Annotated in this window: 176 protein-coding genes, 5 tRNA genes, 2 pseudogenes and 1 riboswitch; of the genes and pseudogenes, 66 read left to right on the forward strand and 117 right to left on the reverse strand. The window is 70.7% G+C overall.

The genetic code is table 11. The features are described 5' to 3' along the window. Positions 1-130: 130 nt before the first annotated feature. Together ACFV9W_RS16580 and ACFV9W_RS16585 are read left to right on the forward strand one after the other, a co-directional pair. Positions 131-490, forward strand: coding sequence for a hypothetical protein (locus ACFV9W_RS16580; RefSeq protein ID WP_385760929.1), 360 nt, complete (start codon positions 131-133; stop codon positions 488-490). 149 nt (positions 491-639) lie between these two features. Then, positions 640-1,383 (forward strand): sporulation protein, encoded by a 744-nt coding sequence (locus ACFV9W_RS16585; RefSeq protein WP_385760932.1) that lies wholly within the window; start codon positions 640-642, stop codon positions 1,381-1,383. 96 nt (positions 1,384-1,479) lie between these two features. Here ACFV9W_RS16585 and ACFV9W_RS16590 read toward each other — a convergent pair whose 3' ends face one another. From ACFV9W_RS16590 to eccE, 3 genes are all read right to left on the reverse strand, one after another. Further along, positions 1,480-4,095: an AAA family ATPase gene (locus ACFV9W_RS16590; RefSeq protein ID WP_385760934.1), complete on the reverse strand. Its 2,616-nt coding sequence runs from the start codon at positions 4,093-4,095 to the stop codon at positions 1,480-1,482. A 263-nt stretch (positions 4,096-4,358) separates the two neighbouring features. After that, complete coding sequence (locus tag ACFV9W_RS16595; protein WP_385760937.1) at positions 4,359-6,029, reverse strand: hypothetical protein; 1,671 nt, start codon at positions 6,027-6,029, stop codon at positions 4,359-4,361. Then, on the reverse strand, positions 6,029-7,432 hold the full coding sequence (gene eccE / locus ACFV9W_RS16600; RefSeq protein ID WP_385760939.1) for a type VII secretion protein EccE: 1,404 nt from the start codon (positions 7,430-7,432) through the stop codon (positions 6,029-6,031). The genes ACFV9W_RS16595 and eccE overlap by 1 nt, the downstream gene beginning before the upstream one ends. Before the next feature lie 257 nt (positions 7,433-7,689). Between eccE and eccB the strand changes: the two genes are divergently transcribed. The 10 genes from eccB (at position 7,690) to ACFV9W_RS16650 (ending at position 23,456) form a co-directional block, all read left to right on the forward strand. Next, positions 7,690-9,192, forward strand: a complete 1,503-nt coding sequence (gene eccB, locus ACFV9W_RS16605; RefSeq protein WP_385760941.1) for a type VII secretion protein EccB — start codon at positions 7,690-7,692, stop codon at positions 9,190-9,192. A 69-nt stretch (positions 9,193-9,261) separates the two neighbouring features. Next, positions 9,262-10,512 carry a type VII secretion-associated serine protease mycosin gene (mycP, locus tag ACFV9W_RS16610; RefSeq protein ID WP_385760944.1) on the forward strand — a complete coding sequence of 417 codons (1,251 nt, stop codon included), beginning with the start codon at positions 9,262-9,264 and terminating at the stop codon, positions 10,510-10,512. Positions 10,513-10,632: 120 nt separating this feature from the next. After that, positions 10,633-10,974, forward strand: coding sequence for a hypothetical protein (locus ACFV9W_RS16615; protein ID WP_385760947.1), 342 nt, complete (start codon positions 10,633-10,635; stop codon positions 10,972-10,974). Positions 10,975-10,988: 14 nt separating this feature from the next. Continuing rightward, positions 10,989-12,557, forward strand: coding sequence for a hypothetical protein (locus ACFV9W_RS16620; RefSeq protein WP_385760950.1), 1,569 nt, complete (start codon positions 10,989-10,991; stop codon positions 12,555-12,557). A gap of 87 nt (positions 12,558-12,644) precedes the next feature. Continuing rightward, positions 12,645-14,015, forward strand: a complete 1,371-nt coding sequence (locus tag ACFV9W_RS16625; RefSeq protein WP_385760952.1) for a S8 family serine peptidase — start codon at positions 12,645-12,647, stop codon at positions 14,013-14,015. Between the two features lie 186 nt (positions 14,016-14,201). Beyond that, positions 14,202-19,142, forward strand: coding sequence for a toxin glutamine deamidase domain-containing protein (locus ACFV9W_RS16630; protein ID WP_385760955.1), 4,941 nt, complete (start codon positions 14,202-14,204; stop codon positions 19,140-19,142). Between the two features lies 1 nt (position 19,143). Further along, entirely contained in the window at positions 19,144-21,684 is a 2,541-nt protein-coding gene (locus tag ACFV9W_RS16635) for an SUKH-4 family immunity protein (protein WP_385760958.1), read from the forward strand. Then, a complete protein-coding gene (locus ACFV9W_RS16640; RefSeq protein ID WP_385760961.1) occupies positions 21,681-22,682 on the forward strand; it encodes an SUKH-4 family immunity protein in 1,002 nt (333 codons plus the stop codon). The genes ACFV9W_RS16635 and ACFV9W_RS16640 overlap by 4 nt, the downstream gene beginning before the upstream one ends. Before the next feature lie 280 nt (positions 22,683-22,962). Continuing rightward, positions 22,963-23,088, forward strand: a complete 126-nt coding sequence (locus ACFV9W_RS16645; protein WP_385760965.1) for a hypothetical protein — start codon at positions 22,963-22,965, stop codon at positions 23,086-23,088. A 68-nt stretch (positions 23,089-23,156) separates the two neighbouring features. Then, positions 23,157-23,456 carry a DUF397 domain-containing protein gene (locus tag ACFV9W_RS16650; RefSeq protein WP_385760967.1) on the forward strand — a complete coding sequence of 100 codons (300 nt, stop codon included), beginning with the start codon at positions 23,157-23,159 and terminating at the stop codon, positions 23,454-23,456. On the opposite strand, the gene ACFV9W_RS16655 is transcribed toward ACFV9W_RS16650, so the two are convergent. From ACFV9W_RS16655 to ACFV9W_RS16665, 3 genes are all read right to left on the reverse strand, one after another. After that, a complete protein-coding gene (locus ACFV9W_RS16655) occupies positions 23,453-24,343 on the reverse strand; it encodes a serine/threonine protein kinase (protein WP_385761358.1) in 891 nt (296 codons plus the stop codon). The genes ACFV9W_RS16650 and ACFV9W_RS16655 overlap by 4 nt on opposite strands. 112 nt (positions 24,344-24,455) lie before the next feature. After that, positions 24,456-26,549, reverse strand: coding sequence for a protein kinase (locus tag ACFV9W_RS16660; protein ID WP_385760970.1), 2,094 nt, complete (start codon positions 26,547-26,549; stop codon positions 24,456-24,458). A gap of 56 nt (positions 26,550-26,605) precedes the next feature. Then, positions 26,606-28,822, reverse strand: coding sequence for a protein kinase (locus tag ACFV9W_RS16665; protein ID WP_385760973.1), 2,217 nt, complete (start codon positions 28,820-28,822; stop codon positions 26,606-26,608). Between the two features lie 278 nt (positions 28,823-29,100). On the opposite strand from ACFV9W_RS16665, the pseudogene ACFV9W_RS16670 reads away from it, so the two are divergent. The 7 genes and pseudogenes from ACFV9W_RS16670 to ACFV9W_RS16700 form a co-directional block, all read left to right on the forward strand. Next, positions 29,101-29,244, forward strand: a pseudogene (locus tag ACFV9W_RS16670) (SCO5717 family growth-regulating ATPase); the annotation flags it as partial. Positions 29,245-29,868: 624 nt separating this feature from the next. Beyond that, the gene (locus tag ACFV9W_RS16675) at positions 29,869-32,154 is read left to right on the forward strand and encodes an AAA family ATPase (protein ID WP_385761361.1); all 2,286 of its coding nucleotides are present in this window, start codon (positions 29,869-29,871) and stop codon (positions 32,152-32,154) included. A gap of 305 nt (positions 32,155-32,459) precedes the next feature. Continuing rightward, positions 32,460-34,349 (forward strand): ABC transporter substrate-binding protein, encoded by a 1,890-nt coding sequence (locus ACFV9W_RS16680; protein WP_385760975.1) that lies wholly within the window; start codon positions 32,460-32,462, stop codon positions 34,347-34,349. A gap of 38 nt (positions 34,350-34,387) precedes the next feature. Continuing rightward, positions 34,388-35,473, forward strand: coding sequence for an ABC transporter permease (locus ACFV9W_RS16685; RefSeq protein ID WP_385760977.1), 1,086 nt, complete (start codon positions 34,388-34,390; stop codon positions 35,471-35,473). Then, positions 35,470-36,411, forward strand: a complete 942-nt coding sequence (locus ACFV9W_RS16690) for an ABC transporter permease (protein WP_385760980.1) — start codon at positions 35,470-35,472, stop codon at positions 36,409-36,411. Before ACFV9W_RS16685 ends, ACFV9W_RS16690 begins: the two co-directional genes overlap by 4 nt. After that, entirely contained in the window at positions 36,408-37,403 is a 996-nt protein-coding gene (locus ACFV9W_RS16695) for an ABC transporter ATP-binding protein (protein ID WP_385760982.1), read from the forward strand. Before ACFV9W_RS16690 ends, ACFV9W_RS16695 begins: the two co-directional genes overlap by 4 nt. Continuing rightward, positions 37,400-38,416: an ABC transporter ATP-binding protein gene (locus ACFV9W_RS16700; protein ID WP_385760985.1), complete on the forward strand. Its 1,017-nt coding sequence runs from the start codon at positions 37,400-37,402 to the stop codon at positions 38,414-38,416. The genes ACFV9W_RS16695 and ACFV9W_RS16700 overlap by 4 nt, the downstream gene beginning before the upstream one ends. A 71-nt stretch (positions 38,417-38,487) precedes the next feature. Here the strand turns inward: ACFV9W_RS16700 and ACFV9W_RS16705 are convergent, their stop codons facing one another. The 10 genes from ACFV9W_RS16705 to rimP form a co-directional block, all read right to left on the reverse strand. Next, complete coding sequence (locus ACFV9W_RS16705) at positions 38,488-38,958, reverse strand: carboxymuconolactone decarboxylase family protein (RefSeq protein WP_385760987.1); 471 nt, start codon at positions 38,956-38,958, stop codon at positions 38,488-38,490. Between the two features lie 113 nt (positions 38,959-39,071). After that, positions 39,072-40,022, reverse strand: a complete 951-nt coding sequence (locus ACFV9W_RS16710; RefSeq protein WP_385760989.1) for a bifunctional riboflavin kinase/FAD synthetase — start codon at positions 40,020-40,022, stop codon at positions 39,072-39,074. Between the two features lie 121 nt (positions 40,023-40,143). After that, positions 40,144-44,103 carry a serine protease gene (locus tag ACFV9W_RS16715; protein WP_385760992.1) on the reverse strand — a complete coding sequence of 1,320 codons (3,960 nt, stop codon included), beginning with the start codon at positions 44,101-44,103 and terminating at the stop codon, positions 40,144-40,146. A gap of 241 nt (positions 44,104-44,344) precedes the next feature. Continuing rightward, positions 44,345-45,250, reverse strand: a complete 906-nt coding sequence (gene truB / locus ACFV9W_RS16720; protein WP_385760995.1) for a tRNA pseudouridine(55) synthase TruB — start codon at positions 45,248-45,250, stop codon at positions 44,345-44,347. A 2-nt stretch (positions 45,251-45,252) separates the two neighbouring features. Next, on the reverse strand, positions 45,253-45,723 hold the full coding sequence (rbfA, locus tag ACFV9W_RS16725; RefSeq protein WP_385760998.1) for a 30S ribosome-binding factor RbfA: 471 nt from the start codon (positions 45,721-45,723) through the stop codon (positions 45,253-45,255). 48 nt (positions 45,724-45,771) lie between these two features. After that, positions 45,772-46,065: a DUF503 domain-containing protein gene (locus ACFV9W_RS16730; RefSeq protein WP_385761001.1), complete on the reverse strand. Its 294-nt coding sequence runs from the start codon at positions 46,063-46,065 to the stop codon at positions 45,772-45,774. A gap of 140 nt (positions 46,066-46,205) precedes the next feature. Continuing rightward, on the reverse strand, positions 46,206-49,313 hold the full coding sequence (gene infB, locus ACFV9W_RS16735; protein WP_385761004.1) for a translation initiation factor IF-2: 3,108 nt from the start codon (positions 49,311-49,313) through the stop codon (positions 46,206-46,208). Between the two features lie 146 nt (positions 49,314-49,459). Beyond that, entirely contained in the window at positions 49,460-49,738 is a 279-nt protein-coding gene (locus ACFV9W_RS16740; RefSeq protein ID WP_266714798.1) for a YlxR family protein, read from the reverse strand. Between the two features lie 101 nt (positions 49,739-49,839). Next, a complete protein-coding gene (nusA, locus tag ACFV9W_RS16745; RefSeq protein WP_385761008.1) occupies positions 49,840-50,850 on the reverse strand; it encodes a transcription termination factor NusA in 1,011 nt (336 codons plus the stop codon). 2 nt (positions 50,851-50,852) lie between these two features. Further along, the gene (gene rimP, locus ACFV9W_RS16750) at positions 50,853-51,374 is read right to left on the reverse strand and encodes a ribosome maturation factor RimP (protein ID WP_385761011.1); all 522 of its coding nucleotides are present in this window, start codon (positions 51,372-51,374) and stop codon (positions 50,853-50,855) included. 267 nt (positions 51,375-51,641) lie between these two features. Here rimP and ACFV9W_RS16755 point away from each other — a divergent pair, with 267 nt between their 5' ends. Genes ACFV9W_RS16755 through ACFV9W_RS16765 form a run of 3 tightly spaced genes read left to right on the forward strand, consistent with a single transcriptional unit; the run spans position 51,642 to position 53,569 of the window. Then, complete coding sequence (locus tag ACFV9W_RS16755; protein ID WP_385761013.1) at positions 51,642-52,157, forward strand: hypothetical protein; 516 nt, start codon at positions 51,642-51,644, stop codon at positions 52,155-52,157. Continuing rightward, positions 52,154-52,624, forward strand: a complete 471-nt coding sequence (locus tag ACFV9W_RS16760) for a ferritin-like domain-containing protein (RefSeq protein ID WP_385761015.1) — start codon at positions 52,154-52,156, stop codon at positions 52,622-52,624. The genes ACFV9W_RS16755 and ACFV9W_RS16760 overlap by 4 nt, the downstream gene beginning before the upstream one ends. Before the next feature lie 42 nt (positions 52,625-52,666). After that, positions 52,667-53,569, forward strand: coding sequence for an aminoglycoside phosphotransferase family protein (locus ACFV9W_RS16765; RefSeq protein WP_385761018.1), 903 nt, complete (start codon positions 52,667-52,669; stop codon positions 53,567-53,569). 1,934 nt (positions 53,570-55,503) lie between these two features. On the opposite strand, the gene ACFV9W_RS16770 is transcribed toward ACFV9W_RS16765, so the two are convergent. From ACFV9W_RS16770 to ACFV9W_RS16815, 10 genes are all read right to left on the reverse strand, one after another. Beyond that, positions 55,504-57,204 carry a proline--tRNA ligase gene (locus tag ACFV9W_RS16770; protein WP_385761021.1) on the reverse strand — a complete coding sequence of 567 codons (1,701 nt, stop codon included), beginning with the start codon at positions 57,202-57,204 and terminating at the stop codon, positions 55,504-55,506. 78 nt (positions 57,205-57,282) lie between these two features. Further along, positions 57,283-57,849 (reverse strand): GNAT family N-acetyltransferase, encoded by a 567-nt coding sequence (locus tag ACFV9W_RS16775; RefSeq protein ID WP_385761023.1) that lies wholly within the window; start codon positions 57,847-57,849, stop codon positions 57,283-57,285. A gap of 59 nt (positions 57,850-57,908) precedes the next feature. Then, on the reverse strand, positions 57,909-58,757 hold the full coding sequence (locus ACFV9W_RS16780) for a GNAT family N-acetyltransferase (RefSeq protein ID WP_385761026.1): 849 nt from the start codon (positions 58,755-58,757) through the stop codon (positions 57,909-57,911). Between the two features lie 270 nt (positions 58,758-59,027). After that, a complete protein-coding gene (gene ispG / locus ACFV9W_RS16785) occupies positions 59,028-60,185 on the reverse strand; it encodes a flavodoxin-dependent (E)-4-hydroxy-3-methylbut-2-enyl-diphosphate synthase (protein ID WP_385761028.1) in 1,158 nt (385 codons plus the stop codon). 184 nt (positions 60,186-60,369) lie between these two features. Beyond that, positions 60,370-61,671, reverse strand: a complete 1,302-nt coding sequence (locus ACFV9W_RS16790; RefSeq protein ID WP_385761030.1) for a M50 family metallopeptidase — start codon at positions 61,669-61,671, stop codon at positions 60,370-60,372. Continuing rightward, on the reverse strand, positions 61,668-62,936 hold the full coding sequence (dxr, locus tag ACFV9W_RS16795) for a 1-deoxy-D-xylulose-5-phosphate reductoisomerase (RefSeq protein WP_385761033.1): 1,269 nt from the start codon (positions 62,934-62,936) through the stop codon (positions 61,668-61,670). Before dxr ends, ACFV9W_RS16790 begins: the two co-directional genes overlap by 4 nt. Positions 62,937-63,127: 191 nt before the next feature. Beyond that, the gene (locus ACFV9W_RS16800; protein WP_385761036.1) at positions 63,128-65,062 is read right to left on the reverse strand and encodes an acyl-CoA dehydrogenase family protein; all 1,935 of its coding nucleotides are present in this window, start codon (positions 65,060-65,062) and stop codon (positions 63,128-63,130) included. A 221-nt stretch (positions 65,063-65,283) separates the two neighbouring features. Beyond that, positions 65,284-66,726, reverse strand: a complete 1,443-nt coding sequence (locus tag ACFV9W_RS16805) for an aldehyde dehydrogenase family protein (protein ID WP_385761038.1) — start codon at positions 66,724-66,726, stop codon at positions 65,284-65,286. Between the two features lie 303 nt (positions 66,727-67,029). After that, the gene (locus tag ACFV9W_RS16810) at positions 67,030-68,688 is read right to left on the reverse strand and encodes a PucR family transcriptional regulator (protein ID WP_385761041.1); all 1,659 of its coding nucleotides are present in this window, start codon (positions 68,686-68,688) and stop codon (positions 67,030-67,032) included. A gap of 441 nt (positions 68,689-69,129) precedes the next feature. After that, a complete protein-coding gene (locus ACFV9W_RS16815) occupies positions 69,130-71,499 on the reverse strand; it encodes an ATP/GTP-binding protein (protein WP_385761044.1) in 2,370 nt (789 codons plus the stop codon). A 319-nt stretch (positions 71,500-71,818) separates the two neighbouring features. On the opposite strand from ACFV9W_RS16815, the gene gabT reads away from it, so the two are divergent. Beyond that, positions 71,819-73,153, forward strand: coding sequence for a 4-aminobutyrate--2-oxoglutarate transaminase (gabT, locus tag ACFV9W_RS16820; protein ID WP_385761047.1), 1,335 nt, complete (start codon positions 71,819-71,821; stop codon positions 73,151-73,153). Positions 73,154-73,712: 559 nt separating this feature from the next. Beyond that, positions 73,713-74,144, forward strand: coding sequence for a phosphatase PAP2 family protein (locus ACFV9W_RS16825; RefSeq protein ID WP_385761050.1), 432 nt, complete (start codon positions 73,713-73,715; stop codon positions 74,142-74,144). Here the strand turns inward: ACFV9W_RS16825 and ACFV9W_RS16830 are convergent. Next, positions 74,098-75,936 carry a chitinase gene (locus ACFV9W_RS16830; RefSeq protein WP_385761053.1) on the reverse strand — a complete coding sequence of 613 codons (1,839 nt, stop codon included), beginning with the start codon at positions 75,934-75,936 and terminating at the stop codon, positions 74,098-74,100. The two genes, ACFV9W_RS16825 and ACFV9W_RS16830, sit on opposite strands and share 47 nt — an antisense overlap. 101 nt (positions 75,937-76,037) lie before the next feature. Next, on the reverse strand, positions 76,038-76,496 hold the full coding sequence (locus ACFV9W_RS16835) for a hypothetical protein (protein ID WP_385761055.1): 459 nt from the start codon (positions 76,494-76,496) through the stop codon (positions 76,038-76,040). A 167-nt stretch (positions 76,497-76,663) separates the two neighbouring features. On the opposite strand from ACFV9W_RS16835, the gene ACFV9W_RS16840 reads away from it, so the two are divergent. After that, positions 76,664-77,035: a DUF4440 domain-containing protein gene (locus ACFV9W_RS16840; protein ID WP_385761058.1), complete on the forward strand. Its 372-nt coding sequence runs from the start codon at positions 76,664-76,666 to the stop codon at positions 77,033-77,035. Between the two features lie 39 nt (positions 77,036-77,074). On the opposite strand, the gene ACFV9W_RS16845 is transcribed toward ACFV9W_RS16840, so the two are convergent. From ACFV9W_RS16845 to ACFV9W_RS16870, 6 genes are all read right to left on the reverse strand, one after another. Beyond that, complete coding sequence (locus tag ACFV9W_RS16845) at positions 77,075-78,493, reverse strand: NAD(P)/FAD-dependent oxidoreductase (RefSeq protein WP_385761061.1); 1,419 nt, start codon at positions 78,491-78,493, stop codon at positions 77,075-77,077. 46 nt (positions 78,494-78,539) lie between these two features. Then, positions 78,540-79,328, reverse strand: coding sequence for an ABC transporter permease (locus ACFV9W_RS16850; protein ID WP_385761064.1), 789 nt, complete (start codon positions 79,326-79,328; stop codon positions 78,540-78,542). Beyond that, the gene (locus ACFV9W_RS16855) at positions 79,328-80,260 is read right to left on the reverse strand and encodes an ABC transporter permease (RefSeq protein WP_385761067.1); all 933 of its coding nucleotides are present in this window, start codon (positions 80,258-80,260) and stop codon (positions 79,328-79,330) included. The genes ACFV9W_RS16850 and ACFV9W_RS16855 overlap by 1 nt, the downstream gene beginning before the upstream one ends. After that, complete coding sequence (locus tag ACFV9W_RS16860; RefSeq protein ID WP_385761070.1) at positions 80,257-81,429, reverse strand: ABC transporter ATP-binding protein; 1,173 nt, start codon at positions 81,427-81,429, stop codon at positions 80,257-80,259. The genes ACFV9W_RS16855 and ACFV9W_RS16860 overlap by 4 nt, the downstream gene beginning before the upstream one ends. A gap of 68 nt (positions 81,430-81,497) precedes the next feature. Further along, positions 81,498-82,751 (reverse strand): spermidine/putrescine ABC transporter substrate-binding protein, encoded by a 1,254-nt coding sequence (locus ACFV9W_RS16865; protein ID WP_385761074.1) that lies wholly within the window; start codon positions 82,749-82,751, stop codon positions 81,498-81,500. A gap of 55 nt (positions 82,752-82,806) precedes the next feature. Continuing rightward, positions 82,807-84,357, reverse strand: a complete 1,551-nt coding sequence (locus ACFV9W_RS16870) for a gamma-aminobutyraldehyde dehydrogenase (protein ID WP_385761076.1) — start codon at positions 84,355-84,357, stop codon at positions 82,807-82,809. A 248-nt stretch (positions 84,358-84,605) separates the two neighbouring features. On the opposite strand from ACFV9W_RS16870, the gene ACFV9W_RS16875 reads away from it, so the two are divergent. After that, a complete protein-coding gene (locus ACFV9W_RS16875; protein WP_385761079.1) occupies positions 84,606-85,154 on the forward strand; it encodes an NADAR family protein in 549 nt (182 codons plus the stop codon). Positions 85,155-85,180: 26 nt separating this feature from the next. On the opposite strand, the gene ACFV9W_RS16880 is transcribed toward ACFV9W_RS16875, so the two are convergent. Next, positions 85,181-85,600 (reverse strand): DUF4190 domain-containing protein, encoded by a 420-nt coding sequence (locus tag ACFV9W_RS16880; protein WP_385761081.1) that lies wholly within the window; start codon positions 85,598-85,600, stop codon positions 85,181-85,183. A 98-nt stretch (positions 85,601-85,698) separates the two neighbouring features. On the opposite strand from ACFV9W_RS16880, the gene ACFV9W_RS16885 reads away from it, so the two are divergent. From ACFV9W_RS16885 to ACFV9W_RS16895, 3 genes are all read left to right on the forward strand, one after another. Further along, complete coding sequence (locus tag ACFV9W_RS16885) at positions 85,699-86,766, forward strand: adenosine deaminase (protein ID WP_385761083.1); 1,068 nt, start codon at positions 85,699-85,701, stop codon at positions 86,764-86,766. A 22-nt stretch (positions 86,767-86,788) separates the two neighbouring features. Beyond that, on the forward strand, positions 86,789-87,472 hold the full coding sequence (locus ACFV9W_RS16890; RefSeq protein WP_385761086.1) for a glycerophosphodiester phosphodiesterase: 684 nt from the start codon (positions 86,789-86,791) through the stop codon (positions 87,470-87,472). Between the two features lie 133 nt (positions 87,473-87,605). Next, complete coding sequence (locus tag ACFV9W_RS16895; protein WP_385761088.1) at positions 87,606-88,757, forward strand: serine hydrolase domain-containing protein; 1,152 nt, start codon at positions 87,606-87,608, stop codon at positions 88,755-88,757. Here ACFV9W_RS16895 and ACFV9W_RS16900 read toward each other — a convergent pair. Next, entirely contained in the window at positions 88,729-89,280 is a 552-nt protein-coding gene (locus tag ACFV9W_RS16900; RefSeq protein ID WP_385761091.1) for an HXXEE domain-containing protein, read from the reverse strand. The genes ACFV9W_RS16895 and ACFV9W_RS16900 overlap by 29 nt on opposite strands. A gap of 92 nt (positions 89,281-89,372) precedes the next feature. On the opposite strand from ACFV9W_RS16900, the gene ACFV9W_RS16905 reads away from it, so the two are divergent. Continuing rightward, a complete protein-coding gene (locus tag ACFV9W_RS16905) occupies positions 89,373-91,613 on the forward strand; it encodes a DUF262 domain-containing protein (RefSeq protein ID WP_385761094.1) in 2,241 nt (746 codons plus the stop codon). Here the strand turns inward: ACFV9W_RS16905 and ACFV9W_RS16910 are convergent. From ACFV9W_RS16910 to ACFV9W_RS16925, 4 genes are all read right to left on the reverse strand, one after another. After that, positions 91,591-92,535, reverse strand: coding sequence for an SMP-30/gluconolactonase/LRE family protein (locus ACFV9W_RS16910; RefSeq protein ID WP_385761097.1), 945 nt, complete (start codon positions 92,533-92,535; stop codon positions 91,591-91,593). The two genes, ACFV9W_RS16905 and ACFV9W_RS16910, sit on opposite strands and share 23 nt — an antisense overlap. A 103-nt stretch (positions 92,536-92,638) precedes the next feature. Next, positions 92,639-93,838 (reverse strand): spermidine/putrescine ABC transporter substrate-binding protein, encoded by a 1,200-nt coding sequence (locus ACFV9W_RS16915; RefSeq protein WP_385761100.1) that lies wholly within the window; start codon positions 93,836-93,838, stop codon positions 92,639-92,641. 90 nt (positions 93,839-93,928) lie between these two features. Beyond that, positions 93,929-94,417 (reverse strand): DUF1990 family protein, encoded by a 489-nt coding sequence (locus ACFV9W_RS16920; protein WP_385761103.1) that lies wholly within the window; start codon positions 94,415-94,417, stop codon positions 93,929-93,931. Beyond that, positions 94,414-95,856: a gamma-aminobutyraldehyde dehydrogenase gene (locus tag ACFV9W_RS16925; protein ID WP_385761106.1), complete on the reverse strand. Its 1,443-nt coding sequence runs from the start codon at positions 95,854-95,856 to the stop codon at positions 94,414-94,416. The genes ACFV9W_RS16920 and ACFV9W_RS16925 overlap by 4 nt, the downstream gene beginning before the upstream one ends. Positions 95,857-96,023: 167 nt before the next feature. Here ACFV9W_RS16925 and ACFV9W_RS16930 point away from each other — a divergent pair, with 167 nt between their 5' ends. From ACFV9W_RS16930 to ACFV9W_RS16960, 7 genes are all read left to right on the forward strand, one after another. Then, complete coding sequence (locus tag ACFV9W_RS16930) at positions 96,024-96,539, forward strand: Lrp/AsnC family transcriptional regulator (RefSeq protein ID WP_266714722.1); 516 nt, start codon at positions 96,024-96,026, stop codon at positions 96,537-96,539. Continuing rightward, on the forward strand, positions 96,524-97,903 hold the full coding sequence (locus ACFV9W_RS16935; RefSeq protein ID WP_385761109.1) for an aspartate aminotransferase family protein: 1,380 nt from the start codon (positions 96,524-96,526) through the stop codon (positions 97,901-97,903). The genes ACFV9W_RS16930 and ACFV9W_RS16935 overlap by 16 nt, the downstream gene beginning before the upstream one ends. A 207-nt stretch (positions 97,904-98,110) precedes the next feature. Further along, positions 98,111-98,875: an ABC transporter ATP-binding protein gene (locus tag ACFV9W_RS16940; RefSeq protein ID WP_385761113.1), complete on the forward strand. Its 765-nt coding sequence runs from the start codon at positions 98,111-98,113 to the stop codon at positions 98,873-98,875. Then, positions 98,857-100,017: a hypothetical protein gene (locus ACFV9W_RS16945; RefSeq protein WP_385761116.1), complete on the forward strand. Its 1,161-nt coding sequence runs from the start codon at positions 98,857-98,859 to the stop codon at positions 100,015-100,017. Before ACFV9W_RS16940 ends, ACFV9W_RS16945 begins: the two co-directional genes overlap by 19 nt. A gap of 86 nt (positions 100,018-100,103) precedes the next feature. Beyond that, a complete protein-coding gene (locus ACFV9W_RS16950; RefSeq protein WP_385761119.1) occupies positions 100,104-100,517 on the forward strand; it encodes a VOC family protein in 414 nt (137 codons plus the stop codon). 38 nt (positions 100,518-100,555) lie between these two features. Continuing rightward, positions 100,556-101,695 (forward strand): LOG family protein, encoded by a 1,140-nt coding sequence (locus ACFV9W_RS16955; protein ID WP_385761122.1) that lies wholly within the window; start codon positions 100,556-100,558, stop codon positions 101,693-101,695. A 188-nt stretch (positions 101,696-101,883) separates the two neighbouring features. Continuing rightward, the gene (locus ACFV9W_RS16960) at positions 101,884-102,555 is read left to right on the forward strand and encodes an LAETG motif-containing sortase-dependent surface protein (protein ID WP_385761125.1); all 672 of its coding nucleotides are present in this window, start codon (positions 101,884-101,886) and stop codon (positions 102,553-102,555) included. A 74-nt stretch (positions 102,556-102,629) separates the two neighbouring features. Here the strand turns inward: ACFV9W_RS16960 and ACFV9W_RS16965 are convergent, their stop codons facing one another. The 5 genes from ACFV9W_RS16965 to ACFV9W_RS16985 all read right to left on the reverse strand — a co-directional run bounded on the left by ACFV9W_RS16965 (position 102,630) and on the right by ACFV9W_RS16985 (position 108,167). Then, a complete protein-coding gene (locus ACFV9W_RS16965; RefSeq protein WP_385761129.1) occupies positions 102,630-103,679 on the reverse strand; it encodes an ABC transporter ATP-binding protein in 1,050 nt (349 codons plus the stop codon). 4 nt (positions 103,680-103,683) lie between these two features. Continuing rightward, entirely contained in the window at positions 103,684-105,360 is a 1,677-nt protein-coding gene (locus ACFV9W_RS16970; protein WP_385761132.1) for an ABC transporter permease, read from the reverse strand. Then, entirely contained in the window at positions 105,336-106,457 is a 1,122-nt protein-coding gene (locus ACFV9W_RS16975) for a thiamine ABC transporter substrate binding subunit (RefSeq protein WP_385761135.1), read from the reverse strand. The genes ACFV9W_RS16970 and ACFV9W_RS16975 overlap by 25 nt, the downstream gene beginning before the upstream one ends. A gap of 94 nt (positions 106,458-106,551) precedes the next feature. Next, positions 106,552-106,692, reverse strand: a riboswitch (TPP riboswitch). 32 nt (positions 106,693-106,724) lie between these two features. Beyond that, positions 106,725-107,831 carry a 23S rRNA (adenine(2503)-C(2))-methyltransferase RlmN gene (gene rlmN / locus ACFV9W_RS16980; protein WP_385761137.1) on the reverse strand — a complete coding sequence of 369 codons (1,107 nt, stop codon included), beginning with the start codon at positions 107,829-107,831 and terminating at the stop codon, positions 106,725-106,727. A gap of 114 nt (positions 107,832-107,945) precedes the next feature. Beyond that, positions 107,946-108,167, reverse strand: a complete 222-nt coding sequence (locus ACFV9W_RS16985; RefSeq protein ID WP_385761140.1) for a DUF6243 family protein — start codon at positions 108,165-108,167, stop codon at positions 107,946-107,948. A 383-nt stretch (positions 108,168-108,550) separates the two neighbouring features. Here ACFV9W_RS16985 and ACFV9W_RS16990 point away from each other — a divergent pair, with 383 nt between their 5' ends. Then, the gene (locus ACFV9W_RS16990) at positions 108,551-108,841 is read left to right on the forward strand and encodes a hypothetical protein (RefSeq protein WP_385761143.1); all 291 of its coding nucleotides are present in this window, start codon (positions 108,551-108,553) and stop codon (positions 108,839-108,841) included. A gap of 158 nt (positions 108,842-108,999) precedes the next feature. Here the strand turns inward: ACFV9W_RS16990 and ACFV9W_RS16995 are convergent, their stop codons facing one another. The 6 genes from ACFV9W_RS16995 to rpsB all read right to left on the reverse strand — a co-directional run bounded on the left by ACFV9W_RS16995 (position 109,000) and on the right by rpsB (position 114,628). Further along, positions 109,000-109,653 (reverse strand): YceI family protein, encoded by a 654-nt coding sequence (locus ACFV9W_RS16995; protein WP_385761146.1) that lies wholly within the window; start codon positions 109,651-109,653, stop codon positions 109,000-109,002. A gap of 150 nt (positions 109,654-109,803) precedes the next feature. Further along, entirely contained in the window at positions 109,804-111,027 is a 1,224-nt protein-coding gene (locus ACFV9W_RS17000) for a phosphatidate cytidylyltransferase (RefSeq protein WP_385761149.1), read from the reverse strand. A gap of 32 nt (positions 111,028-111,059) precedes the next feature. Continuing rightward, positions 111,060-111,617 carry a ribosome recycling factor gene (frr, locus tag ACFV9W_RS17005; protein ID WP_326015300.1) on the reverse strand — a complete coding sequence of 186 codons (558 nt, stop codon included), beginning with the start codon at positions 111,615-111,617 and terminating at the stop codon, positions 111,060-111,062. A 166-nt stretch (positions 111,618-111,783) separates the two neighbouring features. Next, positions 111,784-112,563, reverse strand: a complete 780-nt coding sequence (gene pyrH, locus ACFV9W_RS17010) for a UMP kinase (RefSeq protein WP_385761153.1) — start codon at positions 112,561-112,563, stop codon at positions 111,784-111,786. Between the two features lie 183 nt (positions 112,564-112,746). Further along, positions 112,747-113,583, reverse strand: coding sequence for a translation elongation factor Ts (tsf, locus tag ACFV9W_RS17015; RefSeq protein WP_385761156.1), 837 nt, complete (start codon positions 113,581-113,583; stop codon positions 112,747-112,749). Between the two features lie 121 nt (positions 113,584-113,704). Beyond that, positions 113,705-114,628: a 30S ribosomal protein S2 gene (gene rpsB, locus ACFV9W_RS17020; RefSeq protein WP_385761158.1), complete on the reverse strand. Its 924-nt coding sequence runs from the start codon at positions 114,626-114,628 to the stop codon at positions 113,705-113,707. 310 nt (positions 114,629-114,938) lie between these two features. Between rpsB and ACFV9W_RS17025 the strand changes: the two genes are divergently transcribed. Continuing rightward, on the forward strand, positions 114,939-115,460 hold the full coding sequence (locus tag ACFV9W_RS17025) for a murein hydrolase activator EnvC family protein (RefSeq protein WP_385761364.1): 522 nt from the start codon (positions 114,939-114,941) through the stop codon (positions 115,458-115,460). A gap of 180 nt (positions 115,461-115,640) precedes the next feature. Here the strand turns inward: ACFV9W_RS17025 and ACFV9W_RS17030 are convergent, their stop codons facing one another. The 18 genes from ACFV9W_RS17030 to proS all read right to left on the reverse strand — a co-directional run bounded on the left by ACFV9W_RS17030 (position 115,641) and on the right by proS (position 130,312). Further along, positions 115,641-116,198, reverse strand: a complete 558-nt coding sequence (locus ACFV9W_RS17030; protein WP_385761367.1) for a TetR/AcrR family transcriptional regulator — start codon at positions 116,196-116,198, stop codon at positions 115,641-115,643. A 139-nt stretch (positions 116,199-116,337) separates the two neighbouring features. Beyond that, complete coding sequence (gene whiG / locus ACFV9W_RS17035) at positions 116,338-117,180, reverse strand: RNA polymerase sigma factor WhiG (RefSeq protein ID WP_385761161.1); 843 nt, start codon at positions 117,178-117,180, stop codon at positions 116,338-116,340. A 351-nt stretch (positions 117,181-117,531) separates the two neighbouring features. Beyond that, positions 117,532-118,698 carry a DNA-processing protein DprA gene (dprA, locus tag ACFV9W_RS17040; RefSeq protein WP_385761164.1) on the reverse strand — a complete coding sequence of 389 codons (1,167 nt, stop codon included), beginning with the start codon at positions 118,696-118,698 and terminating at the stop codon, positions 117,532-117,534. Between the two features lie 64 nt (positions 118,699-118,762). Next, a complete protein-coding gene (locus ACFV9W_RS17045) occupies positions 118,763-120,382 on the reverse strand; it encodes a YifB family Mg chelatase-like AAA ATPase (protein WP_385761167.1) in 1,620 nt (539 codons plus the stop codon). Then, positions 120,382-120,759, reverse strand: coding sequence for a YraN family protein (locus ACFV9W_RS17050; RefSeq protein WP_385761169.1), 378 nt, complete (start codon positions 120,757-120,759; stop codon positions 120,382-120,384). The genes ACFV9W_RS17045 and ACFV9W_RS17050 overlap by 1 nt, the downstream gene beginning before the upstream one ends. An 84-nt stretch (positions 120,760-120,843) precedes the next feature. Next, positions 120,844-121,152 (reverse strand): DUF2469 domain-containing protein, encoded by a 309-nt coding sequence (locus ACFV9W_RS17055; RefSeq protein ID WP_003993268.1) that lies wholly within the window; start codon positions 121,150-121,152, stop codon positions 120,844-120,846. 55 nt (positions 121,153-121,207) lie between these two features. Next, on the reverse strand, positions 121,208-121,720 hold the full coding sequence (locus tag ACFV9W_RS17060; RefSeq protein WP_385761171.1) for an NUDIX hydrolase: 513 nt from the start codon (positions 121,718-121,720) through the stop codon (positions 121,208-121,210). After that, positions 121,713-122,450 carry a signal peptidase I gene (gene lepB, locus ACFV9W_RS17065; RefSeq protein ID WP_385761174.1) on the reverse strand — a complete coding sequence of 246 codons (738 nt, stop codon included), beginning with the start codon at positions 122,448-122,450 and terminating at the stop codon, positions 121,713-121,715. The genes ACFV9W_RS17060 and lepB (ACFV9W_RS17065) overlap by 8 nt, the downstream gene beginning before the upstream one ends. 93 nt (positions 122,451-122,543) lie before the next feature. Beyond that, the gene (gene lepB, locus ACFV9W_RS17070) at positions 122,544-123,506 is read right to left on the reverse strand and encodes a signal peptidase I (RefSeq protein WP_385761177.1); all 963 of its coding nucleotides are present in this window, start codon (positions 123,504-123,506) and stop codon (positions 122,544-122,546) included. After that, positions 123,406-124,506, reverse strand: a complete 1,101-nt coding sequence (lepB, locus tag ACFV9W_RS17075; RefSeq protein ID WP_385761179.1) for a signal peptidase I — start codon at positions 124,504-124,506, stop codon at positions 123,406-123,408. Before lepB (ACFV9W_RS17075) ends, lepB (ACFV9W_RS17070) begins: the two co-directional genes overlap by 101 nt. Then, entirely contained in the window at positions 124,499-125,203 is a 705-nt protein-coding gene (lepB, locus tag ACFV9W_RS17080) for a signal peptidase I (protein WP_385761182.1), read from the reverse strand. The genes lepB (ACFV9W_RS17075) and lepB (ACFV9W_RS17080) overlap by 8 nt, the downstream gene beginning before the upstream one ends. 78 nt (positions 125,204-125,281) lie before the next feature. Continuing rightward, positions 125,282-125,632, reverse strand: coding sequence for a 50S ribosomal protein L19 (gene rplS, locus ACFV9W_RS17085; protein WP_031485105.1), 351 nt, complete (start codon positions 125,630-125,632; stop codon positions 125,282-125,284). A 132-nt stretch (positions 125,633-125,764) separates the two neighbouring features. Further along, positions 125,765-126,586 carry a tRNA (guanosine(37)-N1)-methyltransferase TrmD gene (trmD, locus tag ACFV9W_RS17090; RefSeq protein ID WP_385761185.1) on the reverse strand — a complete coding sequence of 274 codons (822 nt, stop codon included), beginning with the start codon at positions 126,584-126,586 and terminating at the stop codon, positions 125,765-125,767. Continuing rightward, complete coding sequence (rimM, locus tag ACFV9W_RS17095; protein WP_385761188.1) at positions 126,583-127,140, reverse strand: ribosome maturation factor RimM; 558 nt, start codon at positions 127,138-127,140, stop codon at positions 126,583-126,585. The genes trmD and rimM overlap by 4 nt, the downstream gene beginning before the upstream one ends. A 98-nt stretch (positions 127,141-127,238) precedes the next feature. Beyond that, on the reverse strand, positions 127,239-127,478 hold the full coding sequence (locus ACFV9W_RS17100) for an RNA-binding protein (protein WP_014176063.1): 240 nt from the start codon (positions 127,476-127,478) through the stop codon (positions 127,239-127,241). A gap of 2 nt (positions 127,479-127,480) precedes the next feature. Continuing rightward, a complete protein-coding gene (gene rpsP / locus ACFV9W_RS17105) occupies positions 127,481-127,900 on the reverse strand; it encodes a 30S ribosomal protein S16 (RefSeq protein WP_385761190.1) in 420 nt (139 codons plus the stop codon). 208 nt (positions 127,901-128,108) lie between these two features. Beyond that, complete coding sequence (locus ACFV9W_RS17110; RefSeq protein ID WP_306318724.1) at positions 128,109-128,705, reverse strand: hypothetical protein; 597 nt, start codon at positions 128,703-128,705, stop codon at positions 128,109-128,111. Positions 128,706-128,896: 191 nt separating this feature from the next. Then, a complete protein-coding gene (proS, locus tag ACFV9W_RS17115) occupies positions 128,897-130,312 on the reverse strand; it encodes a proline--tRNA ligase (protein ID WP_385761192.1) in 1,416 nt (471 codons plus the stop codon). Between the two features lie 288 nt (positions 130,313-130,600). Between proS and ACFV9W_RS17120 the strand changes: the two genes are divergently transcribed. Continuing rightward, on the forward strand, positions 130,601-131,464 hold the full coding sequence (locus tag ACFV9W_RS17120) for a class I SAM-dependent methyltransferase (protein WP_385761194.1): 864 nt from the start codon (positions 130,601-130,603) through the stop codon (positions 131,462-131,464). Between the two features lie 72 nt (positions 131,465-131,536). Here the strand turns inward: ACFV9W_RS17120 and ftsH are convergent, their stop codons facing one another. Together ftsH and ffh are read right to left on the reverse strand one after the other, a co-directional pair. Then, the gene (ftsH, locus tag ACFV9W_RS17125; RefSeq protein ID WP_385761197.1) at positions 131,537-133,480 is read right to left on the reverse strand and encodes an ATP-dependent zinc metalloprotease FtsH; all 1,944 of its coding nucleotides are present in this window, start codon (positions 133,478-133,480) and stop codon (positions 131,537-131,539) included. A gap of 177 nt (positions 133,481-133,657) precedes the next feature. Next, positions 133,658-135,214, reverse strand: coding sequence for a signal recognition particle protein (ffh, locus tag ACFV9W_RS17130; protein WP_385761199.1), 1,557 nt, complete (start codon positions 135,212-135,214; stop codon positions 133,658-133,660). A 446-nt stretch (positions 135,215-135,660) separates the two neighbouring features. On the opposite strand from ffh, the gene ACFV9W_RS17135 reads away from it, so the two are divergent. Genes ACFV9W_RS17135 through ACFV9W_RS17150 form a run of 4 tightly spaced genes read left to right on the forward strand, consistent with a single transcriptional unit; the run spans position 135,661 to position 139,262 of the window. After that, positions 135,661-136,308: an ABC transporter permease gene (locus ACFV9W_RS17135; RefSeq protein ID WP_385761202.1), complete on the forward strand. Its 648-nt coding sequence runs from the start codon at positions 135,661-135,663 to the stop codon at positions 136,306-136,308. Beyond that, complete coding sequence (locus tag ACFV9W_RS17140; protein WP_385761205.1) at positions 136,305-137,414, forward strand: ABC transporter ATP-binding protein; 1,110 nt, start codon at positions 136,305-136,307, stop codon at positions 137,412-137,414. Before ACFV9W_RS17135 ends, ACFV9W_RS17140 begins: the two co-directional genes overlap by 4 nt. Continuing rightward, positions 137,411-138,202 carry an ABC transporter permease gene (locus tag ACFV9W_RS17145; RefSeq protein WP_385761208.1) on the forward strand — a complete coding sequence of 264 codons (792 nt, stop codon included), beginning with the start codon at positions 137,411-137,413 and terminating at the stop codon, positions 138,200-138,202. The genes ACFV9W_RS17140 and ACFV9W_RS17145 overlap by 4 nt, the downstream gene beginning before the upstream one ends. A gap of 31 nt (positions 138,203-138,233) precedes the next feature. Continuing rightward, on the forward strand, positions 138,234-139,262 hold the full coding sequence (locus ACFV9W_RS17150) for a glycine betaine ABC transporter substrate-binding protein (protein ID WP_385761211.1): 1,029 nt from the start codon (positions 138,234-138,236) through the stop codon (positions 139,260-139,262). Positions 139,263-139,304: 42 nt separating this feature from the next. On the opposite strand, the gene ACFV9W_RS17155 is transcribed toward ACFV9W_RS17150, so the two are convergent. The 4 genes from ACFV9W_RS17155 to ACFV9W_RS17170 all read right to left on the reverse strand — a co-directional run bounded on the left by ACFV9W_RS17155 (position 139,305) and on the right by ACFV9W_RS17170 (position 145,187). Continuing rightward, positions 139,305-141,755: a [protein-PII] uridylyltransferase gene (locus ACFV9W_RS17155; RefSeq protein WP_385761213.1), complete on the reverse strand. Its 2,451-nt coding sequence runs from the start codon at positions 141,753-141,755 to the stop codon at positions 139,305-139,307. A 28-nt stretch (positions 141,756-141,783) separates the two neighbouring features. Beyond that, a complete protein-coding gene (locus ACFV9W_RS17160) occupies positions 141,784-142,122 on the reverse strand; it encodes a P-II family nitrogen regulator (RefSeq protein ID WP_326015327.1) in 339 nt (112 codons plus the stop codon). Further along, positions 142,119-143,468 carry an ammonium transporter gene (locus ACFV9W_RS17165; protein ID WP_385761216.1) on the reverse strand — a complete coding sequence of 450 codons (1,350 nt, stop codon included), beginning with the start codon at positions 143,466-143,468 and terminating at the stop codon, positions 142,119-142,121. The genes ACFV9W_RS17160 and ACFV9W_RS17165 overlap by 4 nt, the downstream gene beginning before the upstream one ends. 237 nt (positions 143,469-143,705) lie before the next feature. Next, the gene (locus ACFV9W_RS17170) at positions 143,706-145,187 is read right to left on the reverse strand and encodes a hypothetical protein (RefSeq protein WP_385761369.1); all 1,482 of its coding nucleotides are present in this window, start codon (positions 145,185-145,187) and stop codon (positions 143,706-143,708) included. 474 nt (positions 145,188-145,661) lie between these two features. Between ACFV9W_RS17170 and ACFV9W_RS17175 the strand changes: the two genes are divergently transcribed. Further along, positions 145,662-146,330 carry a bifunctional DNA primase/polymerase gene (locus ACFV9W_RS17175; protein WP_385761218.1) on the forward strand — a complete coding sequence of 223 codons (669 nt, stop codon included), beginning with the start codon at positions 145,662-145,664 and terminating at the stop codon, positions 146,328-146,330. A gap of 93 nt (positions 146,331-146,423) precedes the next feature. Here ACFV9W_RS17175 and ftsY read toward each other — a convergent pair whose 3' ends face one another. Further along, positions 146,424-147,650 carry a signal recognition particle-docking protein FtsY gene (ftsY, locus tag ACFV9W_RS17180; protein ID WP_385761221.1) on the reverse strand — a complete coding sequence of 409 codons (1,227 nt, stop codon included), beginning with the start codon at positions 147,648-147,650 and terminating at the stop codon, positions 146,424-146,426. A gap of 211 nt (positions 147,651-147,861) precedes the next feature. Here ftsY and ACFV9W_RS17185 point away from each other — a divergent pair, with 211 nt between their 5' ends. Both ACFV9W_RS17185 and ACFV9W_RS17190 read left to right on the forward strand, forming a co-directional pair. Continuing rightward, entirely contained in the window at positions 147,862-149,307 is a 1,446-nt protein-coding gene (locus ACFV9W_RS17185; protein WP_385761224.1) for a cytosine permease, read from the forward strand. Positions 149,308-149,372: 65 nt separating this feature from the next. Then, complete coding sequence (locus ACFV9W_RS17190) at positions 149,373-150,350, forward strand: LLM class flavin-dependent oxidoreductase (protein ID WP_385761227.1); 978 nt, start codon at positions 149,373-149,375, stop codon at positions 150,348-150,350. A gap of 85 nt (positions 150,351-150,435) precedes the next feature. On the opposite strand, the gene ACFV9W_RS17195 is transcribed toward ACFV9W_RS17190, so the two are convergent. From ACFV9W_RS17195 to ACFV9W_RS17210, 4 genes are all read right to left on the reverse strand, one after another. Beyond that, positions 150,436-151,851: a sugar porter family MFS transporter gene (locus tag ACFV9W_RS17195; protein ID WP_385761230.1), complete on the reverse strand. Its 1,416-nt coding sequence runs from the start codon at positions 151,849-151,851 to the stop codon at positions 150,436-150,438. A gap of 234 nt (positions 151,852-152,085) precedes the next feature. After that, positions 152,086-155,733, reverse strand: a complete 3,648-nt coding sequence (gene smc, locus ACFV9W_RS17200) for a chromosome segregation protein SMC (RefSeq protein ID WP_385761233.1) — start codon at positions 155,731-155,733, stop codon at positions 152,086-152,088. Positions 155,734-155,957: 224 nt separating this feature from the next. Next, entirely contained in the window at positions 155,958-156,161 is a 204-nt protein-coding gene (locus ACFV9W_RS17205) for a hypothetical protein (protein WP_306318751.1), read from the reverse strand. Between the two features lie 382 nt (positions 156,162-156,543). Further along, the gene (locus ACFV9W_RS17210; RefSeq protein ID WP_385761237.1) at positions 156,544-156,825 is read right to left on the reverse strand and encodes an acylphosphatase; all 282 of its coding nucleotides are present in this window, start codon (positions 156,823-156,825) and stop codon (positions 156,544-156,546) included. A gap of 151 nt (positions 156,826-156,976) precedes the next feature. Between ACFV9W_RS17210 and ACFV9W_RS17215 the strand changes: the two genes are divergently transcribed. Then, positions 156,977-157,927: a CAP domain-containing protein gene (locus ACFV9W_RS17215; protein ID WP_385761240.1), complete on the forward strand. Its 951-nt coding sequence runs from the start codon at positions 156,977-156,979 to the stop codon at positions 157,925-157,927. Between the two features lie 4 nt (positions 157,928-157,931). On the opposite strand, the gene mutM is transcribed toward ACFV9W_RS17215, so the two are convergent. From mutM to ACFV9W_RS17265, 10 genes and pseudogenes are all read right to left on the reverse strand, one after another. Continuing rightward, positions 157,932-158,795, reverse strand: coding sequence for a bifunctional DNA-formamidopyrimidine glycosylase/DNA-(apurinic or apyrimidinic site) lyase (gene mutM, locus ACFV9W_RS17220; RefSeq protein WP_385761243.1), 864 nt, complete (start codon positions 158,793-158,795; stop codon positions 157,932-157,934). Between the two features lie 738 nt (positions 158,796-159,533). Further along, entirely contained in the window at positions 159,534-160,328 is a 795-nt protein-coding gene (rnc, locus tag ACFV9W_RS17225; RefSeq protein WP_385761246.1) for a ribonuclease III, read from the reverse strand. A 7-nt stretch (positions 160,329-160,335) separates the two neighbouring features. Next, positions 160,336-160,509, reverse strand: a complete 174-nt coding sequence (gene rpmF, locus ACFV9W_RS17230; RefSeq protein WP_030361955.1) for a 50S ribosomal protein L32 — start codon at positions 160,507-160,509, stop codon at positions 160,336-160,338. A gap of 2 nt (positions 160,510-160,511) precedes the next feature. After that, positions 160,512-161,156: a YceD family protein gene (locus ACFV9W_RS17235; protein ID WP_385761371.1), complete on the reverse strand. Its 645-nt coding sequence runs from the start codon at positions 161,154-161,156 to the stop codon at positions 160,512-160,514. A gap of 158 nt (positions 161,157-161,314) precedes the next feature. After that, complete coding sequence (locus ACFV9W_RS17240; protein WP_385761249.1) at positions 161,315-162,406, reverse strand: ATP synthase F0 subunit B; 1,092 nt, start codon at positions 162,404-162,406, stop codon at positions 161,315-161,317. Between the two features lie 91 nt (positions 162,407-162,497). Continuing rightward, a complete protein-coding gene (gene coaD / locus ACFV9W_RS17245; RefSeq protein WP_385761251.1) occupies positions 162,498-162,977 on the reverse strand; it encodes a pantetheine-phosphate adenylyltransferase in 480 nt (159 codons plus the stop codon). Positions 162,978-163,003: 26 nt separating this feature from the next. After that, positions 163,004-163,603 carry a 16S rRNA (guanine(966)-N(2))-methyltransferase RsmD gene (rsmD, locus tag ACFV9W_RS17250; RefSeq protein WP_385761254.1) on the reverse strand — a complete coding sequence of 200 codons (600 nt, stop codon included), beginning with the start codon at positions 163,601-163,603 and terminating at the stop codon, positions 163,004-163,006. A 431-nt stretch (positions 163,604-164,034) separates the two neighbouring features. Further along, positions 164,035-166,245 (reverse strand): ATP-dependent DNA helicase RecG, encoded by a 2,211-nt coding sequence (recG, locus tag ACFV9W_RS17255; protein WP_385761257.1) that lies wholly within the window; start codon positions 166,243-166,245, stop codon positions 164,035-164,037. A 59-nt stretch (positions 166,246-166,304) separates the two neighbouring features. Then, a pseudogene (locus ACFV9W_RS17260) lies at positions 166,305-167,204 on the reverse strand (enolase C-terminal domain-like protein). 39 nt (positions 167,205-167,243) lie between these two features. Then, positions 167,244-168,953 carry a DAK2 domain-containing protein gene (locus ACFV9W_RS17265; RefSeq protein ID WP_385761260.1) on the reverse strand — a complete coding sequence of 570 codons (1,710 nt, stop codon included), beginning with the start codon at positions 168,951-168,953 and terminating at the stop codon, positions 167,244-167,246. Between the two features lie 255 nt (positions 168,954-169,208). Here ACFV9W_RS17265 and rpmB point away from each other — a divergent pair, with 255 nt between their 5' ends. Continuing rightward, positions 169,209-169,394: a 50S ribosomal protein L28 gene (gene rpmB, locus ACFV9W_RS17270; RefSeq protein WP_030195073.1), complete on the forward strand. Its 186-nt coding sequence runs from the start codon at positions 169,209-169,211 to the stop codon at positions 169,392-169,394. A 132-nt stretch (positions 169,395-169,526) separates the two neighbouring features. Here the strand turns inward: rpmB and ACFV9W_RS17275 are convergent, their stop codons facing one another. After that, positions 169,527-170,501: a thiamine-phosphate kinase gene (locus ACFV9W_RS17275; protein ID WP_385761263.1), complete on the reverse strand. Its 975-nt coding sequence runs from the start codon at positions 170,499-170,501 to the stop codon at positions 169,527-169,529. 242 nt (positions 170,502-170,743) lie between these two features. Between ACFV9W_RS17275 and ACFV9W_RS17280 the strand changes: the two genes are divergently transcribed. Together ACFV9W_RS17280 and ACFV9W_RS17285 are read left to right on the forward strand one after the other, a co-directional pair. Then, positions 170,744-170,977 (forward strand): Lrp/AsnC family transcriptional regulator, encoded by a 234-nt coding sequence (locus ACFV9W_RS17280; protein ID WP_037933238.1) that lies wholly within the window; start codon positions 170,744-170,746, stop codon positions 170,975-170,977. Between the two features lie 20 nt (positions 170,978-170,997). Next, entirely contained in the window at positions 170,998-171,510 is a 513-nt protein-coding gene (locus tag ACFV9W_RS17285) for a DUF3515 domain-containing protein (protein WP_385761268.1), read from the forward strand. Positions 171,511-171,534: 24 nt separating this feature from the next. Here ACFV9W_RS17285 and ACFV9W_RS17290 read toward each other — a convergent pair whose 3' ends face one another. The 3 genes from ACFV9W_RS17290 to ACFV9W_RS17300 form a co-directional block, all read right to left on the reverse strand. Beyond that, the gene (locus tag ACFV9W_RS17290) at positions 171,535-172,698 is read right to left on the reverse strand and encodes a D-alanine--D-alanine ligase family protein (RefSeq protein ID WP_385761270.1); all 1,164 of its coding nucleotides are present in this window, start codon (positions 172,696-172,698) and stop codon (positions 171,535-171,537) included. 69 nt (positions 172,699-172,767) lie between these two features. Beyond that, complete coding sequence (locus tag ACFV9W_RS17295; protein ID WP_385761272.1) at positions 172,768-173,778, reverse strand: NAD(P)H-dependent glycerol-3-phosphate dehydrogenase; 1,011 nt, start codon at positions 173,776-173,778, stop codon at positions 172,768-172,770. Further along, positions 173,775-174,560 (reverse strand): lysophospholipid acyltransferase family protein, encoded by a 786-nt coding sequence (locus tag ACFV9W_RS17300; RefSeq protein ID WP_385761275.1) that lies wholly within the window; start codon positions 174,558-174,560, stop codon positions 173,775-173,777. Before ACFV9W_RS17300 ends, ACFV9W_RS17295 begins: the two co-directional genes overlap by 4 nt. Before the next feature lie 122 nt (positions 174,561-174,682). Between ACFV9W_RS17300 and cofC the strand changes: the two genes are divergently transcribed. After that, positions 174,683-175,318 (forward strand): 2-phospho-L-lactate guanylyltransferase, encoded by a 636-nt coding sequence (gene cofC / locus ACFV9W_RS17305; protein WP_385761278.1) that lies wholly within the window; start codon positions 174,683-174,685, stop codon positions 175,316-175,318. Between the two features lie 13 nt (positions 175,319-175,331). Continuing rightward, positions 175,332-175,535 (forward strand): hypothetical protein, encoded by a 204-nt coding sequence (locus ACFV9W_RS17310; protein ID WP_385761281.1) that lies wholly within the window; start codon positions 175,332-175,334, stop codon positions 175,533-175,535. A 110-nt stretch (positions 175,536-175,645) separates the two neighbouring features. On the opposite strand, the gene ACFV9W_RS17315 is transcribed toward ACFV9W_RS17310, so the two are convergent. The 4 genes from ACFV9W_RS17315 to leuC all read right to left on the reverse strand — a co-directional run bounded on the left by ACFV9W_RS17315 (position 175,646) and on the right by leuC (position 179,043). Then, entirely contained in the window at positions 175,646-176,329 is a 684-nt protein-coding gene (locus ACFV9W_RS17315; RefSeq protein WP_385761284.1) for an HU family DNA-binding protein, read from the reverse strand. Between the two features lie 132 nt (positions 176,330-176,461). Beyond that, positions 176,462-176,701, reverse strand: a complete 240-nt coding sequence (locus tag ACFV9W_RS17320) for a hypothetical protein (protein ID WP_266714505.1) — start codon at positions 176,699-176,701, stop codon at positions 176,462-176,464. Positions 176,702-177,018: 317 nt separating this feature from the next. Beyond that, positions 177,019-177,612 (reverse strand): 3-isopropylmalate dehydratase small subunit, encoded by a 594-nt coding sequence (gene leuD / locus ACFV9W_RS17325; protein WP_385761288.1) that lies wholly within the window; start codon positions 177,610-177,612, stop codon positions 177,019-177,021. Positions 177,613-177,618: 6 nt separating this feature from the next. Next, on the reverse strand, positions 177,619-179,043 hold the full coding sequence (leuC, locus tag ACFV9W_RS17330; protein ID WP_385761290.1) for a 3-isopropylmalate dehydratase large subunit: 1,425 nt from the start codon (positions 179,041-179,043) through the stop codon (positions 177,619-177,621). 189 nt (positions 179,044-179,232) lie between these two features. On the opposite strand from leuC, the gene ndgR reads away from it, so the two are divergent. Next, positions 179,233-179,949, forward strand: coding sequence for an IclR family transcriptional regulator NdgR (gene ndgR, locus ACFV9W_RS17335; RefSeq protein WP_326015364.1), 717 nt, complete (start codon positions 179,233-179,235; stop codon positions 179,947-179,949). A 168-nt stretch (positions 179,950-180,117) separates the two neighbouring features. Here the strand turns inward: ndgR and ACFV9W_RS17340 are convergent. The 9 genes from ACFV9W_RS17340 to ACFV9W_RS17380 form a co-directional block, all read right to left on the reverse strand. Continuing rightward, a tRNA-Glu gene (locus ACFV9W_RS17340) sits at positions 180,118-180,190 on the reverse strand. 23 nt (positions 180,191-180,213) lie between these two features. Beyond that, positions 180,214-180,285: transfer RNA gene (locus ACFV9W_RS17345), tRNA-Gln, on the reverse strand. A gap of 38 nt (positions 180,286-180,323) precedes the next feature. After that, positions 180,324-180,396, reverse strand: a tRNA-Glu gene (locus ACFV9W_RS17350). A 62-nt stretch (positions 180,397-180,458) separates the two neighbouring features. Next, positions 180,459-180,531, reverse strand: a tRNA-Glu gene (locus ACFV9W_RS17355). Between the two features lie 42 nt (positions 180,532-180,573). After that, a tRNA-Gln gene (locus ACFV9W_RS17360) sits at positions 180,574-180,645 on the reverse strand. Between the two features lie 90 nt (positions 180,646-180,735). Further along, on the reverse strand, positions 180,736-181,455 hold the full coding sequence (locus tag ACFV9W_RS17365; protein ID WP_385761292.1) for an HAD family hydrolase: 720 nt from the start codon (positions 181,453-181,455) through the stop codon (positions 180,736-180,738). A 78-nt stretch (positions 181,456-181,533) separates the two neighbouring features. After that, positions 181,534-183,018, reverse strand: coding sequence for a glutamate--tRNA ligase (gltX, locus tag ACFV9W_RS17370; protein WP_385761295.1), 1,485 nt, complete (start codon positions 183,016-183,018; stop codon positions 181,534-181,536). Beyond that, the gene (locus ACFV9W_RS17375) at positions 183,002-183,787 is read right to left on the reverse strand and encodes a fumarylacetoacetate hydrolase family protein (protein WP_385761298.1); all 786 of its coding nucleotides are present in this window, start codon (positions 183,785-183,787) and stop codon (positions 183,002-183,004) included. The genes gltX and ACFV9W_RS17375 overlap by 17 nt, the downstream gene beginning before the upstream one ends. 103 nt (positions 183,788-183,890) lie before the next feature. Next, on the reverse strand, positions 183,891-184,079 hold the full coding sequence (locus tag ACFV9W_RS17380; RefSeq protein ID WP_385761300.1) for a hypothetical protein: 189 nt from the start codon (positions 184,077-184,079) through the stop codon (positions 183,891-183,893). A gap of 562 nt (positions 184,080-184,641) precedes the next feature. Here ACFV9W_RS17380 and ACFV9W_RS17385 point away from each other — a divergent pair. The 8 genes from ACFV9W_RS17385 (at position 184,642) to ACFV9W_RS17420 (ending at position 195,480) form a co-directional block, all read left to right on the forward strand. Beyond that, positions 184,642-188,571, forward strand: a complete 3,930-nt coding sequence (locus ACFV9W_RS17385) for a nitrate- and nitrite sensing domain-containing protein (RefSeq protein ID WP_385761303.1) — start codon at positions 184,642-184,644, stop codon at positions 188,569-188,571. Positions 188,572-188,580: 9 nt separating this feature from the next. Next, the gene (locus ACFV9W_RS17390) at positions 188,581-188,994 is read left to right on the forward strand and encodes a roadblock/LC7 domain-containing protein (protein ID WP_306318913.1); all 414 of its coding nucleotides are present in this window, start codon (positions 188,581-188,583) and stop codon (positions 188,992-188,994) included. Between the two features lie 171 nt (positions 188,995-189,165). Then, positions 189,166-189,576, forward strand: coding sequence for a DUF742 domain-containing protein (locus ACFV9W_RS17395; protein ID WP_385761305.1), 411 nt, complete (start codon positions 189,166-189,168; stop codon positions 189,574-189,576). Continuing rightward, the gene (locus ACFV9W_RS17400) at positions 189,557-190,144 is read left to right on the forward strand and encodes an ATP/GTP-binding protein (protein WP_385761308.1); all 588 of its coding nucleotides are present in this window, start codon (positions 189,557-189,559) and stop codon (positions 190,142-190,144) included. The genes ACFV9W_RS17395 and ACFV9W_RS17400 overlap by 20 nt, the downstream gene beginning before the upstream one ends. 404 nt (positions 190,145-190,548) lie before the next feature. Continuing rightward, positions 190,549-193,794, forward strand: a complete 3,246-nt coding sequence (locus tag ACFV9W_RS17405; RefSeq protein WP_385761311.1) for a nitrate- and nitrite sensing domain-containing protein — start codon at positions 190,549-190,551, stop codon at positions 193,792-193,794. Between the two features lie 10 nt (positions 193,795-193,804). Then, positions 193,805-194,218, forward strand: a complete 414-nt coding sequence (locus ACFV9W_RS17410) for a roadblock/LC7 domain-containing protein (protein ID WP_240140277.1) — start codon at positions 193,805-193,807, stop codon at positions 194,216-194,218. A gap of 94 nt (positions 194,219-194,312) precedes the next feature. Further along, positions 194,313-194,909, forward strand: a complete 597-nt coding sequence (locus ACFV9W_RS17415) for a DUF742 domain-containing protein (RefSeq protein ID WP_385761314.1) — start codon at positions 194,313-194,315, stop codon at positions 194,907-194,909. Further along, the gene (locus ACFV9W_RS17420) at positions 194,890-195,480 is read left to right on the forward strand and encodes an ATP/GTP-binding protein (RefSeq protein ID WP_266714479.1); all 591 of its coding nucleotides are present in this window, start codon (positions 194,890-194,892) and stop codon (positions 195,478-195,480) included. Before ACFV9W_RS17415 ends, ACFV9W_RS17420 begins: the two co-directional genes overlap by 20 nt. 133 nt (positions 195,481-195,613) lie before the next feature. Here ACFV9W_RS17420 and ACFV9W_RS17425 read toward each other — a convergent pair whose 3' ends face one another. Continuing rightward, positions 195,614-195,805 carry an acyl-CoA carboxylase subunit epsilon gene (locus ACFV9W_RS17425; protein WP_385761318.1) on the reverse strand — a complete coding sequence of 64 codons (192 nt, stop codon included), beginning with the start codon at positions 195,803-195,805 and terminating at the stop codon, positions 195,614-195,616. A 28-nt stretch (positions 195,806-195,833) separates the two neighbouring features. Beyond that, entirely contained in the window at positions 195,834-197,429 is a 1,596-nt protein-coding gene (locus tag ACFV9W_RS17430; RefSeq protein ID WP_385761321.1) for an acyl-CoA carboxylase subunit beta, read from the reverse strand. Between the two features lie 380 nt (positions 197,430-197,809). On the opposite strand from ACFV9W_RS17430, the gene ACFV9W_RS17435 reads away from it, so the two are divergent. After that, positions 197,810-198,424 (forward strand): YceI family protein, encoded by a 615-nt coding sequence (locus tag ACFV9W_RS17435; RefSeq protein ID WP_385761324.1) that lies wholly within the window; start codon positions 197,810-197,812, stop codon positions 198,422-198,424. 67 nt (positions 198,425-198,491) lie between these two features. Here the strand turns inward: ACFV9W_RS17435 and ACFV9W_RS17440 are convergent, their stop codons facing one another. Then, the gene (locus ACFV9W_RS17440) at positions 198,492-198,743 is read right to left on the reverse strand and encodes a lasso peptide biosynthesis PqqD family chaperone (RefSeq protein ID WP_385761327.1); all 252 of its coding nucleotides are present in this window, start codon (positions 198,741-198,743) and stop codon (positions 198,492-198,494) included. 330 nt (positions 198,744-199,073) lie between these two features. Here ACFV9W_RS17440 and ACFV9W_RS17445 point away from each other — a divergent pair, with 330 nt between their 5' ends. Continuing rightward, complete coding sequence (locus ACFV9W_RS17445; protein WP_385761330.1) at positions 199,074-200,450, forward strand: pentapeptide repeat-containing protein; 1,377 nt, start codon at positions 199,074-199,076, stop codon at positions 200,448-200,450. A 118-nt stretch (positions 200,451-200,568) separates the two neighbouring features. Continuing rightward, a complete protein-coding gene (locus tag ACFV9W_RS17450; protein WP_385761333.1) occupies positions 200,569-202,179 on the forward strand; it encodes a cytochrome bc complex cytochrome b subunit in 1,611 nt (536 codons plus the stop codon). Between the two features lie 14 nt (positions 202,180-202,193). Here ACFV9W_RS17450 and ACFV9W_RS17455 read toward each other — a convergent pair whose 3' ends face one another. The 5 genes from ACFV9W_RS17455 to ACFV9W_RS17475 form a co-directional block, all read right to left on the reverse strand. Continuing rightward, on the reverse strand, positions 202,194-202,760 hold the full coding sequence (locus tag ACFV9W_RS17455; protein ID WP_385761336.1) for a hypothetical protein: 567 nt from the start codon (positions 202,758-202,760) through the stop codon (positions 202,194-202,196). 168 nt (positions 202,761-202,928) lie between these two features. Then, entirely contained in the window at positions 202,929-204,260 is a 1,332-nt protein-coding gene (locus ACFV9W_RS17460; protein WP_385761339.1) for a hypothetical protein, read from the reverse strand. A 38-nt stretch (positions 204,261-204,298) separates the two neighbouring features. Beyond that, a complete protein-coding gene (cimA, locus tag ACFV9W_RS17465; RefSeq protein ID WP_385761342.1) occupies positions 204,299-205,930 on the reverse strand; it encodes a citramalate synthase in 1,632 nt (543 codons plus the stop codon). A gap of 293 nt (positions 205,931-206,223) precedes the next feature. Beyond that, on the reverse strand, positions 206,224-207,654 hold the full coding sequence (locus ACFV9W_RS17470; RefSeq protein WP_385761345.1) for a DHA2 family efflux MFS transporter permease subunit: 1,431 nt from the start codon (positions 207,652-207,654) through the stop codon (positions 206,224-206,226). Between the two features lie 8 nt (positions 207,655-207,662). After that, positions 207,663-208,256 carry an NADPH-dependent FMN reductase gene (locus ACFV9W_RS17475; RefSeq protein ID WP_385761348.1) on the reverse strand — a complete coding sequence of 198 codons (594 nt, stop codon included), beginning with the start codon at positions 208,254-208,256 and terminating at the stop codon, positions 207,663-207,665. 129 nt (positions 208,257-208,385) lie between these two features. Between ACFV9W_RS17475 and ACFV9W_RS17480 the strand changes: the two genes are divergently transcribed. Then, complete coding sequence (locus ACFV9W_RS17480; RefSeq protein ID WP_385761350.1) at positions 208,386-209,132, forward strand: TetR/AcrR family transcriptional regulator; 747 nt, start codon at positions 208,386-208,388, stop codon at positions 209,130-209,132. Between the two features lie 98 nt (positions 209,133-209,230). Here ACFV9W_RS17480 and ACFV9W_RS17485 read toward each other — a convergent pair whose 3' ends face one another. Further along, the gene (locus ACFV9W_RS17485) at positions 209,231-210,553 is read right to left on the reverse strand and encodes an MFS transporter (RefSeq protein WP_385761353.1); all 1,323 of its coding nucleotides are present in this window, start codon (positions 210,551-210,553) and stop codon (positions 209,231-209,233) included. Between the two features lie 60 nt (positions 210,554-210,613). Then, the gene (locus ACFV9W_RS17490; RefSeq protein WP_385761356.1) at positions 210,614-211,579 is read right to left on the reverse strand and encodes a DUF2891 domain-containing protein; all 966 of its coding nucleotides are present in this window, start codon (positions 211,577-211,579) and stop codon (positions 210,614-210,616) included. Positions 211,580-211,714: the final 135 nt, after the last annotated feature.

Raw genomic sequence — 211,714 nt, forward strand, 5'->3', positions numbered from 1 at the left:
GGTCCATAAATCTTCCGGCGCCAACCGTTCGACAAGCGCGGCAGTCATCACCCCAGACTGCCGCAAGATCTCACCAACTGAAATAGCGTCTAAGTGCACCGGGAGCTTCCGCTCCTCGGACGGCGGCACCGTGGACCGGTCCGCGGAGATCTCCCTGTCGGGCAAGGCCGACGCCGACGCGATCAACCGGGTCGTCCGGGAGAAGGCGTCCGACCTCGAGGTCAACCGGGCGAGCGACGGCGAGCTCTCCGTCACCAGCCTGCTGTCCGTCGCCAACAACCTGTGCGCCGGCTTCTTCTTCCTGATGGTTCTCGGCTACGGCCTGACGTGCGCGGTCGCCGGCTCCTTCCCCAAGAAGGGAGTCGGCCCGAGCCGCCGCGAGGCGGAGCAGTCGCTGCCGAGGCCCGTGAAGGCGACGGAGGAGTGGCTGTGGGTCATCGGCGGGCTCGGCCTTCTGGGGTCGATCGTCTTCCGGATCGTGCTCTGGTAGCGACGGCGAACGGACGCGCCTTCGGCCGCACGGATTCTCCCTGCCCCAAGTACTGGCCCGCACCGTCGCGTTAGGGTTCCCGCGGCGGGTCGGGGCGGGTGCCTGGATGGTCCGGGTGGTGGTGCCGGCGGCCCGGGGAGTGGGTATTCGTGGCTTTTCGGAAGTTCCTCAGTTCGCTCGGTGTCGGTGCGCCCGAGGTCGAGACCACGCTCAGCGCGAGCGCCGTGCGGCCCGGTGATCAGTTGCACTGCAATGTGCAACTGCAGGGCGGCTCCGTGGACATCGAGGTCGAGCGGGTCCGGATCGAGATCGTCACCCGGTTCGAGGACCGGGAGGAGACCGAGACCCAGTGGAGCAACCCGGGTGTCGTCACGTCCCTCGTGCTCGGCGAGAAGTTCGAGCTGAAGGCCGGGGAGACGAAGGACGGGCAGGTCACGTTCGACGTGCCGTGGGAGACCCCGTTGACGCACGTCCTGGGCGGGCGGCCGCTCAAGGGGGCGCGGGTCGCGGTACGCACCGAGCTGAGCGTCGACAACGCCGTGGACCGCGGTGACTTCGACGAGATCCAGGTGCACGCGCTGCCGGCGCAGGACGCGCTGCTGCAGGCCTACGCCAACCTCGGCTTCCGCTTCGACGAGGCGGAGGTGAAGAAGGGGACCCCGAGCGGCGGCGGGAACTCGCAGACCGATTACTGGCAGGAGATCGAGATGTGGTTCCCCGCCGACTACCGGCGTCCTGGCGGGCAGTTGGAGACCGTGTTCGTGGCGCGCCACGACTCGCTCGACCTGATCACCGGCCCGCACGGCCCGTACCCCTTCTCGTACAGCAACATCGACGTGCAGGCGTGGACCGCCTGGCTCGACCAGCACCTGCGGGCCACCTTCCAGCGGTGAAGGCGTAACAACCAGCGCACAGCGCGCAACGCATACGAGGGTGGGGCCCCGTCAGCGTCGGACGGGGCCCCACCCTCGTACTCGTACTGCTGTCGCCTACTGCGGCGGCGGCTGCTGCGTCCAGCCGGACGGCAGGCCACCGCCACCCGGCTGCTGCGGCGGCTGCGGCTGCGGCTGCGGCTGTTGCGGGGCCTGGGGCGGCTGTTGCTGCTGCGGGTAGCCGTAACCCTGCTGGCCCGGCTGCGGGGCCGGCGGCTGCTGCTGGCCGAAGCCCTGCTGCTGCGGCGGGAAACCGGCCGGGGGCATCCCCGGCTGCTGGCCGCCGTACATGCCGCCCGCCTGCATCTGCGCCTCGGCGCGCTGCGCGAAGTCCTCGGCGATCAGCGCCGCGATCTCGAAGTACGCCTCACGCGTCTTCGGGCGCATCATGTCGAGGTCGACCTCGGCGCCCGCCGCCAGGTGCTCGTCGAACGGGACGACGACCACGCCGCGGCAGCGCGTCTCGAAGTGGCTGACGATGTCGTCCACCTTGATCATCTTGCCGGTCTCGCGGACACCGGAGATGACCGTGAGGGAGCGCTGGACGAGGTCCGCGTAGCCGTGCGCCGACAGCCAGTCGAGGGTGGTGCTGGCGCTGCTCGCACCGTCCACCGACGGGGTCGAGATGATGACCAACTGGTCGGCCAGGTCCAGGACTCCGCGCATCGCCGAATAGAGCAGACCGGTGCCCGAGTCGGTGAGGATGATCGGGTACTGCTTGCCCAGGACGTCGAGCGCGGACCGGTAGTCGGCGTCGTTGAAGGACGTCGAGACGGCCGGGTCCACGTCGTTGGCGATGATCTCCAGGCCGGACGGGGCCTGCGAGGTGAACCGGCGGATGTCCATGTACGAGTGCAGGTGCGGAATGTTCTGCACCAGGTCGCGGATGGTGGCGCCGGTCTCGCGACGCACACGGCGGCCGAGCGTGCCGGCGTCCGGGTTGGCGTCGATCGCCAGGATCTTGTCCTGGCGCTCCGAGGCGAGGGTCGCGCCGATCGACATCGTGGTCGTCGTCTTGCCGACGCCGCCCTTGAGGCTGATGACGGCGATGCGGTAGCAGGACATGACCGGCGTGCGCATCATCTGGAGCTTGCGCTGCCGCTCGGCCTCGGCCGCCTTGGCGCCCAGCTTGAACTTGCTGGGGCCCTTGTTGTTGTTCTTCCGCTTCGGCTGGTTGCGCAGGAGACGGTCCGAGCTGAGCTCGACCTGCGCGTTGTAGCCGAGGGGCGCGCCGGGCGCCGAACGCTGCTGGCCCGCACCCGGGTCCCAGCCCGCGCGCGGGTCGACGGCCGGCTGCGGATACGCGTTCGGGGCGGGGGCCCCGGGAGCGGCCTGCTGACCGGGTACGGGCTGGCCGGGGGCCGGCTGTCCCGGAGCGGGCTGGCCCTGCTGGGGCGGCTGACCGTACGGGGCCTGCGGCGCGGGCGGCGCCTGGGCGGCCGGGTCCTGGCCGGGAGCGGGCTGGGGCTGCGGCTGCTGCTGCGGCGGGTAGCCGTAACCCGGAGCGGGCTGCTGCGGATAGCCGTAACCACCCGCGGCAGGAGGCTGCGGCGCGGCGGGGGCCGGCTGACCGGGAGCGGGCTGCTGCGGCGCGGGCTGCCCATAGGGACCCGGCTGCTGCGGAGCGCCGTACGGTCCCGGCTGCTGCGGCGCGGGCTGTTGCGGAGCGGGCTGGCCGTACGGTCCCGGCTGCTGCGGGGGCATCGGCTGACCCGGCTGGCCGGGGGCGGGCTGAGCCTGCGGCTGCGGCTGCGCCGGGGGCTGCGGCTGCTGCTGCGGCGGGTAGCCGTAACCCGGGGCGGGAGGCTGCGGATAGCCGTAACCACCCGCGGCGGGCGGCTGCGGCGCGGCGGGAGCGGGCTGACCAGGAGCGGGCTGCTGCGGCGCGGCCTGCGGATAGCCGTAACCATCGGCCGTCGGCGGCTGCGGCGCGGCCGGAGCCGGCTGACCAGGAGCCGGCTGACCGGGAGCGGGCTGACCAGGAGCCGGCTGCTGCGGCGCGGCCTGCGGATAGCCGTAGCCGTCAGCGGTCGGCGGCTGCGGCGCGGCGGGCGCCGGCTGACCGGGAGCCGCCTGCGGAGCGACCGGAGCCGCACCTTCCGCGGCCACCGGAGCACCGGGCACGGCCGAACCGGCCGCGTCGGCCGCCTGGTTCACCTCTGCGGCACCGCCGGACGTCGCGGGCTCGGACGTCGCCGTCGCGGCTTCCACACCGTCCTCGGCGTCGTCATCGTCATCGTCGTCCCCCCACAGATCACCCGTGGGGTCGACGGTCCCGGAGCGTCGGCTCGACGCGGCGGGGTCGGCATCGGCGGCGGGCGGAGCGGCGGGAGCGGCCGGCGGTGCGGCCGGTGCCGGCTCACCCGCGGCCGGAGCCGCACCCGCGCCCGTACCCCCGAAGGTCGGGAACCCAGGAGCGGCCGGTGGCGGCGCGGAACCCTCGGAAGAGGGAACCGGCGCGGGCGGCGGCGGAGGAGGCGTCGCACCAGTCGCGCCCCCTGCCGTGCCGGAGGCAGGCGTCGCGGGCGTGCCGGACGGCGGCGTCGCACTCGATTCGCTCGGCTGCGCGTACCAGGACGGCGCGTCGAAATCGAGCCGGAACTCTCCCGTCAGCTCCGTCTCGATCGAACCGTCGCCGGGGTCCGGGTTCCGCTGGTCCCGGTCACTGGTCACTGTGCCTCCTGGTCTCTGCTGTGCACCTGAACGACCGGTTCCGGCGGGACCTGGTGGGTCGCGCGTCGTCGCCCCCGACCGTCGCGGCGGCCCCGCGTCACTTGCGTCTCAGCCGTTCGTCCGGACAGCGTAAACGGTTCGGGGCGGCCTCCGTAAAGGCGGTACGTCTCACGTACCCGTCGGTACACGTCGCGTACCCGCTCTCCACGGGGCCACCCCACGCCTCTTCGGGGCCACCGGCCCCACGCCCTGTCCGCCGGGCGTCAGTCCATCCGGCGCGGGCCGCCGAGCAGCCCGGTCTCCGGTTCCGTCGGCTGGACCATCACGAACTGACGCTTGTCGCCCGCGATCCACAGCATCGTCGCGTCGCTGAGCGTCGGCAGCGTCTGGGTGAGCTGCTCGGGAAGGCGCAGCACGCGGCCGATGGCCTCGGCCTCCTGCGGGGACAGGTTCTGCAGTCCGATGACGTCGGCGCGGGCGAGCAGTCGCGGCGCGCGCGGGCCGAGGAACGGGACGACGGTGAGCGTCGACTGCCAGGGCGTCGGCGCGATCTGGGAACGGCCGGGCTGCGCGCCCAGGTCCCGTACGACGAGGACGGGGCTGGCGACCGACGCGCCCTGCGCGGCCATCTGGCGCGGCTCGTAGACCGAGACGCACTGGAGTCCGCCGCCCGCGGCCTGCGCCATCGGCGCCCACGCGGCGGGCCGCACGGACTCGACGGCGATGCGGGCGCCGATGGCCGCGGTGCGCAGCGCGATGATCTGCGCGGTCCACATCGAGCCGACGACGACGATCTCGCGGGGCTTCGGCCGCAGCACGTCGAGGACGGCGGGGCTGCCCTGCGGGTCGACGCCGATGACGACGCCGTCGTCGCCGACGCTCACGCCGAGCGAGCCGAGCGACTTCTTCGACATGACGTGCCGGCGGCGGCGCGGGCCGCGCAGCCCGTAGCCGGGGCTGGTGAACTCCTCCTCGAACTCCGCGAAGTCGTCCTCGTGCGCGGGGTCCTCGGGGAGCGCCCGGTGCGTGGGCCGGCCGGAGCCGACCTCCGGCGCGGGCGCGTACGTCATGGTGGTGCCGGTGGCGGGGGCCGCCTGCTGCGGCACCTGGGCGATGCCGCCGACGACGCCCTGGGACGGGTCCTGCGGCTGCTGGTCCGGGTGCTGCGCGTACTGCTGCTGGGCGGCCGCCTGCTGCTGAGCCGCGAGCTGTTGCTGTTGCGCCATCTGCTGCTGGCGCTGCTGGTCCTCCCACTCGCGGCGGCGGGCCTCGGCCTCCTCCGCGCGGCGCTGCTCCTCCTGGTAGCGGGCGCGCAACTGCTGCTGTTCCGCGGCGTGCTGGGCCGCGGCGGCCTGCTGCTGCGCGGCGGCCTGTTGCTGTGCCGCGGCCTGCTGCTGGGCGGCCTGTTCCGCGGCGGCCTGCTGGGCGGCAGCCTGCTGCTGGGCGGCCTGCTGCTGCGCCACCTGCTCGGGGGTGGGCTGCTGTTGCTGCTGCTGCGGGTAGCCGTAGCCGCCTGCTTCAGGGGTGGGCTGTTGCTGCGGGTACCCGTAGCCGCCCGCCTCGGGAGTCGGCTGCTGTTGCTGCTGCGGGTAGCCGTAGCCGCCCGCCTCGGGAGTCGGCTGCTGTTGCTGCGGGTAGCCGTAGCCGTCCGGCTGCTGGGCGGCGGCCTGCTGCGCCTCCCACTGCCTGCGCCGCTCCGCCGCCTCCGCGGCCCGCTGCTGCTCGGCATGCTGCTCGGGCGTCAACTGCTGCTGCTGCGCCTGCTGTTGCTGTTCCTGCTGCGGGTAGCCGTAACCGCCCTGCTGCTGGGCGGCGGCCTGCTGCGCCTCCCACTGCCTGCGCCGCTCCGCCGCCTCCGCGGCGCGGCGCTCCTGCTCTGCGTGCTGCTCGGGCGTCATCTGCTGGCGGGGGTCCTGGTTGCCGGGGGTGCTCATCAGCGCGTGCCTCCGAGGGGAAGGGTGGCGAGGAGGCCGGGCAGCTGTTCCCGGTCGAGACGGACGAGGCCGGCCTTGAGGCCGGAGGCGGCGCGCTCGAGTTCGCGCTTGGCCTGACCGAGTTCGTTCTCGCTCCGCGCCGAGAGGCGCACATGCCCGCTGACCGCGACGTCCTCGCGGCCCGCACGCGCGAGGGCGACGCTGAACGTCGTGGCGAGCGTACGGGTCGTGGACAGGCCGGACGCGAGCGCGCCGAGCGGCGTGCCACCGCGGCCGAGCTGCGGCCAGGTCCCGATCCAGTACGAGGCGTGCCAGCGGTCGTCGCACCGCCAGGCGCGCACGCTCTCCTCGGTGCGCGGCCCCGAACGGCCCTGCTGGGACTGGGCGTTGAGGTTGGCGCGCGGGTTGACGCAGGTCGCGACGGAGAGCGCGGAGAGCACGGCGTTCTCGTCGAGGACCTCGGCGACGAAGCCCTGGCCGTTGAGCCGGCTGATCAGCTGGTCGGCGGCGCGCAGCAGGGCGCGCTGGGCGCCGCGCAGGTCGCCGCCGCGGGCCTCGACGGCCTCCGGGCACAGCTCGGGGTCGAGCTTGAGCGCCACCCACGTCATCCGGACCGCGGGGGTGCCGGCCTGCGCCTGGAGCGCGGCGTACGCCTGCGCGGCGAGGGCCTGCGGCGGCAGGTGCGGGGCGGGCGCGGGCTGGGTGTACTGCACCAACTGCACCGATTCGAGGTGAATGTCCTCGACGTCCAGGGCATCGGCGAGCAGCTCGACGGGCAGCGGCCGCGCGTCACCCTGCGGGCGCAGCGGGCCGGGCGCGGAGTCCACCTGAACGAGTGCCGTCAGGAACGAGCCGTCGCCGACGAATCCGACGAGCCGCCGGTCCCGGGCCTCGTACTCGTACGTGCGCAGGCTCGGGTCGGCTTCGAGCAGCGGCGCGAATCCGCTGTCGATGTCGGCGGGCGGCGGCCCGTTGAAGGCGCGGCGGCGGCGCTTGAGGGCGCGGCCGATCGCCATCCACTCGGGCAGCGGGTGGCGGCGGCGCCGGCCGAGCTGCAGGAAGACGAGCAGCCCGCCGACGACGGCGGCGGGCAGGATCAGCACGGCCTTGATCGCGGCGGCCGCCACGACGAGCGCGAGCGCGATCTCGATGATCACCAAGTGGTGCGTGCTGATCGGCCCGAAGCTGCCGATCTTGCGAGGCAGCTTCGGCCTCGCCGGACCTGCGGCCTGCTGCTGCGGCGGCGGAGCGGGCTGCGCGGTACGGCTACCGCGCCCACCGCGTCCGCCCTGCCCGCCCGGTCGCCCGGTGGGGCGGCCGCCGGAACGGCCCCCTCCGCGGCGCCCGTTCGGGGCCGGTCGCCCCTGATTGCCGCGCTGTCGGGTCCTGCTGGCGCTGGACATCCCCCGCCCTGCTCCTTCGCTCGCTGCTGTGATGAATCGTGATGGCCGGCTGGGTTGAATCGGTCGTTATCGGACCGCCCCGGGCCATCGGGACCCAACGTCGGCTGGCGCGTGGAAAAACCGTACCCGTACGCTACGGCCCGATCACCACACGGCATAGTAGAGGCCCGTGCGGCGCATGCGCCGGGGGTGGTCGAGAAGTGGACCCGCAGCAATAGTCCAGCACGGTCCAGCGAGGACGGGGAGAAAACGTAACGATGGCATCACGTCGTGATGAGCTGAATGCCTACAATTTCGCACGCAAGCGGACCGTTGCCGCTTTTCTCAAACCACTCCCCAATGGATCGGTGGACAGCGCCCCGCGGCCGCTCAAGCACGCGGTCCCGGGCATCGTCATGGCCGTGGTGGTGCTGGCGGGCTTCGGCGCCTGCGGCATGATCAGCCCGGTGGCGCCCAAGGGTTGGGACACGCCCGAGGCCGGGATCATCGTCACGGATCCGTCGGCGACGCGGTACGTCGTACTCAAGTCGGACAAGAAGGATAAGAACGGCAAGGACAAGCCTGTCCTGCATCCCGTTCTCAACCTCGCGTCCGCGAAGCTTCTGTTGAACCCGAAAAACAGCGGTGAGGGTTCCGTGAAGACCGTCAAGGAGAAGTTCCTCGACGAATCGAATATCGCCCAGGGTTCGATGGTCGGAATTCCGTACGCCCCCGACCGAATGCCCAACGACAAGGACGCGGGCACGGACAAGGTGTGGGCGCTGTGCCAGCAGGCGATCGGCGGTGCCGACGCCATGTCCACGTCCACGCAGCAGACCGTGTTCGTCCTCGACAAGGACGACGCGAAGAAGGTCTCGGCGAAGGGCTCCGGCAAGCTGGACTCCGGCAAGGCCCTGTACGTCCAGGACGAGGCCAGGACGCCGTACCTGGTGAGCAGCCGCGGCGTGGCGTACAAGCTCCAGGCCGGCCAGGGCGGCAGCCTCGACTCGCTCGTGCGCACCCTGTTCGGCAACAGCGCCCAGCCGCGCACCGTCACCGACGACTGGCTGGCCACGCTCAACCCGAGCCCCCAGCCGATCAAGCTGCCGTTCGTGCCGGGTGACGGCGGAGCCTCCAGCGCGGAAGGCGTTCCGCCCAAGTTCCGCACCACCGGCACGCTCCTGAAGACCAACGGCGGCGACCACTACCTCGTCGAGCAGGACAAGGTCGTCCCCGTCTCCGGCTTCCAGGCGAAGCTGCTCCGGGAGACGCTCAGCGACTCCACCCCGAAGACGATCCAGGAGCCCGAGCTCTCGGTGGACCGCGGCGCGTCCATGCAGGGCGCCGACACCTGGCCCACCCAGGCCGTCTCGCTCGCCAACGGCGGCTCGAACGACACCTCCTGCTCCGTCTACAACGGCGGCAAGTCGACCAACCTGAGCACCTGGGCCGGCGCCTCCCTGCCCATCACCTCGGTCGCGTCGAGCGCCTCCTCCTACGTGAGCCCGGGCAGCGGCCTGCTCTACCAGGAGAAGGAGGGCCAGTCCGCCAGCGGCTTCAACTACCTGGTCACCGACACCGGTCTGCGCTACTACCTTCCCGTCAACAACGACTCCGGCAAGGACGGGTCGGGTTCGGAGAAGGAAGAGGTCGGCAGGGCGCAGATCCGCCTCGGCTACGAGAAGACGCGCAAGGTCTCGGTCCCCGCCCAGTGGTCCAGGCTGCTGCCGTCCGGGCCCGACCTGACCACCAAGGCCGCCGAGCAGACGCAGAACTCCTGACGCGGAACTCCTGACGCCGCATCGCCGGCTCAGAACTCATAGTCAGAACTCATAGGGGGAACAGAGACCGTGGCACCCACCATGGCACCCATCGTCGCCGCTCGACGCACGGCCGCGGCGCTCGCGGCGACGACCGTACTCGCCTGCCTGACCGCGACGCCCGCCGTCGCGGACGACGGCACCCAACTGGCGTCCACGGACTGCCAGTTCGGCGGCAACGTCATCAAGGGCACGCCGTGGTCACTGCAGCGCGTCATCCCCGAGCAGCTGTGGGAGGGCAAGAAGCTCAAGGGTGACGGCGAGACCGTGGCCGTCATCGACACGGGCGTCGACAACAAGAACCCGCAGCTGGCGGGGAAAGTCCTCGGCGGCAAGTCGTTCGCGAAGGGCAAGGGCAAGCCGACGACCGACGGGGTCGGCCACGGCACGAAGGTGGCCGGCATCATCGCGGCCTCCCCGATCACCGGCTCGGGCTTCCACGGCCTGGCCCCGAACGCCAAGATCCTGCCCCTCCAGACGAGTACGGCGGAGGAGGGGGGCAACCTGGCGACGATGATCGACGCCATCAACGCCGCCGTATCGGCCGACGCCAAGATCATCAACATCTCGCAGGGCACGACGGCGAACGTGTCCAAGCTCGGCCCCCTGCAGGCCGCGGTGAACAACGCCGAGGCCAACGGCGTCCTCATCGTCGCCTCCGCGGGCAACAGCGGCGCGTCCGGCAAGCCCACCAACACCTACCCGGCGGCCCTGAAGAACCCGAACATCCTGTCCGTCGCCGCCTCCGACCGGAACAACGAACGCGCCCCGTTCTCCACGCCGAACGAGCACGTGGACATCGCGGCACCCGGCGTCGACATGGTCTCGACGGTCCCCCAGGGCGGCCAGTGCGTCGACCAGGGAACGTCGTTCGCTGCTCCGTACGCGGCCGGGGTGGCCGCCCTGCTCAGGCAGAAGCACCCCAAGTGGACGCCCGAGCAGATCATCTGGCACCTCGAGGACACCGCGTCGCGCTCGCACGCGTACCGCGACAACAACATCGGCTGGGGCGTCATCGACCCCGTGGCGGCCATCAAGGACGAGACCCCGCCGACCCAGCAGATCACCAACGAGGACCTGCAGGGCTCCACGGCCGCGGGCCCCGGCACCGGCGAAAAGATCACCGCCGCCCAACTGACCCTGGGCGAAACCCCGGCGGAGCGCAATTCCCGCTACGGCACGTACCTGGTGATCGGCGGCGGCATCGGCCTCGCGGTGATCGCGGCGGGGGCGATGGCGCGGCGGGACTGGTTGCGGCGGCGGGGCGAGGACGTTCTGTGAGGGAAACTGTGCTCGACTTGTGAGTTCAGTGTGCGGGGAGCGATCCTGGAGAAGCTGCCCGCGTACTGAACTACGCGCGACACAACAGCATTTCGGGGAGAACGGGGAAGGCGGCCTGCGATGGCTGATGGTTACGAGGTCGATCTTGACGCCCTTGACCAGGTGGTCAAGGAGCTGAATCAGGTCCTCAGCGATATGAGCGGGCCGAAGGACAAGGCGAAATACGGGACGTACCTGCCGAACGGGTCACTGGGGAGCGGCTTCACCGAGGCGCAGGAGCTGTACGACGCGCACGGTGAGATGAAGCAGAAGATCGAAGTCGACATGATCGCCAAGATCGAGAAGCTCGTCGACAAGTTCGGCAAGAAGGCGGACAAGGCCCGCGGCGTATATCAGGACGCCGAAGCGGAGAACGCCGTCAAGGAAACCGGCGGCTCCGGCGTCGCCGACCGCAACTCCTGAAGGGGGACGAGGAGATGGTGAACGCGGCACAGGACGGCGGCGGAGCGAGCGGCGGCGGTCAGGGCGAGAAGTGGGACACCCCGTTCAACATGAACGACCTCGACAAGCTGAAGCAGATGGTCGCGGACGCCAAGCCGCAGACCGTCAAGGAGGTCGCGCAGAACTGGACCGAGGTCCACGAGCACCTTGTGGGTTCGGACGGCAGCGGCGGCCTCAAGAAGCAGTTCGACGACGCCGTGAAGAAGGTCCTGGAGAAGTGGAAGGGCTCCTCCGCGGACAAGTTCATGGAAGAGGCCGGCAAGATCAGCCAGGAGATGGCAACGGGCGGCAACTTCGCCAAGCTGGCGGGTGACGCGATGGACCACTCCGCGGATCAGCTCTACCAGATCCAGGACCAGATCCAGAGCATCGACGTCAGCTGGTGGGACGAGGCGTGGGACACCGCGACGGACATGTTCACCAACATGACCGCCACGGACTACGCCAAGATGATCGCCCACCCCGCCTCTGCCCTCTACGCCGACTATCAGCTGTACCAGCGGGTCAGAAGCTCCGAGGGCAGCATCCAGGCGGACTTGGCCAGTGGCATTTCGTCCAAGAACGTCTTGGATCGATGGGGCGACAAGATGGGCGCCAAGCAGCAGGCGGCGCTCCAGGCTGCCATGCACATGGAGTCGTTGGGGTCGACCTACAAGTCGAACGCCTCTTCACTCAAGAACGCCGGCCCCGGCGAGACGTTCAAGCCGCCCAAGGTTGACAACCCGGGTGGCGGCGGTGACATGAACGTGCCAGGCGCCGGTGGCGCGAACCCGGGGATCAGCGGCGGCGCCGGCATCGGTGGCGGCGGCGCGGGCCAGGGCATCCCCGGCTTCCGCTCGGACGGCCTGAAGCCACCGACCGCCTCCGGCGCCGGGCTCCCGGACGCGTCCCAGATCGGAACAGGTCTGGACAGCGCCGGTCCCGGTCTCGGCGGCGGCGCCGGATCGGGAGCCGGCCTCGGCGCGGGCGGTGGCCTCGGCGGCGGTGCCGGAACCGGAGCCGGTGGCGCGGGAGCCGGTCTCGGCGGCGGCATGGCCGGTGGTATCGCCGGTGGCATGGCGGGCGGCGCGGCCGGTCTGGCCCGTGGCGCCGGAGCAGGTGGTGCCGCAGGCCGTGGCGCGGGCGCCGCTGGCCGGGGCACCGGTGCCGGCGCAGGTCGCGGAATGATGGGCGGCATGGGCGGTGGCGCCGGAGCCGGCGGCGCGGCCGGACGTGGCGCGGGCGCCGCGGGCAGGACCGGTGCGGCGGCCCGCACGAAGGGCGGAATGGTCGGCGGCGCCAAGGGCAAATCCGGCGGGGCGTTCACCCCCGGCGGTACGGGCCTGCGCAACCGCGGCGTCGGTACGGGCGGCACGGGATCCGGTGCCGGATCCCGGGGCCAGAACGGCCGTTCCGGTTTCGGTCCCGCCGGGGCCGGAGCGGCCGGCCGCGGCACGGGCCGTGAACGCGAGGGCAACAACAGTCGTCGTCCGGACTACCTCGTCGAGGACGAGACCACCTGGGCGCCGAAGCAGCGCAAGGCGAATCCGCCCGTCATCGAGTAACCAGATACCGTTCGTGGGGCCCACGACCACTCCGGTCGTGGGCCCCACGCACATCAGCACGGAATTCACCACGAAAGGTGTCAGAGCATGCGCTTCGCGCACAGGACGCTACGCGCGATCGGCGGCGCGGCCATGGTGGGAGCCCTGGTGCTCGGCACCGCATCGGCCGCATCTGCGGACGCGACCAGGAACGCCCAGTGGCAGAACAAGGCGTTCGACATCGACGCCGTCCACAAGGTCGCCACAGGCAAGGGCGTCACCGTCGCCGTCCTCGACGCCGGTGTGGACGGCGAGCACCCCGACCTGACCGGCAGCGTGCTCGCCGGTAAGCGCTGCTCGGACGGGCAGCCCGCCAATCGGGAAGTCGACGACGACCACGGCACCGGAATGGCCTCACTGATCGCCGGCCACGGACACGGAGCCGGCAACAGCCAGGGCATGCTGGGAATGGCCCCGGACGCGAAGATCCTCCCCGTCGACATCTACAAGACGGATGGCGGGACCATTGGTGAAGCCAGGCCGGTCGCGTGCACGGTCGGCGAAGCGATCCGCTACGCGGTGGATCAGGGTGCTGATGTCATCAACATGTCCCTGTCCAACGACTATGCGGGCGCGGCCACGAAGGATGCGATCGCCTACGCGATCGCCCACGATGTCGTGCTGGTCCAGGCATCCGGTAACGACGGCGTCGAGAACAACAGCGGCATCGGCTCCACCCCTGGTATCGCCCAGGTGGGGGGCTCCACTCAGGACGGCAGCCGCTGGGACGATGACAACGGTGGCTCGAACTACTCCAAGCAGCTGATGTTCACCGCCCCGGGCAAGGACATGACCGTCGCCACGTCCAACGGCGACTTCGACGACGCCGACGGCAACAGCCACAAGGGCGACTACCTCACCACCGACGGCACCTCGATGTCGTCCGCGGTTGCCTCCGGAACCTTCGCCCTCCTCAAGCAGAAGTACCCGGACTACACCCCCGGCCAACTGGTCAACCGTGTCATCAAGTCCACCTACATCGCCAAGGGCGTCGACAAGTCGAAGCTGCCGGACTCGTACGTAGGCTACGGCGACCTGAGCCCGCTCAAGGCCCTCACCGCCAACATCCCCAAGGGCGGCGCCAACGGCCCGTGGGACTTGTCGTCCCTGCCCAAGGCTTCGGGTGACACGGCCGGTGCGTCCGCCTCCCCCGCCACCGGCAACGCCTCCGACTCGTCGGGTGACGACAGCTCCAACATGCTCCTCTACGTTGGCATCGGCATCGCCGCACTCGTCGTCATCGTGGTGGTCGTCGTGATCATCATCGTCTCCCGCAACAAGAACAACCGCGGCGGCCCGGGCGCCCCCGGCACCATGCCCCCGCCCGCCTACCACCAGGGCGGCTACCCGTCCCAGCCGCAGCAGCCCGGCCCCTACGGCCAGCAGCAGCCCCCGCAGTGGGGTCCTCCGCGCCAGTAGGCAAGACCACGAGACGAGACCCGTGACCGCTCACCCGGTCACGGGTCTCGTGCGTTCTGTAGTGATGTGAACTGCGTGCCGTGGCAGTCCTGTTGTTCGAGTGTATTGGTAAACTCGCCGCAAATTTACGTCTGTTGAGGCACACGGGGTCCTTCGGATGTACGGCGACACGGGGGAGATGCCGCCATGGCGATGATGCTGCCGGACGAGTTGGCCTGGCTGCTGGAGATGTTGGGTTTCGATTGGCCGACGGCCAATGAGGACCACATGATGCAGGCCGCGCAGACGTGGCGGGAGTTCGGGGCGCAGGTCGGGGACATCCAGTCGGACGCGATGCGGTCGGCCGGGAATGTGACGTCGGACAATTACGGCGAGTCGATCGACGCGTTCGTCGAGAAGTGGGACAAGTTCTCCGGCGGTTCGGGGTATCTGGACGATGCCCGGCAGGCGGCCGAGGTGATCGCGTCGGTCTTCGATGTCGCGGCGATGCTGATCATCGGGATGAAGATCGCGGTGATCATTCAGTTGATCGTGCTGGCGGTCCAGATCGCGGTGGCGGCGGCGACGGCGGTGGTCACGTTCGGGATCTCGGCGGCGGCGTCGGCGGCGATGACGCAGGTGACCCGGATCGCGGTGCGCAAGATTTTGAAGGAGGCCGCGCAGGCGCTGTTGGAGGCGGCGCTGGAGGCGGTCAAGGAGCCGTTCGTGTCCGCGCTGGAGGAGATGAGCAAGGACCTCGTCGCGCAGACGGTGAACCAGAACTTCGGCGCGCAGGACGGCTACAACCTGGGCCGCACGGCGGATGCGGGCAAGACGGCCGTCAAGGACGGCTTCGACAACTTCGGCCAGACGCTGGGTGAGTCGCTGCGGGACGGGGCCGGGAGCCGGGCCGGGTCGCATGCGCGGGGCGGGTTGGACAGTGCGGCGGGGAATGGGTCGTCGTCGGATGCGGGGGCGGATGCCGGTGCGGGGGCCGGTACAGGCTCCGGTTCTGGGGCTGGTTCTGGTGCCGGGTCCGGGTCCGGGTCCGGGGCCGGGGCCGGGGGTAGTTCTGGTTCCGGATCGGGGGCCGGGGCGGGGGCTGGTTCTGGTGGGACGGCATCCGGTGGTTCCGGGTCCGGTTCCGGTTCCGGTGGTTCTGGGGCCGGTTCCGGAGCCGGGGCGGATACGAGTGGTGGTGGCGCCGGTTCGGGGTCTTCCGGGTCCGGCGGTGACGGGGGACGTGCGACGGCCGGTTCCTCGACTTCCGGAGGTACCGGAGACACCGGCGGCTCGGGCTCAACAAGCAATGGCAGCACGGGTGTTGGTACGCAGGCCGGCTCGAACGGTGACTCCGGATCGACGTCCTCCCCGACACCGGCCCCTGCCCCAACGCCGTCGTCCGATCGGCCGCTGACCCCGTTCGACGCGGGCTACAACGAGCAGCAGTCCGCGTCCGGATCCGCCGCGAGCCCGTCGAGCACGCCGGACGCCGCACCGTCGTCCGGAACACCGGACGTATCGACGGGTACGGACGCGCAGCGCAACGGCAGCAGTGAGACGCCCGCGCCCGCGGCGCAGTCGGCCCCGTCCTCCGCGGTGCCACACGCGCGCGTGGAGGCGGACGTGACCACGCCGTCGCCCGCGCCGACCTCCACGCCCGACACGGCGCCGCCCGTCGGGCAGCCCGATCCGTCCCAGGTCATCAACACGGCGTCGGAGAGTGCCGCCCCGGTACAGGAGTCCACCAATTCTGCCGTACAGACCCCTTCGCCAGACCGCGGCAACGATCTGTCCACCGCGACGGACCCACGTACCCAGGTCCAACAACCCACGGCGACGGCGATGCCGGCGGGCACCCCCACGCCCACCGACACCTCGTCATCCACGCCCACCTCCACTTCGACGACGCCGGGCTCCATACCCGGCGCGGGTGCGGGCGCCCACACGGGCTCCGACTCGCCCTCGCGTACGTCGTCCAGCCCCACGTTCCACTCCCAAAGCGCCACGGCCACCGAGGCCCACACCCCGACCCGCCCCTCACCCACGGCGAACCCCACGCCGACCGGTGACCAAAACTCCACAACGCCGACCCCGAACCAGACGCCGAACGTCGCACCGACCGCGGCCCCGGGCCCGATCACGAACACCCCCACCACGCCGGCCCAGGGCCCATCACGCCAGCCCGACCCCACGACGAACCCCCGTACGGACACACCCCGTACCGAGACCCCCCAACGCAGAACCCCCACCTCCACACCGACCCACACCGAGCCGACATCCCCCTCGACGCGCCACCCCAACACCCCCACCAACAACAGGCCCGGCACCACCAACTCCAACCCCAACACCCCGAACCAGCCCAGCCTGTCCTCCACGCCGACCCCGAACCAGCCGTCGAACCAGGCTCCAAGCCAGACGCCGAGCTCGGCGCCGAATCAACCTACGAATCAGGTTCCGGGCCAGACGCCGAACCAGCCTGCGAACCAGGTGCCGGTCCAGGTCCCGATTCAGACCCCGAACAACAACCCCAGCGCCCAGCACCCCAGTTCGAACGGCCACCCCGCGCAGAACTCCCCCGACAGCACCCCGCCGAAGCAAGAACAGCCGGCGCCGCTGTCGCAGGGCCAGAGCCTCCGGCAGATCCGCGACAGCCTCAACCACGCCCCGTACGGCCTGCTGACGCCGGACCCCGCGCACCAGCAGGCCCTGGCCAATGCCGTCCCTCGCAACGAGGACGGCACGCCCCAGCGCCACCCCGACCCCAACGGCGAGTGGGCTCAACTCCAGAACGACGGCGGACTCTCGCAGCCGGGCCGTTCCAACAACTGCCTCGACAACGCCCGTGCAGGCCTGTCCACCTGGTTCGGTGACCCCCAGGTCTCCGCCCCCCGCACCCCGGACAAGAACCAGGACGGCTCGCTCGACACGATGTCGCCCGAGCGCGACTCGTACAACAACCTCGACGCCTGGGCGGGCCGCCCCCAGATCTGGGCCGGCGCGGACCACCCCAACCCGTACGGCCGCATCGCCCACCACCTCCAGGAGGCGGGTCCCGGCTCGGCGGCCGTGGTGGGCGTGCAGTGGCCGGGCGGCGGCGGACACGCCTTCAACGTCTACAACCACAACGGCCAGATCATCTGGGTCGACCACCAGACCGGCGAGGTCAGCCCCAACCCCATCCACACCGGCGCCGCCGGCGTCCGCTACGTCCCCTTCGACCCCAACGGCCAGACCATGGACGCCCCATGGGAGAAGAAGCAAGACACGGAACCCGAGGCATCGGACGCAACTGACTCGTCCAACTCCCCCAACACCTCCTCATCCGCCGATGAAGAGACCACCTCAGGCAACGGCGATCACTCCGGGTACGGCTCCGCTCCTCAGCATGCAGCCGTCCCCGCCGACACTCACTCCAACGTCTCTGGATCCTCGCCACGTCGAGCAAAGCAAGAGCCGGCCTCCACTCCCCGATCGGCACCCGCCCGCAGTACACCGCTCACTTCCTCACTTGACGACACCACCTCGACGCCTCGGTCGTCTTCCGAGTCCACACCGACGCCTCCTCTGGACGCGGGCGCCGACGACACCGGCGTCCCCGCGACGGAACGTTCCTCGCGCGACGAGATGACCACCTCGCACAGCAGCGCAACTCCGTCCGAAAGCAGGGCCGACGACGCGTCGGCCTCTACAAGCAGCACCGGGGGCCCGACTCTCCATGCAGGCACAGACCTGACGCAGATTCACGACGGGCTGCGGCACTCACCAGGTGGCCTTCAAGATCGCGATCCTGCGGATCAGCGGGCGCTGGAGCAGGCCGTGCCCCGGGACCCCGATGGCACACCACAACGCCACCCCGACCCCACGCTGCCGTGGCTGGATGTGCTGAACGACGGCGGCATGGACGTCCCGGGCAGGAGCAACAACTGCCCTGACAACACACGCGCTTTTCTGGAGACCTGGTACGGAAACCCGCAGGTGGCCGCCGCTCGGACAGTCGATGTGCGGCCGGATGGCACGCTGGATCTGTACTCCCCCGAAGACCGGGCCAACCAGAACATCGCCGAGTGGGCCGGGGCACCGCACACGTACGCCGGTACTCCACCGACCTCTTACGACCGCATCGCAGACGACCTGCTTCGTGCTGGTCATGGTTCTGCCGCGGTGGTGCAAGTCAATTGGGACCACGGAGGCGGGCACGCGTACAACGCGGTCAACTATCATGGACGCATCATCTGGGTGGACACTCAGTCCAAAGAGGCTAGCGAAACCCCGATCAACACACAGGGTGCCGGGGACATGTTCTACATCCCGCTCGGGCCCGACCGTCAGCCGCTCCACCCACAACCGGACGACTCCACACCCCATACGTCAACGGCGCCGCCTCCTGACCCGGACGGTGAACGCCCCGCCGCGGCAGAACCCACCGGGGCACCCGAGGATCACCCGCATCGCGATCCAGCGGAGGACGGCTTTCTGCACGACCCTCCGGACAAGGTGCCCGCACGGTTCGGCCCCGAAGCGCAGCAGCGCATCGGGTCGACCGAACAGGGCTGGAGCGACAGCGACTTGTCCCGCATGGTCGAGCACGCCCGCGCGGACGATGATTTCTTCAAGGAGTACGCTGTTCCGGACTCAGCGGCAGCCAGGCACGAAGGTGGCGACAGATTCCGTGGGGAAAAGACAGCGAATTATGCTGCCTTCAAGTTCAAGCTCGACCCTAGTTCCGACAACAAGGAATATGTCGTGCTGGCCCGAAGTTACGGCACATCGGGCCCCATGAAGGCGCTTCCCGGTCAACCGCACACCAGCAAGGCCAAGCATTCGGAGCGCACAGCCATTCAGTATCTGGCGCACCTGAACCAACAACTCGAACCAGGCCAGTCGATACGCGTGACCGAGGTGTACACGGAGCGCGCACCTTGCCCGAACTGCGCCGCCTACATGTACCGCACGATCGGCAAGGTTCAGACGATGCACAGCGTGGACTATCCTGTATCGGCCACGGACGAAGCAATTTTCAATGACCACATCGACGATGTCATGAACAATGTCGACCATTTCAAGCAGGATCAGAGTCACAGCGCCTACGAGAACGGGGCGGTGCTGCTAAGTGATCTACTGAGCGCGAACGGGGCGGTGGACTGACGTGGAATTCACGCTGATCGGTCGGGCCACCGTTGCCGCCCGGCTCGTGAACTGGCTCGCCGAGGACGCCCCATGGGATCTGGTGCGGGTCGTCACGGGATCCCGAGGTTGTGGAAAGTCCTGGTTCACCTCTTGGGCGATCATGGCTTCCGACTCCGACGCCCGGGAGTACGTCCCTACGGTCGTCGACGAACTGCCGCCGGTTGGGACAATCGATCTGGCCCTCGACTGCCGTCAGCGCACGACGGCCGAGTTGACCGCCGCTCTCTCGCAGGCTCTGCTGCCGGACCGCGAACCGCCTCCGGGAAACCCAGGGAGGCTGCCTCTCATCGAGTTGGCGCGCGCGGCCGAGCGCAGGGGGCGGGCGTTCACCGTCGCACTCACGGACATCGCCGACAGTGGCCGACTCCGGGGCAGCGGTGAAGCGGAGAAGGTGGTGGAGCACCTTGTGCTGCCTCTGGTCACTGCGGCAGAGCGGGTGCGACGTTCCGTCACGGCGTCACGCGCCCCGGTGCGTCTTCTGGTCGATCTCCCCCAGGACATGGCGGCCGCGCTGACGGCCGCCGCCGGGCTGCCCGATCCAGCCGTACTCGATCTGGACGCGGCGCCCTTCGCGCCTCCTCGTGCCGAGTTCGGCGACTGGGTCCGGCGGCTGCTGGCACACCAACGAGGCCAGAGGCTCGGTACGGAGCAGCAGGTGCGAACAGCTCAGTTGATCTGCGAACAGGCCTGGCCGAACTTCCTGTTCGCCGAGACGCTCGCGATCGACTACCGCTCCCGCCCCGCCGCCTCGCTCCCCGACTCCCTCGATGCGCTGCCGCGCGGCCTGGCGCACGCTTGGCACGACATGGTCACCTTCCGGAGCGCGGGCCGGGACCGGCTGGACATGGTGGCTGCTCCCATCATGCTCGCGCAGGGGGAACTCGGTATGCCGGAGTCCTTGTGCGCGGGAGCCGTCAAGGCTCTGACAGGCCGCGCCTGCTCGATACAGGATCTGCGGCACCGGCTCGACCTGCTACGGCCCTATATCTCGATGGAGCAGGTCGAGACCCTCCGGGGCCCCCGTGCCGTCAGGTATTTCCGCCCCAGCGACGAGGCACTGTCCGACGCAGTCCGTTCCGCCTATGGCTCCAGTGCGGTGGAAGCGGAGCGACGCATCGCCCAGGCTTTGGCACGACACATTCCCACCGACATGACCGGTCTGCTCGCACCGGACGGCACGCTTCGGTTGTCTGCCGAATTGGAGTACGTCACTGCCCAGGGCCTGGGGCATGCGGTAGCGGCACAGATGCTCGACGACTGGCTCGACGCCCCGTCCGTGTGCCTGCTGGCCGAGCCGGAGGCGCTGGCCGAGGCGCTCCGGGGCGCCCCTGCTCCGACGACCGACCAGGCGGCGCTGCGACGCTCCGCCCTGGTGGAGGAACAAAGGCTGTTCGCCGGGGCTCCGGCCGCGGACAACCTCGCCGAACGGGCCGCCCGGCTAGCGCTGGCAGCAGCGATCGTCCAGGACCGGCCCCTCATGGAGTGGATCGACAGCTACGGCCCGCGCCTTCCCTGGACCGTCGCCTGGCTCCACTGGCGCCCCACCGAGGTCTTCGACCCCGCGGCGTTCGATCCGCACTGGCCCGGTCCTGTCCGTCCCGTGGCTGCTCGCCTGGTCGGGGACGACGTCCTGCTGTGCACACGCGGCGCGGTCGACGGAACCGAGGCGTGGTGGCGCGTCGCCGACGGTGCGGCCGTGCCCGCTCCGAGCGCGGTCGACGAACACCTCGAACTCCTCGACGCTTCCGCGCACAACATGCCGACCGCTGTGCCCGGCCTCGCGGACGGACAATGGCTGTGGCAGCACATGGTGGGCGAGCACGTCGTCGTTTCGGGGCCGAGCGGTTTTCTATGCGTGGCCCCGGCCGACGTGTCCGCGAAACATACGCCGAGCGACGTCCCGGCTCCTTACCCGCCCCGTCCCGCCTGGCGACCTGAGCTGCCCTTGCGCGAAGAGGACTTGGAGCAGCTCTTCACCATGCTCGGCGGTCCCGTACGCACGTCGCAGGAACGACTGGCGGAGCTGACGTCCCTGCCACAGGACGTACGCCGCCTCCTCGGAACCGTGGGCCTGCCCCTCACCGGCATCTGGTTCGACGGTCTGGACAGCTGCGTCACCGAGCTGCCCTCCTTGGCAGATTTCCTCCCGGAGGAAGAGCCGCCCACCGCAGCCCAGGGCGAACTGCTCGTGCTCTGTTACCTGATGGACGAGGAAGAGCCCGTCTGCCTCGACCCGGTGTCGGGGCAGGTTCTGGTCTATGACGACGACCGCCGGCTCGCAGCTCTGAACTCCTCCCTGGGCGCGTTCCTGGCCTGCCTCGCGACCTGTGTATGGGGGCTGGCCTTCGCACGCGAGCGTTGTCCGGGCGAGCGTTCCGCCTTCGAGCAATTCGTGCTCGAGGCGTTGACGTTGATCGACCCCGTTGCAGCAGCACCGGAGAACCCGGCCTGGCCGCGTCTCATTTCCGACGCGATGATCTACACCCTGGAGTTCGAGTGAGCGAGCCGACCGACCTTGCGACAGGGCCGGGATACGCAGCGGTCTGCCGATACCGGACTCCGGACGGTTCCGAGCACACTCGAATCGCCAAGAGCGGCCCCGGCCTTCCGCACCCGGAATGGCAGATCCGGAATTTCCTGAGTGGGTCCACGCCTCCGGGCACGGTTGCTGTCGAGTTCTACTGCGAGCTGGAACCTTGCGCCGTTCCGGGCGGCAACTGCGCGGCTCTCCTCCTTCGCGAATGGCCGGGCGTCAAGGTGTCGCACAGTGCGGAGTACGGAGGTGACGCGGCCTCACGTATCCGTGGTGTCACGGCGCTGGAGAAGCACGTACGGGACCTTGCTGTTCGGGAGGGGCGGACGCCACCCCTCGGGACGCTGCGCGAGCCACTGCCCGCACCGGGTGCGGTCCCCCAATTGCCCGAGCCCCACCCAGAGGACGTCCGGGTTTCGCTGACGAGAGCCTTCGGGGCCGATTCCGTCACCCGGTACCCCGCTCCCACCGACGGCGACGGTGGCCAGCAAGGCGCCGCACGGAGCGCCGTGTGCGCGGTCGGTCTGCCCACCAGCTTTCCCCCCTTCTTCCGCGCGGACACCGCCCCGGCCACTCAGCTGTGCGATCTCACTCGCTTCGCGCAGATCAATGGAACCGACCTCCGAGCCGAAGTTCGGGAGAGCCATCAGCAGCGCGGCTATCTCCGGCTCGGGGACGATTTCGGACGCGAAATGTGTTTGGAGCAGGCCACAGGGCGGGTGTGGTCAGTGGAACTGACTTCCGGATGGGCCTCGTTCGTGAACTCGGACGTCCTCCGCTTCGCCGAGTGCCTTGCGCTGCTGGCCCGTCGATGGCCGGCTCGACGCGGCCTGAACTCTCGTCAGGCCGCGGTCGATACTGCGGAATTTCAGCGAGATCTCGCTGCCATCGATGAAGCATGCCTGGCTGGAGTCAACCGATGGTGGGCGGTCATCGTCGAGCAGATGTGGAACGGACTTCTGTGAAGGCGCGTGCCCAGCCAACAATCGGCACTCGCCCGCCCTCTGGTGGAGTAGCAAAGTGAACCCTGCTGAAAACCACGGCCCCACACCTCCCCGCAGTCCCGACGAGGCACTGGAGACAGTACTCCGCACCTACGGTCGACCAACCAGACCGGACGGCACACCGCTGCCCCTGCGGGTACGTGAGTTCTCCGTCGGGTACCTCGTCCATGCCGCGGCCCCGCCCCTTCCTCCTGCCGACGGCATACCACGCCCCGCAGCGCCAGGTGGAAGCTGTTTCATCGTGGCCAAGGACACCGGGCAGACCACCCCCGTTCCCAACTACCCGCCCGACCGGGCGATCGACGTCTACCTCCGTCACATCCAACGGCTCGCACCGGACGTCGCGCAGCGCCCCATCGATTCCTGACTGCCGTCGGCCGACTCTCGCTAAGCTGAGGGTGTTTGCCATGGAGTGATGGAAAGGGCTGGTGCGGCGTGGGGAACACAGGCGAGACGCCGGAGGAGATCGAGGCCCGTAAGGAGCGCGAGAAGAACGAGTTGTACGCGCTCGACATCTCCGGCGTCACGTGGGAGAGCGCGCCCGGTACCGAGCAGGACGAGGAGCGCGTCGAGATCGCGAAGCTGCCCGGTGGCGCCGTGGCGATGCGTTCGTCGCTGGAGCCCGAGACGGTGCTGCGGTACACCGAGGCGGAGTGGACGGCGTTCGTCCTCGGCGCCAGGGACGGGGAGTTCGACCTGGAGCCGGCTCCGCGCAATGGTGGCGCGGAGGTCTAGTAGCCGTACCCGTACGTACCTGTCGTAGCCGGCTGCGTCGGCAGGTCCGCGTCCAGTACCGATGCCGCCTGGTGTGCCAGCGCCGCGACGAGGCGGGACGGCAGCCAGCCGGGGGTGAGGAGCGTCGAAGCATGGTCCGTTGAGCCGAATCCGGCGGGGCGGGAAGCATGGCCGGCGCTCAACTCGGCCACCACGTCCACCAGTTGCGGTCGCCGCACCGGGTCACGAGACAGGCATCTGCTCACCAGTGAGCGCAGCGGCGCCGGGAGTTCGTCCCGTTCGGGCACCGTGTGGCCCGTCGCCGCGTACGCGAGGGTCGCGCCCAGTGCGTACACGTCGCCGAGCGGGCGCGGTTGGCCGCCCGCCGCCTGCTCCGGCGCGAGGGCCGTGACGTCGACGCCCGGCAGCTCGCGTCCCACCGCTCCGTCGGGTGCCGCCGCCCGTACCGCGCCGAAGCAGTCGAGGCGTGGGCCGTCGAAGGACAGCAGCACGGCCGCCGGGGAGAGCCCGGCGTGGACGAGGCTCTGGCCGTGGACGACGGACAGCGTCTCGGCGAGGGCGACGCCGAGTGCGCGCACGGTGCGCTCCGGGAGCGGGCCGCCGTGGAGTGCGAGCGCCGTGGGGAGCGGCAGTACGGGGACGTAGGGGCGGGTGTGCCAGGGGGCTCCGCCGGGTGGTGCGAGTTCGACGGTCGGGAGCGTCCAGCTGCCCAGGAGGTAGCGTGCCGCGTCGGCCTCCGCCATGAAGCGGTTCGGGTCGACGCCCGGGGCCGGGGTGCTCAGCAGGACCGTGCGGTCGCCGCCGGGTGTGCGGGCGATGCAGCGGGCCGCGGGCGCCGCGCCGACGCCCTCCTGGTCGATGGACGTGAGCAGCAGGTACGGGCCCATCTGCCGGCCTCCGCCTCCGCCCCCGACGCTCTGCACGTGCGATCACTCCCCCGATACGAAACCTGACACGAAAACCCGACAGGGCCCGCCACGCCACCGACCCTACCGCCGCCTAGAACACCGACAGCGCCTGCACCGTGCTGTCCATCAGCAGGAAGACCCGGTTCCCACCGACCGCGAGCTGCGTGTAGTGGGGGCGTGGGAACCTCGTCGTCCAGGGGTTCTTGCCGTCCTTCTGCGGGATGCCCTTCAGCTGGAGCTCCCCGATTCCGTCGCCGTCGTCGACGGACCAGATGCTGGTGCCCTGCGTCAGCACCCGGCTGGCCGTGGACGGGCCGACCGCGAACCACTCCTGGTTGCCGTCGGCCCGGTTGTGGCAGCGGGTGACGTCGACGGCGTTGGCGTACACGCGGTTTCCCTGTACCTCGGGCGGGCCCCACTTGCTGTACACGGAGTCGGCGCCGCCGAGCGGGAACGTGCTCCACTCCCGGTTGCCGTCGCGGAGCCGGTAGGCCTCCAGGGTCTTGCCGTTGAGGTAGACCATGCCGTCGGCGATGGCGGGGCGGACGACGGACTCCGACTCCGCGGACTGCTTCCACGCCGTGCGGCCGTCGTCGGTGCGCACCGCGAGCACCGTGCCGTCGGTGGCCGGGACGACGAGGACTCCCCCGCCGACGGCGGCCGGGCCGTGCAGCTTCCTGCGGAACTTCGCGGGCACGGTGACCGTCCACCGCACCTCGGCGTCCTCGCTGTTGACGCAGCGCAGCCGGTCGTCCTTCGTGATCAGGTAGACCGCGTCGGGGCCCGCGGCGAGCAGCGTCTCGGCCTCGGCCTGCGCGCACGTCCACTTCGCCGCTCCGGTGGAGGGCACGAAGGTGTGCAGCGTGCCCTGCTCGTCCGCGCCGACGACGAGCCGGTCGGCCAGTGACACGTAGCCCGCCTTGGCCCGCAGGCCCTCCGCCGACCAGCGCCGCTTGCCGTTCTTGACGCCGTACGCCCCGATGCCGCCGGAGCCGAGCGCGAAGACCAAAACGTCGCGCACGGGCAGCAGTTCGGGCGTGGTGGCCTCGGCCGTGGTGACGGACCACAGCTTCATGGACCCGCCGTTCTCGGAGTAGTCGTCGGCGGGCTTGGACTTCAGGGCCTGTACGGGGGTCCTGGCGGCCGCCGGGATGTCGAACAGGGCGCTGTCGGGGCGCGAGCCGTACCACCACGCGGCCGTGCCGCCGCCGACCGCGGCGACGGTGCCGCCGACGGCGAGCGTCGTCAGCAGGCGTCTTCGCGACATGGCGGGCTGCTGCGGCTGCACCCCGCCGATGACGGTGGTCGCCAGGTGCCGGGCGCCGGTCTCCCGCTCGGTGATCGCCTCCGCGATGGAGCCGCGCCGCCACGTCTTCTCGGCGCCCTTGGGCGGCCGCATCGCCTCGGCGATCTGGGCGGGCGTGGGGCGGTGGGCCGGGTCCTTGGCGAGGCAGGGGGCGATCAGTGCGAGCAACTCCGGGTTGATTCCCTGGAGTTGGGGCTCGCCGTGCACCACCTCGTACTGCACGGCCGCCACGTGCCCGCCGTCGAACGCGCGCCGCCCCGTGGCCGCGTACACGAGCACCGCGCCCAGCGAGAAGATGTCGGCGGCGGGTGTGACGCGGCGGCCGAGCACCTGCTCGGGGGCCCCGTACCCGGGAGTGACCGGCACCTCCCCGGTCGTGGTGAGGGTCAGTCCGTGCTCGGGCCGTGCGATGCCGAAGTCGATGATGCGCGGGCCCGTCGACGTCAGCACGATGTTCGGCGGCTTGAGGTCGCGGTGGATGAAGCCGGCCGCGTGGATGTCGGCGAGGGTGTGCGCGAGGGAGGCCGCGAGGGCGCGCAGGGTGGGTTCGGGCAGCGGTCCGTGCGCGTCGACGGCCTGGTCGAGGGTGAGGCCCGCGAGGAACTCGGTGGCCATCCACGGTCGGCCGCCCTCGGTCCACGCGCCCAGGACGTTCGCGACTCCCTTGCTGCGTACGGCCTGCGCGGCCTGCGCCTCGCGCACGAACCGCTGGGCGAGGTTGGTGTCGTGGGCGAGTTCGGGCTTGAGGACCTTGACCGCGGCGAGCGTCCCGGCGCCGTCCTGACCGACGTACACCTTGCCCATGCCGCCCTCGCCGAGCACGCCGAGGACGCGGTAGGGACCGAGGCGGAGGGGGTCGCCGATGCCGAGGGGTTTCATGTGGGGCCTTCTGCCGGGGTGGCGGTCGTGGAACGTATGCGTGCGTGGGGGGGGTGTCACTTCATGGGGTACGCGGCGAGCTTCGCGTTGTTGCTCAGGGAGAGGATGCGCGTGCGTTCCGGGTTCGCGTAGAAGCGGTCGCCGTCCGTCTTGTACGTCCACGCGACCTCGTGGCTCTCGAGGTCGACGGCGTGCAACTGCGCGCCGTTGCGGTAGTACGCGCACTGTTCGCCGATGAGCGGGCGCCACGCCCTGGACTGCTCGTCGGCGCTGCCGTCCTTCTCCACCCACAGCCGCCGGCCACCGCCCGCCTTGTACGCGGCGAGGCCGATGCCCTCGCCCACCGCGTACACGACGCCGCCTTCCAGGGCCGGCGGGCCGAACGCGCGGCCTTCGGGCGTCTGCCACTGCGCCTTGCCGTCCTTGAGGCGCACGGCGCTCAGCCGGGTGCCGCCGATGTAGAGGTGGGTGTCGTCGGCCGCGATCCCGGCCCACAAGGGGGAGACGTCGTCGACGATGTACGGGACGTCCCACAGGACGCCGCCGGTCTTCAGGTCCCGTACGACGATGTGGGGTTCGTCCTCCTTCACCTGCTGGTACGTGATCAGGCGCCCGCCGGCCACCTTCGCGTTGATGATGTACATGGACTGGTCGAGCTCGTCGCGCCGGGGCAGCGGCTTGGTCCACAGGGTCTTGCCGGTCGCGCAGTTCACGGCGCGCAGGGTCCACTTCTGCGCCTTGGCGTAGCCGAGCTTCTCGCCGGTTCCCTTGCCGACGACCACGTAGGCGATGTCGTCGGCGACGCAGAGGAGTTGGTTCCCGTCCAGCTGGTCGGTGGTGTCGGCGAGGCGGGCGATGGTCTTGATCTTCTTGCCGGTGCGCGGGGCGATCGTCTCGACGGCGACGGGCGCGCCCTCCCGGTCGTCCTGGTACACGCTGTAGGTCAGGTGGTAGAGCTTGCCGTCCGCGGTGGTCCACTGCCAGCCGCTGCCGATGTGGTCGTCCCACTTCTTCGCGCCGTCGGACACGGCGAGGCCGCGGGCGTACCCGCGCATCGCGACGGCGACGCCGTCGACCATGGCGGGGATCATCGCCTTTCCGCCGTCGACGACGCTGGTCTCGAAGTAGCCCTCGTCCTTCCAGAGCGGCTCGAGGTTGCGGCGGACGCGGGTCTTCTTCCCCTTGGGATCCGCCGCCTTCTTCTGCTCATCCGAGGAGCGGCCGGTCCACCACAGGGCGCCGCCGGCCGCGACCGCGCCGACGCCGAGGACGCCTCCGGCGGCGAGGAAGCGGCGTCGTGTCGCGGGCGCGCCGGCGGTGGAGTTGGCGCCGGAGTGCACGGCGGTGGACTGCGGGAGCGTGTGCGTCAGGGGCGCGGCCAGCCGTTGCGGGGCGGGCTGCCATACGAGGGTGGCCCGGCGGCCGATGTCACCGAGCAGCGCCTCGGACAGGTGGTCGGCGAACTCGCCCGCCCCGGTGTGGAGTTGGGCCGACAGCTCCTGCGTGGTGGGCCGCCGCGCCGGGTCCTTGTCGAGGCAGCGCGCCAGTACGGGGGCGAGTCCCGCGGGCACGCCCGTGAGGTCCGGCTCGCCGTACCGCACGCGGTACAGCAGGTCGGCGGCCTGTCCGTTGCCGAACGCGCCGCTGCCGCGGGCCGCGAACACCAGCACGCCCGCGAGCGCGAACACGTCTCCGGCCGGGCCGTGTTCCTGACCGGTGGCCTGTTCCGGGGACATGAACGCGGGGGTACCGACGGCGGATCCGACGCGGGTCAGGCGGTCGTCGCCGATGGCCCGTGCGATGCCGAAGTCGATGACCTTCGGACCGTACGCCGTGACGAGGATGTTGGACGGCTTGAGGTCGCGGTGCACGACGTCGCTGCGGTGCAGTTGGCCGAGCGCCCCGCACAGGGCGGCGCCCAGCGCGCGCACGGTCGTCTCCGGCAGCGGTCCGCCGGCCTCCACGGCCTCGTCGAGGGGCGGCCCGAGGACGTACTCGGTGGCCAGCCACGGTGTCTCCGCCAGCGGGTCGGCGTCGACGACCTTCGCCCCGAACTGGCCGCCGATGACGCGGGCGGCGTCGATCTCCAGCCGGAAACGGGTCCGTCCGGCCTGGTCGGCGGCGAGCGCCGCGTGCATCGTCTTCACCGCGACGGTGCGCCCGCCTGCGGTCCGCGCGACGTACACGGTTCCCATGCCGCCGCTGCCGAGCCGTGAGACGAGGCGGAACGGGCCGAGGTGTACGGGGTCGTCGTGGGTGAGCGCGGTAGGCATGGGGTGAGTTCTCGCCGTGGTCGGGTGCGGTGCGGGTCAGTGGGGGCGCGGTACGCACCCGGGCGGGGCGCCGCCCCTCATCCGATTCCGCACGCCATGCCCTCCCCGCCGCCGTCCGCGCCGCGACCTCCCCGGTCACGGCGCGGCGAGTCTAGTCGACGGGGTGTGGACAGGCCTGCCGTGCGGGCGGTTTTGGTGATTAGGCTGGGACGGGACGTGTCCTGTGTTCCCGCGCACGCGTCAAGGGGGGCGGGGGCTCGACCACACCAGGAGGCATTGTGAGCAGCGATCGGGACGATGTCCGCGGGGGCGGCGGATCACCCGCCGGCGCCCCGTCCGGCGCGGGACCCAGTGCCGAGCGGCCCGCCGACGCCCCGGGCGAGTTCACGGGCGAATTCACGATCGACTACGCGCCGCCGCCCTGGTATGAGCGGGCGGGTTCGTGGAGTGGTGGGGGGAGTTGGGGTGCGGGGGCGGGGGCGGGGTCGGAGGGGGTGCCGGGGGATTCAGCGGGGCCGGGGGCTGCGGTGGGGCCGGCTGGGCAGGGGGCTGCGGCGGGGCCGGCTGCGTCGGTTGGGCCGGTAGCGCCTGCGGCTCCGGGGGTGCCGGTCGCGTCGGCGGCTCCGGGGGCACCGGGAGCGCCCGCAACTCCGGGAGCGCCCGCGGCTCCGGCGGCTCCGGTCACCCAGGCAGCATCCGCGGCACCGGTAACTCCGGTGGCTGCGGCGCCGGTCGACCCGGCGGCTCCGATGGCACCGGCAGCGCCCGCAGTTCCAGTCACGCCGACGGCTCCGGGTGCCCCAGTTGCACCGGCAGCACCGGCAGCACCGGCAGCGCCCGCCGCGTCGGCCGGTCCTGGCTCCACCGCCGATGCGTCTGATGGCGGGCTCGATGACCGAGGCGCTGAGGGCGGGTACCTGACCGGCGGGGATCTGGAGACCGGGGCCACCCTGCGTATCTCCGCGCCCTCGCTCAAGCGGAACTTCGAGGAGCTCGCGGCGCTCGGTGAGCCGCCCGCCCCGGCGCCCGCGCCCACGCCTGCGCCGGTGGAGGAGCAGACCTCCGAGGAGAGGGCCCGCGCGTGGGTCGACGCCCACCGGGTGCACGTCGACATCGACACGGACAGCGCCCGTGCGAGGACGGCCGATGCCGCCCCGGCGGACACCGGCTTCCCGCTCGCGGCGCCGGACACGGAGGAGACCAACGCGGCGCCGGACACCGAGAAGGCCGACACGGTGCGGGACACCGAGGAGACCGACGCGGCGCCCACCGGCGAGGCAGCAGCGGGGCCGACCGCACCCACCAGCGACACCGCAGCCGAGCCGACCGCACCCACCGACGAGCCCCCGGGCGAGCCGACCGCGTCCGCCGCCGATTCGGCACCCTCCGCGGATCCCCGGGCCCCCCTCCCCGAACCGGTCACCGACGCCGCGCCCGCCCCCGGCCTCGCAACCCCACAACTGGCTCAGGCCCCCGCTGACACCCCCACCCCCGGCACCGCGCCCAACGCTCAGGCGGCCTGGGCTCCCCCGCCCCCGCCGGCGGGCGGAGTCCCTCCGTTGCCGCCGTCGTTCCAGCCGGCCGCGCCGCCCGCCGCCCCGCAGTGGGCCGACCCCGCACCCGGCCAACCGCCCCTGGCCGCCCCGTACGCCGCGGCCCCGCCACAGCCCCAAGGCGCGTACGGCTTCCCCCAGTCACCCGCCCCACCGGCGCCACCGGCGCCACCGGCCGAAGCCCACCCCCAGGCGCCACAGGGTCAATACGGCCCGCCCCAGGACGAGCCCAGCCACGGCCACCCGCAGCCCTCCCCCACCGCGCCCTCACCACAGCCCGGCCACAGCTCCGCCCAACCGATGCCCCAGCCACTGCCCCAACCCGGCTACGGCTTCCCCCAACCACCGGCCCACGCCACACCGCCGGCCCACGGCCAACCACCGGCCACGCCGACACCACAACCCGGATACGGCTTCCCGCAGCCCCCGTCCCAACCCACACCACCGGCCCACGGCCAACCCCCCGCCGCCCCCGCGCCCCCGGCCGGCTACGGCTTCCCGCAACCACCCGCCACGCCCACACCACAACCCGGTTACGGCTTCCCCCAGCCCCCAGCCGCACCCGCACCCGCCCCACACCCCGGCTACAGCTCCCCCCACCCCGCTCAGCCCCAACCACAGCCACAGTTGCAGCCACCCTCCCAACCACAGCCGCACCCGCAGCCGCAGCCGCACCCCCACCCGCACCCGCCATACGCCCAAGACACCACCGCCCCCCTCGGCTACACCGCAGCCGTCGAGTTGTCGGCCGATCGGCTGGTCAACAGCAAGCGGCAGAAGCAGCGCAGCAAGGCGCCCGGCGCGGGTGGCGGGCGGTTCAAGTTCGGGGGCAAGAAGGAGGAGACGGAGCGGCAGCGGAAGCTGGAGTTGATCCGCACCCCGGTCTCGTCCTGCTACCGGATCGCCGTGATCAGCCTCAAGGGCGGCGTAGGCAAGACGACCACCACGACGGCCCTCGGCTCGACCCTTGCCAGCGAGCGTCAGGACAAGATCCTGGCCATCGACGCCAACCCGGACGCCGGCACGCTCGGCCGCCGGGTCCGCCGCGAAACCGGCGCCACCATCCGCGACCTGGTGCAGAACATCCCGCACCTGCACAGTTACGCGGACATCCGGCAGTACACCTCGCAGACCCCCTCCGGCCTGGAGATCATCGCCAACGACGTGGAGCCCGAGGTCTCCTCGACGTTCGACGACGAGGACTACCGGCGCGCGATCGACGTGCTCGGCAGGCACTACCCGGTCGTCCTCACCGACTCCGGCACCGGCCTGCTCTACTCCGCGATGCGCGGAGTCCTCGACCTGGCCGACCAGTTGATCATCATCTCGACGCCGTCCGTCGACGGTGCGTCCAGCGCCAGCACCACCCTCGACTGGCTGTCCGCGCACGGGTACTCGGAGCTCGTCGCCCGCTCCCTCACCGTCATCTCCGGTGTCCGCGACACCGGCAAGATGATCAAGGTGGACGACATCGTCGGCCACTTCCGGACCCGCTGCCGCGGTGTGATCGTCATCCCCTTCGACGAGCACCTCGCGGCGGGCGCCGAGGTCGACCTCGACATGATGCGCCCCAAGGTGCGGGAGGCGTACTTCGACCTCTCCGCGATGGTCGCCGAGGGCTTCCCCCGCACCCATCAACACCAGCCTCAGCCCCACCAGCCCCACCACCAGTACCAACACCACCAGCAGCCCCACCAGCAGCAGCCGCCCCCGCAAGCACCGCCGCAGCCGCCGCACCCCGGATGGCAGCCCCCACCGCCGCCACCCCCACACCAGTAACTCCCCCCACGCACATACCCACCAGGGGCCCACATCCGTCGAACACGGATGCGGGCCCCTGGCATTTCCTGCACCCATCCGGGTGCCATCCCCTGGCCTGCAAAGCATCAGAGGTCTCGACCAATGTGCGTGAAATGCAGGTCAACTCGTTATTTCCGCAGGCCACATGGGGTTCACCCACCGTTGACGTTCCTCAACTGCCGCTGATAAACCAACACTTCAGTCGACCTGAATTCTCAGATCCAGCCCAGCTGTGCGAGCGATGCGCGAGGTCACCGCCGATGGACACACCAGCTCAGCAAGACATGGACCACAGAACGGCCCGCCCCCCGCGGCGCGGAGTGCGGATACTCCTCGCGGCCGGCGCCGCGGCGTTCACCCTGACGGCAGGCCTCGCCACGCCGCTGAACCCGGCGCCGCAGCAGGCCGAGGCGAAGGCGAGCGGCAACGCCGCGGCCAAGGCCGACGGCGGCAAGAACAAGACGCTCACCGTGGCCGTCGCGCAGAGCGTCGACTCGCTGAGCCCGTTCCTGGCGACGCGCCTGGTCAGTACAAGCATCCACCGGCTGATGTACGAGTACCTGACCAATTACGACCCGAAGGACAACCACGTCGTCCCGGGCTTCGCCACCGAGTGGAAGCCGTCGGCCGACAAGCTGACGTGGACGTACACCATCCGCTCCGACTCGAAGTGGTCCGACGGCCGGCAGGCCACCGCCCACGACGCCGCCTTCACCTTCAACAAGATGATGACGGACGACGGCGCGGCGACCGCCAACGGCTCGTTCGTCGGCAACTTCAAGAAGGTCACGGCGCCCAGTGACACCAAGCTCGTCGTCGAGCTGAAGAAGCCGCAGGCGACCATGACGTCCCTCGACATCCCGATCGTGCCCGAGCACGTCTGGAAGGACGTCAAGGACTACTCGAAGTTCAACAACGACAAGGACTTCCCGATCGTCGGGAACGGTCCGTACGTCGTCACCGGGTACAAGACCGACCAGTACGTGAAGCTGAAGCGCAATCCGGACTTCTGGCGGAAGACGAAGACGCCGCAGTTCGACAACATCGTCTTCAAGACGTACAAGGACCAGGACGCCGCGGTCGCCGCCCTGCGCAAGGGCGAGGTCTCCTTCGTGGCCGGCTCCCCCGCCCTGACGCCCGCTCAGGCGGCTTCACTCAAGGGCGAGAAGGACATCAAGGTCAACGAGGGTCCGGGCCGCCGCTTCTACGCGATCGCCGTGAACCCCGGCTGGAAGACCAAGAGCGGCAAGAAGTTCGGCGACGGCAACCCGGCGCTGCTCGACAAGGACTTCCGCCAGGCACTCTTCCGGTCCGTCGACACCAAGACCATCGTCGACAAGGTCTTCCAGGGCCACGCCGTGCGCGGCCAGGGCTACATCCCGCCGCGCTTCAAGGACTACTACTGGCAGCCATCGGGCGATCAGCAGCTGAGCTACGACCCGAAGGCCGCGGCCAAGATGATGGACGACGCGGGCTACAAGATGAAGGACGGCAAACGCGTCGGCAAGGACGGCAAGCCGATCAACCTGCGGATGCTGTGCCACGCCACCGACCCCAACGACAAGGCGGTCGGCAAGTACCTCAAGGAGTGGTGGGGCGAGGTCGGCGTCGGCCTCAAGCTCAACTGCGTCGACGACGTCTCCGTGCCCTGGTACGCGGGCGAGTACGACCTCGCCTTCGACGGCTGGTCGGTGAACCCGGACCCGGACTTCGTCCTCGGCATCCACACCTGCGCCGCCCTGCCGAGCAAGCCGAAGGAGGTCGCGCAGACCGACAACGGCATCTGCGACAAGACCTTCGACAAGCTCTACAACCAGCAGCTCGCCGAGTACGACCCGGACAAGCGCGCGGACACCGTGAAGAAGATGGAGTCCTGGCTCTACGACTCCGGCTACATGAACGTCATGGCGTACCCGAACGCGGTCGAGGCCTACCGCACCGACCAGATCAAGTCCATTCAGACGATGCCCACCGCCGCCGGCAACATCTACGGCCAGGACGGGTATTGGAGCTGGTGGTCGGCCGAGCCCGCGTCGGCGTCCGACAGCGAGGACAGCGGTTCGTCCAGTTCCACCGGGATCGTGATCGGCATCGTGGTCGCGGCGCTCGTCGTCATCGGCGGCGGAGTGCTCTTCGCGCGGCGGCGCCGCACGACGGCGGACGAGCGCGAGTAGGCGACGCACAGCTACGCGAGTAAGAAGACATGTGAACCATGACAGCTGACAGCACTCCGGCGCTCGTGCAGCCCGCGGACGGCACGGACGGCGACCCGGCTTCGGCCGGGGCGCCGCCGGCCGCCCGCGGCCCCCGGGCCCGCAACACCAAGGCGTACGTCCAATACGCGCTCATGAAGATCGGCGGCGCGATCGTCTCGCTCTTCGCCGTCCTCGTCACGAGCTTCTTCCTGTTCCGCCTCATCCCGTCCGACCCGGTCAAGCAGATGACCGGCGGCCGCAAGGTCTCCACCGAGCAGCTGGAGAACCTGCGCCACCAGTACGGCCTCGACCAGCCGATGTGGAAGCAGTTCACGTCGTACATCGGGGACGCGCTCTCCGGTGACTTCGGGATCTCGTTCCAGTTCCACGCCCCGGTCATGGACAAGATCCTCGACGCGCTCCCCGCGACGCTGCTGCTCACGGGCACGGCGTACGTCCTGTACTCGGCACTCGGCATCTGGCTGGGCACGCGCACGGCGTGGCGCAACGGATCGCGCAGCGACCGCTTCAACACGGCGTTCGCGCTGACCCTGTACTCGATCCCGGCGTTCTGGCTGGGGCTGCTCCTCATCATCGTGTTCGCGGTCGGCATCGGGCCGATCCCCGGCATGTTCCCGACCGGCGGGCTCGAATCGGGCGGCGAGACCGGGTTCGCGTACATCCTCGATGTCGCGCACCATCTGATCCTGCCGGTGATCACCCTGGTCGCGGTCGGCTACGCGCAGACGCTCCTCGTCATGCGCTCCTCGCTGCTCGACGAGATGGGCAGCGACTATCTGACGACCGCCCGCGCCAAGGGGCTCCGCGACGACCTGGTGCGCCGCAAGCACGCGGTGCCGAACGCGATGCTGCCGACGTTCACGCTGATGTTCGTGAACCTGGGGCATGTGGTCGCCGGTCAGATCCTCGTGGAGACCGTCTTCTCGTGGCCCGGTCTCGGCGGGCTCTTCTACCAGGCGCTCTCCGTGCCCGATCTGCCGCTCGTCCAGGGCCTGTTCTTCGTCTTCGCCACCGCGGTGATCCTCGCGAACACCCTCGCCGACATCCTCTATCCGCTGCTCGACCCGAGGGTGGGCCGATGACGACGACCGAAACCGCGCCTTCGAAGGAGCCGAAAGCCCCGAAGGCGCCCAGCGCGCGCTCCCTCGCGCGCGCCCGCAAGCGCCAGTCCCTGACCCGCTTCTGGCGGTCCTACCGGGCGCACCGCAGTGGCCTGTGGGGCCTCGGTCTGCTGATCCTGATCGCCCTGATCGCGATCCTCGCGCCGGTCCTCGTCGGCTCGGACGCGCAGAGCGTGACCGACGCGCCCGGCGGCCCCATGGAGGGGCCGAGCGGCGAATTCCCGCTGGGCACCGACCAGTTCGGCCGCAGTGTGCTCGCCCTGCTGGTGTACGGGGCGCGCATCTCGCTCACCGTGGGCCTGCTCGCGGCGTTCCTGTGCGTGGCCATCGGCACCGTCATCGGCATCGTCGCGGGCCACTTCCGCGGCTGGTACTCGACGGTCCTGATGCGCGTCACGGACTGGTTCCTCGTGATGCCGACGCTGGTGCTCGCCATCGCCCTCGCGACCGTCATGGACCGCTCGATGTGGACCGTGATCATCGCGATCGGCGTGACGACCTGGCCGACGACCGCGCGCCTCGTCCGTGCCCAGACCCTGTCGGTCGAGGCGCGCCCGTACATCGAGCGGGCGCGGGCGCTCGGTGGCAGCCACGGTCACGTCATGACGCGGCACGTGCTGCCGAACGTGATGCCGCTGGTCCTCGCCCAGACCACGATGATCATCTCCTCGGCGATCCTGACCGAGGCGACCCTCGCGTTCCTCGGCCTGTCCGATCCGACCGTCACCTCCTGGGGCGGCATGCTCCAGGACGCGCGCGAGGCGGGCGCGGTCAGCGCGGGCGACTGGTGGTACCTGGCCCCGCCCGGCATCGCCATCGCCGTCGTCGCGCTCTCCTTCACGCTGTGCGGCCGCGCGGTCGAGTCCGTCCTGAACCCGAAGCTGGGGGCCCGCTCATGACGCTTCTCGAGGTACGGGACCTCACCGTGACGTACGCCGGCGGGGCCGAGGCCGTCCGCGGCGTGAACCTGACCCTGGAGGCGGGCCAGAAGCTCGGCATCGCGGGCGAGTCCGGCTGCGGAAAGTCCACGCTCGCGCTCGCGCTCCTGCGCCTGCTCCCCAAGGATGCCGAGGTCACCGGCGAGATCCTGCTGAACGGCGAGGACGTCCTCGCCATGAAGTGGGGCCGGGTGCGGGCCGTGCGCTGGGCGGGCGCCTCGATCGTCTTCCAGGGCGCGATGCACTCGCTCAACGCGGTGCACCGCATCGGCGACCAGATCGCCGAGCCGATCCTGCTGCACAAGAAGGCGACGCAGGAGGGCGCTAAGAAGAAGGTCGGCGAGCTCCTCGAACACGTGGGGCTCCCCGCCGCCCGCGCGAACGCCTACCCGCACGAGCTCTCCGGCGGCCAGCGCCAGCGCGTGATGATCGCGATGGCGCTCGCCTGCGAGCCGGACCTGATCATCGCCGACGAGCCGACGACGGCCCTCGACGTGATGATCCAGGCCCAGATCCTGCGCCTGATCGAGCAGTTGGTGACCGAGGAGAACCTCGGCCTCGTCATGATCAGCCACGACCTCGCGGTCCTCTCCGACACCTGCGACCGGCTCGCCGTGATGTACGCGGGCCGCGTCGTCGAGGAGGGCCCCGCCCTCCAGGTCTACGAGGACGCGGTGCACCCCTACGCGAAGGCGCTGTCGGCGGCGTTCCCGACGATCGGCGACCCGGCGTCCCGGTTCGCGCCGCGCGGGCTGCCCGGCGACCCGCCGGACCCGTCGGCGCTGCCGTCGGGCTGTACGTTCCATCCGCGCTGCCCGGTGGCGCTCGACGTGTGCGCGGGCGAGGACCAGGTGCTGCGGATCGCGGGGCCCGAGCGGCGGGCGGCGTGTGTGCACGTGGGTTCAAGTGACGCCCTGGGCGCGGAAGTCGAAGCAAGGAGCACCACGGCATGACGGAAACGCTTCAGAAGCCGGACGGCTCTGTGCAGACCCTTCTCAGCGCCGACAAGCTGCACGTGACGTTCCCCGGCCGGCGCGGCGCCGCCGAGGCGCGGGCCGTGGACGGCGTCGACCTGGACATCGCGCCGGGCGAGATCGTGGCGCTGGTCGGCGAGTCCGGCTGCGGAAAGACGAGCCTGGCGCGCACCCTGCTGGGCCTGGAGAAGCCGACGTCGGGCCGGGTCACGTTCGCGGGCAGGCCGCTGGACTACGCCTCGAAGGCGCTCAAGGCGTACCGCAAGCGCGTCCAGTTGGTCCTCCAGGACCCGAGCGGCTCGCTCAACCCCCGGCACACGGTGTACGACGCGGTGGCCGAGGGGCTGCGCATCCACGGGTACGCGGGCGACGAGCGCGAGGCGGTCACGAACGCCCTGTCCCGCGCGGGACTTCGCCCACCCGAGCGCTTCTTCCTGCGCTATCCGCACGAGCTGTCGGGCGGCCAGCGCCAGCGCGTCGTCATCGCGGGCGCGCTGGTCCTCGACCCCGAGCTGATCGTCGCGGACGAGCCGGTGGCGTCCCTCGACGCGTCCGTACGGGGAGAGATCCTCGCCCTGCTGCTGCGCCTGCGCGAGGAGCTCGGCCTGTCCGCGCTCGTGGTCACGCACGACCTCGGCCTCGCGTGGAACATCGCGGACCGGGTGGCGGTGATGTACCTGGGCCGCATCGTGGAGACGGGCCGGGTGGAGGACGTCCTGACCGCGCCCCAACACCCGTACACGCAGGCCCTGTTGTCGGTGCTCCCGGAGGCGCCGGGCGAACCGGTGGTCCTGACCGGCGAGCCCCCGGACCCGTCCCGCATCCCGGGCGGCTGCCGCTTCCACGCGCGCTGCCAGGTCCTGGCGGACGGCCGGGCGGACGAGGCCGGGGTCACCGAAGCGTGCCGGACGGTGGACCTGCCGGTCCTTACGGGCGCGGCCACGTCACAGGTGGCGTGCCACTGGGCGGCGGCGAGGGCCGCGGCCGACTAGTACGTCGCGGGAACGGTGAAGGCCCGGCTCCCCCCGGAGCCGGGCCTTCACCGCTGTCTCCCGGAGACGGCTCAGCTGTACATGCCGGGCACGTAGTCGCCGGCAGGCTGCTGGGTCATCACGTTGAACCGGTTGAACGTGTTGATCATCGCGATGCAGCCGACGAGCGCGCCGAGCTGCGCCTCGTCGTAGTGCTTGGCGGCCTTCTCCCACACCTCGTCCGAGACCCCGGCGCTGTCGGCGATGCGGGTGCCCGCCTCGGTCAGCTCCAGGGCGGCCTTCTCGGCCTCGTCGAAGACCTTGGCCTCGCGCCAGGCGGCGACCAGGGCGAGCCGGACCGCCGTCTCACCGGCCTCGGCGGCGTCCTTGACGTGCATGTCCAGACAGCCCGAGCAGCCGTTGATCTGGCTGGCCCGGATCATGACCAGGTTGAGCGTCGGCGCCGGCACACCGGAACCCTCGGCGGCCTTGGCCGCCGCGATGACGTGCTTGAGCATCTTGCCGAGGGTCGGGTTGGTGAAGAGGTTGAGTCGCGGTTCCATGAGGGGCTCCTTCGCACTCCGTCATAAGTGGTGACACCACTACGACGGAGCGTCCCGCCCCGATGTGACACACCCCGAAGTGACCTGCGTCACTCCGGTGCGGATCGCGGCCCTCAGGCCTTGGACGCCTCGATCAGCTCGCGCGAGCGCTTCACGTCGTCCGCGATCGCGGCGACCAGCTCGTCGAGCGACTCGAACTTCGCCATGCCGCGCACGAACGCCACGAACTCCACGGCCACGTGCAGCCCGTACAGGTCGAGCCCCACACGGTCGATGGCGTAGGCCTCGACGGTGCGCTCGGTGCCGTCGAACTGCGGGTTCGTGCCGACGGAGATCGCCGCGGGCATCGCCTCGTCGTCCACGTACAGCCACCCGGCGTAGACGCCGTCGGCCGGGACCGCGGTGTGCGGGAGCGTCTCGACGTTGGCGGTCGGGAAGCCCAGCTCGCGGCCGCGCTGCGCGCCGCGCACGACGACGCCCTCGACACGGTGCGGCCGGCCGAGGATCTCGGCGGCGCCCAGCACATCGCCCTCGGCGACGAGCCGCCGCGTCAGCGTGGAGGAGAACGGCTGACCGCCCCCGGCGGAACCACTGACGTACAAATCCACGACCTCGACTTCAAAGTCGTACGTCTGACCCTGCTCGGCCAGGAAGTCGACATTGCCCGCGGCCTTGTGGCCGAAGCGGAAGTTGGGGCCCTCGACGACCACGCGCGCGTGCAGCTTGTCGACGAGCACCTTCGCCACGAAGTCGGCGGGCGACAGCTTCGAGAACTCGGTGGTGAACGGGAGGATCAGCACGGCGTCCACGCCGAGCTCGGCCATCAGTTCGGCACGCCGGTGGTGCGGGGCGAGCAGCGGCGGGTGCGAACCCGGGCGCACGACCTCGCTGGGGTGCGGGTCGAAGGTGACCACGACGGCCGGGACGCCCAGCTCGCGCGCCCGCTCCACGGCCCGCCCGATGATCAACTGGTGCCCGCGATGCACCCCGTCGTAGGAGCCGATGGTGACGACGCTGCGCCCCCAGTCCTGGGGGATGTCCTCCAAGCCACGCCAGCGCTGCACGGTGATTGCCCCTCGCAAACCTGTGTCCGACCGTTTGGAACCTTGCGTCTCTCTACCGAATACGCAGGTCTAAGAGTGCCATGCCGCCCGCCCGCGCTTCGCATCGGGCGGGCCCGCGACGCTACGCGGGCACCCGCGCCCCGGCCAGGTCCTCGATCATGCGCCGGGAGCTCGGTCCGACGAGCGTCGCCCACTCGCGGGGCGCCCCCGCGAGCCACCCCGCCACCTGGTCCGCGAACCCCGGCACGGACCGCGCGAGCTCCACGAGCAGCCGGTCGAAGCGGGACGCACCCTCCGGCGTACGCACAAGGAGCATGCCCGTGCGGTGCACCAGGTCCCGCGTCCTGGCCTGCCCGCGCCGCGCCGCGTCGCGCGCTGCGGCGCACAGCAGCGCGTCGAGCACGACGGGGTCCCGCTCCTCCTCCAGCAGTACGTCGAGCAGCTCGGCCCGCAGCGCGCGCGACGCGGTCGTGCCGGGCGCGGCGAGCACGCGCGCCAGGGCGCTGCGCACGACGGAGGGCCGCTCCGACACCAGGCCGACGACCAGCGGGTACATCACGGCCCGTGCGCCGTCCCCGTGTTCGAGACACCGGTCGACGAACGCCGCCACCTGCCCGGCCGCGGCGTCCGGCCAGTCCTCGGCGAGCTCCCGCACGAGCGCGGCGGCGCGCCGGGCGTGCGCGGGTTCGGTCAGCCCGGCGAGGGTCCGCAGGATCTCGCCGAGGCCCGGGCCCGGCTCCCGCAGCCGCGCCTGCAGCGCCGCGAACACGGGTTCCGGGTGGGTGGGGACGGCCGGGGCGAGCGCGTCGGCGGGCAACCGCGCGTCGCCCGCCACGAACCGATCCAGCGCCCGCGCCAGATACACCGGCCGCGTCTCCGGATCCCGTACGAGGAGGGCGAGCGCGGCGCCGTGCAGCTCCCGCTCGCCGGGCCGCTCGAGGAGCGCGAACGCGGCGTACCGCAGCAGTTCCCGGTCGGCCGGGGCCTCGGCCCGCGGCGCGACCCGCATGCCGTACGCGGCGGCTGCGACGTGCCGGTCGGGCCGCTCGTCGTGGGCCCACCGGTCGACGGCACGGCACAGCGCGGAGGGCTCCTCGTCGGCGAGCGTCGCGAGCAGCTCGTCGGCGCGCGGGTGGGCGGAGTCGACGAGGGCCTCGATCAGGCCGTCGAGGTCGCGGTGCCGGTGGGTGTGGAGCAGCGCCTGAGCGACGTCGGCGACGGTGGCGTCGGGCAGGGCGGGCAGCGCGCGCTCGTCGTCGAACCACCGTGTCAGCCGCCGCTGTACGCGCCGCGGTTCGGCGGCGAGGGCCTCCGCGACGGCGTCCAGGCACCGGCCCCCGGCCTCGCCCGCGTCGTGCACCACGGCGCGCCGCAGCAGCTCGAACCGGGTGTCGTCGTCCACGGAGATCCGCATCCAGAACTCACCACCGAAACGGCCGCCCGCGGCGAGCGCTTCCAACACCCCGCGATACGCCCCGGCGTCCGACGCACCTTCCAACACCCCACGCACCAGCGCGGCCCCCCACCAGGCCGCTTCGACGTCACCTTCCCCCCACGCGTCGGCTTCCCCCGCCGATCTCCCACCCGCCCGCCCCCTCCGGGGGCTACGGCCCTCCGGAATCGCACACCCGGCCTCGGCCGCCCCACCCCCAACCCCGACTCCCCACCCACTGCGCTCACCCGCCCCCGCCTCGGCCACCCCACCACCGACCCCGGCTCCCCACCCATCACGCTCAGCCGCCCCCGCCTTGGGCAATCTGCCGCCACCCCCAGTTCCCCACCCATCACGCTCGCTGGCCCCCGCCTTGGGCACCCCACCACCGACCCCGGCTCCCCACCCATCGCGCTCAGCCGCCCCGGCTTCGAACACCCCACCACCAACCTCGGCTCCCCACCCATCACGCTCACCCTCCCCCGCCTCGAACACCCCACCACCAACCCCGGCTCCCCACCCCCTGCGTTCAGCCGCCCCCGCCTTGGGCAATCTGCCGCCTTGGGCGGCAGGGTGGGCAAGGCGGCCCCCGGTGCCGCCCGCGCCCTCGTCGGGCGTCGGCCCTGTCGCGGCCAGATGCTCCCCGGCGCCGCCGACACCCGCGCCGGGCGTCGCCCCCGGCGCGGCCAGCCGCTCCCCGGCGCCACCGGCACCCGCGTCAGGCCCCGCCCCCGGCAGCGCCCACGGCAGCAACGCCCGCAACCGTGCCTCCAGTTCGGCGCAGCCCACCCGTTCCAGGAAGAGGAGCGCCCGCACCACCGGCCCCGCCCGATGCCGAGGCACCGGAAACCCGGCCCCCCGCCGCCGGAACACCAACGCGTCCAACGCCCCGTCGACATCCAGATGCATCCCCTGGATCCAGTCCGCGACCTCCTCGTGCGCGAACCGGTACCCGCTCCCCGCCGGCACCAGCACCCCCTCCGTGAGGACCGCCGACGCCCACCCGGTCACCCCGCCCCGCGCCCCCCACGGAAACAGCTCCTCGAACGACTCCCGGTCCAACTCCCCCTGGCCCGGCCCCAGACTGCGCCGCGCGGCCTCGTGCACCTGCCCGGCCACCCGCGCCGCGAGCCTGCGCACCCCGCTCCCCCGCACCCCCGCCCCGGCGGCCAACCGCACGGCCACGCGCAGGCACATCAGGTCCAGATACGCCCCGAAGATCCCGTCCCGGTCGGGGCACCCGGCCACGCCCCCGGGCAGCGCCGCCCGCACCTCGCTCAGCAGCCGCAACGACAGCGGATGCCCGGCCTCCCGCTCCGCGAGCGCCCCCTCCGGCACGCCGAGCCGCTCCCGCGCCCGCCGCGCCGCCTCCCCTTCGAGGTCCCCGATCCGTACACCCGGCGGCAGCGCCCCCGCCGCCCGCCCGTACAGCACGTCCGCGCCGAACAGCGCGCCCGCCTGCTCCCAGTACTCACCACGGCACGCCACCACGAGCCGCACCCCGCACGCCGCGAGCCACCGCTCGGTCCCCCGCGACCAGGCTCCAAGGCGGTGCGCGAGCACAGGCGGCATCTCCTCCGGCCCGTCGAGCAGCAGGACGAGCGGGCGCCCCGCCTCCCGGGCGACCTCGGCGATCCGCTCGGCCGAGACGTCTCCCAGACCTCCCGCCTCCGCCCCCTCCCGCGACGCCGCCACGATCCGCCCCGCCCGCGCGAGCGCACGCCCCACCGCCTGTGCCACCGACGCGTCGTCCTCACCGAGGTCCGCGCCCCGCAGCCACACCGTGGGCGCGGCGCCGTCGCCCTCGGCCCGCCGCGCGGCGAACGCGGCGAGTTCCGTGGTCCGCCCGCTGCCCGGCTCCCCGACGAGCGCCAGCACCCGCGCCTCGCCGCCCGCACCCGCGGCGAAGGAGGCCAACTCCCGCACCAGGTCCGGCCGTTCGACCGGCTCCGGCCCGTCCGCCCCCGGCCCGTCGCTGCCCACCGAGACCCCGGCGAGCTCCAGCACGCCACCGAGATTCAGCTCGTCCCCGTACGCCGGCACGGCCGCCGCGTTGCGCGCGAGCAGTTCGGCCAGTGGCCCCCGCCCGCCCGTGCCCGCGATCGCCGCCCGCAGCGGCACCGCGAACCCGGCCGCCCGGTGCCCGGCCCGCAGCGCGGTACCGAGCACCGCGACCACCGCCCCCGTACGCGCGTCGAGCACCGGGCCGCCCGCGGCGCCGCCGCCGACGCGCAGCGCGTCCGCCCCGTCCGTGCCGACGGCCAGCTCCAGGGCGCCGTCCAACAGATGCCTGCGGCCATCGGCCACGTACGAGACCGGCGAGCGCCTCAGGACGCGCGCCTCGCGCCAGCCGCCCGCGGGAATCCGCACGTACGCCCCGGCCGCCGGCGGGTCCGAGGCCGCCACCGGGAGCGGCGGCGCGCCGAGCCCCCGCGTGCGCAGCAGCGCCAGGTTCGCCTCGGGAAGTTCGACGACCGACCCGGGTTCCACCACACAGGTCTCGCCGCCCGGCCCGTGCACCAACAGGCGCTCGAGCCCGCTCACCACCTCGTGGCCCGTGACGACCGTCCCGCGGTCGTCCGCCGCGAAGCCCGCACCGCGCGGCCGCCCGGCCAGATCACTGATCCGTACCAGCGGCGGGTCCATCATGACGCGACCCTCCCGCCGTCCTCCGCCACGCCCCGTGCCTCGACGGTAGGCGCGCAATGATCAGCAGGACAGCGTCAGAGGCGAACGCGCCCCCTTGCGCTCCCCCTGTTCACTCCGAGCGCCCGCCCGAAGGGGTGAAGTGAACGGGCGTGCTGGATACACCCTTGAGAGGGGGACGTGGAGCGGCGGCCACCCAGAGACCGGAACCCGCCGCTCCACCGAAATCGCTCATGGCGCGAGCTCAGCCGAACACGGCCAGGCTCTTCGCCTTCCCCTTCTGCTCCTCGACCAGAGCGAGGAACTGCCCACCGGGCCCGAACACGGCGACGGGACCCGCGCCCGCGTACTCCTCGGGCACCTCCAGGCGCACGCCGTTGAGCAGCAGCTTCCCGCGCCGCCCGTCGACGTCCCAGCGGGGGAACGCGGCGGCGGCCGCCTCGGCCACCGGCATCACGGTCAGCGTCTCCTGGAGCTGGTCCAGGGTGCGCGCCGAGTCGAGCTTGTACGGGCCGACGCGGGTGCGCCGCAGCGCCGTCAGATGCCCGCCGACGCCGAGCCCGGCGCCCAGGTCACGGGCGAGCGCCCTGATGTACGTACCGGAGGAGCAGACGACGGAGACGACCAGGTCCAGGACCGGCGTGCCGTCCTCGGCGACCGCGTCCCTGACGTCGTACACGGCGAAGGACGAGACCTTGACCGGGCGCGCCGGGATCTCGAACTCCTCGCCCTCGCGGGCCCGCTTGTAGCTGCGGACACCGTTGATCTTGATGGCGCTGACCTTCGACGGCACCTGCATGATGTCGCCGCTCAGCTTGGCGATCTCCGCGTCGATGGCCTCGCGCTTGACCCCGGACGCGTCGGTGGACGAGGTGAGCTCGCCCTCCGCGTCGTCCGTGAGCGTGTTCTGCCCGAGCCTGATCGTGCCCAGGTACTCCTTCTCGGTCAGCGCGAGGTGGCCGAGGAGCTTGGTCGCGCGCTCGACGCCGAGCACGAGCACACCCGTCGCCATCGGGTCGAGGGTGCCCGCGTGGCCGACCTTGCGGGTCTTGGCGATCCCGCGCATCTTGGCCACGACGTCGTGCGAAGTGAAGCCCGACGGCTTGTCGACGATGACAAGGCCGTCGGGCGGAGGGGTGCGGTCGGACATGCTCAGGCTTCGCCGTCCTTCCGAGAGGCGTCCTCGGCGTCCGTGTCGGCGTCCTCGGGCTTCCGGTACGGGTCCGCGCCGCCGGCGAAGTCGGCGCCCGCGGACGCCTCCCGCACCTGCTCGTCGGACTGCCGCGCCCGGTCGAGGAGGTCCTCGATGGTGCGGGCGTTCTCCGGCAGGGCGTCCGCGACGAAGGCCAGCGTCGGCGTGAACTTCACGCCGGCCGCCTGACCGACCGCCGAGCGCAGGATGCCCTTGGCGCTCTCCAGACCGGCGGCCGCCTCGGCCCGCTCCTCGTCGCTCCCGTACACCGTGTAGAAGACGGTCGCTTCCCGGAGGTCACCCGTCACACGGGTGTCGGTGATGGTGATGTGGGAGCCGAGCCGCGGGTCCTTGATCCCACGCTGCAGCTTCTGGGCCACCACCTCTCGAATGAGGTCCGCCAGCCTCTTGGCGCGCGCGTTGTCGGCCACTGGTCCGTCTCCTTTTAAGTGCTTACTTGCTTGTTGCTTCAGTCTGCGTCAGTCGTCGTCGCCGTGGAGCCTGCGGCGGACCGAGAGCAGTTCCACCTCGGGCCGCCCGGCGACGAGCCGCTCGCAGCGGTCCAGTACGTCGGTCAGGTGGCCGGTGTCCCCGGAGACCACCGCGAGCCCGATCTCGGCCCTGCGGTGGAGGTTCTGGTTGCCCGTCTCCGCGACGCTCACCGCGTACTTGCGGTGCAGTTCGGCCACGATCGGACGGACGAGGGAGCGCTTCTCCTTCAGCGAGTGGACGTCGCCGAGGAGCAGGTCGAAGGACAGAGTCCCCACATACATGTGTGTCCGGATGTCCCGCCGGTCCGGGGTCGTATGGGCGACCGCTTCCGGCCACCGATACGGGAACGGTACACGCAACGGCCGGGGCCGATCGACGGAAATAAGTCCCGCCGACCGGCCCCAGTCGGTTACTGCGTGGTTCAGACGCGCGGCTTCTCGCGCATCTCGTACGTCGCGATGACGTCGTCGACCTTGATGTCGTTGAAGTTGCCGAGGTTGATACCGCCCTCGAACCCTTCGCGGATCTCGGTGACGTCGTCCTTGAAGCGACGCAGGCCCACGATGTTGAGGCTCTCCGCGATGACCTTGTTGTCGCGGAGGAGGCGCGCCTTCGTGTTGCGCTTGACCTCGCCGGAGCGGATGAGAACACCCGCGATGTTGCCCAGCTTGGACGACTTGAAGACCTCGCGGATCTCCGCCGTGCCGAGCTCGACCTCCTCGTACTCCGGCTTGAGCATGCCCTTGAGGGCCGCCTCGATCTCCTCGATGGCCTGGTAGATCACCGAGTAGTACCGGACGTCGACACCCTCGCGCTCGGCCATCTGCGCGGCACGACCGGCCGCACGGACGTTGAAGCCGATGACGATGGCGTCCGAGCCCATGGCCAGGTCGATGTCCGACTCCGTGACCGCACCGACGCCGCGGTGCAGGACCCGGATGTCGACCTCTTCGCCGACGTCCAGCTGGAGCAGCGAGGACTCGAGAGCCTCGACGGAACCAGAAGCGTCACCCTTGATGATGAGGTTGAGCTGCTGGACCTCGCCGGCCTTGAGCACCTTGTCCAGGTCCTCGAGGGAGACACGGCGCACGCGCTTGGCGAAGGCCGCGTTCCGCTCGCGGGCGGCACGCTTCTCGGCGATCTGACGGGCCGTACGGTCCTCGTCGACCACCAGGAAGTTGTCGCCGGCGCCCGGGACGTTGGTGAGACCGAGCACGAGGACCGGAGTCGAGGGACCCGCCTCCTGCACGTGCTCGCCCTTGTCGTCGAGCAGGGCACGGACACGGCCGTAGGCGTCGCCCGCGACCAGCGTGTCACCGACACGGAGCGTGCCTCGCTGGACGAGGACGGTCGCGACGGCACCGCGGCCCTTGTCGAGGTGGGCCTCGATCGCAATACCCTGCGCGTCCTGCTCCGGGTTGGCCCGCAGGTCGAGCGAGGCGTCCGCGGTCAGGACCACGGCCTCGAGCAGGGAGTCGATGTTCTCGCCCTGCTTGGCGGAGATGTCGACGAACATCGTCTCGCCGCCGTACTCCTCGGCCACGAGGCCGTACTCGGTCAGCTGACCGCGCACCTTGGTCGGGTCGGCACCCTCGACGTCGATCTTGTTGACCGCGACGACGATCGGGACCTCGGCGGCCTTGGCGTGGTTGAGCGCCTCGATCGTCTGCGGCATGACGCCGTCGTTCGCCGCGACCACGAGGATCGCGATGTCGGTCGACTTCGCACCACGGGCACGCATGGCGGTGAACGCCTCGTGACCCGGGGTGTCGATGAAGGTGATCGCGCGCTCTTCACCGTTGACCTCGGTGCCCACCTGGTAGGCGCCGATGTGCTGGGTGATGCCGCCGGCCTCGCCCGCGATGACGTTCGTCTTGCGGATGGCGTCGAGCAGTCGCGTCTTACCGTGGTCGACGTGACCCATGACGGTCACGACCGGCGGACGCGCCATGAGGGCCTCTTCGCCGCCCTCGTCCTCGCCGAACTCGATGTCGAAGGACTCGAGCAGCTCGCGGTCCTCCTCCTCGGGGGAGACGATCTCGACCGCGTAGTTCATCTCGTCACCGAGAAGCTGCAGCGTCTCGTCGGAGACGGACTGCGTGGCCGTGACCATTTCACCGAGGTTGAGCATGACCGCGACGAGCGACGCCGGGTTGGCGTTGATCTTCTCCGCGAAGTCGGTGAGCGAGGCACCGCGCGACAGACGCACCGTGGCGCCGTTGCCGCGAGGCAGCATCACACCGCCGACCGACGGGGCCTGCATGGCCTCGTACTCCTGGCGCCTCTGCCGCTTCGACTTGCGACCGCGACGCGCCGGACCGCCGGGACGACCGAAGGCGCCCTGCGTGCCACCACGGGCACCGGGACCGCCGGGACGGCCACCGAAGCCGGGACGGCCGCCGAAGCCGCCGGGACGACCGCCGCCGCCACCACCGGGACCACCGGGACGACCGGCGAAACCGCCGCCACCGCCACCGGGGCCACCGGGACGACCGGCGAAGCCGGGACGACCGCCACCGCCGCCGCCCGGACGACCGCCGCCGCCGGGACCACCGCGACCGCCGCCGCCACCCGGACCCGGACGCGGGCCCGCGGCGGGACGCTGCGGCATCATGCCGGGGTTCGGACGGTTGCCGCCGCCACCGCCGGGACGCGGACCGGCCGCACCACCGGCGCCGCCGGCCTGCGGACGGGGCATGTTGCCCGGGCTCGGACGGTTGCCGCCCTGACCCTGCGGACGGGGACCACCCTGGCCGCCACCCTGCGGGCGCGGACCGCCCGGGGCACCCTGGCCGCCGGGACGCGGGGCGCCACCCGGACGGGGCGCCTGCGGGCGCGCCATGCCGGTGGAACCACCAGAGGTGAAGGGGTTGTTGCCCGGGCGCGGGCCCGAGGGACGGGCGCCACCGGGACGCTGGCCCTGGCCACCGGGACGCGGGGCGCCCTGACGGTCGCCACGGTCACCGCGCTGGCCACCCTGGCCCTGGCCACGGTCCTGACCGGGGGCCGGACGGCCACCGGGCTTCGGGGCGCCGGGACGCGGAGCGGCCGGGCCGCCGGGCTTCGGGGCCGCGGGGGCCTGCGAAGCGGCGGGAGCCTGGAACTCCGGGGTGCTGGGCGCCGGCGAAGCGGGCTTCGGGGCCGGCTTCGGGCCGGGCGTCGGCCGCGGACCCGGGGTCGCCGGAGCGGCGGGCTTCTCCGCAGCGGGCTGCTCCGCGGCAGGCTGCTCCGCTGCGGGCTTCGGCGCAGCCGGGCCCGGACGCGGGGCGGCGGGCTTGGCGGCCTGCGCGGGAGAGGGGGTGGGACGCGGCGCCGCCGGCTTGGCGGGCGCGGCCTTCTTGGCGGCGGGCTTCTTGGCCGCGCCGTTGGTGCCCTGATTCAGGGCGTCAGTCAACTTGCGTACAACCGGCGCCTCGATGGTCGAGGACGCCGAACGTACGAATTCACCGAGTTCTTGGAGCTTGGCCATGACGACCTTGCTCTCTACGCCGAACTCCTTGGCGAGTTCGTATACCCGGACCTTAGCCACTTCGCTCCTTTTAGGTCCGGGTTACGCCGGACCGTCGCTACTTCATGGGCGTACTCATCGCGTGCTCATCGAGTGCTCATCGCAATCTCGACCTACTTCCAACTCGCGGAATACCAGGGCCGCACGGGGGTCCCGCACGGCGCTTCTTACGGTGTCGCCTGCTCGACGCGGTGGCGCAGGGCCGCCGTGTCGAACGGTCCAGGGGCCCGATAAGCCCTCTGAAACGCCCGGCGGCGGACCGCCAGGTCAAGACAGGCCAGGGCGGGATGCACGTAAGCACCCCGGCCGGGCAGCGTACCGCGATCATCGGGGACGCACTGTCCCTCGATCACCACGATCCGCAGCAGTTCGCTCTTGGCCGCTCGCTCCCGGCATCCCACGCAGGTTCGCTCAGGGCATGCGCGGGCATGCGTCCGACCAGACACGGTTAAGTCTACCTCCCCGTACCGACCTCACCCCTTTGGGGCAAAGATCGAACGGTTGGCTCGTCACATACTGTCGTGATCCAAGCGCCGAGCGCTCGGATTTATTCCCCGTCGGAGGAACCCTCGGGGGCGCCGCCCTGATCGGTGTCCGGACGGATGTCGATGCGCCAGCCGGTGAGCCGGGCCGCGAGCCGGGCGTTCTGACCCTCCTTGCCGATGGCGAGGGAGAGCTGGTAGTCGGGCACCGTCACGCGGGCCGAGCGGGCCGCGAGGTCCACGATCTCGACCTTGGAGACGCGGGCCGGGGACAGCGCGTTGGCCACCATCTCGGCCGGGTCCTCGGACCAGTCGACGATGTCGATCTTCTCGCCGTTGAGCTCGGCCATGACATTGCGCACACGCCCGCCCATCGGGCCGATGCAGGCGCCCTTGGCGTTGAGCCCGCTCCGGGTGGAGCGCACGGCGATCTTCGTGCGGTGGCCGGCCTCGCGCGCGATGGCGCAGATCTCGACGCTGCCGTCGGCGATCTCCGGCACCTCGAGCGAGAAGAGCTTCTTCACGAGGTTCGGGTGCGTACGGGACAGGGTCACGGAGGGGCCGCGGACGCCCTTGGCGACGCGCACGACGTACGAGCGCAGGCGCAGGCCGTGCGGGTACTCCTCGCCGGGGACCTGCTCCTGCACCGGCAGGATGGCTTCCAGCTTGCCGATGTCGACCAGCACGTTCTTCGGGTCGCGGCCCTGCTGGACCTGGCCCATCACGATGTCGCCCTCGCGGCCCGCGTACTCGCCGAGCGTCGCGTCGTCCTCGGCGTCGCGCAGCCGCTGCAGGATGACCTGCTTCGCGGTCGTGGCGGCGATCCGGCCGAAGTCGTCAGGGGTGTCGTCGAACTCGCGGGGCTCCTGGCCCTCCTCAAGGTCGGACGGGTCCTCCTTCGCCCAGACCGTCACGTGGCCGCTGTCGCGGTCGAGCTTCACGCGCGCGTGGCGGAAGCTGCCGTCGGTGCGGTGGTAGGCGATGAGGAGGGCCGACTCGATCGCCTCGACCAGCAGATCGAAGGAGATCTCCTTCTCCCGGACCAGCCCCCGCAGGGCACTCATGTCGATGTCCACGGCTACGCCTCCTCTTCGTTGTCGTTGTCGTCGTTGCTGTCGTTCTTGTTCTTGCGGTTGAACTCGACCTGGACGCGCGCCTTGGCGATGTCCGAGAAGTCGAGCCTTCGGGTGGTCGCCTTGCGGCCCTTCACACCCGGTACTTCGAGGTCGAGGCCGTCGTCGTCGACCTTGAGGATGCGCGCGACCAGCTCGGACTCGTCGTTCAGCGTGAACTTCACGAGGCGGTCCGTCGCGCGGAGGTAGTGGCGGTGCTCGGTGAGGGGGCGCTCGGCGCCGGGTGTCCCGACCTCGAGCTCGTACTCGCCCTCGCCCATCGCGTCGGTCTCGTCGAGCTTCGCCGAGAGCGCGCGGCTCACATCGGCGATCGCGTCAAGGTCGGCGCCCTCGTCGGAGTCGATGACGACGCGCAGCACACGCTTGCGTCCGACCGAGGCCACTTCGATCTCTTCGAGTTCGAGCCCCTGTGAGGTGACGAGCGGTTCCAGTAGTTCCCGCAGCCTCTCGTTCTGGGTGGTGCTCATCCGGGTGACTCCTCGGCCGCGTGTGCTGTTGTGGTTACTGACTTTCCTTGCGCGTCAGGTCAAAGGGTATCCGGTCCAGGGGGGTGTTGCCGTCCACCCGTGCGAGGGCGGCGGTACGGTGATCACCGCCACTCCCGCTCGATCGAACCTGATCAGTTCCGATCAGGGAGTCGACCGAGAACCTCACTCGTCCCGCCTCCGCTCTTGTCTCCGCTCTTGACTCCGCTCTCGTCACCTCCCGCCTCTTCGCCCTTGAGGACGCCTGCCGTGCCGCTGCCCCCTCTCGCCCGCTCCGGGCCACGTCGTAGGACTCTGCTCGCCTCCCTGGCCGGGGCCGCGCTGCTGACCGGCTGCTCGGACTCCGGCGACGGCGCGGACGGCGGCAGCGGATCGCCCGCCGCCGCGCAGGAGAAGCGGCTGCGGACGCAGGCGGCGCGCGAGAGCGCGGACCTCCTCGGCCAGTACGACCGGTCGGTGGCGGCCCGTCCGGCACTCGCGGAGCGGCTGAACCCGCTGCGCGCCGAGGTCGAGCGGCACGTGAAGGCGTTCGGCGGGACCCGCGGTCCTTCGGGTGCGGCGGCTCCCCCGGGCCGGAAGCCGGCCGCGGCGCCGGTCTCCGAGAAGGACATCCTCAAGTCGCTCTCGGTGGCCGAGCAGCGGCTGTCGGACCGCCGGATGGCCGCGCTCACCGACGCGCCCGGCGAGCTGGCGCGGCTGCTCGCCTCGGTGGCGGCGGCCGGGGCAGCACACGCGTACCTGCTGTCGGAGGACGGACGGAAATGAGCGAGAACCAGCTGCTCGCGGCGGTACAGGCGGCGCTGCGCGCCGAGCACGCGGCGGTGTACGGCTACGGGGTGGTCGGCGGCCGGATCGGCGAGGACCGCAGGGACCGGGCCAGGGACGCCTACGACGCGCATCGCGCCCGCCGCGACGAACTGCGCCGCACCGTGCGCGACCTGGGCGGCACCCCCGAGGAGTCGGCGGGAGCGTACGCACTGCCGTTCCCGGTGCCCGACTCGGCGGCTGCGGCGCGGCTGGCCGCGGACATCGAGAGCAGGGTCGCGGGCGTCTACTCGGATCTCGTACGGGCCGCGGACGGCGAGCGGCGCCGGGACGCGGCCGACGCGCTCCGTGAGGCGGCGGTCCGTGCCGTGCGCTGGGGCGGCGGCAGCGTAGCCTTCCCTGGGCTCTCCGAACGGGCCGCGGCGCCGTCGGCGTCCGCGTCCCCGTCGCAGGACCCCAGCACGTAGGCAGACTTGGGAAGGGAATCCCCGCGCATGGCATCCCCGCGCATGGCATTCGAACCGCCTCCGCGTCTTGTGAACGCGCTCGGCGAGGTGCGCGACGACGGGGCGTCGGCGTGGCTGAGGCGGGTCGGTCCGCTGCTCGACGAGGCGGCGGCGCGGCGCGATGTGACGGTGGAGCGGGTGCATGTGCCCGGGGGCCGCAGCAGCCTGGTCGCCCATGTCCGCAGGGCGGACGGCTCGCCGGCGATCCTGAAGCTGGCGCCGGAACGGTTCCGCCCGGAGGCGGAGCGCGCGGCGCTGACGCACTGGGACGGCTTCGGCGCGGTGCGCCTGCTCGATCCGGGGGTGAACGACGGCGCGCTGCTCCTCGAACGCCTCCACCCTGAGATCTCCGTACGTTCGCTGCCGGAGGCGAAAGCGCTCCTGGAGGCGGCGGGCACGCTGCGCCGCCTGTGGGTGGACCCGCCGGAGGGGCGCAACTGCGAGACCGTTCCGGAGCGCACGGGCCGCCAGGCAGTCGGGATGCGGGCGACCGTGGAGTCGTTCCCGGATGTCGCGCCGCTGATCGACGCGGCTCTCGGGACGCGCGACGAGCTGGTGTCCTCGGCTCCCGAACACCGTTTGCTGCACGGTACGTTCCGGCAGTCCAAGGTGCTGTCCGGGGAGCGGATGCCGTGGCTGGCGGTGGGCCCCGACCCGGTCGTCGGGGAGACCGCGTTCGACCTGGCGCGGCTGGTGCGGGACCGGGTGGAGGACCTCATCGGCTCCCCGTCGGGCCCGGCGATCACCCGGCGCCGCGTCAAGCGCCTCGCGGAGTCCCTGGAGGTCGACCAGGCCCGGCTGCGTGGCTGGACCCTCTTCCGCGCCGTGGAATCGGGCGCGCGGGCGCTGCGGGTGGGGCGCCACCAGGACGGCGAGAACCTGCTGGAGTTCGCGGGCTGGCTGTGACCTCCGGTCGGGGGCCGGTGGGGTTCATGGGCGCGGGGGCCCGGCTGAGCTGAATCCGCCGGACTGGGGTTGCGGGTGTCGCTCCGCGGGCGCGGGCAACGGGGTGTCGGTCGGCGGGGCGCTGCCCCGGGCTCCGCTGCGCAACCGTTGCGGGCCCGTCCCGGGTACCGCGCTCGTACCGGGTACCGGCTACCGGCTACCGGCTACCGGCTACCGGCTACCGGCTACCGGCTACCGGCTACCGGCACCACGGTTGCGGTCGCGGGGCGTTGCCCCGGGGCCTCCTTCAGCTCCCGCACCGCGGCTGGGGTTATGCCCACGGAGCCCAGCCGCGGGCTCCGCTGCTCGACCGTTGCGCACGCGAGGCCCACCGGCTCTCGCACCATCACCGGGGTTACGCCCGCGGAGCCCAGCCCTGGCCCCCGCTGCCCACCCGAGGCCCACCGGCTCCCGCACCACCGGGGTTACGCCCGAGGAGCCCAGCCCCGGACCCCGCTGCACAACCGTTGCCCACCCAGGGCCCCGTCGGCTCTCGCACCACCGCCAGGACTACGCCCACCAAGCCCAGCCCCGGACTCCGCTTCCCGACCGTTGCGCACGCGAGCCCAACGGCTCCCCGACCCGCACCACGGCTACGGTCACGGGCCCTACCCCGCCCCGCTGCACAACCGTTGCCCACCCAGGTCCCCATCGGCTCCCGCACCACCGCCTGGGTTACGCCCACGGAGCCCAGCCCCGGACCCCGCTGCACAACCGTTGCGCACGCGAGGCCCACCGGCTCCCGGACCCGCGCCCGGGCGCCCCGCTGGCTCTCGCCCAAGCGGGCCTTGAAATAGCGGCACCGACCGCCACTTCGGCTCGATGCGTCCCGCCTCCCCGTGAGCAGTGACCGTGCCCCGCTCATCTCCCACCCACCCGCCCCCTCCGGGGGCGTAGGCCCAACGGGTACCGCAACCTGCCGCCGGCACGGCTCCCCACCCCGTGAGCGGACGGCCGTCACCGCCTTGGGCAATCTGCCGCCTTGGGCGGCAGGGTGGGCAAGGCGGCCCACGGTGCCGCGCACCGTGAACGACGGGCGGCGACCACGGCAAAGCCGCGCGTCTCCGTGCCGCGCTGCCGCCGGCCCCGGGGAGGCCGAAGCCCTCGGAAGGGCAGGCAGGTGGGAGAGCAGTCGGCAACGGCGGGGGGATAGACCGGCGCCGCGCCCGGCATCACTGGTACCGCCCCCTCCGGCATCAACGGCGCCGGCCCCGGTGCCGTAAGCCCACGCCCCGCGCCCCGCGCAACCAAAACGACACGCCTCACCCCGAGAGAAACCCCGGGCCTCGGGAGGCCGAAGCCCCTGGAGGGGGAGGGCGGGTGGGAGATGAGCGGGCGGAGGGAGCACCGGGAAGCGGCCCGGCAAGGAGGGCCGGAGCCGCGCACCCCGCACCGCACGCGTCACCCACGGCGCCGCACCGAAACCACGCCCCACGCAAGCAAAACCACACGCGACACCCCGGCAGACGCCCCGGGCCCCGGGAGGCCGAAGCCCCCGGAGGGGCGGGCGGGTGGGAGATGGGCGGGGGAACCGTACGAGGGAGGCGCAGGTGTCGCGGTGGGCGTTCGCCGCGGCGCAGTGGCCGACGCCCGGGGGCGCGCAAGCTGAATGCGAGGCGCCGCAACCCCGGAGTCAGGCAACGCCGACACGGACCGGCACCCCCACCACACCCCGGAGTCAGGCAACGTCGACGTGGACCGGCACCCCCACCACACCCCGGGGTCAGGCAGCGCTGACGTAAGCCGGCCCCCCGGGCCACGCAGGCGCCGCAACCCCGGAGTCAGCAACGCCGACACGGACCGGCACCCCGGCCCGCCCAGGCACCGCAACCCCGGAGTCACCCGGCGCCGACGTGGGGGCCGGAACCCGCCTCGCCCCCGGGCCCCGGTACCCGCTACGCGGTCAGGCGGGCGACCGCCTCGTCGACCGTGAGTTCCTCGCGCTCGCCCGTGCGGCGGTCCTTCAGTTCGACGACGCCGTCGGCGCTGCGGCGGCCGGCGACCAGGATCTTCGGGACACCGATCAGCTCGGAGTCGGTGAACTTCACGCCGGGCGAGATGCCCGGGCGGTCGTCGACCAGGACCCGGACACCGGCCGCCGCCAGCTTGTCCGAGACCTCCAGGGCCAGCTCCGTCTGGAGCGCCTTGCCCGCCGCGACGACGTGCACGTCCGCCGGGGCGATCTCGTCCGGCCAGACCAGACCCTTGTCGTCGGCGTGCTGCTCGGCGAGCGCCGCGACGGCCCGCGAGACGCCGATGCCGTACGAGCCCATGGTGACGCGGACCGGCTTGCCGTTCTGGCCGAGGACGTCGAGCTGGAACGCGTCGGCGTACTTGCGGCCGAGCTGGAAGATGTGGCCGATCTCGATGGCGCGGTCCAGCTTGAGACCGGTGCCGCACTTGGGGCAGGGGTCGCCCTCCTGGACCACGACGACGTCGACGTACTCGGAGACCTCGAAGTCGCGGCCCGCGACGACGTTCTTCGCGTGCACGCCGTCCTTGTTGGCGCCGGTGATCCACGCCGTGCCGGGGGCGACGCGCGGGTCGGCGATGTACGTGACCTTCTCCAGGCCCTGCGGCCCGACGTAGCCGCGGACCAGGTCGTCGCGGCCCTCGAAGTCCTCGGCGGTGACCAGCTCGACGGCGGCCGGGGCGAAGTGCGCCTCGACCTTGCCCATGTCGACCTCGCGGTCACCGGGGACGCCGACCGCGACGATCTCGCCGTCGACCTTCACGAGGAGGTTCTTGAGCGTCGCGGAGGCCGGGACCTCCATGTACGCGGCGAGCGTCTCGATGGTCGGAGTGTCGGGCGTGGGGACCTCGACGAGCGCGGGCACGCCCTCCGCGTCGACCGCCTTGACGGCGAAGCCGACGGCCTCGGTGTTCGCGGCGTAGTCGCAGGCCGGGCAGTCCGCGAAGGTGTCCTCGCCGGCCGCGGCCGGGGCGAGGAACTCCTCCGACTTCGAGCCGCCCATGGCGCCGGCGGTCGCGGCGCAGATCCGGTAGTCGAGGCCGAGGCGCTCGAAGATGCGCTGGTACGCGGCGCGGTGCAGGCCGTACGACTCGGTGAGGCCCTCGTCGGAGAGGTCGAAGGAGTACGAGTCCTTCATCTGGAACTCACGGCCGCGCAGGATGCCGGCGCGGGGACGCGCCTCGTCGCGGTACTTGGTCTGGATCTGGTAGAGGATCACCGGCAGGTCCTTGTAGGACGTGCACTGGTCCTTGACCAGCTGGGTGAAGATCTCCTCGTGCGTCGGGCCGAGCAGGTAGTCGCCGCCCTTGCGGTCCTGGAGGCGGAACAGCTCGGCGCCGTACTCCTCCCAGCGCCCGGTCGCCTCGTACGGCTCCTTGGGCAGGAGCGCGGGCAGCAGCACCTCCTGGCCGCCGATGGCGTCCATCTCCTCGCGGATGACGCGCTCGACGTTCGCGTAGACCCGTCGCCCGAGCGGCAGCCAGGACCAGACACCGGCGGCGGTGCGGCGCACGAAACCGGCGCGGACCAGCAGCTTGTGGCTGAGGACTTCGGCGTCCGCCGGGTCGTCGCGCAGTGTCTTCACCATCAACCGGGACATGCGCTGGACCTGGACCTTGGCCATGATTCTTGACTCCTGCGACGAAAGGGTGATGTCAGGAGGTTAGCCGGGGGGCGGTCGCAGCCGGAAATCGGTTCTGGTTCAGCGGACCGTGCGGCGCAGCGGCAGCGGCGCGCCCATCACCGCGTACGGGCGCGGGGCGCTCGGGAACAGCACCTGGCGGGCCAGGTCCTCGTAGCCGAGCGAGTGGTAGAGGCCGCGGGCCGGGCTGTCGATGTCGATCGCGGAGAGGATCGAGCGGGGCTGGGTGGCCCCGTCGGTGATCGACGTGATGAGCGTGCGGCCGATGCCGCGGTTCTGGTAGCCGGGGTGCACGTGCAGCTCGGTGATCACGAAGGAGTCGTCGAGCCAGTCGTCCTCCCCGCGGGTGCGCAAGTACGGCTCGACGACGGTGGACCACCAGTGGGTGCGGTCGTTCGGCATCCCATAGACGAAGCCGACGAGCCGGCCGTTGCCGGTCGTGGCGCCGAGGGAGCGGGCCCCCGGGTACGTGATGTGCCGCAGCACGATCTGCCGGCGCACCGCGATCTCGTCGTCGCTGAGCCCGAACGCGTATGCCTGCACGGCGAGCGCCTCGTCGACCCGGCTGCGCAGGTCCAGGGGCCCGATGGTGACGGCGCGGTCGTCCGTGCGGTTCCGGTGCGGCATGCGGGGAGGGTACCCCGCGGCGGCCCGCCGGTTGTATGGGTCGGCGGGGTCGGGGGCCATCAGAAGAGCACGCTCATGAACGCCCCGACCTCTTCGAATCCGACGCGCCGGTACGCGGCCCTGGCCGGGGTGTTGAAGTCGTTGACGTAGAGGCTGACCACGGGGGCGACGTCGGCGAGTGCGTAGCGCAGGACCGCCGCCATGCCGGGGGCGGCGAGGCCGAGGCCGCGGTACTCGGGGGCGACCCAGACGCCCTGGATCTGGCAGACCTGCTCGGTCGCGGCGCCGATCTCCGCCTTGAAGGCGACCTTTCCGTGCTCGTCGAGGCGGGCGAACGAGCGGCCGGAACCGACCAGTTCGGCCACCCGCGCCTGGTAGAGCAGGCCGCCGTCACCGGCCAGCGGGGAGATGCCGACCTCCTCGGTGAACATCGCCACGCACGCCGGCATGATCGTGTCCATTTCGTCCTTGCGGACGCGGCGGACGTACGGGTCGGGGGTGATGTCCGTGGGCATCCGGTCGGTCACCATGAGCGGCTGCTGGGAGCGGATCTCGCGGGCCGGGCCCCAGCCCGGTTCGAGCAGCTGCCAGAGGCGGGCGGTGGGCTCCGCCGGGCCGACGATGGAGGAGCAGCGGCGGCCGGCCCTGCGGGCGCGGTCGGCGAAGCCTCGGACGGCGCGGTCGGTCGCGCAGATCGGGACGAGGTTGGCGCCCGCGTAGCACAGTGACTCCAGCATCCCGTCCTCGTACCAGCCCCACATTTCGCCGCCGAGCCGCCACGGGTCGAGGCCCGCGACCCGGACGCGGGCCGTGACGAAGGCGTTCGCGACGGGCTCGCGGTCGAGGACGGCGAGCGCGGCGTCGAGGTCGCTCGGTTCGAGGACCCGGGTGGTGGTCTGAGTCAACACGTGCGGAGGGGCCTCACCAGATGGGCTACTGATCTCCGCACTGTACCTGTCGCTCCGCGGGTGTGGCGGGTCGACGTTTCGGCCCCCTTTCGGTGGCGCTCCCGCCTTGGACCCGTGCCTGGTGCCATTGCGTCGGCGGGTGGCGGTCGCGTCGTGGGTTTGCGCAGTTCCCCGCGCCCCTGAATGCAGCGGCTTCGCCGCTGGGCCGCAGGACGCCGAACGCGAAAGGCCCGCCCACCCGGAGGGTGCGCGGGCCTGGCGGGGGCGGGGTCAGCCCGCGATGGACACCGACGGTTCGCCGGAGGCGATGCCGTCCTTCTCCATCTGCTCGGCGATCTTCATCGCCTCGTCGATCAGCGTCTCGACGATCTTCGACTCGGGCACCGTCTTGATGACCTCGCCCTTGACGAAGATCTGGCCCTTGCCGTTGCCGGAGGCGACGCCGAGGTCGGCCTCGCGGGCCTCGCCCGGCCCGTTCACGACGCAGCCCATGACGGCCACGCGCAGCGGGACCTCCATGCCTTCGAGGCCGGCGGTGACCTCCTCGGCGAGCTTGTAGACGTCGACCTGGGCGCGGCCGCAGGACGGGCAGGAGACGATCTCCAGACGGCGGGGCTTGAGGTTGAGGGACTCCAGGATCGCGTTACCGACCTTGATCTCCTCGACCGGCGGGGCCGAGAGGGAGACGCGGATCGTGTCGCCGATGCCCTCGGCGAGCAGCGCGCCGAAGGCGACGGACGACTTGATGGTGCCCTGGAACGCCGGGCCCGCCTCGGTCACACCGAGGTGCAGCGGGTAGTCGCACTGCGCGGCGAGCTGCCGGTACGCGTTGACCATGACCACCGGGTCGTTGTGCTTCACGGAGATCTTGATGTCGCGGAAGCCGTGCTCCTCGAAGAGGCCCGCCTCCCACAGCGCCGACTCGGCGAGCGCCTCGGGGGTCGCCTTGCCGTACTTCTGCAGCAGTCGCTTGTCGAGGGAGCCCGCGTTCACACCGATGCGGATCGGCGTGCCGTGGTCCTTCGCCGCCTGGGCGATCTCCTTGACCTTGTCGTCGAACTGCTTGATGTTGCCCGGGTTCACGCGGACCGCCGCGCAGCCGGCCTCAATGGCCGCGAAGACGTACTTCGGCTGGAAGTGGATGTCCGCGATCACGGGGATCTGCGACTTCCGGGCGATGACGGGCAGCGCGTCGGCGTCGTCCTGCGTGGGGCAGGCGACCCGGACGATCTGGCAGCCGGACGCCGTCAGCTCGGCGATCTGCTGAAGCGTCGCGCCGATGTCGGAGGTGCGCGTCGTGGTCATGGACTGCACCGAAACGGGCGCGTCTCCGCCGACCGCCACGGTGCCGACCTGGATCTGGCGGCTCTTGCGCCGCTCGGCGAGCTTGGTCGGTACCGACGGAATGCCGAGAGAAATCGCAGTCATCTGCTGTGCAACCCCAAGGATGTGGATCGAGTCCAGAGGCTTCCGAGATTACGTCACCGGCGCGTGCACGAGCACATCGCGCCCCCGCAAACCCTCATAAAGAGGGACTGCCCGGCACTCAGGGTGCCGGGCAGTCCCGAACAGCGTCCGAACGGTGCGTGTCCGGCACCCGTCCGGTGTCTGATCAGGAGATTTTCACCGGGTTCACCACGTCTGCGATCAGGACGAGGATCGTGAAACAGACGAAGACACCGGCCACCACGTACGCCACCGGCATGAGCTTCGCCACGTCGAACGGGCCCGGGTCCGGGCGGCGGAACACCTTCGCCAGGTTCCTGCGCAGCGATTCCCACAGGGCGCCCGCGATGTGCCCGCCGTCGAGCGGCAGCAGCGGCAGCATGTTGAACAGGAAGAGCGACAGGTTGAAGCCCGCGACCAGCATCAGGGACATCGCCAGCTGCTGCGTCGGCGGAATGTCCAGGGTGAAGATCTCGCCGCCGACCCGGGCCGCGCCGACCACGCCCATCGGCGAGTCCTGCTCGCGCGGGCCGTCGCCGAACGCCGCGTCCCACAGGGCGGGGATCTTCGCGGGCAGCGCGATGATGGAGTCCACCGCGTCGCCGACCCGGTCGGACATCCAGGTGACGGAGTCGCCGAAGTCCTGCCGGACGACGCCGGTGGCGGCGGTGAAGCCGAGGAACCCGGCGTTGACATAGCCCTCGGTGATCTGGCCGCTGGCGTCCTTCTTCGGCACCTGGTTGGTGGCGATCTTCGCGGTCAGCGTCTGCTGCTGTCCGCCGCGCTCGACGACGATCGGCACCGTGTCACCGGCGCTCTTGCGGATCTCGTCGGACAGCGCGTTCCACTCGTCCGTCGCGACTCCGTTGAAGGACACGATCTTGTCCTTCGGCTGGAGGCCCGCGGCCTTCGCCGGGGACTCGGGGTCGGAGGCCTTGCAGCTGTCGCGGTTGGCGCTGGCCTGGATGACGCAGGAGGAGACGGACGAGACGACGTTCGTCTGCTGGGTGACGCCGAAGCCCATCAGGACCGTCAGGAACAGGCCGATCGCGAGGATCAGGTTCATGAAGGGGCCGGCGAACATGACGATGACGCGCTTCCACGGCTTGCGCGTGTAGAAGAGCCGGGTCTCGTCGCCGGGCCGCAGTTCCTCGAAGGCGGCGGCGCGCGCGTCCTCCACCATGGAGCGGAACGGAGAGGTCGAGCGGGACTCGATCCTGCCGTCGGCGCCGGGCGGGAACATGCCGATCATGCGGATGTAACCGCCGAGCGGGATCGCCTTGACGCCGTACTCGGTCTCGCCCTTCTTCCGCGAGAAGACGGTCGGGCCGAAGCCGACCATGTACTGGGGCACGCGGATGCCGAAGAGCTTCGCCGTCGACAGGTGGCCCAGTTCGTGCCAGGCGATGGAGAAGAGCAGGCCCACCGCGAAGATGACTACGCCGAGGATCATCATCAAGGTCGTCATGCACGGGCCTCCGCGGCTGCCTTGTCCGTTGCGGTCAGTTCACGGGCCCGGGCGCGCGCCCAGGTCTCCGCTTCGAGGACGTCCGCGACGGTGAGCGAAGTTCCCGTTCCGGGTGTGCCGTGTTCGTTCACGACCTTCGTCACGGTTTCCATGATCCCGTTGTACGGCAGGGCGCCCTTCAAGAACGCGTCCACGCACTCCTCGTTGGCGGCATTGAACACCGCCGGGGCCGTGCCCGCGAGCTCCCCCACATGCCGGGCGAGCCCGACCGCGGGGAAGGCCTCGGTGTCGAGGGGGAAGAACTCCCAGGTGGAGGCCTTCGTCCAGTCGAACGCGGGGGCGGCGTCGGGGATTCGCTCGGGCCAGCCGATGCCGATGCCGATCGGTCCGCGCATGTCGGGCGGGGTGGCCTGGGCGAGCGTCGAGCCGTCGGTGAACTCGACCATGGAGTGCACGTAGGACTGCGGGTGCACGACGACCTCGATGCGGTCGAAGGGGATGTCGTACAGCAGGTGCGCCTCGATGACCTCCAGGCCCTTGTTGACCAGGGTCGAGGAGTTGATCGTGATGACCGGGCCCATCGCCCAGGTCGGGTGCGCGAGGGCGTCGTCGACGGTGACGTTCGCGAGGTCCGCCTTCGTACGTCCCCGGAAGGGGCCGCCGGACGCGGTGACGACGAGCTTGCGGACGTCGGCGCGGGTGCCGCCGGCGAGGGCCTGGAAGAGCGCGGCGTGCTCGGAGTCGACCGGGATGATCTGGCCGGGCTTCGCGATGCGCTTGACGATCGGGCCGCCGACGATCAGCGACTCCTTGTTGGCCAGCGCGAGGGTGCGGCCCGCTTCGAGGGCGGCGAGCGTCGGGGCCAGACCGATGGAGCCGGTGATGCCGTTGAGCACGGTGTGGCAGTCGCCGCGGCCCGCGATCTCGGTGGCGGCGTCGGGCCCGGCCAGGATCTCGGGGAGCTTCTCCCCCGCCCCGTACTTCGCGGCCAGCGCCTCGCGCAGCGCGGGCACGGTGTCCTCGCGGGCCACGGCGACGGTGCGTACGCGCAGCCGGTGCGCCTGCTCGGCGAGCAGCTCGACGCGGCCGCCCGCGGCGCTCAGCGCGGTGACGCGGAACCGGTCGGGATTGCGCAGGACGAGGTCGACGGCCTGCGTGCCGATGGAGCCCGTGGAGCCCAGGACGGCGACGTCACGAGGGGCGTCGGCCGGGGCCGGGTCGAAGACGAGGTGCGGGTCCGCGAGGGGGGATGGGCTGTCGCTCATCCCCCCATTCTTGCGTGAACTCCCTGTGCGTCCGACACGGGATGGCACAAGGGCCTGTCGTTTGGATCAGGCCGGATCAGGGAGCGGGGTAATGGGGCCTCCCCTGCTCGAGCGACGACAACGCCGCGAGCGTGCGTGCCAGGCCCCGCGAGCCCGGCCTGATCCGAACGACAGGCCCTGGGTGGCGGGGATCAGCGGATCGGGCGGTGGACGTTCTCGCGTTTGCTCGGTCCGGGGGTGGCCTCCGCGATCCACGGGCCGTCGCCGCTGGGGTCGACGACGCCCTGTTCCAGCCAGGTGTACGTGCCGCCGATGACGCCCTTGACGACCTTGCGGTCGAGCTCGTCGGTGTTGGTCCACAGCCGGTCGAAGAGTTCGTCGACGCGGATGCGGGACTGGCGGCAGAAGGCGTCGGCGAGCTGGTACGCCTCGCGGCCGTACGGCTCCGTGGTGCGCAGGAGTTCCGCGCGTACGCAGGTGGCGCTCATGGCGAAGAGTTCGGCGCCGATGTCGACGATGCGGCCGAGGAAGCCCTGCTTCGTCTCCATGCGGCCCTGCCAGCGGGACATGGCGTAGAAGGTGGAGCGGGCGAGCTTGCGGGCGGAGCGTTCGACGAAGCGCAGGTGAGTGGCGAGGTCCGGGTGACCGGCGGGGTTGAACTCGGCGTAGGTACGCGGGAGTTGGCCGGGCCCTGCCACGAGCTTCGGGAGCCACTTCGCGTAGAAGCCGCCTGCCTTCGCGCCCGCCCTCGCCTTGTCCGAAAGGGACTTGTCGGGGTCGATCAGGTCGCCCGCGACCGACAGGTGGGCGTCCACGGCCTCGCGCGCGATCAGCAGGTGCATGATCTCGGTCGAGCCCTCGAAGATGCGGTTGATGCGCAGATCGCGCAGGACCTGTTCGGCGGGGACGGCGCGTTCGCCGCGCGCGGCGAGGGACTCGGCCGTCTCGAAGCCGCGGCCGCCGCGGATCTGGACGAGTTCGTCGGCGATCAGGCAGGCCATCTCGGAGCCGTAGAGCTTGGCGAGGGCGGCCTCGATGCGGATGTCGTTGCGGTCCTCGTCCGCCATCTGCGACGAGAGGTCGAGGACGGCTTCGAGCGCGAAGGAGGTCGCCGCGATGAAGGAGATCTTCGAGCCGACGGCCTCGTGGAACGCGACCGGCTTGCCCCACTGCTCGCGCTCCGCCGACCATTCGCGGGCGATCTTCAGACACCATTTGCCGGCGCCGACGCACATGGCGGGCAGCGAGAGCCGGCCGGTGTTGAGGGTGGTGAGGGCGATCTTCAGGCCCGCGCCCTCGGGGCCGATGCGGTTCGCCGCGGGGACCCGGACGCGGTGGAAGCGGGTGACGCCGTTCTCGATGCCGCGCAGGCCCATGAAGGCGTTGCGGTTCTCGACGGTGACGCCCTCGGAGCCCGCCTCGACGACGAACGCCGTGATGCCGCCCTTGTGCCCCTCGGACTTCGGTACGCGGGCCATGACGACGAGGAGGTCCGCCACGACGCCGTTCGTCGTCCACAGCTTCACGCCGTCGAGGACGTACTCGTCGCCCTCGGGGACGGCCGTGGTGGCGAGACGGGCCGGGTCCGAGCCGACGTCGGGCTCGGTGAGCAGGAACGCCGAGATGTCGGTGCGGGCGCAGCGCGGCAGGAACGTGTCCTTCTGCTCCTGCGTGCCGAACTGCTTGAGCGGCTGCGGTACGCCGATGGACTGGTGCGCGGAGAGCAGCGCGCCGATGGCGGGCGAGGCCGAACCGACGAGCGCGAGCGACTTGTTGTAGTAGACCTGCGTGAGGCCGAGGCCGCCGTACTTCGTGTCGATCTTCATGCCGAGTGCGCCGAGCTCCTTGAGCCCGTTGATCGTCTCGTCGGGGATCCGCGACTCGCGCTCGATGCGGGCCGAGTCGATCTTCGTCTCGCAGAAGTCGCGCAATTTGGCGAGGAATTCCTCGCCGCGCTGCGCGTCCTCGTCGGCGGGCATCGGGTGCGGGTGGATGAGGTCGAGCCGGAACCGGCCGAGGAACAGTTCCTTGGCGAAGCTGGGCTTGCGCCAGTCCTGTTCGCGGGCGGCCTCGGCGACCTGCCTGGCTTCCCGCTCCGAAACCTTGGGCTGGGATGTTGCGGACATGAGGTTCACCTCGCCGCGCGTCGGGTCCACCGCCCGGCTCGTTACCGACCGGTGCTACTGGATCGTATGTACCCGATAACGGGCATGTCGACCAGTCCCCGCGCACCCGAACGCCGACGGCCGGAGCCCCCGCACAGTGGGCTCCGGCCGTCGTGACCGGCGCGCGGATCAGGCGCGCGCCGGGGTCTTCGCGGGTTCTCCCGCGGGTTCTCCCGCGGGTTCTAGAGGGCGAGGCCCGTCAGGACGAGGACACGCTCGTACGAGTAGTCGTCCATGGCGAACTTGACGCCCTCGCGGCCGACGCCGGACTGCTTGGCGCCGCCGTACGGCATCTGGTCGGCGCGGTAGGACGGGGCGTCGCCGATGACGACGCCGCCGACCTCGAACGCGCGGTGGGCGCGGAACGCGGTCTGGAGGTCGTGCGTGAACACGCCCGCCTGGAGGCCGTACTTGGAGTCGTTGACGGCGGCGAAGGCCTCGGCCTCGCCGTCCACCTTCTTGACCGTGAGGACCGGGCCGAAGACCTCTTCGCAGGCGATCGTGACGTCGGCGGGGACGTCGGCGAGGACGGTCGGCGCGTAGGTGGCGCCGTCGCGCTTGCCGCCCGCGAGGAGCTTCGCGCCCGCGTCGACCGCCTCGGTCACCCAGGACTCGACGCGCTTGGCCGCGTCCTCGCTGACCAGCGGGCCCACGTCGGTGGCGTCGTCCGCCGGGTCGCCGGTGACCTGCGCCTCGACGGCCGCGACGATCTTCGGCAGCAGCCGGTCGTAGACGGTGGAGTCGGCGATGACGCGCTGCACCGAGATGCAGGACTGGCCGCCCTGGTAGTTGGAGAAGGTCGCGATCCGCTGCGCCGCCCAGTCCAGGTCCGCCTCGGAGGCCCAGTCGGCGAGGACGACGGCCGCGCCGTTGCCGCCGAGCTCCAGGGTGCAGTGCTTGCGCGGCACGCTGTCCATGATCGCGTAGCCGACCGGGCCCGAACCGGTGAAGGAGATGACCGGGAGGCGCTCGTCCTGGACCAGGGCGGGCATGCGGTCGTTCGGGACCGTGAGGACCGACCAGGAACCGGCCGGGAGGTCCGTCTCCGCGAGCAGCTCGCCGAGGATGAGCGACGAGATCGGGGTGGCCGGGGCCGGCTTGAGGATGATGGGCGCGCCCACCGCGATGGCCGGGGCGACCTTGTGGGCGCTCAGGTTCAGCGGGAAGTTGAACGGGGCGATGCCGAGGACGACGCCCTTCGGGACGCGGCGGGTGATCGCCATGCGGCCCGTGCCGCCCGCGTCGGTGTCGAGGCGCTGGGCCTCACCGCTGTTCCAGCGGCGGGCCTCCTCCGCGGAGAAGCGGAACACGGAGACGGCGCGGCCGACCTCGCCGCGGGCCCACTTGATCGGTTTGCCGTTCTCCGCGGAGATCAGCTGGGCGATCTCCTCGGTGCGCTCGATCAGGCGGTCGGCGACGTGGTTCAGGGCCTTGGCCCGTACGTGGGCGGGGGTCGCGGCGAACTCGTCGACCACAGCGTGGGCGGCGGCGACGGCCTCCTCCACCTGGGCCTCGGTCGGCTCGGAGACGGTGCCGACGAGGCGGCCGTCGTAGGAGTTGTGGACGTCGAACGTCGTGTCACCGGTGGCCTGGCGGCCGGCGAGCCAGAAGGCGTGGGTGGTCATGGGGCGTGTACCGGCCTCTCCGTGGATGTTGCGGTGGGTGTGACCACGGTAGGGCGGTGCCGCGTGCCTGCGGTTTGGCCAGGTTGGAGTAGTCGTGGGTGCCGGTTCGACTATTTGGAGCGCTGCGACGGCGTTACGGCCTCGGGGCTCCACCCCGGACCCCGCGGGCTCTCGTCCAAGAGCGGGGCTTGAAAGGTCGATCGGCGGCGAGCCTTGAAAGATCAAGCGCGAGGCGGGCAAATCAAGCCCCTGCGGCGATTGAGCAGCGGGGTCCGGGGCGGAGCCCCGCGGCCGAAACGGCTCCTACGCCCCCGTCGCCTTCAGCGCCAGCCACAGCTCCATGCGGACGTCCGGGTCGTCGAGGGAGCGGCCGAGGATCTCCTCGACGCGGCGCATCCGGTAGCGGAGGGTGTGGCGGTGGACGCCCAGGTCCGCCGCCGCCGCGTCCCACTGGCCGTGCCGGGAGAGCCACGCCCGCAGCGAGGCCACGAGGTCGCCCCGGCCCGTCGCGTCATGATCGCGGAGCGCCCGCAGGAGGCCGTCCGCGAACGCCCGGACCGCGTCGTCACCCAGCAACGGCAGCACCGAGCCCGCCGCCACGTCCTCGTGCTCCACGAGGATCCGGCCGCGCCTGCGGGCGACGGAGAGCGCCTGTTCGGCCTGCTTGTACGCGGACACCGCCGCGATCGGCCCGGCGGGCGCCGAGAAGCCGATGACCAGTTCGTCCTCGGACGAGGATGTGGCCGCGCCCTCCCCGCGCGTCGACTCCAGCGCCTCCGCGTACTGGAGGCAGGCCTCGGCCGCCGCCCCGCCGTCGACGGCGAGCAGCACGAGGCGCTGGCCGTCGGGGACGACGAGCAGCGCCTCGCCGGAGCGCGCCGCCGCCGACTCCACGACGTCGGCGAGGACGGCCAGGGGCCCCACCCCCGGCCCACCGGCCCCGGTCACCGCCTCCGCGAGCAGCGCCGCCGTCCCGGTCGACCGGTCCCCGCCCGCCGGTGCCACCCCGCTCGGCGGCGGCGCGACGGCGTCCGCGATCACCATCCGGAACGGGGCGTCGAGCAGCGCCCCGTACAGGTCGCCCGCGACGGCCCGCGCGTGGTCGGGCTCCCCCGCGAGCAGCATCCGCAGGACGGCCGCGCCGATCCGCTGCTCCGCCGCGTACAGCGCCCTGGAACGTTCGGTGGTGAGGGTCAGCAGGGCGATCGCGGAGTGCAGGGCGTAGCGCTCGGCGGTGCCGAGGGTCGCGGCCGTGCCCACCGCGAGCGCCGCGCGGGGCCGCCGGCCCGTGCCGATGGAGTGCAGTTCGACCCGGTCGTCGGAGCCGCTCTCCACCACCGCGCTGGCGGGGGCGGGCCGGTCCCGCAGCCGCTCCACGTCGCCGGTCAGGCGGGCGGCGCGGCGGCCCGCCCAGTCCGGAGCGGTGGCGACGACGGCGCCGGACGCGTCGTACAGCGCGGCCCATCCGTCGACCTGGGCGGCGAGCACGGCGAGCACCCCTTCGGGCCCGCTGCCGAGTGCCTGCTTGGTGAGTTCGCGCTGCGCGGCGAACCCGGAGGTGACGGCCTTGTACTGCTCGGCGGCGATCGCGGCGGACACCGCCTTGCTGATGGCGATGAAGGGCGTCCGCGGCGGCACCGAAAGCAGCGGCAGCCCCTCGCTCTGCGCCGCCTTCACGAGTGCCTCGGGGACGTCGTCGTAGTTGACGCCGACGGCGAAGCCCAGGCCGACGACGCCCGCCTCGGCGAGCCGCTTCACGTAGCGGCGCATGGCGTCGGGGTCCTCGGCGTCCAGCTTGAGCGCGGTGATCAGGAGGAGCTCGCCGCCCTCCATGTACGGGACCGGGTCGGCGAGCTCGCTCACGTGCGCCCAGCGGACCGGCGTGTCCAGGTGCTGCTCGCCCGCGCGCACGCCGAGCTTGAGCGCCGAGTGGTGGACGAGCGAGGCGAGCGTGGGCGGCATGGGCCAGGCCTTCGGGTCAGCTGGGTGTACAGGGGGTCGGCTGGACGTACGCGGAGATCGGCTCTGCTGGGTCTCACAGGGTTCCGGTTCTCGCGGATCCTGTGAAGCTTTTGGCCGGTCCGTATGAACGACCAGTGCCGATTCTGCCTCACCGTACGTACCAGCGGGGCCTGGCCCCCTGAAAGCTCAGTCAACCTTCAGCCGCTCTTAGGGCCCTTCTGACGGATCAGGCTGGATGCGGGAGGCCGCTCCGTTCGGCTCCGCGAGCGGGGTAATGGGGCCTCCCCTGCTCGAGCGGAGCCGAGAGCTGGGGGAAGCGTGCAACTGCAAGGCGGAGGAGGGCGTCAACGCGGAGCGTTGGCAACCGACGACAACGCCGCAGATGTGCGTGCCAGGGCCCGCGACTCCAGCAAGATCCGCCAGAAGGGCCCTAGGCGGCTCTCAGCCGTGCAGGTCCACGAGCAGCGGCGGAGCGTGCTCGCCCCGGACGGTGGTGACCGAGAGCACCGCGTGCCCCGGCGGCACCGCGTGCGCCAGGTCGGAGGCCGACCAGCGCTCGCGCTCCACCTTGCGGACGGTGACGGCGTCCGTGGTGACGGCCTTCCCGGTCACCATCTGGCGCGCCTTGTGCAGGGCGCGGGTCAGCGGCTGCTGCGCGAACACCGCGTGCTGCGCGACCTCCTCGGTCTCCACCCACTCCGTGCCCCAGGCCTCCGCGAAGCGCCGCCCGTCCCACGTCGTGACCCCGGAGAACGCCATGCGGCAGCCCACGGCGGCGTACAGCGGGCCCTGCAGGGGCTCGGCGACCTCGCCGATGGTGCGCAGGCCGAGCACCACCCCGGCGTGCGTGGAGCGCAGCCGCTGGATGCCGCGGACGGTCTCGGCGGTGACGGTGCGCGCCGCGTCGTCGAGGACCAGACAGGCGAAGTGGGGGCGCGCCGCCCGGTCCCGTACGACGGAGGTGAACTGGGCGAGCAGCAGCCGGGCGAGCAGCCGGGACGCCTCTTCGTGGCCCCGCTCGGGCAGGTCGACGCGGACCCGCAGCGGGTGGTGCGCGAGCGCCCGTACGGAGAACGGGCGGGCGGCGGCCGGGTCGAAGAAGCCGGAGAAGACCGGGCGGTCCAGGAGGGCGAGGCGGTCGGCGAGCAGCGGGCCCGGGTCGCCGGCCGTGCCGAACTGGCGCTGCCGGGCGTCGAGTTCGCGGCGCATCGCGGAGTCCGCCATGAGCCGCCCCTTGAGGCCGGCGAGGGCCTCGGGGTCGCCTTCCAGGAGTTCGCGCAGCACCGGCACCGCGGGGAATGCGCCGTGCGCCTCGCGGTAGGGGCCGAGGAGCTGGGCGAGGGCGGTGGCGGCGCGCCGGGTGACACCTGGTTCGTCGGCGGACAGGTCGCCGATCAGGCCCTCGGCGAGGAAGGCCGCCGCCTCGTCCGCGTCGGCGGCGTCCGCGTACAGGTCGAGGTCGTGCACCGATGTCCGGTCGCCCGGCCGGACCACCACGTCGTACGCCTCGTCGGGGCCGAGCGGGGTGCCCTTCGCGCAGACCGCCAGCACGGCACACTGCCCGGCGAGCGCCTGGAGCGCCAGGGACTCGACGACGGGGCGCACGACGCCCGCCGTCTTGCCGGCGCCGGGCGGTCCGACGGCGAGGAGCGAGGTGCCGAGCAGGCTCGGGTCGAGGGCGACGCCCGCGCCGCGCAGCGCGTACGGGTTGCGCTCGTCGCTCGCGTAGGTGCCGATCCGCACCTGGCCGACGAGCAGGTCGTGGGCCGCCGCGCGGGCCGGCAGATCACGCTGGCCCGAGGGGTGCGCCCAGGCGCCGGCGCCCTGCTTGAGGACGGTCTTGGCGAAGGTGGCCGGGTCGGTGGTGCGCCGCCAGGCGTGGGTGACGCGGGCGCAGTCGACGTCGTTCATGCGGCCGCCCGCGACCTCGGCGGTGAGCACGTCGGCGGCCTGGTCCTGGCCCGCCTCGCGCAGCTGTTCCCAGGCGGCGCGTGCGGGGGGTGCGGTGGGCCCGGGCGGCGTCTCCTTGTTGCGGCGCGCGGACCAGACCTCCAGCCAGCCGCCGATCCGGGCGAACGGCCACAGGACCGCCGCGGTGATCAGGCCGTACAGAAGGTAGGCGAGCACCGGCACCGTGAAGAAGCCGTAGCCGCCGGTGACGAGGACGACGAGGGAGAGGACCGGGTCGGCGATAGGCAGCGGCCGCCAGCCGAGTCCCAGCGCGTCCGGCCAGACGAACACCAGCACGCCCACCGCGGCGACCGAGGCCACGACGGCGCGGGCGGGCTGAGGCCTGCGGACGACGAAGTGCCGGATGCCCTCGCCCCAGGCCCCGAAGCGTCCCACCAGGTAGACGATGAGGGCGAAGGCGACGCCTTCGTAGACGACGAGTGCGTCCTGCGCCTTGCGGTCGCGGACCGACGTCGTGCCCGGCCACCACCAGCTGTCCGGCGTGAAGATCTTGAGCGGGGCCCACTGGTAGGGCAGCGTGCCGCGCCGCCACAGGCTCCACAGCAGGACACCGACCAGGAACGACAGGCCCATCCACAGCAGCAGCTTGCGGCCGACCGCGGCCGTGTCCTGCTGGGGCGGCCGGGGCTCGTACTCGTACCGCCACACGCCCGGCTGGGCCTTGGGGCGGCGCGCGGCGAGCCACTCGGCCACCGAGCCGCGGGCCGCCGGGGGCGCCTGTCGGGGCATCGGCGGGACGGCCGGGCGGGGCGGCCGCGCGGGGCGCGGCACGGGCGCGGACGCCTGCCGCTCACCGCCACCCGCGTCCTGCGTGCCCTGCGTGCCGCTTTCGCTGTCCATGGCCTAGCCCCCTGAGCTGCCCGGTCCGTCCGTGCCGTGTGCGTCGATCGCGCCTCAATCTAATGCCCGTACCAGGGGAGTTCACCGCATACGCGCCCCATGGGCGGGGACCGGTGCGGCCCGTGCACCGGACCGGACCGGCGACCGCACCGGATCCACACCTGTCCAAGACGGACAACATGCCGCTCCGACCCTGCCCGGATGGAGCATGACCACCCCGCTCCCCCGCCCCTAACCTGCGAGAAACCCCCCGAAAGCAGCCCCGGCGACATCGACACCGAGCCGAGCCCGGGACCGGATCAAGAACCAGGAGTCCCGCATGAGCGACATCCCGCAGGAGCGCCGCGTCCTCACCGCCATCCCCGGCCCGAAGTCGCAGGAGCTGCAGGCCCGGCGCACCGCGGTCGTCGCCGCGGGCGTGGGCTCGACGCTGCCGGTGTTCACCGCCAAGGTCGACCGCGGCATCATCGAGGACGTCGACGGGAACCGCCTCATCGACTTCGGTTCCGGCATCGCCGTGACCTCGGTGGGCGCCTCCGCCGAGGCCGTGGTCCGCCGCGCCTCCGCCCAGCTGCAGGACTTCACGCACACCTGCTTCATGGTCACGCCGTACGAGAGCTACGTCGCGGTCGCCGAGGCCCTCGCGGAGCTGACGCCGGGCGACCACGAGAAGAAGAGCGCGCTCTTCAACTCCGGTGCCGAGGCCGTCGAGAACGCCGTCAAGATCGCCCGCGCCTACACCAAGCGCCAGGCGGTCGTCGTCTTCGACCACGGCTACCACGGCCGTACGAACCTGACGATGGCGCTGACCGCGAAGAACATGCCGTACAAGCACGGCTTCGGCCCGTTCGCCCCCGAGGTCTACCGCGCCCCGCTGGCGTACGGCTACCGCTGGCCGACCGGCGAGGAGAACGCCGGTCCGGAGGCCGCCAAGCAGGCCATCGACCAGATCTCCAAGCAGGTCGGCGCGGACAACGTCGCCGCGATCATCATCGAGCCGGTGCTCGGCGAGGGCGGCTTCATCGAGCCGGCCAAGGGCTTCCTCCCGGCGATCCGCCAGTTCGCCGCCGACAACGGCATCGTCTTCGTCGCGGACGAGATCCAGTCCGGCTTCTGCCGTACAGGCCAGTGGTTCGCGTGCGAGGACGAGGGCATCGTCCCGGACCTGATCACGACCGCCAAGGGCATCGCGGGCGGCCTCCCGCTCGCCGCCGTCACCGGCAAGGCCGAGATCATGGACGCCGCGCACGCGGGCGGCCTCGGCGGCACCTACGGCGGCAACCCGGTGGCCTGCGCCGGTGCGCTCGGCGCCATCGAGACGATGAAGGAGCTCGACCTCAACGCCAAGGCGAAGGAGATCGAGGCGACGATGAAGTCGCGCCTGTCGGCGATGCAGGAGAAGTTCCCGGTCATCGGCGACATCCGCGGCCGCGGCGGCATGATCGCCGTCGAGCTGGTCAAGGACCCCGCGACCAAGGAGCCGCACCCGGAGGCCACCGCCGCCCTCGCCAAGGCCTGCCACGCCGAGGGCCTGCTCGTCCTCACGTGTGGCACCTACGGCAACGTGCTGCGTTTCCTGCCGCCGCTCGTCATCGGCCAGGACCTCCTCAACGAGGGCCTCGACATCATCGAGAACGCCTTCGCGGCGCTCTGAGCCATCACCCGAAAGGCCGCTCCGGCAACAGGAGCCACACCGCTCGATCGTGACGACGCGGACCGCGACGCTTCCGTGACCTGCGACGACGGTCGGGCCGTGTGAAGAAGGTGTGCGAGGCCCATGGGATGTTGCCCAACCGGGTGTCGCACCCTCAGCCCCTGCCGTACGGTTTCTGCAGATGAGAGAAACACCCCGCCCGCGGGAGACCGCGGACGGTACCGGGTCGAGGCCTCCCCAGCTTCGCCCTGGTCGTGCCCTCGCGCACACACCCGGAGCTTCCGGCTCCGGAACTCCTCACCGGTCGGACGGTCGCTCGCCCCAAACCCCCCGGGGCGCGCGACACGCCGGCCAGTTCGGCCGGTTCGGAACTACCCCCCCTGTTCCGAACCGGCCGACCATCTCATCCATCCTCTTCGCAGCGCTCCTCTTCGCCGCACTCACCTGGCAGGTCGCCTCCGACGGCCCCCTGCTCGCGTACGACGAGCGCCTCGGCGACACGATCCGCACCAGCGCGATCCCCTCGGGCCCCGCCGAATTCCTCGCCGACCTCGGCAACATGGCGGTCGCCCTGCCGGTCCTCGCCGTGACCCTCGCGTACGTCACCTGGCGCACCAGGACCCGGCTCCCCGTGATCGCCGCGGCCGTCACGATGTCCCTGGTTCCCACCCTGGTGGCCCCGCTCCAGACCCTCATCGACCGCCCCGGCCCGCCCCCGATGGCCCCGGCGACGGGCTTCTACCCGTCGGGCCACGCGGCGACGGCAGCGGTCGCGTACGGACTGTGCGTCCTGCTGCTGCGTTCCCGCCTGCTGACCCACGGCTGCGTCCTGCTGAACGCGGCCGTGGGCCTGGGACTCGTACGGCAGGGGTATCACTGGCCGGCGGACGTGGTGGGGAGCTGGTGCCTGTCGCTCGTGCTGCTGTCCGCGGCGGCGTACGCGATCAGCCGAAGTAGGCGTCGAAGTTCTTCTGGAACTCCCAGTTGTTGAAGCGGTCCCAGTTCACCGACCACGTCATCAGGCCGCGCAGCGCGGGCCAGGTGCCGTGCGTCGCGTACGAGCCGCAGTTGGTCTTCTTGGTGAGGCAGTCGAGGGCCTTGTTGGTCTCGGCCGGGGAGACGTAGCCGTTGCCGGCCTGGGTGGAGGCCGGCATGCCGATGGCGACCTGGTCGGCGCGCAGCGGCGGGAAGACGTTGTTCGCGTCGCCCGCGACCGGGAAGCCGGTGAGCAGCATGTCGGTCATGGCGATGTGGAAGTCGGCGCCGCCCATGGAGTGGTACTGGTTGTCGAGGCCCATGATCGAGCCGGAGTTGTAGTCCTGGACGTGCAGGAGCGTCAGGTCGTCGCGCAGGGCGTGGATGACCGGGAGGTACGCCCCCGCGCGCGGGTCCTGGCCGCCCCATTTGCCGGTGCCGTAGTACTGGTAGCCGAGCTGGACGAAGAACGTTTCCGGGGCCATGGTCAGGACGAAGTCGCTGCCGTACTTGGCCTTGAGGGTCTTCACCGCCGAGATCAGGTTCACGATCACCGGGGTCTTGGGGTTCTTGAAGTCGGTGTCGTCGGCGTTGAGGGACAGGGAGTGGCCCTCGAAGTCGATGTCGAGGCCGTCGAGGCCGTACTCGTCGATGATCTTGGAGACCGAGGAGACGAAGGTGTCGCGGGCGGCCGTCGTGGTGAGCTGGACCTGGCCGTTCTGGCCGCCGATCGAGATCAGGACCTTCTTGCCCGCCGCCTGCTTGGCCTTGATCGCGGCCTTGAAGTCGGCGTCCGACTCGACGCCCGGGCACTCGGTGGCCGGGCAGCGGTCGAAGCGGATGTCTCCGGAGGTCGTCGAGGTGGGTTCGCCGAAGGCGAGGTCGATGACGTCCCAGCTGTCGGGGACGTCGGCGAGGCGGGTGTAGCCGGCGCCGTTCGCGAAGCTGGCGTGGAGGTAGCCGACGAGGGCGTGTGCCGGGAGGTCGGCGGAGCCTTCGTCGCCGGGGGTCCTGCCCGTCGTCGCGGTGACCGTCGCGGACTTCGCGGACTCGCCCGCGTCGTTCACCGCCGCGACCTGGAAGCTGTACGCGGTCTCGGGCGTGAGGCCCGCGACCGTGGCCGAAGTGCCGGTCACCGTCCGGTCCTTGGCGCCGTTGCGGTAGATCGTGTAGCTCGTGGCGCCGGGGACCGCCGACCAGGACAGGCCGACCGTCGTGGCGGTGACCGTGCCGGTCTTGAGGCCGGTGGGGGCCGCGGGCGGGACCGGGGCCTCGGTCCCCGGGCCGAGCAGGGTGAGGTCGTCGGCGGTGTAGGCGGGGCTGCCGTACCAGCCGTGGGTGTAGATCGTGACCTTGGTGGTGCTCGGGCCTGTCTTGAAAGTCGTCTTGAGCTGCTGCCAGTCGGACGCCGACGGGGTCCAGGTCGACACGTCCGTGGTGCCGGTGCCGCTCGCACCGAGGTAGACGTAGCTGCCGCGGACGTGTCCGGACAGGGTGTACGTGGCGTCGGGCTTGACCGTGACGGTCTGCGCGCACCGGGCGTTGTCGGCGCCGGTCGGCGTGGCCTGGAGCGCCGAACTGCCGCCGTGGACAGGTGAGTTGACGTTTCTGCCCGTTCCGGCCGAGCAGGTCCAGCCGTCCAGGCCGGACTCGAATCCGCCGTTGCGGGCGAGGTCGATGTCGGCGGCGTTCGCGGTGGCGGACAGGGCGGTGAGGCCGGTCGCGGCGAGCGCGGCGGCCGTGAGGCTCGTGAGGAGCCCGCGGAACCTGCCGGTTCCGTGGGATCTGCGGGGTCTGGAGCGGGACATGGCTGCCTCCGGGCATGGCGGGGAAACGGGCACGGTGGAGCGCGCCCAACTTGGTCCAGACCAATTGAGTTGTCAAGGGTCGGGCATCCGCCGCCCGCCCACTACTCCCCCGTCTCTCTTGCCAGTTGGGCCGCCGCCTCGTGCATCGCGAGCTCCAGGATGGCGGGGTCCGTGAGCGTGCCCGAGCCGTCCGGCGGCACCAGCCAGCGCACGCCGCCCGCGAGCCTGCCCGGGTACGGCGCCACGATCCAGGAGCCGCTCCCCACCGCGCGCACCCCGGTGCCGAGCCATCGGGCGGCCGTGCCCGCCGGCACGAAGAAGCCCATGCGGGCGGCGCCGAAGTCCGCCAGCACGGGCCCCGGCCTGTCGATCACCCGGCGCAGCACGTCGAGCGTCGGATAGCCGAGCTCCCCCGGCAGGATCAGCACGTCCCACCGCTCGCCCGCGGGCAGCAGCGCCACCCCGTGCGGATTGCGTTCCCACTCCCAGCGGCAGGCGTCCGGATCCGGTGCCACGGATACCAGCCACTCGACAGCGGCCTTGTCCCCCGAGCCAGTCATGCGGGGTCCTCCTCGTTCAGATCGACGCTGATCGTCACGAACGAGAGGGGGAAGCGGCCCGGGCATTACGCGACTTCGGTTACCTGAAGGTAGTGAATTTCCGAAGCCGCGTACGACCAGGGCGTACGCCGGGTGATCAAAGGCAGGCGCACTCGTACCCTCGGGGCATGTACGAAGGCGAGAAGGCGCAGATCCAGGCGGCGATCAACGGGGAGCTGCGGCTGCTCGACCCCGGCGTACGGGCGTCCGACGCGGAGGTGACGGCGCTGCTCGACCCGGAGTTCACGGAGTTCGGCGCGTCCGGGCGGCGTTGGGGCCGGGAGTCGATCCTGGAGGCGACCGGAGCGGAGCCGGGGCCGCCGGTGCGGGTCACGGGGATGCGGGGGACGCTGCTCGCGCCCGGCGTCGTCCATCTGACGTTCCACACGGACGACGACGGGCGCCGCGCGCACCGGAGTTCGGTGTGGCGCCGCCACCCGGAGGCCGGGTGGCGGCTGTACTTCCATCAGGGGACGCTCACGGCGGACGAGAGCGCCTGACCGGCGGCGCCCCCAAGGCGCTAGCTGTCGAACAGGGCCCTAACTGTCGAAGCCCAGGCCCACCGTGTCCATCGCCTTCAGCCACAGGTTGCGGCGGCCGCCGTTCGCGTCGGCGCGGGCGAGGGACCACTTGGTGAGCGCGATGCCCGTGGCAGCGAACGGCTCGGGCGGGAACGGGAGCGGCTTCTTGCGGACCATCTCGAGCTCCGTACGCTCCGTGCGCTCGCCCGAGAGGAGGTCGAGCATCACGTCCGCGCCGAAGCGTGTCGCGCCGACGCCGAGGCCGGTGTACCCGGCGGCGTACGCCACCCGGCCCGCGTGCGCGGTGCCGAAGAACGCCGAGAAGCGGGAGCAGGTGTCGATCGCGCCGCCCCACGCGTGCGTGAAGCGCAGCCCCTCCAACTGCGGGAAGCAGGTGAAGAAGTGGCCGGCCAGCTTCGCGTACGTCTCCGGGCGGTGGTCGTGCTCGGCCCGCACCCGGCCGCCGTACGGGTAGATCGCGTCGTAGCCGCCCCACAGGATCCGGTTGTCCGCGGAGAGCCGGAAGTAGTGGAACTGGTTGGCGGAGTCGCCGAGGCCCTGCCGGTTCTTCCAGCCGACCGCGGCCAGCTGCTCCGTGCTCAGCGGCTCCGTCATCAGCGCGTAGTCGTACACCGGGACCGTGTACGCGCGGGTCCGCTTGACCAGCGACGGGAAGACGTTCGTGGCCAGCGCGGCGTGCCGGGCGAAGACCCGGCCGTACGGGGTGCGGACCGCGACCCCGGCGCCGTTCGAGGACAGGTCCGTGGCCGGGGTGTTCTCGTAGATCCGCACGCCGAGGTCGGCGCAGGCCCGCTTGAGGCCCCACGCCAGTTTCGCCGGGTTCAGCATCGCGACGCCGTGCCGGTCGTACATGGCCCCGAGGAAGGTGGGTGACGCGACCTGTTCGCGGGTCTCGTCCGCGTCGAGGAGTTCGACGCCGTCGGCAAGGCCGGCCTCGGCCAGCTCCGCGTGGAACTCGCGCAGTTCGGCGACCTGGTGGGGCTGCGTCGCCACGTCCAGCTCGCCGGTGCGCTCGAAGTCGCAGTCGATGGAGTAGCGGGCGACCGCCGCCTCGATGGCGTCGAGGTTGGCGGCGCCCAGCTCCTCCAGCTTCTTGATCTCGTCCGGCCAGCGGGCGAGCCCGTTGGCCGTGCCGTGCGTGAGGGAGGCGGCGCAGAACCCGCCGTTGCGCCCGGAGGCCGCCCAGCCGATCTCGCGGCCCTCGACGAGGACCACGTCGCGTCCGGGGTCGCGCTCCTTGGCGATGAGCGCGGTCCACAGTCCGCTGTAGCCGCCGCCGACGACCAGGAGGTCGCAGCGCTCGTCGCCGGTCAGTGCGGCGCGGGCCTCGGGCCTGCCGGGGTCGTCGAGCCAGTACGCGACCGGCTTGGCGTCGGCGAGTGAATTCGTCCAGCGATTCATGGCGCGTGCGGCCATGATTCCAACTCCCTCAGAAATGCGAGTAGTTCACCATGCGAGTGGTTCAGGAAACCTTGTTCTTGCGCTTCCCGATGGTCATTGCAGCCAGCACACACAGTACGGCGACCAGGAACATGGCCGTACCGATGACATTGATCTGAACGGGCGTTCCGCGCTGCGCCGAACCCCAGACGAACATGGGGAAGGTGACGGTCGAGCCCGCGTTGAAGTTCGTGATGATGAAATCGTCGAAGGACAGCGCGAAGGCGAGCAGCGCGCCCGCCGCGATACCGGGCGCCGCGATCGGCAGGGTGACCCTCAGGAACGTCTGCACCGGGCCCGCGTACAAATCCTGCGCCGCCTGCTCCAGGCGCGGGTCCATCGACATCACGCGCGCCTTCACCGCCGTCACCACGAAGCTGAGGCAGAACATGATGTGGGCGATGAGGATCGTCCAGAAGCCCAGCTGGGCGCCCATGTTGAGGAAGAGCGTGAGCAGCGAGGCCGCCATCACGACCTCCGGCATCGCCATCGGCAGGAAGATCAGCGAGTTGATCGCGCCGCGCGCCCTGAACCGGTAGCGGACGAGCGCGAAGGCGATCATCGTGCCGAGGACCGTCGCGCCGATGGTGGCCCACAGCGCGATCTGGAGGCTCAGCGAGAGCGATCCGCACATGTCGGCGACGCCGCACGGGTTCTTCCAGGCGTCCGTCGAGAATTCCTGCCACTCGTAATTGAAGCGGCCCTTCGGTTTGTTGAAGGAGAAGACCGTCACGACGAGGTTCGGCAGCAGGAGATAGCCGAGCGTGATCAGGCCCGCAATGACGACGAGATTCTTTCGCAGCCAGCGCATCAGACGAGGTCCTCCGTCCCGGAACGACGGATGTAGAAGGTGACCATGAAGAGAATGGCCGCCATGAGGATGAAGGAGAGCGCCGCCGCCGTCGGATAGTCGAGAACGCGCAGGAACTGCGTCTGGATGACGTTTCCGACCATGCGGGTGTCGGTGGAGCCGAGCAGGTCGGCGTTCACGTAGTCACCGGCCGCGGGGATGAAGGTGAGCAGCGTTCCGGACACGACGCCCGGCATCGACAGCGGGAACGTCACCTTGCGGAACGTCGTCACCGGCGACGCGTACAGGTCGCCCGCCGCCTCGTGCAGCCGGCCGTCGATCCGCTCCAGCGAGGTGTAGAGCGGCAGGATCATGAACGGCAGGAAGTTGTACGTGAGTCCGCACACCACCGCGAGCGGGGTGGCGAGCACTCTGCTGCCGTCGGTCATGCCGAGCCAGCTCGTGACGTCGAGGACGTGCAGCGAGTTGAGCACGCCCACGACCGGGCCGCCGTCCGCGAGGATCGTCTTCCACGCGAGCGTACGGATCAGGAAGCTGGTGAAGAACGGGGCGATCACCAGGATCATGATGAGGTTGCGCCAGCGGCCCGCGCGGAACGCGATGAGGTACGCGAGCGGGTAGCCGAGCAGCAGGCACAGGATCGTGGCGAGGCCCGCGTACAGGACGGACCTGAGGAACTGCGGGTAGTACTCGGACAGCGCGTCCCAGTACGTGGCGAAGTGCCAGGTGACCTTGAAGCCGTCCTCGAGGGAGCCCTGCTGCACCGAGGTCGACGCCTGGTAGACCATCGGCAGGGCGAAGAAGACGACCAGCCAGAGGATGCCGGGCAGCAGCAGCCAGTACGGGACGAGGCGGCCGCGCTTGCGGGGCTTGCGCGGCTCTTCCGTGGGAGCGGGCGCCGCCGGGGGCGCGTCGGAGAGTGTCGTGCTCATGCGGCGGCGTCCTCCGAGACCTTGGCCGCGCCGGCCGCGATGTCCTGGGCCGCGTCGAGCCCGAAGCTGTGCGCGGGGTTCCAGTGCAGGACGACCTCGGCGCCGGGCGCGAGGCGGCTGTCGCGCTCGATGTTCTGCGCGTAGACCTCGAAGGAGTCGCTCAGCGGGCTGTCGATGACGTACTGGGTGGAGACGCCGATGAAGCTGGAGTCGGCGATCTTCCCGGTGATGCGGTTGCGCCCGTCGGGGATCTCGCCCGCGTCGTCGGCGTGCGTGAGCGAGATCTTCTCGGGGCGCACGCCGAGGAGCAGCTTGTCGCCGATCGACGTGGTGCGCGCGGAGTTGCGGCCGGCGGGCAGGACGAGTTTGCCGTCGCCCGCCTTGAGGGTGAGGTCGTCGCCGGCCCGGCCCGCGATCTCGGCCTCGATGAAGTTCGAGGTGCCGAGGAAGTTCGCGACGAACGTCGACCCCGGGTTCTCGTACAGGTCGGTGGGGGCGCCGAGCTGTTCGACAGAGCCCGCGTTCATCACGGCGACGGTGTCGGCCATCGTCATGGCCTCCTCCTGGTCGTGCGTGACGTGCACGAACGTGATGCCGACCTCGGTCTGGATGCGCTTGAGCTCCAGCTGCATCTGGCGGCGCAGCTTGAGGTCGAGGGCGCCGAGCGGCTCGTCGAGCAGCAGCACCTTGGGGTGGTTGATGAGCGCGCGGGCCACGGCGACGCGCTGCTGCTGGCCGCCGGAGAGCTGCTGCGGCTTCTTGCGGATGTGCTCGCCGAGCTGCACCAGGTCGAGCATCTCCTCGACCTGCTTCTTCACGGACTTGATGCCGCGGCGGCGCAGGCCGAAGGCGACGTTCTCGTAGATGTCTAGGTGCGGGAAGAGCGCGTACGACTGGAAGACGGTGTTCACCGGGCGCTTGTACGGGGGCAGGGACGTCACGTCCTGGTCGCCGAGGTGCACGGTGCCCGTGGTCGGGTCCTCGAGCCCGGCGATCATGCGCAGCGTCGTGGTCTTCCCGCAGCCGGAGGCGCCGAGCAGCGCGAAGAACGAGCCCTGGGGCACGGTGAGGTCGAGCGGCTGGACGGCGGTGAAGCCGTTGTCGTACGTCTTGCTGATGCCGGAGAGACGGACGTCTCCGCCGGTCTCCGACGTCGTGAGGGTCGTCATGGTGAGTCCAAGGAGTCGGTACGGGCAGGGGCGGTGCCGGACGAGGGCGAAGGAGGGGCCGAGGTGGTTCAGCCGCCCGTGAGCTGGGCGAACTTCTGCTCGAACGCCGTCTCTTCCTTGGCCGTCAGGGAGCGGAAGCCGTGCGCCTTCGCCGACATCTCCTTGTCGGGGACGATCAGCGGGTCGTTCGCGACGTCCTTGTCGATCTTGGCGAGTTCCGGCTTGACGATGCCGGTCTCCAGCGGCGAGACGTAGTTGATCCACGCGGCCAGCTCGGCGCCGACCGCCGGCTCGTAGTAGTAGTCCATGAGCTTCTCGGCGTTCGTCTTGTGACGTGCCTTGTTGGGGACCAGCATGTTGTCGGTCGACGAGATGTAACCGGCGTCCGGGATCGCGAACTTGACGTGCGGGTTGTCCGCCTGGAGCTGCACGACGTCACCGGCCCACGCGAGGCAGGCCGCGAGGTCGCCCTTGGAGAGGTCGGAGATGTAGTCGTTGCCGGTGAAACGGCGCACCTGCTTGCTGTCGACGGCCTTCTGCACGCGGGCGATCGCGGCGTCGAAGTCGTCGGCCTTGAAGGTGCGCGGGTCCTTGCCCATGTCGATCAGCGTCATGCCGATCGTGTCGCGCATCTCGGAGAGCAGCCCGACCTTCCCCTTGAGCTTGGGATCGTCGAGGAGCTGCGAGACCGAGGTGATCTCCTTGCCGCCGGTGGCCTTGGTGTTGTACGCGATGACCGTCGCGATGCCCTGCCAGGGGTAGGAGTAGGCGCGGCCCGGGTCCCAGTCGGGGTTGCGGAACTGGGTGGCCAGGTTGCTGTACGCGTGCGGCAGGTTGGCCGCGTCGAGCTTCTGCACCCAGCCGAAGCGGATGAGCCGCGCGGCGAGCCAGTCGGTGAGGACGATGATGTCGCGGCCGGTGTCCTGGCCCGCCGCGAGCTGCGGCTTGATCTTCCCGAAGAACTCGACGTTGTCGTTGATGTCCTCGGTGTACTTGACCTTGATGCCGGTGCGTTTGGTGAACGCCTCCAGCGACGGGCGGCGCTTCTCGTCGTCGCTCATGTCGATGTACTCGGTCCAGTTGGAGAAGTTGATGGTCTTCTCCTTGGCCGAGTGGTCCTCGGACGAGATGCCGCCCGAGGACTTGCTCGCCGCGGGGATGCCGCAGCCGGTGAGGGCGCCGAGCCCGCCGACGGCGAGCGCTCCGCCGGCCGAGGCCCGCATCAGGGAACGGCGGGACATCGCTGCCCTGCCGTTCCTGAAGCTGCGGTGCATGGCGGCCAGTTGGGCCGGGGACAAACGGTCGGGCTCGTACTGCTCCATGCGCGTGGTTGCCCTTTCGGGAGATTGGCGGCCGTCGGTCGGTACGGCCTGATTGCTATCGGTCCCCGAAGATCGTGCGGTGCCAGTCCTTGCGCACCACCGCTGTGTTGTCGAACATGACGTGCTTGATCTGCGTGTACTCGTCGAAGGAGTACGCGGACATGTCCTTGCCGAAGCCGGACGCCTTGTAGCCGCCGTGCGGCATCTCGCTGAGGATCGGGATGTGGTCGTTGACCCACACGCAGCCCGCCTTGATCTCACGCGTGGCGCGGTTCGCGCGGAACACGTTGGTGGACCAGGCGGAGGCGGCGAGCCCGTAGGGGGTGTCGTTGGCGAGCGCGATGCCCTCGTCGTCGCTGTCGAACGGCAGCACGACAAGCACGGGACCGAAGATCTCGGACTGGACGGCCTCGCTGTCCTGCGCGGCGTCGGCGATGAGGGTCGGCTTGTAGTACGCGCCGTCCGCGAGGTCGCCGCCGGGGGCCTCGCCGCCCGTCACCACGCGCGCGTAGCCGCGGGCCCGGTCGACGAAGGCGGCGACGCGGTCGCGCTGGGCGTGCGAGATGAGCGGGCCGAGGTCGGTGTCCTCGGCGAACGGGTCGCCAAGCCTGACGGTCTCCATCAGGGCCGCCGTCCTCTCCACGAAGGCGTCGTAGAGCGGGCGCTGCACGTACGCGCGCGTGGCGGCGGTGCAGTCCTGGCCGGTGTTGATGAGGGAGCCGGCGACCGCGCCGTGCACGGCGGCGTCGAGGTCGGCGTCGTCGAACACGAGGAACGGCGCCTTGCCGCCCAGCTCCAGGTGGATCCGCTTCACGGTGGCCGTGGCGATCTCGGCGACCCGCTTGCCGACGCCCGTGGAGCCGGTGAAGGAGGTCATGGCGACGTCCGGGTGGCCGACGAGGTGCTCACCGGCGTCGCGGCCCGCGCCGCTGATGACGTTGACGACGCCGTCCGGGAGGCCCGCCTCGGTGGCGGCCTGCGCGAAGAGCAGCGAGGTGAACGGGGTCAGCTCGGCGGGCTTCAGGACGATCGTGTTGCCCGCGGCGATGGCGGGGAGCACCTTCCAGGCGGCCATCTGGAGCGGGTAGTTCCACGGCGCGATGGAGCCGACGACACCGATGGGCTCGCGGCGCACGTACGAGGTGTGGTCGGCGCTGTACTCGCCCGCGGACTGCCCCTGGAGGTGGCGGGCGGCGCCGGCGAAGAACGCGGCGTTGTCGACGGAGCCGGGCACGTCGAACTCGCGGCTCAGCTTGAGCGGCTTGCCGCACTGCAACGACTCGAGGCGGGCGAACTCCTCCGCCTTCTCGTCCAGCACGGCGGCGAACCGGTGCATGGCGTCGGACCGCTCGCCGGGCGTGGCCCCCGACCAGCCGGGGAAGGCCGCGCGGGCGGCGGCGACGGCGGCGTCCACGTCGGCGGTGCCCGCCAGTTCGTACGTGTAGACCTCCTCGCCGGTGGCCGGGTCGACGACGGCGTGGGTGCGTCCCGACGTGCCCTTGACGAGACGGCCCGCGACGAAGTTCGCGCCGTCCGCGAAGAGTTCCTTTGCCAGTGCGGCCACGTTCTTGGCCGAGGCGGGGTGATCCGAGGTGGGGTGGTGCATGAGTGCTCGCTCTCGCTTCTCCTGCGTCGCCCGGGTCCCGAGGGTGTCCTGAGGGTGTCCCGAGGGCCGACGTAGCTCCAGCCGTAGCTCCAGCTCGATTTGAGTGCCGATCCTGACAGAGGACCCCAGCGCCAACAAGTGATTCCGTTGTTGCCTTTTGGTTACGCGACGGAATCTGTCGACCAGGTGTCGAGTCCCCCTGGAAAACGCAGGACGGATTGTCAGTAGTGGATGCCAGACTCCCGTGTATGGAGATCAACAGTAGGGAATCGCTGGTCGCGGCCCTGGCGGCGGGGACAGGCGTGAAGTACCTGCACTTCTGGGGGCACACACCGCGCAAGGACGGTGTGATCGGGGCGAGCTGCCTCAGCCAGTGGTGGCCCTCGCCGTTCACCGTGGAGGGCGTGGAGTACGCGACGGCGGAGCACTGGATGATGGCGGCGAAGGCCCGTCTGTTCGGTGACGCGGAGGCGGAGCGCCGCGCGCTGTCGGCGGGGCATCCGGCGGAGGCCAAGAAGGCGGGGCGCCTGGTGCGCGGCTTCGACGGCGCGGTGTGGGAGCGGGAGCGCTTCGGCGTGGTCGTCGAGGGGAGCGTCCACAAGTTCGCCTCGGATCCGGCGCTGCGGGAGTTCCTGGCCACGACGGGCGACCGGGTCCTGGTGGAGGCGAGTCCGATGGACCGGGTGTGGGGCATCGGGATGGCGGCGGACGACGCGGGCGCGTCCGATCCGCAGGCGTGGCGGGGGCTGAATCTGCTGGGGTTCGCGCTGATGGCGGCGAGAGAGCGGCTGCGCTGAGCCCACCCCTGGATCAGGAGGGCGACTCACCCCAGGAGCACGGCGATCCCGACGCCGATCGCCGACAGCAGGCCGCCCACGCCGCAGATGAGCCCGCCCAGCGCCGGCCCGCCGTTGGTCGCGAACCCTCGCCCGGCCCGGCGCCTGCCGATCACGCCGAAGATCACCGCGAGCACACCCGTCACCATCGCGAGGGGCCACAGCAGGAAGCCGACCGCGGTGACGATGCCGAGCACCAGGGCCGCGGTGCCGATCCCGTTGCGGGGCGGTACGGCCCCGGGCGCGCCTTGACCGTACGCGTACCAGTACGCCCGGTAGGCGTACGGCCCAGGGCCCTCGGGCCCGATGGGCGGTGGCGGCACGGGCTCGTCCGGCGCCGCGTACGGGTTGGCGTACCCGTACGCGGAGGGCGCCGGCGGTGTGCGCCACGGGTCGTACTCGCTCATCCGCTCATGCTAGGCACCCGCGCCGCGCGGGCGATCTCCCCGCATACGATGACGAGGACCCCGATCAGCCGATCACCCAAGTTCCTGGGGAGGAAACCGTGAGCCAGAGCCCGAGTCACAGCCAGAGCCCGAGTCAGAGCCTGGAAGCCTTCATCACCGGGCTGCCGAAGGCCGAACTGCACGTCCACCACGTGGGCTCCGCCTCCCCCAGGATCGTCTCGGAGCTCGCGGCCCGGCACCCCGACTCGAAGGTCCCGACCGACCCCGAGGCACTGGCCGAGTTCTTCACGTTCACGGACTTCGCGCACTTCATCCAGGTGTACCTGTCGGTGGTCGACCTGATCCGCACGCCGGAGGACGTCCGCCTCCTCACGTACGAGATCGCCCGCGACATGGCCCGGCAGAACGTGCGGTACGCGGAGCTCACCCTCACCCCCTTCTCCTCCACCCGCCGCGGCATCGACGCCCGCGGCTTCATGGAGGCGATCGAGGACGCCCGCAAGTCGGCGGAGGCCGAGTTCGGCACGGTGCTGCGCTGGTGCTTCGACATCCCCGGCGAGGCGGGTCTGGAGTCGGCGGAGGAGACGGCGCGGCTCGCCACGGACGACAGGCTGCGGCCGGAGGGCCTGGTGTCGTTCGGCCTCGGCGGGCCCGAAGTCGGTGTCCCGCGGCCGCAGTTCAAGCCGTACTTCGACCGGGCGCGGGCGGCGGGCCTGCGGTCGGTGCCGCACTCGGGCGAGACGACCGGGCCCGAGTCCGTGTGGGACGCGCTGAACCATCTGGGCGCCGAGCGCATCGGCCACGGCACGTCGTCGGCCCGGGACCCGAAGCTCCTCGCGCACCTCGCCGAGCGCGGCATCCCGCTGGAGGTGTGCCCGACGTCCAACATCGCGACGCGCGCGGTCCGCACCCTCGACGAGCACCCGCTCAAGCAGTTCGTCGACGCGGGCGTGACGGTCACCATCAACTCGGACGACCCGCCGATGTTCTCCACGGACCTCAACACTGAGTACGCGGTGGCGGCCCGCCTCCTCGGCCTCGACGAGCGGGGCGTGGCGGAGCTCGCCAAGAACGCGGTGCGGGCGTCGTTCCTCGACGAGGCGGGCAAGGCGCGGATCGCCGCGGAGATCGACACGTACACGCGGAACTGGCCGACGGCCGGCTGAGCCCGCAGGTCACAATGGGGCCATGCGCACCGTGACTGCCGTGGCCCACCGAGGCGACCCCTACCGCGTCCGCGAGAACACCCTCCCGTCCCTGCGCTCCGCGCTTCAGCGGGGCGCGGACGCGGTGGAGATCGACGTACGACTGACGCGGGACGCGGTCCCGGTCCTGCTCCACGACTCCACCCTTGAGCGCCTGTGGGAGCACGAACGCCCGCTGTCCGCGCTCTCCTGCGACGAGGTGCGCGGTCTGACGGAGGACGGGGTGCCCACGCTCGCGGACGCCCTGGAGGTGTGCCGGGACGCCCGCGTCATGATCGACCTGCCGGGCGCGGACACCCGTACGGTGCGCACGGTCGTCGGCGCCGTGCGCGACTGCGGCGCCGAGGAGCGGGTCTACTACTGCGCGGGCGCCCAGACGATGCTGAAGGTGCGCGCCGCGGCGCCCTCCGCGGAGATCGCGCTCACCTGGACGTCCCTGGCGCCGCCCCGCCCCGCCGTCCTCGCGGCCCTCACGCCCCGCTGGCTCAACTACCGCTTCCCGCTGGTGACCCGGGAGCTCGCGGCCAAGGTGCACCGGGACGGCTACCTGCTGTCGGCCTGGACCCCGGACACCAGGCGCTCGATGCGGCGGCTGCTCGACATCGGCGTCGACTCGATCACGACGAACCGGGTCGACGTCCTGACGTCGGTGCGCGGCGAGGACTGAGGGACCCCTAGGGGGCGGCCAGGCCGCGATCCAGGGTCGGGATCATCCCGCGCGACGAGCTGCCGCGGCGAGCCGGAGCCGAGGATGGTCCGTGTCGGCCCGACCGGGCCAACTCCCCTGCCAGGAGGCCCCCTTGAAGCGCCGTCTCGCCCTCACCCTGTCCACCGCGCTCGTCCTCGGCGCCGTCGCGGCGCCCCTCGCCGCGGCGGCCGTCCCGGCGCGGGCCACCGTGGCACCCGCCGGTACTCATGGCGCTCCCGACGCGAAGGCGCTGGCCTCGGCGCTCACGGGCCTGCCGGACGACGACGCCACCGCCGCCCTCGTCCGGGTCGGCGGCACCGGAGGTTCCTGGCACGGGGCCGCGGGCGTACGGGATACGCACAGCGGCGCGAAGGCCCTGGAGCACGCGCGGTTCCGTGCGGGATCGACCACGAAGGTGGCGACGGCGGCCACCGTGCTGCGGCTCGCCGCCGACGGACGGGTCGACCTGGACGCGCCGGTGCAGCGCTACCTTCCCGGGCTCTTCCGCGGCACCGCCTTCCAACAGCCCATCTCGGTGCGGCAGTTGCTCAACCACACCAGCGGGATACCGGCCGGTGACGGCTGGGGGAACTCGTTCGCCGACCAGTACGCGCACCGCTTCGACGTCATCACGCCCCGGCAGGTCGCGGTCTCGGCGCTCGCCAAAACCCCCTCCTTCGCGCCAGGCACCCGCCAGCAGTACCTCAACATCAACTACACACTGCTCGGGCTGCTCGTGGAGAAGGTGACCGGCGACTCCTACGCGCAGGCGGCGACCCGCCTCGTCCTGCGCCCGGCCGGGATGCGGCACACGTACTTCCCCGGCACCGACCGCCGGATCCACGGCGCGCACAATCGGGGCTACCAGTCGGCGGACGGCGAGCTCGTCGACGTGACGGAGTGGGTCCAGGCCGACCGGACGGCGGCGGGCGACATGATCTCCACGACCGCCGACCTGGAGCGGCTGCTCACCGGGCTCTTCCGGGGCCGGATCGTGCCCGCGCCGCAGCTGGAGGAGATGTTCACGCTGCCGGCCGGGGTGCCCGGTGCCACGATGAGCGCGGGCCTGCAGAGGATCGAGGTCGGCGACCGCGTGTACTGGGGCAAGTCCGGTTCGCGGTACGGCTACAGCGCCGGGATCGCCGCCGCCCGCGACCTGTCCCGGACGGCCGTCTACTCGGTCAACTCCACGGACGCGAAGGGTGAGGGAATGAACCCCGTCGTCCAGCGCATCATCATGGCTGCGACCCGCGACGCGACCTGACGACCCGATGCGCCACCCCGTGCGACACGGCCGTCGCCGCGGCCGCCCAGGCGACCCCGGCCACGACGTCCCGGGCCCGCCCCGGCCGCAGCACCCCGGCCTTCTTCAGCCGCCGCCGCGCCCACACGGTGAACGGCACGACGAGCACCGGCGAGGTCACGACACCCGGCGTGTAACCACGCACAGCGACCGCCTGCCCGATGTGCAGCAGCCCGTGCGCCCCGAACCCGTTCAGCATGACCTGGTACGCGGCGCTTCGGCCCCCACTCACCCACCCGGCGACGGCCCCCGCTCCCACGATCCCGGCCATGACACCGACAGCGGCAGCGAACTCCCGCTCGTCAACCCCCTCCATGCCCCGCCACACCCGCTCGGGCACCCCCGGCCACCGCTCACGCAGCCGCGGCACGTTCTCCCGGACCCAGCGCGGAGCGGTGAGCACCTCTTCGGCATCGTGCAGCGCCCAGGCGGCGAACAGCCCGAGGGTCACGCCACGACCGATCGCCCCTTCCTCATCCACCATGCACCCGACCCTATCGTTGTCCGGTCAACTCCCTTGTATTCAGAGGCATATGAGGGTGACCCTCAAAGTGCCGTCGGGAGGGGGAAGTGCTCATGGGCGCTGGGATCGAAGGTGCGACATTCGACCTCAAGGAACTCTTCGGCCACGCCAGATATGACATCGAGTACTACCAGCGTGAGTACGCCTGGTCCGCCGACGACGTCCGGACTCTTGTCGCCGACCTGCTGGACACCTTCAACCCTTCCTGGTCACCAGGCCAACGCCACCGTCGCGACGAGAACGACACGTTCTTCCTCGGCCCCTTCGTGTACGCCCAGGAACGGGAAGAGGACAACGTCCGCTTTCTCGTGGACGGACAGCAGCGCTTCACCACGTTGCACCTGCTCTTCCTGCACCTGTACCGCCGGGCGCGCGAGCTGCCGAGCAGCCGGGAGACCGAGTTCAAGCTGGACCGCGTGATAACTGAGCACGGCCCTGGCAAGGACCACATATTCCGTATCGACATCGACGAACGACGCCCCGCCCTGGAAGCGCTCTACCGCGACCGCCCGTACGAGGTTCCGCTCGGAGCCTCGCTGTCCGTGCGCAACCTCCACGCTCGCAGCACACAGATGGACGAACTCCTGGCTGAACGCCTCGAAGCCGAGCACATTCCCCAGTTCGTGGACTGGCTACTGAGCAAGGTCCAACTCGTCGGGATCAAAGCACCCTCGCGAAGCGTCGGCTTCAGAATCTTCGAGTCGATGAACGACCGAGGCGCCCGACTCACCTCCGTCGACCTCCTCAAGAGCTACCTGCTCTCCAATGTCCGGGCCGGCGAGGAAGAACTGAACAAGCAGTGGCGCCACATGCTGGCCGAACTCACTGGAGTCCGCGGCGACTCGGACGCGCCTCGCGCCTTTCTCAGGGCGGCGCTCCTCGCACGCCACGCGGAGTTCCATGAAGGCGAGACGGCAGCCGCCGAATCCGACAGCGAATCAATCGACACCGCGCTGAACATCTGGGTACGCAGGAACGCACGCCGCATCGGGCTGCGCGGCCCGGACGACTACTTCCGATTCGTCGAGGACCTCATCGACCTGGCGCGTCACCACCGCACTTTCCTGAAGGCATGCAAACAGCCGTATGAGCAGCAAGGACTGGCCACCCTCTACTACAATGACACCAATGGCCTCACAGACCAGATGGCGCTGATCCTGGCGGCGATCCAACCCCATGAGATCGACACCACGGCGAAGGAGAAGGCTGCGCTGGTGGCCAATTTCCTCGATCTGCTCTTCGTGGACCGCGCCGTGCGGGACGAGCCTTTGCTCACCAAGGACTTCGAGCCCCTCTTGCACCGGCTGATTCCTCGGTTGCGCGCCTGCCGAACCACAATGGACGTATCGGAACTGCTGTCCAGCGAGCTGCCGCCGCCGGACTCGTTCGCGGCGGTGGAGACGTTCGGCATGCGGGGCAACAACAAAGCACAAGTGCGTTACCTGCTCGCTCGGCTGACAACCTACGTGGAGACCGGCTGCGAGCGCCGTGCCGACATCACGGACTACCTGAGCCCCGACCGAACGTGGCAGATTGAGCACTTGTACGCGAACCACCCCAAGCGCCATGCCAGTGACAATATCGACGAGGTCACCTTCCGCGCCTGGCGCAACCGGCTCGGCGTCCTCGTCCTGCTGACCGCGTCGGACAACGCCAGCTACGGCGACCTGCCGCTCGCCGAGAAGACGCAACGCCTGTACGCGCGGCAGAACGTCCTCACCGCCGTTCTGTCCCCCGGCTACCGCAGGAACGCCACAGCCGTGAAAAGGTTCGTCGAGGCGAACCCGGCAATCGCGTCGTCGTTCCGTGAATTCGGTGGTTCGGGCATGGCGGAAGTCGTGCGCGTACGCGGCATGCTGTACCGACGGCTGTGCGAGCGAATCTGGGACCCCGAGGCCCTCGGCTTCCAACGCACGCCGCCGACGGAGGCCGACGGCGCCCCGCACTCCCCGACTGCGCAGCCTTCTGCTCCGCACATGGCACGCCCCCGCCTCAAGACACAGCTCGCCCATCTGATGCGGTGCGGCGTACTGCCGCCGGGGACACGCCTCGAAGCGAGCCACCGAGGACGCACACACGTGGCGGTGGTCGACGGCGACGGCTACCTGACGCTGGAGAGCGGCGACCGCTATTCCACCGGCGACGAGGCAGGCATGGTCGTACGTGGCACAAAGCAGTGCTCGGGCATGGCGTTCTGGCACGTCGCGACCCCGGACGGCGCCCGGCGGTCTTTACGAGAGGTCCGTGCACAAGCCCAGAGTGATGGCCTACTCAACGGGTCCCGACGCCGTTGAGCCGCACCGCGACTCCGTTGTATGTGGTCTCTGGCGTGGGCGGAGTCGTGAAACGGGCGTTGACCAAGTAGAGGCGATTCCCGAAACGGGCCGCCGTGGAGGGTACATCGAACCGGGGGTCGGTGATGAGGCGGACCAGTGTGGCCGTCGTCTCCTCGGCGTCCAGGCGCAGCACCGCGATGCGGTTGAGTCGGTTCTGGACCACGTACAGGAGGGGGCCGACTCGCAGCAGTCCATCGCCGTTCACGACGTCCGGCAGACCGACGATGTCGACGAGTGTGGCGTGCCCCGTCCCGGTGTCCACCCGGTACAGGCGGCCCTGGGCCGAGCTGACGACGATCAGGTCGCGGCCGTCTCCGGTGGCGACGAGGCCATTGGCGTTGTTGGCGTCGGGGACGAGTTCCCAGTCGCCGCGCAGCTTGAGTCGCCGGACGGCACCGCCCTTCAGCACGTAGAGGTAGCTGTCACGCGAATCCGTGAACCACGCGCCGCCACGGGTCAAGACGACATCATTGATGAAGTGGCCGGTGGTGGACGTGAATTGATGCGTGGCGACCAGCTTGCCCGTGCTGGTGTCGATCACGCGGGCGCTTCCTCCGCCGCCCCCGGCCACGTACAGCAGGCCCGCCTCGTCGACCTTCATGCCGAGCGACACCAGCCCCGCCCCTCCCGGCCACAGCACACCACCGCGTCCGGTGCGCAGATCGACGCGGAGGATCCGGCCGTCGACGCGTGAGCCCATGTACGCGTACGGGGCACGGCCGACAGCGATCCCCTCGGGCTGGAAACCGTTCGGTAGCGGGAACTCCACGGGCCAGGAGGCCGCCTCGGCGCTGCCTGCCTGCATGGCAGTGGCGATGACGGCTGCCGCGGCGGCGGTCAGTACGGTGCGGCGGGGTGGCGTGCGAGCGGATTCGACCATGACGTACCTCCGTCGGTTGGGACGGTAGGCAGCATCGCATTCACGGGTTCTCCACAACAGACCACGCACCAATGCACGCCCCGTTTCAGCCTCTCCCCCGGGGTCACAGCCCCGCGATCCTGTTCCACCGCTTCGAGAACTCCGTCCGCTCCGACGCCCTGATGTCCCGGGCGATCGCCAGCCGGGAGCGCATCCGGTCGTCGGGGAAGATCAGCGGGTCCTCGGCGAGTTCGGCGGTCTCCTTGTCCTTGGAGGAGGCGAGGACGTCGCGCGCCGCCGGCACCGGGCAGACGTAGTTGACCCAGGCCGCCAACTCCGCGGCGACCTCCGGCTCGTAGTAGTAGTCGATCAGGCGCTCGGCGTTGGCCTTGTGGTCCGCGAGGTTGGGGATCATCAGGGATTCCGCCCAGAGCTCGGCGCCCTCCTCCGGGACGACGAACTCGATGTCCGGGTTGTCGGCCTGGAGCTGGATGATGTCGCCGCTGTACGCCTGGCAGGCCAGGACGTCGCCGCTGGAGAGGTCCTTGATGTAGTCATTGCCGGTGAAGCGGCGGATGTGCTTCGCCTTCACCAACTTCTCGACCTGGTCGCAGACCTTGTCGAAGTCGGCGCCCGTCCACTTGGTGATGTCGACGCCGTTGCCCTGCATGAGGAGCGCGAAGGACTCGTCGAGGCCGGAGAGGAGGGTGACGCGGCCCGCCAGGTCCTTGGCCCACAGGTCGGAGACGTGCTTGATCTCGCGGCCCAGCTTCCGCTTGTTGTACGCGATGCCGGTGATGCCGGACTGCCACGGCACGGTGTACTTGCGGCCCGGGTCGAAGGCGGGGGAACGCAGCAGCGGGTCGAGGTACTTGGTGACGTTCGGCTGGTGGGCGCGGTCCATCTCCTGGACCCAGCCGAGCCGCACGAAGCGCGAGCACATCCAGTCGGAGATGACGATGAGGTCGCGGTCGGTCTTCTGGTGGTTCATCAGCGACGGGCTGATCTTGCCGAAGAACTCGTCGTTGTCGTTGATCTCTTCGGTGTACTTGACCTGGATCCCGGTCTGCTTCTCGAACGCGTCGAGGCTGGGCCGCTTCGACGGATTGTCGTCGTCGACGTCGATGTAGAGAGGCCAGTTGGCCCAGGTGAGCCGCTTGTCGGCGGAGAGGTCCTTGGCGCCGCGGTCCCCCGGCGAGACGTACGCCGCGGGCACCCCGCAGCCGGCGACGAGGCCGCCGACCGTCGCGGCCGCGGCACCACCGCCCAGGGCGCGCAGCAGGGAACGACGGGTGACCTGGGGAGTTATCGGATTCGCTCGCACGAACTCAGCCTCTCTCCGGGCGACTTGGCGCCACAATGGACGCTGCGTCGAGCGCCGCGGTCCGGGGCCGACACCTTGTCGATCCTCCACTCATCCGACGGCGTCCGCGACGGCCCGCAGATACCGCCCGGTCACCCACTTCTGCACGCCCCGCGCCACAGGCCCGCCGAGCCGCGCGTACCAGCGCCCCGGCCGCGAGAACGCCCGGATCCGGAACCACACGGCCCCGTCCGCCGCCCGCTCGACGAGGAACGCCTCCTCGCCGCACTCCGGATGCCCCGGCAGCGTCCCGTAGGCGAATCCGACGCGCGACGGCTCGCGCAGGACCCGGACCACCCGGCAGGGAATGCGCAGGAACGGCGCCCGCAGGACGACGTCCGCGCCCTCCCGGACATCTGCGCCGGGCGTCACCCGGAGCCCGGCCCCGCGCTGCGCGCCCCACGCGAGAACCGCCGCGCCGGCCCGCTCGAAGCATTCCTGCCCCGAGCCGAGCCGGACACGGCGGTCCATGTGGGCGTACCCCGGCGGCAGTTCACCCGCCGCCAGGGTCGCGCCGACCTCGCCGTACGTGAGGTTCACGCGTCCAGCGACGTCATCACGTGCTTGATCCGCGTGTAGTCGTCGAAGCCGTACGCCGACAGGTCCTTGCCGTAGCCGGACTTCTTGAAGCCGCCGTGCGGCATCTCGGCGACGAGCGGGATGTGGGTGTTGATCCACACGCAGCCGAAGTCGAGGACCTTGGACATCCGCATCGCGCGGCCGTGGTCCTTCGTCCAGACCGAGGAGGCCAGCGCGTACTCGACGCCGTTGGCGTAGGACACCGCCTGGTCCTCGTCCGTGAAGGACTGGACCGTGATGACCGGGCCGAAGACCTCGTTCTGGATGATCTCGTCGTCCTGCTTGAGGCCCGAGACGACGGTCGGGGCGTAGAAGTAGCCCTGCTCGCCGACCCGGTGGCCGCCGGCCTCGACCTTGGCGTGCGCCGGGAGGCGGTCGATGAAGCCGGTGACCTGCTTCAGCTGGTTGGCGTTGTTCAGCGGGCCGTAGAGCACGTCCTCGTCGTCGGCCGCGCCGGTCTTCGTCTCGGCGGCGATCTTCGCGAGAGCGGTGACGAACTCGTCGTGCACCGACTCGTGGACGAGCACGCGGGTGGCCGCGGTGCAGTCCTGGCCCGCGTTGAAGTACCCGGCCTCGGCGATGCCCTCGGCGGCCTTGGCGAGGTCGGCGTCCTCGAAGACGACGACCGGGGCCTTGCCGCCGAGCTCCAGGTGGACCCGCTTGAGGTCCTTGGCGGCGGACTCGGCGACCTGCATGCCGGCGCGCACGGAGCCGGTGATGGAGGCCATCGCGGGGGTCTTGTGCTCGACCATCGCGCGGCCGGTGTCGCGGTCGCCGCACACCACGTTGAAGACGCCCTTGGGCACGATGGAGCCGATGATCTCGGCCATCAGGACCGTGGAGGCCGGGGTGGTGTCGGACGGCTTGAGCACGACCGTGTTGCCCGCGGCGAGCGCCGGGGCGAACTTCCACACGCCCATCATCATCGGGTAGTTCCACGGCGCGACCTGCGCGCAGACGCCGATCGGCTCGCGGCGCACGAAGGAGGTCAGGCCCTCCATGTACTCGCCGCCGGAGCGCCCCTCGAGCATGCGCGCGGCGCCCGCGAAGAAGCGGATCTGGTCGAGCATCATCGGGATCTCTTCGCTGCGGGTGAGCCCGAGGGGCTTGCCGCAGTTCTCCGACTCGACGGCGATGAGCTCCTCGGCCCGCTCCTCGAACGCGTCCGCGATCTTGAGGAGGTACTTCTGGCGCTCGCCGGGTACCAGGTCGCGCCAGGCCGGGAACGCGGCCTCGGCGGCGGCCATCGCGGCGTCGACGTCGGCCTGCCCGGACAGCGGCGCGGTCGCGTACGCCTCGCCCGTGGCGGGGTTGACCACCTCGGTGGTCCGTCCGTCGGCGGCGTCCTTGAACTCACCGTCGATGTAGTTGCGCAGACGACGCAGCTCACTCGTGCTCACTGCCGGCCCTCCTGACTGTTCGCTGTCCAAAGATTGAGACGCCCACCCTAGACCGACGACCGACGTTTTCGACACCCCCCACCCCCACTGAACTACGGAATCCGTGACCCCAGAGCCCGCAGACAACGAATTTCATCGCTCTGGGCTTGCGAAACCGAGGAGTCCTCGTGCACAGTGAAGCCGTGGCCAGTCGTAGCGCAGACCCCAAGGGACCCAGTTCGAGGAACGGCAGCAATCCGCCGCTCGACTCCGTCTCCCTCGCCATCATCGAGCAGCTTCAAGAAGACGGCAGGCGCCCGTACGCCGCCATCGGAAAGGCCGTCGGCCTCTCCGAGGCGGCCGTGCGCCAGCGCGTCCAGAAACTGCTCGATCAGGGCGTGATGCAGATCGTCGCCGTCACCGACCCGCTCACCGTGGGCTTCCGGCGGCAGGCGATGGTCGGCATCAACGTCGAGGGCGATCTGGATCCCGTGGCGGACGCGCTCACCGACATGCCGGAGTGCGAGTACGTCGTGATGACCGCGGGCTCGTTCGACCTGATGGTGGAGATCGTCTGCGAGGACGACGACCACCTTCTGGAGGTCATCAACCGACGCATCCGGGCCCTCCCCGGCGTGCGCTCCACCGAGAGCTTCGTCTACCTGAAGCTCAAGAAGCAGACCTACATGTGGGGAACCCGATAGCCGTGAGCAAGGACCTCAGCCGAACCGCGTACGACCACCTGTGGATGCACTTCACCCGCATGTCGTCGTACGAGAACGCGCCCGTTCCCACCATCGTGCGTGGCGAGGGCACCTACATCTACGACGACAAGGGCCAGAAGTACCTGGACGGCCTCTCCGGCCTGTTCGTGGTCCAGGCCGGTCACGGCCGCCAGGAGCTCGCCGAGGTCGCCGCCAAGCAGGCGGCCGAGCTGGCGTTCTTCCCGATCTGGTCGTACGCCCACCCCAAGGCCGTGGAGCTGGCCGAGCGCCTGGCCCACCACGCTCCGGGCGACCTCAACAAGGTCTTCTTCACCACCGGTGGCGGCGAGGCCGTCGAGACCGCGTGGAAGCTGGCGAAGCAGTACCACAAGCTCAACGGCAACCACACGAAGTACAAGGTCATCTCCCGCGCGGTCGCCTACCACGGCACCCCGCAGGGCGCCCTGTCCATCACGGGTCTGCCGGCCCTCAAGGCCCCCTTCGAGCCGCTCGTCCCGGGCGCGCACAAGGTGCCGAACACGAACATCTACCGCGCCCCGATCCACGGCGACGACCCGGAGGCCTTCGGCCGCTGGGCCGCCGACCAGATCGAGCAGGAGATCCTGTTCGAGGGCCCGGAGACGGTCGCGGCCGTCTTCCTTGAGCCGGTGCAGAACGCCGGCGGCTGCTTCCCGCCGCCGCCCGGGTACTTCCAGCGCGTGCGCGAGATCTGCGACAAGTACGACGTGCTGCTCGTCTCCGACGAGGTCATCTGCGCCTTCGGCCGCCTCGGCACGATGTTCGCCTGTGACAAGTTCGGCTACGTCCCGGACATCATCACCTGCGCCAAGGGCATGACGTCCGGCTACTCCCCGATCGGCGCGGCCATCGTGTCCGACCGGATCGCCGAGCCGTTCTACAAGGGCGACAACACGTTCCTGCACGGCTACACCTTCGGTGGTCACCCGGTGTCCGCCGCGGTGGGTCTCGCCAACCTCGACATCTTCGAGCGCGAGGGCCTCAACCAGCACGTGCTCGACAACGAGGCGAACTTCCTCAACACGCTGCAGAAGCTGAACGACCTGCCGATCGTCGGCGACGTCCGCGGCAACGGCTTCTTCTACGGCATCGAGCTCGTGAAGGACAAGGCCACCAAGGAGACCTTCACGGACGAGGAGTCGGAGCGCGTGCTCTACGGCTTCGTCTCGAAGAAGCTCTTCGAGTACGGCCTGTACTGCCGCGCCGACGACCGTGGTGACCCGGTCATCCAGCTCTCGCCGCCGCTGATCTCCGACCAGGCGACGTTCGACGAGATCGAAGGGATCATCCGACAGGTCCTCACGGAGGCCTGGTCGAAGATCTGATCAAGGTCTGAGCCAGGGGTGGCCACGGACCGCCAACTGGCTTGACGCACGGCCCGGTTGCACCCATCCGAGTGAGATGGGAGGCAACCGGGCCGTGCCCTTCTCCAGCCCGCGCCCGCGCGTCCATACGGTGCCCAGTGACCGATCGGCCCCGCCTTCGTTCCCCCTATCGGGGGACGGCAACTGATCAGAACCGAGGTGTACGTCATGGTGGCCCCGCCGGACAACGACGTGCTGTGGGCGCGTGCCCTGCACTATGCGCACAGCGGATCGGGCAACGGACCGGAGGGCGCGCCCCCCGCGCTCACCGGTGTCTCTCTCGGTGTCCGCGAGGGCGAGATCCTCGCCGTCACCGGGCCGCGCGGCAGCGGGAAGACGACGCTGCTGCGCTGCCTCTCCGGTCAGCTCCTGCCGCAGCAGGGCGAGGTGTGGTTCAACAGCACGCCCGTCCACACGATGGGCCCCCTGGTGCGCGAACGGCTGCGCCGCGACCGGTTCGGCTGGATCGACCCGGAGCCCGTCCTCGTGCCCGAGCTGAACGTGTGGGAGAACACCGCGCTCCCCCTGATGCTGCGCGGCACCCCCCGCCGCCCCGCCAAGACCGCCGCCCACGAGTGGCTGGACCGGCTCGACGTGGGCCGCCTCGCCCGCAAGCGCCCGCACGCCCTGTCCGTCGCCGAGCGCCAGCGCGTGGCCATCGCCCGCGCCCTCGCGCACGCCCCGCACGTGGTGTTCGCCGACGAGCCGACCGCGACCCTGCACCGCGCCGACAGCGCCCACATCCTGCGCACGCTCACCGCAGCGGCCCGCTCGCACGACATCACGGTCGTCCTCGCGACCCACGACTCCGCGGTGGGCGCGCTCGCCGACCGCACGGAGTCGCTGCTCGACGGGCGCCGCGTGCACACCGTGCCGCTGCCCGAGAAGGCCTCCGAAGGGGAGGGCCGCACCGCGTGCTCGCTCTCCGTCTAGCGCGCGGCGCGCACCCACTGGTCCAGTTGCGCAGACTCCTCGTCGCCGCCGCGTCGGCCGGCACCGGCTTTCTGCTCCTGAGCACGCTCGGCCACGCGCTCGGGCACCCCGAGACCGCGGCGAACTCGGTGCTGCGCCTCGCGTGGTGCGCGCTGCCGCTCGCCGCGACGGTGTACTTCGCGGTCGCCGTGGCCCGCTCCGACCCCGGCACGCAGCCGCGCGCGGGCCTGTCCGCCGTGGGCCTCGGACCGGCCCGCCTCACCCTGCTCGCCGCGATCTCCACGGCCATCGCCTGCACGCTCGGCTCGATGCTGGCGCTGCTGTTCTTCCTGCATCTGCGGGGTGACCTGTCCGGCCTCCCGTTCGACGGCGCGGCCCGCGAGCTGCTCGCCGCGGACCGGCCCCTGCCGCTCGCCGCCACGCTCACCCTGCTGACGTGGGTGCCGCTCGCGGCCTCCGCGGCTTGCGCCCTCGCGCTGCGCCCGCGCCTCGCGCACCCGGTCAAGGACACCGCCGAACCCCAGGAGCCGGCGTCCGCCCCGACCGGCCTGCCGTGGGGCTTCGCGCTGCTCGCGGCGGGCCTCGCCGTGGAGACGTACGCGGCGGGCGTGCGCGGCGCCGCGGGCTCCCGGCTCCCGGGCGGTCTCACCGGCAGCCCCACGGGCGTGCTCGCCGGGTGGACGCTGACCGCGCTCGGCCTGGCGCTCGCCGGTCCCGGGCTCACGTACCTGTGCGGGCGCGCGCTGCAGTCCGTACGCCCCTCGGCGGTGCGGCTGCTCGCCGGCCGGGTGCTCCAGGAGGAGGCGCGGCGCATCGGGCGCCCGCTCGGCGTGGTGTGCGCGGTGGCGTCGGGCCTGTACGCGGCGGGCGTCGTGTACGGGGAGCGGGCGGCCGGCGTCGGACCGCTGGCCACGCTCGGCGCGTTGCTCGTCGTCGGTTGCGCCGTGGCGACGCTGGTGACGGCGTCCTTCGAGGCCCGCCAGGCGCGGCGGCACACGACGGAGGCGCTGCTGCGGATCGGCGCCCCCGCCACGGCGCTGCGCGGGGCGGTGGCGCTCAGGGCGTGCGCCCTGCTGGCCGTTTTCGGGCCGCTGACCTGGCTCGTCGCAGAACTTTCGGCGGCTCCGCTGACGGCGCGATGAGTTTTGACGACACTGGCCGTCTACATGTTCGTACGCACCACACCACTTCATTGGCTTCACTTCTCCGAGAAGGCGACGGACACATCATGAGCGAGTACCAGCAGATGATCTTCGTGAACCTGGCCGTGAACGACGTGACGGCGTCCACCAAGTTCTTCACGGAGCTGGGGTACGAGCGCAACGCCCAGTTCTCGGACGACTCCACCAGCTCCATCGTGATCAGCGAGCAGATCGTGGTCATGCTGCTCACGAAGGAGAAGTACGCGGGCTTCACCAAGAAGACGATCATCGACTCGAAGAGCAGCAGCGAGGTGCTCATCGCGCTGAGCGCCGAGAGCCGCGAGAAGGTGGATGAGCTCGTGGACCGGGCGATCGCCGCGGGCGGCACCGAGACCGGCGAGAAGCAGGACCACGGCTTCATGTACGGGCGGGCCTTCGACGACCTCGACGGGCACACCTTCGAGGTCATGTGGATGGACCCGTCGGTCGTCGAGGGCTGACCAACGACCCGGCGCCCGCCCGTGCTTAGCATGGGCGGGTGCCGACTCCAGAACGTTCCACCGAACCGTCCGTTCCTGCCACCACCTCCGACCGCGAGATCGAGACGCTCGCGGAGTTCGACGAGGTGGTGGCCGCGCGCGGCACGCTGACCGGGCACCGGGTGCAGGCCGTCGACCTGACCGGCCGCACCGAGCACCTGCGCAGCGCCGAGGTCGAGGGCGCCATATTCCTCGGCTGCCCCATGGACCCGCAGGCCGCCACCGAGGTCAGAGCGCGCGGCGCGCTGGTCTTCCCGCCGGTCCCCGGCCTCCCCTTCGACCCGTACCGGGGCCGCCTCTACGCCCCCGCCGAACTCTTCGAGGGCCTGTCCTCCGAGGGCGGCTACGCGGCGACTCCCGACGCCCGCGCCTACGAGTGGTTCCAGCGCACCAAGGCCGACGGCGACGTGTTCGCGTCGATGCTGCGCTCCGTGCACGACGACTCCGTGTCCGACGCGCTCGACGAACTCCTCGTCGGGGCCCGGGTGGTGGGCGTCATGGGCGGTCACGCGATGGCGCGCGGCACGGACGCGTACGAGGGCGCTGCCCGGCTCGGCCGGACGCTGGCCCGCACGGGATTCACGGTGGCGACGGGCGGCGGGCCCGGCGCGATGGAGGCCGCGAACCTGGGCGCGTACGCGGCGCCGTTCGCCGACTCCATGCTCGACGACGCGCTCCAACTCCTCGCCAAGTCACCGTCCTTCACCCCGTCGATCACCGACTGGGCGGAGGCCGCCTTCGCCGTGCGCGAGCGCTGGCCGGACGGCGGCCCCTCCGTGGGCATCCCCACCTGGTTCTACGGGCACGAGCCGCCGAACGCGTTCGCCGAGCACATCGCCAAGTATTTCGCCAACGCCACCCGCGAGGACGGCCTGCTGGCCCGCTCCAACGCGGGCGTGATCTTCCTGCCGGGCGCGGCGGGCACGGTGCAGGAGATCTTCGACAACGCCACGCCCAACTACTACGAGTCACGCGGCGAACCGACCCCGATGGTCCTGGTCGACCGTGCCCACTGGACCGAGCGCCTTCCCACCTGGCCGTTGCTCCAGGCGCTCGCCCGTGAGCGGTCCATGGAGGACCGGATCGCGTTGGTGGACACCGTCGAGGAGGCGGGCGAGGCGATCAAGCGGCTCGGCTGAGGCCCTGGCTGTGCTGTTCGGGCACGTTGGGTCAAGCGGGGGTCAAGAGTGGCCGGTGGGGCGCTTCGTGTATTGACCGTGCGTCACGGTCACCGATAAACCATCGGTGACCGTGGGGGTGTTGAGCTTCGAGGTGCGTTCGCGCCGCGCCGCACCCCTTCTCTTCCCCGTACATGTGAAGGACAGCTGTGTCCGTAGCCCCCCGCATATCTCAGCGCATCTCCTCCTCCAGAGCGGCCCGCTTCGCCGGCGTGGCCGCCGCCGCGACGGCCCTGACGCTCGGCGTCACGGGCACCGCGTCGGCGTGCGACATCAGCGAGTTCACCGCCAAGGCCGTCTGCGAAGGACAGCAGGGTGTCATCTCCGTGACCGACGTGGACGCGTCCGGCACCCCGGCGACCGTCACGGTCTTCCGGACGTCCGGCGGCTCCGAGGAACAGGTCGGCTCGCAGGTCGTGAAGGGCTCCAAGGAGGGCGTCACGATCACGTTCAAGGAGGACTGGAAGCCGGGCGCGACGTACCGCGTCCACGTGAAGACCGACCGCTTCAATGTCGACGACGACATCAAGGGAGGCGTCACCGCCCCGGCCACGGCGTGCGCCACGGAGAAGCCGTCGACGCCTCCGACGTCCGCGGCGCCCAGCACCTCGGCCCCGGCCGAGAAGCCCGCACCCTCCACGAGTGCCCCCGCGGCGGCCCCGGCGCCGAGCAGCTCGGCCTCCCCGGCCGGTGGTTCGGACCTCGCCGAGACCGGAGCGAGCAGCAACACCCCGGTGATCGCCGGTATCGCGGCCCTTCTGGTCGTCGCGGGCGGCGGCGTGGTCTTCGCGCTCCGCCGCAAGGGCTCGGCGCAGAAGTAGGCCTGGAGCGGGCGCCGTTGGACGGCTCAGTCGGCCTTCGGCTCAGTCGGCCGCCGGTCCGGCCGGTCTCCGGCTCAGCCGTTGTCCGCGGCGGCGCCCGCCCCCAGCACCACGATCTCCGCCGCGTCGAAGGCGACCCCGACCTCGTCCCCCGGCTCCGGCGCCTCGCGCAGCGCGCAGGCCGCTTCCAGGCGGGGCGCGTCCCTCGGCTGCAAGTGCAGCGCGACGTGCGTGCCACGGAAGGTACGTGCGGTTACGGCGCAGGTCAGCTGGGCCTCGGCGGCCGGGACGAGGCGTACGCCCGCGGGCCGTACGAGGAGCTTGCGGTCCCCCTGCTCCGACCCCTCGGGCACCGGCACCTTGCCCCACGGCGTGTCCGCGACCGCCCCGGTCACCGACGCCTCGACCACGTTGTCGAAGCCGAGGAACCGCGCCACGAACTCGTCCGCCGGATGCTGCCACACCTCAAGAGGCGTACCGGTCTGGGCGATCCGCCCGTCCCGCATCACCACGACCCGGTCGGCGAGCGCGAAGGCCTCGCCCTGGTCGTGCGTGACGGCGAGCACGGTCGTCCCCAACTCGCCGAAGAGTTCCCGCAGTTCGACGACGAGCCGCTCACGGAGCGAACGGTCGAGCTGCCCCAGCGGTTCGTCCAGCATCAGCAGGCGCGGTCGCGGCGCGAGCGCCCGCGCGAGCGCGACCCGCTGCTGCTCCCCGCCGGACAGCGCGCCGACCGCCCGCCGCTCGGCGCCGGGCAGCCCGACGAGCCCCAGCAACTCCCGTACGCGGTCCGCCTGTTCGGCCTTGCCTGCCCCGTGCATCCGCAGCCCGAAGGCGACGTTCTGCCCCACGTCGCGCTGCGGGAACAGCTGGTGGTCCTGGAACATCAGGCCGACGCCCCGCTTGTGCGCGGGCACCCCGGCCTGGTCGGCGCCGCCGAGCAACACCCGCCCGCCGTCCAGGGGTTGCAGCCCGGCGACGGCCCTCAGCAGGGTCGACTTGCCGCTGCCGCTCGGCCCGAGCACGCACACGATCTCGTGCTCGGCGACCTCCAGGTCCACGTCGTCGAGCACGGCGCGCCCACCGAACCGTACGGTCGCGTCGTCCAGTTCCAGCAGCGACATCAGATCAGAACTCCCCGGTCGTGGCCTTGGCGGGCCGAATCCGTTCAAGGACGAGCAACGAGGCCGCGCAGACGACCATCAGCACGGTTGAAAGCGCCATCGCCTGCCCGTAGTTGAGGTCACCGGCGCGCCCGAGCAGCCGCGCCACGGCGACCGGCAGCGTCGGGTTGTCGGGCCGCGCGATGAACACGGTCGCCCCGAACTCGCCGAGCGACACGGCGAACGCGAACCCGGCCGCGACAAGCAGCGCCCGCCGCACCATCGGCAGGTCGACCTCCCGCCACGCCCGCAGCGGCGAGGCCCCGAGCACGGCGGCGGCCTCCCGCAGCCGCCCATCGACGGCCCGCAGCACCGGCAGCATCGTCCGCACCACGAACGGCACCCCGACGAGCGCCTGCGCGAGCGGCACCAGGATCCACGTCGACCGCAGATCGAGCGGCGGCTCGTCGAGCGTGATCAGGAACCCGAACCCGACGGTCACCGCGGACACCCCGAGCGGCAGCATCAGCAACGCGTCGAACCCGCGCACGAGCCGCCCGGCACGCCGGGTCAAGGCTGCGGCGGCGAGACCACCGATCACCACGGCGATGGCGGTGGCGGCGAGCGCGTACTCCAGCGAGTTCCAGATCGCCTCGATCGGCGGTACGAGGAAGGTCCCGCCGTCGGCGTCCGTGAGCGCCCGGTAGTACCCGAAGCCGTACCCGCCCGGAGCATCGAGCGACCGCTCGACGAGCACCCCGAGCGGCAGCACGACCAGCAGCGCGACGCACGCCAGCACACCACCCAGGAGCGCCCACTGCCCGGCCCCACGCGGCCTGCGCGCCGTGTGCGCGGCGTCGACGAGCCGCAGCGCGCTCTCCCGCCGTCGCACGCTCCAGGCGTGCACGCCGAGGATCAGCCCGACGGCGAGGAACTGCACGATGGTCAGCACGGCGGCGGTGGACAGATCGAAGATCTGCGCGGTCTGCCGATAGATCTCGACCTCGAGCGTCGAGAACCCCGGCCCGCCGAGAATCTGCACGACACCGAAGGACGTGAACGTAAACAGGAACACCATGAGCGCGGCGGCGGCGACAGCGGGCCCGAGCGCCGGCAGCGTCACCTTCCGCCACGCCGCGAACCGCGAGGCGCCGAGCATCCGCGCGGCCTCCTCCTGCCCGGGATCGAGCTGCGCCCACAGCCCGCCCACGGTCCGCACCACGACCGCGTAATTGAAGAAGACGTGCGCGAGCAGAATCGCCCACACCGTAGTGTCGAGCCGCACGCCCCACAGCTCGTCGAGCAGCCCGCCGTTCCCGACGAGCGCGAGGAACGCGGTACCGACGACGACGGTCGGCAGCACGAACGGCACGGTGACGACGGCCCGCAGCACCTGCTTGCCGGGGAACTCGAACCGCGCGAAGACATACGCCCCCGGCAGCGCGATCAGCAACGTCAGCGCGGTCGACGCGAGCGCCTGCCACACCGTGAACCACAGGACGTGCCGAATGTCGGACTGCCCGAGCACGTCGAACAGCCGCCCGAGCTCCCAGCCACCGTCGACGTGCAGCCCGCGCTCGACGATCGCGACGACCGGATAGGCGAAGAACAGCCCGAAGAACACGACGGGCAGGACCATGAGCCCGAGCCGCGCCGCGTTGCCTCGCTGTCTGGGGACTACTTCAGTACGAGCGAGGTCCACGACTTCACCCAGTCGTCCCGGTTGTCCGCGATCTTGCGCGGGCTCATGGTCTCGGGGTCGTCGATCTTCACCGCGTACTTGGTGTAGTCGGCGGGCGCGGTGGCGTTCTCGGTCACCGGGTCGACGAACATGTTGAGCGGCATGTCCTCCTGGAACTTCTTGGAGACCAGGAAGTCGAGCAGCACCTTGCCGCCCTTCTCGTTCTGCGCGCCGTTCAGCAGCCCCGCGAACTCGACCTGCTGGAAACACGTCCCCTTGGCGACGCCGACCGGCGAGGTCTTCGGCTGCGGATCGGCGTACACGGCCTCGGCGGGCGGCGAGGACGCGTAGGACACGACGAGCGGCCGGTCACCACCGGCCTTCTTGCCACCAGCGGACCCCGAGAACTCCTCGTTGTACGCCTGATCCCAGCCGTCCACGACCTTGAGCCCGTTGGCCTTCAGCTTCTTCCAGTACGGCTGCCAGCCGTCGTCGCCGTACTTCGCGGCGGTCCCGAGCAGGAAGCCGAGCCCTGGCGACGAGGTGGCCGCGTTCTCGGTGACGAGCAGGTTCTTGTAGGCCGGCTTGGCGAGATCGGCGAAGGACGAGGGCGGCGCGAGATCGTGCTTCTTGAAATACGCCTTGTCGTAATTGACACAGAGCGACCCGGTATCGACGGGGGTGACCCGCTCCTTCCCCTTGTCAAGCCGATACTCGCCCCGCACTTCATCGAGCCCCTTGGCCTGGTACGAGGCGAAGATCCCATTGTCGAGCGCTCGCGAGAGCAGGGTGTTGTCGACGCCGAAGAAGACGTCGCCCTGCGGGTTGTCCTTGGAGAGGATCGCCTTGTTGACGGCCTCGCCGGCGTCCCCGTCCTTGAGGACCTTGACCTTGTACCCGGAACTCTTCTCGAAGTCCTTGAGCACGCCCTTCGAAACGGCCCACGAATCATGGCTCACCAGGGTCACGGTCTTGGCATCCCCACCCGCGGCACCAGAGCCACTACCAGACGACCCACACGCGGAGAGGGCGACGAGCCCAAGCCCCACAGCCACGGAGACGTAGACGGTGGCGGCCGACGTGCGGGTCGGCCTGGCGGCCGACTGCTTCTTGCTCACTACTTCATTCCTCCTGGAGCTGACCAGGAGAAGACGCGGCCCTGCCCGGAACCCTTCCGTCGACGACGGCGGGGCTCCGGGCAGGGCGCAACAGCTTGAGTGGTGTCCGAACTTCCTACCCGGAATGACCCGGGCAAGGTCCAGAGGGTCTGCGGCCTGTCGACGCGATGCCGGCCGTGAAGCCTGCTGTCGGTTGCCGCACTCTCAGCGCTGTGGCGCTCCCCTGTCGGAATTACAGATGTAGTTGTCGTACTTACTGTGGCCAGGCTACCGCTCGGTGGCCGCCAGCTGTCCACAGGCTCCGTCGATCTCCTGGCCACGGGTGTCCCGGATGGTCACCGGAACGCCGTGCGCGGCGATGGCGTCGACGAAGGCCTTCTCGTCCTCGGGCCGCGAGGCGGTCCACTTCGAGCCCGGGGTCGGATTCAACGGAATCAGGTTCACATGCACCGGCTTCCCCTTGAGCATCCGCCCAAGCCGATCACCACGCCAGGCCTGGTCATTGATGTCCCGGATGAGGGCGTACTCGATGGAGAGCCGGCGCCCGGACTTCGCGGCGTACTCGAACCCGGAGTCGAGCACCTCCCGCACGTTCCACCGCGTATTGACGGGGACGAGGGTGTCACGCAGCTCGTCGTCCGGGGCGTGCAACGAGATCGCGAGCCGGCACTTCAGCCCCTCGTCGGTGAACCGGTTGATGGCGGGCACGAGCCCCACCGTCGACACGGTGATGCCGCGCTGGCTGAGCCCGAGCCCGTCCGGCTCCGGGTCGGTCAGCGCGCGGATGGCCTGGATGACGCGCTTGTAGTTGGCGAGCGGCTCGCCCATGCCCATGAAAACGATGTTGCTGAGCCGGGCGGGCCCCCCGGGAATCTCCCCGTCCCGGAGAGCCCTCATCCCATCAACAATCTGATGGACGATCTCCCCGGTCGACAGATTCCGGTCGAGCCCGGCCTGCCCCGTGGCACAGAACGGACAGTTCATCCCGCATCCGGCCTGCGACGAGATGCACATCGTCACGCGATCCGGATACCGCATCAGCACGGACTCGACGAGCGTCCCGTCGAACAGCTTCCACAGCGTCTTGCGCGTCGTGTCGTTGTCGGTCGACAGATGCCGCACGACGGTCATCAGCTCCGGCAGCAACGCCTCCCGCAGCTTCTCGCGCGACCCCGCGGGGATGTCGGTCCACTCCGCGGGGTCGTGCGCGAACCGCGCGAAGTAGTGCTGCGAGAGCTGCTTGGCGCGAAACGGCTTCTCACCGATCGCGGCAACAGCTTCCTTCCGCTCAGCAGGCGAAAGATCAGCAAGGTGCCGCGGCGGCTTCTTGGCTCCGCGGGGGGCGACGAACGTGAGTTCTCCGGGCTTAGGCATAGCGTTACCAGTGTCGCAGACGAATGGGGGTGACCTGGGGTCGTCGCGTGGGACCCCTGTCACTGGCGGTCGCCGTTGGCCGCTGCTTAGCGGCCTTGGGCGGTCCGTGGTGCGTCAGCCCTGTGTGGGTGTGGTGTCGCCGTCCGCTTGCCCCGTGCCCTCGGCCGCGCCTGTCTTCTCACGCATCTTGCGGATCAGCTCCGCCTTCTGGTCGGCCGCGCGGCGGCGGTCCAGGTTGCGGTGCGGGCCGTTGTTCTGCCGTTCGGCGCGGGACTGCTTCTTGCGCTGGCCGCCGCCCTGGCCCACTGGGTTGTTGATGTTCTTACTGTCGGTCACGGGTTCTCCCGGCGGTGATGTGTGAGGTGATCTGCGGATTCATCGGCGAGTAACAGGCAGCGGTCCCGCGAGCTGGCCTTTCGGTTCCTGGCGTCGGCCGGGCCTTCGGCACGACGTTTCCGTGGCCGACCTGGAGCGTATCGCGAAGATCGTGTCGTATTACCAGACACTGGGCGAGTTACCGGACACTGGGCGAGCGCACTCGGGGCTGATGTGCGGAAGGAGCGCTTCGGCTTCACACTCGCCGTGATCTCACCGATGGCGATCAAGCCTGCTGAATGCCGGATTCACCGTGTACATATCAGGACGCGGCGCAGTCTTCTCCTGCTTCGCACGTCGACTGACAAGTTGGACGTTCCGGCGTCCACGCAAGGGAGACTTTCATGCGTACGCGCACCGCCGCAGTCTCTGCCGCTCTGGTCGTGTGTGCTGTGTTGGGCTCGGCGGCCTGCTCAGCTTCCTCCGACAGCGTCCCGTCGTCCGGCAGCTCGACGCCGGCCGAGAAGAAGTCGAATCGGCATCAGTCGGGCAAGGGCAAGCCCGAGGTTGGTCCTTCCAAGTGCGCCACCTCCGCCGACAAGATGCCCAAGGGGTGCGAGGTCGACGTTGATGTCTCGGAGATCTCCGAGGGCACGCCTGCCGCAGAAGGGCCGTCGACGCAGCCGGCCAAGTGACGCTCTCTTGAGGGGGCCAAACACGAGCAGCCCCCTACCGGCGACAGAGTCGTCGGTAGGGGGCTGCTCGATGGGTGGAGCTCAGCAAGCCGCTCTCCGGCCTCAGGCGGGCCGGGCCGTGTCGCAGAGCTCGACGCGTGCCCCGGGCACCCGCGGCATCAGGGAGCCGAAGGCGTCCGGATTGCCGCGATGTCGAACTGGAGGCGGACCTTTTCGCTGACCATGTTGCCGCCCTGGGCCAGGCGGGCGTTGTACGTGAGGCCCCAGTCGGTGCGGTTGATGGTGGTGGTGCCGTCGAAGCCGACGCGTTCGTCGCCGAAGGCATCCGTGACGAAGCCGATGTAGGTGAGTTCGAGGACGACGGGGCGGGCGACGCCCTTGATGGTGAGGTCGCCGTGCATCCGGTAGACATCGTCGCCCGCCAGTTCCACGGCGGTGCTCTTGAAGGTCATCCGCGGAAACTGGGAGGCGTCCAGGAAGTCCCGGCCCATCACGTGGGCGTCCCGCTGCTCGACACCGGTGTCGACGCTCGCCGTGGCGAGGACGAGCTCGGCGGAGGAGCGCGACGGGTCGGAGCCGTCGAAGTAGAGGCGGCTCTGGTACTCCGAGAAGGCGCCGCGCACGGTCGTCACCATGGCGTGCCGGACGGAGAACCCGATCCTGCTGTGTGCGGGGTCGACCATCCAGGAGCCGGTGAGCGCCGACATGGAGGGGTCGTGGCCGGCCGGATCGAGTACTGCGGTGCCGGCGGCCCCCGGAGCAGCGGATCCCTCTGCACGCCGGGATGAGAAGCTGCGACCGAAAATGTTCATGAGGCCTGTTGTTACTTCAGCGTAAAGAACGCACGCAAGCCCCCCTCAACGAACCCGACCACCTTCGTGAACAGGTCTTCACAAGTCTCGCGGGGCCATATACGAAGAGCCCCCGTCCGGTTACGGACAGGGGCTCTCACGTGGGGTTCTTCAGGAACCGACGAACAGCACCAGAAGCAGCCATACGACCGGAGCCGTCGGCAGCAGGGAGTCGAGGCGGTCCATGATTCCGCCGTGCCCCGGCAGCAGCGTCCCCATGTCCTTGATCCCGAGGTCCCGCTTGATCATGGACTCGCCGAGGTCACCGAGGGTCGCGCTGGCCGCGACGAGCGCGCCCATGACGAGGCCCTGCCACCACGTGCCGTCGTCCACCAGGAACTGCATGCACAGCACGCCCGCCACCATGGCGAAGGAGACGGCGCCCAGCAGGCCCTCGCGGGTCTTGCCGGGGCTGATGCGCGGCGCGAGCTTGTGCTTGCCGAAGCGCCAGCCGACCGCGTACGCCCCGGTGTCGCTGACGACCGTCAGGATCAGGAACGTGAGCACGCGCCACGCCCCGTCGTCCGCGGTGAGCATCATCGCCACGAAGGTCGCGAGGAACGGCACGTAGAAGGCCGCGAAGACCCCCGCCGTGACGTCCTTCAGGTATCCCTCGGGCGGCTCCGTCATCCGCCACACGAGGACGGCGAGCGCGGTCAGCGCCATCGCCACCCAGGCGCCCTCCGCACCGCGCACGTACCCGGCCACCACCATGGCCGCGCCGCCGACGGCGAGCGGCACGAGCGGCGCCCTGATGCCCTTGCGCTCCTCGAGCCGCGAGGTCAGCTCCCACAGGCCGACGACGACGGCGACCGCGATGACGCCGACGAACACGGCCTTGACGATGAAGAGCGAAGCGATGATCACCGCACCGAGCCCGACACCGACGCCTATGGCCGCCCCGAGGTCCCGGCCCGCGCTCTTCTTCTTGCGCGGTTCGGTCCGCGAGGACCCCGTGGACCCGGCGGCCTCCGCGGGCCGCGAGGACCCGTCGGCCGGCTCCGGCTGCCGAGGCGTCTCGTCGCGGAACAGGGGACCACTCAGCCGAGCGGTCCCCCGGTCGTCCTGGTCGTCGCCCCTTCCGTCACCAGAAGGCGTATCAGGCATATCGGGCACGATGGGCATGGGCCGAGTCTCATCGACCGCGTGCCGTTCGTACGCGGGACCCGCCGGAGCGCGTCCGTGGTCGTACGACGGTCCTTGGTTGTACGACGGCCCTTGGCCGTACGCCGGCACCTGCCCGTACGCGGGCCCCTGACCAGGGGCGGACCCATGGCCGTCGGTCGGGCCCCACTGTCCGGGCCCGGTCGGCGCACCCCAGGAAGAGTCGTTCACGGATTCCTCGAACCTCGATCTTCCGCGCTCGCTCAGACTTCGAGCAGCTCGGCTTCCTTGTGCTTGAGCAGCTCGTCCACCTGGGCCACGTACTTCGTGGTGGTGTCGTCCAGTTCCTTCTCGCCGCGGCGGCCCTCGTCCTCGCCGATGTCGCCGTCCTTGATCGCCTTGTCGATCGTGTCCTTGGCCTTGCGGCGCACGGAGCGGATCGAGACCTTGGCGTCCTCGGCCTTGGCCTTGGCGACCTTGATGTACTCCTTGCGGCGCTCCTCGGTCAGCTCCGGGAAGACCACCCGGATGATGCTGCCGTCATTGCTCGGGTTGACGCCGAGGTCGGAGTCGCGGATCGCCTGCTCGATGTTGCGCAGCGCGCTCTTGTCGAACGGGGTCACCACGGCCATCCGCGGCTCGGGCACCGAGAACGAGGCCAGCTGGTTGATCGGCGTCAGCGCGCCGTAGTAGTCGGCCACGATCTTGTTGAACATCGCCGGGTGCGCACGTCCCGTGCGGATCGCGGCGAAGTCCTCCTTGGCGACGACGACGGCCTTCTCCATCTTCTCCTCGGCCTCGAGGAGGGTCTCTTCGATCACCACTTGCTCCTGCGTGTCTTGAGTGAGGCCCGGCCGGGCACGGGGGCGCGGTCGGCTGCGTCGCGTGTCTTTCCTGCACGGTGTCCGACCGGCAGGACATTGTCCATCCCTCGGGGAACCTTCGAGGACACGGGGTTCCCGGGGCTCCCAGGGGGACGGGAGGGTGTCAGGCGCGGGTGCCCTGTTCGCCTACGAGGGTCCCGATCTTCTCACCCTTGACGGCACGGGCGATATTGCCCGACGTGATGAGCTCGAAGACGAGGATGGGCAGCTTGTTGTCGCGGCACAGGGTGATCGCGGTCATGTCGGCGACCTTCAGGTCCCGGGTGATGACCTCGCCGTAGCTGAGCCCGTCGAACTTCACGGCCTCGGGGTTGGTCTTCGGGTCCGAGTCGTAGACGCCGTCGACACCGTTCTTGCCCATGAGCAGGGCCTCGGCGTCGATCTCCAGGGCGCGCTGCGCGGCGGTGGTGTCGGTGGAGAAGTACGGCATGCCCATGCCGGCGCCGAAGATGACGACGCGGCCCTTCTCCAGGTGGCGCACGGCGCGCAGCGGGATGTACGGCTCGGCGACCTGCCCCATGGTGATGGCGGTCTGCACACGGCAGTCGATGCCCTCCTTCTCCAGGAAGTCCTGGAGGGCCAGGCAGTTCATGACCGTGCCGAGCATGCCCATGTAGTCGCTGCGGGCGCGGTCCATGCCGCGCTGCTGCAGCTCGGCGCCGCGGAAGAAGTTGCCGCCGCCGATGACGACGGCGATCTGCCAGCCGTCGCGGACGACGGCCGCGATCTCACGGGCAATGGCGTGCACCACGTCGGGGTCGACGCCCAGACCCCCGCCCCCGGCGAACGCCTCGCCGGAAAGCTTCAGCAGAAAGCGCCCCGCGCCTTTGCCTTCGTCGCTCTTGTCGCCTTTATCGGCAGTGTCGGCCTGGGTGGTGGTCATGGGATTCTCGCCTCTTTTGCTTGGCACACATACGAAGAAGGCCACTGCCGGTGGGGTGGTTCGCATCCCATGCGCGGCAATGGCCTCCTCGTCACAACTGCGGTCGCCCGGCGCGTACTCCTTGGAGTACGCGGGCGACTGCTGTCGACCCTAGCGGGGTCTCGCGTCGGTCGCGGTACGGACTCAGATGCCGACCTTGATGCGCGCGAAGCGCTTCAGGGTGACACCGGCCTCCTGGAGGACCTTCTCGACGGACTTCTTGTTGTCGAGGGCGTACGGCTGACCGAGCAGCGTGGCCTCCTTGAAGAAGCCGTTGACGCGACCCTCGACGATCTTCGGGAGCGCGGCCTCCGGCTTGCCCTCGGCGCGGGTGGTCTCCTCGGCGACGCGGCGCTCGGACTCGACGACCTCGGCCGGGACGTCCTCGCGGGAGAGGTACTTCGGCGCGAAGGCGGCGATGTGCTGCGCGATGCCCTTGGCCAGCTCGGCGTCGGCCTTGTCCAGCTCGACCAGGACACCGATCTGCGGGGGCAGGTCGGGCATGGTGCGGTGCATGTACGCGGAGACGTAGGCGCCCGAGAACTGCGCGAAGCGGTCCAGGACGATCTTCTCGCCGAGCTGGGCGTTCGCCTCGTCGACGAAGGCCTGGACGGTCTTGCCGGCCTCGATCTCGGAGGCGAGCAGCGCCTCCAGGTCCGCGGGGCTCGTCTTGGCGACGTGCGCGGCCAGCTGGTTCGCGACGGCCTGGAACTTCTCGCCCTTGGCGACGAAGTCCGTCTCGCACTTCAGCTCGACGATGACACCGGAGGTGTTGTCGTCAGCGATGAGGGAGACAACGGCACCGTTCTCGGCGGAGCGGCCCTCGCGCTTGGCGACGCCCTTCTGGCCCTTGATGCGCAGGGCCTCAACGGCCTTGTCGACGTCGCCGTCGGCCTCGTCGAGCGCCTTCTTGCAGTCCATCATGCCGACGCCGGTGAGCTCGCGGAGCTTCTTGACGTCAGCGGCGGTGTAGTTCGCCATGATCCTGGTTTTCTCTCTACGAAGTCTGAAGCAGTGTGAGAACGAAGGTGACGGTTACGGGTGAAGGCGGGGGCCGCAGCCGACCCCCGCCGTCACCTCATGAAACCGAATCCCGTACGGGTCAGGCCTTCTCGGCGTCCGCGGCCGGAGCCTCGGCCGGGGCCTCGGCGGGAGCGGCAGCCTCGGCGGCCGGAGCCTCCGCAGCCTTCTCCTCGGCCTTGTCGGCGTCCTCGGCGGGCTTGGCCTCAGCCTTGTCGTCGGCCTTCTTCTCGCCCTCGAGCAGGTCGCGCTCCCACTCGGCGAGGGGCTCGCCGGCGGCCTTCTCGCCCGGCTTCTGGTCGCCCGTGGCCACGCCGGAGCGGGCGATGAGGCCCTCGGCGACGGCGTCGGCGATCACGCGGGTGAGCAGGGTGACGGAGCGGATCGCGTCGTCGTTGCCCGGGATCTTGTAGTCGACCTCGTCGGGGTCACAGTTCGTGTCGAGGATCGCGACGACCGGGATGTTGAGCTTCCGGGCCTCGCCGACAGCGATGTGCTCCTTCTTGGTGTCCACGATCCAGACGGCGCTGGGCACCTTGGACATCTCGCGGATACCACCGAGGGTCTTCTCCAGCTTGGCCTTCTCGCGCGAGAGCACGAGAAGCTCCTTCTTGGTGAGACCCGACGCGGCGACGTCGTCGAAGTCGATCTGCTCGAGCTCCTTGAGGCGCTGCAGACGCTTGTAGACGGTCGAGAAGTTGGTGAGCATGCCGCCCAGCCAGCGCTGGTTGACGAAGGGCATGCCGACGCGCGTCGCCTGCTCGGCGATGGCCTCCTGGGCCTGCTTCTTCGTGCCGACGAACATGACCGTGCCACCGTGGGCGACGGTCTCCTTGACGAACTCGTAGGCGCGGTCGATGTACGACAGCGACTGGAGAAGGTCGATGATGTAGATGCCGTTGCGCTCCGTGAAGATGAAGCGCTTCATCTTCGGGTTCCAACGACGGGTCTGGTGACCGAAGTGGACGCCGCTTTCCAGCAGCTCCCGCATCGTGACGACGGCCATGGCCGTACTCCTTGTGTTTTCTCGGTTGTTTCCTGACGCCCACTGCGTGTGCCTGCCGCGCAAGCCCGCGCTCTTCCGAGGCGGTCGTACGGGACCGATAGGCCACTGACACGAAGCCTGTGAGGCCCGGTGTCGGGGCGTGCGAAGTCGATCCGGTGGGCCGGATCGCCACATGAAGTGTACGGGACCCGCGAGGTACCGGGTGACGCCGCTGTCCACAACCGCTCGGTAGTCCACGTTTCCAGGCCATGATCCCTGCGCCGGGGCCCCGCGGAGGAACCTGAGCGCCATGCGGAAACTACTCACGGTGATGATGACGGGGGCGCTGTTTGCGCTGCTGGTACCTGCGGCCTGGGCGGGGGACGCCCGGTTCTGGCCGGTGGGCGAGCGGCCACGGGTGGTCCGGCCCTGGAACCCACCGGCTTCGCCCTACGCCCCCGGCCATCGCGGCGTCGACCTGACGGCCCCCATCGGCGCTCCCGTACGCGCGGTGGCCGACGGACGGGTCTCCTTCGCGGGCGAGGTCGCGGGCAGGGGCGTGCTCTCCGTCGCGCTCTCGGACACCGGCGACCCGCCGCTGCGCACGACGTACGAACCGGTGACGCCGCTGGTGAAACGGGGCGCCAAGGTCACGGCCGGCGAACCGGTGGCCACCCTCCAACTCCCCACGGCCCACTGCCCACCCACGGCCCGCTCGTGCCTCCACTGGGGCCTGCGCCGAGCCACGACATACCTGGACCCCTTGTCCCTCCTGGCCCCATCGACCCTCAGCGGACGCCCATCGAGGCTGCTGCCGGTGTGGGGGTGGGGGTGGACGTGGGCGTGGGGCTGAGGACGGGCCTTGGGCAATCCGCCACCCCGGCTCCCCCGCCTTGGGCAATCTGCCGCCTTGGGCGGCAGGGTGGGCAAGGCGGCACCCCGGTGCCGCGCGCTCAGGACGGCGGGCGCCGACCACGGCACCGCCACAGGACCCCGGTGCCGCGCACCACGAGCGCCGACCCCCGGGACGGACTCAGCCGCGAACGCCCCGCAGCGCCATCCCCACGGCCGCGTCCACGATCACACCAGGCTCCTCCGCCGCTCCCAGCTCAATCCTGCGCACGGCCGCGTCCACCACACCCTGAAGCAACATCGCGGCGAGCCGCGGCTGCGCATGCCCCATCTGTTCGAGCGCCTCGACGATCATCGCGACGAGCCCACCGTGCGCCGCCCGGATCTTCTCCCGCGCCCCCGAGTCCAGCTCACTCGCGGAGATGGCGACGACGGCACGGTGCCGCCGGTCCCCCACGAGCGCCAACTGCTCCCGCACATACGCCTCGACCTTGCCCTCGGGCGTATCGGCCCGCGCCATCCCGGCCTCGACCTCGGCGGCCCACACCGGGAAGTCGACCGCGCACAGCTCCTCGACCACGGCCGCGCGCGACTTGAAGTACTCGTAGACGGACGAGCGCGCGAGCCCCGTCCGCTCCGCGAGCGCGGGGAACGTCAGCGCGTCCGTCCCGCCCTCGGACAGCAGGGAACGCGCCGCGTCCAGAAGGGCGCCGCGCTGCATCGACCGGTGCTCGGCCACAGAGGCCGCTCGAATCCTAGGCACGTCTCCACTTTACGAAGATGCGGCCCGCGACGGGAGCCGCCGGGGCCTGCCGGGCCCTCGCGGCGGCGCACACACGGCAGGCACGATTCGCCTCCCGGCCCGGCAGCACGCCCCGTCAGCGCCCGAAACTCGCGAGCTTCGCCCGCAGCTGCAGCACGGACTTAGTGTGGATCTGGCTGACCCGGCTCTCCGTGACCCCGAGCACATTGCCGATCTCGGCGAGCGTCAGACCTTCGTAGTAGTAGAGCGTGACGACGGTCTTCTCGCGCTCCGGCAGCGTATTGATCGCCCGCGCCAGGAACCGCCGCAGCTCCCGGTCCTCCGCGACCTCCACCGGGTTGTCCGCGGCGTGGTCCTCGAGCGTGTCCAGGACGCTGAGCCGGTCCCCGCCGCCCTCGCCGCCGACGTGCAGCAGTTCCTCCAGCGCCACCACGTTCGCCAGCGACAACTGACTGAAAACCGCGTGCAGTTCCTCGAGCGCGACCCCCATCTCGGCCGCGACCTCGCTCTCCGAAGGAGTGCGCCGCAGCTGGGCCTCGAGGGTGGCGTAGGCCCGCTCGACGTTGCGCGCCTTCTGCCGCACGGAGCGGGGAATCCAGTCGAGCGCACGCAGTTCGTCGATCATCGCCCCGCGAATACGGGTGATCGCGTACGTCTCGAACTTGATCTCCCGCTCGATGTCGAACTTCTCGATCGCGTCGATGAGCCCGAAGACCCCCGACGAGACGAAGTCCGCCTGCTCCACATTGGGCGGCAGCCCCACGCTGACCCTGCCCGCCACGTATTTCACCAGCGGCGAGTAGTGCAGGATCAGCTGCTCTCGCAGCCGCTCGTCGCCCGTCTCCTTGTACGACCTCCACAGCTCCTCGAGGGAGGAGGGAGCCGGAGGCCGCACGCTGGAGCCGCGCGCGACGGGGGGTACCGCCGCCCGGTCGGACCCGGAGGTGTGTTGTGGCATGCGCCGCCTTGTGCCGTTCTGCTGCTGCGTACCCAGGAACCCGAAGGTGCTTGACGTACTGGTCGCTGTGATCGCTCTGCCTGTGAAGATGCCGTGTTGCCCGTCTGGTGATGACTGGTACCCGAGCTACCCACCTGATTCCGGATGGAGGGGACGAACCCGGATCCTGGTGAGCGTAGCGTGACTGGAGCGTCGCAGTGTGCGAAGGGTCGGAGATCACCGTTGCGCAGATACGTTCCCTTCGTCGACTCGCGTGGCCGGTTCCGACGCCCCGGCCGACCGGGGTGGAGCGCCAACTGCCGGAATTGCCAAGGTCATCGGGGGGTCATCCGGACGGCGCAACGCACCGCGTCAGCGCACCTCCCCTCCGGGAAAGACCGATTCGATCGCCTGGCGTGTCAACTGCCAGCCGCCGCCGTGTCGTTCGACGAACCCCAAAGAGCGCAGTTCGTACAGCCTCGCGATCGCCTCGTCCTTGGCCGTCCCCGCACCGCGGGCCGCCTCTGCGACGCCGCACGACCCGCGCGCGGGAAGCGCGGCGAGCACCCGCGCCGCTTCTGGTGGCAGCAGATCGCGGGGCAGCACCGGCCCACGGCGCTCGGGCGCGAGCTCCCCCATGTCCCCGACCAGCTCGACGACTTCCGCGGCGTCGGTCACGAGCACCGCCTCCTTGCGCAGCAGTTCATGCACTCCCGCGGAGACTCCGCTGGTCACGGGCCCCGGAACGCCCATCGCGTGCCTCCCCAGTCGCTGCGCCCAACGGGCCGTGCCCAGCGCGCCGCTGCGGTAGGCCGCCTCAACCACGACGGTTCCTCTGGTGAGCGCAGCGATCACCCGGTTCCTCAGGATGAACCGGCTGGGCGTCGGATGATCCCCGGGCGGCAACTCCCCGATCACGAGTCCCTGTTCCGCGACCCGGTCGATCAACTGGGTGTGCCCCCGCGGATAGATCCGGTCGAGGCCGCAGGCGAGCACGGCCACCGTCGCCCCGGCCGCCCCGAGTGCCCCGCGGTGCGCGGCCGCATCGACCCCGTAGGCCCCTCCCGAGACGACGACCCAGCCGCGCTCGGCGAGCCCCGCCCCGAGGCTCGCGCCCATCCGCACCCCGTAGTCCGTGCAGGCCCGCGCGCCCACCACGGCCACCGAGCGCAGCGCCCACATCCGCAGGCTGGGCCCGCCCCGCACCCAGAGCCCCACCGGCCGCCCGTCCCCCAGGTCGTCCAACTGTCCCGGCCACTCGGCGTCCCCCGGGCACAGGAACCGCGCCCCGGCCGCCGCCGCCCGCTCCAGGTCCCGCTCGGCCGGCGGCGCGTCCGCGGCCCGCGCGACGAGCCCCGCCCAACGCTCGTCCCGCACCCCGGGCAGCGGCCCCTCGGTCCCGCCTGCCTCGATGCGCCGCACCGTCTCCACGGCCCCGAACTCCCGCAGCCACCGTCCGGCGACCTCCCAGCCCGGCTCCACGATCCGCGTGAGCCGCGCCCGCGCGAGCCGCACCTCGTCGCCACCTTCCACGCCCATCACACCCCGCCCTTCCTCGCCGCCGCCCCGACCAGAGCCCCGACCCGCAGGGCCCCGTCCCCTGTCACGAACCCGCCCCGACCGTCATCGGCACCCCGCGCGAGATCCCGGTCCGCAGTTGCAGCGCGAGCGCCACGTGCTGGGCGAACGGACGGTCCCGCCCGGCGAGGTCGGCCGCGGTCCAGGCCACCCGCAACACCCGGTCGAGCCCCCGCGCAGTGAGGAAGCCGCGCTCCAGGTCGAGCTCCGCCTCGTCGAGGGCACCGGGCGCCGCGGGCCAGCGGGTGCGCAGGGCGTGGCCCGGCACCTCGCTGTTGGTCCGCCACGGGGTGTCCGCGAACCGGGCCGCGGCCCGCTGCCTGGCCTCCCGCACCCGGTCCGCGACGACCTTGGTGCTCTCGCCCCGCGGCCCGTACCCCGCCAACTCGTTGCGCGTGACGGCGTCCACCTCCACGCGCAGGTCGACCCGGTCGAGCAGCGGGCCCGAGAGCCGCGCCTGGTAGCGGCGGACCGTGGCCGGCGGGCAGTCGCACTCGCCGCCCAGCGCCCGGTACTGCCCGCAGGGGCAGGGGTTCGCGGCGAGCGCCATCAGGAACCGCGCGGGCAGCCGCACCACCCCGGCGCTGCGCGCGATGGTCACGTGCCCCGCTTCCAGGGGCTGGCGCAGGGCGTCGAGCGCCTGCCCGCTGAACTCGGGGGCCTCGTCGAGGAACAGGACGCCCCGGTGGGACAGCGACACCGCTCCCGGCCGGGCCACCCCGGGGCCGCCCCCGACGAGGGACTGCATGGTCGCCGAGTGGTGCGGTGCGCAGTACGGCGCGGTGTCGATCATCGACTTGCCCGGTGGCAGCATTCCCGCGACCGAGTGGATCGCCGTGACCTCCAGGGCCTCCTCGCGGGTGAGCGGCGGCAGGATGGCGGGCAGCCGCTCGGCCAGCATCGTCTTGCCCGCGCCGGGCGGCCCGGACAGCATCACGTGGTGGCCGCCCGCCGCCGCGACCTCGATCGCCGTGCGGGCGGACAGTTGCCCGACGACCTCCGCGAGATCGAGCCCGTGCCCGTCGTGCGCGGAGCCGCCGAGGCCCGTGCCGACGCCGCTGCCCGGCATGCACAGGCCGGCGAGCAGCTGATCGGGCCGCCCCGACTCGTCCGCCTCCTCCTCCGGCACCGGCGTGTCCGTGAGCACGGCGATGAGCTGGCGCAGGCTGCGCACGCCGAGGACCGACACACCCGGCACGAGGGCCGCCTCCCCTGCCGTGCACTCGGGGACCACCACCTGCTCGTAACCGGCGTCGGCCGCCGCGAGCACGGCCGGGAGCACGCCCCGCACCGGCCGCACCCGCCCGTCCAGGCCGAGCTCCCCGATCATCACGATGTCGGCGAGGATCTTCGGGTCGATCCGCTCGGCCGCACCGAGCACGGCGCAGGCGACGGCGAGATCGAAACCGGAACCGCCCTTGGGCACGGATGCCGGGCTCAGCCCCACCGTGAGCTTCTTCTGCGGCCAGTCGCCCCCGGAGTTGACCACCGCCGCCCTGACCCGGTCGCGGCTCTCCGTGAGGCTCTTGTCCGGCAGCCCCACGAGCGTGAAGGCGGCGATCCCCGGCTCCAAGTCCGCCTGCACCTCGACGACGACGCCCTCGACTCCCACGAGGGCCACGGAACACGTACGCGCGAAGCCCATCAGGACACCCCTCGCGCATGCTCGACGCGGGGCGCTCCACGCTCCGGCAGCAGGACGCCGACGAGGTCGATGCGGACGCCGCCGGGCGGCGCTCCCCCGTGCTCCTGCGCCCAGCGCTCGGCGAGATCGCGCAGCCGCGCCGCCTTGACCGGTGTGATCGCGGCCATCGGGTGCTCGAAGGCCCCGCCCGCGCCGCTCGGTCCGCTGCGTGTCTTGACCTCGCACACGACGATCGCGTCGCCGTCCCGCGCCACGATGTCGATCTCACCGGACCTGCCCGCGCGCCAGTTGCGCGCGAGCACCGTCATGCCGGCCTCGGTCAGCCGCCTCGCGGCCAGATCCTCGCCGTACTTCCCCAGTGCTCCCCGTGCGTTCACGTCGGCACCACCTCCGGCACCCACGCTGACGCGCGGGCCGGAAAGAAGTGGATCTTGGTGAACTACCTACGGGTTGTGGAAAACTCAGCCACTCGGAAGTTCGAGGTCGCTCTTGTTCAGCTCCTCGATGTTCACGTCCTTGAACGTGAGCACCCTGACCTGCTTCACGAATCGAGCGGGCCTGTACATGTCCCAGACCCAGGCGTCCGCCATCGACACCTCGAAGAACACCTCGCCCTGGACCGAGTGCACCTGCATCTCGTAGTCATTCGTGAGGTAGAAGCGCCGCTCGGTCTCGATAACGTATTTGAACAGACCGACGACGTCGCGGTACTCCCGGTAGAGCTTCAGCTCCATCTCGGTCTCGTACTTCTCGAGGTCCTCGGCGCTCATGGCATGTTCCCCTTCAGCCGTGCGTCCCCCTATTGTGCGCCAGCCTCGTGCGTCTCTAGACGATTTCCGTGTCGAGGACCTCGGGCCGGCTCGGGGGACCTTCGTCGAGCAGCCGCTTCAGCAGCCCGGCGAGTCTGGTCGGATACACCGTCTCATGCGCCTCGGCCAGTTCCCGGCACGTCCACCAGCGTGCTCCCGCGACGCTGCGGCGCTCCAGATCGGTCAGGCCCGTCCCATTGAGCTCCCCCAGCTCCGCCGAGGCCTTCCTCGTACGGGCCAGGAAGTACCACTCGTCCTGGTCCCAGCGTCGACCGTCGAAGGGGAAGGAGCAGATCCGCTGCCACAGCACAGGCCCCAGTTCGACGTCGGTGATGCCGGTCTCCTCTGCCAGTTCCCGCAGGGCGGCCTCTTCACGCGTCTCGTCGCCCTCCAGGCCGCCGCCCGGCGTGAACCACCAGTCGTCCGCCGTGTCGCCCGGCTCGTGCCCGTGCAGGAGCAGGATCCGCCCCTCCGGGTCGAGCAGGACGACGCGGGCGACCTTGCGCAGTTCGCTGCCGGGTTCAGACACGGGCCGGCTCCGGGGACGTGCCGCGCGAGCGCCGCGAGCGCTTCGCGATCGGCCCGTACGCCGCTCCGCCGAGCACCAGTACGGCGCCCGCCACGATGGCCGCGAGGACCGTCTTCACCGGGCCCGGCTGCGAGATGCCACCCGGCAGCGCCTCGAACCCGGTCGGCTTCTGCATCCCGGCCATGGGCCACGCCAGGGCGTCCACCCGGCCCTGTACGGCACCGCGCTCCACCGAGCCGTTCTCGCTGTCACCGATGTGCGCGCTGGAGTCCAGGGAGTCGGAGCGGTGGTCGCCGAGCAGGAAGAGCCGGCCCTGCGGGACGGTCGTGTTCCTGATGCCGGTGAGGGAGGCGCTCTCGCCCTTCGGAAGGTAGGGCTCGTCGATCTGCTCGCCGTTCACGGTCAGCTTGCCCTGCGTGCAGCAGGCGATCTTGTCACCGCCGACGCCGACCACGCGCTTGACCATCGGAACGTTTCCCCAGGAGTTCTCCTGGAAGACGACGACGTCGCCGCGCTTGACCTCGCTGCCGTCGATCCGCTCCGCGAGCACCCGGTCACCCGCCTTGATCGTCGGGTCCATGGAGTCGGTGGGCACGGTGTACGGCTGGTACAGGATGGCGCCCCAGACGAACCCGCCGAGGAACAACACACAGCCGAGGGCCACGGCTATGCCGGACAGCGCGCTGCCGACCTTGCCGTGACCCTCATTCGTACGACGCGTCCTGCTCATCCCAGTTGCTCCCGCGGTTCGGAGAAGTCGATCTCGTCGAACCAGCCCCGGAACGGTGCGGACCACGGAAGATCGGCGATCTGGGACGGCACCCTACCGGGAGCCACCAGCCGCAGAAACCCTGGTGTTCCCGTCGGTAACGCGCTGATTGATCTTGCGCCTGCGCCACAGCACCAGCGGCGCCGCACCCGCGAGTCCGAGCGCGCCCGGAGCCACGTTCGCCACGGCATTGAGGCCGGACTGGTCGAAGGTGTCCGGCACCGGCAGCGTCGACCAGTGCGTGGGCGGCCAGGCTACGACGATGGCGCGGCCCACGACGTTGTCCACGGGGACGAAGCCGCCGTTCTTGTCGTTCTGGTGGTAGCGGGAGTCCATGGAGTCCTGGCGGTGGTCACCCATGACCCAAACTTTGCCCTCGGGAACCTTCACCTTGAACGTTCCACCGGCGTTGTCGTCGCTGCACGGGGTGTTGCCCGGGTACACGTAAGGCTCGTTGAGCACCTTGCCGTTGATCTTGAGCGGGCCCGTGCCGTTGCACTCGACGGTGTCGCCACCGACGCCGACGACGCGCTTGATGAGGTCCTTCTCGTCGGCCGACGGCATCAGGCCGATCCAACTGAGCACCGTCTGCACCGCGTTCGGCTCCGGTGTCGGCTCGCCCTCAAGCCAGCTCGCCGGGTCGTGGAAGACGATGACCTCGCCGCGCTCCGGCTCCGAACCGAACCACGGGGTGAGCTTGTCGACCAGGACGCGGTCGCCGATCTTCAGCGTGTTCTCCATCGACGCCGAAGGGATCGAGAACGCCTGGACCAGGAACGTCTTGATGACGAGCGCCAGGATGAGCGCGATGCCGATGAGGAGCGGCAGTTCCTTCCAGAAGGAACGCTGCTTCTTGGAGCCGCCCGTCGACCCGCCGCTCGACTCCGCCTCGCGCAGGGGATCGGCCGTCACGGCGTCACCCGCGCCCGTCGGCCCCAGACCCGCCGCGTCGTCGGATCGCCCGGGCTCCTCTTCGGGACCATGCCCTGACCGTGCGCCGACCGCCAAGTCCCCCACATCCACTCCTCACTCCGTGCCGCCGCCTGATCCGTATCCGATGCAGGCCCACCACTCCCATAACGAGCGGGAGTTCCGCAGGGGTCGGGAGGGGGACAAATCCGTCCGAATCCAAAGCGTTCGAGCCCGGTCCGGCACCGTACGTGGAGGCCACCCTATGCGACGTTCCTGAGGCGGCGGACGACCCGTCTCCTTGCGCGTCGGCGACGGCGGCGAAGGTCGGGGGCTCCGACAGCGAGGCCCAGTGGCCGATCGGCCACCCGATGAACCTGGCCCGCCCGACGACGGACTCCTCGGACACCGTCCCGTTGAACGCCTCGGTGAGGTGATAGCGGGAATCCGCCGAGTTGGCGCGGTGGTCGCCCATCACGAACAGGCGCCCCTTGGGCACCTTCACCGAGAAGTCGAACTTCGAGGGGGCGTTGCCGGGATGGATGTACGCACGCTCTTCGAGCGGTGTCCCGTTGACCGTGACGCGGCCCTGTTTGTCGCAGCACTTCACGGTGTCGCCCCCGACGCCCACGACGCGCTTGATGAGGTCGCGTTCGTTGTCGGACGGCAGCAGCCCGATCCAGGTCAGGCCTTCCTTGACCTGCTTCACCCCGACCGGGGCTTCCTTCTTCGGAGCGGCCTCCTGCTCGAGCCACTTCCCCGGGTCGTTGAAGACGACGACGTCGCCGCGCTGCACCTGCGCGCCGAACCAGGGGGTGAGCTTGTCGACCAGGACCCGGTCGCCGATCTTGATCGTCTGCTCCATGGAGCCCGACGGGATCACGAAGGCCTGCACCAGGAACGTCTTCAGGACGAGGGCGATGGCCAGGGCCACGCCTATCAGGAGAGGTATCTCCTTGAGCACGGAGCGCCTGCGACGGCGCTTCACCTTGCGGGCGAGCTTGCGCCGCTCGGCCCTGCCCTGCTGCTCGGGGCCGCTGGTGGGCCGGCTGCCGGTGGGCAGCCGCTCGTCGCCGCGGTGGCTGCGTGATTTGCCCCGCCTACCCATGGGCGCCGCCGGGTGCGGGCACGCGCGCGTAGACGTCCGTACGGGACAGGGAGTGCCAGTGCCCGGTCGGCCACGCGATCCACTCGGCCCTCCCGATCACCTGGTCCACCGGGACGAAGCCGCCGCCGGGCGCGCCCAGGTAGTCGCGGGAGTCACGGGAGTCGCTGCGATGGTCACCGAGCAGGAAGAGGGTGCCTTCGGGGACCACGATGTCGAACCGCACCTTCGAGGGCGCGTCCGCGGCGTGCAGCACGGCCCGCTCGTCCACGGACTTCCCGTTCACCTCGAGCCTCCCCTTGCTGTCGCAGCAGGCCACCCGGTCTCCCCCCGTGCCCACGACGCGCTTGATGTAGTCGCCCTCGCCGAAGTACCCGCTGCCGTCGAAGACGACCACGTCGCCACGGGTCGGCTCGGCACCGAAACGGTACGCCAACTTATTTACGAGAACGCGGTCCCCGACCCTCAATGTGCTCTCCATGGAGCCGCTGGGGATCTGGAACGGCTGCATCACAAAGACACTGAGGGCCAGCAGGAGCGCCAGGCACAGCAGCAGGCTCAGGGTGATGCGGCCGCCCGGCAGCCAGTCGACCACCCCGGAGAGCAAAGAGGAGCGCGACCGGTCCTCCTCGCCCTGTGAGGTGTTCTCATGGGGCTCGGAGGAGCGGTCGCGCTCCTCGTGCTGTGCTTCGGTGTCCATCGAGGCCAGATGCTATCCGGCTGCCCTGTGGACGCCGCAGGCGAGATGCGCCGGCGCCCTCTGGGGGCGCCGAGCGACTCAGTTCTCGCGCTTCTCCTTGATCTTCGCGGCCTTGCCGCGCAGGTCACGGAGGTAGTACAGCTTGGCGCGGCGGACGTCACCCTTGGTGACGAGCTCGATCTTCTCGACGATCGGCGTGTGCACCGGGAAGGTGCGCTCGACGCCGACGGAGAAGGAGACCTTGCGGACCGTGAAGGTCTCGCGGACGCCGGCGCCCTGGCGGCGGATGACTACGCCCTTGAACTGCTGCACACGGGAGCGGTTGCCCTCGATGACGCGGACGTGGACGTTGACGGTGTCGCCGGGGCGGAAGGCCGGGACGTCGCTGCGCAGCGACGCGGCGTCGACGGAGTCGAGCAGGTGAGACATGATCGTCTGCTTTCTTCGCCGATGCCACAGGTCATCGACGGGAGGTAAATGATGAGTTTCGGTAGCTGATCGCGTCGGACCTTGCGTCGTTCCCCCTGTGGCAGGGGCGCAGGTTGGACGTACAGCAGCGGCCTATTCTTCCACGACCTCGGGCGTCGGCCCAAATCGTCCGTCGGGACGCGGCCCCCAGCCCAGGATCGAGAGCATTTCGCGGTCCTTCTTGTCGAAGGCCTTCGGGTCGGTGCGCTCGATCAGATCGGGCCGGTTGCGCGTGGTGCGGCGCAGCGCCTCGTCGCGGCGCCAGCGCGCGATCTTGCCGTGATGGCCGCTGAGCAGCACGTCGGGGATGTCCCGGCCGCGCCACTCAGGAGGCTTCGTGTAGACGGGCCCCTCCAGGAGGTTGGCCATGGCGCCCGGCGCGAAGGAGTCGTCCTCGTGCGAGGCGGAGTTGCCGAGGACGCCGGGCAGCAGCCGCGCCACGGCCTCCGTGATCACGAGCACGGCGGCCTCTCCGCCCGCGAGGACATAGTCGCCGATGGAGATCTCGTAGACCGGCATCCGGGTCGCGTACTCGTCGATGACGCGGCGGTCGATGCCCTCGTAGCGCGCGGGCGTGAAGACCAGCCAGGGGCGCTCGGAGAGCTCCACCGCGAGTTCCTGGGTGAAGGGGCGCCCGGAGGGCGTGGGAACGACCAGGACGGGCCCCTGGGCCCCGCTCTCGTACCCTTCGGCGAGCACGTCGTCGAGGCAGTCGCCCCACGGCTCGGTCTTCATGACCATGCCGGGGCCGCCACCGTAGGGGGTGTCGTCGACCGTGTTGTGCCGGTCGTGGGTCCACTGCCGCAAGTCGTGCGCGTGGACGTCGAGTTGACCACGCGCGCGTGCCTTGCCGACGAGGGAGACGTTCAACGGTTCCAGGTACTCGGGGAAGATCGTGACGACGTCGAGCCTCATGCGCCCTCCTCCTCCGCATCGTCGCGGGAGGACGCGATCTCGGCGCGGTCGTCGATCAGGCCGGGCGGCGGGTCGATGACGGCCTTCTGCTCCTCGAGGTCGATCTCGGTGACGATCTCCTCGACGAACGGGATCATGACCTCGCTGCCGTCGGGCCGCTCCACGATGAACAGGTCCTGCGAGGGCAGGTGTGAGATCTCCGTGATCCGGCCGACCTCGGTGCCGTCGACCGTGACGACGTCGAGGTCCATCAGCTGGTGGTCGTAGAACTCGTCCTCTTCCTCGGGCAGTTCCTCGGGGTCCACCTCGGCGATCAGGAGGGTGTTGCGCAGCGCCTCGGCCGCGGTCCGGTCGCGTACGCCCTCGAAGCGCAGCAGCAGCCGGCCGCTGTGCACCCGGCCGGTCTCGATGGTGAGCGGCCCCGTGGCGGCCGGGTCGGTGGCGAGTCGCGCGCCGGGGCCGAGCCGCAGCTCGGGCTCGTCGGTGCGCACCTCGATGGTGACCTCGCCCTTGATGCCGTGGGCGCGGCCGATGCGCCCCACTACCAACTGCACGTCGGAAACTCTCCTGTCAGCCCGCCAAGGGGCACAAACGAATCGGGCCGGGGACGGCTCGTAAGCCCTCCCCGGCCCGAGCCGGTGTTCAACTTTTCTCAGCGAACCTGGTCGACGTCGACGAGGTCGACGCGGACACCACGGCCGCCGATGGCACCCACGACGGTACGCAGGGCGCGCGCGGTGCGGCCGTTGCGGCCGATCACCTTGCCGAGGTCGTCGGGGTGGACCCGGACCTCGAGGACGCGGCCCCGGCGCAGGTTGCGCGAGGCGACCTGCACGTCGTCGGGGTTGTCGACGATGCCCTTCACGAGGTGCTCAAGAGCCTCCTCGAGCATGCTCAGGCCTCGGTCGACTCGGACGGGGCCTCGGCCTCGTCCTTCTTCTCAGCCTTCTTCTTCTGGGTGATGGCCTCACCCTTGGGCTCGTCCTCGGTGGCCAGCGCCTCGAAGGAGGGGCGGGCGGCCTTCGGCTCGGCGACCTTCATCGGCGCGGGGGCCGGCAGACCCTTGAACTTCTGCCAGTCACCGGTGACCTTGAGGATGGCCGCGACCGGCTCGGTCGGCTGCGCGCCGACACTCAGCCAGTACTGGACACGCTCGGAGTCGACCTCGATGCGCGAGGGGTTCTGCACCGGGTGGTACAGGCCGATCTCCTCGATCGCACGGCCGTCACGGCGGGTGCGGGAGTCGGCGACGATGATGCGGTAGTGAGGCGAACGGATCTTGCCCAGACGCTTCAGCTTGATCTTGACTGCCACGGGTGTGGTGTCTCCTGGTCTTGACGTGGGTGGGCACGGCGAGATTGCCGCGTGGGGTTGCGGTACCCGAGTGCCCGATGGACGCGTCAGCCGGAGGAGAGAGGGGTCCTGTGCGACTGTCGAGTACAGCTAGCCATTGTGCCATACGTCTCTGGAGCGGCCGAATCGCCGTCGGCCATCCCACCGGGCCCCACCAGGAGCGGCGCGCTCACCCCACCGCGGCACCGACGACTTCCGGGATGCGGAACGGCTTTCCGCAGCCGCCGCACATGATCGGGGCCTGCGCGAGCACCGACGGCACGACTCTGACGTTGCGCCCGCAGTCGCAGACCGCCTTGACGCGGACGCCGCCCCCGGAGGAGCCGTGCCGCGCGGCGGGGCCGCGGAAGCTGCGCTTGGTGTCCGCGGCCGTCGCCACGGTGTGCGCCTTCAGGGCGCGCTGGATCCGCTCGATCGTCTGCCGGTAGCGCTGCTTCGCCTCCGGGTTGAGCGTGACCAGTGAGAAGCCACTGCTGGGGTGCGGCTCCTCGGGGTGGTCGAGGCCCAACTCCTCGGCGATGGCCAGGAATCTGCGGTTGTGGTAGCGGCCGGCGCGCGATGTGTCGCGGATTCCGCGCGCGGCTGCGATGCCGTGGACTGCCTCGTGAAGGAGTCGCTCGAAGGAGAGCTCGCGTCCACAGGCGGACGACGACTCGCCGATCAGGGATTCGGGCGCGGCAAGATCCGGCAGCTCGGGGTGGTGCCGCTGAATGTCGGCCCACGCCCCTGCCAGCTCTGCGGCGAGAACAGGTGGTGTCGTGCTCACGTCGTGACAACGAGCCGGGGTGCCTCCGTGTTCCTATTCCGGGGCATCCCAAATATTTTGCACGTACCAGTCAGTTCCCGCTGATGCGTCCCGAGGAGGGCGGGTGCGCAGATGTACGGAGAAGGCGCACAGCTCGCACCAAGGTGGTGCGTAGTGGCATGTACGCCTTTCCGGCGTTCTTCCGTGCGTGCCTAGTACGCGCGTGCCACGACCGCGACGTTACCGGCCGCGTCGTCGGCGTCCGGCACCGCCCCTTCGGGGGTGAGCAGACACCGTACGGAGACGCCGTGCCCGGCGAGCTCGTTCTCGCCCGCCTCCCCGAGGGTGGCCCACGGGATGCGCGCCCAGCCGCCGTCCGCGGTGACCTCCAGAGCCTCGGCGACCGTGGTCGCATCCGCCGTCCGCAGCTGCCGCCGCTCCCGTGACTGCGCGAGCAGCAGCGCCTGGTCCTCCTCCAGGATCTTGGGCAGCACCGCGACCAGCGCCTCCAGGGCGACCGGAGTCTTGCCGCCCGGGATGCGCCGGGCGAGCATCGCCGTGCCGTTCTCCAGGTCGCGGGGCCCGACCTCGACGCGTACGGGCACGCCCTTCAGCTCCCAGTCGACGGCGCGGCGCCCGAAGGGGGTGTCGGTGCGGTCGTCCACCTGGACGCGGATTCCCGCCTTCTTAAGGAGGTCGCCGATTTCGCGCACCTTGCGGAGCACCGCCTCGTCGTCCTTGACGGCGAGCACGACGACCTGGGTGGCGGCGAGGCGGGGCGGGACGCGCAGCCCGTTGTCGTCGCCGTGCATCATCACCAGCGCGCCGATCATGCGGGTCGTGGAGCCCCAGGAGGTCTGCCAGACCAGTTCCTCCGCGCCGTCCTTGGACAGGTAGCGGGTGTTGAACGCCTTGGCGAAGTTCTGGCCGAGTTCGTGGCTCGTACCCATCTGGAGGGCCTTGCCGTCGCCCATCATCCCTTCGAGGGTGAGGGTGTTGATCGCCCCGGCGAAGCGCTCCTTGGGCGTCTTGCGGCCCAGCAGGACGCCCATCGCGAGGACGTTCTCCATGAAGTCCGCGTAGACGTCCCGGTGGATGCGCGCCGCGAAGTCGCGCGCCTCCTCGTAGGTCGCGTGCGCCGTGTGGCCCTCCTGCCAGAGGAACTCCGTCGTACGCAGGAAGAGGCGGGGCCGCAGTTCCCAGCGGACCACGTTCGCCCACTGGTTGATGAGCAGCGGCAGGTCCCGGTAGCTCTGCACCCACTTGGCGAAGGAGGCGTTGACGATCATCTCCGAGGTGGGGCGGACGACGGCGGGCTCCTCCAGCTCCTTGCCGCCGCCGTGCGTGACCACGGCCAGCTCGGGCGCGAAGCCCTCGACGTGGTCGGCCTCCTTGGTGAGGTACGACTGCGGGATCAGGAGCGGGAAGTACGCGTTCTGCGTGCCCGTCTCCTTGATGCGGTCGTCCATCTCCCGCTGCATCCGCTCCCACAGGCCGTAGCCGTACGGTCGGATGACCATGGTGCCGCGCACCGGACCGTTGTCGGCCAGCTCGGCCTTGGTGATCAGGTCCTGGTACCAGCGCGGAAAGTCTTCCGACCGGGGCGTGAGAACGCGGGTTTTGGCCATGGCGCGGATGCTACGGCGCGGGCGGTGGGGCACTCGAATCCTTTTCGCCCGTATGCCCGCGGCCACCCGGGTGCGCCCGTCATATGACCTCCAGGGGGCGCACGACGGTGCACACGCGCATTGTCGCCACGCCTGCCAAACACCCCCTAGACGCGGCGGACATTGCGGAGTTCTCTGGCATACGGGGGGGGAGTGCGAGCAGCGCGCGAACACGGCCGGGCGCCACGCGAACGGCCGGGCGGCACGAAGACAACTCTCGGCATCTCTCGGTGGATTGGGGCACTTTCGATGACACCTACGCTCGTGCGGCGGCACCTCCCTCACGCGGCCCCCGCGCCGCGGACGGACTTGTGCGCACGCGCGCGTGACTGGGCGGAGATTCAGGAGCGGATGCTGGTGCCGCTCTACGAAGCGGTGTACGAGCGTCTGGAGGTCGGTCCGGGCACCCGGCTCCTCGGGCTCGACTGCGGCTCCGGGCTCGCGCTCCTCATGGCGGCCTCGCGCGGGGCCGCCGTGACCGGCGTCGAGCCCTCGGAGCCCGAGCGCCTCACCCTGGCCGAGGAGCGGTTGCTGCCCGACGCGTCCCGGCCGCGGGAGGCCGCGGACGCCCGGCTCACGACGGCCGACGCCGCCGACCTCACCGCGACCGATCCCGGCGGAACCCCGTACGACGTGATCACCGACTTTCAGCCGATCGGGTGTGTGGCCGGGGACTCCGAGGGGCTCTCCGCGCGCCTGGAGAGCGTGGCTCCGCTGGCGGGCCGGGGCGCGGCCGTGGTGCTGGTCGGCTGGGGTCCTCCGGAGCGCTGTGCCACGTCGTCCGTCCTCCGGGTGGCCACGAAGCTCGCGGACCCTCTGCGCAGTACGGGCAGTTGGCGGCCGGCGCTCCGTGACGACCTGGAGGAGGTCGCCCAGCGGGCGGGGCTGCGGCCCGACGGCTCCGGCCGGGTCGCGTGCCCCTTCGGGTACGCGGACGCCGAGAGCGCGGTGCGCGGCCTGCTGTCGACGGGCCTGTTCGACGCCGCGGTGGGGGCGACGGATCCGGCGCAGGTCGACAAGGAGGTGTCCGAGGCGCTGCAGGCGTATGTGCGCGGCGACGGGACCGTATGGATGCCCAACGTCTTCAGGTACCTGATCGCCCGCACGCCATGAGCAGGCCGCACACCGTGAACAGCCCGCACGCCGTGTGGCGTGCGGGCTGCTTTTCCACTGGGGTCGTGTCGTTCAGTCCTTGGTGAAGCGCGTGACGCCGGCGATCCGGTAGGCGTCCGCCTCCTCCAGCGTCTCGTTCTCCATGAGCGCCTCGGCGAGCGCGTCGAGCTTGTCCCGGTTGTCGCGCAGCTTCTGGCACGCCTCCTCGTAGCACTCGTCCACGATGCGGCGCATTTCGCCGTCGATCGCGTTGACGGTGTCGGGGGCGGCGGCGAGTCCGTACGGCTGCTGGGAGTCGTTCGGCAGGGCGGACAGGCGGCCGACCTTCTCGCTCATGCCCCAGCGGGCGACCATGCCGCGCGCGATGTTGGTGACCTGTTCCAGGTCGTTCTCGGCGCCAGTGGTGATGACTCCGTAGACGACGTGTTCGGCCGCCATGCCGCCGAGGGCCCCGATGATCCGGCCGCGCAGATACTCCTCCGTGTACGCGTACTTGTCGGCGTCCGGGGTGGAGAGCGTGACGCCGAGGGCGCGGCCGCGCGGCACGATCGTGATCTTGCGGACGGGGTCGGCGCCGGGCTGCAGCATGCCGAGGAGGGCGTGGCCGCTCTCGTGGAAGGCGGTGCGGCGGCGCTCCTCGTCGGGCATCACCAGCGGCCGCTCGGCGCCGAGCTGGACCTTTTCGAGCGCTTCGGAGAGATCGGCCTGGTTGATCTGCTTCTGCTTGCGCTTGACGGCGAGCAGCGCGGCCTCGTTGGTCAGGTTGGCGAGTTCGGCGCCGGTCATGCCCGGTGTCGTGCGGGCGACCTGGGCGAGGTCGACGTCGGACGCGAGCGGCATGCCCCGGGTGTGGATCTTGAGGATGGACTCGCGGCCGCCGCGGTCGGGCGGGGACACGTTGACGATCCGGTCGAAGCGTCCCGGGCGGGTCAGGGCCGGGTCCAGGACGTCCGCGCGGTTGGTGGCGGCGATGACGATGACGCCCTCGGAGCCGGTGAAGCCGTCCATCTCCGTGAGGATCTGGTTGAGCGTCTGCTCGCGCTCGTCGTGGCCGCCCACGCCGCCGCCACCGCCGCGGGCCCGGCCGATGGTGTCGATCTCGTCGATGAAGATGATCGACGGGGCGACCTTGCGGGCCTCGGCGAACAGCTCGCGCACCCGCGAGGCGCCGACGCCGACGATCATCTCGATGAACTCGGAGGCGGAGGCGGAGAAGAACGGCACCCCGGCCTCCCCCGCGACGGCCCGCGCGAGCAGCGTCTTGCCGGTGCCGGGCGGGCCCGCGAGGAGCACGCCGCGCGGCATCTTGGCGCCCATGGTGCGGTAGTCCTCGGGGTTCTTGAGGAAGTCGACGACATCGTTGAGCTCGCCCTCGACCTCGTCGATCCCGGCGACGTCCTCGAACGTGGTGCGCTTCTTGCCGGGTTCCAGCTCGACCGGCTTGGGTGGCTGCTTGCGGCCGAGCATGCCGCCCGCGCCGCCGCCCATGCCCTGGCTCATGCGCCGCGCGATGAACACCCACAGGAAGACCAGGAGCAGCATCGGGGCGAGCGAGATGAGCAGGTTGGACAGGAAGCTGCGCTCCTGGACGACGGGTTCGGCGGTCACCGTGACGTCGTGCTTCTCCAGGTTGGCCCAGAGGTCGTCATCGGCGAAGGCCGGGCGCTGCGTCGTGAACTTGGTGTAGTTCTTGCGCTTGCTGTCGCTGTCCTTCGGGGTGGCCTTCTCCTTCTTGAGCTCACCCTGGATGGCGTCGCCCTTGGAGTAGATCTTGGTGACGTTGTCGGCCTCGACCTGCTTGCTGAACTCCGTGTACGAGACCGTCGGCTCGTCGCCCTCGTTGAAGAACGACAGCACCAGGTTGGCGATGAGATAGACGATCAGGGCCGTCAGGATGAGGCCGCCCCAGCCGCCGGGCATCTTGCGCTTGGGCCCGGGAGTGGGCGGAGGCGGCGGCGCGCCCTCGGACCGCCAGGGCTGATCCGTCCGATCGCGCGGGGGTACCGGGTTCGCCACGCCTGTCTCTCCTCCTGCAGCCTGCCGTCCTCCGGGGCGGCCTTGGCCCCGAGGCCTTCCGCCCATGACCGCACAGTTGCCGGGGGCCCGCCACTCGTGGACATGCGTAAGGGGCGTCCGCCATGGCGGACGCCCCTTACCCGTACAGCTGCCGATACCCGTACAGCTGCCGACGTGTCAGCCCATGAACTTCTTGAACTCGTCGGGGAGCTCGAAGTCCTTGGGGTCCTGCTGGCCGGCGCCGGGCAGACCGAGGGCGCCGCCCTCGGCGGCGGCCGCGCGGCGGGCGGCCTCCTCCTGCTCCTGCTGCTTGCGCTTCATCGGGTTGCCGGAGCGCTGCTTGCCCTTGGCCTTCTTGGGCTGCTTCTTCGTCCGGCCGGGGCCACCGCCCGAGCCGGGCATGCCCGGCATCCCCGGCATGCCGCCGCCCTGGGCCATGCGGGACATCATCTTGCGGGCCTCGAAGAACCGCTCGACCAGGTTCTTGACCGCGCTGACCTCGACGCCGGAGCCCTTGGCGATACGGGCGCGGCGCGAGCCGTTGATGATCGTCGGCTCCTGGCGCTCGGCCGGGGTCATCGACTTGATGATGGCGGCCGTGCGGTCGACGTCGCGCTCGTCGAGGTTGGCGATCTGGTCCTTCATCTGCCCCATGCCCGGCAGCATGCCGAGCAGCTTGGACATGGAGCCCATCTTCCTGACCTGCTCCATCTGCGCCAGGAAGTCGTCGAGCGTGAAGTCCTGGCCCTTCTTGGAGGCCAGCTTGGAGGCCATCTTCTCGGCCTCTTGCTGCGAGAAGGTCTGCTCGGCCTTCTCGATCAGCGTGAGCATGTCGCCCATGCCGAGGATGCGGGACGCCATGCGGTCCGGGTGGAACGCGTCGAAGTCGTCCAGCTTCTCGCCGTTGGAGGCGAACATGATCTGCTTGCCGGTGACGTGCGCGATCGACAGGGCCGCACCACCGCGGGCGTCACCGTCGAGCTTGGAGAGCACCACGCCGTCGAAGCCGACGCCGTCGCGGAAGGCCTCGGCCGTGTTGACCGCGTCCTGACCGATCATGGCGTCGACGACGAAGAGGACCTCGTCCGGCGAGACGGCGTCGCGGATGTCCGCGGCCTGCTGCATCAGCTCCTGGTCGATGCCGAGGCGGCCGGCGGTGTCGACGATGACGACGTCGTAGACCTTCGCCTTGGCGTGCTCGATGGAGTCCTTGGCCACCCGCACCGGGTCGCCCACGCCGTTGCCCGGCTCCGGCGCGTAGATGCCGACGCCCGCGCGCTCGGCGACGACGCTCAGCTGGTTCACGGCGTTCGGACGCTGGAGGTCACAGGCGACGAGCAGCGGCGAGTGGCCCTGGGACTTGAGCCAGAGGCCGAGCTTGCCCGCGAGGGTCGTCTTACCGGCACCCTGCAGACCCGCGAGCATGATCACGGTCGGGCCGGTCTTGGCGAAGCGCAGCCGGCGGGTCTCGCCGCCGAGGATGCCGATGAGCTCCTCGTTGACGATCTTGATGACCTGCTGGGCGGGGTTCAGCGCCTGGGAGACCTCGGCGCCGGTCGCGCGCTCCTTGATCTGCTTGATGAAGGCACGGACGACGGGCAGCGCCACGTCGGCTTCAAGGAGGGCGATCCGGATCTCGCGCGCCGTGGCGTCGATGTCCGCCTCGCTGAGGCGCCCCTTGCCGCGGAGGTTCTTGAATGTCGCTGCGAGGCGATCGGAGAGAGTGTCGAACACGGCGGTCGCGAATCCTCGGGTCGGGGGCTTTACGGACAGGTCGCTCTCCAGGGTATCCGCCCGCGCCGCCGTGGTCAGTGGCCCGGTCCCGATGCACCCCACGGGTCGCACCCACGTACGAAAAACCCGTTCATACACCGCCATATCCGCCGCGGGCGCCCCTGCGTGACCAGGGCGTTCGCCATAATTACGGCCCCGGTGGTTCCGTAAATCCGTGCACATCAGTGGCGCCCGGCTGGGTAGGCGCCCCCAGGTTTCGACACCACCCCTCTCCTTAGCCCCGGTCCGGGGCGTGCCCGGTCGTGCCCGGAACCGCCACCAGCAGCCGTGCGGCACACCGCCGTACCCACCTCTGACGTGAACTGGAGCTCACCGATGACCTCCCTCTCCACGTACCGGCCGCCACGGCCCGTACGTAGGCCCCCGGCACCCCAAGGGAGGCCGGCGTGAACTTCTTCGACTACCTCCAGGGCAACTGGACCGATGTGCTCGACGCCACCCTCGCGCACATCCTGCTGGTCCTCGAGGGCCTCGCCCTCGCGGTGCTCATCGGGGTGCCGGTGGCGATCCTGACGTACCGGACGCGGGCGCCGCGCGCCGCCGTGCTCGGGGTGGCGGGGCTGCTCCTGACGATTCCGTCCTACGCGCTGTTCGGCCTGCTCATCACGCCGCTCGGGCTCGGCACCGGGCCGTCGGTCGTGGCCCTGACGCTGTACGCGCTGCTGCCCGTCATACGTAACACCGTGGTCGGCCTGCGCGAACTGGACCCGGCCGTCGTCGAGTCCGCGAACGCGATGGGCATGACCCGGCTCAAGGTGCTCGCCACCATCGAGTTCCCGCTCGCCTGGCCCGTGGTGCTCACCGGCCTGCGGGTCGCGACGCAGATGCTGCTCGGCATCGCCGCCATCGCCGCCGCCGTCAACGGGCCGGGCCTCGGCAAGCTCATCCTCGACGGCCTGGCCAGCGCGGGCACCCCGTTCGCCGTCTATCTGACGCTCGAGGGCGCGCTCGCCATCGTCGTCCTCGCGCTGCTCTTCGATCTGCTCTTCGCCCTGCTCAATCGCCTGACCACTCCGAAGGGGGTCACCCGATGATCCGGCTCGACCGGCTGACCAAGTCCTACCCCGGCCAGGCGCGTCCGGCCGTGGACGAGCTGACGCTGGAGATCCCCGAGGGGCGGATCGTGGTGTTCGTCGGGCCCTCCGGCTGTGGCAAGACGACGACGATGAAGCTGATCAACCGGCTGATCGAGCCGACGTCCGGCCGCATCCACCTGGCCGACGAGGACGTCACGAAGATCCCGGTGCACGAGCTGCGCCGCCGCATCGGCTACGCGATCCAGCAGTCCGGGCTCTTCCCGCACCAGACGGTCGCCCAGAACATAGCCACCGTGCCCGGCCTGCTCGGCTGGGACAAGAAGCGGGTCCACGCGCGCGTGGACGAGCTGCTCGACATGGTGGGCCTGGACCCGGACACGTACCGCGGCCGCTACCCGAAGCAGCTCTCCGGAGGCCAGCAGCAGCGCGTCGGCGTCGCCCGCGCGCTCGGCGGCGACCCGCAGGTGATGCTCATGGACGAGCCGTTCGGCGCGATCGACCCGCTCAACCGCGAGGCGCTGCAGAACGAGTTCCTCAAGATCCAGGCCAAGCTGCGCAAGACGATCGTGTTCGTCACCCACGACATCGACGAGGCCGTGAAGATGGGCGACAAGATCGCCGTCTTCGCCGAGCACGGGAACGTCGTCCAGTACGACACCCCGGAGAAGATCCTCGCCGAGCCCGCGAACGAGTTCGTCACCGACTTCATCGGCGCGGGCGCCGCCGTGCGCCGCCTCTCGCTGACCCGGCTCGGGAACGTCGACGTACCGCTGTGGCCCACGGTCGCCGAGTCGGCGGACGCGGAGGCGCAGCAGGACGCGTCCGCTGCCAGCGACCGCGAGTTCGTGGTGGTCCTGGACGAGGACCGCCGCCCGGTCGGCTGGCTGCCCGCCGACGGCGGCTCGCGGCTGCCGCTGATCTCCCCGCTCGGCCCGGCCACCAGCCTGTACGACGCGCTCGACGAGATGCTCGCGGTGAACGCGTCGGCGCTGGCGGTCGTGGACGACCTGGGCCGCTACCGCGGTGTCGTCACCCTCGACAGCCTGCGCACGCTGATCCACACCGAGAGCGGCTCCGGCCTGCTGCAGGGGGCACGGCCGTGACCCAGGCACTCGTCGACGAACGCCCCGCCGCGGCACAGGCCCCCGAACGCACCCGCGACCGGCCGCCGCTGTGGCGCCTCGCCCTCACCCCGCTCGCGCTCGCGGTCGTCCTCGGACTGCTCGCCTGGTACGTCTCGGGGCAGGAGAAGGACCAGATCGAGCTGCGCAGCCTGAACGCGGACTACCTGCTCAGCCGGACCCTCACGCACATCGAACTGACCGCCGTCGCCACGGTCCTCATCCTGGTGATCGCCGTCCCGCTCGGCGTGCTGCTGACCCGCCGCTGGGCCCGGCCGCTGGCCGGCCCCGTCCTCGCGGTCGCCAGCATCGGGCAGGCGCTGCCCTCGCTCGGCCTGATCGTGCTGCTCGCGGTGGCCTTCGTCAGCCTCGGGGTCACGCAGATCGCCCTGATCGCGTTCGTCGCGTACGGGGTGCTGCCGGTGCTGCGCAACACCATCGCGGGCCTTCAGCAGGTCGATCCGTCGATCCTCGAGTCCGCGCGCGGCATGGGCATGACCCGGTGGGAGGTGCTGCGCCGGATCGAACTGCCGCTCGCGGTACCGGTGATGCTCGCCGGTATCCGTACGGCGCTGGTGATCACGGTCGGCACCGTCGCGCTCGCGACGTTCATCGGGGCCGGTGGCCTCGGCGACGTGATCTCGAACGGGATCAACTCCAGCCGGAACCTGGTCCTGATCACCGGAAGCGTGCTCGTCGCCGTCCTCGCGCTGCTCGTGGACTGGGTCGCCGGGATCGTCGAGAACCTGCTGCGCCCGCGCGGTCTGTGAGAAGGGGCCTGTGAGAGAAGTGAAGACACCCATGCGAAGCGGACCGGCCACGGCGCGCGCCAAGGTCTCGGTCGCGTTGTGCGCGGTCCTGCTCGGCGGCGCCGCGCTGACCGGCTGCACGGACACCGGCGCGAGTGCCGGCTCCTCCGGCGACCTGCCGCGCACAGCGAGCAAGAAGCAGCTCGCCGGCGGCTCGATCGCCAAGGATGTCGACCTGAAGGGCGCGCACTTCACGGTCGGCTCCAAGGAGTTCACCGAGCAGCAGATCCTCGGCAAGATCACGCTGTACGCGCTCGAAGCCGCCGGGGCGAGGACCAAGGACCAGACGGGCCTTCAGGGCACCACGATCGCCCGCAGCGCGCTGCAGAGCGGCGACGTCGACATGTACTGGGACTACTCCGGCACCGGCTGGACCCAGTTCCTGCAGCACGACAAGCCCGTGCAGGGCAGCGCCGCGCAGTTCCGGGCGACCTCGCGGGAGGACCTGAAGAAGCACAAGATCAAGTGGCTGGGCCCGGCGAAGTTCGGCAATCAGTACGCGCTGGCCCGCGCCGCCGACGCGTCGGGCCGGGCGGGCGATGTCGACTCGATCAGCGAACTCGCGAAGCTGGCGAAGGACCACCCGGAGGACGCCACGCTGTGCGGGGCCTCGGAGTTCCTGGACCGTGAGCTGGCGGCGCTGGAGCACAGCCCGTACAAGCTCGCGTTCCCGGCGCCGCAGGTCTACCAGAACGCGTTCGCGCTGAGCTTCGTGAACGTGGCGAAGGGCAGCCCCTGCAAGTTCGCCGAGGTGTTCACGACGGACGCCCGCCTGGAGTCCCTCGACCTGAAGGTCCTCGACGACGACAAGGGGCACTTCACGACGGAGCTCGCCGCGCTGACCGTGCGCGACGAGACCGCGAAGAAGTACCCGCAGCTCGCCAAGCTGTCGAGGGAACTCGGCGACGCGCTCACCGAGAAGACGATCATCAAGCTCAACGGTCTCGTCGACCTGGAGGGCAAGAGCGCGGACCAGGCCGCGCTGTACTTCCTGCGGACGAACGGCTTCATCGGCAAGTGAGACCCGGCCGGGGCCCACGTCACCCGACGCGGGCCCCGGCCCTCACCCCCGCAGCGCCTCCTCCACGCCCCGCGCCACGGACACCGCGTCCTGCGGGGCCAGCGGTCCCCCGTCGCCCCCGGCCACGTAGAACGCGTCGACCGCGTTGGCGCCCAGCGTCGACACATGCGCCGAACGCACCCGCACCCCGGCCACCTCGAGCGCCCGCCCGATGCGGTGCAGCAGGCCCGGCGCGTCGTGCGCCCGCACCTCGATCACCGTCGCCCGGCGCGAGTCCGCCGAGGCCACCGTCACCCGGGCCGGCGGCGCCACCACACCGCGCCTGCGCGGATACGCGGCGTCCCGCTCGGCGAGCCGCGCCGCGATGTCGAGCGAGCCGTCCAGGGCCCGTACGAGATCCGCGCGCAGCCGCGCGGCCTGCGGCAGCGAGCCGTACTCGGCGGCGACCCGCCAGTCGAGCAGCAGGGCGACCCCCTCCACGCCCTCCGGCGGTGTCAGCGCCCGCAGCTCCGCCGTCCGCACGGTCAGCCTGTGCATCGCGAGCACCCCGGCGACGGCAGGCAGCACCCCGTCCTGCTCCGGCACCGCGATCACCAGCTCGACGCCGAGCGGCTCCGGCTCCCCCGCCCCCTCGGTCCCGGTCGGCACCGCGTCCGTCTGCGCCCGCAGCGCGAGCACCGGCCCTCCCGTGCGCAGCGCCTCCACCGCGAGCCGCTCCTGCTCGGCCGTCGGCTCCGCGTCGTCCGGATCGACCGGCTCGTCCCCCGCGAGCACCGCGGAGACCCGCTTGACCAGGTCGGCCACCAGCGAGCCGCGCCAGGACGACCAGGCGGCGGGCCCGGTGGCCAGCGCGTCCGCCTCGGTCAGCGCGTGCAACAGTTCGAGCGTGCCTGCCGAGCCGACCGCTTCCGCCACGGACCGTACGGTCGCCGGGTCCTCCAGATCGCGCCGCGTGGCGGTCTCGATGAGCAGCAGGTGGTGGCGTACGAGGGAGGCGAGCACGGCGACGTCGGCGCGGTCGAAGCCGATCCGCGCGGCGACGTCCCGCGCGATGATCTCCCCTGCGACCGAGTGGTCCCCCGGCCAGCCCTTGCCGATGTCGTGCAGCAGCGCCGCGACGAGCAGCAGGTCGGGCCGGTGCACGCGGCGCGTCAACTCCGAGGCCCGCACGGCCGTTTCGACGAGATGCCGGTCGACGGTCCAGGTGTGCACGGCGTTCCGCTGCGGCCGACACCGCACCCGCTCCCAGTCCGGGATCAGCCGGGTGATCAGCCCTTCCGCCTCAAGGGCTTCCCACACCTCGACGGTCGGGCGGCCCGCGCCGAGCAGCGTGACCAGCTGTTCGCGGGCCTCGGCAGGCCAGGGCGCGGGCAGCGGCCGGGCGGCGGCCGCAAGCCGGCGCACAGCGTGCAGCGACAGCGGCAGGCCCGCCTGGGCGGCAGCGGCGGCGGCGCGCAGCGGCAGCACCGGGTCCCGGTCGGGCTTGGCGGCGCGGGCGAGCACCACCTCCCCCTCCATCTCGACTACCCCCTCGGCGAGCGGCGACCGCTCGACCGGCGCCTGCTTCCCGCCCCCGAGCAGGGACCGCAAACGGGGCTTCGACGACCGGGACTTGAGGACGCGCCCGACCTCGCGCCAGGTGACATCGCTGGCGTACGACACCGTGCGCGCGGCCTCGTACACCTGCCGCAGCAACGTATCGGCGTCCAACAGGCCCAGTTCCGCCGCGACTTGGTCCTGCTCCTGGAGCGCGAGCCGGTCGGTGGCGCGCCCGGTGGCCAGATGCAGGGCGTCCCGTACGTCGAGGAGCCGGCGGCGCGCGTCGGCGAGGCCCTCGCGGGGCGCGTCCGCGAGCCAGGAGGCGGCGACGGCGCGCAGCGCGGTGGCGTCCCTGAGGCCGCCCCGGGCCTCCTTCAGGTCGGGTTCGAGGAGGAACTGCAACTCGCCCTGGCGCTCCGCCCGTTCCTCGCACAGTTCGCGCAGTTCGGGCAGTCGTTTCAGCGCCTGGTTGCGCCAGTCCGCGAGCACGGCGGTGCGCAGGCCCGCCGTGAGCCCGAGGTCACCCGCGAGGTGCCGGGCGTCGAGCAGGCCGAGCTGCACCTTGAGGTCGTCGCCCGCGGTCTTGCGGGCCTCCGCCGGCGTACGCACGGAGTGGTCGAGGGCGAGGCCGAGGTCCCACACCGGGTACCAGATGCGGTCGGCGAGCGCCGCGACCGCGTCGGCGTCCGCCGAGCCGTCGTGCAGCAGGAGCAGGTCGAGGTCGCTGCGCGGGGAGAGCTCGCCGCGCCCGTACCCGCCGACCGCGACGAGCGAGACGCCCGGCGCCCCGCTGCCGAAGAGCCCGGTGAGCCAGTCGTCGGTCAGCTCCGCGAGGGCCGCACGGCGCGGCGGCCCGGACCGCGCCTCCCCCTGGAGGAGGCGCAGCCGGGCCGCCGCATAACCGCCGGATCCGGAATCCTCTGCTTCAGCACGTACGTCGTTCACGCTCGTCACTCGCAGCTCCCGCTTCCGTCCATGTCCGTTACAGCGCGTCCGGACCGCGTTCGCCGGTGCGCACCCGCACGGCCGTCTCGACGGGGACCGCCCAGACCTTGCCGTCGCCGATCTTGCCGGTCCGCGCCGCCTTCACCACGACATCGAGCAGTTCCTCGGCGTCGTCGTCCTCGACCAGGACCTCGATACGGATCTTGGGTACCAGGTCCACGGTGTACTCGGCGCCGCGGTAGACCTCGGTGTGTCCGCGCTGACGGCCGTAGCCGCTGGCCTCGGTCACGGTCAGGCCCTGGACGCCGAAGGCCTGGAGGGCTTCCTTGATCTCGTCGAGCCGGTGCGGCTTGACGACGGCGGTGATCAGCTTCATGCGTCGACCTTCTTGTCCTGGGAAACCTGCGTGCCGGCCGGGGTGGGAACCGCCTGGCGGGCCATGCTGCCGCCGCCCGCGCCGCTGTAGTCGTACGCCGTCTCGGCGTGCTCGGCCTGGTCGATGCCGGAGACCTCGGCGTCCTCGTCGACCCGCATGCCGATGGTCTTGTCGAGGGCGAAGGCGAGGACCGCGGAGACGATCAGCGAGTAGGCGAGAACGCCGCCGACGCCCGCGCACTGCTTCCAGAACTGGTCGAGGCCGCCGCCGTAGAACAGGCCCGCCACGTCGGACTGGCCGCCGCCCGTGGCGAAGAAGCCGACGAGCAGGGAGCCGACGACACCACCGACGAGGTGGACGCCGACGACGTCGAGCGAGTCGTCGTAGCCGAACTTGTACTTGAGGCCCACGGCCAGGGCGCAGAGCACACCGGCGATGGCGCCGATGGCGATCGCGCCGAGCGGCGAGCAGGAACCACCGGAAGGAGTGATGGCGACAAGACCGGCGACGGCACCGGAGGCGGCACCGAGCGAGGTGCACGCGCCGTGCCGGATCTTCTCGTACGCCAGCCACGCCAGCATCGCGGCGGCGGTCGCGACCTGTGTGTTGACGAACATCAGCGCGCCGACGCCGTCGTCGTTGCCGAGCCAGGAGCCGGCGTTGAAGCCGAACCAGCCGAACCACAGCAGACCGGCGCCGAGCATCGTCCACGGCAGCGAGTGCGGCCGCATCGGGTCCTTCTTGAAGCCGACGCGCTTGCCGATCACGAGGATCACGCCGAGCGCGGCGGCGCCCGCGTTGATGTGCACGGCCGTGCCGCCGGCGAAGTCGATCACGCCGAGCTCGAAGGCCCAGCCGCCGGTCCCCCACACCCAGTGCGCGACCGGGAAGTACACGATCGTGGCCCACAGCGCGATGAACAGCGCCCAGGCGCTGAACTTCACGCGGTCCGCGAGCGCGCCGCTGATCAGCGCGGGCGTGAGCACCGCGAACATCAGCTGGAAGACGGCGAAGACATAAATCGGGATCGTGTAGCCGTCCCAGAGCTCGGTGAGCCCGATCCCGCTGAGCCCGACGAAGTCGCCGTCCCAGCCGATGACCGAGCCCTTGTCGGTGCCGAACGCGACGGAGAAGCCGTACAGCACCCACAGGATCGTCACGATCCCGAGGCTGATGAAGCTCATCATCAGCATGTTCAGGGTGCTCTTGACGCGGACCATGCCTCCGTAGAAGAAGGCCAGGCCCGGGGTCATGAGCATCACCAGGGCGGAACAGATCAGCATGAAGCCTGTATTGGCGGGCGACAGTGTGGGTGCGTCTGCCGCCAGCGTGATGGCTGGAGCCATCGGCGTCTCCTCGTCATCGGGCCGGTTATGCGCCCTGACATTGGTGCAGCGCCGTTTCCGTTCTGGCCCCTTGATGTTTCGCCGCAGTGACGAAGAGCTCCCGGGTGTTACGGGTGAATGAAATGCCTGAAACAGGCCGACCACGACCTCCGTCCGCGTGACCTGGCGTAGGGGAGCCGAGTCGGGCTGTTGCGGGACGGGGGCCGTGGCCGGGGTTCGTGGGGTGCTCCCCCGCCGTCAGACCGCGGCTTCGGCGGTCTCCGGCAGATGGAGCGCGAGCTGTTCGGTGAGGTCGATGACCTCGGCGACATCGCCGAAGTCCCGCGTCGCGTTGTCGACGGTCTTGCGGATCCGGGTGTTGACCCGCTCCGAGCGCACCTTCCTGGCGATCTCCAGGGCCTGCCCCGCGAGCACCGTGGACTGCTCGGGCTCCTTCTGCAGGAGATGCACCGTGGCCATCCCGATCAGGTTCAGCGCGTACGAACGCTGGTGCTCGGCGTCCTTCCCGAACAGCTCGACGGCGCGCTTCATGACGGGCTCGGCCATCGACGCGTACGTGGGGCTGCGACCGGCCACGTAGGCGAGATCCCGGTACGAGTGGCTGTTCTCGCCGTGCAGTTCGGCCTCGGAGAAGAAGCGGATCCAGTCGGGGTCCGGGTCGTCCCAGTCGTCGGCGTCGGTGAAGGTGTCCTCGGCCATCCGCACGGCGCGCTTGCACTTGCCGGGCTGCCCCATGTTCGCGTAGGCGCGGGCCTCCATCGCATACAGCATGGCCTGCGTGCGGGGGCTGGCGCAGTCGCGGCTGCCGTACTGGGCGAGGTGGATGAGTTCGAGCGCGTCGTCGGGCCGGCCGAGGTGGATCATCTGCCGACTCATGCTGCTGAGCACGTACGAGCCGAGCGGCTTGTCGCCCGCTTCCTTGGAGGCGTGCAGGGCGAGCACGAAGTACTTCTGGGCGGTGGGCTGCAGGCCCACGTCGTAGCTCATCCAGCCGGCCAGCTCGGCCAGCTCGGCGGCGACCTTGAACAGGCGCCGCGTGGTCTCCTCCGGCTGCGGCTCCTGCAGCAGGTCGGTCACCTCGTGGAGCTGGCCGACGACGGCCTTGCGGCGCAGACCGCCGCCGCACTGGGCGTCCCACTGGCGGAACATCACCGTGGTCGACTCCAGGAGGTCCAGCTCGGGCTTCGACAGCCGGTTCCCACGACGCTGCGTGGCCGACTCCGGCTCCGGCCTTGCCGAGGCCCCGCCGGGCGTCGGCACCAGCCAGCGCTGCATCGGCTCGATGAGCGAGGGGCCCGCGGCGAGCGCGAGCGAGCTGCCGAGGAAGCCGCGGCGCGCGAGCATCAGGTCGCTGCGCGAGAACTCGCCGATGAGCGCCACGGTCTGGGGGGCGGTCCAGGGCAGGTCGACGCCGGACACCGAGGGCGCCTGGTGCGCGGCGCGCAGGCCGAGGTCCTCGACGGCGACGACGCAGCCGAAGCGCTCGGAGAACAGCTCGCTGAGGATCCGCGGGATCGGCTCCCGCGGGTTCTCCCCGTCGAGCCATCGGCGCACGCGCGAGGTGTCCGTGGAGATGTGGTTCGCACCCAACTGCCGGGCCCGTCGGTTCACTTGGCGCGCCAGCTCGCCCTTGGACCAGCCACTGCGCACGAACCACGAACCCAGCAGCTCGTTGGGGCGCTTCTCGGCGTTCGTGACGCCACCGCCGCTGCCGCCCACTGGAACGCCCCCATTCCCTGAAGCCATCTAAGACGCTGTGTGCGAAGTCCTGTCGACCACTGTTCTCCACACTCTTGCCCGCAAGCCCTACCAGGATGCCGCCAAACCAGGCTTCCCGTCCGGTAGTTGTCACTCCTCGAACAGGAAACCGACTTGCCTCCGGCATACCCACGGGTGCACGCACCCTCAGGGCTCGTGCACTGAAAGTAATCCTACGATCACCCCTCCGGCGAGGGCGAACACGGAAACGCCACCATTCGCCACCCCTTCGAATGAACCCAACGACGGCCCCACGCGATTCACTTGACATAGGACAGCCGGAAGTAGGCGGACCCGGGTGGACGGGGGCGCGCGACACCGGGCGCACCACCCCGTGTGCGAGTCGGCTCCGGCCCGACCGGAGCGGCGTGCGCATTGGGTAACGATCCGATTCCGCCGCGTGACCACCGGCGCACGGGACGTGTTGGAGGGGGCATGGGCTTCACGATCGGCGGCATGCGCGAGATGCGCACCGGCTCACGTCGCCGCGGCCGCACGTCCGGCCGCGCTTCGGACTGCACCACGGTGGCGGAGTTCACCGGACTCTGGGGCTGGGACGTGGTGCCCGGCGCCCGCGCCGCCGGCTCCGCGTGCTCCTGCGGGAAGGCGGACTGCCCTGCCCCCGGCGCGCACCCCCTGGACCCGGACGCGGTGGTGAAGGCGGGGGCCACGCTCGACGAAGTGACCGACTCCTGGGGCCGGTTCCCCGGCGCCGCGGTACTGCTCCCGGTCGGCGGGGCCTTCGACGTCATCGACGTGCCGGAGGCTGCGGGGCGCCGGGCGCTGATCCGCCTGGAGCGCATGGGCCTGCCGCTGGGCCCGGTCGTCGCCACCCCCGAGGGCCGCGCCCACTTCTTCGTCGCACCGGGCGCCGCGGCCGAACTCCCGACGCTGCTCTACCGGATGGGCTGGGACGACGCGACCCTCGACCTGCACGCGCTGGGCGCCGGCTCGTACGTCACGGCCCCGCCCTCGGACCGCGGCGGCCGCGGCCCGACGACCTGGCTGCGTGCCCCGTCCCTGGACACGGCGAACCAGCCACCCCAGGCACGGCTGCTGATTGGCACCCTGGCCTACGTGGCGCACCGCTCACCGTCCACGTGAGCACGGTGCCGAACCGGACCACGGAAAAGCCGCGGCCGCGCCACTCAAACCCAGAGCAGCCCGACCGCGGCCTCCCGCAGCAAAGCGGAGCGCTTACTCCCCAATAAGCGCATCCACGAACGCCTCCGGCTCGAACGGCGCCAGGTCGTCCGGACCCTCGCCGAGACCGACGAGCTTGACCGGCACACCCAGCTCCCGCTGCACGGCCACGACGATGCCGCCCTTGGCCGTACCGTCCAGCTTGGTCAGCACGATGCCCGTGATGTCGACGACCTCGGCGAAGACGCGGGCCTGCACCAGACCGTTCTGCCCCGTCGTCGCGTCGAGGACGAGCAGCACCTCGTCGAGCGGCGCGTGCTTCTCCACGACCCGCTTGACCTTGCCGAGCTCGTCCATGAGCCCGGTCTTGGTGTGCAGCCGCCCGGCGGTGTCGATGAGGACGACGTCGGCGCCCTCCTCGATGCCCTCCTTGACGGAGTCGAAGGCGATGGAGGCCGGGTCGCCGCCCTCGGGGCCGCGCACGGTGCGCGCACCGACCCGCTCGCCCCACGTCTGCAGCTGATCGGCGGCGGCGGCGCGGAAGGTGTCCGCGGCGCCGAGCACCACGTTCTTGCCGTCGGCGACGAGCACGCGCGCGAGCTTGCCGGTGGTGGTGGTCTTTCCGGTGCCGTTGACGCCGACGACCATGACGATGCCGGGCGTCGTGCCCTCGGAGTTGAGGCTCTCCGTCTTCACGGTGCGGTCGAACTCGGGGACGAGCAGCTTGAGGAGCTCCTCGCGCAGCAGCGCGCGCAGCTCGTCGGGCGTGCGGGTGCCGAGCACCTTGACGCGCTCGCGGAGGTTCTCGACGAGTTCCTGGGTGGGCTGCACGCCGACATCGGCGGTGAGCAGCGTGTCCTCGATCTCCTCCCACGTGTCCTCGTCGAGGTGCTCGCGGGACAGGAGGGTGAGCAGGCCCTTGCCGAGCGCGTTCTGCGACCGGGAAAGGCGGGCGCGCAGCCGCACGAGGCGGCCCGCGGTGGGTTCGGGAACCTCGACCTCGGGAGCGGCGGGCTCCGCGGCGGCCGGGGCCTCGGGTTCCTCCTCGACGGTCGGTTCGGCCGTCGGGAGGTCGACCTCTTCGATCGTGCGCCGCGCTTCGTCGCGCGGCGTCTCGGCCTCTTCGCCGACGTGCGGCTCGGCGGGCGGGGCGGTGGTGATGTCGGGCGCCGACGGCGGGGGCGGGGGCAGCTGCTTCTTCTTGCGGCTGCCGATCACGAGCCCGCCGAGCGCGCCGATCACGACCACGGCGATGACTACAGCAAGGATGACGGTTTCCATAACCCGTCCAGTATCAGCCATGGGTCCAACCGAAGCCGGTTTTGTGCGTTCCTCTAAAGGACAAAGGGCTCTGACGGGTCGGACTCGGACTAAAGTACGATGGCAGTTGCCGCATCAACGCGCGTAGAGTCCATCGCATTCACGACCCCACCCCCCACCGGCTCTCCGTCCCCCACGGCCGGGCCGAGCGAGAGGCACGGAACCCCACCGCATGAGCAAGACCGCCGAAGCCGAAGGCGCGCTGGAGACACGCGGCATCGAGCCCGTCCCCGACGCCGAGCGCACCGCCAAGACCCGCGAGCTCTTCCCGACCTGGGTCGCAGCCAACATCAGCGTGCTGTTGCTCACGATGGGCGCGAGCCTCGTCGTGACGTACAAGCTGAACTTCTGGCAGGCGATCGTCGTCGCCATCGCCGCGCCCATCGTGTCGTACGGCCTGGTGGGCCTGATCGGCATCGCGGGCAAGCGGGGCGGCGCGCCCGGCATGGCGCTGTCCCGCGCGGTGTTCGGGCAGCGCGGCAACCTGCTGCCCGGCTCGCTGATCTGGGTCGCGCGCTGGGGCTGGGAGACGATCAACGCGGTGACCGGCGCGTACGCCGTGCTGACGGTCCTGGACATCCTGTTCGGCATCAAGCAGAACAACTTCCTGGTGATCGTCACCCTGCTGGTGTTCGTGTGCGCGACGTTCGCGATCTCGGGCCTCGGGATCAACGTCGTACAGATGTGCAATAAGTACGCGACGTACCTGTTCGGCATCTTCTCGGTCCTGGTGCTGGTCTACCTGATCATCAACACCGACTGGTCCGCCGTCTTCGGGCAGCCCGCGGGCAAGACGTCCCTGATGGTCGCGGGCATCGGCATGATCGCCGCCGGTGGCGTCAGCTGGATCCCGTCCTCCCCCGACTTCACCCGCTACCTGCCGCGCACGGCCTCCACCAAGGGCATCGTCGGGAACTCGATCGGCGGCGCGGGCATCGTCGTGCTGCCGATGGTCCTGATGGGTTCCGTGATGGCGGTCTCCACCCCCGACCTGGCCTCCGCCCAGGACCCGGTCTCCTTCCTCGGCGAGATCCTGCCGATGTGGATCGCGGTGCCGTACCTGCTGATCGCGCTGGTCGGCATGCTGCTGATCAACGCCATGTCGATGTACTCGGCCGGCTTCACCGCGCAGACCCTCGGCTTCAAGGTGCCGCGGCACTGGGCCGTCTCCATCAACGCGCTGATCTCGCTGATCTTCGGCGCCATCCTGATGCTGGTCGCGACGAGCTTCATGAGCTCGTTCATCTCCTTCCTCTCGCTGCTGGCCGTGGCCTTCTCCGCCTGGGTCGGCGTCTTCGGCGCGGACATGTTCAAGCGGAAGCACTACGACGGCGCGGCCCTGATCGACACCACCCGCACCAGCGCCTACTGGTACAAGGGCGGCTTCTCCCCCGCCGCGTGCGTCGCCTGGGCGGTCGGCCTGGTCGTCGGCCTGCTGTTCACGTCGTCGACCTGGTTCTCCGGGCCGCTCGCCACGAACAACTTCATCGGTGAGTACGGCCTCGGCTGGGTCGTCACGATCATCGTCTCCGGCCTGCTGTACCTGGCACTGCCCAAGCCGGCCGACACCACGAAGGCCCCGGCCGAGCCCGAGGCCGCCGAAGCCATGGCCTCCTGACGCTCCGTCAGCTAACGTCCCCCTCCACGAAACCGGCTCCACGCCTCGCGGAGGGGGACTTTTCCATGCCCGTGTCCGTCGTACGGTTCAACCTCGTCGACCCCGCCGGCACACCCGAAACGCTCGCCGCCCGCTACCAGGCGGCCGTCGAGATGGCCCGCTACGCCGACGAGCAGGGCATCGACACGGTGCAGACGGAGGAGCACCACGGCGTCGCCAACAACTGGCTGCCCTCGCCCTTCACCTTCGCGGGCGCGGTCCTCGGCGCCACGAAGCGCATCGCGGTCACCGTCTCCGCGATCATCGGCCCGCTGCACGACCCGCTGCGCCTCGCCGAGGACATCGCCGTACTCGACCTGCTCAGCGGCGGCCGCCTGGTGACGGTCTCCGGGATCGGCTACCGGCCGGAGGAGTACGCCCAGTTCGACGTGGAGTGGAAGCGGCGCGGCAAGCTCCAGGACGAGCTGCTCGAAACGCTGCTCAAGGCGTGGACCGGCGAGGAGTTCACGTACCGCGGGCGCCGGGTCCGGGTCACCCCGCGCCCGTTCACCCAGCCGCACCCGCTGCTCCTGGTCGGCGGCTCCTCGCAGGCGGCCGCGCGCCGGGCGGCCCGGCTCGGCCTCCCGTTCTTCCCCAGCGCACATCTGCCCGAGCTGGAGACGTACTACAACGAGCGCCTTGGGGAGTACGGGACCGAGGGCTGGACCATGATGCCCGGCAAGGTCACCCCGCTCCTCCACCTGTCCGAGGACCCGGACCGCACCTGGGCCACGTACGGGAAGCACTTCCTGCACGAGGCGCGGACGTACGCGTCCTGGCAGTCCGGGGACATCAAGTCCGCGGTGAAGTCGGGGGCGGCGACGGTCGACGAGCTGCGCGCCGAGGGCGTCTACCGGGTGCTCACGCCCGACGAGTGCCTGGCGCAGGGGCTGGACAACTACATCCTGCACCCGCTCTCCGGCGGCATGCCGCTGGACGAGGGCCGCCGCAGCCTTCAGCTGTACTGCGAAAACGTACTGCCCCGGCTCAAGGACCAGTCGTAGGTCCTTCAGCCGGGGCAGTGACGGCAGCGGGGAGATGGCAGCGGGGACTTGAATCCATCTCCCCGGGTCCAGGGGAGGAGCTGGGTCAGCCCATCTCCTCCAGCGCCTTGCCCTTCGTCTCCTTCACGAACTTGAGCACGAAGGGGATGGAGAGCGCGGCGAAGATCGTGTAGATCACGTAGGTCGCGGAGAGGTTCCAGTCGGCCAGCGACGGGAAGCTCGCGGTGATCGCCCAGTTGGCGATCCACTGGGCCGAGGCGGCCACACCGAGCGCCGCGGCGCGGATCTTGTTCGGGAACATCTCGCCGAGGAAGACCCAGACGACGACACCCCACGACAGGGCGAAGAAGAGGACGAAGAAGTGCGCCGCGACCAGGGCGACCCAGCCCTGGGTGGCCGGCAGCTTGCCGTCCACCAGGTCGTAGCTGAACGCCCAGGCCTCCAGGGCCAGACCGATCACCATGCCGACCGAACCGATCAGGGCCAGCGGCTTACGGCCGATGCGGTCGACGAAGATCATCGCGATGACGGTGCCGATGATGTTGATGATCGACGTCGTGAACGAGTAGAAGAACGAGTCCGTCGGGTTGATGCCGACCGACTGCCACAGCGTCGAGGAGTAGTAGAACGCGACGTTGATGCCGACGAACTGCTGGAAGACCGAGAGGCCGATACCGATCCAGACGATCGGCTTGAAGAAGAAGCTGCCGCCGAGCAGGTCCTTGAAGGAGGACTTGTGCTCGCTGTGCATCGCGTGCTCGATCTCGGCGACGCGGGCGTCGAGGTCGATCTCCTTGCCCTCGACCTCTTCGAGGACCTGCTTGGCGCGCTCGGTCTTGCCCGCGGAGATCAGGAAGCGGGGCGACTCGGGGATCGCGAAGGAGAGCAGACCGTAGATGACGGCCGGGATGACCATCACGCCGAGCATGACCTGCCAGGCCTCGAGGCCCATCAGCGTGCCGCGCTGGTCGCCGCCCGCGGCCTGCAGCAGCGCGTAGTTGACCAGCTGCGAGATGGCGATGCCGATGACGATGGCGCCCTGCTGGAAGGAGCCGAGCCGGCCGCGGTAGGCGGGCGGGGCGACCTCGGCGATGTACGCCGGGCCGATCACGGAGGCCATACCGATGGCGAAGCCACCGATGACCCGCCAGAAGGCGAGGTCCCAGATCGCGAAGGGCAGCGCCGAGCCGACGGCGCTGACGGTGAAGAGGACCGCCGCGATCTGCATGCAGCGGATGCGGCCGATGCGGTCGGCGATCCGGCCGGCGGTGGCGGCGCCGATGGCGCAGCCGATCAGGGCGATGGCGATGACCTGGGCGAGCGCGGCAGAACCGATGTCGTACCGGTCGCGGATGGCCTCGACCGCACCGTTGATCACGGAGCTGTCGTAGCCGAAGAGGAAACCGCCCATCGCGGCGGCCGCCGCGATGAAGATGACATGGCTCAGATGCTCGGGCCTGGCTTCCCGGGCTCCGGACTTTGGTGCCGCACTGCTGGTCACATGTACTCCTCGGGCCACCGGCCTCGCTGCCGGGGGTGGGGGCGAGCCCTTCAGATGCGATTCCAGTGGCGCACAACTTCACGCCGCCCACCACCTGAAGGTAAAAGCAACGTTGCAGAGACTATGCCTTCATGTTTTGAAGTCAATACTTCGGGTCCTGTGAATTTCAGGCATGGGCGTGTCGTGATGTGTTCAAGACTTGAACGCTGATAAGAGACGACCCGTCAGGGAATGTCAGGAGCCCTTGCTGCCCTGGCTCAGCCGCTGGCTGATGACCTTCGACACCCCGTCGCCCTGCATGGACACGCCGTACAGCGCGTCGGCGACCTCCATCGTGCGCTTCTGGTGCGTGATCACGATGAGCTGCGAGGCCTCCTGGAGCTCCCGCATGATGCGGATGAGGCGCTGCAGGTTGGTGTCGTCGAGCGCCGCCTCCACCTCGTCCATCACATAGAACGGGCTGGGCCGCGCCTTGAAGATGGCGACGAGGAGGGCCACCGCGGTCAGGGACCGCTCGCCGCCCGAGAGCAGGCTGAGCCGCTTGACCTTCTTGCCCGGCGGGCGGGCCTCGACGTCGACACCCGTCGTGAGCATGTTCTCGGGGTCGGTCAGGACGAGGCGTCCCTCGCCGCCGGGGAACAGCCGGCTGAAGACGCCCTCGAACTCGCGCGCGGTGTCCCGGTATGCCTCGGTGAAGACCTGCTCGACACGCTCGTCGACCTCCTTCACCACTTGAAGCAGGTCGGCGCGGGTCTTTCGGAGGTCCTCCAACTGCTCGCTGAGGAACTTGTGGCGCTCCTCGAGCGCCGCGAACTCCTCGAGAGCCAGCGGGTTGACCTTGCCGAGCTGTTGGTACGCGCGCTCCGCGGACTTGAGCCGCTTCTCCTGCTCCGAACGGACGAACGGACGCGGCTTGTTGCGCGGATGCTCGGGGTCCTCCGGCAGCTCCTCGCCCTCGGCGGGGAGCGAGGGCGGCACGAGCTGGTCGGGACCGTAGTCCGCGACGAGTCCGGCCGGTTCGACACCGAGTTCCTCCAGCGCCTTGGTCTCCAGCTGCTCGATCCGCAGCCGCTTCTCGGCGCCGAGTACCTCGCCCTTGTGGACCGAATCCGTCAGTTTGTCGAGTTCTTCCTTGAGCTCACGGCCGCGCGCCCGCTCGGCGCCGAGCTCCTGCTCCCGCGCCGCCTTCGCCCGCTCGGCGAGCGTGCGCTCCTCGTCGGCGCGGGTGATGGACACCTCGACGTGCGCGAGCAGCTGCTGGGTTCCGGAGGCGACGGCCTCCGCGACGGCGGCCTCGTACTGGCGGCGGGCGCGCTGCCGCTCGGCACGCGCGCGTGCGTCGCGCTCGGCGCGGGCGGCCCGGTCGAGCGAGTCGGCGCGCCCCGCGAGGCCCTTGACGCGCTCCTCGTGCGTACGCACCTGGAGGCGCGCCTCCATCTCGGTCTGCCGCGCGTTGGCCCCGTCGGCGGAGAGCCGGTCGCGCACGGAGGTGTCGGGCTCCTCGTCGGCGGGCATCTCCTCGGCCACGGCGAGCCGCTCGGCCAGCTCCTCGGCGTCCTGCACCGCCTTCTCCAGCGCGTCCTGCGCCTTGGCCGCGGCGGCGGCGCTGCGCTCGGCCTCGCCGGCGGCGCCGCGGGCCTGGCCTGCGAGGCGGCCGAGCTGCTGGGCCCGGCCGGAGCGCTCACGCTCTATGGTCCGTTGCTGCCGGCCCAATTCCTCTACGAGGGCGGCGCATTCGGTGCGGCGTTCGGTGGCGGCGTGCTGGGCCTCGGCCCACTGCTCGCACTGGGCCGCCAGCTCCTCCAGCTCGGCGGCGGCCTCGTCCACGGACGCCTGCACCTCCAGGAGGCTGGGCGCCCCGGCGGACCCGCCGTGCGCGAAGTGCGCGCCGAGCAGGTCGCCTTCGGCGGTCACCGCGGTCAGCTCGGGCCGCGCATAGACCAGGTCCTCGGCGTCCTCCAGCGTTCCTACGACGACGATGCCTTGCAGCAGCCGCTGTACGGCGGGCATCAGGTCGGCGGGGCCGCGGATCAGCTCCGCTGCGTGTGGGGGGTTCGGGGTGGGCCGGGGTTCGGCCTGGGCCGCAGGGCTCGCGGCACCGCTGGGGCTCTGCCCCAGACCCCGCGCCTCAATCGCCGGCGGGGCTTGCCGGGCGGGGGTCGGGTCCGACGTCAGGAGCAGGGACGCCCGGCCCGCGTCCTGTTTGCGCAGGAGGCGGATCGCTTCCGCGGCAGCCGCGGGCGTGGTCACCGCGATCGCGTCGGCCGCGGCGCCGAAGGCCGCCGCGATCGGCACCTCGTACCCCGGCGCCACCGACAGCAACTCGGCGGCGGGGCCCAGCAGCCCGGTAAGACGTTCCTTCGCGCCGAGCAGCGCGCCCGTGCCGTCCTTGCGCCGCAGTCCGAGCGCGAGCGCCTCGTGCCGGGCCGCGAGCGCCGCGCGCCTGCGCTCCCCGGACGTGGCGGCCTCCCGCGCCGCGCTCAGCGCGGCCTCCGCCTCGGCGAGCGCCGCCTTGGCCTCCTCGTGCCGCGCGGACAGCTCCTCGTCACCGGCGTCGAGCCCGTCGACCTCGGCCCGCAGCTGCTCGTACTCCTCCTGCGCGGCGGTCGCCCGCTGCTGCGCCTCGTCACGGGACGCGGCGAGCCGGTCGATCTCGGACTGCGCGGAAGCGGCCCGCGAGCGCGCGGCGTTGACCTGCCCCTGAAGGCGGGCGAGGCCCTCGCGCCGGTCGGCGATGGCCCGTGCGACGTCCTTGAGGCGGCGTTCCTCGACGGCCAGTTCGCGTTCGAGGTCCGCACGGTGCGAGACGGTCTCGTCCAGGGCGATCTGCGCCGCCTCGAGAGCGGCCTCCAGCTCGGCCTCCTGCTCGCGCACCCGCGCGGCCTCGCGCTCGAGGTCCTCGGGGTCGCGCCCGCGGCGCTCCTCGGCCGGCGCCGACGTGGCGCTCTTGACCCGCGCGTCGGCCAGCGACACCGTCCCGCGCACCCGCTCGGCCAGCTGCGACAGCTCGTACCAGGACTGCTGGGCCCGCTGCAGCCGGGGCGTCAGCTGCCGGACCGCGTCCTCCAGGTGCCCCTCGCGCAGCAGCGCCTTCTTCAGCTCGTCCTCGGCGCTCGCCTTGCGCCGCTTCAGCTCCGCCTCGTCGGCGACCTCGGCGCTGAGCGCGCCCCGCAGGCGTACGAGATCGTCGGCGAGCAACCGCAGCCGCGCGTCGCGCAGGTCGGCCTGGATGACGGCGGCCCGCCGCGCGACGGCGGCCTGTCTGCCCAGCGGCTTCAGCTGCCGCCTGAGCTCCTCGGTGAGGTCCTGTACGCGCGAGAGGTTGGCCTGCATCGAGTCCAGCTTCCGCAGCGCCTTCTCCTTGCGCTTGCGGTGCTTGAGGACGCCCGCGGCCTCCTCGATGAAGGCCCTGCGGCCCATGGGGTCGGCGTGCAGCACGCCGTCCAGCTGGCCCTGGCCGACGATGACGTGCATCTCGCGGCCGATGCCGGAGTCCGACAACAGCTCCTGGATGTCGAGAAGTCGACAGGTGTCGCCGTTGAGCTGGTACTCGCTGCCGCCGTTGCGGAACATGATCCGCGTGATGGTGACCTCGGCGTACTCGATGGGGAGCGCGCCGTCGGAGTTGTCGATGGTGAGCGAGACCTCGGCGCGGCCGAGCGGTGGCCGCCCGGTGGTGCCGGCGAAGATGACGTCCTCCATCTTGCCGCCGCGCAGCGATTTGGCGCCCTGCTCGCCCATGACCCAACTGAGCGCGTCCACGACATTGGACTTGCCGGAACCGTTGGGACCCACGACGCAGGTGATGCCCGGCTCGAACCGCAACGTGGTGGCCGAGGCGAAAGATTTGAACCCGCGCAGGGTCAGGGCCTTGAGGTGCACGCCGTCGGACTCTACCGGGCGCCCCTGTCTCACTCCATGAACCCACGGTTTCACGCGTGAACATGCAGGGCACATCTGACGTAAAGAACGTCAGGGAAACGGTGCGCGGGGGCGCCTGAAGGCACGGCCGGAAAGAAAAAAGGGACGCCGAAGCGTCCCTTGGGCAACTCTGTCGAGCGGCTGGTTACGGACGGCTGCCCGACCACCTACGTCGCTGATGGTGGTCAGGTGAGCGCAGGCTCCGCCTGGGGTACGTCGATACCCTCGATGAGAGAGTCGTGAGAAGCGGCAGCCGCGAGTGCGTCATTCTCGGCCTGAATGCGGCCGAGCTCGGATTCGAGGTCCTGGACGCGCTGCTGGAGCCGTCGCATCTCGGCGAGAAGTCGCGGGTCGCTGCCGCCGACGTAACCGAGAAGCGCCTTTGCCATGATGGATGGTCCTCCACAATGCGTGACCGACCGAAGCGGTGTGGGTCGTGAGGGAATCGCACCCGCGGTGCCTGGCACTTCTTGTATTGCTGCCGTTCTCACATGCCAAACAGCTAAGGTGCGCGGGGACTTCCAGAGTCTCACCAAAAAGTTTGACGGTCAACACGATCACGCCCCGTATTGGCGGGCAAACCGGGGGCTTCGCGCCGCAGAACCTGCGGTACGGCCTCGCGCTCGGGGCCCGGGGGCGTGGAGATCATCCGTTCCCGCGGAGCTTGCCACGAGGTCGCCGTTCTTGGCAACCACCAGGGCGTTTCTGCCGCACGAAGGTGCCCGCGGCACTTCCCGCACCGCCTCACCCGCGCCCGCCTGCGACGACGACTCAGCGGATGGCAAACCCGTCGTAGCCGCCGCGGGGCGTGTCCCAGATCTCAGTCACACCGTCGACCCGGCCGGGTGTGTCGTCGCCGTGGAGCCAGTCGAGCAGTTGCTGACAACCGCCGCGCGGCCCCTCCGCGACCACCTGGACACGCCCGTCGTCCAGATTGAGAGCAAAACCACTCAGGCCGCCGATCTCCAGCGCACGTGCACGGGTGAACCACCGAAAACCCACACGTTGGACGCGTCCCCGCACCCAGGCGGTGAGTCGTACTTCTTCGTTCATGGGTGCACGCTAACCGGCCAAATGCACTCGGAGCACTTCGCCCACTGGGGAGTTGGGGTAGCGTCCCCGACCATCGCGCCTCACTCGTACGAGTGAGAAGCACGCACCACAGTGACGACCGCGAGGACCAGAGAACCAGGAAGGCCAGGACATGGGACGCCACCGACGCTCCGCCGCCGGCCGCCCGCACGCGAGCGACTTCGCGCAGGGCTACGCGGAGTACCCGCCGCCCCCCTCGCCTCCCGCACCGGCCGGCGCCCCCCACCACCGCAAGAAGCGCGACGGTGTCCCGCTGCGCACCGGTCTGCTCGGTGCCTCGGCCGCGGTCGCGATGGGCGCGGTCGCGGTGACCACGGGACTGATACCCGGGGGCGGCGGCTTCACGTTCGGCGGCGACGGCAGCAGGGTGCAGGCCGCGGACTCCCCCGACGTCACGGCGCAGGGCGGCACGACGGGCGGTGCGGTCGACGACCGGGCGCCGTCCGCGGCGAGCCGCGACAGGGACCGCTCCACACCGTCCGCGACGCCGTCACGCTCCGCTTCGAGCGCCCCGCCCCGCTCCTCCGAACCGTCGAAGGGCACGCAGCCGTCCCGCACCTCCGCCGAGGACAGCGGCGGCAACGGTACGAGGACGAGGAGCGCGAGCCCGTCGACCTCCGCCCCGTCCACTCCGGCGCGGACGAAGGCGCCCTCCGGTGCGGGCGGTGGCTCGGCGACGACGTCGGAGAAGGCGGCCGCGGCCCAGGTCCTCTCGCTCGTCAACCAGGAGCGTTCCAAGGTGGGTTGCTCCGCGGTGACGGCGGACAGCGGCCTCGCCTCGCTCGCCACGGCGTTCAGCGACGACATGGCCGCGCGGGACTTCTTCGACCACACGGACCCGGACGGGGCGACGCCCTGGGACCGCGCCAAGAAGGCGGGCATCACGGACCTCGGCGGCGAGAACATCGCCCGCGGCCAGGCCAACGCCCAGTCGGTCATGGACTCCTGGATGAACAGCCCCGGCCACAAGGCGAACATCCTGAACTGCGACTTCAAGACCTTGGGCGTCGGCGTGCACTTCGGCTCGGGCGGGCCGTGGTGGACGCAGAACTTCGGCTACTGACGGCCTACCCGACGGTGACCCGCGGCGGACGCTGACAGCGCGGGCAGTAGTAGCTGGACCGGTTCATCCACGGCCGCCGCCTCATGGGCGTCGAGCAGCGCCGGCACGGCAGCCCTTCCCGCCCGTACGCATCGAGCGACCGGTCGAAGTATCCGGACTCCCCATTCACATTCACGTACAGGGCGTCGAAGCTCGTCCCGCCGACGCTCAGCGCCGCGTTCATCACGTCCCTTACGTGGCCCAGGAGTTCGGCCGTGCGGGGGCGGGTGAACGTCGCCGTGGGGCGCTCGTAGTGCAGCTTCGCGCGCCACAGGGCCTCGTCCGCGTAGATGTTGCCGACGCCGCTGATGAGGGACTGGTCGAGCAGGGCCCGCTTGATGGTGCTGCGCTTCGCTCGCAGCGCGGTGTGGAACGCGGCGTCGTCGAAGAGCGGGTCGAGGGGGTCGCGGGCGATGTGCGCGATGACGTCGGGCAAGCCGTGGTCGTCGGTGCCGTGCAGCGAGAGCCCGCCGAAGGTGCGCTGGTCGACGAAGCGCAGCTCCGTGGCGAGCTCGTCGTCGAAGCGGACGCGGATGCGCAGGTGCTTTTCGTCGGGGGCGTCGTGCGGCTGCACCAGGAGCTGGCCACTCATGCCGAGGTGGGCGAGGACGGCGGTGTGGGTGTCCGCCAGGGGCAGCCACAGGTACTTGCCGCGCCGGCTCGGCTCGCCGATCGTCTGCCCCTTGAGCCGGGAGGCGAAGTCCTCGCCGCCCGCGATGTGCCGACGCACGGAGCGGGGATGCAGCACCTCGGCCTCGGCGACCGTCCGCCGCGCCACCCACCGCTCAAGACCGCGCCGGACGACCTCCACTTCGGGCAACTCTGGCACGGGTGTCCTCCGGACGGGAACGGGTGAGCGTGATCCGGGGAGCGTACCGCGCACCCCGGGGGCCCGTGGCCGGGGCCTCCCTCTCGCCCCGCTGCACCGGGCGCCGCCTTGCCCACCCTGCCGCCCTGGGCGGCAGATTGCCCAAGGCGGGGGCGGCCGACCGCAACGGGAGGGGAGCCGTTCCGACGGCGGGATACCCGAGACGGGGTGCGGCACCGGCCGCGAACGGGTGGGGAGCCGTTCCGACGGCGGGATACCCGAGACGGGGTGCGGCACCGGCCGCGAACGGGTGGGGAGCCGTTCCGACGGCGGGATGCCCAGGGCAGGGCGGCACTCGCCGTTCCGGGCGGGGAGTCGGGCTGGGCGACGGTCGCCCGCGGGCGGGGCGGCACCCCCGTGAGGCCGACGCCCCCGGAGGGGGCGGGTGGGTGGGAGATGGGCGGGGGCACGGGCTCGTAGCGCCGGTGCCGGTATTTCAAGCCCCTGCGGCGATTGAGCAGCGGGGTCCGGGGCAGAGCCCCGAGGCCGCAACCCAGGTGCGGCGAAATCAACCCGGCCCGGCGGAGCCCCGAGGCCGCAACGCCGGTGCGGCGAGATCAGCTCGGCCCGGGGCCCCGTGAGCGCAACGCCGGTGCGGCAAGCCTCCGCAACCCCGGTGTCGCAAAGGTGGCCGCGCCGGGGAAACGCGAAGCCCGTCCCTCCGGGTGATCGGGGGGACGGGCTCAGGAAGCGGGGGGCTTACACTCCGGGGGCCGTGTCAACGGCCTCCGCAGCCTCAGCCCGCTCATCCGCGGCAGCGCGAATCGCACGCCACGCGGACTCAGCGGCCTGCTGCTCCGCTTCCTTCTTGCTGCGGCCGGTGCCGGTGCCGTACGAGACGCCTCCGACGCGGGCGGCAGCAGTGAAGGTCTTCTCGTGATCCGGGCCGGTCTCGGAGACCAGGTACTCGGGCACGCCGAGTCCCTCCGTCGCCGTCAGCTCCTGGAGACTGGTCTTCCAGTCCAGGCCGGCACCGAGATTCGAGGACTTCTCGATGAGCGGGTCGAACAGCCGGTGGACGAGTTCGCCCGCCGCGTCCAGACCCTGGTCCAGGTACACCGCACCGATCACCGCTTCAAGGGTGTCGGCAAGGATCGACGCCTTGTCCCGGCCGCCCGTGCCCTCTTCGCCCCGGCCGAGCCGGATGAAGGAGCCCAGGTCGAGCCCACGGCTGACCTCCGCAAGTGCACGCGAATTGACCACCGCGGCCCGCAGCTTGGCCAGTTGGCCTTCCGGCAGGTCGGGGTGGGTGCGGTAGAGAGTGTCGGTGACCACGAGGCCGAGGACCGAGTCGCCCAGGAACTCCAGGCGCTCGTTCGTCGGCAGGCCGCCGTTCTCGTACGCGTACGAACGGTGTGTCAGCGCACGCACCAGAAGGGCGGACTCGAGCTTGTACCCGAGCCGCCCTTCCAGAAGCGTATGGGACGAGGCTGTGGTGTCCACCTTTTTCTTGGCGTCATCCGCCTTCTTGGGGCTCGACACTGTGCCTCTCACCAGCCGCTCAGACCTCGAGGACCTGGCGCTTGTTGTAGGTGCCGCAAGCCGGGCACGCGATGTGCTGCAGCTTGGGCTCCTGGCAACGCTCACACGAAACCAGGGTGGGGACCGCAGCCTTCCACTGCGACCGGCGGTGGCGCGTGTTGCTGCGCGACATCTTCCGCTTCGGAACAGCCACGGCTACTTCTCCTGCTTCTCGTCGACGCCCGCTTGCGCTTCGGCGCCGCTCATCTCGTCCTTCTCGCCGTCCTGGATGGATTCAGCGAGTCCCTGCAAAGCCGCCCAACGGATGTCGACGGCGTCGTGGTGGTGGCCCGGCTCGTCCGAGAGCCGCACTCCGCACTCGGAGCACAGACCCTCACAGTCTTCCTGGCACACCGGCTGCATCGGCAGTGCGAGCACCACCGCATCACGCAGCACCGGCTCGAGGTCGAACAGGCCGTCCTCGAGAAAGAGCCTGTCCTCGTCGTCCTCGGCGTCGTCGCCGGCGTCGTCCTTGGGACGGCCCCGGTCGTCGGCGTCAGGGTACGAGAACATCTCCTGGAAGTCCGCGTCGACCTCTTGGACGACGGGCTCCAGACACCTTACGCACTCCCCCTTGGCCGATGCACGGGCGGTGCCTGTGACAAGCACCCCTTCCATGACCGACTCCAGGCGGAGGTCGAGCTCCACCGGGGCACCTTCCGGCACCTCGATGACCCCCAGGAGACCGAACTCCTTGGGAGCGTCGATCGTGCGGGACAGCCGCTGCATGGCACCAGGACGCCGCCCCAGCTCGTGCGTATCGAACACGAACGGGTTCCGGTGGTCGAGGTGGGTGTTCAGGGCTGGTCCTGCTTTCGTTCTTCGAAGCTCATGTGGGGATTGCCGCCCCGAAATTCCGGGCAGCTCGGAACGCACGTGCTACGCGCGACCGAAGAACCAGGGTACTGGACCTTTCGCTCACGGCCCAATCTGCCCCCGGGGCCCGGCACGGGACCGGCTCAGCGCCCCTGTTCGTACTGCCGCATCTGCTCCAGGCTGATCATGCTCGTGTCGAAGAGACTCGTCTCGTCGAGCGCACCGTCCTGGGCCTGCGGCTGCTGCGGCTGCTGGGGGTCCTGCTGGTACGCATACGGGTCCTGCTGCTGGTGCTGCTGATACGCGTACGGGTCCTGCTGGTACGCCGCGTACGGGTCCTGCTGATACGTGCCGTAGGCGTCCTGCTGGGCGTAGGGCTGCTGCTGGTAGCCGCCGTACGGGTCCTGGCCCTGCTGCGCGTACACCGGCGCGGGCTCGGGGGCCTGGGCCGGGATCTGGGGGACCTGTGGGGGCTGCGGCATCTGCGGCGCCGCGGCGGGCTGCTGGGTCTGGGTGCCGCCGATCTCGGCGAGGCCCGCGAGGTAGTCGGCGTCGCTGGTGTGCGGCTGCCCCTCGCCGTCCACGGCCAGCGTGCCGAGGTCGTCGCTGGCGATGCGGCCGTGCAGCTTCTGCCGGCCCTTGCCGACGGCGTCCAGGGTCTTGGCGAGCACCGCCTCGAAGGCGCCGAGCTTGGCGTCCACGTACGCGTCGGCGTCGCGCCGCAGCGTCTCCGGGTCGTGGCTGCGCTCGGGGGCGTCCTCGTCCTCGTAGCCCGCCTCGTCGACGCCGGGACCCGTGCCCAGCAGCTTCTCGCGGCCGCGGCCGACCGAACCGAGCGTCTTGTTGAGGACGACCTCGAAGTTGGCCAGCTTGGAGTCGACGTAGTCGTCGGCCTCCGCGCGCACCTCCTCGGCCTCCTGGCGGGCCTCGGCGAGGATCCGGTCGGCCTCGGCCTGGGCGCGGCGGGCGATCTCCGTGTCGGCGATCAGGGTGCCGCGCTCGGCGCGGGCGCCCTCGATGATCCGCTCGGCCTCGGCGTGGGCCTGCTCGACCATCTGCTCGCGGCCGCCGATGAGCTCCTGGGCCTGCGCGAGGGAGCCGGGCAGCGCCTGGCGCACCTCTTCGAGCATCGCCAGCAGGTCGGCGCGGTTGATCACGCACGAGGCCGACATGGGCATCGAGCGCGCGCCGCCGACCGTGCCGACGATGTCGTCGAGCTTCTTCTGCACGTCCACCGTGTGCTCGCCACTCTCTCGTCTAGACGCCGGTATGGCTGGGGTGTTGGAGACGGACGAGACGACTGTAAGCCCAATGTGGACGTGCGCGTCACTTCTTGGGGAGGCGCTCCGCCAAAGCCTGGTTGACCTGCTCGGGAACCAGGTGCGAGACGTCGCCGCCCCAGGCCGCGACCTCCTTGACCAGGGAGGACGACAGGAAGCTGTACGTCGGGTTGGTGGGGACGAAGAGGGTCTCCACGCCGGACAGGCCGTTGTTCATCTGGGCCATCTGCAGCTCGTAGTCGAAGTCGCTGACGGCGCGCAGGCCCTTCACGATGGCCGGGATGTCGCGCTGCTTGCAGAAGTCGACGAGGAGGCCGTGGAAGGCCTCCACCTCCACGTTGCCGAACTCGGCCGTGACCTCGCGGATCAGTTCGATCCGCTCCTCGACCTCGAACAGCCCCTTCTTGGACTGGTTGATCATCACCGCGACGTGCACGACGTCGTAGAGCTTGGAGGCTCGGGCAATGATGTCGAGGTGGCCGTTGGTGATGGGGTCGAACGACCCCGGACAGACTGCGCGGCGCACGGGAAGTCCCTCGCTCTCCGGTCCGGTCATCGTGCGTCGTCGCACGTGAGGGTGGTGTTCAAGGCGGCGCGACCGTACCAAAACGTGCCCTCGCCGTAGCGACGGGACCTCAGGCCCTCGAAGCCGTCCGGCCACCGGAATTCGCCGCCTCTGGTGCTGCGTTCCACGGTGACGAGCGCTTCGTCCGCGAGCCAGCCCCCGGTGCGGAGTGTGAGCAGTATCTCGCGAAGATCGTCGTCGGAGACGGCGTACGGAGGGTCGAGAAATACCAGGTCGTAGGGGGTGGTTGGGGGCGGGCCCGCGATGATTTGCTCCGCTTTTCCGGTACGGGCCTCGGCTCCGGGCAGGCCGATCGCGCGGATGTTCTCGCGGATGGTGCGGGCGGCGCGGGCGTCCGCCTCGACGAGCAGGGCGTGCGCGGCGCCGCGGGAGAGCGCCTCCAGGGCGACGGCGCCGGAACCCGCGTACAGGTCGGCGACCCGGGTGCCGTCGAGGCTGCCGCCGAGCAGTGCCTGCCAGGTGGAGAAGAGGCCCTCGCGTGCTCGGTCGGAGGTGGGTCGGGTGCCGTTGCCCGGCGGTACGGCGAGGCGGCGTCCGCCGGCCGTCCCGGCGATCACGCGGGTCATCGCGCTACGTCCTTGTCTTCCGTACGACTTCTGCTGTCACGTCAGTGCAGGTCCAGTCTGTCAGGACGCCGACACACCTCGCCTGCCGGGCAGTGGGGCCGGCCGCCCTTACGCCACGGGGCTCCGCCTCAATCGCCGGCGGGGCTGATTTCACCGAACCGGCGTTGCGGACTCGGGACTCCGCCCCGGCCCCCGCGCCTCAATCGCCGGCGGGGCTTGAAATACCCACCCGCGGCAGCCGTCCCCGACTTGGGCAATCTGCCGCCACCGCGCCTCCCCACCCCGACGGTCGGCCGTCACCGCCTTGGGCAATCTGCCGCCTCATGGGGTCTCCCCTGCTCGGAGCTTGTCGGAGAGCTTGGGGAAGGCAGGGTGGGCAAGGCGGCCCCCGGTGCCGCGCAACGAGGAGGCGGGTCCGGCCCCGCAGGGGGTCAGCCCTTGTCCAGGTACTGTTCCCGTTCCTCGTCCAGGAGGGCGTTCAACGCCGTCCGCAGGCCGGGCAGACGGTCGAGCTCGGGGTCGGCCGTGACCACTCTCGTCGCCTCCTCCCGCGCCTCCGCGATGATCTCCTCGTCCTCGATCACGGCGAGCATCCGCAGGGACGAGCGCACACCGGACTGCGCCTGGCCCAGGACATCGCCCTCCCGGCGCTGCTCCAGGTCGATCCGGGAGAGCTCGAACCCGTCGAGCGTGGAGGCGACCGCGCCGAGGCGGGCGCGCGCCGGGCTCGCCTCCGGCATCTCGGTGACCAGCAGGCACAGGCCCGCCGCCGAGCCTCGGCCGACGCGGCCCCGCAACTGGTGGAGCTGCGAGACACCGAACCGGTCGGCGTCCATGATCACCATCGCCGTCGCGTTCGGCACGTTCACCCCGACCTCGATGACCGTCGTCGCCACCAGGACATCCGTCTCCCCCGCGGCGAAGCGGCGCATCACGGCGTCCTTGTCGTCGGGCTGCATGCGCCCGTGCAGGACCTCGACCTTGAGGCCCTGGAGCGGGCCGCGCGCCAGGTCCTCCGCGACCTCGAGCACCGCGAGCGGCGGCCGCTTCTCCGCCTCGTCCTCGGCGGACTGCTTCTTGGCGGCGCCCTTCTTGGGCTTCTCGTCCTCGTCGTCGCCGATCCGGGGACAGACCACGTACGCCTGGTGCCCCTTGCTGACCTCCTCTCGTACGCGCTCCCACGCGCGCGCGAGGAAGTGCGGCTTGTCGGCGGCGGGTACGACATGGCTGGCGATCGGCGAGCGGCCGGCCGGGAGCTGGTCGAGTACGGACGTCTCCAGATCGCCGAAGACCGTCATGGCGACCGTGCGCGGAATCGGCGTCGCCGTCATGACCAGGAGGTGCGGCGGCTGCTTGCCCTTGGAGCGCAGCGCGTCGCGCTGTTCCACGCCGAAGCGGTGCTGCTCGTCCACGACGACCAGGCCCAGATCGTCGAAGAGCACCTTGTCCTCGATCAGCGCGTGCGTACCGATGACGATGCCCGCCTCGGCCGTGGCCAGGTCGAGCAGGGCCTGGCGGCGGGCGGCCGTGCCCATGGAGCCGGTGAGCAGGACGACCTTGGTGGCGTGCTCGGCGCCGCCCAGCATGCCGCCCTCCGCCAGCTCGCCCATCATCTCGGTGATGGAGCGGTGGTGCTGCTGGGCGAGGACCTCGGTGGGCGCGAGCATCGCGGCCTGTCCGCCCGCGTCGACGACGGCGAGCATGGCGCGCAGCGCCACCATCGTCTTACCACTGCCCACCTCACCCTGGAGCAGCCGGTGCATCGGGTGCTCGGTGGCCAGGTCGTCGAAGATCTCCTTGGAGACCTTCTGCTGGCCTTCGGTGAGCGTGAAGGGCAGCTTCGCGTCGAACGCGGTCAGCAGTCCGTTCTCCTGCGGTACGCGCGGGGCGGCCGTCAGCTGCGTCTCCGCGAACCGGCGCCGGGCGAGGGCCACTTGGAGGACGAACGCCTCGTCCCACTTGAGGCGGTCCCGGGCGTCGGCGATGTCGTCCTTCGTCTGCGGCCGGTGGATCTTCAGCAGGGCCTCGGGCAGCGGCACCAGACCGCGGCCCTCGCGCAGCGACTCGGGCAGCGGGTCCTCGGCCTCGCGCGCGCTGGGCAGCACCAGGTCGACGGCCTTGGCGATCTTCCAGGACTCCAGCTTGGCCGTGGCCGGGTAGATCGGCAGCAGCGCCCCGGCCCACGAGCCGACGGCTTCGGCGGCCTCGTCCGAGGACTCGGCGTTGAGCAACTGATAGGCGGGGTGCGCCAGTTGCATCTTCCGGTTGAAGACCGAGGCCTTGCCGGCGAACATCGCGCGCGTGCCGGGCAGCAGGTCCTTGTGCGGCTTGTGGATGCCGCGGCCGAAGAAGACGAGCTGGAGCTGGCCGCTGCCGTCGGTGATGGTGACTTCGAGGCGCTGGCCCCTGCCGCCGTTGAACTTCAGGATGCGGGCGGTCGCGACCTGCGCGACGACCGTCACGTGCTCGTCCAGCGGCAGGTCCGCGAGGCGGGTGAGCTCGCCCCGCTCGGCGTATCTGCGCGGGTAGTGGTGGATCAGGTCACCGACCGTGTGCAGGCCTAGATGCTCGGCCATCACCTTCGCGGTGGCGGGGCCGAGCACCTTCTTCAGTGGTTCTTCGAGCGCGGGCACGAGATCCATTGCACACCACGCCACTGACAATCACCGTCCTCCCCCGCGAACACCGGGGTCGGCGGGCCTCACCAGCGCGGCACGGCCGGGTCGAATGCGGGCCGGAAGCGGCGCATGTAGGCGGTGTCGTCGCGGTCGAGTTCCACGCCGAGGCCGGGCGAGGTGGGTCATGGCCGCGAGGCTGATGCCCAGATGCGAGTTGGAGTGCATGGAAAGGCCCATGCCGAACGTCTCGCAGATCGCGCGCCGAGCCGCTGGGACCGCCGCAGGCCGCCCCAGAAGTGGTGGTCGGAGAGCACCACCTGGACGGCGTCCCGGCGCACGGCGGGCGGCAGGTGCTCGAAGGCGACCACGCACATGTTGGTGGCGAGCGGCATCGACACCTCGCGGGCGACGCGGGCCATGCCCTCGATGCCGGGCGTCGGGTCCTCCAGGTACTCGACGACACCGTCGAGCTCCTGCCCCACCTTGACCGAACTGGCCACGCTCCAGGCCCCGTTGGGGCCGAGGCGCAGCGGCAGCCCGGGGAAGGCGGCGCGCAGCACCCGGACCGCCTCGCGCGTCGATGATGCGCCGCGCCTGCCGGACCAGGCCGTCCGGATCGAGGGCCGCGCCCCACTCGTCGTCCTCCTGCCCGGGGTGGCCCGCCCACTTGTAGAAGAGGTACGCGCTGTAGGCGACGCGGTCGCGCACGGCGCCGCCCAGCAGGTCGCTCACCGGGCGGCCGACGGCCTTGCCCTGAAGGTCGAGCGCGGCGACCTCGAAGGGCGAGACGACCCGGTCGGCGAGCGAGCTGTCGGTCACGCCGCTGTCGGCGGCGAGCGACTCGCCACCGTAGGCCCCCCCCCCCCGAGCCCGCACAGGCCGCTGTCGGTCACCACCTCGACGACCGAGCGCAGCGCGAACGGTTCGTGCTGTGTATGCGACTCGGTGATCTGGCGCAGCGGTGGCGGCGCGCAAAACAGCAAAGGCCCGGCCTCCCGGCCGGGCCCCCCGCGCGAACCGCTCTACTCGACGCCGATCAGCATCAGCGCCGACTGCCGCCCACCGCGGTACACGACCGTGTCCACGGCCAGGTACGACTCGCGCACGTGCTGTTCGAGCCCGGCCGCGACCTCGTCGGAGACCTCCTCGCCGAGGACGAGCGTGACGAGTTCGCCGCCCGCCGCGAGCATCCGGTCGAGGACCGTGCGGGCCGTCGCCCGCACCTCGCCGCCGATGACCGCCACGTCGCCGTCGATCAGGCCGAGGACGTCCCCGGCCTGGCAGATGCCCGCCATGGTCCACGACTGCCGCTCGGCGACGGCCAGTTCGCCGTACCGGGTCGCCCCCGCGGCGGAGGTCATCGCCACGACGTCCTCGTCGAAGCGCCGGTCGGGCTCGTGGACGGCGAGCGCGGCGATGCCCTGGACCGCAGAGCGGGTCGGGATGAGCGCGATCCGCAGGCCCTCGGAGCGGGCCTGCTCGGCCGCCGCGGCGGCGGTGTGCCGCAGCTCGGCATCGTTGGGCAGCAGCACCACCTCGCGCGCGTGGGCCCGCCGTATCGCGTCGACGAGCTCCCCGCTGGCGGGCGGTTCGCCGGGCCGGTCGGGCACGGTCGTGGCGCCCGCCTCCGTGTACAGGTCCGCGAGCCCGTCGCCCGGCACGACCGCGACGACGGCCCGCTGTGCGCGCTCGCGCGGCGCCGAGGCGTGCGTCGCGTGCACGTCGCCGAGCCCGAAGTGGGTGATGCGGATGCGGTGCGGCCGCCCGGCCTCGACGCCCGCCTCCACGGCCGCGCCCGCGTCGTCCACATGCACGTGGACGTTCCACAGGCCGTCCCCGCCGACGACGACGAGCGAGTCCCCGAGGGCGTCGAGCCGGGTCCGCAGCCGGGCCACCGCCTCGTCGTCCGCCTCCAGCAGGTAGATCACCTCGAAGGCGGGGCCGGCCGCGCCTTCGTCCTCGGGGCATTCGAGCAGCGCCCCGTCGGGTACGGCGGCCACGCGCGCGTGGCCGCCCGCTCCACGGTGACGGACCGGCGCCGCCTCCCCCGAGACCGCCTCGCTCAGCGCCCCCAGGACGGCCACGAGCCCCCGCCCGCCCGCGTCCACGACCCCGGCGCTGCTCAGGGCCGCGAGCTGCCCGGGCGTCGCGTCCAGCGCCACGCACGCGCCTTCGTAGGCGGCCCTGACGACGGCCCGGCAGTCCCCGTCGACCTCGGAGGCGGCCGCCGCAGCCGCCGTCGCCACGGTCAGGACGGTGCCCTCCACGGGGTGGGCGACCGCCTCGCGCGCGGCCTCGGCCGCCCGGCCCAGCGCCAGCCGCAGGGCATCCGCGTCGGCGCCCGCGGCGTGATCTCCCTCACCGGCCCCGTCTGCCGCGAGGACCTGCGCCATCCCCCGGAGCAGCTGCGCGAGGATCGTCCCTGAGTTGCCGCGGGCGCCGATGAGGGCGCCGTGCGCCATGGCGCGCATCACTTCGGGGAGCGCGGGAGCGGCCGGTTCGGGCCCCGCCTCGAGCCCGGTGAAGACCGCTTCGACCGCCTGGTGCGCGGACTCGAGGGTCAGATAGAGATTGGTGCCGGTGTCCCCGTCGGCGACCGGATACACGTTGATCGCGTCTATCTCGGCCCGGTCGCGGCCCAGCGCCTCCAGGGCGAGTGAGCACCAGGCGCGCACCGCGATCACGTCGAGCACCTGCGGCACCTGCGCCTCCTCGAGCAGCTGGACTGGCACCGCAGAGTAGACCGCGGAAGGTGAGCGTCCGGAAAGCGGGCCCGGCCCGGAAGGCGCTCCCGACCTGGTCCGGAGCCCGGGCGGGGCGTCCCACCAGCCATGGTAGTTTCGTTCTACCGACGCAGCCGTTGTATGCTGCTCGGGTTGCCCGATATCCGTCGGGCCATCCCCTGGCACCGCCACTCAGATCCTCCGATCCTGATCCCGGCATGCCGGGATCAACCGTAAGTGCATCTGAAGTCTTTGGAGTGACCCGTGGCTGCCAACTGCGACGTCTGCGGCAAGGGGCCGGGCTTCGGCAACAACATCTCGCACTCGCACCGCCGTACGCCCCGTCGCTGGAACCCGAACATCCAGCGTGTGCGTGCAGTGGTCGGTGGGACGCCGAAGCGCCTCAACGCCTGCACCTCGTGCATCAAGGCCGGCAAGGTCTCGCGCTGACGTAACGCTTAGCGCGGCCACCTAGCTGGTTGCTTGAAAAAGCCGGTCCCCTCGGGGACCGGCTTTTTTCTGTCCCCGTGCCCGTCGGAGCCGGATTCCGCGGGTGCGGGCGGGCGGGCCCGCACCCGCGCCTCACGACTCGATCTCGTACCCGTCCCCGAAGTGGTCCCAGCCGCCCTGGTTCGTCCACGGCGCCCCGTCCACGGTCACCTGGGACAGCGCGGAGGGACCCAGGACCTCGCCGATCACCTTCCAGCGGGCGGGCAGCTTCACGGACGGCGGGAAGGTGGCCACGATCGCGTGGTCCTCGCCGCCGGACAGCACCCACTGCAGCGGGTCGACGCCGACGGCCTGGCCGATGTCGCTCATCTGCGAGGGCACGTCCACCTGCCCCGACTTGATGTCGATGCGGACCTTGCTCGACTCCGCGATGTGCCCCAGGTCGGCGATGAGCCCGTCGCTCACGTCACACATGGCGGTGGCTCCGAGCCCGGCCGCCGCGGGACCCGCGTGGTACGGCGGTTCGGGGCGGCGGTGCGCCTCCACGAAGGCGCGGGGCGAGCGGAAGCCACGGGAGAGCACCGCGTATCCGGCGGCGGACCAGCCGAGCCACCCGGTCACGGCCACGACGTCGCCGGGTTGTGCGCCGGCGCGTGTCACCGGCTCGTGGCCCTGCATGTCGCCGAGCGCGGTGATCGCCACGGTGATCGTGTCGCCGCGCACGACATCGCCGCCGACGACGGCAGCACCCGCCACCTGGCACTCGTCGCGCAGCCCGTCCATCAGCTCCGAGGGCCAGGACGCGGGCAGTTCGGCGGGCACCACGAGGCCGAGGAGCAGCGCGGTGGGCACGGCGCCCATGGCCGCGATGTCGGCGAGGTTCTGCGCGGCGGCCTTGCGCCCGACGTCGTACGCGGTGGACCAGTCGCGCCTGAAGTGCCGGTTCTCCAGCAGGACGTCCGTGCTGGCGACGACCCTGCGGTCCGGTGCGGCGATCACGGCGGCGTCGTCGCCGGGACCGATGCGTACGGCCGGGGTGGTGGTGAGCCGGGAGGTCAGCTCCCGGATGAGGCCGAACTCCCCCAACTCGCCGACGGTGCCCTTCATGCGCGTGCTGCCCTTTCTGCCCCGGTTCGCTGCCGACCGCCAGGGCCGTCTGCCACGGTCCGCTTGCGGTCGCGGGCCGTCTCTGTCATGGGTACGGTTCTTGTCACGGGCCTGCCTTCCACGTCCGTCGGACGCCACAGCCGCCACCGGGTCTCCCCGCGACGAGCGGTGACGCGATAACGTGGCGTCCCTTCTCCCCACATGATCCGCGTGATGATCCTCGTGGCCGCCCTGGAGGTTCCGTGGTACAGGCGTACATCCTGATCCAGACCGAAGTAGGCAAGGCGTCGACCGTCGCCGAGCTGATCGGGAAGATTCCAGGAGTGATCCAGGCCGAGGACGTCACCGGCCCCTACGACGTGATCGTGCGCGCTCAGGCGGACACGGTCGACGATCTCGGCCGCATGGTGGTCGCCAAGGTCCAGCAGGTGGACGGCATCACGCGCACTCTGACCTGCCCGGTCGTCCACCTGTAGCCCCCGTCTACGCTGTGCCGGTGAAGTCATATCGTCACCGGATCCGGCACGGCCGGCTGAGCCGCCTGTCCATCGCGGTGCCCTCGCTCTCCTTGCTGATCGCCACCGCGGGCTGCGCTTCGACGGACGAGGCACCCGAGGCGGCGGTCCCCACTCCGGACGCGAAGGCCGCCAAGCTGTGCCGGAACCTGGACGAGGTCCTGCCGAAGAAGGTCGACGGACTCGAGCGCAACGATCCCGAACCGGGCTCGGAGCTCACCGCGGCGTGGGGAAGCCCCGCGATCATACTGCGCTGCGGCGTGCCGTGGCCCGACGCGGCGTTGAAGACGAGCAGCAACACGGCGACGATCGACGGCGTCGGCTGGGTCGCGGACGAACTCGACGACGGCGCGCAGCGCATGACGACGGGCGGCCGGCTCGCCTACGTAGAGGTGACGATCCCCAAGGACGAGGTGGCCAGGAGCGGGGCGGGCTCCCTGGTCGACCTCGCCGGCCCCATCAAGAAGGCGATCCCCAAGGGGATCGCCGACTAGAACGCCTGTCATGGAAGCCGCGGTCTACCGCAGTCCGGTCGACCGCCGCAGCGCCGCCTGGATGAGCCGGTCCACCAGCTCCGGGTAGCCGACCCCGGTCTCCTGCCACATCCGCGGGTACATGGAGATCGGCGTGAAGCCCGGCAGGGTGTTGATCTCGTTGATGACGAACTCGCCGTCCTCGTCGAGGAAGAAGTCCGCGCGCACGAGCCCCTCGCAGGACATCGCCTCGAAGGCGTCGACGGCGAGCCTGCGGACCTCGGCGGTCTGCTCCTCGCTCAGCGGCGCGGGCACGATGCCGGCCGCGGAGTCGATGTACTTCGCCTCGAAGTCGTAGAAGGCGTGGGAGTCGGCCGGCGGGATCTCCGCGGGCACGGAGGCGCGCGGCCCGTCCTCGAACTCCAGGACACCGCACTCGATCTCGCGCCCGACGATGCCCGCCTCGACGATCACCTTCGGGTCGTGCTCACGGGCGGTCTCGATCGCCTCGTCGAGGCCCTCGAAGGAGTCGACCTTCGTGATGCCGATCGAGGAGCCCGCGCGCGCGGGCTTGATGAACAGCGGCCAGCCGTGGTCCCCGACGAAGTCGGCGACGCGGCGGCGGGCACCGTCCTGATCCTGCTCCCACTCGCGGGGCCGGATCACCAGGTAGGGCCCCACCTTCAGTCCGAAGGACGTGAAGATGCGCTTCATGTACTCCTTGTCCTGGCCGACGGCCGAGGAGAGCACACCGCAGCCGACGTACGGGGTTCCGGAGAGGTCCAGGAGGCCCTGGATGGTGCCGTCCTCGCCGTACGGGCCGTGCAGCACGGGGAAGACCACGTCGACCTCGCCGAGGGCCTTGGGGACCGATCCCGGCTCGTTGTAGACGACTTCGCGGGAGCCCGGGTCGACCGGGAGCACCACGCCGCCCTCGGGCGACTCGGCGAGATCGGCGACGTCCGGCACCTGGCGGTCGGTGATGGCCATCCGCTCGGGATCGTCCGCCGTCAGCGCCCAGCGCCCCTCGCGCGTGATGCCGATGGGCAGCACGTCGTACTTGGAGCGGTCGATGGCGCGCAGCACGGCGCCCGCCGTGACCACGGAGACGCCGTGCTCGGAGCTGCGGCCACCGAAGACGACGGCCACGCGCGGCTTGGGCCCACCTGCGGTGGACGCAGGGCTCTGGGGGAGGTTCTCGCTGCTCATATCGCGTTGAGCGTACCTGCTGGTAGTACGAGAGTCAGCGCCCGCGGAGTCTCGCCGTGCCGCCGTCGCTCAGCGTCGTTCCGGCTTGGCGGAGCGCGACATGAGCTCCTTCACCGCGACGACCGGGGACTTGCCCTCGTGGACGATCGCGACGACGGTCTCCGTGATCGGCATGTCGACGTCGTGACGGCGCGCCAGGTCGAGCACCGACTCGCAGGACTTGACGCCCTCCGCGGTCTGCTTGGTGACCGCGATCGTCTCCTGAAGGGTCATGCCCTTGCCGAGGTTCGTGCCGAACGTGTGGTTGCGCGACAGCGGCGAGGAGCAGGTGGCCACCAGGTCACCGAGGCCGGCGAGCCCGGAGAACGTCAGCGGGTCCGCGCCCATGGCGAGCCCGAGCCGCGTCGTCTCCGCGAGCCCGCGCGTGATGAGCGAGCCCTTCGTGTTGTCGCCGAGCCCCATGCCGTCCGCGATGCCGACGGCGAGCCCGATCACGTTCTTGACCGCGCCGCCGAGCTCACAGCCGACCACGTCGGTGTTCGTGTACGGCCTGAAGTACGGGGTGTGGCAGGCGACTTGGAGCCGCTGGGCCACTTCCTCGTCGCGGCAGGCGACGACCGCGGCGGCGGGCTGCCGGGCGGCGATCTCGCGCGCGAGGTTGGGCCCGGTGACGATCGCGATGCGGTCCTCGCCGACCTTCGTGACGTCCTCGATGACCTCGCTCATGCGCATCGCCGAGCCGAGCTCGACGCCCTTCATGAGCGAGACGAGGACGGTGTCGGGAGCGAGCAGCGGCGCCCACTCCCCCAGGTTCTGGCGCAGCGTCTGCGAGGGCACCGCGAGCACCGTGAAGTCGGCGTCCGCCGCGGCCTCGGCCGGGTCGGAGGTCGCCCGCACGTTCTCCGGGAGCTCGACGCCGGGCAGGTAATCGGGGTTCGTACGCGTGGAGTTGACGGCCTCGGCGAGCTCGGCGCGGCGGGCCCAGAGGGTGACGTCGCAGCCCGCGTCCGCGAGCACCATCGCGAAGGCGGTGCCCCAGGAGCCGGTGCCGAAGACGGCGGCCTTCACGGGTCGGGTCACTTGCTGCTCTCCTCGCTCGTACCGCCGGCGGGCGCCGAACTCTCCTTGGCCGCCTGCGACTTGCGGCGCTGCTCGATGCGCGCCTCACGCGGGTCGTACCGCTTCTGCGGGGCCTTCTCGCCGCGCAGCACCTCCACCTCGGCGGTGATCGCGGTCATGATGACCTCGGTCACCTCCTTCAGGATCTCCGGCGTGATCTCCCTGTCGTAGTACGCGGAGAGGTCGACGGGCGCACCGGCGAGCACATGGTGCGTCTTGCGCGGGAAGAAGTCCGGCTTCTTGGAGTACGGCGCGAGCGCTTCGGTGGCGCCCCACTGGCCGACCGGAATCACCGGGCATTTCGTCTGGAGGGCCACGCGCGCGACGCCTGTCTTACCGGTCATCGGCCACAGTTGCGGGTCGCGGGTAAGCGTTCCTTCGGGATAGAAGGCGACGCACTCGCCGCGCTCCACCGCGTCGATCGCGGCACGGAAGGCGCTCAGCGCGTTCGTGGACTCGCGATAGACGGGAATCTGTCCGGTGCCGCGCATCGCGGCGCCCACGAACCCCTTCCTGAAGAGGCCGTGCTTGGCGAGGAAACGCGGGACCCGTCCCGTGTTGTACTGAAAGTGGGCGTAGAGGAACGGGTCCAGATGCGAATTGTGGTTGACCGCGGTGATAAAGCCTCCGTCGGCCGGAATGTTCTCCATTCCACGCCAGTCCCGCTTGAACAGAACCACCAGCGGTGGTTTGCAGAGGACCGCGGCGAAGCGGTACCAGAAGCCGATTCTGCGGCGGGACACTCGGACACCTTCCTCTAAGGGGGTCTACGGGCGCACAAGTGTCGCCCCCGACCACCGGTCTGTCGAGAACACCGTACGCCCGCACCGAAGGACGCACCTCATGCACAGGTCACAATGGGCGCGTGCAGTGGACCCTGGTGATACCGCTGAAACCGCTGGTGCGGGCGAAGAGCAGGCTGGCCCCGACAGCGGGAGACGCCGTGCGCCCCGGCCTCGCCCTGGCGTTCGCCCAGGACACCGTGGCCGCCGCGGGCGCCTGCGCGGCGGTGCGGGATGTGGTGGTCGTCACGGACGATTCCCGCGCGGAGCGCGAACTGACGGCCCTGGGCGCCCACGTGGTCCCGGACAGCCCGCAGGCGGGCCTCAACGCCGCTCTCGCACACGGCGCGGCCGCCGTGCGCTCCCGCCGCCCCTCCGCCGCCATGGCCGCCCTGAACGCCGATCTGCCGGCACTGCGCCCAGCGGAATTGGCCCGCGTTCTCTCGGCGGCCGCCGCATTTCCCCGCGCATTTCTGCCCGACGCCGCCGGAATCGGCACAACGCTCTTGTCGGCGACCCCCGGCTCGGAATTGCTGCCCGCATTCGGCGGGGCCTCGCGCGCCCGCCACACGGCGTCCGGCGCCGCGGAACTCCCCGTCGAAGGCGTCGACTCCGTACGCCAGGACGTCGACACCGGCGAGGACCTGCGGGCGGCGCTCGCCCTGGGCGTGGGCCCGCACACCGCGCGGGCCGCGGCGGGGCTCCTGATCCCGGACTGAGTACGCTGCCCGTATGCAGGCCACCGCGTACACGTACGACTCCGAAACCCGTGCCGGCAGCGTCCTTCTGGACGACGGCACGCCCGTCTCCTTCGACGCCGCCGCCTTCGACGCGGGCGGCCTGCGGCTGCTGCGCCCCGGACAGCGGGTGCGTATCGAGGTTCAGGGAGAGGGAGAGGCGCGGCGGATCACCCTGGTGACCCTGCAGACCTTCTAACCCCATGTGGGGTCCGCAGAGGCCCCTGAAAACACACCGCGGGCCGGTCTCCCCGGAGGGAGCCCGGCCCGACGCGTGAGCAACCTTGTGGCGTACGCCCGAGAAGCGACTTACTTCTTGCGGGCGGTGGCCTTCTTGGCGGTGGTCTTGCGCGCCGTCGACTTCTTGGCGGGGGCCTTCTTGGCCGTGGCCTTCGTGGCGGGCGCCGTCTTCTTCGCGGTGGCCTTCTTCGCCGGGGCGGCCTTCTTGGCGGTGGTCTTCTTCGCCGTGGCCTTCTTGGCGGTGGTGGCCTTCTTGGCCGGGGCCGCCTTCTTGGCCGGAGCCGCCTTCTTGGCGGTGGTCTTCTTCGCCGTGGTCTTCTTGGCGGCGGCGGTGGTCTTCTTCGCCGTCGTCTTCTTGGCGGTGGTCTTCTTGGCGGTGGCCTTCTTCGCGGCCGCCTTCTTGACCGTCGCCGAAGCGCCGCCGCTCAGGCTGCCCTTGGGCGCCTTCTTGACCGCGACGTCGTTCTTCGGGAGCTTCTTCGAGCCCGCGACGAGGTCCTTGAAGCCCTGGCCGGCGCGGAAACGCGGCACCGAGGTCTTCTTGACCCGGACGCGCTCGCCGGTCTGCGGGTTACGGGCGTAGCGGGCCGGGCGGTCGACCTTCTCGAACGAGCCGAAGCCCGTCACGGAGACACGGTCACCGCTGACCACGGAACGCACGATGGCGTCGAGTACGGCGTCGACGGCGTCAGCGGCCTGCTGACGGCCGCCAACCTTGTCGGCAATGGCTTCTACGAGCTGCGCCTTGTTCACGTCTTCCCCTTCGGAGACATTGCCGGAACGAATCTCTTTCGCACCGGCTTTTTCGCACGTTAGGCAGATATATACCGCAAATCAAACGCGAAACGGGCTAATCACCCTTGTGCCGCAACGAACTGGGCAGTCTCAGAGTTCCTCTTCAGTGATCGAGCCCTCTTCGAAGTCGTCGAGGTCCGCCATGAATCGCTCCAGACGCCTTGCCGCACCGGCGAGATCGTGTTTGGCCGCGGCCGTGACGGCCAGCAGCTTCCGGGTCAGCGCCATCCGTACGCCCTCCGGGACTTGCAGTGTGCGCACTCTGGCGTGCGCTTCCTTGAGTTGGTCCGCGACCGCCGCGTACAGCTGGAGTTGGCCGTCGTGTTCCATGCACAGATTGTGCCATCTGGGGCGAGTTGTCGCCTCCGCAGGGTGCAACTCCCGCCCCAGAGGGCCCTTCTGGAGCCTTTCACGACGTGCCCGCCGCGAGCGGCACCGAAGCACGCGTACCCCTGGAACACCCTTGGTATTCAAGGGAGTTGAGACACCCCGGCGGACCCACGGACGGCCCCTGGGAAGGGGTTTGGAGCCGAACACAGAAGTACCCCCAACCGGTGCACGATTGGGGGTACGGGGCCCTGTGGAAGTGGCCTGAATAAGCCTTGCCCGGCTACGGATCCGTTAGGGAGCCGTAGGAGTCGGCCGGCTCAGACCTGGACCGTCTGCGGCTTGAAGGACGGGCGCTTCGCCTCGTAGGCGGCGATGTCGTCCTCGTTGCGCAGCGTGATGCTGATGTCGTCGAGCCCGTTGAGCAGCCGCCAGCGGGAGTTCTCGTCCAGCTCGAAGGAGGCGGTGACGCCCTCGGCCCGAACTTCGCGCTCCTGCAGGTCGACCGTGATCTCGGCCTGCGGGTCCTTCTCCACCAGCTCCCACAGCTGGTCCACGACCTTCTGGTCGAGAACCACGGTCAGCAGACCGTTCTTGAGGGAGTTGCCGCGGAAGATGTCCGCGAAGCGGGAGGAGATGACGGCCTTGAAGCCGTAGTTCTGGAGGGCCCAGACGGCGTGCTCACGGGAGGAACCGGTGCCGAAGTCGGGGCCGGCCACCAGGACGGTGGCACCCTCGCGCTCGGGCCGGTTGAGCACGAACTCGGAGTCCTTGCGCCAGGCCTCGAACAGACCGTCCTCGAACCCGTCCCGCGTCACCTTCTTGAGCCAGTGGGCGGGGATGATCTGGTCGGTGTCGACGTTGCTGCGGCGCAGCGGGACGGCCCGGCCGGTGTGCGTGGTGAATGCTTCCATGACTGATCAGACTCCAGCGGCGACAGGGGTGTCGGACAGGTCGGCGGGCGAGGCCAGATGGCCCAGCACGGCGGTGGCCGCGGCGACCTGGGGCGAGACCAGGTGGGTGCGGCCGCCCTTGCCCTGCCGGCCCTCGAAGTTGCGGTTGGAGGTGGACGCGGAGCGCTCGCCGGGAGCGAGTTGGTCCGGGTTCATGCCCAGGCACATGGAGCAGCCCGCGTAGCGCCATTCGGCGCCGGCCTCCTTGAAGACCTTGTCCAGGCCCTCGTCGACGGCCTGCAGGCCCACGCGCGCGGAGCCCGGGACGACCAGCATCCGTACGCCGTCGGCGATTTTGCGGCCCTTGAGGATCTCGGCGACGGCGCGCAGGTCCTCCATGCGGCCGTTGGTGCACGAGCCTACGAAGACGGTGTCGACCTTGACGTCGCGCAGCGCCTGCCCGGCCTCCAACCCCATGTACTCCAGGGCCTTTTCGGCGGCGAACCGCTCCGAAGCGTCTTCGTACGAAGCCGGGTCGGGGATGTTCGCCGAAAGGGGCGCTCCCTGACCGGGGTTGGTGCCCCAGGTGACGAACGGCGACAGCTCGTCGGCCTTGATGAAGACCTCGGCGTCGAAGACCGCGTCGTCGTCCGTCTTCAGCGTCTTCCAGTACGCGACGGCCTCGTCCCACTCCGCGCCCTTGGGGGCGTGCGGACGGCCTTCCAGGTACGCGAAGGTGGTCTCGTCGGGGGCGACCATGCCCGCGCGGGCGCCGGCCTCGATGGACATGTTGCAGATGGTCATCCGCGCTTCCATCGACAGCTTCTCGATGGCCGAGCCGCGGTACTCCAGGATGTAGCCCTGGCCGCCGCCGGTGCCGATCTTCGCGATGATGGCGAGGATCAGGTCCTTGGCGGTGACACCCTCGGGCAGTTCGCCGTCGACGGTGATCGCCATCGTCTTCGGGCGCCACATCGGCAGCGTCTGCGTGGCCAGCACGTGCTCGACCTGCGAGGTGCCGATGCCGAACGCCAGGCCGCCGAAGGCGCCGTGCGTCGAGGTGTGGGAGTCGCCGCACACGACGGTGGTGCCCGGCTGCGTCAGGCCCAGCTGCGGGCCCACGACGTGCACGACGCCCTGCTCGACGTCGCCCAGGGAGTGCAGGCGGACCCCGAACTCGGCGGCGTTCTTGCGCAGCGTCTCCAGCTGCACGCGCGAGACCGGGTCGGCGATCGGCTTGTCGATGTCGAGGGTCGGGGTGTTGTGGTCCTCGGTGGCGATGGTGAGGTCGGTGCGCCGCACCTGGCGGCCCGCCTGCCGGAGGCCGTCGAAGGCCTGCGGGCTGGTCACCTCGTGCAGCAGGTGCAGATCGATGAAGAGGAGGTCGGGCTCGCCCTCGGCGCGCCGGACGACGTGGTCGTCCCAGACCTTCTCCGCGAGTGTCCTACCCATCGCTTTCCCTCCGGCCGGCTTGAGGTGCGCCGGCCCAACTAGAGATTCGGATCGCCGTCGCCCGTACCCCTCGTGCCGGACGCCGACGGCCGGGCCCGTTTGGTCCACGGGCCGGTGTGACGTACAGGGTGGCAAGTTCCACGGAAAATTGAACTTGCGTTTCACAGAGTGAGACGGGAGTATCGACGCATGGACAACAGTAGCGGCGTCGGCGTTCTGGACAAGGCAGCCCTTGTCCTGGGCGCTCTGGAGTCCGGACCCGCGACCCTCGCAGGCCTTGTCGCGGCCACCGGACTGGCAAGACCCACAGCCCACCGCCTGGCGGTGGCCCTGGAGCACCACCGCATGGTGGCGCGCGACATGCAGGGCCGTTTCATTCTCGGCCCGCGCCTTTCGGAACTCTCGGCGGCGGCCGGCGAGGACCGGCTGCTCGCGACGGCGGGACCGGTGCTCACACACCTCCGGGACGTCACGGGCGAGAGCGCCCAGCTCTACCGCCGCCAGGGCGACATGCGCATCTGCGTCGCCGCGGCGGAGCGGCTCTCCGGACTGCGGGACACGGTCCCGGTGGGCTCGACCCTCACGATGAAGGCGGGCTCCTCCGCGCAGATCCTGATGGCCTGGGAGGAGCCGGAGCGCCTGCACCGGGGCCTCCAGGGCGCCCGCTTCACGGCGACGGCCCTGTCGGGCGTCAGGCGCCGCGGCTGGGCCCAGTCGATCGGTGAGCGGGAGCCGGGCGTCGCGTCCGTCTCCGCGCCCGTGCGCGGGCCCTCCAACCGCGTCGTGGCGGCGGTCTCGGTCTCCGGGCCGATCGAGCGCCTCACGCGCCACCCGGGCCGGATGCACGCCCAGGCGGTCATCGACGCCGCGGGGCGCCTCTCCGAGGCCCTGCGTCGTACCGGTTGAGCCGGTCGCCCCAACTCCCCTTACGTTCCCTGCCCGTTCCCGGCCGGTCGCTTCAACGCCGCAGCGACCGGCCGGAGTTGTCCCTGCGGAGCTTCAACTCCCGTATTCCGTACGCACGCACGAAGAAGGCCCCTCCCGTATTCGGGAAGGGCCTTGATCATTCGCGAGTACCCCCGACCGGATTCGAACCGGCGCTACCGCCTTGAGAGGGCGGCGTGCTAGGCCGCTACACAACGGGGGCCTTTGACCACTTGCGTGATCGAGCTGGTCTACCAGGACTCGAACCTAGAATGACGGTACCAGAAACCGTAGTGTTGCCAATTACACCATAGACCACAGAAGTTCAAGGCCTTGCGACCTGCGAACTCAGTGCGTACCCCCGACCGGATTCGAACCGGCGCTACCGCCTTGAGAGGGCGGCGTGCTAGGCCGCTACACAACGGGGGCCCTAGCGATCCTGCATCAGAGTCGGTGGGAGCTACCCAGGCCGTCCCCGCGGGAAGGATCTGTACCCCCGACCGGATTCGAACCGGCGCTACCGCCTTGAGAGGGCGGCGTGCTAGGCCGCTACACAACGGGGGCTTTGTGGATGCCATATCCACGGTTGCAGATGAGCTCTGCGAGCTGGCCTACCAGGACTCGAACCTAGACTAACGGAACCAGAAACCGTCGTGCTGCCAATTACACCATAGGCCACCGAAGCACAATCCCCGAGGGGGATCTTGCTTGGCTTGCGCTTCCGGGACCCGGGCTTTTCGGCCCGCTCCCCTTGGCGCAGAAAGAACATTACCCGAAGGTGGACTGCGCTCCAAAACGGGTATCCCCCGCCAACAGCGCAGGCAGTTGATCGAGCCCTGTGATGCGTACGAGTTCGGGCCTGCCGCCCAGTTCCGCGCGGTCGAGCCAGATTCCGCTCAGGCCCGCCTCGACGGCTCCGCGGGCGTCCGTGTCCGGCTGGTCACCGACGTACGCGATCTCGTGCGGCTCCAGGGAGAGCTCCTCGCAGACGGCGTGGAAGGCGGCCGCCTCGGGCTTGGCGACGCCGAGTTCGGCGGCGCACAGGACGGCCTCGAAGCGGTCGCGGACGCCGAGGACGCGCAGCTTGCGGTCCTGGTTGTGCAGCGAGGAGTTGGACAGCACCGCGTGCCGGTAGCCGGCGGCGAGGGTGTCGAGGGCCGGGACGGTGTCGGGGAAGAGGCTCCACGCGGCCTCGTAGTGACCGAGATAACGGGCGAACCAGCCGTCTGCCTCCTCGGCCGCCATGGCGCGCCCCACGAAGCTGCGCACGCGGTCCCTGCGCTGCCCCTCCCAGTCGGCCTCCCCCGCCTCGAACCGGGCCCAGTGCTCCCGCGTGGCCGCCCGCCACCGCACGAGCGCCTCCTCGACGCTCCCGTACCCGTCGAGCAGCCCCTCGACGGTGAGGTGCTCCCGCATGCCGACGGTGTCGGCCGTGGCGTAGTCGAAGAGGGTGTCGTCGATGTCCCAGACGATGGCGCGGATAGACATGTGACGACCGTAACGGCGAGAGACCCGGAAGCGGATCGCTTCCGGGTCTCTCAGGGGGCTACGCGCGCGTGGTCGCGCTCACGCGGTGAGCTTGGCCAGGGCCGCGTCGATGCGGGCGAAGGTCGTCTCCTTGCCCAGGATCTCCAGGGACTCGAAGAGCGGCAGGCCGATCGTGCGGCCGGTGACGGCCACCCGGACCGGGGCCTGGGCCTTGCCGAGCTTCAGGCCGTGGGCCTCGCCGGCGGCCAGGACGGCCTCCTTGAGGGACTCGGGCGAGTTCCAGTCGGCCGCGTCCAGCTTCTCGCGGGCCGTCTTCAGGAGCGCGTCGGAGCCCTCCTTCATGGCCTTCGTCCAGCTCGCCTCGTCGAAGACCGGCTCGGCGAGGAAGAGGAAGTCCACGTTGTCCGTGATCTCGGAGAGGACCTTGAGGCGGGTCTGGGCGTGGGGGGCGATCGCCGCCCACTTCGCCTCGTCGAAGTCCTCCGGGGCCCACGGCGCGACCGGGGCCTTCAGCCACGGCTCGCAGCGCGCCGCGAACTCCTTCGGGTCGAGCAGCCGGATGTGGTCGCCGTTGATCGACTCGCACTTCTTGAGGTCGAAGCGGGCCGGGTTCGGCTGGACGTCCTTGACGTCGAAGGCGGCCACCATCTCCTCGATGGAGAAGATGTCGCGGTCGGCGGAGAGGGACCAGCCGAGGAGGGAGAGGTAGTTGAGCAGGCCCTCGGGGAGGAAGCCGCGCTCGCGGTAGAGGTTGAGGGAGCTCTGCGGGTCGCGCTTGCTGAGCTTCTTGTTGCCCTCGCCCATCACGTACGGCAGGTGGCCGAACTCGGGGACCAGCTTGGCGATGCCCAGGTCCATGAGCGCCCAGTAGAGGGCGACCTGGCGCGGGGTGGAGGAGAGCAGGTCCTCGCCGCGCAGGACGTGGGTGATCTCCATCAGGGCGTCGTCGACCGGGTTGACGAGCGTGTAGAGCGGGGCGCCGTTGGGACGGACGATGCCGTAGTCCGGGACGTTCTCCGGCTCGTAGCTGATCTCGCCGCGGACCAGGTCGTTGAACGTGATCTTCTGGTCGGGCATCCGGAAGCGGACGATGGGCTTGCGGCCCTCCGCCTCGTACGCGGCCTTCTGCTCGGCGGTGAGGTCGCGGCAGTGGCCGTCGTAGCCGGAGGGCTTGCCGGCGGCGCGGGCGGCCTCGCGGCGCTCGTCCAGCTCCTCGGTCGAGCAGTAGCAGGGGTACGCCTTGCCGGCCTCGACCAGCTTGTCGGCGACGTCCTTGTAGATGTCCATCCGCTCGGACTGCCGGTACGGGGCGTGCGGGCCGCCGACCTCGGGGCCCTCGTCCCAGTCGAAGCCGAGCCAGCGCATCGCGTCGAGGAGCTGGTTGTACGACTCCTCGCTGTCGCGGGCCGCGTCGGTGTCCTCGATGCGGAAGACCAGGGTGCCCTGGTTGTGGCGCGCGAAGGCCCAGTTGAACAGGGCGGTGCGGACCAGGCCCACGTGGGGGTTACCGGTGGGCGAGGGGCAGAAACGGACGCGTACGGGTGCGCTAGCCACGCTTGACAACCTTGTTGGTGAGAGTGCCGATGCCTTCGATGCTGACGGCGACCTCGTCGCCGACGGCGAGCGGGCCGACCCCTTCCGGGGTGCCCGTGAGGATGACGTCGCCGGGGAGCAGCGTCATGGCCTCGGAGATGTTGACGATCAGGTCCTCGATGGACGTGATCATCTGCGACGTGCGGCCGAGCTGTCGCTGCTGGCCGTTGACCGTGCACTGGATCGTGAGGTCGGAGGCCTGCTCGAGCGAGAGGTCGGTCTCGACCCAGGGGCCCAGCGGGCAGGACGTGTCGAAGCCCTTGGCGCGGGCCCACTGCTTCTCGCGCTTCTGTACGTCGCGGGCGGTGACGTCGTTGGCGGCCGTGTAGCCGAAGATGACGTCCTTGACGCGCTCGCGCGGGACCTCGCGGCACATGCGGCCGATGACGACGGCGAGCTCCGCCTCGTGGTGCAGTTCCTGCGAGAAGCCGGGGTACTGGATCTCGCCGCCCGGTCCTGTCACCGACGTCGACGGCTTGAAGAAGGCGAAGGGGGCGTCCGGGACCTCGTTGCCCAGTTCCTTCGCGTGCTCCGCGTAATTGCGGCCGAAGGCGATCACCTTGTTCGGGAGCACCGGGGGCAGCAGCCGGACCTTGCTGAGCGGGACCTTCGTACCGGAGAGTTCGAAGTCCGCGAACGGGATGCCCTTGATGATGTCGAGGACGAGCTCGTCTGGCTTGTCGCCCTCGACCGCGCCGAAGGCGACGTTCCCGTCGATGGAGAATCTGGCGATGCGCACGGTCTGCTGCGCCCCTTTTTATGCGTTGGCTTCATGCGTCGGCCCGGGTGGGCTGTGACAGAGCCAGGCTAACGCGGTGGGGCCTGGGCCGTCGGCCCGGCCGTTACGCCGCCGGGGCGGTCTGCGGCGCCACCATCAGGATCGTGCGCTTGGGGTTCGCCGTGTTCGAGGGCAGGGCGGCCGAGTGCTCCGGGACGGCCGGGGCGGCCTGGATCTCGTCGGCGTCCGCGAGGTGCGCCAGCGTCGTGCGCCGCGGGTTGGCAATGTTCTGGAACATCATCGTCTTCGTCATGACTGAGCTCGGGAACCTTCTCCGTAGTCTGCTGGGCCATCCCTGTAAAACGTCAGGCTAAACATCTGATTCCCGCCGAAAGCCGGGAAGTTGCGATCCACCGCGTGTGAGTTTGCTCACGGAGTACCTCGCAAATGGGGCACTTCGGGCCGTCAACTCCGGCCCCGGAAACGGACATTACGCAACTGAAGCCACTATTCCGCTCCCGATCATGGCGACTGGGACACCCCCCAGGCGTACGCGGAAAGTCCCGCAATGACCGGGTTGGAGCAGGTCGAGTTGCACGTCTCGTGACTCTCCCCTCACGTCGCGTCACACTGGGTGCGGCCGTCACGTCGGGCCTTGTTGGAGATCCTGCACTGTGCTGGAATCGCGTGGACCGCCGCAGGTACAGAACCGGCGCGCACGGGCGCATCGCAGCGCCGAGCAGCGGCGGAGAGGGGGAACCAGCGCCGGTCACTCACGACCACAGGGGGACGTTTCAGGTCGTCCCCCGAACGACGCCGACACCGTCTTGTCCGTGCATACGGGCGGGGCGCCTGGTCCAGAGGTTGCGACGCTAGTGCAGGGACGTAAGAACAGGGATGGCAGCGCTGCGGCGGAGCCGGAGCCGCGCGGCGGGACCGGCCCGATAGCCGGCGGTACCCGGACCCCGCACGCCCAGAACCCGGGACGCACCGCGTCCGTCGACACCTCGGAGGCCGACGGCAGGAGCGGCCCCTCGGGCTCGGCCGCGCCGTCCTCGGCGAAGCCCAAGGCCCCCACCGGGCCCGGCTCGCGGATGGCGCTGCGCAACTGGCGCATCTCGACGCGCCTCGTCTCGCTGCTCGCGCTGCCCGTGGTCGCCGCGACCTCGCTGGGCGCGCTGCGCATCGCCGAGTCCCTGAACGACATCCAGCAGCTCGACAACATGAAGCTGCTGACCGAGATGACGAAGCAGGCCACCGAGCTGGCGTCGGCGCTCCAGGAGGAGCGCGACCAGGCGGCGGGCCCGCTGTCCAACGGTTCGTCGACCAGCGACTTCAACGTCAAGTCGACGCGGGAGAAGACCGACCGCGCCCAGGACACGTTCCTGCAGAGCACCACCGACATCAAGGCCGACGGCGAGACCGGCAGCCTCAACGGTGTGCGCGAGCACGCGGTGCAGATCGCCCACGAGCTGATCAACCTGAACAAGATCCGGCAGGGTGCGTACGACGACAAGTCGAACACCTCGCAGACCGTCGACTCCTACGGCCGGATCATCGACGAGCTGCTCTCCCTGTCCACGGACATGGCGCAGGCGACCAGCAGCCCCGAGATGATCCAGCGCACGCGCGCCCTGGCGGCCTTCTCCTCCGCCAAGGAGTACGCCTCCGAGCAGCGCGCCATCATCGCGGCCGCCCTGCCGCCCAACAGCGCCCGGTTCGGCAAGCTCTCCGAGACCGACCGGCAGTACGGTCTCGCGGCGGCCGAGAACCAGGAATCGCAGATCCAGTCGTTCAAGGCGGTCTACGGCGCGGTGCCCGCGCAGGAGCTGCTGAAGCCGATCGAGGAGAACAACTCCACGATCAAGGCCGCGGACACCTACGCGAACCGGGTGCTCCAGAAGGCCGACGGCATCAAGTCGCAGGACAAGCGCTCGTACAAGGACTGGGTCGACGCGGACACCACGCGCATCCAGGAAATGTCCAAGATCGAGCTGACGCTGCTCAACCAGATGGAGCAGCAGGCCCGCGAACTGCGCAACGCCTCCGAGCGCTCGGCCATCATCAACGGTGCGCTGATCCTGCTCGTGCTCGGCGTCTCGCTCGTCGGCGCCTTCGTCGTGGCCCGGTCCATGATCCGCTCGCTGCGCCGGCTCCAGGACACCGCGACCAAGGTCGCCCAGGACCGCCTGCCCGAGCTGGTCAAGGAGCTGTCCGAGTCCGACCCGCAGGACATCGACACGTCCGTGGAGTCGGTCGGCGTGCACTCGCGCGACGAGATCGGCAAGGTGGCCGCGGCCTTCGACGACGTGCACCGCGAGGCCGTGCGTCTCGCCGCCGAGCAGGCCCTCCTGCGGGGCAACGTCAACGCGATGTTCACCAACCTCTCGCGCCGCTCGCAGGGCCTCATCCAGCGCCAGCTGTCCCTCATCTCCGAGCTGGAGTCGCGTGAGGCTGATCCTGATCAGCTGTCGTCGCTCTTCAAGCTCGACCACCTCGCGACCCGCATGCGCCGTAACGGCGAGAACCTCCTTGTTCTCGCCGGTGAGGAGCCCGGCCGCCGCTGGACGCGGCCCGTGCCCCTCGTCGACGTGCTGCGTGCCGCCGCGTCCGAGGTGGAGCAGTACGAGCGCATCGAGCTGGCCGCCGTACCCGCGACCGATGTCGCAGGCCGTGTGGTCAACGACCTCGTGCACCTGCTCGCCGAGCTGCTCGAGAACGCGACCTCGTTCTCCTCGCCGCAGACCAAGGTCAAGGTCACCGGTCACGCGCTGCCCGACGGCCGTGTGCTGATCGAGATCCACGACACCGGCATCGGCCTCTCCCCCGAGGACCTCGCCGCGATCAACGAGCGGCTCGCGTCGCCGCCCACCGTGGACGTCTCGGTCTCCCGCCGCATGGGTCTGTTCGTGGTCGGCCGCCTCTCGCAGCGCCACGGCATCCGTATCCAGCTCCGCCCCTCCGACTCCGGTGGTACGACCGCGCTGGTCATGCTCCCCGTGGATGTCGCGCAGGGCGGCAAGAAGCCTTCCGGCAAGGGCGGCCCCGGCGGTTCCGGCGGTCCGGCCGCCGCGCAGGCCGCGGCCGGTGTCGCCGCCGCGCGGCGCGGCCAGGCGCCCGGCAACGCCGGTGGCCCGGCAGGTCTCCTCGGTGGCGGCTCCGGTGCGCCCGGTGGCGGGCGGCCGCAGGTCGGCGCCGGTGCGGGTGGGCCGCGTGCGGCGCTGCCCGGACGCGGTGGCCCGCAGGCGCCGGCTGGTGCTGGTGCTGGTGCCAACGGTCCCTCGGGCCCGTCCGCTCCCTCCCGTCCTTCCGGTCCGTCCGGCGGCCCCTCCGGTCCCGACATGTTCGGCAAGGGGCAGGCCCCCGGCGGTCCCGTGCCGCCGCAGCAGCGCACCCACAGCGACCCGAACGAGCCGCAGGGCCGGCGCCCGGTGCTGCCGCCGCGCGGTGGCCCGCGCGCCGAGCTGCCGGGCGGCAACCCGCAGCCCCGTACGCCGAGTTGGGGCGACGAGAACGCACAGCCGAACCTGGACGTGCCGCGCGGTCACGACGAGCCGGACTCCACGGCCCGCTTCCCGCGCGTCCGCGACGACCGGCAGGGCCCGCCCCAGCAGGGTGGCCGCGGCGGCCAGGCGCAGGACTCCGGTCAGTTCGTCCGCTCGGACGTCTTCGGCCCGCGCGGCGGCAACACCGGCGGACCGGACGCGTCGGCGAACGGCGGCCAGTTGGACCAGCCGCAGGGCGACCCGTCGGCCACGGGCCGGTTCGCGCAGCCGCAGGGCCCGTCGGACGGCGGCGGTTTCCCGCGCCGACAGAACCCGTCGTCGGGTGCCGGTCAGTACAACCGTCCGCCGAGCGACCCGGCCAACACCGGCCAGTACGCGCAGCCGCAGGGCGACCCGTCGGCCACCGGTCAGTTCCAGAACGCGCAGAACCCGCAGGAGCCGTCGAGCACCGCTCAGTTCCCGCGCGTCCAGGACCCGGCGAACACCGGCCAGTACAACCGTCCGCCGAGCGACCCCGCCAACACCGGCCAGTACGCGCAGCCGCAGGGCCGCTCGACCAACGGTCAGTTCGAGTTCACGCCCCCGAAGCCGCCTCAGCGCAACGGCGCCCAGAACCAGGGCATCCCGGAGCAGCCCTCGCAGGAGGACTTCCTGCCGCCGGGCGACGCGTCGGGCGGGGACGGCCGGACACCGCTGTACGACACGCTGGAGACGAACTGGTTCCACGGCCAGAACGGCCAGAGCCAGGCGCAGGGACAGGGGCAGAGCCAGAATCAGGGCCAGGGCGCTCAGAGCCAGGCCCAGAGCCCTCAGGCCCAGAACGCTCAGCCTCAGAACGCTCAGCCCCAGAGCCCCCAGGTCCGGGGCGACCGGAACCAGAACGGTCAGGGCCGCGGCCAGGGCATGCAGTCGCCGAACGGGCGGCCCGACCAGGGCCTCCCGCAGCGCCCGCAGGCGCAGGCTCCCTCGGCGGCCCCCTCGCGCCCCGCCGCGTCCGCGGACCCGGCCGAGGCCAACTGGCGGCAGTCCCCCAACGACGACCTGATGCGTCAGGCCGAGCGGGTGCGCAAGCCCGCCGCGGGCGGCGTCACCCACTCCGGTCTGCCGCGCCGTGTGCCGAGGGCGAACCTGGTGGCGGGAACCGCCCAGGAGCAGCAGACTCAGACCGGTCCTCAGGTCTCGCGTGCGCCCGACGAGGTGCGCGGTCGGCTGACCAATCTCCGTCGGGGCATCCAGCAGGGACGGCAGGCCGGCAACACCGGCAGCTACCCCCGCCCCACTCACCAGCAGGAGCGTTAGTTGAGCCAGATGAGCCAGGCGGCACAGAACCTGAACTGGTTGATCACGAACTTCGTGGACAACACGCCGGGTGTCTCGCACACGGTCGTGGTGTCCGCGGACGGGCTGTTGCTCGCGATGTCCGAGGGGTTCCCGCGCGACCGCGCGGACCAGCTGGCGGCCGTGGCGTCGGGTCTCACCTCGCTCACGGCCGGCGCGTCCCGGATCTTCGAGGGCGGCCCGGTGAATCAGACGGTGGTGGAGATGGAGCGCGGCTTTCTCTTCATCATGTCCATCTCGGACGGCTCGTCGCTCGCCGTACTGGCGCACCCCGACTGCGACATCGGCCTCGTCGGCTACGAGATGGCGCTGATGGTCGACCGGGCGGGCTCCGTGCTCACCCCCGACCTGCGCGCAGAGCTCCAGGGCAGCCTGTTGCACTGAGGCGGGTAACGGCCGGTAACCCCGGCCGCCCCCGCATTCTGCTTCATCGGCAGCCCCGGAATCCAGCCAGCGCACGCAATCCGCACACCCGTTGTTCCGCCGTCACAATCCCCCCACCGGCCCACCCTCAGACGGCAGGCCCCCGCACTTGTCGTCCCGCCCGGAGGATCCATGACCCCGCCCACCGACTCATACGACCCGTACGGCGCCACCGCCCACGCCGGGTACGGCTTCGAGGGCGACCAGCCCCTGGTCCGCCCCTACGCGATGACCGGTGGCCGGACCCGCCCGCGCTACCAGCTCGCCATCGAGGCGCTGGTGAGCACGACCGCCGACCCCGCGGCCCTGATGACGCTGCTGCCCGAGCACCAGCGGATCTGCCACCTGTGCCGCGAGGTGAAGTCGGTGGCCGAGGTCTCGGCGCTGCTCTCGATGCCGCTGGGTGTGGCCCGGATCCTCGTCGCGGACCTGGCCGAGGCCGGGCTGGTCGCCATTCACCAGCCGGGCGGCGACGAGGCCAACGGCGGTGCGCCGGACGTGACTCTGCTCGAAAGGGTTCTCAGTGGACTTCGCAAGCTCTGACGGCTCCGTGGGAACCGCCCGCGCGACCACCTCGGCGAAGATCGTGGTGGCGGGCGGCTTCGGCGTCGGCAAGACCACGTTCGTCGGGGCCGTCTCCGAGATCAACCCGCTGCGCACCGAGGCCGTCATGACCTCGGCGAGCGCCGGGATCGACGACCTGACGCACACCGGGGACAAGACGACGACCACCGTCGCCATGGACTTCGGCCGCATCACGCTCGACCAGGACCTGATCCTGTACCTCTTCGGTACGCCGGGCCAGGACCGCTTCTGGTTCATGTGGGACGACCTGGTGCGCGGCGCGATCGGCGCCGTGGTGCTCGTGGACACGCGCCGTCTCGCCGACTGCTTCCCGGCCGTGGACTACTTCGAGAACTCGGGCCTGCCCTTCGTCATCGCCCTCAACGGCTTCGACGGGCACCAGCCGTACACCCCCGAAGAGGTCCGCGAGGCCCTGCAGATCGGCCCCGACACCCCGATCATCACGACGGACGCCCGACACCGCGCCGACGCGAAGAGCGGCCTGATCACGCTGGTCGAGCACGCCCTCATGGCCCGCCTGAAGTAGCGGCCACCCGTCCGGCACGTGTCCGGCGCCTGTCAGAAACGGTCGGATCTCGGTCACCAAGTGGCTGGTTCCGTACGGCAGTTGTCGTAGCCCATCCGGCGGCCCCTGTGGCCTTTGACACGCCGGGCCGTGGTGTTCATAACGTTTCGAAAGAGAATTCGCAGGGCACCGACACACGTCGCGCACAGCCGGTTCCACTGCGCTCACAAGAGCCCCGCCTTTTGGCGGGGCTCGCTCTTTATGACCGTTTTATCTGGGGTGTGCGTCACGCGGAGCTTCCGCTTCCGACTGTTTGGAAGTGCGCCTCCTGACGTGCTGGAATGCGCTGAACTGCCCAGTAGCAATGGGCCTGGAGACATACAGCGGCACAACGTAGGTGCCGACGCCGAGAGGTTGTTGGTCGAGTGAGGCGAAGCAAGAACAGTCCCGAGCCGGTCTCGGCGCGGGGCAACTTCACCCCGCCCCCGCGCGACGCGGCGCGGCCCGCGCCGGCGGCCGAGGCCACGGCGCCCGCGGCGTCGGGCGGCCGCATGTCACCCCGTAACTGGCGTGTACCCACCAAGCTGAACGCCATCCTCCTCATACCCGTGGTCGTCGGTCTCGTCATGGGCGGCTTCCAGGTGTCGAACTCGATCGACACCTGGCAGGAGGCCGAGGACGCCGAGAGCACCGCACGCCTCGTGCAGACCTCGCTGACGTACGGCAACCGCCTCATCGAGGAGCGCGACATCACCGCCGCGCCCCTCCTCCAGGGCAAGACGGACGACCCCAAGGTCGCCCAGGCCCGTGAGGCCACGGACGCCGCGGCCGACAAGTTCCACACCGCGGCCGAGGACATGCCGCAGAAGGAAGGCCTCCAGCGCCGCATGGCGCAGTTCACCAAGGTCGAGCCGCAGCTGAAGAAGCTGCGCGCGGCCGCCTACACCTCCAAGCTCTCCGGCGTGAAGACCGAAGAGGGCTACGTCGCCATCCAGCACCCGCTGATGGAGTTCGCCAACGAGCTCGGCCTCGGCACCGGCAACATCACCAGCTACGGCCGCACCGTCTACGCGATCTCGCTGACCAAGGCGGCGCTCTCGCTGGAGCGGTCCATCGGCATGCACCTCCTGGTGAAGCCGGGCCCCGGCGCCACGAACCTGAGCCGTCAGCGCACCGCGCTCGGTTCCTACGCCTACCTCGAGAACATCGCGATCGAGGAGTACAAGGGCGGCGGCACGGCCGAGGACCTCCAGAAGCTCGAGAGCACGATCAAGAAGCTGAAGACCGACGGCGCCAAGCAGGCCGCCGCGGCCAAGGCCAAGGACCCCTCGTACGTCCCGCCGCCCGAGAACACCAAGATGGTGGCCGCCGTGGTGGCCCTGCCGAGCACTCAGCCGAGCGCCCGGCTCGCGCTCGCCCAGAAGGGCGTCACGCCCGAGAACTGGTGGGCGGTCAACACGGCGAAGTTCGACGCCTACCGCACGATCGAGTCGAATCTCGCGGACAAGGCCGTGACCGAGGCCTCCGCGATCGCCGCCGACGCCAAGCGCGAGGCGATCATCATCGGCGTCGCCGTCGTGGTCGCCCTGCTCGTCGCGGTCCTGCTCGCCGGCCAGATGGCCCGGCAGATGTCCCGCTCGATGCGCCGGCTGCGCTCCGCCGCCTTCGACGTGGCCGAGCAGCGCCTGCCGATGCTCGTCGACCAGCTCTCGCGCACCGAGCCGGGCCGGGTGGACACCCGTATCCAGCCGATCCCGATCGTCACCACCGACGAGATCGGCGAGGTCGCCCGCGCCTTCGACCAGGTGCACCGCGAGGCCGTCCGGCTCGCCGCCGAGCAGGCGCTGCTGCGGGGCAACATCAACGCGATCTTCACCAACCTGTCGCGGCGCAACCAGTCGCTGATCGAGGGCCAGCTGACCCTCATCACCGACCTGGAGAACAACGAGGCCGACCCGGACCAGCTGGAGAACCTCTTCCGCCTGGACCACCTCGCGACCCGTATGCGCCGCAACGGCGAGAACCTCCTGGTGCTCGCGGGCGAGGAGCCCGGCCGCCGCTGGGACCAGCCGGTCCCGCTGGTCGACGTGCTCCGTGCCGCCACCTCCGAGGTGGAGCAGTACGAGCGCATCGAGCTGGCCGGCGTCCCCGAGGCCGAGATCCACGGCCGCGCGGTCACCGACCTCGTGCACCTGCTCGCCGAGCTTCTGGAGAACGCGACGACGTTCTCCTCCCCGCAGACCAAGGTCCGCGTCACCGCGACCCGTCTCCCCGACGGCCGCGTGATGATCGAGATCCACGACAAGGGCATCGGCCTCACCGCCGAGGACTTCGCGGACATCAACCACAAGCTGGCCAACCCGCCGACCGTGGACGCCGCGATCTCCCAGCGCATGGGCCTGTTCGTGGTCGGCCGGCTCTCCGACCGGCACGGCATCCGCGTCCAGCTGCGCCCCTCGGGCGAGCAGGCGGGCACCACCTCGCTCGTCATGCTGCCCGAGGTGATCACGCACGGTGGTGGTGGCGGGGTCCAGGAGGACTCCGAGTTCACCGTCTCGACGATGATCCCGAAGCAGGCCGCGTTCGAGCACACCCCGCTGCGCACGGCGGCCGAGCTCGGCTTCGACGACAGCCGCTACGACGTCCCGGACGACGCCCGCGAACTGGACCCGGTCGGCCGCTCCCTCATGCGTGAGGAGCGCCGCGCGGCCCTGGAGGCGCAGCAGCAGGACCCCGTCCAGGACCCGCAGCAGCCGCAACAGGAACGCCCGCTCTTCCGCGACGAGTTCCAGCCACAGCAGCCGCAGCAGGACCGTCCGCCCTTCGCGGAGCAGAACGCGTACGACACCCGGCAGGCCCCGTACGACAACCGGCAGCAGCTCGCCTACGACGATCCGCAGCAGGGCGTCTACGACGAGCACCAGGGCGGCTACGACGGCCGGCAGCAGGACGGTTTCGACGGGTTCGTCCCCGTACAGCCCACGCACGACAACGGGCAGCCGGACGGATTCGCCTCCGGGTACGCGCCGCAGGATGGTTATGCGGAAGCTCCCCGGGAGTCGTACAACCCCTTCGAGCCGTCCGCGCCGCGGGACGACTGGCAGGCGCGGGACGCCTACCGGGAGCCCTACCAGGCCGATTTCCAGGGCCCGTTCGGTCCCGAAGCGGAATCCGCTCCGGACACTGCCGCGGCGGACCGGGAACGCGTAGGCTTCGACGGGCACGGCATCGCCCCCTCGGCAGATCCGACCGGACCGGCCCCCTCCGCTCCCCACGCGCTGACCGACGCAGGTCTGCCGCGGCGCGGCGGCGGTGCCCCGCAGGAGCCCGCTGCGAACCCCCAGCAGGCCCCCGAGACCCGCTCCGACGAGGACACCTCCTGGCGCTCGGCCAACGACGCCAGGTGGGAACGCGCGGAGCAGCTCAAGAAGCCGAAGGCGGGCGGGGTCACCGCGTCCGGACTGCCGCGCCGGGTGCCCAAGGCCAACCTGGTCGAGGGCACGGCGGAATCGACGCCGCAGGGCGGCCCCCAGGTCTCCCGCGCGCCCGAGGACGTCCGGGGCAGGCTCAGCAACCTGCGTCGCGGCGTACAGCGGGGACGCAGCGAGGGCAGCAGTGATACGAACGGCCAGGGCTTCGGCCCTGACAGCACCTACAACCAGGAGCGTTAGTGTGAGCCCGATGAGCCAGGCGGCACAGAACCTGAACTGGTTGATCACCAACTTCGTGGACAACACCCCCGGTGTGTCCCACACGGTGGTGGTCTCCGCCGACGGACTCCTTCTGGCGATGTCCGAAGGGTTCCCCCGCGACCGCGCCGACCAGCTGGCGGCCGTCGCCTCGGGTCTGACCTCGTTGACCGCGGGCGCCTCCCGCATCTTCGAAGGCGGCCCGGTGAACCAGACAGTTGTGGAGATGGAGCGAGGATTCCTCTTCATCATGTCCATCTCGGACGGCTCTTCTCTCGCCGTCCTTGCACACCCCGAGGCGGACATTGGCCTCGTTGGGTACGAGATGGCCCTTCTTGTCGACCGTGCGGGCTCGGTTCTCACACCGGACCTGCGGGCGGAGCTTCAGGGAAGCCTTCTCAACTAACAGACAGGCAGTGCGTATTCGCGTCCCGGGGCCGTAAGGTTTCGGGACGCGGCTCCACAGTGATGGTGCCCAGCGCAGTCGGAGGAGGAAGTTCGTGTCTGGTTCAGCAACACCCCCGAGCGGTTCGTCGGCCGGGTGGCCGCCCTACGGCCACGGCCGGGGGCAGCACCAGGCAGGCATGGGTGACGACGGTTCGCAGAACCGGTACAACTTCCCGTCTTCCCCGTCGTCGGCGAACCACGCCCGGCCGACCCGGCAGCCCGGTCCCTACGACCAGCCGCCCGCGCCGCGCATCCAGCCCGTGCAGCCGCAGCCGCGTCCCGACGCGAATCCCGCACCCGCCGCGAAGAACAACCCGCTGGTGCGCCCGTACGCCATGACGGGCGGCCGCACGAGGCCGCGGTACCAGCTCGCCATCGAGGCGCTGGTGCACACCACCGCGCAGCCGCACCAGTTGCAGGGCCAACTGCCCGAGCACCAGCGGATCTGCAATCTGTGCCGGGAGATCAAGTCGGTGGCCGAGATCTCGGCCCTGCTCCAGATCCCTCTCGGTGTGGCCAGGATTCTCGTCGCCGACCTCGCGGAGGCGGGACTGGTCGCCATCCATCAGCCCGGCGGCGACGAGAGCGCCGGCGGCCAGCCAGACGTGACATTGCTCGAAAGGGTGCTCAGTGGACTTCGCAAGCTCTAGCGGAGGGCCGGCTGCTCCAAGCCGTTCCACCACATCGGCGAAGATCGTGGTGGCAGGTGGCTTCGGCGTCGGCAAGACGACGTTCGTGGGCGCCGTCTCCGAGATCAACCCGCTGCGCACCGAGGCCGTCATGACGTCCGCGTCCGCGGGCATCGACGACCTGACCCACACCGGGGACAAGACGACCACGACGGTCGCCATGGACTTCGGCCGCATCACGCTCGACCAGGACCTGATCCTGTACCTCTTCGGTACGCCGGGCCAGGACCGCTTCTGGTTCATGTGGGACGACCTGGTGCGCGGCGCGATCGGCGCGGTCGTCCTCGTCGACACCCGCCGCCTCGCCGACTGCTTCCCCGCGGTCGACTACTTCGAGAACTCGGGCCTGCCCTTCGTCATCGCCCTCAACGGCTTCGACGGCGCGCAGCCCTACAACCCGGACGAGGTCCGCGAGGCCCTCCAGATCGGCCCCGACACCCCGATCATCACGACGGACGCCCGCCACCGCGCGGACGCGAAGTCGACGCTGATCACTCTCGTGGAGCATGCCCTGATGGCGCGGCTCCGGTAAGCACTCACGGCCGTCGGGCGCGCGGTTGCGGGGCTCTGCCCCGGGCCCCGCGCCTCAATCGCCGGCGGGGCTTGAATTACGCACTGAGGCCCTCTTCCCGTTTCGGGAAGAGGGCCTCAGACGTGTGACCGGGTCAGCGCCAGCTGTGCGGCGCGCGGAAGCCGGGCTCCCGCTCAAGGCGGCGCCAGCCCGCCCGGTTGTGCCGGACGCGGTGCGCCGGGGCCTCGGGAGTGGCGGAGGCGCGGGCCAGCAGGATCGCGGTGATGGCCGCGACCTCCTCCGGCTCGGCGTGGCCCTTCTCGACGCGGATGTCAGGCATGGACATGTGGCAGGTCTCCTACGACTAGTGCCGGTTACTGCGGCGGGTTGCCGTGCTTGCGGGACGGCAGGTCGGCGTGCTTGGTGCGCAGCATCGCCAGGGACTTGACCAGCACCTCACGGGTCTCGGCGGGGTCGATCACGTCGTCGACCAGGCCGCGCTCCGCCGCGTAGTACGGGTGCATCAGCTCGGCCTTGTACTCCTTGACCATCTTCTGGCGCATCGCCTCGGGGTCCTCGGCCTCCGCGATCTGCCGGCGGAAGATCACGTTGGCCGCGCCCTCGGCGCCCATGACCGCGATCTCGTTGGTCGGCCAGGCATAGGTGAGGTCGGCGCCGATGGACTGGGAGTCCATGACGATGTACGCGCCGCCGTACGCCTTGCGGAGGATCAGGGAGATACGGGGCACGGTGGCGTTGCAGTACGCGTACAGCAGCTTGGCGCCGTGCCGGATGATCCCGCCGTGCTCCTGGTCGACGCCGGGCAGGAAGCCGGGGACGTCGAGCAGGGTCACAATGGGGATATTGAAAGCGTCGCACATTTGGACAAAGCGTGCGGCCTTCTCGCTCGCCTCGATGTCCAGGACGCCCGCGAGGGCCTGCGGCTGGTTGGCGACGATGCCGACGACCTGGCCGTCGAGCCGGGCCAGGGCGCAGATGATGTTGCGCGCCCAGCGCTCGTGGACCTCCAGGTAGTCGCCGTCGTCGACGAGCTCCTCGATGACCTTGGTCATGTCGTACGGGCGGTTGCCGTCCGCCGGGACCAGGTCGAGCAGGACGTCGCCGCGGCGGTCCGCCGGGTCGTCGGACTCGACGGTCGGCGGGTTCTCGCGGTTGTTCTGCGGGAGGAGGGAGAGCAGGTAGCGGACCTCGGCGAGGCAGGTCTCCTCGTCGTCGTACGCGAAGTGCGAGACACCGGACGTCTCGGCGTGCACGTCGGCGCCGCCGAGGCCGTTCTGGGTGATCTCCTCGCCCGTCACCGCCTTCACGACGTCCGGGCCCGTGATGAACATCTGCGAGGTCTCGCGGACCATGAACACGAAGTCCGTCAGCGCCGGGCTGTACGCCGCGCCGCCCGCGCACGGGCCGAGCATCACGCTGATCTGCGGGATGACGCCGGACGCCTTGGTGTTGCGCTGGAAGATGCCGCCGTACCCGGCGAGCGCCGAGACGCCCTCCTGGATACGGGCGCCCGCGCCGTCGTTCAGCGAGACCAGCGGAGCACCGGCCGCGATGGCCATGTCCATGATCTTGTGGATCTTCGTGGCGTGGGCCTCGCCCAGCGCGCCTCCGAAGATCCGGAAGTCGTGCGCGTAGACGAAGACCGTGCGGCCCTCGACCGTGCCCCAGCCGGTGATCACACCGTCCGTGTGGGGCTTCTTCGCCTCCAGGCCGAACCCGGTCGCCCGGTGCCGGCGCAGCTGCTCGACCTCGTTGAACGAACCCTCGTCGAGGAGCAGCTCGATGCGCTCGCGCGCCGTCAGCTTCCCCTTCGCGTGCTGGGCCGCGGTCGCCTTCTCACTGGGTCCGGCCAGCGCCTGCGCACGGATCGCGTGCAGCTCTGCCACGCGGCCGCGGGCGTCGGTGGGCTCGTCCCCCGGGTTCGAGGCGGTGTCGTCCAAAACGGTCATGTAGTGACCTTACGAAGTGCGCACCTGAAAACGGGCCGTCGACTCCGTACAGTCTCCGGCCCGTTTTCCTGGTAGCCCTGAACAGAACCCCGCCACGAGGGGGCCGAAGTGACTGCTCAGGACCGGTCCGCCTTGTAGACGTCGCACAAAGCGGTGCCCTGAGACCCGCCTCACACGGAGGCCGGGGTCGGACGCCCCGGGCATGCCCGAAAGGGCGACATGGCCCATATCGGGCTGTAATCGAAGAAGCACACATCGTTTGATGTTGAACATTGAACATCATCGCGCTACAGTCGCAGCCAGTTGATGGTTCAACGTTCAACATCAGCGCACCACTCCACTTGGCACCCCCCGTGCCGCCCGTCCCCAAGGAGCACGTCATGGGCATCTTCGGCCGCAAGAACGAGTCCGCCACCACCCCCGCCGCTGCCGCCGCGCCGGCCACCAACCCGGACCTCGCCGCCGTCACCGGCGAGTACACCGTCGACCCCGCTCACACCACGCTCGGCTTCGTCGCCCGGCACGCCATGGTGACCAACGTGAAGGGCGGCTTCAGCGACTTCACCGGCTCGCTGCACCTGGACGGCTCGGACCCGGCGAAGTCCACGGCCTCCTTCGACGTGCAGATGGCGAGCATCTCCACGGGCAACGAGGACCGTGACGGCCACCTGAAGAGCGCCGACTTCTTCAAGATCGACGAGTTCCCGACGATGACCTTCCGGTCGACCTCCGCCGAGTCCCTGGGCGGCGACGACTACCGCATCACGGGCGACCTGACGATCCTCGGCACCACCAAGCCGATCAGCATCGACCTGGAGTTCAACGGCGTCGCGAAGGACCCGTTCGGCAACGAGCGCGTGGGCTTCGAGGGCAAGACCGAGATCCTCCGCTCGGAGTGGGGCCTCACCTGGAACGCCGCGCTGGAGACCGGTGGCGTCCTGATCTCCGACAAGATCAAGCTGAACTTCGACATCTCGGCCATCAAGGAGGCCTGAGGTTCAGCCACGAGTTGCGGCGGCCACGAGTTGCGTGGCCGCCAACTCGGCATGCCCACGCCGGTGTTCACGGCGTGGCAAGCCTCGCGTCGACGAACTGGCGGGTGAGTTCGGCGACGTCCGCCTCGGCCTGGGCGCGGTCCACGTCGAAGGCGGCGACGAGCCGGTCGACCGCGGTTCGCGACCCCCGCCCCTGCACCACGGCGATGGCGACGACGGTCGCCGTCTCGTTCAACTCCCAGTAGGAACCGGCCCGCTGGTCGAGGAGTACGCCGCCGTGGTCCGTCGTCGTGACCGCGATGCCGTCGTTGAGCTTCATCGGGCCGTCGCCTTGGCGAAGTCGCCCTGCTGGAACATCGCGGGTTTCGCGTAGACCTTGCGTCCGGCTTCTCTCTTGGGTTGCAACTGCGACTGCTGTGACTGCTGCTTCATGACCTCTCCACCTCATCTGTGGGGGACGGCTGTGATTGGCGTGAAGCGCGTGAACACCGGTGCCATGATGACCCGTTGCCGCAGGTGCACGCGCGCCAGTTCACGCCAATAAATACCGGCCGCGTACGGGGTGATTTGCTTTCGCGTGCAACCAGGTGGGCGGATGCCGAGATCGCGCGCCCACTGCGCGGAGACCGGGCGTGCGACACTGCCGCCCATGGCGCCCACCCTTGAGCGAAGTGCCGACGCCGAGGGCGTCAGACGGGAGATCCTCGACGAGGGCGCGGGATCCGCGCCGTACGTGCTGCGCGACACCCGCGTCACGGGCGTGCTGCGGCTCGACGGTGCGGAGGTCCGGCGGGCCGTGCGCTTCGAGGCCTGCCGGTTCGACGAGGCGGTGGGCCTGGAGGGCGCGAGCACGCTCGGCATCGCGTTCACGGACTGCGTACTGCCGGGGCTGCGGGCCTCCACGGCCCGGTTCGGCGGGCGGGTCGACCTGCGGCGTTCGACGATCGGCGAGCGCGACGGGGCGGAGAGCGCCGTCGACCTGGTGCACGCCGACGCCGCGGGCGGCATCCGGCTCGACGGGGCGCATCTGGTGGCACCGGGACGGGTGGCCCTGGAGGGCGGCGGGGCCCTGGTGCGGGGCGGCGTGTTCTGCGAGAACGGGTTCGTCGCGGAGGGCGAAGTCGGCTTCCCCGGCGCCGAGTTGCCGGGCGGACTGTGGATGCGCGGCGCCCGGATACGTGTCGGGGCGGCGGACGCGTACGCGTTCCAGGGCGACGGCCTCAGCGCGTCGAACGTGCGGTGCCAGGGCCTGCGGGCGGACGGCCGGATCCGGCTGCGCGGGGCGAAGGTGACGGACCTCGTCTCCTTCCAGGACGCCGAACTCGGCGGCTCCGGCTCGTCGTTGATGTGCGTGGGCATGCGCGCGGAGGCCATCGACCTCGCGTTCGCGCGCCCGCCCGCGGGCGGCGTGAACCTGCGCAACGCGTACGTGGCGAGACTCCAGGACGCCCCGCGGGCCTGGCCCACGACGCTGGGCCTCGACGGACTGACCTACGACTGGCTGGGCGATGTCGCCCCCACGCGCCGCGAGGACGTCACGCGCCGCCTCGACTGGCTGCGCCGCCACCCCGGCTACGCGCCGCAGCCGTACGAGCAGCTCGCCGCGCACTACCGGCGTGCCGGGCACGAGGACGAGGCCCGCCGGGTCCTCCTCGTACGGGAGCGCAGACGGCGCGGCACGCTCGGTCCCGCCGGGAAGGCGTGGGGGCGGCTGCTCGACGCGACCGTCGGATACGGCTACCGGCCCTGGATCGCCGGGATCTGGCTCGCCCTGCTCACCCTCATCGGCTCGGTCGTCTTCCACGCGTACAAGCCCGTGCCGAACAAGCCGGGCGAAGGCGCTCCCTTCAACCCGGTCGCGTACACGCTCGATCTGCTGGTCCCGGTCGGCGGCCTCGGCCAGCGGGAGGGCTGGCACTGGACCGAAGCGGGCGTGCAGGGGCTGTCGTACGCGCTGATCGCGGTCGGCTGGATCCTGACGACGACCTTGGTCGCCGGGGTGACGCGGACGCTCAGCCGGGCCTGACTCGGGGCCTGACGCCGAGCCTGACTTCGCGCGTGACGCGCGCCACATTGCCGCGCGCCGTGTCACAGCCGGGCCGCCCCGTTCCGTCTCCTCCGTGAGCAGCCACGGGAGGAACCGGATGTCCGCACGCACGGAACGCAACGCGCCCGCCCCCGCCGCGGGTGAACGCCTCGCCGACTGGGCCGACGGCCGGCTCGGGATCTACGGTCTGGGCCGCAGCTATCTGCGCAAGGTGTTTCCCGACCACTGGTCCTTCATGCTGGGCGAGATCTGCCTCTACACCTTCCTCATCCTGATCCTCACCGGCGTCTATCTGACGCTCTTCTTCCATCCGTCGATGAACGAGGTGACGTACGACGGCAGTTATGTGCCGCTGAAGGGCATCCGGATGTCGGAGGCGTACGCCTCCACGCTCGACATCAGCTTCGACGTGCGCGGCGGGCTGCTCATCCGGCAGATCCACCACTGGTCTGCGCTGATCTTCGTCGCGGCGATGTTCGTGCACATGATGCGGCACTTCTTCACCGGCTCGTTCCGCAAGCCCCGCGAGCTGAACTGGCTGTTCGGCTGGCTGCTGCTGTTCCTCGCCCTCTTCGAGGGGCTGCTCGGCTACTCGCTGCCCGACGACCTGCTCTCCGGGGCGGGCATGCGGCTCATCGAGGGCATGACGCTCGCCATTCCGGTCGTCGGCACGTATCTGTCGTTCTTCCTGTTCGGCGGCGAGTTCCCCGGCGACGACATCGTGGCCCGCTTCTACTCGATCCACGTCCTGCTGCTGCCCGGCATCATGGCGGTGCTCGTCGTCACCCATCTGATCCTGGTCTTCTACCACAAGCACACGCAGTATCCGGGCCCCGGAAAGACCGAACGCACCGTCGTGGGCGAGCCGTTCTACCCGAACTACGTCGCGAAGGCGGGCGGCTTCTTCTTCCTCGTGTTCGGGGTGGTCACGCTCGTCGCGGCGGTCGCGTCGATCAACCCGGTCTGGGTGTACGGGCCTTACCGTCCGGACCAGGTCTCCACCGGCGCCCAGCCGGACTGGTACCTGGGGTTCGCGGAGGGCCTGGTGCGCGTGATGCCGGGGTGGGAGATCGTGGTGGGAGGCCACACCCTCGCGCTCGGCGTCTTCATCCCGTTCCTGGCGTTCCCGCTGTGGCTGGTGCTGATCGGGGTGTACCCGTTCGTGGAGGCGTGGATCACCGGCGACAAGCGGGAGCACCACATCCTGGACCGGCCCCGCAACCGCCCGGTGCGCACGGCCCTGGGGGCGGCATGGCTGACCGGGTTCCTCGTCGCGATGGCGGCCGGCGGCAACGACCTCTGGGCCACGCACTTCCACCTCTCGGTGAACGCCATCACGTGGTTCGCGCGGGTGGCGCTGTTCGCAGGGCCCGTCCTCGCGTTCATCGTGACGAAGCGGGTGTGCCTGGGCCTCCAGCGCCGCGACCAGGAGAAGGTCCTGCACGGCCGCGAGACGGGCCGCATCAGGCGCCTCCCGCACGGCGAGTACGTGGAGGTCCACGAGCCGCTGAAGCAGGGCGAGTTGTACCGGCTCACCCAGCACGAACAGCCCGCCGCACTGGAGGCGCCGCCGAACGGGTCCGGGGTGCGCGAGCGCGTACGGGTCGCTCTGTCGCGGTGGATGTTCGGGGCGGAGTCCCGGATCCCGAAGGCCCGTCGGGAGCTGCCGCCGGAACAGGACCGGGAGGCGGCTGCCCGGCGTCCGTGAAGGCGGCGGGTCTTTCAGTCCTCATCGACAATCGTCGTGCTCGCGTACGACGCCCCCGACGCGATGCGGATGATCTTCGAGCAGCGTGAGTCCTTCCAGGTGAACACAAATACGCTTCCGGTGTACACCCGAGTGAAATTGATACTGTCGCCGGATTCAAGGCTTCGCTGAGAACTCCGATATCCGCGGGAGTCCAGCCAATAGAGGGTGAGATCGGTGCTCGAATCGTTGTCGATGCTCCAGGTGATCGGCAAGCCGCTCGACGAAGCGAGCCGGTCCTCGTCGTCGCATCGGTAGAACGAGGTACCTCGACTCCGGTAAAAGTACGGGACGTAGGTGTCCGTCGGGGACGGCTCGTCGGTCGTGGGGTCGTCCGTCGGCTCATCGGTCGTCGGGTCGTCCGTCGGCTCGTCCGACGTGGGATCGTCCGTCGGCTCGTCCGATGTGGGGTCCTCGGTGGGCGGTGTGGACAAGACCACCGTCCTTACCGGTTCGGCGCCGCCGGAACCGCCCCCGACGGCGTCGGAGGGTTTGGCCGTGCCGAGTTTCATCGCGACCAGCGCGATCACCACACTGAGCACGGCGCATATCCCGCCGATTATGGTCCAGACACCCGCCGACCGGTGAAAGAATCCCGGCGCATTCGACCCGCTATTACCGCCCGCCCCACCGCTCATGGCATATCCCCCCGAAGCCGTGGGGGAATTAAAGCACTCCCGAAATTGCCGGGCCAGAGTCGGCGCAGTACGTCAGAATCCGCCTCCGAAGTCCCCGCCGCCACCGCCACCGAAGTCGCCCCCGCCGCCACCGTCGCCGAAGCCGCCGCCGAAGTCGCCCGGGTCGAAGTCGGAGCCGGAGACGTCGCCGCCGTCGAAGCCTCCGCCGAAGTCGCCGCCGCCGTAGTCGGCCGCGTAGGCGGGGCTCGCCAGCATGGAGCCGAGGACCGTGCCGACCAGCAGGCCCGGGAGCATGCCGCCGCCGAAGTAGCCGCCGGCCCACGGGCCGTAGGCCGGGCCCGCGTCGTAGTACGGGCGGCGCTCCCCCGCCCCCGCGTCGACCGTGCGCACGTGCGGGTCCTCGCCGTCCCGCAGCCGTGTCGCGTCCGCCGCGCACACCGGGACCTCGCGCGGCGAGCCGCCGGGCGGCGTCCACAGGGCGTCCTCGGTGGAGGGCCCGTGGCGCGGGTCGAAGAAGCAGGGCGCCCGGCGCCCGGGCAGCGGACGGCCCTCGCGGCGCGCGGCGAGCACCGCCAGGGAGAACCGGCCGTCCTCCAGGGCCTGCGTCACGCCCCGCACGTCGTCCGGCCGCTGCGCGTCGTTCATGTACTGCTTGGCCTTCTCGTACGCGTCGAGCGCCCGCTCGAAGTCCGCGCGCATCGCGTCGTCCGCCCCGGCCTCCGCGGGGTGGAAGTCGAGCCGGTCGAGCTCCTCGCCGAACGCCGTGATGTCCTCGTCCACGACGACCCGCAGCTTGTCGAGCGCCTCGCGCTGCTCCGCCTCGCGCTTGCGGCGGCTGCGCCTGTTCAGGGCGTAGATACCGGCTCCACCGGCCACGACGACCGCGCCGACGCCGATCAGGGTGCCGGCCGACGATCCGTCGTCGCCCGCGTCCCAGGCGGCGGGGGCGGAGCCCTTGGCCGTACTGATCGACGTACTGACGAAGTCGTCGAGCTGGCTCTTGGCGGACTGGCCCTGCACGCTCTCCGCCGCGTTCTTGACGGCCGTCTGCGACATCACCTGGTGGTCCGCCCGCGCGTCGAAGCGGTCACCGACGCGGACCCCGTACACGCCGACGATCCCGGTCTTCGCACGCAGGTCGCTGAACAGCTTCTGCGTCGGGAAGTCGGCGGGGAGCACCGCCACCATCACCGGCTTGTCGGCGTCCTCGATCTTGTTCTCGAGCGCGTCGACGTCGTTGGAGGTGAGCCCGTCGGCCGCGCCGGGCGCGACGTAGACAGGGCTCTTCTCCAGCGCGTCGGCCACGGTCGACACATCCGTCGCGGCGGACGCGGGTGGCGCCACCGCGAGGGTGGCGCCCAGGGCGAGGAGCGGGGCGGCGAGGAACGCGAGGAAGGGCCTCATATACCGACGCTAACTCTCTTCGCCCGCAAACGCGGCCCCTACTCGACCGGTTCCACGCCCGCCCGCAGCAGACCGAACGTGTAAGCGTCCTCAAGAGCGCCCCACGACGCCGCGATCACGTTCTCGGCGACGCCGACCGTGGACCACTCGCCGGAGCCGTCGGTCGTCGAGATCAGGACGCGGGTCGTGGAGGACGTGCCGTGCTTGCCCTCCAGGATGCGGACCTTGTAGTCGACGAGCTCCAGCTTCGCGAGCTGCGGGTAGATCCGCTCCAGGCCGACGCGCAGCGCCCGGTCGAGGGCGTTGACCGGGCCGTTGCCCTCCGCCGTGGCGACGATGCGCTCGCCCTTGGCCCACAGTTTCACGGTGGCTTCGTTGGCGTGGGAGCCGTCGGGGCGGTCCTCGACGATCGCGCGCCAGGACTCGACCTGGAAGTACTTGCGCTCTTTGCCCTCGACCTCGGCGCGCATCAGCAGCTCGAACGACGCGTCGGCGGCCTCGTACGTGTAGCCCTGGAGCTCGCGCTCCTTGACCCGCTCGACGACCCGGCCGATCAGCTCGCGGTCGCCGCCCAGGTCGACGCCGAGCTCCTTGCCCTTGAGCTCGATGGAAGCGCGGCCCGCCATGTCGGAGACCAGCATCCGGATGTGGTTGCCGACGAGGTCCGGGTCGATGTGCTGGTACAGGTCCGGGTCGACCTTGATCGCGGAGGCGTGCAGGCCCGCCTTGTGCGCGAACGCCGAGACACCCACGTACGGCTGGTGCGTGGAGGGGGTCAGGTTCACGACCTCGGCGATGGCGTGCGAGATACGGGTCATCTCGCGCAGCGCGCCCTCGGGGAGGACGTGCTTGCCGTACTTGAGCTCCAGGGCGGCGACGACCGGGAAGAGGTTGGAGTTGCCGACGCGCTCGCCGTAGCCGTTCGCGGTGCACTGGACGTGGGTCGCGCCCGCGTCCACGGCGGCGAGGGTGTTGGCGACGGCGCAGCCCGTGTCGTCCTGGGCGTGGATGCCGAGCCGGGCGCCGGTGTCGGCGAGGACTGTGGAGACGACGGCCTGCACCTGTGCGGGCAGGAAGCCGCCGTTGGTGTCGCACAGGACGACGACGGAGGCGCCGGCCTCGTGCGCGGCGCGGACGACGGACTTCGCGTACTCGGCGTTGGCGCGGTAGCCGTCGAAGAAGTGCTCGCAGTCGACGAAGACCCGGCGGCCCTGGGCGACCAGGTAGGAGACAGTGTCGCGGACCATCTCCAGGTTCTCTTCGAGCGTCGTGCGCAGGGCCAGCTCGACGTGCCGGTCGTGCGACTTGGCGACGAGCGTGACGACCGGGGCGCCGGATTCGACGAGCGCCTTGACCTGCGGGTCCTCGCTCGCCTTGGCGTTCGCGCGGCGGGTGGCGCCGAAGGCGACGAGCTGCGCGTGCTTAAAGTCGATCTCTTCCTGCGCGCGGGCGAAGAACTCGGTGTCCCGGGGGTTGGCGCCTGGCCAGCCGCCCTCGATGAAGCCCACGCCGAAGTCGTCCAGGTGCCGGGCAATGGTCAGCTTGTCCGCGACGGTGAGGTTGATGCCCTCGCGCTGCGCGCCGTCGCGCAGCGTGGTGTCGAAGACGTGGAAGGAATCGTCGAGTTCAGTGGGCTGTGCACTGGGACGTTCACTGAGGCTGCTGCTCATGCTGATCTGGCTCCTGATGGGGATTCTCGGTCTACCGGAATGACCGGCTCCACCGTCCATCTATGATCCCTCGCGCTCTCCGCCTGGCTGTGGGTGGGCCAGAAACAGAAAAACCCCTCGCGGGTGCGAGAGGTCTGCGCGCGGGTCGAGGACGACGGTGTCCACCTGTACCGGGTCGTACGAGGCGGTCACTGCGGACCGGCGCGCCTGCTGCCAATAATCGTGGCGAACGAGAGCACGGCCTGAGTGTGCCACAGCCCGGCCGGGGGCCGGGCCGTGGTCTCACGATGCGGTCAGGCCGTCCGGCCGGCCTCGGCCCGCCCCCGCAGCGGCACCTCCCGTACGAGGAGCGCCGCCGCGAAGGCCACCGCGCACAGCGCCGCCGTCCCGACCGCCACCCCGTGCAGGCCCGCGACGATCCCCGCCGGGCCGCGGCCGTCGTGCGCCCGCCCGGCGAACACGGAACCGAGCACCGCCACGCCGAGCGAGCCTCCGACGGTCCGCAACAGCGTCTGCGTACCGCTCGCCGCGCCGATGTCACGGGGCTCGGCACTGTTCATGGTGATCAGCAGGGCGGGCTGAAGCAGGCACCCGAGGCCGGCGCCCAGGACGAGGGTCAGGGCGGATGCCGCCCAGGTCGCCGTCGCGGTGCCGAGCAGGAGCAGGGCCAGGGCACCCGCCGTGGCGACCGCGCCGCCCGCGATCGGGTAGTGCCGGTAGCGGCCGCCGTCGCCCACCCGGCGTCCGATGGCCAGTTGGGCGCCCATCATGCCGAGCATCAGGGGAAGCAGCAGCAGTCCGCTGCCGGTCGCCGACATGCCCCGTACGTGCTGCATGTACTGCGGCAGATAGGTGGCGGCCGCGAGCATCGCCGCCCCCGCCGTGAAGCTCAGCACCTGCGCGACGCCGAAGTTGCGGTCGCGGAACAGGCGGGGCGGGATCACCGGCTCGGCAGCGCGCCGCTCCACCGCGACGAACCCGGCGACGGCGGCCACCGAGACCAGCGCGAGCGCAACGATCCGCGGCGAGGTCCAGGCGTACGTCGTCCCGGCCCAGGTCGACAGCAGCGTGAGAGCGAGGATCGCGGCGGTGAGCAGTGCGGCGCCCGCGAGGTCGATCCGTGCCCGCACCCGCGTCGAGCGCAGGCGCACGCCCGCCCCGACGACCGCGAGGGCGACGGCCCCGACGGGCACGTTGACGTAGAACACCCACCGCCAGTTCAGCTGGTCCGTGAGGAGGCCGCCGAGCAGTGGTCCGCCGATCATCGCGGCGGGCAGCAGTACGCCGATGACGGACTGCGCGCGGCCCGCCTCCGCCGGGCCGAGCAGCGTCCCGATGATCGAGAGCGCGCCCACGAACAGGCCGCCCGCGCCGATGCCCTGCACCGCTCTGAACACGATCAACTGACCCATGTCCTGGGCGAGTCCGCACAGCACGGAGCCGGCGAGGAAGACGACGATCGAGGCGAGATAGCAGCCCTTGCGGCCGTAGAGGTCGCCGATCTTGCCCCAGAGCGGGGTGGTGACGGCCGTGGCCAGAAGATAGGCGGTCACCACCCAGGACAGCCGGCCCAGGCCACCGAGGTCGGCGACGATGACGGGCAGGGCCGTGCCGACGATCGTGCCGTCCAGCGTGGCGAGCACGATGCCGAGCAGCAGGCCCACGAGCACGGTCCGGGAGGGCGTCGCGCGCTCCTCGGCCGTCTTCTCCATGAGTGTCGTCATGGTCGCCCTCAAGCCGCGTACGGGCGGACGGACTTGGCGTCGCGCAGCGCGTGCGCCCACCACGTCAGCTGGTCGAGCATCGACTTCGCGGCGGCCTCCACGGCCGGGTCGTCGACGCGCCCGTCCGCGTCGAAGGCACCCCAGGCGTTGTGGAAGCTGACCGTGTTGCGGACGGTCGTGGCGTTCAACTCGGCCATCACCACGCGCAGTTGCTCGACCGCGCGGAGACCGCCGGCCAGGCCGCCGTACGAGACGAAGGCGATCGGCTTGCCGTGCCATTCCTGGTTGTGCCAGTCGATCGCGTTCTTCAGGGCGGCCGGGAAGCTGTGGTTGTACTCGGGCGTGACGAAGACGAACGCGTCGGCGGCCGCGAGGCGCGGTGAGACGCGGGCGAGCGCCTCCAGCACCTCCGGCGCGGGCTCCTCGCCGAAAGCGGGCAGCACGTCCGGCAGCGGGGTCTCGGTGAGGTCGACGACGTCGGTGCGCAGATCGCCGCGGCGGCCGAGCTGCCCGGCGAGCCAGCGCGTGACGACCGGCGCGAACCGGCCGTCGCGGGTGGAGCCGACGAGGACGGCGACGCGGAGCGGAGTGGTGTCGGACATGGCGGACCCCCTGGATGTGCACGGCTGGATGTGTACGGCGTACTCATTCGCGTACAACGTACACATCAATGTGTACGGCGTCTACTGGCGATACGCTGTACGCAAAGGGCGAGCGGGAGGAGCCGGAGCGTGGCGGCAGGAAAGAAGACCGAGGACGGAGAGGGACGGCTCGTCGAGCCCTCCCTCTGGGAGCGCCTTGAGCGGCCCGCGCCCGCCCGGCGCACGGCACTGACCCTGGAGCGGATCGCGGCGGCGGCCGTGGAGCTGGCCGACGAGGAGGGCGGCTCCGCCGTCACCATGCGCCGCCTCGCCGCCAAGCTGGGCGTCGCGCCCATGGCGGCGTACCGGCACGTCTCCGGCAAGGAGGACCTGTGGGCGCTGATGTTCGACCGGGTCTCGGCCGAGCTGTCCGTGCCCGACGAGGTGAGCGACTGGCGCGAGGTGCTGCGCTCCTTCGCGGTGCAGACGCGGGAGCTGATGCTCCGCCACCCCTGGCTCGGGCTGACGCCGCTGCCGGTCATCCAGCTCACCCCGGCGCGGATGGCCGTGGCGGAGCGGCAGTTGAAGGCGCTGGCGGGCAGGGACCTCGCCGCGGACGCGATGGTGGCCGCCCACCGAGCGGTCGCCTCGTTCGTGCACGGCGCGACGCAGACCGAGATCGCGCTGCTCCAGTACCGCGAACAGCACGACTGGAAGAGCGGCGCGGAGACCCGGCAGGCACTCGCCCCGCAGATGAACTACCTGATGGACAGCGGCCGTTACCCGACCTACCGCGCTTACACCCTGTCGGCGACCCGCAAGGACGACCCCGCGTGGGAGTTCGAGTTCGGCCTCGACTGCGTGCTCGACGGGATCGCGCGGCGGCTCGGGATCTGACGCCGCTCCCCCGCACGCCCCCGTACGAGAAGAAGCCCCGGCCCCTCCTGGTCGCAGGAGGGGCCGGGGCGTCGTGATCCGGTGGGGTCAGGGCCTGGTCAGGCGGCCTGCTTCGCCGCTTCGGCGGGGGCTTCCTCGGACTTGACCCGGTTCAGGTCGATGTCGCGGGTCTCGCGCATCAACAGGTAGACGACCAGCGAGACGGCCGCGCACCCGGCGACGTACCAGTAGTAGCCGGACTCGATGCCCGCGTCCTTGAACCAGAGCGCCACGTATTCGGCGGTGCCGCCGAACAGGGCGTTGGCGATGGCGTACGGGAGGGCGACGCCGAGGGCGCGGATGCCCGTCGGGAAGAGTTCGGCCTTCACGCACGCGTTGATGGACGTGTAGCCCGTGACGATGACGAGGGCGAGCAGGGAGAGGCCGAGGGCCGGCCAGAACGAGCCCGCGTGCTGGAGCAGCGTCATGATCGGGACCGTCAGGAAGGTCGAACCGATCGCGAAGGTGATCAGGAGCGGGCGGCGGCCGATCCTGTCGGAGAGTGCACCCGCGACCGGCTGGAGGCAGGCGAAGACGACGAGCGCGCAGAACGAGACGAGCGTCGCCGTCTCCTTGCTCAGGCCCGCGGAGTTCGACAGGTACTTCGTCAGGTACGTCGTGTACGTGTAGTACGCGACGGTGCCGCCCATGGTCAGCGCGATGACGAGGAACGCCTCGCGCTTGTGCGCCCACAGCGCCTTGAGGGTGCCCTTTTCGTCGCCGCCCACGGTGGCGTCGGCGTCGGCGGACTCCTCGTAGACGTCGGTCTCCAGCATGTTGCGGCGCAGGTAGAAGATGACCGCCGCGCCGAGGGCGCCGATGATGAACGGGATGCGCCAGCCCCAGCTGTGCAGGGCCTCGTCGGACATCGTGTTCTGAAGCAGGATCTGCAGGCCGAGGCCGACGATCTGGCCCGCCGTCATCGACACGTACTGGAAGCTGGACGCGAAGCCGCGCTTCTCCGGGGTCGAGGCCTCGGTGAGGTACGTGGCGCTGGCCGCGTACTCGCCGCCGACCGAGAGGCCCTGGAGCAGGCGCGCGATCAGCAGCACCGCGGCGCCGCCGTAGCCGGCCACTCCGTAGGTCGGCGCGACGGCGATGAGCACCGCCGACGCGGACATCAGGGTGACCGTGAGGGTCAGCGCCGCCTTGCGGCCCTTGCGGTCACCGACCCGGCCGAGCAGCCAGCCGCCCACAGGGCGCATGAAGAAGCCGACGGCGAAGATGCCGGCGGTGTTCATCAGCTGGGCGGTCGGGTTGTCGCTGGGGAAGAAGGATCCCGCGAAGTACGTCGCGAAGCTCGCGTACACAAACCAGTCGAACCACTCGACCATGTTCCCGGCCGAGCCGACCAGGACCTTCTTCCATTGTTCTCGTCCCATGATCGGCACGATGCGGGACTGGTCATGCTCAGGGCAAGAGCGCCCGGGCAACGATCATGCCTACTTGCGTTCATAGTGTTCGCGGGCGAGTTCGGCGAACGTCGCGAGCCAGTGGTCGGTCGTGAAGTCGCCGCTCTCGACGGCCGGGAGACCGGCGTCGAGGTGCTCCCGCGCGGCCTTCTCGAGCCGCTCGCGCACGGTGCCCTCCGGCAGCGCGTTCGCGATCGCGCGCAGGGACGCGGCGCGGGAGAGCGCGAGGCCGAGGAGGTGGCCGATCTGCGGGTCGCTGTGGTCGGAGACGACCGGTACGTCGAGCAGCGGGCAGGGTTCGCCGGCGGCCAGGGCCGGGAGGAAGCGGTCGAGCCAGGCGGCGAACTCGTCGGCGTCGGCGAACACGCGGCGCATCGCGTCGGCCTCCGTCAGGGCCGGGGACAGGAAGTCCTGGCCTGACGGCTCCCAGTGGGCGGGCGCGTCGTGGTCGTCGGCGAACCAGCCGCGCAGCCGCTCCCGTACGGCGTCCAGGGTGCGGCCCGGCAGTCCGGCCCGCTCCCCCGTGTCGAGGATCAGGCCGAGGGCGAAGGCGCTGTTGGGGTGGTTGCCGTGACGCACGGGATACGTGGCCTTCGGCAGCCAGTCGGTGAGGAGGCGGTCGACCGCGTCGACGGCGGGCTCGAAGGCGTCGGCCCAGCGGGTGCCGTGGCACTGGGCGGCGAGGGCGACGAGCCAGGCCCAGCCGTAGGGGCGCTCGAAGCTCGGGCGGGCCAGGAGGTATGCGGCCTCGGTGGCGAGGTTGTCGCGGGTGAGGTGGCGGTCCAGTACGTCGGCGTGGGCCTCCGGCCGGGTCCGGAGCAGCAGCCAGTGCATGTGGACCGAGCTGTGCCAGTCGTAGGCGCCGTAGAAGGCGGGGTGGAGGTCGGACGGGCGGGGGTTGTCGGCGGGTGAAGTGGTGAGGTGGGCCGTGAAGTTGGGGTATTCGCGGGTGACGTTGGCTGCCGCCAGCTGGGCGGTGTCCTCCGGGGTGAGCATGGTGGGTCCGTTTCGGTGGGGCGGGGGTGGGGTCGCGGGTGCGGGTGCGCGGGGTGCGTGTGCGTTGCCGGGTGCGGTGCTGCTTTTGGTTGCGTTCGCGCAGTTCCCCGCGCCCCTGAAAGGGGCGCGGGGAAC

The sequence above is a fragment of the Streptomyces sp. NPDC059897 genome (genome assembly GCF_042730865.1).
In the GTDB taxonomy this organism is placed as follows: Bacteria; Actinomycetota; Actinomycetes; order Streptomycetales; family Streptomycetaceae; genus Streptomyces.

Coding starts and splice junctions, on each gene's coding strand:
- ACFV9W_RS16595 (WP_385760937.1), bottom strand. CDS start 6,029: ATGAGCACCCCCGGCAACCAGGACCCCCGCCAGCAGATGACGCCCGAG.
- eccE (WP_385760939.1), bottom strand. CDS start 7,432: ATGTCCAGCGCCAGCAGGACCCGACAGCGCGGCAATCAGGGGCGACCG.
- eccB (WP_385760941.1), top strand. CDS start 7,690: ATGGCATCACGTCGTGATGAGCTGAATGCCTACAATTTCGCACGCAAG.
- ACFV9W_RS16615 (WP_385760947.1), top strand. CDS start 10,633: ATGGCTGATGGTTACGAGGTCGATCTTGACGCCCTTGACCAGGTGGTC.
- ACFV9W_RS16620 (WP_385760950.1), top strand. CDS start 10,989: ATGGTGAACGCGGCACAGGACGGCGGCGGAGCGAGCGGCGGCGGTCAG.
- ACFV9W_RS16625 (WP_385760952.1), top strand. CDS start 12,645: ATGCGCTTCGCGCACAGGACGCTACGCGCGATCGGCGGCGCGGCCATG.
- ACFV9W_RS16630 (WP_385760955.1), top strand. CDS start 14,202: ATGGCGATGATGCTGCCGGACGAGTTGGCCTGGCTGCTGGAGATGTTG.
- ACFV9W_RS16655 (WP_385761358.1), bottom strand. CDS start 24,343: ATGGGCCCGTACCTGCTGCTCACGTCCATCGACCAGGAGGGCGTCGGC.
- ACFV9W_RS16660 (WP_385760970.1), bottom strand. CDS start 26,549: ATGAAACCCCTCGGCATCGGCGACCCCCTCCGCCTCGGTCCCTACCGC.
- ACFV9W_RS16665 (WP_385760973.1), bottom strand. CDS start 28,822: ATGCCTACCGCGCTCACCCACGACGACCCCGTACACCTCGGCCCGTTC.
- ACFV9W_RS16680 (WP_385760975.1), top strand. CDS start 32,460: ATGGACCACAGAACGGCCCGCCCCCCGCGGCGCGGAGTGCGGATACTC.
- ACFV9W_RS16685 (WP_385760977.1), top strand. CDS start 34,388: ATGACAGCTGACAGCACTCCGGCGCTCGTGCAGCCCGCGGACGGCACG.
- ACFV9W_RS16690 (WP_385760980.1), top strand. CDS start 35,470: ATGACGACGACCGAAACCGCGCCTTCGAAGGAGCCGAAAGCCCCGAAG.
- ACFV9W_RS16695 (WP_385760982.1), top strand. CDS start 36,408: ATGACGCTTCTCGAGGTACGGGACCTCACCGTGACGTACGCCGGCGGG.
- ACFV9W_RS16700 (WP_385760985.1), top strand. CDS start 37,400: ATGACGGAAACGCTTCAGAAGCCGGACGGCTCTGTGCAGACCCTTCTC.
- ACFV9W_RS16705 (WP_385760987.1), bottom strand. CDS start 38,958: ATGGAACCGCGACTCAACCTCTTCACCAACCCGACCCTCGGCAAGATG.
- ACFV9W_RS16715 (WP_385760992.1), bottom strand. CDS start 44,103: ATGATGGACCCGCCGCTGGTACGGATCAGTGATCTGGCCGGGCGGCCG.
- truB (WP_385760995.1), bottom strand. CDS start 45,250: ATGTCCGACCGCACCCCTCCGCCCGACGGCCTTGTCATCGTCGACAAG.
- ACFV9W_RS16730 (WP_385761001.1), bottom strand. CDS start 46,065: ATGTATGTGGGGACTCTGTCCTTCGACCTGCTCCTCGGCGACGTCCAC.
- rimP (WP_385761011.1), bottom strand. CDS start 51,374: ATGAGCACCACCCAGAACGAGAGGCTGCGGGAACTACTGGAACCGCTC.
- ACFV9W_RS16760 (WP_385761015.1), top strand. CDS start 52,154: ATGAGCGAGAACCAGCTGCTCGCGGCGGTACAGGCGGCGCTGCGCGCC.
- ACFV9W_RS16765 (WP_385761018.1), top strand. CDS start 52,667: ATGGCATTCGAACCGCCTCCGCGTCTTGTGAACGCGCTCGGCGAGGTG.
- ACFV9W_RS16770 (WP_385761021.1), bottom strand. CDS start 57,204: ATGGCCAAGGTCCAGGTCCAGCGCATGTCCCGGTTGATGGTGAAGACA.
- ACFV9W_RS16775 (WP_385761023.1), bottom strand. CDS start 57,849: ATGCCGCACCGGAACCGCACGGACGACCGCGCCGTCACCATCGGGCCC.
- ispG (WP_385761028.1), bottom strand. CDS start 60,185: ATGACTGCGATTTCTCTCGGCATTCCGTCGGTACCGACCAAGCTCGCC.
- ACFV9W_RS16790 (WP_385761030.1), bottom strand. CDS start 61,671: ATGACGACCTTGATGATGATCCTCGGCGTAGTCATCTTCGCGGTGGGC.
- dxr (WP_385761033.1), bottom strand. CDS start 62,936: ATGAGCGACAGCCCATCCCCCCTCGCGGACCCGCACCTCGTCTTCGAC.
- ACFV9W_RS16800 (WP_385761036.1), bottom strand. CDS start 65,062: ATGTCCGCAACATCCCAGCCCAAGGTTTCGGAGCGGGAAGCCAGGCAG.
- ACFV9W_RS16805 (WP_385761038.1), bottom strand. CDS start 66,726: ATGACCACCCACGCCTTCTGGCTCGCCGGCCGCCAGGCCACCGGTGAC.
- ACFV9W_RS16810 (WP_385761041.1), bottom strand. CDS start 68,688: ATGCCGCCCACGCTCGCCTCGCTCGTCCACCACTCGGCGCTCAAGCTC.
- ACFV9W_RS16815 (WP_385761044.1), bottom strand. CDS start 71,499: ATGGACAGCGAAAGCGGCACGCAGGGCACGCAGGACGCGGGTGGCGGT.
- gabT (WP_385761047.1), top strand. CDS start 71,819: ATGAGCGACATCCCGCAGGAGCGCCGCGTCCTCACCGCCATCCCCGGC.
- ACFV9W_RS16825 (WP_385761050.1), top strand. CDS start 73,713: ATGGCGGTCGCCCTGCCGGTCCTCGCCGTGACCCTCGCGTACGTCACC.
- ACFV9W_RS16830 (WP_385761053.1), bottom strand. CDS start 75,936: ATGTCCCGCTCCAGACCCCGCAGATCCCACGGAACCGGCAGGTTCCGC.
- ACFV9W_RS16835 (WP_385761055.1), bottom strand. CDS start 76,496: ATGACTGGCTCGGGGGACAAGGCCGCTGTCGAGTGGCTGGTATCCGTG.
- ACFV9W_RS16840 (WP_385761058.1), top strand. CDS start 76,664: ATGTACGAAGGCGAGAAGGCGCAGATCCAGGCGGCGATCAACGGGGAG.
- ACFV9W_RS16845 (WP_385761061.1), bottom strand. CDS start 78,493: ATGGCCGCACGCGCCATGAATCGCTGGACGAATTCACTCGCCGACGCC.
- ACFV9W_RS16850 (WP_385761064.1), bottom strand. CDS start 79,328: ATGCGCTGGCTGCGAAAGAATCTCGTCGTCATTGCGGGCCTGATCACG.
- ACFV9W_RS16855 (WP_385761067.1), bottom strand. CDS start 80,260: ATGAGCACGACACTCTCCGACGCGCCCCCGGCGGCGCCCGCTCCCACG.
- ACFV9W_RS16860 (WP_385761070.1), bottom strand. CDS start 81,429: ATGACGACCCTCACGACGTCGGAGACCGGCGGAGACGTCCGTCTCTCC.
- ACFV9W_RS16865 (WP_385761074.1), bottom strand. CDS start 82,751: ATGGAGCAGTACGAGCCCGACCGTTTGTCCCCGGCCCAACTGGCCGCC.
- ACFV9W_RS16870 (WP_385761076.1), bottom strand. CDS start 84,357: ATGCACCACCCCACCTCGGATCACCCCGCCTCGGCCAAGAACGTGGCC.
- ACFV9W_RS16875 (WP_385761079.1), top strand. CDS start 84,606: ATGGAGATCAACAGTAGGGAATCGCTGGTCGCGGCCCTGGCGGCGGGG.
- ACFV9W_RS16880 (WP_385761081.1), bottom strand. CDS start 85,600: ATGAGCGAGTACGACCCGTGGCGCACACCGCCGGCGCCCTCCGCGTAC.
- ACFV9W_RS16890 (WP_385761086.1), top strand. CDS start 86,789: ATGCGCACCGTGACTGCCGTGGCCCACCGAGGCGACCCCTACCGCGTC.
- ACFV9W_RS16900 (WP_385761091.1), bottom strand. CDS start 89,280: ATGGTGGATGAGGAAGGGGCGATCGGTCGTGGCGTGACCCTCGGGCTG.
- ACFV9W_RS16905 (WP_385761094.1), top strand. CDS start 89,373: ATGGGCGCTGGGATCGAAGGTGCGACATTCGACCTCAAGGAACTCTTC.
- ACFV9W_RS16910 (WP_385761097.1), bottom strand. CDS start 92,535: ATGGTCGAATCCGCTCGCACGCCACCCCGCCGCACCGTACTGACCGCC.
- ACFV9W_RS16940 (WP_385761113.1), top strand. CDS start 98,111: ATGGTGGCCCCGCCGGACAACGACGTGCTGTGGGCGCGTGCCCTGCAC.
- ACFV9W_RS16950 (WP_385761119.1), top strand. CDS start 100,104: ATGAGCGAGTACCAGCAGATGATCTTCGTGAACCTGGCCGTGAACGAC.
- ACFV9W_RS16965 (WP_385761129.1), bottom strand. CDS start 103,679: ATGTCGCTGCTGGAACTGGACGACGCGACCGTACGGTTCGGTGGGCGC.
- rlmN (WP_385761137.1), bottom strand. CDS start 107,831: ATGCCTAAGCCCGGAGAACTCACGTTCGTCGCCCCCCGCGGAGCCAAG.
- ACFV9W_RS16990 (WP_385761143.1), top strand. CDS start 108,551: ATGCGTACGCGCACCGCCGCAGTCTCTGCCGCTCTGGTCGTGTGTGCT.
- ACFV9W_RS16995 (WP_385761146.1), bottom strand. CDS start 109,653: ATGAACATTTTCGGTCGCAGCTTCTCATCCCGGCGTGCAGAGGGATCC.
- pyrH (WP_385761153.1), bottom strand. CDS start 112,563: ATGACCACCACCCAGGCCGACACTGCCGATAAAGGCGACAAGAGCGAC.
- tsf (WP_385761156.1), bottom strand. CDS start 113,583: ATGGCGAACTACACCGCCGCTGACGTCAAGAAGCTCCGCGAGCTCACC.
- rpsB (WP_385761158.1), bottom strand. CDS start 114,628: ATGGCCGTCGTCACGATGCGGGAGCTGCTGGAAAGCGGCGTCCACTTC.
- ACFV9W_RS17025 (WP_385761364.1), top strand. CDS start 114,939: ATGATGACGGGGGCGCTGTTTGCGCTGCTGGTACCTGCGGCCTGGGCG.
- whiG (WP_385761161.1), bottom strand. CDS start 117,180: ATGCCACAACACACCTCCGGGTCCGACCGGGCGGCGGTACCCCCCGTC.
- dprA (WP_385761164.1), bottom strand. CDS start 118,698: ATGGGCGTGGAAGGTGGCGACGAGGTGCGGCTCGCGCGGGCGCGGCTC.
- ACFV9W_RS17045 (WP_385761167.1), bottom strand. CDS start 120,382: ATGGGCTTCGCGCGTACGTGTTCCGTGGCCCTCGTGGGAGTCGAGGGC.
- ACFV9W_RS17055 (WP_003993268.1), bottom strand. CDS start 121,152: ATGAGCGCCGAGGACCTCGAGAAGTACGAGACCGAGATGGAGCTGAAG.
- lepB (WP_385761174.1), bottom strand. CDS start 122,450: ATGAGCAGGACGCGTCGTACGAATGAGGGTCACGGCAAGGTCGGCAGC.
- lepB (WP_385761179.1), bottom strand. CDS start 124,506: ATGGGTAGGCGGGGCAAATCACGCAGCCACCGCGGCGACGAGCGGCTG.
- lepB (WP_385761182.1), bottom strand. CDS start 125,203: ATGGACACCGAAGCACAGCACGAGGAGCGCGACCGCTCCTCCGAGCCC.
- rplS (WP_031485105.1), bottom strand. CDS start 125,632: ATGTCTCACCTGCTCGACTCCGTCGACGCCGCGTCGCTGCGCAGCGAC.
- trmD (WP_385761185.1), bottom strand. CDS start 126,586: ATGAGGCTCGACGTCGTCACGATCTTCCCCGAGTACCTGGAACCGTTG.
- ACFV9W_RS17100 (WP_014176063.1), bottom strand. CDS start 127,478: ATGCTCGAGGAGGCTCTTGAGCACCTCGTGAAGGGCATCGTCGACAAC.
- proS (WP_385761192.1), bottom strand. CDS start 130,312: ATGGCCAAAACCCGCGTTCTCACGCCCCGGTCGGAAGACTTTCCGCGC.
- ACFV9W_RS17120 (WP_385761194.1), top strand. CDS start 130,601: ATGACACCTACGCTCGTGCGGCGGCACCTCCCTCACGCGGCCCCCGCG.
- ACFV9W_RS17140 (WP_385761205.1), top strand. CDS start 136,305: ATGATCCGGCTCGACCGGCTGACCAAGTCCTACCCCGGCCAGGCGCGT.
- ACFV9W_RS17150 (WP_385761211.1), top strand. CDS start 138,234: ATGCGAAGCGGACCGGCCACGGCGCGCGCCAAGGTCTCGGTCGCGTTG.
- ACFV9W_RS17160 (WP_326015327.1), bottom strand. CDS start 142,122: ATGAAGCTGATCACCGCCGTCGTCAAGCCGCACCGGCTCGACGAGATC.
- ACFV9W_RS17165 (WP_385761216.1), bottom strand. CDS start 143,468: ATGGCTCCAGCCATCACGCTGGCGGCAGACGCACCCACACTGTCGCCC.
- ACFV9W_RS17175 (WP_385761218.1), top strand. CDS start 145,662: ATGGGCTTCACGATCGGCGGCATGCGCGAGATGCGCACCGGCTCACGT.
- ftsY (WP_385761221.1), bottom strand. CDS start 147,650: ATGGAAACCGTCATCCTTGCTGTAGTCATCGCCGTGGTCGTGATCGGC.
- ACFV9W_RS17185 (WP_385761224.1), top strand. CDS start 147,862: ATGAGCAAGACCGCCGAAGCCGAAGGCGCGCTGGAGACACGCGGCATC.
- ACFV9W_RS17190 (WP_385761227.1), top strand. CDS start 149,373: ATGCCCGTGTCCGTCGTACGGTTCAACCTCGTCGACCCCGCCGGCACA.
- ACFV9W_RS17205 (WP_306318751.1), bottom strand. CDS start 156,161: ATGGCAAAGGCGCTTCTCGGTTACGTCGGCGGCAGCGACCCGCGACTT.
- ACFV9W_RS17210 (WP_385761237.1), bottom strand. CDS start 156,825: ATGAACGAAGAAGTACGACTCACCGCCTGGGTGCGGGGACGCGTCCAA.
- ACFV9W_RS17215 (WP_385761240.1), top strand. CDS start 156,977: ATGGGACGCCACCGACGCTCCGCCGCCGGCCGCCCGCACGCGAGCGAC.
- rsmD (WP_385761254.1), bottom strand. CDS start 163,603: ATGACCCGCGTGATCGCCGGGACGGCCGGCGGACGCCGCCTCGCCGTA.
- recG (WP_385761257.1), bottom strand. CDS start 166,245: ATGGATCTCGTGCCCGCGCTCGAAGAACCACTGAAGAAGGTGCTCGGC.
- ACFV9W_RS17275 (WP_385761263.1), bottom strand. CDS start 170,501: ATGAAGGGCACCGTCGGCGAGTTGGGGGAGTTCGGCCTCATCCGGGAG.
- ACFV9W_RS17290 (WP_385761270.1), bottom strand. CDS start 172,698: ATGAGCAGCGAGAACCTCCCCCAGAGCCCTGCGTCCACCGCAGGTGGG.
- ACFV9W_RS17310 (WP_385761281.1), top strand. CDS start 175,332: ATGCAGGCCACCGCGTACACGTACGACTCCGAAACCCGTGCCGGCAGC.
- ACFV9W_RS17320 (WP_266714505.1), bottom strand. CDS start 176,701: ATGGAACACGACGGCCAACTCCAGCTGTACGCGGCGGTCGCGGACCAA.
- leuD (WP_385761288.1), bottom strand. CDS start 177,612: ATGGAAGCATTCACCACGCACACCGGCCGGGCCGTCCCGCTGCGCCGC.
- leuC (WP_385761290.1), bottom strand. CDS start 179,043: ATGGGTAGGACACTCGCGGAGAAGGTCTGGGACGACCACGTCGTCCGG.
- ndgR (WP_326015364.1), top strand. CDS start 179,233: ATGGACAACAGTAGCGGCGTCGGCGTTCTGGACAAGGCAGCCCTTGTC.
- ACFV9W_RS17365 (WP_385761292.1), bottom strand. CDS start 181,455: ATGTCTATCCGCGCCATCGTCTGGGACATCGACGACACCCTCTTCGAC.
- ACFV9W_RS17380 (WP_385761300.1), bottom strand. CDS start 184,079: ATGACGAAGACGATGATGTTCCAGAACATTGCCAACCCGCGGCGCACG.
- ACFV9W_RS17390 (WP_306318913.1), top strand. CDS start 188,581: ATGAGCCAGGCGGCACAGAACCTGAACTGGTTGATCACGAACTTCGTG.
- ACFV9W_RS17395 (WP_385761305.1), top strand. CDS start 189,166: ATGACCCCGCCCACCGACTCATACGACCCGTACGGCGCCACCGCCCAC.
- ACFV9W_RS17410 (WP_240140277.1), top strand. CDS start 193,805: ATGAGCCAGGCGGCACAGAACCTGAACTGGTTGATCACCAACTTCGTG.
- ACFV9W_RS17425 (WP_385761318.1), bottom strand. CDS start 195,805: ATGTCCATGCCTGACATCCGCGTCGAGAAGGGCCACGCCGAGCCGGAG.
- ACFV9W_RS17430 (WP_385761321.1), bottom strand. CDS start 197,429: ATGACCGTTTTGGACGACACCGCCTCGAACCCGGGGGACGAGCCCACC.
- ACFV9W_RS17435 (WP_385761324.1), top strand. CDS start 197,810: ATGGGCATCTTCGGCCGCAAGAACGAGTCCGCCACCACCCCCGCCGCT.
- ACFV9W_RS17440 (WP_385761327.1), bottom strand. CDS start 198,743: ATGAAGCTCAACGACGGCATCGCGGTCACGACGACGGACCACGGCGGC.
- ACFV9W_RS17445 (WP_385761330.1), top strand. CDS start 199,074: ATGGCGCCCACCCTTGAGCGAAGTGCCGACGCCGAGGGCGTCAGACGG.
- ACFV9W_RS17450 (WP_385761333.1), top strand. CDS start 200,569: ATGTCCGCACGCACGGAACGCAACGCGCCCGCCCCCGCCGCGGGTGAA.
- ACFV9W_RS17460 (WP_385761339.1), bottom strand. CDS start 204,260: ATGAGGCCCTTCCTCGCGTTCCTCGCCGCCCCGCTCCTCGCCCTGGGC.
- cimA (WP_385761342.1), bottom strand. CDS start 205,930: ATGAGCAGCAGCCTCAGTGAACGTCCCAGTGCACAGCCCACTGAACTC.
- ACFV9W_RS17470 (WP_385761345.1), bottom strand. CDS start 207,654: ATGACGACACTCATGGAGAAGACGGCCGAGGAGCGCGCGACGCCCTCC.
- ACFV9W_RS17475 (WP_385761348.1), bottom strand. CDS start 208,256: ATGTCCGACACCACTCCGCTCCGCGTCGCCGTCCTCGTCGGCTCCACC.
- ACFV9W_RS17485 (WP_385761353.1), bottom strand. CDS start 210,553: ATGGGACGAGAACAATGGAAGAAGGTCCTGGTCGGCTCGGCCGGGAAC.
- ACFV9W_RS17490 (WP_385761356.1), bottom strand. CDS start 211,579: ATGCTCACCCCGGAGGACACCGCCCAGCTGGCGGCAGCCAACGTCACC.